The organism is Kitasatospora sp. NPDC054939 (genome assembly GCF_053610105.1).
The window spans coordinates 1-186617 of record NZ_JBSGXP010000001.1; the positions used below are offsets into that span (position 1 = coordinate 1).

General features: G+C 73.3%; 148 protein-coding genes, 1 tRNA gene, 1 pseudogene and 2 riboswitches. Of the genes and pseudogenes, 47 read left to right on the top strand and 103 right to left on the bottom strand.

The features are described 5' to 3' along the window. Positions 1-53: 53 nt before the first annotated feature. From cimA to ACWGB8_RS00105, 21 genes and pseudogenes are all read right to left on the bottom strand, one after another. Complete coding sequence (gene cimA, locus ACWGB8_RS00005) at positions 54-1661, bottom strand: citramalate synthase (RefSeq protein WP_452208579.1); 1608 nt, start codon at positions 1659-1661, stop codon at positions 54-56. Between the two features lie 370 nt (positions 1662-2031). Continuing rightward, positions 2032-2598: a Uma2 family endonuclease gene (locus ACWGB8_RS00010; protein WP_452208581.1), complete on the bottom strand. Its 567-nt coding sequence runs from the start codon at positions 2596-2598 to the stop codon at positions 2032-2034. Positions 2599-2702: 104 nt separating this feature from the next. After that, on the bottom strand, positions 2703-3815 hold the full coding sequence (locus ACWGB8_RS00015; RefSeq protein ID WP_452208583.1) for a branched-chain amino acid aminotransferase: 1113 nt from the start codon (positions 3813-3815) through the stop codon (positions 2703-2705). A gap of 217 nt (positions 3816-4032) precedes the next feature. Then, complete coding sequence (locus tag ACWGB8_RS00020; protein WP_452208584.1) at positions 4033-5070, bottom strand: 3-isopropylmalate dehydrogenase; 1038 nt, start codon at positions 5068-5070, stop codon at positions 4033-4035. Between the two features lie 254 nt (positions 5071-5324). Beyond that, the gene (locus ACWGB8_RS00025) at positions 5325-8711 is read right to left on the bottom strand and encodes a S8 family serine peptidase (protein WP_452208586.1); all 3387 of its coding nucleotides are present in this window, start codon (positions 8709-8711) and stop codon (positions 5325-5327) included. A gap of 258 nt (positions 8712-8969) precedes the next feature. Continuing rightward, complete coding sequence (locus tag ACWGB8_RS00030) at positions 8970-9128, bottom strand: hypothetical protein (RefSeq protein WP_452208588.1); 159 nt, start codon at positions 9126-9128, stop codon at positions 8970-8972. 293 nt (positions 9129-9421) lie between these two features. Then, positions 9422-11011 carry a phosphoglycerate dehydrogenase gene (gene serA / locus ACWGB8_RS00035; protein WP_452208824.1) on the bottom strand — a complete coding sequence of 530 codons (1590 nt, stop codon included), beginning with the start codon at positions 11009-11011 and terminating at the stop codon, positions 9422-9424. Positions 11012-11258: 247 nt separating this feature from the next. After that, entirely contained in the window at positions 11259-12257 is a 999-nt protein-coding gene (ilvC, locus tag ACWGB8_RS00040; RefSeq protein WP_452208589.1) for a ketol-acid reductoisomerase, read from the bottom strand. A gap of 144 nt (positions 12258-12401) precedes the next feature. Then, the gene (gene ilvN, locus ACWGB8_RS00045; RefSeq protein ID WP_452208590.1) at positions 12402-12926 is read right to left on the bottom strand and encodes an acetolactate synthase small subunit; all 525 of its coding nucleotides are present in this window, start codon (positions 12924-12926) and stop codon (positions 12402-12404) included. Between the two features lie 32 nt (positions 12927-12958). Continuing rightward, complete coding sequence (locus tag ACWGB8_RS00050) at positions 12959-14812, bottom strand: acetolactate synthase large subunit (RefSeq protein ID WP_452208592.1); 1854 nt, start codon at positions 14810-14812, stop codon at positions 12959-12961. Between the two features lie 312 nt (positions 14813-15124). Next, the gene (locus ACWGB8_RS00055; protein ID WP_452208826.1) at positions 15125-18049 is read right to left on the bottom strand and encodes a putative bifunctional diguanylate cyclase/phosphodiesterase; all 2925 of its coding nucleotides are present in this window, start codon (positions 18047-18049) and stop codon (positions 15125-15127) included. A 490-nt stretch (positions 18050-18539) separates the two neighbouring features. Next, on the bottom strand, positions 18540-21587 hold the full coding sequence (locus tag ACWGB8_RS00060; RefSeq protein ID WP_452208594.1) for a helix-turn-helix transcriptional regulator: 3048 nt from the start codon (positions 21585-21587) through the stop codon (positions 18540-18542). A 143-nt stretch (positions 21588-21730) separates the two neighbouring features. Then, positions 21731-21895 (bottom strand): hypothetical protein, encoded by a 165-nt coding sequence (locus tag ACWGB8_RS00065; protein WP_452208595.1) that lies wholly within the window; start codon positions 21893-21895, stop codon positions 21731-21733. Positions 21896-22144: 249 nt separating this feature from the next. Continuing rightward, the gene (gene gatB, locus ACWGB8_RS00070; protein ID WP_452208596.1) at positions 22145-23650 is read right to left on the bottom strand and encodes an Asp-tRNA(Asn)/Glu-tRNA(Gln) amidotransferase subunit GatB; all 1506 of its coding nucleotides are present in this window, start codon (positions 23648-23650) and stop codon (positions 22145-22147) included. A gap of 87 nt (positions 23651-23737) precedes the next feature. After that, positions 23738-23977 carry a hypothetical protein gene (locus ACWGB8_RS00075; RefSeq protein ID WP_452208598.1) on the bottom strand — a complete coding sequence of 80 codons (240 nt, stop codon included), beginning with the start codon at positions 23975-23977 and terminating at the stop codon, positions 23738-23740. Further along, positions 23974-25467, bottom strand: a complete 1494-nt coding sequence (gene gatA / locus ACWGB8_RS00080; RefSeq protein WP_452208600.1) for an Asp-tRNA(Asn)/Glu-tRNA(Gln) amidotransferase subunit GatA — start codon at positions 25465-25467, stop codon at positions 23974-23976. Before gatA ends, ACWGB8_RS00075 begins: the two co-directional genes overlap by 4 nt. A 5-nt stretch (positions 25468-25472) precedes the next feature. Continuing rightward, positions 25473-25769, bottom strand: coding sequence for an Asp-tRNA(Asn)/Glu-tRNA(Gln) amidotransferase subunit GatC (gene gatC / locus ACWGB8_RS00085; RefSeq protein WP_452208601.1), 297 nt, complete (start codon positions 25767-25769; stop codon positions 25473-25475). A 162-nt stretch (positions 25770-25931) separates the two neighbouring features. Beyond that, positions 25932-27685: pseudogene (locus ACWGB8_RS00090) on the bottom strand (putative bifunctional diguanylate cyclase/phosphodiesterase); the annotation flags it as partial. A 408-nt stretch (positions 27686-28093) separates the two neighbouring features. Next, positions 28094-30394, bottom strand: coding sequence for an NAD-dependent DNA ligase LigA (ligA, locus tag ACWGB8_RS00095; protein ID WP_452208827.1), 2301 nt, complete (start codon positions 30392-30394; stop codon positions 28094-28096). A 21-nt stretch (positions 30395-30415) separates the two neighbouring features. After that, the gene (locus ACWGB8_RS00100) at positions 30416-31426 is read right to left on the bottom strand and encodes a methionine synthase (protein ID WP_452208603.1); all 1011 of its coding nucleotides are present in this window, start codon (positions 31424-31426) and stop codon (positions 30416-30418) included. Between the two features lie 41 nt (positions 31427-31467). Further along, positions 31468-32334, bottom strand: coding sequence for a LysR family transcriptional regulator (locus ACWGB8_RS00105; RefSeq protein WP_452208605.1), 867 nt, complete (start codon positions 32332-32334; stop codon positions 31468-31470). 146 nt (positions 32335-32480) lie between these two features. Between ACWGB8_RS00105 and ACWGB8_RS00110 the strand changes: the two genes are divergently transcribed. After that, a complete protein-coding gene (locus tag ACWGB8_RS00110; protein WP_452208607.1) occupies positions 32481-33002 on the top strand; it encodes a nuclear transport factor 2 family protein in 522 nt (173 codons plus the stop codon). A gap of 54 nt (positions 33003-33056) precedes the next feature. Here ACWGB8_RS00110 and ACWGB8_RS00115 read toward each other — a convergent pair whose 3' ends face one another. Both ACWGB8_RS00115 and ACWGB8_RS00120 read right to left on the bottom strand, forming a co-directional pair. Then, positions 33057-33746: an SDR family oxidoreductase gene (locus ACWGB8_RS00115; protein WP_452208609.1), complete on the bottom strand. Its 690-nt coding sequence runs from the start codon at positions 33744-33746 to the stop codon at positions 33057-33059. Between the two features lie 13 nt (positions 33747-33759). After that, the gene (locus ACWGB8_RS00120) at positions 33760-34290 is read right to left on the bottom strand and encodes an LOG family protein (RefSeq protein ID WP_452208611.1); all 531 of its coding nucleotides are present in this window, start codon (positions 34288-34290) and stop codon (positions 33760-33762) included. A gap of 205 nt (positions 34291-34495) precedes the next feature. Here ACWGB8_RS00120 and ACWGB8_RS00125 point away from each other — a divergent pair, with 205 nt between their 5' ends. Both ACWGB8_RS00125 and ACWGB8_RS00130 read left to right on the top strand, forming a co-directional pair. Next, positions 34496-34657 carry a hypothetical protein gene (locus ACWGB8_RS00125; protein ID WP_452208613.1) on the top strand — a complete coding sequence of 54 codons (162 nt, stop codon included), beginning with the start codon at positions 34496-34498 and terminating at the stop codon, positions 34655-34657. Between the two features lie 78 nt (positions 34658-34735). Continuing rightward, positions 34736-34882, top strand: coding sequence for a hypothetical protein (locus tag ACWGB8_RS00130; RefSeq protein WP_452208615.1), 147 nt, complete (start codon positions 34736-34738; stop codon positions 34880-34882). A 100-nt stretch (positions 34883-34982) separates the two neighbouring features. Here ACWGB8_RS00130 and mnmA read toward each other — a convergent pair whose 3' ends face one another. Both mnmA and ACWGB8_RS00140 read right to left on the bottom strand, forming a co-directional pair. After that, positions 34983-36122 (bottom strand): tRNA 2-thiouridine(34) synthase MnmA, encoded by a 1140-nt coding sequence (mnmA, locus tag ACWGB8_RS00135; protein ID WP_452208617.1) that lies wholly within the window; start codon positions 36120-36122, stop codon positions 34983-34985. A 44-nt stretch (positions 36123-36166) separates the two neighbouring features. Beyond that, entirely contained in the window at positions 36167-37351 is a 1185-nt protein-coding gene (locus tag ACWGB8_RS00140; protein ID WP_452208619.1) for a cysteine desulfurase family protein, read from the bottom strand. A gap of 158 nt (positions 37352-37509) precedes the next feature. Between ACWGB8_RS00140 and ACWGB8_RS00145 the strand changes: the two genes are divergently transcribed. After that, positions 37510-38265, top strand: a complete 756-nt coding sequence (locus tag ACWGB8_RS00145; protein WP_452208620.1) for an IclR family transcriptional regulator — start codon at positions 37510-37512, stop codon at positions 38263-38265. Here ACWGB8_RS00145 and ACWGB8_RS00150 read toward each other — a convergent pair. The 8 genes from ACWGB8_RS00150 to ACWGB8_RS00185 all read right to left on the bottom strand — a co-directional run bounded on the left by ACWGB8_RS00150 (position 38201) and on the right by ACWGB8_RS00185 (position 47434). Beyond that, entirely contained in the window at positions 38201-38860 is a 660-nt protein-coding gene (locus ACWGB8_RS00150) for a trimeric intracellular cation channel family protein (protein WP_452208622.1), read from the bottom strand. The two genes, ACWGB8_RS00145 and ACWGB8_RS00150, sit on opposite strands and share 65 nt — an antisense overlap. 38 nt (positions 38861-38898) lie before the next feature. Next, positions 38899-39960: an ABC transporter ATP-binding protein gene (locus ACWGB8_RS00155; RefSeq protein WP_452208624.1), complete on the bottom strand. Its 1062-nt coding sequence runs from the start codon at positions 39958-39960 to the stop codon at positions 38899-38901. Positions 39961-39988: 28 nt separating this feature from the next. Further along, positions 39989-41080: an ABC transporter ATP-binding protein gene (locus ACWGB8_RS00160; protein WP_452208626.1), complete on the bottom strand. Its 1092-nt coding sequence runs from the start codon at positions 41078-41080 to the stop codon at positions 39989-39991. Then, positions 41077-42087, bottom strand: a complete 1011-nt coding sequence (locus ACWGB8_RS00165; RefSeq protein WP_452208628.1) for an ABC transporter permease — start codon at positions 42085-42087, stop codon at positions 41077-41079. The genes ACWGB8_RS00160 and ACWGB8_RS00165 overlap by 4 nt, the downstream gene beginning before the upstream one ends. A 101-nt stretch (positions 42088-42188) precedes the next feature. Next, the gene (locus tag ACWGB8_RS00170; RefSeq protein ID WP_452208630.1) at positions 42189-43964 is read right to left on the bottom strand and encodes an ABC transporter substrate-binding protein; all 1776 of its coding nucleotides are present in this window, start codon (positions 43962-43964) and stop codon (positions 42189-42191) included. Positions 43965-44027: 63 nt separating this feature from the next. Continuing rightward, complete coding sequence (locus tag ACWGB8_RS00175; RefSeq protein WP_452208632.1) at positions 44028-45017, bottom strand: ABC transporter permease; 990 nt, start codon at positions 45015-45017, stop codon at positions 44028-44030. A 501-nt stretch (positions 45018-45518) separates the two neighbouring features. Continuing rightward, positions 45519-46451 (bottom strand): enhanced serine sensitivity protein SseB C-terminal domain-containing protein, encoded by a 933-nt coding sequence (locus tag ACWGB8_RS00180; protein WP_452208634.1) that lies wholly within the window; start codon positions 46449-46451, stop codon positions 45519-45521. A gap of 155 nt (positions 46452-46606) precedes the next feature. After that, positions 46607-47434 (bottom strand): enhanced serine sensitivity protein SseB, encoded by an 828-nt coding sequence (locus tag ACWGB8_RS00185; RefSeq protein WP_452208636.1) that lies wholly within the window; start codon positions 47432-47434, stop codon positions 46607-46609. A 152-nt stretch (positions 47435-47586) separates the two neighbouring features. Continuing rightward, positions 47587-47692, top strand: a riboswitch (glycine riboswitch). Further along, a riboswitch (glycine riboswitch) is annotated at positions 47693-47811 on the top strand. A gap of 94 nt (positions 47812-47905) precedes the next feature. Here ACWGB8_RS00185 and gcvT point away from each other — a divergent pair. The 4 genes from gcvT to ACWGB8_RS00205 all read left to right on the top strand — a co-directional run bounded on the left by gcvT (position 47906) and on the right by ACWGB8_RS00205 (position 52358). Then, complete coding sequence (gene gcvT / locus ACWGB8_RS00190; RefSeq protein ID WP_452208638.1) at positions 47906-49027, top strand: glycine cleavage system aminomethyltransferase GcvT; 1122 nt, start codon at positions 47906-47908, stop codon at positions 49025-49027. An 88-nt stretch (positions 49028-49115) separates the two neighbouring features. Continuing rightward, complete coding sequence (gcvH, locus tag ACWGB8_RS00195) at positions 49116-49496, top strand: glycine cleavage system protein GcvH (RefSeq protein ID WP_452208640.1); 381 nt, start codon at positions 49116-49118, stop codon at positions 49494-49496. An 86-nt stretch (positions 49497-49582) separates the two neighbouring features. Then, complete coding sequence (glyA, locus tag ACWGB8_RS00200; RefSeq protein WP_452208642.1) at positions 49583-50851, top strand: serine hydroxymethyltransferase; 1269 nt, start codon at positions 49583-49585, stop codon at positions 50849-50851. Between the two features lie 139 nt (positions 50852-50990). Next, positions 50991-52358 (top strand): L-serine ammonia-lyase, encoded by a 1368-nt coding sequence (locus tag ACWGB8_RS00205; protein WP_452208644.1) that lies wholly within the window; start codon positions 50991-50993, stop codon positions 52356-52358. A 3-nt stretch (positions 52359-52361) separates the two neighbouring features. Here ACWGB8_RS00205 and ACWGB8_RS00210 read toward each other — a convergent pair whose 3' ends face one another. After that, positions 52362-53615, bottom strand: a complete 1254-nt coding sequence (locus ACWGB8_RS00210) for an FAD-dependent oxidoreductase (protein ID WP_452208646.1) — start codon at positions 53613-53615, stop codon at positions 52362-52364. A 55-nt stretch (positions 53616-53670) separates the two neighbouring features. On the opposite strand from ACWGB8_RS00210, the gene ACWGB8_RS00215 reads away from it, so the two are divergent. Both ACWGB8_RS00215 and ACWGB8_RS00220 read left to right on the top strand, forming a co-directional pair. After that, positions 53671-54342 carry a TetR/AcrR family transcriptional regulator gene (locus ACWGB8_RS00215; protein ID WP_452208648.1) on the top strand — a complete coding sequence of 224 codons (672 nt, stop codon included), beginning with the start codon at positions 53671-53673 and terminating at the stop codon, positions 54340-54342. Positions 54343-54469: 127 nt separating this feature from the next. Continuing rightward, positions 54470-54775, top strand: coding sequence for a cupin domain-containing protein (locus tag ACWGB8_RS00220; protein ID WP_452208649.1), 306 nt, complete (start codon positions 54470-54472; stop codon positions 54773-54775). Between the two features lie 62 nt (positions 54776-54837). Here ACWGB8_RS00220 and ACWGB8_RS00225 read toward each other — a convergent pair whose 3' ends face one another. Further along, the gene (locus ACWGB8_RS00225) at positions 54838-55254 is read right to left on the bottom strand and encodes an ATP-binding protein (RefSeq protein ID WP_452208651.1); all 417 of its coding nucleotides are present in this window, start codon (positions 55252-55254) and stop codon (positions 54838-54840) included. 139 nt (positions 55255-55393) lie between these two features. Between ACWGB8_RS00225 and ACWGB8_RS00230 the strand changes: the two genes are divergently transcribed. From ACWGB8_RS00230 to ACWGB8_RS00240, 3 genes are all read left to right on the top strand, one after another. Next, entirely contained in the window at positions 55394-56206 is an 813-nt protein-coding gene (locus ACWGB8_RS00230) for a helix-turn-helix domain-containing protein (protein ID WP_452208653.1), read from the top strand. Further along, positions 56203-56472, top strand: a complete 270-nt coding sequence (locus ACWGB8_RS00235; RefSeq protein WP_452208655.1) for a DUF397 domain-containing protein — start codon at positions 56203-56205, stop codon at positions 56470-56472. Before ACWGB8_RS00230 ends, ACWGB8_RS00235 begins: the two co-directional genes overlap by 4 nt. Before the next feature lie 237 nt (positions 56473-56709). Then, on the top strand, positions 56710-57753 hold the full coding sequence (locus ACWGB8_RS00240) for a MarR family transcriptional regulator (RefSeq protein WP_452208657.1): 1044 nt from the start codon (positions 56710-56712) through the stop codon (positions 57751-57753). 223 nt (positions 57754-57976) lie between these two features. Here the strand turns inward: ACWGB8_RS00240 and ACWGB8_RS00245 are convergent, their stop codons facing one another. From ACWGB8_RS00245 to ACWGB8_RS00270, 6 genes are all read right to left on the bottom strand, one after another. After that, on the bottom strand, positions 57977-59290 hold the full coding sequence (locus ACWGB8_RS00245; RefSeq protein ID WP_452208658.1) for a UDP-glucose dehydrogenase family protein: 1314 nt from the start codon (positions 59288-59290) through the stop codon (positions 57977-57979). Between the two features lie 113 nt (positions 59291-59403). Further along, positions 59404-60633, bottom strand: a complete 1230-nt coding sequence (locus ACWGB8_RS00250; protein ID WP_452208660.1) for an MFS transporter — start codon at positions 60631-60633, stop codon at positions 59404-59406. A gap of 124 nt (positions 60634-60757) precedes the next feature. Further along, the gene (gene asnB / locus ACWGB8_RS00255; protein ID WP_452208662.1) at positions 60758-62593 is read right to left on the bottom strand and encodes an asparagine synthase (glutamine-hydrolyzing); all 1836 of its coding nucleotides are present in this window, start codon (positions 62591-62593) and stop codon (positions 60758-60760) included. A 125-nt stretch (positions 62594-62718) separates the two neighbouring features. Further along, positions 62719-64647, bottom strand: coding sequence for an NAD-dependent epimerase/dehydratase family protein (locus ACWGB8_RS00260; RefSeq protein WP_452208663.1), 1929 nt, complete (start codon positions 64645-64647; stop codon positions 62719-62721). A 44-nt stretch (positions 64648-64691) separates the two neighbouring features. Then, positions 64692-65483, bottom strand: coding sequence for a phytanoyl-CoA dioxygenase family protein (locus ACWGB8_RS00265; RefSeq protein ID WP_452208665.1), 792 nt, complete (start codon positions 65481-65483; stop codon positions 64692-64694). A 247-nt stretch (positions 65484-65730) separates the two neighbouring features. Next, complete coding sequence (locus ACWGB8_RS00270) at positions 65731-66393, bottom strand: LmbU family transcriptional regulator (RefSeq protein ID WP_452208667.1); 663 nt, start codon at positions 66391-66393, stop codon at positions 65731-65733. A gap of 381 nt (positions 66394-66774) precedes the next feature. On the opposite strand from ACWGB8_RS00270, the gene ACWGB8_RS00275 reads away from it, so the two are divergent. Next, a complete protein-coding gene (locus ACWGB8_RS00275; protein WP_452208669.1) occupies positions 66775-67431 on the top strand; it encodes a hypothetical protein in 657 nt (218 codons plus the stop codon). Positions 67432-67816: 385 nt separating this feature from the next. On the opposite strand, the gene ACWGB8_RS00280 is transcribed toward ACWGB8_RS00275, so the two are convergent. The 4 genes from ACWGB8_RS00280 to ACWGB8_RS00295 form a co-directional block, all read right to left on the bottom strand. Continuing rightward, on the bottom strand, positions 67817-68320 hold the full coding sequence (locus tag ACWGB8_RS00280; RefSeq protein ID WP_452208671.1) for an ATP-binding protein: 504 nt from the start codon (positions 68318-68320) through the stop codon (positions 67817-67819). A 177-nt stretch (positions 68321-68497) separates the two neighbouring features. Then, positions 68498-69607 (bottom strand): Ig-like domain-containing protein, encoded by a 1110-nt coding sequence (locus ACWGB8_RS00285; protein WP_452208673.1) that lies wholly within the window; start codon positions 69605-69607, stop codon positions 68498-68500. Between the two features lie 189 nt (positions 69608-69796). After that, a complete protein-coding gene (locus ACWGB8_RS00290; protein ID WP_452208675.1) occupies positions 69797-70987 on the bottom strand; it encodes a L,D-transpeptidase in 1191 nt (396 codons plus the stop codon). Positions 70988-71346: 359 nt separating this feature from the next. Next, positions 71347-72585: a L,D-transpeptidase gene (locus tag ACWGB8_RS00295; RefSeq protein ID WP_452208677.1), complete on the bottom strand. Its 1239-nt coding sequence runs from the start codon at positions 72583-72585 to the stop codon at positions 71347-71349. A gap of 257 nt (positions 72586-72842) precedes the next feature. Between ACWGB8_RS00295 and glgX the strand changes: the two genes are divergently transcribed. From glgX to ACWGB8_RS00310, 3 genes are all read left to right on the top strand, one after another. Next, positions 72843-75029 (top strand): glycogen debranching protein GlgX, encoded by a 2187-nt coding sequence (gene glgX / locus ACWGB8_RS00300; protein WP_452208679.1) that lies wholly within the window; start codon positions 72843-72845, stop codon positions 75027-75029. Positions 75030-75187: 158 nt separating this feature from the next. After that, the gene (locus tag ACWGB8_RS00305; RefSeq protein WP_452208680.1) at positions 75188-77032 is read left to right on the top strand and encodes an ABC transporter ATP-binding protein; all 1845 of its coding nucleotides are present in this window, start codon (positions 75188-75190) and stop codon (positions 77030-77032) included. After that, positions 77029-78972 carry an ABC transporter ATP-binding protein gene (locus tag ACWGB8_RS00310; RefSeq protein WP_452208682.1) on the top strand — a complete coding sequence of 648 codons (1944 nt, stop codon included), beginning with the start codon at positions 77029-77031 and terminating at the stop codon, positions 78970-78972. Before ACWGB8_RS00305 ends, ACWGB8_RS00310 begins: the two co-directional genes overlap by 4 nt. 94 nt (positions 78973-79066) lie before the next feature. Here the strand turns inward: ACWGB8_RS00310 and glgP are convergent, their stop codons facing one another. Beyond that, on the bottom strand, positions 79067-81745 hold the full coding sequence (gene glgP / locus ACWGB8_RS00315) for an alpha-glucan family phosphorylase (RefSeq protein WP_452208684.1): 2679 nt from the start codon (positions 81743-81745) through the stop codon (positions 79067-79069). A 1065-nt stretch (positions 81746-82810) separates the two neighbouring features. Here glgP and ACWGB8_RS00320 point away from each other — a divergent pair. The 7 genes from ACWGB8_RS00320 to pyk all read left to right on the top strand — a co-directional run bounded on the left by ACWGB8_RS00320 (position 82811) and on the right by pyk (position 95852). Then, positions 82811-84766 carry an alpha-1,4-glucan--maltose-1-phosphate maltosyltransferase gene (locus tag ACWGB8_RS00320; RefSeq protein ID WP_452208828.1) on the top strand — a complete coding sequence of 652 codons (1956 nt, stop codon included), beginning with the start codon at positions 82811-82813 and terminating at the stop codon, positions 84764-84766. Beyond that, positions 84763-86487, top strand: a complete 1725-nt coding sequence (gene treS / locus ACWGB8_RS00325) for a maltose alpha-D-glucosyltransferase (RefSeq protein WP_452208685.1) — start codon at positions 84763-84765, stop codon at positions 86485-86487. The genes ACWGB8_RS00320 and treS overlap by 4 nt, the downstream gene beginning before the upstream one ends. Positions 86488-86772: 285 nt before the next feature. After that, a complete protein-coding gene (locus ACWGB8_RS00330) occupies positions 86773-88263 on the top strand; it encodes a maltokinase N-terminal cap-like domain-containing protein (RefSeq protein ID WP_452208686.1) in 1491 nt (496 codons plus the stop codon). Between the two features lie 95 nt (positions 88264-88358). Then, positions 88359-90779 (top strand): 1,4-alpha-glucan branching protein GlgB, encoded by a 2421-nt coding sequence (gene glgB / locus ACWGB8_RS00335; protein ID WP_452208688.1) that lies wholly within the window; start codon positions 88359-88361, stop codon positions 90777-90779. A 202-nt stretch (positions 90780-90981) separates the two neighbouring features. Further along, complete coding sequence (pta, locus tag ACWGB8_RS00340) at positions 90982-93126, top strand: phosphate acetyltransferase (protein WP_452208690.1); 2145 nt, start codon at positions 90982-90984, stop codon at positions 93124-93126. After that, positions 93119-94333 carry an acetate kinase gene (locus ACWGB8_RS00345; protein ID WP_452208691.1) on the top strand — a complete coding sequence of 405 codons (1215 nt, stop codon included), beginning with the start codon at positions 93119-93121 and terminating at the stop codon, positions 94331-94333. The genes pta and ACWGB8_RS00345 overlap by 8 nt, the downstream gene beginning before the upstream one ends. A 94-nt stretch (positions 94334-94427) precedes the next feature. After that, positions 94428-95852 carry a pyruvate kinase gene (gene pyk / locus ACWGB8_RS00350; protein ID WP_452208692.1) on the top strand — a complete coding sequence of 475 codons (1425 nt, stop codon included), beginning with the start codon at positions 94428-94430 and terminating at the stop codon, positions 95850-95852. Between the two features lie 69 nt (positions 95853-95921). Here pyk and ACWGB8_RS00355 read toward each other — a convergent pair whose 3' ends face one another. The 4 genes from ACWGB8_RS00355 to ACWGB8_RS00370 all read right to left on the bottom strand — a co-directional run bounded on the left by ACWGB8_RS00355 (position 95922) and on the right by ACWGB8_RS00370 (position 100312). Beyond that, a complete protein-coding gene (locus ACWGB8_RS00355) occupies positions 95922-97268 on the bottom strand; it encodes a hypothetical protein (RefSeq protein WP_452208694.1) in 1347 nt (448 codons plus the stop codon). After that, positions 97265-97876, bottom strand: a complete 612-nt coding sequence (locus ACWGB8_RS00360; RefSeq protein WP_452208696.1) for a DUF6114 domain-containing protein — start codon at positions 97874-97876, stop codon at positions 97265-97267. The genes ACWGB8_RS00355 and ACWGB8_RS00360 overlap by 4 nt, the downstream gene beginning before the upstream one ends. Positions 97877-98032: 156 nt before the next feature. Then, the gene (locus ACWGB8_RS00365) at positions 98033-98695 is read right to left on the bottom strand and encodes a DUF6230 family protein (RefSeq protein WP_452208698.1); all 663 of its coding nucleotides are present in this window, start codon (positions 98693-98695) and stop codon (positions 98033-98035) included. A gap of 615 nt (positions 98696-99310) precedes the next feature. Further along, positions 99311-100312, bottom strand: a complete 1002-nt coding sequence (locus tag ACWGB8_RS00370; protein ID WP_452208700.1) for a tetratricopeptide repeat protein — start codon at positions 100310-100312, stop codon at positions 99311-99313. A gap of 500 nt (positions 100313-100812) precedes the next feature. Here ACWGB8_RS00370 and ACWGB8_RS00375 point away from each other — a divergent pair, with 500 nt between their 5' ends. Continuing rightward, positions 100813-101385 (top strand): TetR/AcrR family transcriptional regulator, encoded by a 573-nt coding sequence (locus ACWGB8_RS00375; RefSeq protein WP_452208830.1) that lies wholly within the window; start codon positions 100813-100815, stop codon positions 101383-101385. Positions 101386-101480: 95 nt separating this feature from the next. On the opposite strand, the gene ACWGB8_RS00380 is transcribed toward ACWGB8_RS00375, so the two are convergent. From ACWGB8_RS00380 to ACWGB8_RS00390, 3 genes are all read right to left on the bottom strand, one after another. Next, positions 101481-103166 (bottom strand): acyl-CoA mutase large subunit family protein, encoded by a 1686-nt coding sequence (locus ACWGB8_RS00380; RefSeq protein WP_452208701.1) that lies wholly within the window; start codon positions 103164-103166, stop codon positions 101481-101483. Between the two features lie 247 nt (positions 103167-103413). Continuing rightward, positions 103414-103752 carry a DUF3817 domain-containing protein gene (locus ACWGB8_RS00385; RefSeq protein WP_452208703.1) on the bottom strand — a complete coding sequence of 113 codons (339 nt, stop codon included), beginning with the start codon at positions 103750-103752 and terminating at the stop codon, positions 103414-103416. An 85-nt stretch (positions 103753-103837) separates the two neighbouring features. After that, the gene (locus ACWGB8_RS00390) at positions 103838-104368 is read right to left on the bottom strand and encodes a MarR family winged helix-turn-helix transcriptional regulator (protein ID WP_452208705.1); all 531 of its coding nucleotides are present in this window, start codon (positions 104366-104368) and stop codon (positions 103838-103840) included. A 495-nt stretch (positions 104369-104863) separates the two neighbouring features. Between ACWGB8_RS00390 and ACWGB8_RS00395 the strand changes: the two genes are divergently transcribed. Together ACWGB8_RS00395 and ACWGB8_RS00400 are read left to right on the top strand one after the other, a co-directional pair. After that, on the top strand, positions 104864-106510 hold the full coding sequence (locus ACWGB8_RS00395) for a M4 family metallopeptidase (protein WP_452208707.1): 1647 nt from the start codon (positions 104864-104866) through the stop codon (positions 106508-106510). Between the two features lie 467 nt (positions 106511-106977). Beyond that, complete coding sequence (locus ACWGB8_RS00400; protein WP_452208709.1) at positions 106978-108606, top strand: M4 family metallopeptidase; 1629 nt, start codon at positions 106978-106980, stop codon at positions 108604-108606. Positions 108607-108720: 114 nt separating this feature from the next. On the opposite strand, the gene ACWGB8_RS00405 is transcribed toward ACWGB8_RS00400, so the two are convergent. Then, positions 108721-109053 (bottom strand): DUF3817 domain-containing protein, encoded by a 333-nt coding sequence (locus ACWGB8_RS00405; protein ID WP_452208711.1) that lies wholly within the window; start codon positions 109051-109053, stop codon positions 108721-108723. Positions 109054-109288: 235 nt separating this feature from the next. Between ACWGB8_RS00405 and ACWGB8_RS00410 the strand changes: the two genes are divergently transcribed. The 4 genes from ACWGB8_RS00410 to ACWGB8_RS00425 all read left to right on the top strand — a co-directional run bounded on the left by ACWGB8_RS00410 (position 109289) and on the right by ACWGB8_RS00425 (position 112275). Then, on the top strand, positions 109289-109927 hold the full coding sequence (locus tag ACWGB8_RS00410) for an AIM24 family protein (RefSeq protein WP_452208712.1): 639 nt from the start codon (positions 109289-109291) through the stop codon (positions 109925-109927). Continuing rightward, entirely contained in the window at positions 109927-110577 is a 651-nt protein-coding gene (locus ACWGB8_RS00415; protein WP_452208714.1) for an AIM24 family protein, read from the top strand. The genes ACWGB8_RS00410 and ACWGB8_RS00415 overlap by 1 nt, the downstream gene beginning before the upstream one ends. 260 nt (positions 110578-110837) lie before the next feature. Continuing rightward, positions 110838-111650: an AIM24 family protein gene (locus ACWGB8_RS00420; RefSeq protein WP_452208831.1), complete on the top strand. Its 813-nt coding sequence runs from the start codon at positions 110838-110840 to the stop codon at positions 111648-111650. Positions 111651-111720: 70 nt separating this feature from the next. Next, complete coding sequence (locus ACWGB8_RS00425) at positions 111721-112275, top strand: MarR family winged helix-turn-helix transcriptional regulator (RefSeq protein ID WP_452208715.1); 555 nt, start codon at positions 111721-111723, stop codon at positions 112273-112275. Positions 112276-112446: 171 nt separating this feature from the next. Here ACWGB8_RS00425 and meaB read toward each other — a convergent pair whose 3' ends face one another. Both meaB and ACWGB8_RS00435 read right to left on the bottom strand, forming a co-directional pair. Then, on the bottom strand, positions 112447-113403 hold the full coding sequence (gene meaB / locus ACWGB8_RS00430) for a methylmalonyl Co-A mutase-associated GTPase MeaB (protein WP_452208717.1): 957 nt from the start codon (positions 113401-113403) through the stop codon (positions 112447-112449). Between the two features lie 69 nt (positions 113404-113472). Continuing rightward, positions 113473-114666 carry an acetyl-CoA C-acetyltransferase gene (locus ACWGB8_RS00435; RefSeq protein ID WP_452208719.1) on the bottom strand — a complete coding sequence of 398 codons (1194 nt, stop codon included), beginning with the start codon at positions 114664-114666 and terminating at the stop codon, positions 113473-113475. A 249-nt stretch (positions 114667-114915) separates the two neighbouring features. Between ACWGB8_RS00435 and mce the strand changes: the two genes are divergently transcribed. The 3 genes from mce (at position 114916) to ACWGB8_RS00450 (ending at position 121323) form a co-directional block, all read left to right on the top strand. Next, a complete protein-coding gene (mce, locus tag ACWGB8_RS00440) occupies positions 114916-115350 on the top strand; it encodes a methylmalonyl-CoA epimerase (protein WP_452208721.1) in 435 nt (144 codons plus the stop codon). Between the two features lie 544 nt (positions 115351-115894). Continuing rightward, the gene (locus ACWGB8_RS00445) at positions 115895-120286 is read left to right on the top strand and encodes a hypothetical protein (RefSeq protein WP_452208722.1); all 4392 of its coding nucleotides are present in this window, start codon (positions 115895-115897) and stop codon (positions 120284-120286) included. A gap of 107 nt (positions 120287-120393) precedes the next feature. Further along, a complete protein-coding gene (locus ACWGB8_RS00450; RefSeq protein ID WP_452208723.1) occupies positions 120394-121323 on the top strand; it encodes a cellulose-binding protein in 930 nt (309 codons plus the stop codon). 87 nt (positions 121324-121410) lie between these two features. On the opposite strand, the gene ACWGB8_RS00455 is transcribed toward ACWGB8_RS00450, so the two are convergent. Next, positions 121411-121725: a hypothetical protein gene (locus tag ACWGB8_RS00455; RefSeq protein WP_452208725.1), complete on the bottom strand. Its 315-nt coding sequence runs from the start codon at positions 121723-121725 to the stop codon at positions 121411-121413. Continuing rightward, positions 121722-122516, bottom strand: a complete 795-nt coding sequence (locus ACWGB8_RS00460) for an alpha/beta fold hydrolase (protein WP_452208726.1) — start codon at positions 122514-122516, stop codon at positions 121722-121724. Before ACWGB8_RS00460 ends, ACWGB8_RS00455 begins: the two co-directional genes overlap by 4 nt. A 136-nt stretch (positions 122517-122652) precedes the next feature. Here ACWGB8_RS00460 and ACWGB8_RS00465 point away from each other — a divergent pair, with 136 nt between their 5' ends. Both ACWGB8_RS00465 and ACWGB8_RS00470 read left to right on the top strand, forming a co-directional pair. After that, entirely contained in the window at positions 122653-123696 is a 1044-nt protein-coding gene (locus ACWGB8_RS00465; RefSeq protein ID WP_452208728.1) for an ABC transporter ATP-binding protein, read from the top strand. 1 nt (position 123697) lies between these two features. Continuing rightward, positions 123698-124459, top strand: a complete 762-nt coding sequence (locus ACWGB8_RS00470) for an ABC transporter permease subunit (protein ID WP_452208730.1) — start codon at positions 123698-123700, stop codon at positions 124457-124459. A gap of 13 nt (positions 124460-124472) precedes the next feature. Here the strand turns inward: ACWGB8_RS00470 and ACWGB8_RS00475 are convergent, their stop codons facing one another. Then, a complete protein-coding gene (locus ACWGB8_RS00475; protein ID WP_452208731.1) occupies positions 124473-124793 on the bottom strand; it encodes an ATP/GTP-binding protein in 321 nt (106 codons plus the stop codon). Positions 124794-125051: 258 nt separating this feature from the next. Between ACWGB8_RS00475 and ACWGB8_RS00480 the strand changes: the two genes are divergently transcribed. Continuing rightward, positions 125052-126359, top strand: coding sequence for an LLM class flavin-dependent oxidoreductase (locus tag ACWGB8_RS00480; RefSeq protein WP_452208733.1), 1308 nt, complete (start codon positions 125052-125054; stop codon positions 126357-126359). Between the two features lie 69 nt (positions 126360-126428). Here the strand turns inward: ACWGB8_RS00480 and ACWGB8_RS00485 are convergent, their stop codons facing one another. After that, the gene (locus ACWGB8_RS00485) at positions 126429-126821 is read right to left on the bottom strand and encodes an SCO5389 family protein (RefSeq protein WP_452208736.1); all 393 of its coding nucleotides are present in this window, start codon (positions 126819-126821) and stop codon (positions 126429-126431) included. 547 nt (positions 126822-127368) lie between these two features. Here ACWGB8_RS00485 and nucS point away from each other — a divergent pair. Then, on the top strand, positions 127369-128028 hold the full coding sequence (gene nucS / locus ACWGB8_RS00490) for an endonuclease NucS (RefSeq protein WP_452208738.1): 660 nt from the start codon (positions 127369-127371) through the stop codon (positions 128026-128028). A gap of 4 nt (positions 128029-128032) precedes the next feature. Here nucS and ACWGB8_RS00495 read toward each other — a convergent pair whose 3' ends face one another. The 5 genes from ACWGB8_RS00495 to ACWGB8_RS00515 form a co-directional block, all read right to left on the bottom strand. Further along, the gene (locus tag ACWGB8_RS00495) at positions 128033-130279 is read right to left on the bottom strand and encodes an ATP-binding protein (RefSeq protein ID WP_452208740.1); all 2247 of its coding nucleotides are present in this window, start codon (positions 130277-130279) and stop codon (positions 128033-128035) included. A gap of 142 nt (positions 130280-130421) precedes the next feature. Then, a complete protein-coding gene (locus ACWGB8_RS00500) occupies positions 130422-130769 on the bottom strand; it encodes an STAS domain-containing protein (RefSeq protein ID WP_452208742.1) in 348 nt (115 codons plus the stop codon). A gap of 366 nt (positions 130770-131135) precedes the next feature. Next, positions 131136-132005, bottom strand: a complete 870-nt coding sequence (locus ACWGB8_RS00505; protein WP_452208743.1) for a 3-hydroxyacyl-CoA dehydrogenase family protein — start codon at positions 132003-132005, stop codon at positions 131136-131138. A gap of 164 nt (positions 132006-132169) precedes the next feature. Next, the gene (locus tag ACWGB8_RS00510) at positions 132170-132823 is read right to left on the bottom strand and encodes a response regulator (protein ID WP_452208745.1); all 654 of its coding nucleotides are present in this window, start codon (positions 132821-132823) and stop codon (positions 132170-132172) included. Next, the gene (locus tag ACWGB8_RS00515) at positions 132820-134043 is read right to left on the bottom strand and encodes a sensor histidine kinase (protein WP_452208747.1); all 1224 of its coding nucleotides are present in this window, start codon (positions 134041-134043) and stop codon (positions 132820-132822) included. The genes ACWGB8_RS00510 and ACWGB8_RS00515 overlap by 4 nt, the downstream gene beginning before the upstream one ends. Before the next feature lie 151 nt (positions 134044-134194). Between ACWGB8_RS00515 and ACWGB8_RS00520 the strand changes: the two genes are divergently transcribed. Further along, on the top strand, positions 134195-134782 hold the full coding sequence (locus ACWGB8_RS00520) for a hypothetical protein (RefSeq protein WP_452208748.1): 588 nt from the start codon (positions 134195-134197) through the stop codon (positions 134780-134782). A gap of 16 nt (positions 134783-134798) precedes the next feature. On the opposite strand, the gene ACWGB8_RS00525 is transcribed toward ACWGB8_RS00520, so the two are convergent. The 26 genes from ACWGB8_RS00525 to ACWGB8_RS00650 form a co-directional block, all read right to left on the bottom strand. Beyond that, positions 134799-135371, bottom strand: coding sequence for a cob(I)yrinic acid a,c-diamide adenosyltransferase (locus ACWGB8_RS00525; protein WP_452208750.1), 573 nt, complete (start codon positions 135369-135371; stop codon positions 134799-134801). Positions 135372-135521: 150 nt separating this feature from the next. Next, positions 135522-136022, bottom strand: coding sequence for a DUF2550 domain-containing protein (locus tag ACWGB8_RS00530; RefSeq protein WP_452208752.1), 501 nt, complete (start codon positions 136020-136022; stop codon positions 135522-135524). Between the two features lie 148 nt (positions 136023-136170). Beyond that, positions 136171-136554 carry a F0F1 ATP synthase subunit epsilon gene (locus ACWGB8_RS00535; protein ID WP_452208754.1) on the bottom strand — a complete coding sequence of 128 codons (384 nt, stop codon included), beginning with the start codon at positions 136552-136554 and terminating at the stop codon, positions 136171-136173. 184 nt (positions 136555-136738) lie between these two features. Then, positions 136739-138184 (bottom strand): F0F1 ATP synthase subunit beta, encoded by a 1446-nt coding sequence (gene atpD, locus ACWGB8_RS00540; protein WP_452208756.1) that lies wholly within the window; start codon positions 138182-138184, stop codon positions 136739-136741. 2 nt (positions 138185-138186) lie between these two features. Further along, positions 138187-139107 (bottom strand): F0F1 ATP synthase subunit gamma, encoded by a 921-nt coding sequence (locus ACWGB8_RS00545; protein ID WP_452208758.1) that lies wholly within the window; start codon positions 139105-139107, stop codon positions 138187-138189. A 32-nt stretch (positions 139108-139139) separates the two neighbouring features. Then, positions 139140-140714 carry a F0F1 ATP synthase subunit alpha gene (atpA, locus tag ACWGB8_RS00550; protein WP_452208759.1) on the bottom strand — a complete coding sequence of 525 codons (1575 nt, stop codon included), beginning with the start codon at positions 140712-140714 and terminating at the stop codon, positions 139140-139142. 148 nt (positions 140715-140862) lie between these two features. After that, positions 140863-141678: a F0F1 ATP synthase subunit delta gene (locus tag ACWGB8_RS00555; protein WP_452208761.1), complete on the bottom strand. Its 816-nt coding sequence runs from the start codon at positions 141676-141678 to the stop codon at positions 140863-140865. After that, a complete protein-coding gene (locus ACWGB8_RS00560) occupies positions 141675-142238 on the bottom strand; it encodes a F0F1 ATP synthase subunit B (protein ID WP_452208762.1) in 564 nt (187 codons plus the stop codon). The genes ACWGB8_RS00555 and ACWGB8_RS00560 overlap by 4 nt, the downstream gene beginning before the upstream one ends. Positions 142239-142272: 34 nt before the next feature. Next, positions 142273-142515, bottom strand: coding sequence for an ATP synthase F0 subunit C (atpE, locus tag ACWGB8_RS00565; RefSeq protein ID WP_030302757.1), 243 nt, complete (start codon positions 142513-142515; stop codon positions 142273-142275). Positions 142516-142605: 90 nt separating this feature from the next. Then, on the bottom strand, positions 142606-143418 hold the full coding sequence (gene atpB / locus ACWGB8_RS00570; RefSeq protein WP_452208764.1) for a F0F1 ATP synthase subunit A: 813 nt from the start codon (positions 143416-143418) through the stop codon (positions 142606-142608). A 285-nt stretch (positions 143419-143703) separates the two neighbouring features. After that, entirely contained in the window at positions 143704-144147 is a 444-nt protein-coding gene (locus ACWGB8_RS00575) for a hypothetical protein (protein ID WP_452208765.1), read from the bottom strand. 308 nt (positions 144148-144455) lie between these two features. Beyond that, positions 144456-145877, bottom strand: coding sequence for an MraY family glycosyltransferase (locus ACWGB8_RS00580; protein WP_452208767.1), 1422 nt, complete (start codon positions 145875-145877; stop codon positions 144456-144458). 162 nt (positions 145878-146039) lie between these two features. Further along, entirely contained in the window at positions 146040-147332 is a 1293-nt protein-coding gene (locus ACWGB8_RS00585) for a serine hydroxymethyltransferase (protein ID WP_452208768.1), read from the bottom strand. Between the two features lie 124 nt (positions 147333-147456). Continuing rightward, entirely contained in the window at positions 147457-148098 is a 642-nt protein-coding gene (locus tag ACWGB8_RS00590; RefSeq protein ID WP_452208833.1) for an arsenate reductase/protein-tyrosine-phosphatase family protein, read from the bottom strand. A gap of 29 nt (positions 148099-148127) precedes the next feature. Continuing rightward, positions 148128-148775 (bottom strand): L-threonylcarbamoyladenylate synthase, encoded by a 648-nt coding sequence (locus ACWGB8_RS00595; protein ID WP_452208770.1) that lies wholly within the window; start codon positions 148773-148775, stop codon positions 148128-148130. An 87-nt stretch (positions 148776-148862) separates the two neighbouring features. Beyond that, entirely contained in the window at positions 148863-149729 is an 867-nt protein-coding gene (gene prmC / locus ACWGB8_RS00600) for a peptide chain release factor N(5)-glutamine methyltransferase (RefSeq protein WP_452208772.1), read from the bottom strand. A 101-nt stretch (positions 149730-149830) separates the two neighbouring features. Then, positions 149831-150907, bottom strand: a complete 1077-nt coding sequence (gene prfA, locus ACWGB8_RS00605) for a peptide chain release factor 1 (RefSeq protein WP_452208773.1) — start codon at positions 150905-150907, stop codon at positions 149831-149833. Positions 150908-151027: 120 nt separating this feature from the next. After that, positions 151028-151249, bottom strand: coding sequence for a 50S ribosomal protein L31 (gene rpmE / locus ACWGB8_RS00610; RefSeq protein ID WP_452208775.1), 222 nt, complete (start codon positions 151247-151249; stop codon positions 151028-151030). 145 nt (positions 151250-151394) lie between these two features. Continuing rightward, positions 151395-152591 (bottom strand): LCP family protein, encoded by a 1197-nt coding sequence (locus ACWGB8_RS00615; protein WP_452208776.1) that lies wholly within the window; start codon positions 152589-152591, stop codon positions 151395-151397. 206 nt (positions 152592-152797) lie between these two features. Beyond that, the gene (rho, locus tag ACWGB8_RS00620; protein WP_452208778.1) at positions 152798-154888 is read right to left on the bottom strand and encodes a transcription termination factor Rho; all 2091 of its coding nucleotides are present in this window, start codon (positions 154886-154888) and stop codon (positions 152798-152800) included. Positions 154889-155496: 608 nt separating this feature from the next. After that, on the bottom strand, positions 155497-156414 hold the full coding sequence (thrB, locus tag ACWGB8_RS00625) for a homoserine kinase (RefSeq protein ID WP_452208780.1): 918 nt from the start codon (positions 156412-156414) through the stop codon (positions 155497-155499). Between the two features lie 454 nt (positions 156415-156868). Then, the gene (gene thrC / locus ACWGB8_RS00630) at positions 156869-157957 is read right to left on the bottom strand and encodes a threonine synthase (RefSeq protein ID WP_452208782.1); all 1089 of its coding nucleotides are present in this window, start codon (positions 157955-157957) and stop codon (positions 156869-156871) included. Between the two features lie 8 nt (positions 157958-157965). Next, positions 157966-159258, bottom strand: coding sequence for a homoserine dehydrogenase (locus ACWGB8_RS00635; protein ID WP_452208784.1), 1293 nt, complete (start codon positions 159256-159258; stop codon positions 157966-157968). A gap of 136 nt (positions 159259-159394) precedes the next feature. Further along, on the bottom strand, positions 159395-160789 hold the full coding sequence (gene lysA, locus ACWGB8_RS00640; protein WP_452208786.1) for a diaminopimelate decarboxylase: 1395 nt from the start codon (positions 160787-160789) through the stop codon (positions 159395-159397). 92 nt (positions 160790-160881) lie between these two features. Next, positions 160882-162537 carry an arginine--tRNA ligase gene (gene argS, locus ACWGB8_RS00645; protein WP_452208788.1) on the bottom strand — a complete coding sequence of 552 codons (1656 nt, stop codon included), beginning with the start codon at positions 162535-162537 and terminating at the stop codon, positions 160882-160884. Between the two features lie 162 nt (positions 162538-162699). Further along, on the bottom strand, positions 162700-163137 hold the full coding sequence (locus ACWGB8_RS00650) for a response regulator (protein WP_452208835.1): 438 nt from the start codon (positions 163135-163137) through the stop codon (positions 162700-162702). A gap of 187 nt (positions 163138-163324) precedes the next feature. On the opposite strand from ACWGB8_RS00650, the gene ACWGB8_RS00655 reads away from it, so the two are divergent. Further along, positions 163325-163396 (top strand) — tRNA-Arg (locus tag ACWGB8_RS00655). Between the two features lie 79 nt (positions 163397-163475). Here ACWGB8_RS00655 and ACWGB8_RS00660 read toward each other — a convergent pair. The 4 genes from ACWGB8_RS00660 to ACWGB8_RS00675 form a co-directional block, all read right to left on the bottom strand. After that, entirely contained in the window at positions 163476-163889 is a 414-nt protein-coding gene (locus tag ACWGB8_RS00660; RefSeq protein ID WP_452208790.1) for a PPOX class F420-dependent oxidoreductase, read from the bottom strand. Between the two features lie 101 nt (positions 163890-163990). Continuing rightward, positions 163991-164884 (bottom strand): carbohydrate kinase family protein, encoded by an 894-nt coding sequence (locus tag ACWGB8_RS00665; protein ID WP_452208792.1) that lies wholly within the window; start codon positions 164882-164884, stop codon positions 163991-163993. Positions 164885-164985: 101 nt separating this feature from the next. Then, positions 164986-166545 (bottom strand): MFS transporter, encoded by a 1560-nt coding sequence (locus tag ACWGB8_RS00670; RefSeq protein ID WP_452208793.1) that lies wholly within the window; start codon positions 166543-166545, stop codon positions 164986-164988. A 208-nt stretch (positions 166546-166753) separates the two neighbouring features. Next, on the bottom strand, positions 166754-168460 hold the full coding sequence (locus ACWGB8_RS00675) for a DUF885 domain-containing protein (RefSeq protein WP_452208795.1): 1707 nt from the start codon (positions 168458-168460) through the stop codon (positions 166754-166756). A gap of 180 nt (positions 168461-168640) precedes the next feature. Here ACWGB8_RS00675 and ACWGB8_RS00680 point away from each other — a divergent pair, with 180 nt between their 5' ends. Next, positions 168641-169396, top strand: a complete 756-nt coding sequence (locus tag ACWGB8_RS00680) for a TetR/AcrR family transcriptional regulator (RefSeq protein ID WP_452208797.1) — start codon at positions 168641-168643, stop codon at positions 169394-169396. Positions 169397-169462: 66 nt separating this feature from the next. On the opposite strand, the gene ACWGB8_RS00685 is transcribed toward ACWGB8_RS00680, so the two are convergent. Further along, positions 169463-170314: a fumarylacetoacetate hydrolase family protein gene (locus tag ACWGB8_RS00685; RefSeq protein ID WP_452208799.1), complete on the bottom strand. Its 852-nt coding sequence runs from the start codon at positions 170312-170314 to the stop codon at positions 169463-169465. A gap of 260 nt (positions 170315-170574) precedes the next feature. Here ACWGB8_RS00685 and ACWGB8_RS00690 point away from each other — a divergent pair, with 260 nt between their 5' ends. Further along, positions 170575-171270, top strand: a complete 696-nt coding sequence (locus ACWGB8_RS00690; RefSeq protein ID WP_452208801.1) for an MBL fold metallo-hydrolase — start codon at positions 170575-170577, stop codon at positions 171268-171270. Here the strand turns inward: ACWGB8_RS00690 and ACWGB8_RS00695 are convergent. The 6 genes from ACWGB8_RS00695 to ACWGB8_RS00720 form a co-directional block, all read right to left on the bottom strand. After that, positions 171232-172452 carry a serine/threonine-protein kinase gene (locus ACWGB8_RS00695; RefSeq protein ID WP_452208802.1) on the bottom strand — a complete coding sequence of 407 codons (1221 nt, stop codon included), beginning with the start codon at positions 172450-172452 and terminating at the stop codon, positions 171232-171234. The genes ACWGB8_RS00690 and ACWGB8_RS00695 overlap by 39 nt on opposite strands. 103 nt (positions 172453-172555) lie before the next feature. Then, on the bottom strand, positions 172556-173542 hold the full coding sequence (locus tag ACWGB8_RS00700) for an ABC transporter substrate-binding protein (protein ID WP_452208804.1): 987 nt from the start codon (positions 173540-173542) through the stop codon (positions 172556-172558). A gap of 92 nt (positions 173543-173634) precedes the next feature. Next, positions 173635-174411, bottom strand: a complete 777-nt coding sequence (locus ACWGB8_RS00705; protein ID WP_452208805.1) for an amino acid ABC transporter ATP-binding protein — start codon at positions 174409-174411, stop codon at positions 173635-173637. Continuing rightward, positions 174408-175424: an amino acid ABC transporter permease gene (locus tag ACWGB8_RS00710; protein ID WP_452208807.1), complete on the bottom strand. Its 1017-nt coding sequence runs from the start codon at positions 175422-175424 to the stop codon at positions 174408-174410. The genes ACWGB8_RS00705 and ACWGB8_RS00710 overlap by 4 nt, the downstream gene beginning before the upstream one ends. 58 nt (positions 175425-175482) lie before the next feature. Beyond that, positions 175483-176436: an ABC transporter substrate-binding protein gene (locus ACWGB8_RS00715; protein ID WP_452208808.1), complete on the bottom strand. Its 954-nt coding sequence runs from the start codon at positions 176434-176436 to the stop codon at positions 175483-175485. 125 nt (positions 176437-176561) lie between these two features. Then, positions 176562-177044, bottom strand: a complete 483-nt coding sequence (locus ACWGB8_RS00720) for a GNAT family N-acetyltransferase (RefSeq protein WP_452208810.1) — start codon at positions 177042-177044, stop codon at positions 176562-176564. A 675-nt stretch (positions 177045-177719) separates the two neighbouring features. Between ACWGB8_RS00720 and ACWGB8_RS00725 the strand changes: the two genes are divergently transcribed. From ACWGB8_RS00725 to ACWGB8_RS00735, 3 genes are all read left to right on the top strand, one after another. After that, entirely contained in the window at positions 177720-178757 is a 1038-nt protein-coding gene (locus tag ACWGB8_RS00725) for an amino acid ABC transporter permease (RefSeq protein WP_452208812.1), read from the top strand. Next, positions 178754-180691, top strand: a complete 1938-nt coding sequence (locus ACWGB8_RS00730) for an FAD/NAD(P)-binding protein (RefSeq protein ID WP_452208814.1) — start codon at positions 178754-178756, stop codon at positions 180689-180691. Before ACWGB8_RS00725 ends, ACWGB8_RS00730 begins: the two co-directional genes overlap by 4 nt. A gap of 137 nt (positions 180692-180828) precedes the next feature. Continuing rightward, positions 180829-183117: an FdhF/YdeP family oxidoreductase gene (locus ACWGB8_RS00735; RefSeq protein ID WP_452208816.1), complete on the top strand. Its 2289-nt coding sequence runs from the start codon at positions 180829-180831 to the stop codon at positions 183115-183117. 46 nt (positions 183118-183163) lie between these two features. On the opposite strand, the gene ACWGB8_RS00740 is transcribed toward ACWGB8_RS00735, so the two are convergent. After that, the gene (locus ACWGB8_RS00740; protein ID WP_452208818.1) at positions 183164-184741 is read right to left on the bottom strand and encodes an NlpC/P60 family protein; all 1578 of its coding nucleotides are present in this window, start codon (positions 184739-184741) and stop codon (positions 183164-183166) included. A gap of 383 nt (positions 184742-185124) precedes the next feature. On the opposite strand from ACWGB8_RS00740, the gene ACWGB8_RS00745 reads away from it, so the two are divergent. Both ACWGB8_RS00745 and ACWGB8_RS00750 read left to right on the top strand, forming a co-directional pair. Then, the gene (locus ACWGB8_RS00745) at positions 185125-186306 is read left to right on the top strand and encodes an anion permease (protein ID WP_452208820.1); all 1182 of its coding nucleotides are present in this window, start codon (positions 185125-185127) and stop codon (positions 186304-186306) included. Positions 186307-186332: 26 nt separating this feature from the next. Continuing rightward, complete coding sequence (locus tag ACWGB8_RS00750) at positions 186333-186584, top strand: hypothetical protein (protein WP_452208822.1); 252 nt, start codon at positions 186333-186335, stop codon at positions 186582-186584. The last annotated feature ends 33 nt before the right edge of the window (positions 186585-186617 follow it).

Here is a 186617-nt window from a genome sequence, read left to right on the forward strand (position 1 = left end):
GCCCACGGACCCGCGACGGGTCCGTGGGCCGCCGCCGTGCGCCCGCGGCGCGGCTACTCGGTGGGCTCCAGCCCGGCCCGCAGCAGGCCGTAGGTGTAGGCGTCCTCCAGGGCCAGCCAGGAGGCCGCGATGACGTTGTCCGCCACCCCGACGGTGGACCAGGTGGCACTGCCGTCGGCGGACTCGATCAGCACCCGGGTCTTCGAGCCGGTGCCGTGCTGGCCCTCCAGGATGCGGACCTTGTAGTCCACCAGCTCCATCCGGGCCAGCTCCGGGTAGACCGGCTCCAGCGCGGCCCGCAGCGCCTTGTCCAGCGCGTCGACCGGGCCGTTGCCCTCACCCGTGGCGATCTTCCGCTCGCCCTTGGACCAGAGCTTCACGGTCGCCTCGTTGCCGGCGTTCCCTTGCGGCCCCTGCTCGCTGATGGTCCGCCAGGACTCCAGCGCGAAGAACCGCTGCCGGCCGCCGCGCACCTCGTCCCGGAGCAGCAGCTCGAAGGAGGCGTCCGCGGACTCGTAGGTGTAGCCGAGGCTCTCCTGCTCCTTGACCCGGGCGACCACCCGGCCCGCCAGGTCCCGGTCGGTGGAGAGGTCGTAGCCCAGCTCCTTGCCCTTCAGCTCCACCGAGGCGCGGCCCGCCATGTCGGAGACCAGCATCCGCATGGTGTTGCCGACCGCCTCCGGGTCGATGTGCTGGTACAGGTCCGGGTCCACCTTGATCGCCGAGGCGTGCAGCCCGGCCTTGTGCGCGAACGCCGAGAAGCCGACGTACGGCTGGTGGGTGGAGGGCGCCAGGTTCACCAGCTCGGCGATCGCGTGCGAGATCCGGGTCATCTCGGCGAGGCGGCCGGACGGCAGCACCCGGCGGTCGTACTTGATCTCCAGCGCGCCGACCACCGGGAACAGGTTGGCGTTGCCGACCCGCTCGCCGTAGCCGTTGGCCGTGCACTGGACGTGGGTGGCGCCGGCGTCCACCGCGGCCAGGGTGTTGGCCACCGCGCAGCCGGTGTCGTCCTGGGCGTGGATGCCGAGCCGGGCGCCGGTCTCCCGCAGCACGTCCGCGACGATCTCGCGCACCCCGCCGGGGAGCATCCCGCCGTTGGTGTCGCAGAGCACCACCACGTCGGCGCCGGCCTCGTGCGCGGTGCGGACCACCGCCAGCGCGTAGCCGCGGTTGGCCTTGTAGCCGTCGAAGAAGTGCTCGCAGTCGATGAACACCCGGCGGCCCTGCGACTTCAGGTGGGTGACGCTGTCCCGGACCATCTCCAGGTTCTCGTCCAGGGTGGTGCGCAGCGCCAGCTCCACGTGCCGGTCGTGGGACTTGGCGACCAGGGTGATGACCGGGGCGCCCGAGTTGACCAGGGCGGCCAGCTGCGGGTCCGCGGCGGCGCTGCCGCCGGCCCGGCGGGTGGCGCCGAAGGCGACCAGCTGGGCGTGCCGCAGGTCGAGTTCGGCCGCGGCCCGGGCGAAGAACTCGGTGTCGCGGGGGTTGGCCCCCGGCCAGCCGCCCTCGATGAAGCCGACCCCGAAGTCGTCCAGGTGCCGGGCGATGGCCAGCTTGTCGGCCACCGTCAGGTTGATCCCCTCGCGCTGCGCGCCGTCGCGCAGGGTGGTGTCGAAGACGTGGAAGCTGTCGTCGGGGTGACTGCTGGCCTCGGTCATGGCCGTGGGTTCTCCGTTCCGGGAGGTTTCGGTACTGCTCTGCCGGTTGCTCGTTCCGGCTCCACTGTCCAGCATCCCGCGCGCTCCCGGTGTCCCTCGGCCCCTTGTGGGGGCTCCGGCCGGTCCGGGGGCAAAACAAAAGACCCCTCGCGGGTGCGAGAGGTCTGCGCGCGGGTCTGGACGCTGGTGGTCGCTCCGCATCGGGTCCTGCGGGAGCGGTCACTGCGGACCGGCGCGCCTGCTGCTAATAATCAGCGAAAGCGAGGACACGCTCGCAGTCTGGCACATCGTCCGCGGACCGGCCTCCGCGTCTCGCCATCCGGGACACGGCGCGCCGGGCGGGCCGCCGGGCCGGCCGGGGCGCGGCCGGTCAGCCCAGCCGGTCGGTCGCCAGCTCGAAGCCGAACGGCTCGGGCAGCGCCAGGGGTTCGCCGATCGCGACCTCGTCGGTCGACCCGTAGTCGCCGTTCGCGGGTTCGAGGTGCAGGATGACCCGGTTCCACCGGCGGTCGACCAGCAGGTAGAGCGGGATGCCCGCGGCGGCATATCCCTTGCGCTTGGTGACCCGGTCCGTGGCGGCCCGGCCGGAGGTGACCTCCAGCACCATCAGCACCCCGTCCGGCTCCGCCCAGGGGCCGGCGTGCAGCAGCGCGCCCTCCTTGGCGAAGGTACCGTCCGGGATGTAGCGGCCGTCCGGGACGATCAGGCCCTTCGTCGCCGCGAAGTCGATGCCCTCCGGGCAGTGGCTGGCGATCTGCCAGACGATCCGGCCGATCATGGTCTCGTGCTCGCCGTTCGGCGGTGGGGCCACGATGATCTCCCCCTCGATGAGCTCGGCCTTGTACCCCTCAGGGGTGTCCAGGGCCAGGAAGGCTTCGAGGAGGTCGTAGTCCGGGAACTGCGGTGGTTCGGCATACCCGTGCGGCAGTGCGCTCACGGTCCCCTCCCTCATGTCGCCTGCACAACGAGTGGAACGGTTCGAGGCTACGCCCCCGGGCGCCGGGAGGGGAGCGGGGCGCCCGGGGTGCGGAGGGTGCCGGGTCAGACGATCCGGTGCAGCCAGCCGTGGGTGTCGGGGGCCTGGCCGCCCTGGATGGCGAGGAGGGCCTTGCGCAGCTGCATGGTGACCGGGCCGGGCTCGCCGTCGCCGACCGTCCAGTCGCCGCCGCGGGACTTGACCGAGCCGACCGGGGTGATGACCGCGGCGGTGCCGCAGGCGAAGACCTCGGTCAGGGTGCCGTCGGCGTTGCCCTGCTTCCACTCCTCGGTGGAGATCTTCCGCTCCTCGACGGCGAGGCCGAGGTCGGTGGCGAGCTGGAGGAGCGAGTCGCGGGTGATGCCGGGCAGCAGCGCGCCGGACAGCTCGGGGGTGACGACCTTGGCGTCCTCGCCCTCGCCGAAGACGAAGTACAGGTTCATGCCGCCCATCTCCTCGATCCACCGGTGCTCGGCGGCGTCGAGCCAGACGACCTGGTCGCAGCCCTTCGCGGCGGCCTCGGCCTGGGCGACGAGGGAGGCGGCGTAGTTGCCCGCGCACTTGGCGGCGCCGGTGCCGCCGGGGGCGGCGCGCACGTAGTCCTCGGAGAGCCAGACCGAGACCGGCTTGACGCCGCCGGGGAAGTACGCGCCGGCCGGCGAGGCGATGATCATGAAGAGGTAGGAGTTCGCCGGGCGGACCCCGAGCCCGACCTCGGTGGCGAACATGAACGGCCGCAGGTACAGGCTCTGCTCGGCCTCGTTCGGGACCCACGCCTGCTCCTGCTGGACCAGCAGCTCGACGGCCTCGACGAAGGCCTCGACCGGCAGCTCGGGCATGGCCAGGCGGCGGGCGGAGGCCTGGAAGCGGGCGGCGTTGGCCTCCGGGCGGAAGGTGGCGATGGAGCCGTCGGCCTGCCGGTACGCCTTGAGGCCCTCGAAGATCGCCTGCCCGTAGTGCAGGGTCATGTTCGCGGGGTCGATCTCCAGCGGCGCGTACGGCGCGAGCTGGGCGTCGTGCCAGCCGCGGCCCTCGGTCCAGCGGATGGTGACCATGTGGTCGGTGAAGACGCGGCCGAACCCGGGGTTGGCCAGCCGGGCCTCGCGCTCCGCCTGCGGCAGCGGGTGGGCGGAGGGCTTGAGGTCGAACGTGATGGGCGCCTGGGTGGGCGTGCTCATGGCTGTGTGTCCTTCACCGTGGGGTTGGTCCGGGCCGCCTCCGCCGGCGAGACGTTTCGGCGAACGGCTCCGAAACGGACGCACAACGACACGGCCCACTGTCGATACTCGCATCCAGAGGGCCGTGCCGAACAGTTGCCAGCTCCTTGGGGAGCTGCAAGCTGCGGTTATGCGCTCCGGCCCACCGGGCCGGAGCTTGTTCTCGCTCCCGGCCCCGTCAGCCGGATACTCGGGCGGCGAGCGCGTCGCCGACCTGGGAGGTGGTGCGGGTGCCGGTGCGCCCGGCCAGGTCCGCGGCGACCGCGGCCTCGACCGCGGCGGCCTCGGCGGGGTAGCCGAGGTGGTCCAGCAGCATGGCGACCGACAGCACGGTGGCGGTCGGGTCGGCCTTGCCCTGGCCGGCGATGTCCGGGGCCGAGCCGTGGACCGGCTCGAACATCGACGGGAACTCGCCGCCCGGGTTGATGTTGCCGCTGGCGGCCAGGCCGATCCCGCCGGTGACGGCGGCGGCCAGGTCGGTCAGGATGTCGCCGAACAGGTTGTCGGTGACGATCACGTCGAACCGCTCGGGCTGGGTGACGAAGAAGATGGTCGCCGCGTCGACGTGCAGGTAGTCGGTGGTGACCTCGGGGAACTCCCGGCCGACCTGCTCGAAGATCCGGGTCCACAGGTGGCCGGCGTGGACCAGCACGTTGTTCTTGTGGACCAGGGTGAGCTTCTTGCGCGGACGCGCCTGGGCCCGGCGGTAGGCTTCGCGGACGACCCGCTCGATGCCGTACGCGGTGTTCAGGCTGACCTCGGTGGCCACCTCGTGCTCGGTGCCGGTGCGCAGCGTGCCGCCGTTGCCGACGTACGGGCCCTCGGTGCCCTCGCGGACGACCACGAAGTCGATCTGCGGGTCGCCGGCCAGCGGCGACTGCACGCCGGGGAACAGCCGGCCCGGGCGGAGGTTGATGTGGTGGTCGAAGGCGAAGCGGAGCTTGAGCAGCAGCCCGCGCTCCAGGACGCCGGACGGCACGGACGGGTCGCCGATCGCGCCGAGCAGGATGGCGTCGTGCGCCTTCAGCTCCTCCAGCACGCTGTCCGGCAGGGTCTCGCCGGTGCGGTGGTAGCGCCGGGCGCCGAGGTCGTACTCGGTGGTCTCCAGCTTCACGTCGGCGGGAAGCGCGGCACCCAGGACCTTGAGCCCTTCGGCCACCACTTCCTGGCCGATGCCGTCACCGGGGACAACTGCGAGACGAATCGTGCGAGACATGCTCGGACCCTACTCCTGCGTTCCAGGGGGTGACATCTCGTGTCCACTATCCGGACGAACGCCCGGGCAGCCCGACGGCCGCCGGGAACGGGGGCTCGACCTTCGTCTGGTCGTGGGGGATCCCGGCTGCGACGTGGCAGCCGCCGGGGTTCCGGACTGCTCGGGCGATCACCGGGGGCGTCACCCCTTCGGGGGGCGTGCCGGGTGGTCGGGCGCCGGGGCCGCGCGCTGCGGGCCCCGGCGCGCGGGGCGGGTCAGGGCAACTGGAGGATCTGGCTGCGGGTGGCGTCCGGGTTGAGGTGGTGGAGGAGGAGCAGCCGGGGGCGGGTGCCCTCCGGGTGGTGCAGGTCGAGCACGGTGCCGGGCCGGACGGGCACGGCGACGGCGGGCGGTCCGGAGATCCCGGCCCGGACGGTGAGGGCGGGGTTGCCCGGGTCGAAGCCGAGGGTCGGCCGGGTGCCGCGCAGTCCGATCGCCGAGTACGCCTCGGCCGGGTCCGGCGGGCCGGCCGTGGCGACGCCGGTCCAGAGGCCGTAGCGCAGGCCCGGGCCGACGTTCGGCAGGGCGTCCAGCCGGACGGAGAGCACCAGGGCGTCGCTGTCCAGCAGGGCGGTGTCGGTGTCGCCCCAGCGGCCGTTCAGCGGTTGGACGTCGAGTTCCGCACCGGTGCGGGCGTCCAGGGTGCGGGCGACCAGGACGTCGCTGCCGCGCAGCCGGTCGGCCTTGACGTGGGCGTCGGTGGTGCCGTCGCCGTCGGTGTCGAGGGCGGCGCGGACGGCGAAGACGCCGACCGGGGTGGCGGCGGGGGCCCACACCTGGGCGCCGAGGTGGAGCCTGCCGTCGGCGACCGCCGCGCCCGCGGCGCGGAGGTTGGCCGCCCGGTCGCCGGGGCGCTGCACGCAGAGGTCCTGCGGGGCGGCCTCCCCCTCGGCGTCCTCGGGCCGGATACCGGCGCCGGCCTCGACCTCCTTGCCGCCGCCGTCGGCCGGGCAGTCCGCCCAGCGCTTCCCCTCGCCGCCGAGGGCGAAGGCGCTGAGCAGTCCCGGCCCTCCGCCGGGGGCCGAGCTGCCGTTGAGCGCGACCAGGGTGTCGCCGGCCGGGGTGCGGGCCTGCGCGGTGGCGGTGAGGCCGGTGGCGGGCCGGGGGGCGGCGTACACGGGCACCCGCAGCTGGGGGTCCCCGGTGCCGACGGGGGTGAGCAGCAGCCGGCCGGAGAGTTCGGCCCGGTAGCTGCGGGCCCGGCCGGCCTGCTGGACGGCGATGGTGGGGTCGGGGGCGCGGCCGAGTTCGCCGGGTACGGCCAGGGTGACGGTGACCCGGGCGCTGCCGTCCGCCGGGACGGTGACCCGGTCGGGGGCGATCTCGAAGCCGGCGCCGGGCACCCCGGTGGCGCCGGCCCAGCCGGTGCGGTACTCGATCGGCGTCCCGGAGAGGTTGCGGACCTCGACCTCCCGGGTGAGTCGCAGCGGCCCGTCGACCGGGACCGGCCCGAAGGAGACGCCGACGCTGCCGGCCGGGGCGCCCTCCCCGGCGGCGTGGGCGACGGCGGGGGTGCGGATGGCCCGGTCGACCCGGGCGCGGCCGGAGCCGGTGCGGGCGGGGCCGTAGACCGGGCCGGTGCGGTCGTCGCCGAGCCAGGTGTCCTCGGCGGTGTTCATCAGGGCGGCCTTGACCTGCTCGACGGTCCGGTCGGGGTGGGCGGCGCGGACGAGTGCGGCGAGGCCGGCCACGTGCGGGGCGGCCATCGAGGTGCCGTCCTCGCGCATGCCGCCGGTACCGGTGCCGACGGCGGCGGACCAGACGGTCTCGCCGGGTGCGGCGAGGTCGGGCTTGACGACGCCGGGCACGCCGATGCCGCGCGAGGTGAAGTCGGTGAGGGTGTCGGTGCGCTGCGGCTGGTCCTGGGGGACGACGCCGTGCAGGGTGTTGCCGGGGGTGGCGAGGGTGATCCGGACGGGGCCGTGTTCGGCGCCCTGCCGCAGCCGTTCGCCGTCGGCCCGGGCGAGCAGGACGGCGGGGATGCGGTCGTTGCCGGCGATCTCGGCGAGGTGGTCGTCGTCGGCGGCGAGCAGCGCGCCGATGGCGCCGGCGTCGGCGGCGTGGTTGGCGCGGACGGCGGAGCCGCAGGCGCGTTCGGATTCACGGGTGCGCCAGGCGAGGACGGCGATCCGGCCGGTGAGCCGCTGCCGGTCGGCCTCGTCGAAGGCGGTGCAGCCGTCGGCGCGGTCGGCGGGCAGGGCGAGTTCGCCGGTGACCTCGGTGGTGGACCAGCCCGGGTACTGGGTGCTCCAGTGGCCGGGCACGACGGCGGCGAGGGCTTCGGGGGCGAGCACCCGGATGCCGTCGGCGTCGCTGTGCCGGTCGACGGAGGCGGCGACGGCGAGGGCCCGCGGGGCGGTGCCGGGGCTGCCGCCGATGCCGTACACGTCGCCCTCGTTGCCGGCCGCGGCGACGACCACGGTGCCGAGGGCGGCGAGGTGGTCGGCGGCGACGGCGTCGATGTCGTCGGTGGCGCCGAAGCGGCTGCCGAGGGAGAGGTTGACGACGTCGAGGCGGTCGCCGAGGTCGCCGTCGCCGTCGGGGTCGGCGGCGAGGTCGAGCGCCTGGGTGAGCTGGTCGGTGGCGCCGCCGCAGCCGAACACCCGGATGGCGTAGAGCCGGGCCTCGGGGGCGGTGCCGGGGGCGACCTTGAAGGCGGCGGGGTCGAGGCCGCTGCGGTAGGGGCCGGTGTAGGGGCGGCCGTCGGCGGTGACGCCCTGGCCGGCGGCGGTGCCGGCGACGTGGGTGCCGTGGCCGTTGGCGGCGCAGTCGATGGGGTTGTCGTCGGGGTGCGGGACGGGCTGGTGGTGCGGGGAGGCGGGGTCGGGGTCGTAGTCGTCGCCGACCAGGTCGCGTCCGCCGACGACCTTGGCGGTGGGGAAGAGGTGCGCGGGGGCGGGGGCGGCGCCGTCGACGGAGCGGAAGGCCTCCTCGGTGCCGGGGCCGCCGAAGTCGGCGTGGGTGTAGTCGATGCCGCTGTCGACGATGCCGATCCGCATGCCGCGGCCGGTGGTGCCGTCGGTGCCGTCCCCGGCGGGGCCGGTCCAGGCAGCGGGGGCACCGGTGAGCGGCACCGAGTGCCCGTTCTCGCGCTGCTTGCGGACGATCGGGTGGACGGCGCGCACGCCGGGCAGGGCGCGCAGGGCGGGCAGCCGGTCGGCGGGGGCGCTGACCGCGAGGCCGGTGAGCAGGGTGCGGGTGCGGTAGAGCTCGCGGGCGGTGGGGGCGGCGGCGTGGACGGCCGCGGCGAGCCGGTCGAGGGCGTCGGTGGCCCGGGTCCGCTGGTCGGCGCCGGCCCGGGCGGCTGCGCGGCGGACGGCGTCCGGGGAGCGCAGGTCGCGGCGGGCGCCGTCGGCGGCCCGGCGCCAGGCCGGTCCGGCGGCCTCGGTGGCGAGTTCCAGCAGGACGGCCTGCGGGCGGGCGCCGGGCGGGTCCGCGGCGGGCCGGGTGGCGGTCGGCGGCCCTTCGGCGGTGCCGGCGGCGGCCGGGGCCGCGGTGAGTGCGAGCGGCCCGGCCAGCAGGGCCAGGGCGAGGCCGATCCGGGTGAGCGGTCGGCTGCGTGGTCGGGGGGACGGTCGGTGGACGGTGGTCGGCGGGTGCACTGGGCCCTCTCCCCCGGCCGGGGGACTGATCCGCATGCCGCGCCGCTGACGTCCGCCGGTGCGGACGTCGATCTCCCTTCCGGGAGCCCCAAATTAGGATGATCGCGCCGGAGAGCGCGAGCAACGTCCCTCGTTCGGGGGCTGCTTGCACTCTCCGGGGTGATACGGCGTCAGGCCGTTCGGCTCATTCGGACGATCTTCACCAGGGTCCGCAGGACGGTGGCCCGCAGCACGGCGGTACGCACGGCTGCCACCCGCTCAGAACCGGCCGGGGGCGCCGCCGTTGTCACGGCGGTCGAGGGCGCGCTGCAGGGCCGCGGCGGCGAAGGGGTTCGGCTCGGCGGCGCGCCGGCGGCGCGGGGCACGGGCCTGGGCGGCGGGGGCGGGGGTGGCGTGGCGGTCTGCGGTGGGGGGCATACCGGGGCTCCTTGGAAGCGGTGCGCGCACGGGCGCGCTGAGGGTGGGGAGAGGAACGCCGGGCAGGGATCGCCTGCCGCCGGAGCGTACGGCGCACACGGGCCACGCACCCTGGCTTCAGGGGTGGCTCACCGTATGGCACTTTCCACGGTACGGGCAGGGCCCGGCGATGTCTGCACGAATAGTTGGATTTCCTAGTATCTGAGACGGGACCCACCCGCGCGCCGCGGCGGGAACGCCGAGGGCCCGGCCACCGCGGGGGTGGCCGGGCCCTGGCGTACGGGCTGCGGGGCTCAGGCGCCGAGGTCGACCGAGCGGGCGAAGCGGGCGCCGATCTCGCCGGCGATCGCGGTCAGCACGTCCTGCGGGATCTGGCTGTCCACCGTGATGGAGGCCAGCGCGCCGCTGCCGTCGCGGGCGACCTGCATGCCGGCGATGTTGATGCCGGCGTCGCCGAGGTGGCGGCCGAGGACGCCGACGACGCCCGGGCGGTCCTCGTACTTGAAGAAGGCCATGTGGTCGGTCAGCGCGACGTCCACGTCGAAGGCGTCCACGCCGACGATCTTCTGGGTCTGCTTCGGGCCGGCCAGGGTGCCGGAGATGGCGATCTCCTCGCCGTTGCCGAGGGTGCCGCGCACGGTGATGACGTTGCGGTGCTCGGGGCTCTCGCTGGAGGTGGTCAGGCGGACCTCGACGCCGCGCTCCTGGGCGAACAGCGGGGCGTTGACGTAGGACACGGTCTCGGCCACGACGTCCTCGAACACACCCTTGAGGGCCGAGAGTTCGAGCACCTTGACGTCGTGCTGGGTGATCTCGCCGCGTACCTCGACGTCCAGCCGGGCGGCCACCTCGCCGGCCAGCGCGGTGAAGATGCGGCCGAGCTTCTCGGCGAGCGGCAGGCCGGGGCGCACGTCCTCGGCGATCACGCCGCCCTGGACGTTGACGGCGTCCGGGACCAGCTCGCCGGCCAGCGCCAGGCGGACCGAGCGGGCGACCGCGATGCCGGCCTTCTCCTGCGCCTCGTCGGTGGAGGCGCCGAGGTGCGGGGTGGCGACCACGTTGTCGAAGGCGAACAGCGGCGAGTCGGTGCACGGCTCCTTGGCGTACACGTCCAGGCCGGCGCCGGCCACCCGGCCGTCGCGCAGGGCCGCGGCGAGCGCGGCCTCGTCCACGATGCCGCCGCGGGCGGCGTTGACGATGCGCACGGTCGGCTTGACCTTGTGCAGCGCCTCGTCACCGATCAGGCCGATGGTCTCCGGGGTCTTGGGGAGGTGGACGGTGATGAAGTCCGAGACCTCCAGCAGCTCCTCCAGGGAGACCAGCTTGACGCCCATCTGCGCGGCGCGGGCGGCCTGGATGTAGGGGTCGTACGCGACGATCTTCATGCCGAACGCGGACATCCGCTGGGCGACCAGCACGCCGATCCGGCCGAGGCCGACGACGCCGAGGACCTTCTCGCTCAGCTCGACGCCGGTGTACTTGTTGCGCTTCCACTCGCCGTCCTTGAGCGCGGCGTTGGCCGGCGCGATGTTGCGGGCGACCGAGATCAGCAGGCCGCAGGCGAGTTCGGCGGCGGTGACGATGTTGGAGGTCGGCGCGTTGACGACCATCACGCCGGCCTTGGTGGCGGCGGAGACGTCCACGTTGTCCAGGCCGACACCGGCCCGGGCGACGACCTTCAGCTTGCGGGCGGCGGCCAGCGCCTCCGCGTCCACCTTGGTGGCGGAGCGGATCAGGATGGCGTCGACGTCGGCGATCGCGGTCAGCAGCTCGGTGCGGTCCGCACCGTTGCAGTGCCGGATCTCGAAGTCCGGGCCGAGGGCGTCGACGGTGGCGGGCGACAGCTCTTCGGCGATCAGTACGACGGCGCTCTTGGAAGTCACAGTGCTCACGACAGTGTGTCCTTAACTGTCCGGTTCTCCCCGTCCACGGCACGAGGGTGGCGTTGCCGGGCGGGGGAAGGTGGCATGCCGCGTAGCTAGACGCACGACGCTGTGGGCCTGACGCGCACTCGGAAGTGTATCGACGGGCGCAGGGCGCAGCTGCTCCCGTCCGGCGAAATCACCCGGACGGGAGCCGCCTGGTTGTACAAGGGGGACACGGACTCCCCGCCCGTGTCCCCCGGAGGGCCTACGCCTCTTCCTTGACCCAGCTCATCAGCTTGCGGAGCTTCTTGCCGGTGCTCTCCAGCAGGTGGTCCTCGTCGGCCTTCTTGTACTCGTTGTACTTGGGCAGGCCGGCCTTGTACTCGGCGATCCAGGTGTTGGCGAAGGTGCCGTCCTGGATCTCGGCGAGGACCTTCTTCATCTCGGCCTTGGTGGCGTCGGTGATGATGCGGGGGCCGGTGACGTAGTCGCCCCACTCGGCGGTCTCGGAGACCGACCAGCGCATCTTCTCCAGGCCGCCCTCGTACATCAGGTCGACGATGAGCTTCAGCTCGTGCAGGCACTCGAAGTAGGCGATCTCGGGCTGGTAGCCCGCCTCGACCAGGGTCTCGAAGCCGGCCTTCACCAGGGCGGCGGTGCCGCCGCAGAGGACGGCCTGCTCGCCGAACAGGTCGGTCTCGGTCTCCTCGGTGAAGGTGGTCTTGATGACGCCGGCCTTGGTGGCGCCCAGGCCCTTGGCGTACGACAGCGCGAGGGCGAAGGCGTTGCCCGTGGCGTCCTGCTCGACCGCGACGATCGCGGGGACGCCGCGGCCCTCCTCGTACTGGCGGCGGACCAGGTGGCCCGGGCCCTTCGGGGCGACCATGCAGACGTCGACGTCGGCCGGGGGCTTGATGAAGCCGTAGCGGATGTTCAGGCCGTGGCCGAAGAACAGGGCGTCGCCGGCCTTCAGGTTCGGGGCGATGGACTCGTTGTAGACGTCGGCCTGGATCGGGTCCGGCACGAGGATCATGATGACGTCGGCTTCGGCCGCGGCCTCGGCGGGGGTGACCACGCGCAGGCCGGCCTCCTCGGCCTTGGCACGGGACTTCGAGTCCGCCTTCAGGCCGACCCGGACGTCCGCACCCGAGTCGCGCAGGGACAGCGCGTGGGCGTGGCCCTGGCTGCCGTAGCCGATGACCGCGACCTTGCGGCCCTGGATGATGGACAGGTCGGCGTCGTCTTCGTAGAACAGCTCGGCCACGGGGGCACATCTCCTTGCGTGGTGGTGTTGCCGGGTACTGCGGTTCCTACCGTATGCGCACCCGGCGGGGTGTGGGGCGTTGCTTCAGGGTGTGAGACGGCGTTCCCGAGGGAGCGCCGAGTGCGGCACGAGTCCGCGGGCGGCTCAGGCGCTGCGGTCGAGGGCCCGCAGCGAGCGGTCGGTGATCGAACGGGCGCCGCGCCCGATCGCGACCAGGCCGGACTGGACGAGCTCCTTGATGCCGTACGGCTCCAGCATCCGGAGCATCGCCTCCAGCTTGTCCGAACTGCCGGTGGCCTCGATGGTCACCGCGTCGGGCGACACGTCCACGGTCTTGGCGCGGAACAGCTGGACGATCTCGACGATCTGGGACCGGGTGTCGCTGTCCGCCCGGACCTTCACCAGGACCAGTTCCCGCTGGATCGCAGCGGCCTGGTCGAGCTCGACGATCTTTATCACGTTGACGAGCTTGTTGAGCTGCTTGGTGACCTGCTCCAGCGGGAGGTCCTCGACGTTGACCACGATGGTCATCCGGGAGATGTCCGGGTGCTCGGTCGGCCCGACGGCGAGGGAGTCGATGTTGAAGCCCCGACGGGAGAACAGCGAGGCGATGCGGGCGAGCACGCCGGGCTTGTTCTCGACCAGGACGGAGAGGGTGTGCTTGGACATGGTTCTCATTCCGTGAGGTCGTGGATCGGGGGTCAGTCGGTGTCGTCGCCGAAGTCCGGGCGGACGCCCCGGGCGAACTGGATCTCGTCGTTGCTGGTTCCGGCCGCGACCATCGGCCAGACCATGGCGTCCTGGTGGACGATGAAGTCGATGACCACCGGGCGGTCGTTGATGGCCATCGCCTGCTCGATCACCGCGTCGAGGTCCTCGGGGCGCTCGCAGCGCAGGCCGACGCAGCCCATCGCCTCGGACAGCAGCACGAAGTCGGGGATCCGGGTGCCCTGGGCCGGCGGCTCGATGCCGTCGTGGCCGGGGCCCGCGTGCAGCACGGTGTTGGAGTAGCGCTGGTTGTAGAACAGCGTCTGCCACTGGCGGACCATGCCCAGCGAGCCGTTGTTGATGACCGCGACCTTGATCGGGATGTCGTTCAGCGCGCAGGTGACCAGCTCCTGGTTGGTCATCTGGAAGCAGCCGTCGCCGTCGATCGCCCAGACCGCGGCCTCCGGACGGCCCGCCTTGGCGCCCATCGCGGCCGGGACGGCGTAGCCCATGGTGCCCGCGCCGCCGGAGTTCAGCCAGGTGGCCGGCTTCTCGAAGCGGATGAACTGCGAGCTCCACATCTGGTGCTGGCCCACGCCCGCGGCGTAGATCGCGTCCGAGCCGACCAGTTGGCCGATCCGCTCGATGACCTGCTGCGGGGAGAGCTCGCCCGCGGGGGCGGGCTCGTAGCCCAGCGGGTAGGTCTTCTTCCACTCGTCGAGCTTCGACCACCACTCGCTGTAGTCGCTCTTGTGGCCGGCGTCGTACTCGGCCTGGACGGCGACGATCAGGTCGGCCAGCACCTCGCGGGCGTCGCCGACGATCGGCACGTCGGCCGGGCGGTTCTTGCCGATCTCGGCCGGGTCGATGTCGGCGTGCACGACCTTGGCGTACGGGGCGAAGCCGTCCAGCTTGCCGGTGACGCGGTCGTCGAAGCGGGCGCCGAGGGTGAACAGCAGGTCGGCCTTCTGCAGGGCGGTGACGGCCGGGACGGAGCCGTGCATGCCGGGCATGCCCAGGTGCTGCGGGTGGCTGTCGGGGAAGGCGCCGAGGGCCATCAGGGTGGTGACGACCGGCGCGCCGGTCAGCTCGGCGAGGATCCGCAGCTCGGCCGTAGCGTGCGCCTTGATGACGCCGCCGCCGACGTACAGCACCGGGCGCTTGGCGTTCACCAGCATCTTCGCGGCCTCGCGGATCTGCTTGGCGTGCGGCTTGGTGACCGGGCGGTAGCCGGGCAGGGTGGTCTCGACCGGCCAGCGGAAGGTGGTGGTGGCCTGCAGCGCGTCCTTGGCGATGTCGACCAGGACCGGGCCGGGGCGGCCGGTGGCGGCGATGTGGAACGCCTCGGCGATCACCCGGGGGATCTCGGCCGGGTCGGTGACCAGGTAGTTGTGCTTGGTGATCGGCATGGTGATGCCGCAGATGTCCGCCTCCTGGAAGGCGTCGGTGCCGATCGCCTTGGAGGAGACCTGGCCGGTGATGGCCACCATCGGCACGGAGTCCATGTAGGCGTCGGCGATCGGGGTCACCAGGTTGGTCGCCCCGGGGCCGGAGGTCGCCATGCAGACGCCGACCCGGCCGGTGGCCTGGGCGTACCCGGTGGCGGCGTGGCCGGCGCCCTGCTCGTGGCGGACCAGGATGTGGCGCACCTTGGCGGAGTCCATCAGCGGGTCGTACGCGGGAAGGATGGCCCCGCCCGGGATGCCGAAGACGGTGTCCGCCCCCACGGCCTCCAGCGAGCGGATGAGCGACTGGGCGCCGGTCATGGTCTCGACGACGTGCTGGGGAGCGGGAGCGTTGGCGGCCGGGGTGTCCCCGCGGCGGGGGGATGCGGCGTGCTCAGTCATCTGCCTGTCTCTTCTCGGGTTCTGCCGGCCCTGGTGGCTGCGGTCCCGGGTGCTTGGAGGGTGGGGAACCGTGCTCGGGCCGATCGCCGGCTCTGCCTCAATCGTCCGTTTTCCGGCCGTTTGCGGCTAGGGGTCTTGCGGGGGTGGAACAGCGTCAGTGCAACAAAAAACCCCTCGTGCCAAGGGCATGCGAGGGGTGGCGCGTCGGTCTGTCACGAGCGGGGCACGGTGGCCCGCTCAGCCGACGCGCCCGCCAAGTACGAGAATTCGGGTGCGCATGGCAACGACCTTCCTCCGGTGCGACACCGCCTGTCAAGCAGGTGGGATCACAGTCTCGCCATGCGGACCTGCTCCCGGACCAGCCACGGCGCGGTGTTCGGGCAGGTCGGAGGCCCCGTGGTGATGTACGACACGTCCCGGCTGGGGGTCGGGTCGGCCACCCGTTCGGGGGTCCGCGGCGAGATAGGCGCGGCGCGCCGAGACGCCGCCGAGCGGTCTCGGCAGCGGGTAGGCCCGGCGGGCCAGGGCCCGGCGCAGCCGCGGTTCGTCCAGCGGCGGGGCGAAGGCGCTGCCCTGGGCGAGCCGGCAGCCCAGTTCCTGGAGGACGGAGACCTGGCGGGGCAGGTCCACCCCTTCGGCGGCGGCGGCCAGGCCGAGGTCGCGGGCCAGCCGCAGGGCGTGCGCGGCGAGGGTGCGGCTGAGCGCCGACTCGGCGAGGTCCTGGACGAGGGTGCGGTCCAGCTTGAGGCTGTCGAACGGCATCCGGGCGAGGGTGCCGAGCGAGCCGCCGCCGGCGCCGAAGCCGGCCACCGCGGTGGAGACCCCGAGCCGGCGCAGCGCGGCCAGTCGGCGGCCGAGTTCGTCGGCGAGCGCGTCCGGGCCCATCCGGGCGACCTCGATCACCAGGTGGGCGGGGGGCAGGCCGCTGTCGCGCAGCGCGGCGGTGATCGTCTCGTGCATGCCGGGGGCGCAGAGGCGGTCGGCGGAGAGCCGGACCGAGACCGGGACGGGGGTGGCCCGCGGCCCCGCCGGTGAGCCGCGCCGGACGGCCGCCGCGACCGCCTCGTGCACCAGCCAGCGGGTGAAGCGGGTGGCCGCATCACCGTGGTCGGCGGAGCGCAGGAACTCGGCGGGGGTGAGCAGCATGCCCTGGGCGGAGCGCCAGCGGGCCTGCGCCTCGACGGTGGTGACCACGCCGGTGGCGAGGTCGACGACGGGCTGGTGGAACAGCGTGAAGCTGCCCTCGCGGACGGCGACCCGCAGCCGCTCCTCCAACTCGGTGCGGCGCTCCAGGTCGGCCCGCATGGCGGGGCTGTACAGCACCACCCGGCCCTTGCCCTCGGACTTGGCCCGGTACATCGCGAGGTCGGCGTTGCGCATGAGTTCGTCGGCGGCGGCGCGCGGGTCGGCGGCGGGCCCGCGCTCGGGGGTGCCGAAGGCGATGCCGATGCTGGCCGCGACGGCGAGCTCCACCCCGCCGATCCAGTACGGCTCGGAGAGCGCGAGGCGCAGCCGTTCGGCGAGCTCCTGGACCTGGAGGCGGCCGAGCGGTCCGCAGACCAGGGCGGCGAACTCGTCCCCGCCGAAGCGGGCGACGGTGTCGCCGCAGCGCACGGCGGCCTGCAGCCGGCGGGCGGCCTGGACGAGCAGTTCGTCGCCGACCTGGTGGCCGGCGGTGTCGTTGACCGCCTTGAAGCCGTCGAGGTCGAGGAAGAGCACGGCGACGCCGGAGCCGCCGCTCTGCGGCTCGCGGGTGCGCTCGCCGCCGCGGGTGCCGAGCGCGGCGCGCAGCCGCTGGGCGAACAGCGCGCGGTTGGGCAGGTCGGTGAGCGGGTCGTGGAAGGCGTTGTGCTGGAGCTGGGCCTGGAGTATCACCCGCTCGGTGACGTCCCGGCTGTTGAGGATCAGGCCGTCGCGGTAGCGGCTGACGGTCGACTCGACGTGCAGCCACTCGCCGGCGCCGGAGCGCAGCCGGCACTCGACCCGGGCCGATCCCTCGGCGGCGCCGGGGGTCGCGGCGCGCCGGCCGCGCACCAGGAAGCGGCGCACCTCCAGCAGCACCCGGGCGACGTCCTCGGGGTGGACCAGGTCGAGCAGCCGGCCGCCCATCAGCTCCTCGGGGTCGCGCCCGTAGACGCCGAGGGCGGCCGGGGAGACGTAGTTGAGCACGCCGTCCGGCCCGGTGATCATGATGACGTCGCTGGAGCCCTGCACCAGGGAGCGGAAGTGCGCCTCCTTCTGGGCGAGTTCCTGGGCGAGCGAGAGGTTGTCCAGCAGCATCACGCCCTGCCGCAGGATCAGCGCGAGGCCGACGGTGCACGCGGCGGCGGCCACCACGCGGTCCAGCGGCCGCCCGCCGAGGGCGTTGTAGAGGATCCCGGCGGTGCAGACCGCGGCGGCGGCGTACGGGGTGAGCGCGCTGAAGGTGGTGGCCACCCGGCGGCGGGGGGTGCCGCCCGCCGAGGGGTGCTCGCGGCTGGGCCGGCGCCGGCGCGCGGACCAGGGCGCCCAGGCCAGCAGCACGCTGCCGGCGAACCAGCCGGCGTCCAGCAGTTCGCCGGAGCGGTAGCTGCTGCGCAGTTCGGGGCTGGTGAACAACGCGTCGCAGAGCACGGTGACGGCCAGCCCGACCATCGCGGTGTGCACGGCGGCCCGGTTGCCGTCCCGGCCGCCGAAGCGCAGGCCGACGACCAGCGAGACCAGCAGGATGTCGAGCAGCGGGTAGGCGAGGTTGAGGGCGAGGCGCAGCGGGGAGCCGTCCTCGCCGGCCGCGACCCGGCCGAGGGCGAGGCTCCAGCTGAGGGTGAACAGCGAGCCGGCGACCAGCCAGCCGTCGAGGACGAGGCAGACCCAGCCGGCGGCGTTGCTGGGGCGCTGGGCGAGCACCACGACGCCGGTGATGGCGAGCGGGGCGAACAGCAGGAAGGCGTAGTCGGCGAGCGACCCCTCGGGCAGCGGGCTGCGCAGGACGAGCTCGTACCAGCCCCAGGTGCCGTTGCCGAGCGAGACCATGAGCGAGGAGAGGCCGAACAGCAGCCAGGCGGGGCGGGCGTGGCCGCCGACCGTGCAACCGTGCGCGAGGCAGGACAGCGCTGCCGCGAGGGCCGCCGCGGCGAGCCCGAAGTCGCCCATGAAGATGGCGAGTTGGTCGGATCCCCAGCCGGTGGCGGCGCCGGCCGCGTAGGCCAGGCAGAGCACCGAGAGCGCGGCGCCGGGCAGGCTGCGGCTGTACAGCAGCCCGCGGAGCGGGCCGCCCGGGGCGCGGGGCGCGGCGGGCTCGGGGCGTCTGGGCGGTGCGGACGCGTCGGTGTCCGGTGCGCCCGGCCGCCCGGCCCCGGGCAGCACCGCATCGGTGGAGCTCACTCGGCCTCTCCCCCTCCGGCCCGGGACCCGGCGCCCCGGCCACGGCCCACCGGCCGCGCACCTGGTGGCCGTACGCGGTGTCCTGGCGCCCCGTCAGGGCGGTGGCCCAGGGGGTGGGCGGCCTTCCGGTCGCCGCACCGCACCGATGTTCCCTCCCGGGACACTACACCACTTCGGTCACTCAATGAGACGCACACTCAACTTAGAGTAATGGTCGAGGGGTGGGGAAATGCACCTGATTCCGCCGGATCGGCCCGGTTGGCGGCGGCGCACGCAAGGGGGCTCACGCGGCGCGCACGGGAGCACGCGGCAGCGCCCGCCCCGGGCGGGGCGGGCGGGCGGAGCCGGGCGGGCGGGAGTGCGGTCAGTGCGCGACCGGGGCGAGTTCGTCCGGGAAGAGCCGCAGCCGGTGCGCCAGAGCCGCCGCCTCGCCCCGGCCCGCCACCTCCAGCTTGCCGAGGATGTTGGAGACGTGGACGCTCGCGGTCTTCGGCGAGATGTAGAGCTCCTCGGCGATCTGGCGGTTGGTGCGCCCGCGCGCGAGCAACCGGAGCACGTCCCGCTCACGGGGGGTGAGGCCGAGGGCGTCCGCCCCCGAGGGCGTCGGAGCGGTCCTGCGGGCGTTGCCGGCGGCGAGCGCCAGGCCGGCCCGCTCGGCCAGCGCGGTGATCTCGCCGAGCAGCGGCCGGTCGCCCCTGGTCCGGGCGAGTGCGCGGGCCTCGCGCAGCAGTTCGGCGGCCTCCTCCCGGCGGCCCGCCAGCACCTCGGCCTCGGCGGACCGCAGCAGCGCGAGCGCCAGCGGGTACGGCAGCCCGGTGGGCCGCAGCTCGGTCACCGCCGCGGTCCAGTGCGCGGGGGTGTCGGCGCCCTCGGCGCGGGCCAGTTCGCCCTCCAGCAGCCGGGCCCAGCCGTGGTGCACGGGGGCCTTGGGGACGAGCCCGGCGGCCGTCCGGGCGATCACGGCGAGCACCCCGGCCCGGCCGGGGGCGGTCTCGGGCAGGCCGCGGTGGTCGGCCTCGACGGCGGCGGCGTCGGCCAGCAGCGGGAGGACGTCCGATTCGTAGCCGGGGCCGAAGCCGTCCTCCAGGGCCGCGGCCAGCTCGGCGCGGGCCTCCAGCGGCCGACCGCGCAGCGCGGCCAGGCGCAGCGCCAGGCGGCGGATCGGGATGGTGTGCTGGGCCTGGCCGGAGCGGTTGGCGGCGTCGGCCTGGGTCAGCAGTTCGGCGGCGGTGTCCAGGTCGCCGTGCAGCAGGGCGAGTTCGCCGCGCATCCGGTCGAGGAACTCGGCGTGGGAGCCGGTCGCGCTGGCCAGGTCGCAGTGGCCGAGCACGGCGGCGGCCTCGTCGGCGCAGCCGATGTCGACCAGCGCCTCGGCGAGGTTGCCGCTCAGGATGGTGCCGGTGTTGCGGAGCAGCCCGGTGGAGTCGGCGGCCTCCAGGCCCTCCCGGGCGAGTGCCACGGCCTCCTGCGAGCGGCCGAGCGAACGCAGCATGCCGGCCAGGTTGTTGATGCCGCGCAGCAGGACGTCCGGGACGCCGAGTCGGCGGGTGGCCTCGACCGCGGCGGTGAGCGCCGCGACGCCGGCGGACGGGTCCGGGTCGAGGTCGTAGCGCAGGGTGCCGAGGGTCATCAGGGCGTGCTGCTCGACCGAGTGCGCGCCGACCTCGCGGGCGATGGCGGCGGCCCGTTCGGCGAGCTCGATGTGTTCTCCGGTGGGCCGGTTGAGCATGGCGATGCCGGCGCCGAGCGCGAACACCTCGGCCTGGACGGCGGACGGCGGAAGGTGCTCGACCAGCCGGTGCGCGTACGCGATCTCCTCGCCGTCCCCGGAGCGGCGCAGGTGGCCGAGCATCCGGGCCCGGTTCATCCGGAACCACGCGGCGCGCAGCGGGTGCTCGTCCTCGTCGACCAGCTTGAGGGCGCGCTTGGAGAGGCTGAGGCCGCGCTCGCGGTCGCCGGCGCGGCGGGCGGCGACCACCGCCTCGGCGAGGACGTCGATGAGCTGCAGCCTGTCGCAGGGCTCGCCGTGGCCGGCCGGTTCGCAGGCGGCGGGCGGGTAGGTCTCGGCCCAGTCGTACGGGCGCAGGGTGTTGCGCCGGACGTCCGGGGAGACCTGCTCCCAGAGTTCCAGGGCGCGTTCCAGCATCCGCAGCTGCTCGGCGAAGGCGTTGCGGCGCCGGGCGGCGCGGGCGGCGTCCAGGGCGGTGGGCAGGGCCCGGTCGGCGTCGTGCGCGTGGTACCAGTAGTTGGCCAGCCGGGCCGGCCGGACGTCGCCGCCGACCAGGTGCGGGCGCGCCTCCAGGGCGGCGGCGTAGCGGCGGTTGATCCGGTGCCGCTCGCCGGGGAGCAGGTCGTCGGAGACCGCCTCGCGGACCAGCGCGTGCCGGAAGCGGTAGCCGTCACCGTCGGTGTCGGGGCGCAGGATGCTGGCGCCGACGGCGGCGCGCAGCGATTCGATCAGCTCCTCCTCGTCGTCGTCCAGGACGGCGGCGAGCAGCGCGTGCTCGACGTAGGAGCCGCCCTCGGCGGCGATCCGCAGCACCCGCTGGGTCTCCTCCTCCAGGGCCTCCACCCGGACCAGCAGGATGTCGCGCAGCCCCTCGGTGAGGCCGGCCGAGCAGCCGCTGCGGAAGGCGGTGGCGAGCTCCTCGACGAAGAACGGGTTGCCCTCGGAACGGCGGTGGATGCGGTCGACCAGCGCCCGGTCGGGGGCGGTGGTGCCGAGGATCCCGGCCAGCTGCTCGGCGACCTCGCCGCGTTCGAACCGGGCCAGCTCCAACCGCTGGACGGTACGCAGCCGTTCGAGTTCGGCGAGGAAGGGGCGCAGCGGGTGGCGGCGGTGCAGGTCGTCGGTGCGGTAGGTGGCGACCAGCAGCACCCGGGAGCGGTGCAGGGTGCGCAGCAGGTAGGCGAGCAGCTCGCGGGTGGAGCGGTCGGACCAGTGCAGGTCCTCGACGGCGAGCACGAGGGTACGCTCCGCGCCGAGCCGTTCGAACAGCCTCGCGGTGTGCTCGAACAGCTGGGCCCGGCCGTACTCGTCGTTGGCCTCGCCGTCGGCCTCCCCGAAGTCCGGCAGCAGCCGGGCGAGGTGGCCCTCCATGCCGGCGGCGGCGGTCTCCAGCTCGGTGCCGAGGTTGCGGTGCAGCCTGCGCAGCGCGGTGGCCAGCGGGGCGTACGGGAGGCCCTCGGCGCCGACCTCCAGACAGCTGCCGAGCGTGGTGGCGACCCCGTCGCCGCTCTCGCAGGCCTGCTGCAGGAACTCCTCCAGCAGCCGGGTCTTGCCGACGCCGGCCTCACCGCCGATCAGGACGGCCTGCGGGCTGCCCTCCCCCGCCCGGCGCAGCGCCTCCCCCAGGACGGTGATCTCGGTGCCGCGGCCGACGAAGACGGGACTCACCGATATCTGCTGCATGGAGGCGAGCATGCCATAACCGCTCGGCAGCGGCCGACCGGATATCCCGCCCTGCGGACGGGCCGAAGGGGAGGCGCTCCCCTGCTGCGCCTCCCCTTCGATGCCCTGCTGCGGTGCTCCGGCTCCCGACGGGTGCCGATCCGTCAGCATTCGCTCAGCTGCCCGGTGCGCCGGGCCGTGCGGACGCCGGTCAGCCGGCGCAGGGTGCGCCCGGCCCTCGGCGTCCGGACCTCGCGGGCCAGTCGCTGCTGCTCGGCCAGGTGCCGGAGCTCCTGGGCCCGCTGCTGGATGAGCTCGTACTCGATCACTTCGTTCCCCTTGGTGGGTGAGTGGTGTTTCTCTTGCCGGGGTAAACACTCCTCTCCCAGGGGGGTGGCGCACATCGGCAGCCTGCCGCATCCTGCGGGCCCGGACCGCCTTAGCCGACGGGGGTCCGGGTACGGCGAAGGCCCCGGTCCACCCTCCTTACGGGGTGGACCGGGGCCTTAGAACCGGTCCGGGCGCCCTGAGGCGTCTAAGGCCCCCTCAGACCGGCCCGGGGAGCACCGGGGTGCGCCTCAGGCGGCGCCCAGCTTCTCCAGGATCAGGTCCTTGACGCGCGCGGCGTCCGCCTGGCCCCGGGTGGCCTTCATGACCGCGCCGACCAGCGCGCCCACCGCGGCGACCTTGCCGTCGCGGATCTTGGCGGCGATCGCCTCGTTCTCGGCGATCGCCTGGTCGACGGCCGCGCCGAGCGCGGAGTCGTCGGAGACGACGGCCAGGCCGCGCTGCTCGACGATCGCGTCCGGCTCGCCCTCGCCGGCGAGCACGCCCTCGATGACCTGGCGGGCCAGCTTGTCGTTGAGCTTGCCCTCGGCGACCAGCGCGCACACCCGGGCGACCTGGGCCGGGGTGATGGGCTGCTCGGCCAGCTCGGTGCCGGTCTCGTTGGCGCGGCGGGCCAGCTCGCCCATCCACCACTTGCGGGCCTGGTCGGCGGGGGCGCCGGCGGCGATGGTCTCCTGGATCGGCTCGACCGCGCCGGCGTTGAGCACCGACTGCATGTCCTTGTCGGACAGGCCCCACTCGCCCTGCAGGCGGGCGCGGCGGACCCGGGGCAGCTCGGGCAGCGCGGCGCGCAGCTCCTCGACCCACGCGCGGGCGGGCGCGACCGGGACGAGGTCGGGCTCCGGGAAGTAGCGGTAGTCCTCGGCGTTGTCCTTGATCCGGCCGGCCGTGGTGCTGCCGTCGTCCTCGTGGAAGTGCCGGGTCTCCTGGACGATGGTGCCGCCGTCGGTCAGCACGGTGGCGTGCCGCTGGATCTCGAACCGGGCGGCCCGCTCGACGCTGCGCAGCGAGTTGACGTTCTTGGTCTCGGAGCGGGTGCCGAAGGTCTCGGTGCCGTGGGGGCGCAGCGACAGGTTGACGTCGCAGCGCATCTGGCCCTTGTCCATCCGGGCCTCGGAGACGCCCAGCGAGCGGATGAGCTCGCGCAGTTCGGCGACGTACGCGCGGGCGACCTCGGGGGCGCGCTCGCCGGCGCCCTCGATCGGCTTGGTGACGATCTCGATCAGCGGGATGCCGGCCCGGTTGTAGTCGAGCAGCGAGTGGGTGGCGCCGTGGATGCGGCCGGTGGCACCGCCGACGTGGCTGGACTTGCCGGTGTCCTCCTCCATGTGGGCGCGCTCGATCTCCACGCGGAAGGTCGAGCCGTCCTCCAGCTGCACGTCGAGGTAGCCGTTGAAGGCGATCGGCTCGTCGTACTGCGAGGTCTGGAAGTTCTTGGGCATGTCCGGGTAGAAGTAGTTCTTCCGCGCGAACCGGCACCACTCGGCGATCTCGCAGTTGAGCGCCAGGCCGATCTTGACGGCCGACTCCACGCCCACCGCGTTGACCACCGGCAGCGAGCCCGGCAGGCCCAGGCAGGTCGGGCAGACCTGGCTGTTGGGCTCGGCGCCCAGCTCGGTCGAGCAACCGCAGAACATCTTGGTCTTGGTGCCCAGCTCGACGTGGACCTCAAGGCCCATCACCGGGTCGTACGACGCGAGAGCGTCCTCGTAGGAGACCAGGTTCATGACGCTCACAGCGTCCCCTTCACTAAAGCTTTCTGAGGTACGGGGCTTGGGTGGTGCCGGCCCGGCCGCAGCGGGTGCGACCGGGCCGGTGGGCCGTCAGCCCAGCAGCACGTCGTCGTCCCCGAGCCGGCGCAGTTCGCGCACCAGCAGCGCGGTGCCGGTGACCAGGGCCGCGGCGCCGACCAGGGCGTTGATGAGCTTGAGGGTGTCGTTCTCGGTCCGGGCCTTCTTGACGTCCTTGACGATCGAGATCGCCCCGAACGCGCTGGTGCCGATGGACAGCCACAGACCGGGCTTGCTGTGCTTGAAGCCCTTGGCCTTCTCGATCCTGCTCACAGTGCCGGTGCCTCCTCCAGCAGGGTGTGCCCCCACTTGTCGTTGAGTGCGGCCTCGACGGCGCCGCCCACGCGGTACAGGCGGTCGTCCGCCATCGCGGGTGCGATGATCTGCAGGCCGACCGGGAGATTGTCCTCCGGGGCGAGGCCGCAGGGCAGTGACATGGCCGCGTTGCCCGCCAGGTTCGACGGAATCGTGCACAGGTCCAGCAGGTACATCGCCAGCGGGTCGTCGGCCTTCTCGCCGATCGGGTACGCGGTGGTCGGCGAGGTCGGGGAGACCAGCACGTCCACCCCGGCGAAGGCGGCGTCGAAGTCGCGCGAGATCAGGGTGCGGACCTTCTGGGCCGAGCCGTAGTAGGCGTCGTAGTAGCCCGAGGAGAGGGCGTAGGTGCCGAGGATGATGCGGCGCTTCACCTCGGCGCCGAAGCCGGCCTCGCGGGTGAGGGCGGTGACGTCCTCGGCGGAGCGGGTGCCGTCGTCGCCGACCCGCAGGCCGTAGCGCATCGCGTCGAAGCGGGCCAGGTTGGAGGAGGCCTCGCTGGGCGCGATCAGGTAGTAGGCGGGCACCGCCAGGTCGAAGGACGGGCAGGACACCTCGACGATCTCGGCGCCCAGCTCGCGCAGCAGCTCCACGCTCTCGTAGAAGCGCTGCATGACGCCGGCCTGGTAGCCCTCGCCGGCGAACTCCTTGACCACGCCGATCCGCATGCCGCGCACGTCGCGCAGCTTGGCGGCCTCGACGACCGGCGGGACGGGCGCGTTGATCGAGGTGGAGTCCAGCGGGTCGTACCCGGCGATCGCCTCGTGCAGCAGCGCCGTGTCGAGGACGGTGCGGGCGCAGGGGCCGCCCTGGTCCAGCGAGGAGGAGAAGGCGACCAGGCCGTAGCGGGAGACCCCGCCGTAGGTCGGCTTCACGCCGACGGTGCCGGTGAGGGCGCCGGGCTGGCGGATCGAGCCGCCGGTGTCGGTGCCGATGGCGAGGGGCACCTCGAAGGCGGCGAGGGCCGCCGCCGAGCCGCCGCCGGAGCCGCCGGGGATCCGGCCGAGGTCCCAGGGGTTGCCGGTCGCGCCGTAGGCGGAGTTCTCGGTGGTCGAGCCCATCGCGAACTCGTCCATGTTGGTCTTGCCGAGGACGACGATGCCGGCGTCCTTGAGACGCGTCGTCAGGGTCGCGTCGTACGGCGGGATCCAGCCTTCGAGGATCTTGGAGCCGCAGGTGGTGGGGACGCCCTTGGTGGTGAAGACGTCCTTGAGCCCGAGCGGGACGCCGGCCAGCGGGCCGAGCTCCTCGCCGCGGGCGCGCTTCTCGTCGACGGCGCGGGCGGCGCTCAGCGCACCCTCGTGGTCGACGTGCAGGAAGGCGTTGACCTTCTTGTCGACGGCGTCGATGCGGTCCAGGTGCGCCTGGGCGACCTCGACGGCGGAGACCTCGCCGGTGGCGACGGCGGCGGCCGTCTCGGCGGCGGTGTAGCGGATCAGGTCGGTCATCTCGGTCAGTCCTCCCCGAGGATCTGCGGCACGCGGAAACGCTGCTCCTCGGCGGCGGGGGCGCCGGCGAGCGCCTGCTGCGGGGTGAGCGACGGCCGCACCTCGTCCGCGCGCATGACGTTGGTCAGCGGGAGCGGGTGGGAGGTCGGCGGGACGTCGAGTCCGGCGACCTCGGAAACGCGGGCGACCGCGCCGATGATCACGTCGAGCTGCTCGGCGAAGTGGTCCAGCTCTTCGGCCTGCAACTCCAGACGCGACAGCCGAGCGAGGTGGGCGACCTCCTCGCGCGTGATGCCAGGCATGCAGCGATCCTCAGGGTGAGTTCTGGTGAGGCCCGGCGGCACCGTCAGGCGGTACCGGGCCCGGGCGGGCGCAGCCGCGCGGCGCTCCCGTCCTCATGGTCATTGCCCCCATCCTATGGGGCGCGGCCCCGCGCCCGGCCAACGACCGGCGGCCGGGGCCGGTCACCGCGGCGCGGCCGTCCGAAGGCCCGGCGGTCGTCGGCGCGGCCGGGTCACTGCGGCCGGGTCCGCGCCCAGCCCTGCGCCCCGGGGACCTGGATCTCCCGGTGCGCGGCCTGCACCGCCTGCACCACCGGCGGCAGGACGGGCGGCAGCACCGGCTTGATCACCGGGGGCGCCATCGGGGGCAGCACCGGCGGTCCGACCGGCGGCAGCGGCGCGGCCGCCGCCCCCAGCCGCTCCATCGGCGGCGCGCCGGTGCGGTGCACCCGCAGCCAGGCGGTGGCCTGCTCGGCCGGCAGCGCCGCCGAGACCAGCCAGCCCTGGACGGCGTCCACGCCCATGCAGTGCAGCCGCTCCCAGGTCTCGTCGTCCTCGACGCCCTCGGCGACCACGGTCAGCCCGAGCGAGTGGGCCAGCTCGACCGAGCAGCGCACCACGGCCGCGTCGTGGTCGTCGGCGACCATCCGGGAGACGAAGGAGCGGTCGATCTTCAGCTCGCCGACCGGCAGGCTGCGCAGCCGCACCAGCGAGGAGTGGCCGGTGCCGAAGTCGTCCAGGGACATCCCGACGCCGTAGCCGCGCAGCTCGGCGAGGGTGTCGGCGGCCCGGCGGGAGTCGTCGAGCAGCAGCCGCTCGGTGATCTCCAGCTGCAGCGCGTGGGCCGGCACCTGGTGGCGGACCAGGTGGCCGGCGACCCGCTGGGCGAAGCCGGGGTTGAGCACGTCGCGCGGCGAGACGTTCACCGCGACCTGCACCTGGAGGCCCTGGTCGCGCCAGTAGGCGAGCTGGCCGACCGCCGCCTCCAGCACGTAGTCGGTGAGCCGGGGCATCAGGCCGCTGGACTCGGCGAGGCCGACGAACTCGTCCGGCGAGACCTTGCCCTGGCCGGGGCGCTCCCAGCGCAGCAGCGCCTCCAGGCCGACCACCCGGCCGTCGAAGGCCACCTTCGGCTGGTAGTGGAGCTGCACCTCGCCGGTCTCCAGGGCCCGGCGCAGGTCGCCGAGCAGGCCGATCCGGTAGGGGGTGTCGGCGTCCTGCGTCTCGTCGTACTGCTCGACCGAGGTGCGGCCCTGCTGGGCGTGGCCCATCGCCACGTCGGCGCGGCGCAGCAGCGACTCGGCATCCTGGGCGTGCTGCGGGTAGACGCAGACCCCGGCGCTGGCCTCCAGGACCAGCAGCAGCCCGTCCAGCCGGATCGGGGCGGCGAGTTCGGCGATCAGCGCCTTGGCGACCCGCTCCAGGGTGTCCGGGCAGCCGACGCCGGGCAGCAGGACGGCGAACTCGTCGCCGCCCATCCGGGCCACCAGCGGGCGGCCCCGCCGGTAGTGCGGCGGCAGTCCGGCGAAGACGTCGTCCGGGGTGGACCGCGCGGCGGCCCCGGCCTGGCCGCCGGCCCGCAGGGCGCGGTGCAGCCGGCGGGCGATGTGCACCAGCAGCCGGTCCCCGGCGGTGTGGCCGAGGGTGTCGTTGAGCGACCGGAAACGGTCGAGGTCGAGCAGGATCAGACCGACGCTGTAGCCGTCGTCGTGCTCGGCGATCGCCTCCTGGGCCGCGAGGAGTAACGCCTGGCGGTTGGGCAGATCGGTCAGCGGGTCGGTGAGCTGGTCGCGGGCCCGGTCCCGGGCGATCCGCCAGGCCGCGACCAGGACGGCCAGCGGCACCGCGAACAGCGGCAGCAGCTCGGGTTCGTACCGGTAGACCAGGACGGCCAGCGGGATGAGCGGCGCGGCTCCGGCCAGCAGCACGCCGAGCAGCAGGACCGCACCCGCCACCCCCTGCGGCGGGCGTGTGGGCGCGCCGCCGGTCGTACGATCCATAAGCCCTGTCCTCCGTCGGGCCCGCCCTTTCAGGCCGCCTTACGGCGTGAGGCACACCGTACCGGCGCCGGCAGCTGCCGGACATGGAGCGGCCCCGCGGAGACCGGCTCGGCCAGTGCCCCCGCCCCTGCTGACACTCTGTTGCGCTCCAGGGTATGCCGGGGTCCACCGCACGGGCAGACTTTCGGACAACCGGGATCGCTCCACCACGATCGGGTACCGCACGGTGACACAATGCCCGCGGACTCATGGCCCGCTTCCACTGTGCCCGCTATCCACCGCGCGGCACCCGGTGACGCTGCATCAGGACGATAACAACCCTCGGGCCCCGCGTCTGCGGTCGGGTCAGTCCTCGGACGGCCGGGCCCCGGCCCCCTCCGCCGGGCCGTCCCCGGCGCCGTCCCCCGCCCCCGGCAGGCCCAGCAGGGCGCGGGCCGCGTCCGGCCCCTGCTCCAGCAGGACCGCGAACCCGGCGTCGTCCAGCACCGGCAGCCCCAGCTGCACGGCCTTGTCGTACTTGGAGCCGGGGTTGTCGCCGGCCACCACGAAGTCGGTCTTCTTGGACACCGAGCCGGTGACCTTCGCGCCGCGCGAGGTCAGCGCCTCCTTGGCGCCGTCCCGGGTGTGCCCGGCGAGAGTGCCGGTGACCACCACGGTCAGGCCCTCCAGCGGGCGCTCGCCCTCCTCCTCGGCGAACTCCTCGGTGAAGCGGACGCCGGCGGCGCGCCACTTCTCCAGGATCGCGCGGTGCCACTCCTCCCCGTACCACTCGACGATGGAGCGGGCGGTGCCGGGACCGACGCCCTCGGTGGCGGCCAGTTCCTCCTCGGTGGCGGCGAAGATCCGGTCGAGGTCGCGGAACTCGCGGGCCAGCGCCTCCGCGGCGACCGGGCCGACGTGCCGGATCGACAGGCCGTTGAGGAAGCGCCACAGCGGGCGCTGCTTGGCCTGCTCGATGTTGTCGAGCATCAGCCCGGTGTTCTTCTTCGGCGCACCCGCGGTGGTGGCGAAGAAGAAGACCTCCTTCTCCTCGCCGGTCTCGTCGTCCAGCCGGGGCATGCCGGTCTTCGGGTCGCGCACCAGCACCTTGATGGGCAGCAGCTGCTCGACGGTCAGGCCGAAGATGTCGCCCTCGGTGCGCACCGGGGCGGCGGACGGCTCCAGCGGCTGGGTCAGCGCCGTCGCCGCGACGTAGCCGAGGCCCTCGATGTCCAGCGAGGACCGCCCGCCGAGGAAGGCGATCCGCTCGCGGATCTGGGCCGGGCAGAACTGCGCGTTCGGGCAGCGCAGGTCGATGTCCCCCTCGGCCATCGGGCGCAGTTCGGCGCCGCACTCGTGGCAGTGCGAGGGCATCACGAACTCCTGCTCGGTGCCGTCGCGGAGGTCCTCGACCGGGCCGAGGATCTCCGGGATGACGTCACCGGCCTTGCGCAGCACCACGGTGTCGCCGAGCAGGACGCCCTTGGCCTTCACCACCTGCTGGTTGTGCAGGGTCGCGTACTGGACCATCGAGCCGGCCACCTTCACCGGCTCGGCCAGCACCGCGTACGGGGTGGCCCGGCCGGTGCGGCCGATGCCGACCTTGATGGCGGCCAGCTTGGCGGTGACCTCCTCCGGCGGGTACTTCCAGGCGATCGCCCAGCGCGGGGACTTGGAGGTGGAGCCGAGCCGGCCCTGCAGGGCGATCTCGTCCACCTTGACGACCACGCCGTCGATCTCGTGCTCGACGGAGTGCCGCTGCTCGCCGAAGCGCCTGATGAACGCCCGGACCTCGTCCAGGCTGCCGACCACCGCGTTGTGCCGGGCGGTCGGCAGGCCCCAGCCGCGCAGCAGCTCGTAGGCGTGCGACTGGCAGTCGATGGCGAAGCCGCTGCGGGCGCCGATGCCGTGCACCACCATGTGCAGCGGGCGGGAGGCGGTGACGTGCGGGTCCTTCTGGCGCAGCGAGCCGGCCGCGGCGTTGCGCGGGTTGGCGAACAGCTTCACCAGGGCCTGCGGGCGCTTGCCCTCCGCGGCCCGCTGCTCGTTCTCCGCGCGGCGGCGCTCGTTCTCCGCGGCGAAGGAGGCGTTCAGCTCCTCGAACGCCTCAGTGGGCAGGTAGACCTCGCCGCGGATCTCCACCAGCTCGGGGACGTCGTCGCCGTGGAGGCGCTGCGGGATCTCCTTGATGGTGCGGATGTTGGCGGTGATGTCCTCGCCGACCCGGCCGGTGCCGCGGGTCGCGGCCAGCACCAGTTCGCCGCGCTCGTAGGTGAGGTTGACGGCGAGGCCGTCCACCTTGAGCTCGCACAGGAAGTGGTAGTCGATGCCGTCGAGTTCGCGGGCGACGCGCTCGGCCCAGCCGGCCAGCTCCTCGTCGTCCATGGCGTTGTCCAGGCTGAGCAGCCGCTCGCGGTGCTCGACCTTGGTGAAGCCCTCGGCGGCCGTACCGCCGACCTTCTGGGACGGCGAATCGGGCGTCACCAGCGCCGGGTGCGCGGCCTCCAGCGCCTCCAACGCGCGCATCAGCCCGTCGAACTCGGCGTCGCTGACGATCGGCGCGTCCTGCTCGTAGTACCGCGCCCGGTGGTCCTCGATCTCGGCCGCCAGCTCGGCGTGCCGTCCGCGCACCTCCGCCGGGACGTCCTCCCAGCCCTCGACAGCCACCACCGCAAGCCTCCTACCGTCTCATTCCGGGTTGTCCACCAGGCTCTGCGCGGCCCTTACGCTGAGTGACAGCGCCGTGCGCGCATAGGCCGGGGAGGCCCCGGCCAGGCCGCAGGTCGGCGTCACGAGCACATGGCGGCCGAGCAGATCCGGGGCGAACCCGAGCCTGCGCCACAACGTCCTGACACCCTGGACACTACCGGCCGCGTCGGACACTCCCCGGTCGGTGGACGGGACGACACCGGCGAGGATCGCGGTGCCCCCCTCGACCGCCTCGCCCAGGTCGTCGTCCTCACGCTCGGTCAGCAGCGAGAAGTCCAGCGACACCCCCGCCACCCCGGCCCGGCGCAGCAGCGGGACCGGCACCCCGGGGGCGCAGCAGTGCACGACCACCGGCGCGTCGAGGCCGCGGACCAGCTCGCGCAGCTGCTCCTCGGCGACCTGGCGGTCCACCGCGCGCAGCCGCTGGAAGCCGCTGGCGGTCTTCACCTGCCCGGTCAGCACGGCGGGCAGCGAGGGCTCGTCCAGCTGCAGGACGACCTCGGCGCCGGGGACGCGGCGGCGGACGTCGGCGAGGTGGCGGCGCAGGCCCTCGGTGAGCGAGCCGGTGAGGTCGCGGCAGGCGCCGGGGTCGGCGAGCGCCTTCTCGCCGTGCTTGAGCTCGATCGAGGCGGCCAGCGTCCACGGGCCGACGGCCTGCACCTTGAGCGCGCCGGTGTACCCCTGGGTGAACTCCTCCAGGGCGTCGAGGTCCTCGCCGAGCCAGGAGTGCGCCCGCCGGGTGTCGCGCCCGGGACGGTCGGTGAACCGCCAGCCGCTGGGCTCGGTCTGCGCGTACAGCTCGACGAGCAGCCCGGCCCCGCGCCCGATCATGTCGGCGCCCGGCCCGCGGGCGGGCAGCTCCGGCAGGAACGGCAGGTGCTCCAGCGCCCCGGTGGAGGTCTTCGCGGCCTCCCGCGCATCGGTGCCGGGCAGCGAGCCGACGCCGGTCGCGGCGCCGAGCAGGTCGGGGAAGGGGTGTCCGTTGCTCACCCGGGAAGCCTACGAGATCGGGGCGTCCGGGGCTCCCCCGCTCATCCGGGCCCGTGGACCAGGGCGGCCGCCGCCTCGGCGAAGGCGCGGACGCGGGCGGTCGCCCCGTCGGCCGGCCACAGCAGCGCCCACTCCAGCGGCGGGGCGCCGTCGAGGGGGACGTACGCGACGTCGGGGCGGACGTAGTAGCGGCGGGTGTGGGCACCGACCGGGAGGACGCCCTGCCCGGCGCCGACGAGGGTGAGCGCCTCCTGGAACGTCGCCGCCCGCGGCCCCGGCGCCGCGCCCTGCGGCGGCACGGGGACGGCGGCGTCGTGGCCGTCCAGGCGCAGCACCGGCACCCGGGCCAGCTCCGCGACGGGGACGCCGGCGCGGTGGGCGAGGGGGTGGTCGGCGGGGACGGCGAGCATCCACGGCTCGGTGACCAGGACGGGGCCGCAGGCGATCCCGGGCTCCTGGCGGACGGCGCCCAGCCCCAGGTCGGCCTCGCCCTCGCGCAGCCAGGGGATCAGTTCGGCGGTCTGCGCCTCCCGCAGGCGCACCTCGCAGTCGGGGGTCCGGTCGCGGAACGCCTGCGCGGCCCCGGCCACCAACTGCCCCGCGGCCGCGCCGACGAAGGCGACCCGCAGGCTGCCGGACAGGCCCCGCCCGGCCTCGACCGCCCGTTCCAGCGCCGCCCCCACGGCCTGCCACGCCGGCCGGAGGTCCTCGACCAGGTTCCGTCCCGCGGGGGTGAGTTCGACGTGCCGGCTGGTGCGGCGGAACAGTGGCACGCCCACCCGCCGCTCCACCTTGCGGATGGTCTGGCTCACCCGGGTCGTGGAGACGTGCAGGCGCTCGGCGGTGCGCCCGAAGTGCAGTTCCTCGGCGAGCACCAGCAGCGCCTCCACCTCGTAGCGCTCGATCACGCGTCCTCCCGTCCCCGTCCCCGTCCCCGTCGTGAAGCCCCGCTTCACGATCCTTGCGCAGACCGTCGTTGTTCGCCCCGCACCGGCGCAGCAGAGTGGACGGCGTCGAGCACACCCCCTGCCCGAGTCCCTGCCAGGAGGACACCATGACCGCCGCCACCGACCAGCACGCCCACCAGGCCCTGGCGGCCCCGCCCGGGGACACCGCCGCCGTCGTCGCCGAACTGCGCGACCGGGCCGAGATCGCCGACGCGCTGTACCGCTTCGCGCTCGGCCAGGACCTCAAGGACCGGGACCTGTTCGCCTCCGCGTTCACAGCCGACGCCGAGCTCGACTTCCGTCCCGCCGCCGCGCGTTGGGGCGCCGCCCCGCCCCTGATGACCGGGCGGGACGCCATCGTCGACACGATCCTGAAACTGTTCGCCGGCCGGGTGGACACCACCCACCAGGTCACCAACCCGCGGATCACCGTCGACGGCGACACCGCCCGGCTGACCGCGCTGGTCGAGGCGCAGCACCTGCTCACCGCCGACCCGGCCGTCCACGCCCTGCTGAAGAACCCCTACCGGGTCGAGCTGGTACGCGACGGCAGCCGCTGGCTGATCCACCGGATGCGCATCGAGAACACCTGGCTGGTCGGCGACCCCGTCGCGATCTTCGGGGCCTGACCGCAGGTGAACCCACGCGTGGGAAGTCGACCGGGCCGACTTCCCACACCGGGGTCAGAGGCCCGGGCGAACGGTGATCTCGGTGATGTGCGCGTCGCGGGAGGCGTCCAGCGCGGCGACGACGGCCTTCGCCACCGACTCGGGCGCGATCCAGCGGTCGGCGTCGTACGCCTTGCCCTCCTGCTGGTGCACCTTGACCTGCATCGGGGTGGCCGTGCGGCCCGGGTAGACGGAGGTGACCCGGACCCCGGCGGCCTGCTCCTCCTGGCGCAGCGAGTCGGCCAGCGCCTTCAGGCCGTGCTTGCTCGCGGCGTACGCGGACCAGTCGGCGTGGGCGAACAGGCCGGCCCCGGAGTTGACGAAGACCACGTGGCCCTTGGCCAGGCGCAGCGAGGGCAGCAGCAGCCGGGTCAGCTCGGCGGGGGCGACCAGGTTGACGGCGAGGGTCTCCTGCCAGGCCTTGACCGGGAGTTCACCGACCCGGCCCAGCTCGACGACGCCGGCGACGTGCAGCAGCGAATCGAGTTCGACCGGGATGCTCTGGTGGCCGAAGGCCCAGGAGAGCTTGCCGGGGTCGGCGAGGTCGCCGACCAGGGTGCGGGCGCCGGGGAAGCGCTCGCGCAGCTCGGCGGCGCGGCGGGCGTCGCGGGCGAGCAGCCAGAGGTCGTCGCCGCGCTCGGCGAGGAGCTCGGCGAGGACGGTGCCGATGCCGGAGCCGGCGCCGGTGATCAGGTGTGCGGGCATGGTCCCGATCCTCTCAGGCCACGGACTTGAGCTGCGCCAGGGCCTCGGCCGGCGAGGTGGCGAACAGCACCAGCTCGGCGAGCGGGAGCGGCAGGAAGCCCTCGGTGTCCATCCGCTCCAGCTGGGTGCGCAGGCCGTCGTAGAAGCCCTCGGTGTCGAGCACGATCACCGGCTTGTCGTGCAGGCCGTGCTTCTTCAGCTCCAGCACCTCGGTCACCTCGTCCAGCGTGCCGAGGCCGCCGACCAGCACGACGACCGCGTCCGCACGGGCCAGCAGCTGCGCCTTCCGCTCGGCGAGGTCACCCGTGGTGACCAGCTCGTCGGCGCCCTGGTACGCCTTGTGCTTCAGCAACTCGACGGAGATCCCGACCAGCCGGCCGCCGGCGGCCTTCACCCCGTCGGCGAGCACCCCCATCAGCCCGGCGTTGGAGCCGCCCCACACCAGCGTGTGCCCGCCCTCCCCGAGCAGCCGGGCGAACTCGGCGGCGGGGGCCGAGTAGCGGTCGTCGAGCGAGTACGCGGAGCAGAAGACAGTGATGTTCATAGTGCTCCCTGGTCTATCACGCACCCGCCCACCCACTCACCGGGTTTCCGGCCCCCGCTCGCCGGTCTGGACGAGGTCGAGAACCATCACGTCGTGCCGGGCCGCTCCCTCCCAGGGCACCGCCGATCCAACCCTCCGGTAGCCCCATGCGCGGTAGGACGCCTGGGCAGCACTGGCCTCCGGTCGGCTGTTCAGCATCACCCGGGTGTTGTCCAGACTCTCGACGAGGGCGCGGGCGCAGGGACGGTTCGCCCCGCACTCGGCGTTCATGCTGATGCGCGGCCAGCGCCGGGATCTGCGGATCTTCCGCGACGTCGTACGGGAGGAGCACAGCCCGGACGAGTCCGGCACCGAGCTCTCCCCCTGACAGGCGGCCCGGTTCGCGCTGGGCCTGCGGCTCGGCGACGTCTGGACCGCCTGGGAGGACGAACCCGCAGTCGAGGGGGTGGCCGCCCGGCTCTGGGTTGCCACCACCGACGCCTCGTCCTGGGCCGCCGTCGATCACGACGGCGGCCCGGGAGAGCGGTTCACCGTCTGGCAGTACGGCCCGCGTCGGCTCTGGGAGGAGATCGAGGAGGCCCACCGCTGGTAGCGGGACCGTGGCTCGCCCGGACCCGACCGGTTCGGCCTGACCGTCACCGCCGCCCGGCAGTGGAGCTGGTTGGACCGGCCCGGCCGGGTCGCCGGGCCGGTCAGGCGGTGAGGGCCCGGCGCTCGGTCGTGGCGATGGTGGCGGAGCCGATGACGCGGGTGCCGTCGTAGAGGACGACGGCCTGGCCGGGGGCGATGCCGCGGGCGGGGGTGTCCAGGGTGACGTGGAGCTCGTCGCCGGTCATCGACGCGGTGACCGGGACCTCCTCGCCGTGGGCGCGCAGCTGGGCGGTGTAGCGGCCCGCGGTCCCGACCGCCTCGGTGCCGCACCAGCGGGGGCGGATGGCGGTGAGCGCGGTGACGTCCAGGCCCTCGGCGGGGCCGACGGTGACGGTGTTGTTCACCGGGGAGATGTCGAGGACGTAGCGCGGCTTGCCGTCGGCGGCGGGCCGGCCGATCCGCAGGCCCTTGCGCTGGCCGATGGTGAAGCCGTACGCGCCGTCGTGCTCGCCGAGCTTGGTGCCGTCGGTGTCGAGGATGTCGCCGGGGGCGGTGCCGAGGTGCCGGGCGAGGAAGCCCTGGGTGTCGCCGTCCGCGATGAAGCAGATGTCGTGGCTGTCGGGCTTCTTGGCGACGGCGATGCCGCGCTGCGCGGCCTCCGCGCGGATGGCGTCCTTGGTGGTGTCGCCGAGCGGGAAGAGCGAGTGGGCGAGCTGGTCGGCGTCGAGCACGCCGAGCACGTACGACTGGTCCTTGGCGGCGTCGACGGCGCGGTGGAGCTCGCGGCGGCCGTCCGGGAGGTCGACGATGCGGGCGTAGTGGCCGGTGCAGACGGCGTCGAAGCCGAGGGCGAGGGCCTTGTCGAGCAGCGCGGCGAACTTGATCTTCTCGTTGCAGCGCAGGCAGGGGTTGGGGGTGCGGCCGGCGGCGTACTCGGCGACGAAGTCGTCGATGACGTCCTCGCGGAAGCGCTCGGCGAGGTCCCACACGTAGAAGGGGATGCCGATGACGTCGGCGGCGCGGCGGGCGTCGCGGGAGTCCTCGATGGTGCAGCAGCCGCGGGCGCCGGTGCGGAAGGACTGCGGGTTGGCCGACAGCGCCAGGTGCACGCCGGTCACCTCGTGGCCGGCTTCGACGGCGCGGGCGGCGGCGACGGCGGAGTCGACCCCGCCGGACATCGCGGCGAGCACGCGCAGGCGGCCAGTGGACGGGGTGGTCGGGGCACCGGGGAAGTCAGTCATGATGCACCAAGCGTACGCGCCGCCCGGATGCTTCCCGGAGCGGATTACCGCCGGGCGGCGGCCGCGAGTCCGGCGTTGCGGGCGCGGTGGACGGCGGGCTCGATGGCGGCGGCGAGGGCGGCGACGTCCTCCCGGGTGGAGGTGTGGCCGAGCGAGAACCGCAGCGAGGCGCGGGCCAGCAGCGGGTCGACGCCCATCGCGAGCAGCACGTGGCTGGGCTGCGGCACGCCGGCGGAGCAGGCGGAGCCGGTGGAGCACTCGATGCCCTGGGCGTCGAGCAGCATCAGCAGGGCGTCGCCCTCGCAGCCGGGGAAGGAGAAGTGCGCGTTGGCGGGCAGCCGGCCCCCGGCGGACGGGTCGCCGTTGAGCACCGCGTCCGGGACGGCCGCCAGGACGGCGGCGACGAGTTCGTCGCGCAGGGCGCCGAGCGCCGCCGCGTGCTCGGCCCGCCGCTCGACGGCGAGTTCCGCGGCGACCGCGAAGCCTGCTGCGGCGGGGGCGTCGAGGGTGCCGGAGCGCACGTCGCGCTCCTGGCCGCCGCCGTGCAGCAGCGGGACGGGCGTCGCGCCGCGGGACAGCAGCAGGGCGCCGATGCCGTACGGGCCGCCGATCTTGTGGCCGGTGACGGTGAGTGCGGTGAGGCCGGAGTCGGCGAAGGAGACCGGCACCTGGCCGAGCGCCTGGACCGCGTCGGCGTGCACGGGGATGCCGTACTCCGCGGCGACGGCGGCGAGTTCGGTGACCGGCTGGACGGTGCCGACCTCGTTGTTGGCCCACATCACGGTGACCAGGGCGACCGAGGCCGGGTCGCGTTCGATCGCCGCGCGCAGCACCTCGGGGTGGACCCGTCCGTGGGCGTCGACCGGCAGGTACTCGACCCGGGCGCCCTCGTGCTCGGAGAGCCAGTGCACGGCGTCGAGGACGGCGTGGTGCTCGACCGGGCTGCACAGCACCCGGGTGCGGGCCGGGTCGGCGTCGCGGCGGGCCCAGTAGAGGCCCTTGACGGCGAGGTTGTCGGACTCGGTGCCGCCGCCGGTGAGGACGATCTCGCTCGGCCGGGCGCCCAGCGACTCCGCGAGGGACTCGCGGGCCTCCTCGACCACGCGGCGGGCCCGCCGGCCGGCCGCGTGCAGGGAGGAGGCGTTGCCGACGACCCCGAGGTGCGCCGTCATCGCGGCGATCGCCTCGGGCAGCATCGGCGTGGTCGCCGCATGGTCCAGGTATGGCATAACCATCCGATTGTAGAGGGCCGCCGGGTGGCGTTCCGGCCATTGGACCGTCGGCAACGCGCCGTTGGTCCGGCGTACCGGGAGCGGTTAGCCTGGCGCCATCGGCGCGGGGCCCGGGCGGCGGGCCCGGCGGGCAGGCGGGACAGACTGGGGGCCGGATGTCGCAGTCGGTCGACCGCGCGCTCACCATCCTCGCCTCGCTCGGCGACGGGCCGGTGACGCTGGAGCAGGCCGCGACCGGGATCGGGGTGCACAAGTCCACCGCGCTGCGCCTGTTGCGCACCCTGGAGGACCACGGCTTCGTGCACCGCCAGTCGGACCGGCGCTACCGGTTGGGCGGGCGGGTGCTGTCGTTGGCGGACCGCGCGCTGGCGGAGATCGACGTCCGCCGGGTCGCGGCGCCCCACCTGGCGGCGCTGCACGAGCGCTCGGGCCACACCGTGCAGTTGGCGGTGCTGCACGAGGGCGAGGTGCTGTACGTCGACGAGCTGACCGGGCGGGCCGGTCCGATGCGGCCCTCGTGGATCGGGCGGCGCGCCCCGGCGGCGTCCACCGCGATCGGCCGGGTGCTGCTGGCCGACCGGGCCGGCCCTGGGGCGGCCGACGGCCCGCCGGGGCTGGGCGCCGAGCTGGCGGCGGTCCGCAGCCGCGGCTGGGCGGTGGAGTCGGCCGGGCACCGGGAGGCGGTGACCTGCGTGGCGGCCCCGGTGGCGGGCAGCGGCGGGCGGACGGTCGCGGCCTGCGCGGTGTCGGCGCCGGCCGAGCTGGCCCCGGCGGCCCGGCTGAGCCGGCTGCTGCCCGAACTGCTCTGCACGGCCGAGGCGATCTCGCTGGCGTATGGCGGCTCGCCTACTCCTCGCTGGTGCGAGAACCGTTGCGGTGCCAGGCCCGCGGGGCGCGCCAGCCGTACTTGAGGGCGAGCATCCGCAGCACGAAGGCGGTGAGGGCGGCGGTGGTGCCGGTGACGGCGGTGAGGTCGTCGTTGGCGATCAGGAGGGCCACCAGGGCGGCGCCGACCAGGGCGGGCACCGCGTAGATCTCGCGGTCCCAGCGCAGCAGCGAGGGGATCTCGCCGGCGAGGACGTCGCGCATGACGCCGCCGCCGGCCGCGGTGACCATGCCGAGGGCGACGGAGGCGACTGCGCCGAGCCCGAAGTCGTGCGCCTTGGCGGTGCCGGTGACGCAGAACAGGCCGAGGCCGAGGGCGTCGAGGGTCTGGACGCTCCAGTTGATCCGCTCGACCTCGGGGTGCAGGAAGAACACCACCAGGCCGGCGGCGAGCGGGGTGACGAAGTAGCCGAGGTTGGTGAAGGCGGCCACCGGGGTGGCGCCGATCACGAGGTCCCGCATCACCCCGCCGCCGAGGGCGGTGACCTCCGCCAGCACGCAGATGCCGAAGATGTCCATGTTCTTGCGCACCGCGAGCAGCCCTCCGGAGAGGGCGAACACGAAGATGCCGACCAGGTCCAGGGTCTGCTGCACGTCGGAGGGGAAGATCTGCGAGGTCACCGGACAACTATGGACCGGCGACCCCGCTGCTCAGCGCATCAGGCGGAGGTGAGCGACTTCTCCCCGGCCGCTTCCTGGTTCTCCGGGAAGTGGCAGGCCGCCTGGTGTCCGGGCTTCATCGCCACCAGCGGCGGTTCCTGTGTGGCGCAGATCTCCTGGGCCTTCCAGCAGCGGGTGCGGAAGCGGCAGCCGCTCGGCGGGTTGATCGGGGACGGCACGTCGCCCTGCAGCCGGATGCGTCCGCGCTGCTCCTTGCGCCGGGGGTCGGGCACCGGCACGGCGGAGAGCAGGGCGGTGGTGTAGGGGTGGGCGGGCGCCCGGTAGAGCGAGTCCCGGTCGGCGATCTCGACGATCTTGCCGAGGTACATCACGGCGACCCGGTCGGAGACGTGCCGCACCACCGAGAGGTCGTGCGCGATGATCAGGTACGTCAGGCCGAGCTCGCGCTGCAGGTCGTCGAGGAGGTTGACGACCTGGGCCTGGATGGAGACGTCCAGGGCGGAGACCGGCTCGTCGGCGACGATCATCTTGGGCCGCAGGGCGAGCGCGCGGGCGATGCCGATGCGCTGGCGCTGGCCGCCGGAGAACTCGTGCGGGTAGCGGTTGTAGTGCTCCGGGCTGAGCCCGCACAGTTCCAGCAGTTCCTGGACGGCCTTCTTGACGCCCCCGGCGGGCTCCGCCTTCTGCAGCTTGAACGGCGCGCCGACGATGGTGCCGACGGTGTGCCGGGGGTTCAGCGAGGAGTACGGGTCCTGGAAGATCATCTGGATGTCGCGGCGCAGCGGCCGCATCGCCCCGGCCCCGAGGCGGGTGATGTCGGTGCCCTCGAACTCGATGCGCCCGGAGGTGGGTTCGTCGAGCCGGGTGACCAGTCGGCCCATCGTCGACTTGCCGCAGCCGGACTCGCCGACCACGCCGAGGGTCTCGCCGGGCAGGACGCTGAAGTCGATGCCGTCGACGGCCCGGACGGCGCCGGTCTGGCGCCGCAGCAGCCCGCTGGTGATCGGGAAGTGCCGGGTCAGTCCGGTCACCCGGAGCAGCGGCTCGCGGTCCGGGGCCGGCGAGGGGGCAGGGATCGCCGCCGCCTTGGTGTCCGTCATGGGGTGTCTCCCAACAGGTGGTGCGCGTTCACAGCCGGGGCGCGATCTCTTCGGTGAAGATGCGGTGCCGCTCGGCGGGCTTGAGGTGGCAGGCCGCGTGGTGGCCGGGTCCGGCCTCGGCCAGCACCGGGACGTCGCTCGACGAGCGCCCGCCGGTCAGTTCGGCGTACGGGCAGCGCGGGTGGAAGGCGCAGCCGCCGGGCACGTTGATCAGGCTGGGCGGGGTGCCCCTGACCGGGACGAGCCGGTCCTGCAGTTCGCGGTCGAGGCGGGGCATCGAGCCGAGCAGGCCCCAGGTGTAGGGGTGCTCGGGGGCGTCGAACAGCTTCTCGGCGGGGCCGCGTTCGACGCACTTGCCGCCGTACATGACCAGGATGTCGTCGGCGAGTTCGGCGACCACCCCGAGGTCGTGGGTGATGATGACGACCGCGGAGCCGAACTCCTCCTGGAGGTCGCGGATGAGGTCCAGGATCTGCGCCTGGACGGTGACGTCCAGGGCGGTGGTGGGCTCGTCGGCGATCAGCAGCGAGGGGTCGTTGACCAGGGCCATCGCGATCATCGCGCGCTGGCGCATGCCGCCGGAGAACTGGTGCGGGTAGTCGTCGACCCGGCGGTCGGGCTGCGGGATGCCGACCCGGTCGAGCATCTCGATCGCGCGGGCGCGGGCCTGCTTCTTGCCGGCGGTCGGGTGGTGGACCCGGTACGCCTCCACGATCTGCTGGCCGACCGTGTAGTACGGGTGCATCGCGGTCAGCGGGTCCTGGAAGATCATCGACATGGTGCGCCCGCGCAGCTGCCGGACCCGGTCGGGGTCGGCGGAGACCAGCTCCTCGCCGTCGAGGTGGATCTGGCCGGTGATCCGGGCCCGCTTGGAGCGGTGCAGGCCCATGATGCCCAGCGAGGTGACGGACTTCCCGGAGCCGGACTCGCCGACGATGCCGAGCGTGCGGCCCTTCTGCAGGTCGAAGGAGACGCCGTCGACGGACTTCACCAGGCCGTCGTCGGTGTCGAAGTGGATCCGCAGGTCGCGCACCGAGAGGAAGGCGTCGCCGGCCGGCGGCGGGCCGGGCTTGAGCAGGTCGGCCGGGTCGGCCGCCGGGGCCTTGGAGAGCTCGGTCATGACAGCCTCACCCGGGGGTCGACGAGGGCGTACAGGAGGTCAACCAGCAGGTTGCAGATGACGATGAAGAACGCGGCGACCAGGGTGACGCCGAGGATCTTCGGCAGGTCGTTGTCGGCGATCGCGGTGACGGCGAAGAAGCCGACGCCCTGCAGCGAGAAGACCTGTTCGGTGATCAGGGCGCCGCCGAGCAGCAGCCCGAGGTCCATGCCGAAGATGGTGATGATCGGGGTGAGGGCGGAGCGCAGGCCGTGCCGGACGACCACCTTGCGCTCGGTGAGGCCCTTGGCCCGCGCGGTGCGGATGTAGTCCTCGCTCATCGTCTCCAGCATTCCGGCGCGGGTGAGCCGGGCGTAGAGCGCGGAGTAGAGGAAGGCGAGCGACACCCAGGGCAGCACCAGGTTGCGGGCCCACATCAGCGGGTCGTCGGTGAAGTTCACGTACGTCAGGTTGTCGAAGATCGGCCACTGGTAGCTGAACAGCGCGAGCGACAGCACACCGGTGAAGAAGATCGGCAGTGAGACGCCGGCCAGCGCGACGCCCATGGCGAGGCGGTCGAAGAGCGACTTGGGCCGGAGCGCCGAGACGACGCCGACGGAGACGCCGGAGAGCAGCCAGAGCACGGCCGCGCCGATGGCGAGCGAGACGGTCACCGGGATGCGCGAGGCGATCTCGGGCCAGACCTCGATGTGGTTCTTGAAGGAGTAGCCGAAGCAGGGCACCTGGCAGCTGACGGGGTCCGGGCCGAACTTGTACTCGGCGCCGGAGACCAGGCCTTTGAGGAAGTTCCAGTACTGGATGTGGACCGGCTGGTCCAGGCCCAGGTTCTGCTTCACCGCGAGGATCGTCTCGGGTGTGGGGTTCTTGCCGACGTACTGGGTGGCCAGCTGGTCGGAACTCTGACCGGCGAGTGCCGGGAGGACGAAGAAGATCGCGAAGGTTACCGCGCTCACCACGAGCAGCAGCAGGACGGCCGCGAACGTCCGCCGGATGATGTAGGCAAACATAGTCGGTCGGCTGCGGCTGCCCGCCCCCGTCCGGGTGGTCGACCCGGACGGGGGCGGGCGCGGCTGCCTTCACCTGCCTTCAGGGATGCGGAGCCAGGCTCTTACTTGGTGGTACCGATGTTGAGGTAGTCGTACTGGCCCGACCAGGCCGGGTTGCTGCCCACGTTGGTGGCGTTCGCCGGGCGGTACAGCAGGACCTTGAAGTACGTCAGCGGGACGATGACCGCGGAGTCCATGACCCGCTTGTCGACCTCGGCGTAGTTCTTCTCGCGGGCGGCCTTGTCGGTGTTCCCGATGGCGTCGGCGAGCAGCTTGTTGATCGCCGGGTCGTCCAGCTGCGAGAGGTTGCTGTTGCCGGACGCCTTGATGGCGCCGCCGTCGACGATCTGCTGCAGGTAGCCGTAGCCGGTCGGCCAGTCGGCGGACCACTGCATCATCATCAGGCCGATGCCCTTGTCCTGGATGAACTTCGGCACGCCCGCGTAGTCCGAGAAGTACTTGCCGGCCGGGTACTGCTGGATCTCGACCTTGATGCCGACCTTCTCCAGGGACGCCTTGACGGCGGTGGCCGCGTCGACCTCACCGGCCCGGTCGCTGCGGGCGGAGATCGAGGTGGTGAAGCCCTCCGGCTTGTTGCAGGCCTTCAGGGCCTCCTTGGCCTTGGTGGCGTCGCCCTTGTTCTCGGGGGTCGCGTAGGTGTCGAACTTCTGGTGGCCGGGCAGGTCCGGCGGCATCACGGTGGTGGCGATGTCACCGCGGATCGGGCCGCCGGAGGCGGTCTGCACCGAGACCTTGTCGATCGCGTACTGGACGGCCTTGCGGCACTCGATGTTGTCGAACGGCGCGAGCTTGCTGTTGATCGCGACGTACGCGAGCCGGCCGCCCTGCGCGTTGTCGGTCTGCGCCTTGAGCTTGGGGTCGGTCAGCACCTTGGCCTGGGTCTGGCGGTCGACGCCGCGGCCGGCCAGGTCGACGGTGGCGGCGCCGGACATGAGGTCCTGGTCGATGGTCGACTGCGCGACCTTCAGCTTGACGACGATCTTCTCCGCGAGCTGCTTGCGGATCGGGTCGCTGTCGGCCGACCAGTTCGGGTTCTTGACCAGGACGACCTGCTTGTCCTGCTCGTAGCTCTCGAACTTGTAGCTGCCGCTGGAGACGATGTGCTTGACGTAGTCGGCACCGTCGTCCTTGGCCTGCGGCACCGGCGCGGTCTGCGGGGTGCTCACCAGGTAGTCGAAGTCCGCGAACGCCTCCTTGAGGTGGAAGACGATCGTCTGGTCGTCCGGCGTCTCGATGGACTTCAGGCCCTCGGGGCTCTTGTCCTTGTACGGGCCCTGGTACGGCGTCTCGTTGTCGACCAGCTTCTCCTTGAAGTAGGTCGGACCGTTGGAGAAGACGTCCGCGGCGAACCCGCCGGCGCGCTGGACGGCGTGCTTCACGTCCTTGGACGTGATCGGCGTGCCGTCGTCGTACTTGAGGCCCTTGCGGAGCTTGTACGTCCAGGTCTTGCCGCCGTCGCTGGCCTGGCCGAGGGACTCGGCGAGGTCCGGGACGAGGGTGTTGCCGTCGGGGCCGGCGGCCGGCTTGAAGGTGGTCAGCGGGCGGGCGTACAGGCGCGAGAAGTTGTACATGTACGCGTAGTACGTGTTGCCCGGGTCGAACGAGTCCGGCACGTCGCTGTGCTCGTAGACCACCGTGCCGCCCTGCTTGTCCGAGGCGTTCACGATCTTGCTGGTGGCGGCGTTGGCGCCGGCGCCCGAGCTGTTGGTGCCCTTGCTGTCACCACCGCTCTTCTTGGCGTCGCTGGAACAGCCGCTGACGACCAGGACGGCAGCCGCCGCCACTGCGGTCAGCGCGATGCTGCGGGACCTGCGCATGGGTGAGATCAACCCCTTGGAGGACGTGAGGAAGTGGGTCGGTACCAGATGCCTGACGTGACGTCAGTTGCTGCGCGGGTCGAGGGCGTCACGCAGCCCGTCGCCCAGCAGATTGAAGGCGAGCACCGTCAGGAAGATCGCCAGACCGGGGACCACCATGTACTGCGGGTCCACCTGGTAGTACTTGATCGCGTCGCTGAGCATGCCGCCCCAGGAGGACTGCGGGGGCTGGATGCCGACGCCGAGGAAGCTGAGGCCGGCCTCGAAGAGGATGTTGGTCGGGATCAGCAGGGTCGAGTAGACCAGGATCGGGCCGACCAGGTTCGGCAGCAGTTCCTTGAACAGGATGAACGGGCCGCGGGCGCCGAGGCTGCGGGCCGCGTACACGAACTCCCGTTCGCGCAGCGAGAGCGTCTGGCCGCGCACGATCCGGCCCATGTAGGGCCAGTTGAAGAAGCCGATCACGAAGATCAGCACGGTGATGTGCAGCGGCAGGCCCTTCAGGCCGAACGCGCCGCCCTGCAGCGAGGCCGAGATCGAGATCGCGAAGAGCAGCAGCGGGAAGGCCAGGAAGGTGTCCATCAGCCGGCTGATCACGGTGTCCACCCAGCCGCCGTAGTAGCCGGCGATGACGCCGAGCACGGTGCCGATCACGTTGGACAGCACGGTCGCGCCGAAGGCCACCAGCAGGGAGACCCAGGAGCCCTCGATGATGCGGGAGAGGAGGTCGCGGCCGAACCCGGGGTCGACGCCCAGCGGGTGATCGAGGCTCATGCCGCCCCAGTCGCCGTACGGGATGCCGCCGAGGTCGACGTCCAGCAGGTCCTGGTTGAGGGCGTCCGGGTCGAGCCCGAAGACGGCCTGGATCGGCTTGGCCAGCACCGCGAGCAGTACCAGCAGGATGACGACCACGCCGCCGGCGACGGCGGCCTTGTCGCGCTTGAAGCGCAGCCAGGCGATCTGGCTGAGGGAACGGCCTTCGATGGTCTTCGGCGGGCCCGGTGGGGGACCGGCCTCGGGGGCGGTTCCGGTGGTCTCGATGGGTGCGGTCATGGTCAGTTGGTCCCCTCGCCGACGGTGGCCGGCCCACGGGTGCCGGTCGCCGGTTCGGCGGTACGGCTGGTGCGGACGTGCGGAGGTGCGGGTGTGTCAACAGCGGTACGGGAGTAGCTCGGTACTGCTGCCACGCGGTATGGGCATCGCGTGGGGAAGTGCTGGTCGGCGTGCGCGTCACCTTTGTGGGGCCTACCTGCGCGCAGTGCGTTGCGCAGAACTCTCTGCCATCCGAACTGGCTTGCGCCAGCCCTGACAACCGACAGATGCCCAACTGTGATCTGTACGCATGCACTCCCCGATCTTCGGTATATCCCTCTTCACACAGCTGTTACATGCATGTCAAGATGGCGAACGCAGGTGGCAGGAATATTGTCCTGTGACAGCAGGGAAGCCGATCCGATGAATCATCAGATCGGCTTCCGGTGTTTGGAGTTGAATGCCCGGGGTATCCGCCGGCGGTTTCCGCGCCGGCCGGCCGCTCCCCGGGGGCGGGTCGGCTCAGCGCCCGGGGTACCCCGGCCACGGCTGCTGCGGCGGCGGCTGCGCACCCGGCCAGGACGGCGCCGGCTGCTGCGGCCCGTACGGGTACCCCGCCTGCGAGGCGTACGGCGGCGGCGGGACCGGCGGGTACGCTGCCTGCTGCGACAGCCCGTGCCCGGCCTCCCGGTCGAAGAACGGCCGCGTCCGCGCCCGCATCCAGAGCGCCACCGGGTCGAACTCGTCGCTCATCGCCACCGTCGAGACCGCCAGGCCCTCCGGCGCCACTGCCAGCGCCCGCTGCATCAGCGCCCGCACCGCCTCCACGGTCGGCGGCGAACTCTCGTACAGGTCGAGCCCGATGGCCAGGTACGGCTCGCCCACGGCCGGCTGCACCCAGGCCCGGCGCAGCGAGCGCACCGCCCGCACCTCGCCCGCCTGCCGCTCCAGCACCGCGAAGAACTGCTGCGCCTGCACCTGCGGTTCGCTCAGCCGCAGCGGCCCGGCCGGCAGCCGGTCCAGCCCGGACGCGACCCGGCGCAGGTCCGCCCACGGCACCCCGACCCCGCCGCCGGGCGCGTGCGGGTTCAGCCACAGGCCCCAGCGCATCCGGTACAGCGTGGAGGCGATCTCCCGGCCCGAGATCACCTCGTGCGCCCGCGCCCAGCCGCTGGCGGCCAGCTGCTCGGGCGAGGTGACGGCCGGCGCGTAGCCGTGGCCGCTCACCTCCATGTTCCCGTACTGGGCGTCCGGGCTGCCCGGCGAACCGTGCCAGAGCAGCATCCACACCTGGCCCGCGGCCAGCGCCTGGAGCAGGGCTTCGTACGCCTCGTAGCGCTCCGGCGCCACCTCGCGCAGGGCGCGCTCCAGCACGCCCGGATCCGCGCCGGGGCGCCCGGCGGGTGCCTGGCCCCAGGGCCCCGGTGCACCGCCCGCTACCGCTCCCGCACTCATGCGCCCACCTCGCTGCGCCTCTTCTTCCTCGCCGACCCGCCCGGTGTCTCCGGAGTCCTCCGCCTGTCGGAGGCCCCGGTCCCGCCGGGGGTCTCCGCACGCACCCTATGCGGCACCGCAGACGGCCGCCACGGCGACGTGCCCGCGGGCCGGTGTCACATCCGCGTCCAGAACGGCTGTACCCGGTTGAGCAGCCACTCGACCACCGGGTCGTCGACGAGGTCGAGCAGTACGAGGTGGACGCCGCCGGGCAGCGGGGCGGTTCCCAGCGCCCGGCCCAGGGCCTCGTTCACCGCGACCGGGTCCGCCGGGGCGGCCAGGTCCAGCTGCACCCCCACGAACAGCACCGTCGGCTCGCCCTCGACGCTGGCCAGCGCCCGCCGCGCGGTCAGCACCCCGGGCAGCTGAGCCAGTTCGGCGCGGGCCGCGGCCAGGAAGTGCTCCGGGTCCTCGCCCGGCACCGGCTCGCGCAGCGCCACCCGCCCGCCGGGCGGCATGCCCTCGGCCTCCCAGCGGTCCTCGCGCGGCCCGCGCCGCAGCTCGGCCACGCCCTCCGGCGGCACCGGGATGCCCACCGGCGCCTGCGGGTTGACCGCGATGCCCACGCCCAGCGGCAGCCCGCGGGCGAACTCCCAGGCCGGGGCTATCGCGAAGGCCATCCCGGGCGCCTGCTGGAGGAACACCTCCTGGGAGGAGAAGACCGGCACGTACGGGGCGCCCGCCAGCTCGATCGTCGGCAGGTCCAGCCCCTGGCCCTGCGGGTCGGCCCCGGCCGGCAGCGGGATCCACACCTGGCTGCGGGCCAGCACCTCGATCACCCGCGGCGTCGCGCCCGGGTCGCCCAGCGCGGCGGTGAGCACCTGCTCCAGCTCGTTCGACGGCCACGGGCCGCCCTGCGGGGGCGCCTGCGGGGCGCCCCACTCCTGCCCCTGCTGCCCCGGGCCGTGCTCCCCCGGACCCTGCTGCTCCACCGGAAACGCCATCCGCCCCTGTACCCGCCTCTGCTCGCCGACTGCGGTGCAGCCTAGCGGGCCGGGCCCACCCCCTCTCGTGTCGCGCCGCCGGACGTGCCATGATGTGCGCGTCCGCGCGTCCGTTCCGGCCGCGCCGACACTCCAACTCCATACCGGCCGCTCGAACCCGCGCGGGAGAGTCCGGAGTGCCCCGACAGGCGGCACAGCCGGCGCCGAAGGAGCAAGTCCTCCCCGGAATCTCTCAGGCACCCCTACCGCACGGGCGAGGCACATCTGGAAAGCGGAACACGGCCCTGCCGTGCGCCCACCCACGGTGCAAGCCGCCATGCTGTCTACCAGGACATGCTCGCGGTGAAGCTCTCAGGTCCGACGACAGATGGGGAGACCCCGCCGCCGCATGCCCGCGCGCAGGTCGGGTCCCCGACCGGGACCGGTCCCGCGTGCGCACACCTGAGTGCCCAGACCGAGGAGTTCCAGGCCATGTCGTCCCTCCGCCTCACCGCGCTCGACGCGCTGCACCGCAGCCTCGGCGCCACCATGACCGACTTCGCCGGCTGGGACATGCCGCTGCGCTACGGCAGCGAGCGCGAGGAGCACCTCGCCGTCCGCACCAAGGCCGGCCTCTTCGACCTCTCCCACATGGGCGAGATCACCATCACCGGCCCGCAGGCCGGCGAGATGCTGGACCACGCGCTGGTCGGCTTCGTCTCCGCGCTGGGCGTCCTGCGCGCCCGCTACACCATGATCTGCGCCGAGGACGGCGGCATCCTGGACGACCTGATCGTCTACCGCCTGCGCGAGGACTCCTACCTCGTCGTCGCCAACGCCTCCAACGCCCAGCTGGTGCTCGACGAGCTGATCGGCCGCGCCAAGGGCTTCAACGCCGTCGTCACCGACGACCGCGACACCTACTCGCTGATCGCCGTGCAGGGCCCGGAGGCCACCGCGATCCTGGCCGACACCACCGACGCCGACCTGCCCGGCCTGAAGTACTACGCGATCCTCCCGGCGCAGGTCGCCGGCCGCGAGGTGCTGCTCGCCCGCACCGGCTACACCGGCGAGGACGGCTTCGAGATCTTCTGCAAGCCGGTCGACGCCGAGGCGATCTGGGGCGCGCTGACCGAGGCCGGCTCCGGCCGCGGCCTGGTCCCCTGCGGTCTGTCCTGCCGCGACACCCTGCGCCTGGAGGCGGGCATGCCGCTGTACGGGCACGAGCTCTCCACCGACCTGACCCCGTTCGACGCCGGCCTCGGCCGGGTCGTCCGCTTCGACAAGACCACCAACGAGGGCGCGTTCATCGGCCGCAAGGCCCTGGAGAAGGCCGCCGCCGAGGCCGAGACCAACCCGCCGCGGGTGCTGGTCGGCCTGGTCTCCGAGGGCAAGCGGGTGCCGCGCGCCGAGTACACCGTGGTCTCCACCGAGGGCGAGCCGATCGGCCGCATCACCTCCGGCGCCCCCTCCCCCACCCTGGGCAAGCCGATCGCCATCGCGTACGTGGACGCCGCCCACGCCGCCCCCGGCACCACCGTGGCCGTGGACGTGCGCGGCAAGCACGAGCCGGTGCAGGTCGTGGCGCTGCCGTTCTACAAGCGCGCCCGCTGAGCCGTCGGCCGCCCCTCCCCGTCACCGAACGCCGTCCGGCCGCCGGACCGCTTCGTCGTACCCGCTTCCCATCCTGGAGAATGACATCATGAGCAACCCCCAGCACCTGCAGTACACCGAGGACCACGAGTGGCTGACCGCCGCCGTCGACGGTGTCTCGACGATCGGCATCACCAAGCACGCCGCCGACGCCCTCGGTGACATCGTCTACGTGCAGCTCCCCGAGGTCGGCTCCACGGTCGAGGCCGGTGAGACCTGTGGCGAGCTGGAGTCCACCAAGTCGGTCAGCGACCTGTACTCCCCGGTGACCGGCGAGGTCGTCGAGGTCAACGAGGCCGTCGCGGACGACAACAGCCTGGTCAACAGCGACCCGTTCGAGACCGGCTGGCTGTTCAAGGTCCGTGTCGAGTCCACCGGCAAGCTGCTGAGCGCCGACGAGTACCAGGCCCTGACCAACCCCGAGGCCTGAGCCGTCCGCGCCGGGGCGGCCGCAGCGCGGCGGCCGCCCCCGCGCCGACCGTCCCCGACCTCTCTCCTCCCCGGGAAGACCACACCATGACGGTTCTCAACCAGTCCCTGCACGCCCTCGACCCGGAGATCGCCGCCGCGGTCGACGCCGAGCTGCACCGCCAGCAGACCACCCTGGAAATGATCGCCTCCGAGAACTTCGCCCCGGTGGCGGTCATGGAGGCCCAGGGCTCGGTGCTCACCAACAAGTACGCCGAGGGCTACCCCGGTCGCCGCTACTACGGCGGCTGCGAGCACGTGGACGTGGCCGAGCAGATCGCCATCGACCGGATCAAGGCCCTGTTCGGCGCCGAGCACGCCAACGTCCAGCCGCACTCCGGCGCGCAGGCCAACGCCGCCGCGATGTTCGCGCTGATCAAGCCGGGCGACACCATCCTGGGCCTGAACCTGGCCCACGGCGGTCACCTGACCCACGGCATGAAGATCAACTTCTCCGGCAAGCTCTACAACGTGGTCGCGTACCACGTCGACGAGAAGACCAGCCAGGTCGACATGGCCGAGGTCGAGCGCCTCGCCAAGGAGCACCAGCCCAAGCTGATCATCGCCGGCTGGTCCGCCTACCCCCGCCAGCTGGACTTCGCCGCCTTCCGCCGGATCGCGGACGAGGTCGGCGCCCTGCTCATGGTCGACATGGCCCACTTCGCCGGCCTGGTCGCCGCGGGCCTGCACCCCAACCCGGTGCCGTACGCGGACGTGGTCACCACCACGACCCACAAGACCCTGGGCGGCCCGCGCGGCGGCGTCATCCTCTGCAAGGCCGAGCACGCCAAGAAGATCAACTCCGCGGTCTTCCCCGGCCAGCAGGGCGGCCCGCTGGAGCACGTGATCGCCGCCAAGGCCGTGGCCTTCAAGGTCGCCGCCTCGGAGGAGTTCAAGGAGCGCCAGCAGCGCACCCTGGACGGCGCGAAGATCCTCGCCGAGCGCCTGCTGCAGGCCGACGTCGCCGAGGCCGGCGTCTCGGTCCTCTCCGGCGGCACCGACGTGCACCTCGTCCTGGTCGACCTGCGCAACAGCCAGCTCGACGGCCAGCAGGCCGAGGACCGCCTCCACGAGGTCGGCATCACCGTCAACCGGAACGCGATCCCGAACGACCCGCGCCCGCCGATGGTGACCTCCGGCCTGCGCATCGGCACCCCGGCCCTCGCCACCCGCGGCTTCGTCGCCGAGGACTTCCGCGAGGTCGCCGACATCATCGCCGAGGCCCTCAAGCCGGCCTTCGACGAGACCGCCGCGGCCTCCCTCAAGGCCCGCGTCACCGCGCTCGCCGAGAAGTACCCGCTCTACCCGAACCTCTGAGTTCGGCGGCCGGGTGACCGGGCTCACCCCGTCCGGCCACCTGCTGTTTCCGGGGCACCGCGCACACTGGAAGTGCGCGCGGTGCCCCGTCCCGTGTACCGCCCAGTTCTTCCACGAGACCAGACAAGGACGTCACTCCGTGGCCATCAGCGTCTTCGACCTCTTCTCCATCGGCATCGGCCCGTCCAGCTCGCACACCGTCGGCCCGATGCGGGCCGCCCGGATGTTCGCCCGCCGCCTGAAGTCCGAAGGCCTGCTGGCGGAGGTCGCCTCCGTCCGCGCGGAGCTGTACGGCTCGCTCGGCGCCACCGGCCACGGGCACGGCACCCCCAAGGCCGTCCTGCTGGGCCTGGAGAACAACTCCCCCCGCACCGTCGACGTCGACCGGGCCGACCTCGACGTGGAGCGGATAAACGCCGAGAAGCGGATCAACCTGCTCGGCGTCCACCCGATCGACTTCGACCCCGGCACCCAGCTCGTCCTGCACCGCCGCCGCTCGCTGCCGTACCACGCCAACGGCATGACCCTGTGGGCGTTCGACGCCGAGGGCGCCACCCTGCTGGAGAAGACCTACTACTCGGTCGGCGGCGGCTTCGTCGTCGACGAGGACGCCATCGGCGCCGACCGGGTCAAGCCGGACGACACCGCGCTGAAGTACCCCTTCCGCACCGGCGAGGAACTGCTCCGGCTCACCCGGGAGACCGGCCTGTCCATCTCCGGCCTGATGCTGGAGAACGAGAAGGCCTGGCGCAGCGAGGAGGAGATCCGGGCCGGCCTGCTGGAGATCTGGCGGGTCATGCAGGAGTGCGTCCGGGCCGGCATGAGCCGCGAGGGCATCCTCCCCGGCGGCCTCAAGGTCCGCCGCCGCGCCGCCTCCGGCGCCCGCGCCCTGCGGGCCGAGGGCATCGGCCCGGCCAACGCGATGGAGTGGGTCACCCTCTACGCGATGGCCGTCAACGAGGAGAACGCCTCCGGCCGCCGCGTCGTGACCGCCCCCACCAACGGCGCTGCCGGCATCATCCCGGCCGTCCTGCACTACTACCTGAACTTCATCCCGGGCGCCGACGACGACGGCATCGTCCGCTTCCTGCTCGCGGCCGGCGCCATCGGCATGCTGTTCAAGGAGAACGCCTCCATCTCCGGCGCCGAGGTCGGCTGCCAGGGCGAGGTCGGCTCCGCCTGCTCGATGGCCGCGGGCGGCCTCGCCGAGGTCCTCGGCGGCAGCCCCGAGCAGGTCGAGAACGCCGCCGAGATCGGCATCGAGCACAACCTCGGCCTCACCTGCGACCCGGTCGGCGGCCTGGTCCAGATCCCCTGCATCGAGCGCAACGGCATGGCCTCGGTCAAGGCCGTCACCGCCGCCCGGATGGCCCTGCGCGGCGACGGCCGGCACCACGTCTCCCTCGACAAGGCGATCAAGACCATGAAGGAGACCGGCGCCGACATGAAGATCAAGTACAAGGAGACCTCGCGCGGCGGCCTCGCCGTCAACGTCATCGAGTGCTGACCCTCACCGGCTGCTGACCGACCCGCCGCCCGCCCCGTGCCACGCGCCCGGGGCGGGCGGTGGCAGTTCGCCGCAGTCGTGGGTGTAGAGCCAGGCCGTCGCCCGGTCGAAGAACAGCCGCACCCCCAGCGGCATCACCAGGTCGCGCAGCCGCCGGGCGAGCGGGCCGGCCGTCTTCGCGTCGCGGTTGCGCCCCGCCTCCTCGACCATCTTCGACGTCCGCCGGTGCCGGGCCCCGTCGTACGCCGCCAGGGCCGTGGGGACCGAGGGCCCCGCCGCCAGGGAGCGGGCGAGGACCAGCGCGTCCTCCAGCGCCATCGAGGCGCCCTGCCCCGCGCCGACCGGGTGCGCGGCGTCGCCGACCAGCACGATCCGCCCGTCGTGGCGGACCCGGACCGGGGCGAGCGTGTGCATCGAGGCCGGCCGGTGCAGTTCGACGGCGGCCGCGAGGATCGCGGACGGCACCCGCTCGTGCCGGTAGAGCCCGGCCAGCCGGCGCAGTAGCTCCGCGCCGCCGAGACCCGGCTCCGGGGCTTCGGGGGACGCCACCTGGGCCGACCACCAGATCCGGCCCTCGGGTGCGGCGAGGTGCAGGAACGCGCCGTTGCGGGCGAAGGTCAGGTGGAAGGTGCCGGGCTCGACGCCGGCGGCGCCCTCGGCTCCGTACCCGGCGGCGCCCTCGGATCCGCCCTCGTGGACGCCCTCGGAGACGCCGGAGACGCTGTAGAGCCCGGCGTAGGCGGGTGCGGGGGCGGCCGGGTCGAGCAGTGCGCGGGTGGCCGAGCGCAGGCCGTCCGCGCCGACGAGCAGCGCCCCCTCCGCCGTCCGGCCGCTCGCGAAGACCGCCCGCACCCCGTCGCCGGTCGCCACGGCGTCCACCAGGCGCTCCCCGGTGACGATCTCCGCCCCGGCCTCCAGCGCCGCCGCCCGCAGCTCCTCGACGAGCGCGCCGCGCATCAGGGTCACGCTGTACAGGTCGTCGCCGGCCCGTCGGCCCCGCGGCACGTCGCCCAGCAGCTTGCCCGAACCCGACCACATGCGCTGGCGCGGCACCTCGATCCCGGCCCGCCGCACCCGCTCCAGCACGCCCAGGGAGCGCAGCACGCGCAGCCCGTTGGAGGCCAGGCTCAGGAACGAGCCCACCCGGCCCGCCGGTTCGGGGTACGCCTCGTACACCGTCACCTCGGCCCCGATCCGCCGCAGCGCGATCGCACTCGCCGCTCCCGCCACCCCGCCGCCGATCACGATGACCCGCACGCTTCCCCCTGAATCCTCATTCATTGAATTCTGATTCATCGAACAGGGGTTCACTATGATGGAGGGTCAGCCGAACGTCAAGCACGACAGGGAGAACCGCCCGATGGGCGTACGCCAGGAGAAGGCCGCCGAGACCGAGGCGGCACTGAAGGACGCGGCCCGCCGGCTGTTCGCCGAACGCGGCTACCTCGACACGAAGATCACCGACATCACCCGCGAGGCCGGCCGCGCCACCGGCTCCTTCTACGCCCACTTCGCGGACAAGAACGCCCTGCTCCAGGCCCTGCTCCAGGACCTCGGCGCACAGGCCGACGGCGCGATGGCAGCCGGCGGCCACCCGGCCGACCACGACCTCACCGACCCCGGGCAGCTGCGCGGGCACCTCGCCGTCACCTGGCACGTCATCCGCGAACACCTGCCCGTGGTCGTCGCCCTGATGCAGACCGACGTCGCGGGCCCGCCCGGCGAGGGCCGCGCCTGGACCTCCCTCGCCCGGGAGACCGGCGTCCTGCGCGACCACCTGGAGTGGCTGCGCGACCGGGGCCACCGCCTCCCCGGCGACCCGGCCCTGATCGCCGCGGCCATGGGGGCGATGGTCTCGATGCTCGGCTACGCCGTCGCCACCGCCGGCGAGGACGGCCCGCGGGCGAGCGACGACGAGATCGTCGACTCCCTCACCGCCCTCCTCCTCCACGGCCTCACCGGCCCGCCGCCGACCACCGGGTGACACCCTGCGGGACCACGAGGCGCGCCTACCGCCGCGAGGTTTTACCAAACGGTCGACCAACGGGAGTCTGCGGGCGGATAGCGTTCAGGGCATTCAGTGATCTCGAAAGCCCTGGGAGGGGTCTGTCATGCGTGCGCTCGAACTGGCGGAACTGGCCGGCGGACTGTCGGAGGCCTGGCGGTCGCAGGTGCTGGCGGAGGTGGGGACGGCCAGCGTGAAGGTGCTGCGGATGGACGGGACGCCGGTGCCCGAGGAGGTCCACGGGGTGACGGAGGTCCTGCTCGTCCTGGACGGCCTGCTGGAGCTGGAGGTGGCCGGGGAGCCGGTTTCGGTGGCCGCCGGGGGCGCGTACGTCATGCCGGCCGGGACGACGCACGCGGTGCGGGCCGGGAGCCGCGGGACGCTGGTGATCGTGGAGGTCGACGGGGCCTGAGCACCCCGCGGCCCCGGCCGTCCGCCGGAGCCCGGCGGACGGCCGTCGGCGTGAGCGCGGGCTCACAGCAGGGCGGGCGGGAGCTTCAGTTCGAACCAGACGGTCTTGCCGATGCGGCGCTCCCCGCGCGGGTGGGCGCCCCAGGAGTCGGCGAGCGCCGAGACCAGTTCCAGGCCCCGGCCGGACTCGTCCTCGAGCCCGGCCCGGCGGGGCCTGGGGAGTCCGGCGTCGGCGTCGGAGACCTCGACCCGGAGCAGTCCGTCGAGGAGCGCCGCCCGGACGGCGATGTGCCGGCCGGCGGGTGTGCGGGCGTGGCGGCAGGCGTTGGTGACGAGTTCGGAGAGCAGGAGCAGGGCGGTCTGGACGGTGTCGTCGGCGAGCTGCCAGGTGTGCGCCTGCCGGTGGAAGAACGCGCGGGCCCGGCCGACACTGCGGGCGTGGCGCGGAAGGTACCAGGAGGCTTCGGGGTGGTTCGTCATCGGTCACTCACAGGAGCGGAGTTCGGGCATTTCACGCTCATAGGGTGGTGACCCGGGCATAGCCTCGGGAGTCACGCCGCCGGGACAGTTGGCGGTTGTCCCGGAAGTGGACCGGGGTCGAGGGACCGGGGGTCCGGAGATGAGCGCGCCCGCGCAGCCGCCGATGGCATGGAAGTACTGCGGCGACCAGATCAAGCGCTGGAGGGCCCAATCCGGCGTGACGCGCGAGCAGTTGAGCGCTGCAGCTTCGTACGACTCGGAGACCGTCCGGGCCATGGAGGCCGGACGCCGGAAGCCCTCGCTCACCCTGCTGCGGATCGCCGACGAGCTGTGCGGCGCGCGGGGGATGCTGCTCGGGGCCCAGGACTTCCTGAAGCCGGAGAAGTTCCCGTCCTACTCGCGGGAATTCACCCAGGCCGAGGCCGAGGCGATCGCCGTGCACTCGTACGAGGCACTGCTCATTCCGGGTCTTCTCCAGACCGAGGAGTACGCCCGCGAGTTGATCAGCAGCAGTTACCCACCCCTGGACGATGAAACGGTCGAAGTCCGCGTCGCCGCCCGAATGCAGCGGCAGGAGAGGCTGAGAAGGTCGCCGACCGTGATGTTCGGGTTCGTGATCTATGAAGCGGCGCTGCGCGCCACCGTCGGCAAGACCGCATTGATGAAACGGCAACTCCACTACCTGATGGCTGTGGGTGGCCTCCGCAATGTGGCGATCCAGGTGCTGCCACTGGGCCGCGCGGCGTTCGGAGCGCTTGAGGGTCCGATCGTTCTGTTGGAGACTCCCGAACACGAGCAGCTGGCCTACGTGGAAGGACAGAAGACGGGTGTGCTGTACTCCGCGCCGGACAAGGTGAACCCCCTCGCGCAACGCCATGGCATGATCCGCATGCAGGCCCTCGGCATGGAGGAGTCGGCCGAGTTCATCGGGAAGTTGGCGGAGGAGCTATGAGCGCCGGGGCTGTGTGGTTCAAGTCCAGCTACAGCAATGGCGACGGCGGGAACTGCGTCGAAGTCGCCGTGTCCTGGGCCACGTCCAGCTACAGCGGCAGCGACGGCAACAACTGCGTCGAGGTGGCCGCCTGCCCCTCGGCCGTCCATGTCCGGGACTCCAAGGACAAGGACGGGCCGCAGCTCTCGTTCTCGCCTGCCGCGTGGGCCGACTTCCTCGTGCTCGTGGCCCGGGGCCCAAGCCTCGGGAGTCGAGTCCTTTCCTAGCTGATTGGGTGGGCAAACACCCCCCACCCACCCGCCCAACCACCGCTCCGGCCAGCATGCATGACTAATCGTCACCGGGTCGCCACCATGCGCATTCGACGTGTAGCGTGCGCACCAACGAATCAACCCCCGCCGGTGCTCGCAACACCTGACGGGGGTCTGACCGCACGATCGAACAGAGGCGATCCCGTGGCTGTCGACGACTTTAGCGTCGTCCTCCCCTCCTCCGCCCACGCCATGGCCCAGCCGGGCTACGGCAAGCGCTCCGCGCCCGGCCAATCGCCGCGCAGCCGTGCGGACTTCGCACAGTTGCCCGTACGCGAGCAGTACCTCGCGCACTGCATCGACCGGCTGCCGGACGGCGCCGCGATGGACGCCAAGACGCTCGCCAAGGAGCAGCCGCTGTACGGCCAGCAGGCCGTCCGCAGTGCGCTGAACGCCCTCTCCGCCGCCGGGCACCTGCGCCGGGTGCGCGAGCGGGTCGCCGACCGCTCGCAGTGGGCGAGCCGGACGTACTTCTCCCGCGCGCCGCGCCCGGACGCCTGGTGGAACGCCTTCCTGGCCACCGGTGAGGTCCTCGGTGACGTCCACGCCGAGGTCCACGCCGAGGCCGGCGAGGTTCACCCGGACGAGGCGGCCGCACACGAGCAGCAGGCCGAACCCCCCGCCTCCGACGACGACGGCCCCTCCCCCGGCTACACCGCGCTCGCCCGTCTCGGCCTGGCCGACGGCCGGCTGGTCCTGTCGGCGGCGGAGTGCGCGGCGCTCGCACCGCTGGCCGCCGAGTGGTTCGCCCGTGGGAGCGACCAGGAGCGGTTCACCCGCACCCTCACCGCGGGCCTCCCGCCGGAGGTGCACAGCCCGGCGGCGCTCGTCCGCACCCGGCTGACGACCAAACTGCCGCCCGCGCTCCCCACGGCCGCAGAAACCCCGGAAGCCCCGCAGGCCGTGCAGCAACCCGCAGCCGCCGCGCGTCCGACGGCTCTCCAGGAGTGCACCGACTGCCGCGCCCCGGCCCGCCCGCACGCCCTGCTCGGCGGCCTCTGCCGGGCCTGCCGCGAACCCTCGGGCCGACCCGTACCCGACCTCCCCGCCGCCGCGGGCCCCGATGCGGTCCGGACCAGGGTCGCGGAGCTGCGGGCGACGGCCCGCCGGGGCGGCGAGGTCCGCCGGGCGCTGTTCGGGGGCGGCGACCCGTCCGGGGGCCGCGACCTGTTGGCGGGCCGCGACCCGTCCTGGGGCCGCGACCTGCCGATCCGGGCCGGGGCGGGCACGCCGTAGAGTGGCGGGGCAGCTGGTTCGCCCCCGTCCGCCTGGCGGGGTGCGTCGCAAGAGGGAATCTCGGCCGCACGGCGTCCCCGCCCTAGGCTGAGCGGTCCCGCTGCGGAACGCGCCCGCCCCGACCGGGAGGCCGGGGCGGGTCCGAGCGGGTCGGGGCGGGTCGGGGCGGGTCGGGGCGGGACCGAGCGGATCGGGCCGGTCAGCAGCGGCGGGATCGGGCCGGTCAGCGGCGGCCGAGCGAGCGGTACGTCCAGCCGGCCGCGCGCCACGCGTCCGGGTCCAGGACGTTGCGGCCGTCGACGACGGCGCGGGCGGCGACCTCCTCGCCCAGGGCGGCGGGGTCGAGCTCCACGAACTCCCGCCACTCGGTGAGCAGCAGCACCACGTGCGCCCCGCGGGCGGCCTCCGCGGCGGAGGCGGCGTAGCCCAGGTCGGGGCAGGCCTTGCGGGCGTTGTCGAGGGCCGCCGGGTCGTACACCGAGACCTGCCCGCCCTCGCGGGCGATCGCCGTGGCGACGTCGAGCGCGGGCGAGTCGCGGATGTCGTCGGACTCCGGCTTGAAAGCGGCGCCGAGCACGGCGACGCTGCGGCCGGTGAAGGAGCCGCCGGCCAGGTCGCGGGCGTGGTCGACGGCCCGGGTGCGGCGGCGCTGGTTGATCGCGTCGACCTGCCGCAGGAACTCCAGGGACTCGCCGGTGCCCAGCTCCTCGGCGCGGGCGACGAAGGCCCGGATGTCCTTGGGCAGGCAGCCGCCGCCGAAGCCGAGTCCGGCGGCGAGGAAGCGCCGGCCGATCCGGTCGTCGTGCCCGAGCGCGTCGGCCAGCCGGACCACGTCGGCGCCGGCCGCCTCGCAGACCTCGGCGATCGCGTTGATGTACGAGATCTTGGTGGCCAGGAAGGCGTTGGCGGCGACCTTGACCAGTTCGGCGGTGGCGTAGTCGGTGACCACGGTCGGGATGTCGCCCAGCGGTTCGTACAGGTCGCGCAGCAGGCCCTCGGCCCGGCCGGGGCGCACCCCGAGCACGATCCGGTCGGGGACGAGGGTGTCCTGCACGGCGTGGCCCTCGCGCAGGAACTCCGGGTTCCAGGCGAGTTCGGCGCCCTGCCCGGCGGGGGCGAGGGCGGTGAGCCGGGCGGCCAGCCGGGCCGCGGTGCCGACGGGGACGGTGGACTTGCCGACGACCAGGCAGGGCCGGTCGAGGTGCGGGGCCAGGGCGTCCACGGCGGCGTCGAGCTGGGAGAGGTCGGCGGCCCCGGAGTCCTTGCGCTGGGGGGTGCCGAGGCAGAGGAAGTGCAGGTCGCCGAAGTCGGCGGCCTCCCGCGGGTCGGTGCCGAAGCGCAGCCGGCCGGCGGCCAGGTTGCGGCGCAGCAGTTCCTCCAACCCCTGCTCGTGGATGGGCAGTTCGCCCTGGTTGAGGCGGCGGACCTTGTCCTCGTCGATGTCCAGTCCGAGGACCTGGTGGCCGAGTTCGGCCATGCAGGCGGCGTGGGTGATGCCGAGGTAGCCGCTGCCGATCACCGTCAGGCGGTGGCGCATGGACGGTCTCCTGTCGTAGGTGGCCTGTCGTGGGTGGCCTGTCGTGGGCGGGGGGTGCGGGGCGCTGCCGGGAGGTGCAGGGAGCCCGGCGGTGCGGTGCGGTCGGCGGGCCGTCAGGTCCGGCCGGCGGCCCGGGGCAGCCGTCGGACGGGCCGGACGGCGAGCAGGGCGAGCGCGCAGCCCAGGCTGACCAGGGCGCCGAGGAACAGCAGCCGGTGCACGCCGACGAGGTCGCTGGCGGGCCCGGCGACCGCCTGGCCGAGCGGGACGGCCAGGATGGAGCCGGCGATCTCGTAGGCGGCGACCCGGTTGAGCTTGTCCTCCGGGATCTGGGTCTGCACGGAGGTCGCCCACTGGACGCCCCAGAACGCCCACCCGACGCCGCTGACCAGGTAGCCGAGCATCAGCAGCGGCACCGGCGGCACCAGGGCGGCGGAGAGCGGCATCAGCGGGAAGAGCAGCATCGCCACCGCCCCGCCGAACAGCGGACGGGCCGGGCGCAGCCGGATCGCGACCAGTCCGCCGAGCACGCAGCCGACGCCGAAGGCGCTCTCCGCCCAGCCGAAGGCCGCCTTGCCGTGGGCGTCGATGATGGAGACCGCGCCGACCGGGGTGATCGGGCCCCAGACCGAGACGCCGAGGACCCACCAGATCAGGATCACCGACCACAGCCAGGAGCGGGAGCGGAACTCCGTCCAGCCCTCGCGCAGGTTCTGCAGGGTGGAGGCGGTGCGGTCGGGCTCGACGTGCGGCAGCCGCAGGGCGGCCAGGCAGAGCCCGCTGAGGACGAAGGTGGCGGCCGTCGCGGCGAAGACCGCGGCGGGGGCGATCGAGGCGACCAGGGTGCCGGCGAGCGCCGGGCCGGCCATCGTGGCGACGCCCTGGCTGACCCGCAGCACGCCGTTGGCCTGCTGCGGGTCGGCGGCGACCTGGGGCACCAGGCTGGTCAGGCCCGGCTGGAACATCGCGGTGGCGAGCCCGCCGAGCACGGATGCGACGACGAGCAGCCACAGCGGCGGGTGGCCGAGCCAGAGGCCGACCGCGAGCCCGGCCTGGACGGCGCAGCGCAGCGCGTCCGCGGCGATCATCTGCGGCCGCGGGTGGAACCGGTCGGCGAACACCCCGCCGAACACCACGAACAGGGCGAACGCCCCCATCCAGGCGCCCAGTACGACGCCGACCGCGCCCACCCCGAAGCCGAGGGCGAGCATCGCGACGGCCGTGGCGACCGGGATCATGGTGTCGCCGAGCACCGCCATGGTGCGGGCGGTGAAGTAGAGCCCGAAGTTGCGGGTCCACAGGCGGGCGGGCGGGGCGGGCGGCGCGGCCAGGGTCGCGGCCATGGGGCTCCTTCGGGACGTCCGCCGGGGCGGGCGGGTGCTCGGGGGGTCGGACGGACGCAGGGACGTACGGGACCGGTGGCGTACGGGGTCGGACGGACCGGGGTCGGGCGGGCGCCGGCGGGGCTCAGAGGTCGAGTTCGACCCGGTAGGTGCGCAGCCAGGCGTCGGTCTGCAGGGCGGTCTCCAGCGCGGCCCGGCCGACCCCCGCGACCAGGGCGTCCGCGCCGTCGCGGGCCACCGCGGCCCGGAGCGCGGGGGCGAGCAGCGGGGCGACGGGGCTGTCCGGGTCCAGCGCGACCCGGGCCAGCCGCTCCCGCAGCACCCGGTCGTAGCCGGCGTCCCGCAGGTTGGGGTACGGCGTCTTGACCCGCATCGCCACCGACTCGGGCAGCAGGTCCTTCATCGCCGCCCGGAGCAGGCTCTTCTCCCGGCCGTCGAACGCCTTCATCGCCCAGGGGATGTTGAAGGTGTACTCGACCAGCCGGGGGTCGGCGAACGGCACCCGGATGTCGAGCCCGGCGGCGGTGCCGAGGCGGTCCAGCCGGTCGAACAGCACCCGGGTGTGGCGGGTGTGCGCCAGGTAGGTGACCTCGCGGTAGCGGGCCTCGACCGGGTCGCCGACCGCGTCGGCGGCGGCGAGCTCGGCCACGGCGGCGCTGTGGCAGTCGCGTTCGTAGCCGGCCAGGTCGAGCTTGCCGAGCAGTCCGGCGTCGAAGACGACGTCGGTGCCCAGGAAGCGCGGGCGGCCCTCGGCGACCCAGGGGAAGGTCGGCTCGGCGATCCACTCGGGCAGCCGGTTCCAGTTGTAGCCGCCGAAGACGTCGTCGCCGCACTCCCCGGACAGCGCGACGGCGGCGTGCCCGCGCGCCTCGCCGAACAGCAGCCGCAGCGAGGCGTACTGGTCGCCCTTGTTGATCGGGATGTCGTACGCGGCGAGCACCGAGGCGCGCAGCTCGGGGTCGAGCAGGTCCAGGCCGGCGAGCGAGATCTCGCCGTGCTCGGTGCCGGCGTGGTCGGCCATCAGGCGGGCGTAGAGGTGGTCCTCGTTGCCCTGGACCGCGGCGCCGTCGGTGCCCGGCTCCTGGTCGTCGACCGCGAGCGAGCGGATCGGGCCGCGGCCCTGGCGGCGGGCGAGGTCGGCGGCCAGCGCGGTGAGCGAGCTGGAGTCGAGGCCGCCGGAGAGCAGCGAGCAGGGCAGTTCGTCGCCGTCCAGGTGCGGGGCGACCGCGGCCTCCAGGAGGGCCCGGACGGTCTCGACGGTGGTGTCCAGGTCGTCGGTGTGCCCCCCGACCTCCAGCCGCCAGTAGCGCCGTTCGGTCGCGCCGGAGCGGCCGACCTTGAGCAGTGCGCCGGGCAGGACCTCGCGCAGGCCCCGGAAGACCGCGTGGCCGGGCACCCGGGCGACGGAGAGGATGTCCCGCAGGCCGTCGGCGTCGAGGGCGGGCCGGAAGCCGGGGTGGGCGAGGACGGCCTTGGGCTCGGAGCCGAAGAGCACGCCGTCCGGGGTGGTGGCGTAGAACAGCGGCTTGACGCCCATCCGGTCGCGGACCAGCAGCAGTTCCTCGCGGCGCGGGTCCCAGAGGGCGAGCGCGTAGCTGCCCTCGATGCGGGTGACGAAGTCCTCGCCCCAGGCCAGGTACGCCTGGAGGACGGCCTCGGCGTCGCCGCCGGTGACCGCGCGGTGCCCGGCGGCGGTGAGCCGGTCGCGCAGCTCGCGCGGGTTGGTGAGGTGGCCGGCGAAGGAGAGGACGGCGCGCGGGCCGGTGTCGCCGGGGGCGGTCAGCGGCTGCGGGTGCGGGTCGCGGGCGGTGCGGCGGTGGCCGAGGGCGGCGTGCGCGGAGCTCCACAGCCCCTCGCCGTCGGGCCCGCGCCGGGCCAGTGCCGTGGTCATGGCCCGGACGACGTCCTGCCCGTCCGCGGTGTCGCGGGAGAAGTCGACCCAGCCGGCTGTTGCGGACATGCGGTACTCCAGGGGGAGGGGGTGGCGGCGGTGGCGGGTGGTGCGGGGGTGTCAGATGGGGCGGGAGTGACGGGTGGTGCGCGGGCGGCCGGCGGCGCCGGACGGGGCGCCGCCGGCCTGCGCGGCTAGGCCCGCGGGTCGGGGACGGTGTAGTCGCCGTGGATGTCGCAGGCCCACCACTGGGCGAGGGCGCGCATGCTCTCGCGGAGCACGGCCGAGGGGCGCCAGCCGAGTTCGGACTCGATCAGCCCGGTCGCCATGGTCCAGCGGTCGACCGTCGGGTCCTGGACCCACTCCCAGGGCGTGCGGCGCGAGACGTCGGCCAGGAGCCCGGCGAGCTCCTGCTCGTCGAAGGCCGCCGAGGCGACCTGGAGCACCGGCTGCGCGGGCGGGGCCGCCAGGACGGCGCGCAGCGCGTCGGCGAGGTCGCGGTGGTCCAGGACCTGGTGGCGGCCGAGCGGGTTGAGGGCGAGCGGGCGCCGGGTCCAGGCCAGGTTCACCCACCGCACCAGCGGGCTGTCCTGCGGCGCGTACGGGCCGACCGGATCGGCGAGCCGCAGCACCTGGACGGGGACGCCGTGGTCGGCGCCCCAGGCGCGGACGGCCTGCTCCTCGCGCCACCAGGCCAGCGCCACCGGGTCGGCCGGGGCCTCGGCCGGCGACTCCTCGGTGACGGTCCGTTCGCGGCTGCCCCGGTGGACGGCCGCGGAGCCGGCGTAGACCAGGCGCTCCACCCCGGCCTTGGCGGCGGCGGCGAGCACGTCGGCCAGCTGGCCGTCCTCCTCGGGCCGGCCCAGGTGCACCACGTACCGGACGCCGTCGAGGTCCTCGGCGGACGGGCGGCCGACCGGGTGCCCGGCCTCGTACCCGGCGTCGGGTCCGGCCTCGTACCCGGCCTCGGGTCCGATGTCGGCGAGCAGCCGGGCCAGCTGCCGGGCGAAGGCCGGGTCGCCGCCGGTGACGGCCACCCGGGCGAGCGGCTCCGGGCGGGGCGTGCGGGCGGCCGGGTCGGCGCCGGCGCGGCGGCCTGCGGCGAGCGCGGTCAGCGCGAGGTCGCGCACCGCGGGGGCCGCGGCGAGCAGTTCGGCGGCGGTGTACTCCTCGCACAGGCCGCCCGATCCGAGGGTCTCCAGGACGGCGGCGGCGATCTGCGGGTCCGGCTCCGGTGCGTCGGCGGTGACGGCGCCGAGGGCGAAGGCGGTCAGCCAGACGGGCCGGGCGGAGCCGTCCGGGAGCCCGGCCCCGGCGTCCGGACCGGCGGCCCCGAAGGCGGCCAGGCAGGCGTCCAGCAGGCCGGTGCGGGCGAGCTGCCGCTCGGTCTCCAGGTACTCCCACTCGGTGCCCCGGAGCACCGCGCAGCGGGCCTCGCCGTACTGGTAGAAGGGCACCACCGGGAAGCGCGGGCACGGTCCCTCGGTGTCCGCCCGGCCCGCCTCGCCGGTGAACAGGGTCGCCTGGCGGAAGCCGTGGTACGTGTTGCCGGCCAGGCTGGGCAGGTCGTCGTGCTGCACCGTGCTGGGGGTGCAGAAGCGCACCGGCATGCCGATCGCGTTCAGGTAGCGCTGCACCACCACGTCGTACGGCCAGCCGCCGCCGTGCTCCTCCTGGTAGGCCGCGTAGCCGCGGGCGGCCTCGGCGGGCAGCATCAGCGCCTGGCAGGGCACGTGCTCCTGGAGGGTGTACGCCCAGGGCGCGCCGGTCAGCGCGGCGAGCCGGGCGACGGCTCCGTTGCGGGCCTCCCAGCCCGCGTAGAGGGCGATCGCCTCGCCGGGGGCCGCGGCGGCGGCGCGTTCGGCGTGCTCGTAGAAGCCCTCGGCGAGCACCACGTCGTCCTGCAGCACCAGGTGGTGGGTGGCGTCGGGCGCCACGCAGGACCAGGAGAGCGGTGCCACCCGCAGGGCGGTCGGGCGGCCGTCCGGCTCGGGGTCCATGATCACGCGGACGCGGCCCCGCGGGTCCGCCGCGGCGAGCCGCCCGGCCTCCTCCGCGCGCTTGGGGTGACTCATCACCGCGCCGCTCAGCCGCACCTGCGCCGGTTCGTTACTGGCATCCATCGGACTACCTCGCTGTGGGGGGTGGGGGGATCAGGGCGGACGGGTCAGTCGGTGACCCGGTCGGCACCGGCGTTGCGGACCTTGCGCTCGTTGTCGTTCAGACCGTGGTCGGACCCCTGCTCGCGCTCCAGCCGGATCATCGAGGCGGGGCGGTAGTTGAGGATGTACGCCCGCCGCACCCGGTCGCTGGTGTTGCCGCGGGAGTAGTGCAGGGTGCTGCCGGAGTGCGCGACGCCCTGACCGGCCGTCACCGGGACGGCGGTGGCCCCGGGCTCGTCCTCGGAGCAGTCGCACTCGATGTTCTTACCGTCGCTGGTGGGGCGGTGCGGGCGCAGCGGCTGCGCGTGCGAGCCCTTCACGTACCACATGCAGCCGTTGTCGAGGCCGGCGTCGTCCAGGGCGACCCAGATCGAGACGGCCCGGGTGTCCGGCAGGTCGATCCAGTACGCCGCGTCCTGGTGCCAGGGGGTCGGCACCGCGGTGTGCGGGGCCTTGTGGATCAGCATGTCGAAGTCGAGCATCGCGTCGTCGCCGATCAGCTCGCGGGCGAGGGCGAGCGCCCGCCCGTGCAGCGGCAGGTCGTGGATCGGCGGGTGGAGCGCGGAGGGCCACATGATCTGCGTGATGTTCTCGACGCCGGCCTCGACGCCGTCGGCCCGCGGCGCGTGCGAGCCGAGGTCGGAGCGCTTGTCGCCGCTCTCGATCTCACCGGCGAGGAAGCGGTCGTAGATCTCCCGGTACGCCTCGACTTCGTCCGCGGAGAGCAGCGTCCCGGCGAAGACGAATCCGTCCTCCCGGAATGCACTGGCCAGGTCGAGGTGTGCACTGACGGTCATGGCTGAATCCTTTCCCGTGTACGGTCCGCGGCCCGTGGGAATTCGCCGCGGACGGGCCGTGCGGACATGGCGGAGCACGGCGGGTTCTTTCCGCCGCGGAATTTCGCTGTTCGGCGCCGGGCCGGTGGTCGATCGGCATTCGGCCCGGCCGCCCGGCCGGGCCGCTCCGGTTCCCGGCCACCGCCATCAAATAGCCGGGAATTCGCCGCGGTCAACGTCCGTCGTCTCCCCGGCCCGGGGGCCGGGGTCAGCCCGCCTCGGCGATCCGCATCCGGTCGCGGTCCTCCGTGGCGCGACGGGCGGCGGCGTCCAGGACGGCCAGCACCCAGGCGGACAGGTCGCAGTTGGCCCGGTCCGCGGCGTCCTCCCAGAGGCCGTGGCGGGCCTGCGTGACGGCGAGCCTGAGTTCGACGGAAATGGGTCGTGCGCCTGCGCCCGGTGTCGTGGCGGCGCGGATCCGGCGGCGGAGTTCATTGCGCGACCAGCCGCCCTGCTGGGCCCGGTCGAGCCAGTTGTCCTGCACTTCGGGATCGAGTGAGGCGACCTCGGCGTGGTGCTGCATGCTCAGGGCCGGCCGGCGGCGGCCGGGCGGGAACTTCCGGGCGATCCACGCATAGTTCCGCAGGGTCTGGTAATCCAGTGCGGTTTCGTCGATGGCCTTTCGATAGCGCTCGGGATATCGGTCCTGGCCGTAGACGAGCCAGTCGCCGAGCCACCAGGTGGCGGAATCCGCGGCGGCCCCGAGATCCTGTCCGATACGCATCCACACGTCGATCGGGAGTCTTGCCGGGAGAGCGAGCGAGGTTTGGTCCCGAGCGAGTTCCAAACCCTTGCCGGCGCGCCTTCCCAGAATCCTCACGTCGTCCTGCCGATCCGCCCCTCGCATGCTGTCCTCCCCGTTGTTCAGCAACAGTCGATCATTTTGAGGAACGAACCGCACCGCTTCAAGGTCTAGACCAGCCATCGAGAACCGTCCGCCGGCCGGCCACCGAGCGCCCACCGGCCGCGCACCGCCCCGGGGCCGCACCGCCCGGGGTCGCCCCGGGACCGTCCAGGGTCGCCCACCGGTCTGCCCGCCGGCCCGCCCGCCGTCCCGCCGGCGGGACATGACCGCGTCAGAAACCGCAGACCAGGCCGGGTTCGACCGGCCCGGAACGGGGGCACCCCGCACGGCCCGGCGGCCCCGCCCCGGGCCACGGATCTGGCGGCCCGCCGGCCGCCGTGGTCACAATCGCACCGCCCCGGCCCCCACCGGAGGGGCCGGGCACCGCAAGCCGCCGAAGGAGCCGACGTGACCACCCGGGAGAGCGTTTCGGAGCACGGACTGACCGTGCGCGCCCAGCACCGGCACAACCCGTACGACCACCTCTTCGACGACGCGGGCTTCGCCGGGCTGCTGCTCGACCTGGGGCTGCGGCGGGCCGCCAGCATCTGGCGCAACCACACCGCCGCCGCCAGTGCCGCACCGCGCGACCCGTACCCCCGGGCGAGCATGGGCTTCGTCCTGCTGGACCCGACGGCCGGGCCCTGGGTGCCCGAGGCGCAGTCGGTGATGGCGGTGATCACGGTCGGCGAGGACGCCCACCGCTTCCTGCCCAAGGCGGCGGCCAAGGCCGCGGGCCACCGCCGGCTCGGACGCAACTACGGCGAGGCGGTGCTGACCGACCCCCACCTGTGCGGGAGCGGAGGGTTCCGCTACGGGCACTCCGCGGGGATCCGCGGGCAGATCGTCGGCGCCAGCTCGCAGTCGACCGACCAGGACCTCTTCGAGGCCGGACGGCTGGCCGCCGAACTGGTCGACGCGCTCGCCGCGGCGCAGCTGGCCTGGGAGGAGCGGACCGGTCCCGGTGACTGGTACTCCGCCGCCGACGCACCGCACCCGGTCTACCGGGAGATGGTCGCCTTCGCGCTGGACGCGGCCGAGGCCCCCGGCGCGGCGGTCCGGTAGGCGGCCGTCGGCGCATGGGGGGCTGGATCATGAATAATCACAGGCGCTGACGTGAACCCATGCAAATTGCAAAGGCGAACTAGGTTACAAGCCTTCGTTTCCAAGCCATTCGGTTTGCCCGCATGCTGAGATCCGTGCGATAGTCGAAGCAGTCCGACGGCGGACGAGGACACGGACCGCCGCAGACGCGAACCACGGCCCGCCCGACCCGGTACGGCCGTCGCCCATCGCACGGCACGCACCCCCTTGGCCGACGCGATGACTTGCAGGGGCCCCCACGCCGACCACGGCGAACCGGGGGCCCTGCGTGTTTCCCGGGCGCACCGGAACCGGCCACGCGCCCGGCCCCGCCAGGTGCCAGAACCGGCCAAGCGTCAGGCCCGGCTCAGTGCGCCGCCCGATCACGGACCTTCAGCTCGAACCAGACCGCCTTGCCGCGCGGCAGCAGGTCCGCGCCCCACCGGTCGGCGAGGTCGTCGACCACCTTGAGGCCGCGCCCGCGCTCGTTGATCGGCAGCGGCTCGGCCATGATCATGCAGGGCAGCGAGCGCGAGGCGTCGCGGACCTCGATCCGCAGCCAGCCGGGCTTGCGCAGGATCTGCAGGCTGAGGGTGCGCCCGCCGGCGTGCCGGACGGCGTTGGCGACCAGTTCGCTCGCGAGCAGTTCGGCGATCTCCAGGTGCTGGTGGAGCCCCCAGGACTCCAGTACCGAGAGCACCAGCCGCCGGGCCAGTGGGCCGGATTCCGGCCGGGACGGGATCGAGACCTCACCGGGCGCCGCCCGGTCGCAGAGCCTGGTGAAGTACTCCTCTTCCAGCTCCTCGGAGGTGCGCCGTTCCAGAGCCGCCAACTCCTGCATGAGGACCGCCGACGGAGCGTCGACGATCAAGCTGGACCCGCGATGTGATGACTGATTCGTTTCGCCCCAACCCGCCATGCGGACCATCATTGCGGAACGCATGCGCCTGCGTACGGACAATGAGCAAACGATCACTGCCCTTCCGGCATATGCCGGACGCAACCCGGGCCGTCGCTCCGTCAAGCCCGGGTTGCCGCGAACCGCCTCCTACCAGGCACTCCATGCGAGGTTCCAGCCGCTGAGGCCGTTGTCCGGGGCGACCTGGCCGCGCGAAGAATTCTGGACCTTGATCACGTCCCCGATGAGCGAACCGGCGTAGAAGGTGCCCGCCGAGGTGCCCGAGCCGCCGCCCTTGACGTCCTTGAGGCCGACGCAGCCGTGGCTGACGTTGTCCTTGCCGATCGCGTTGCTCCAGTAGTTTCCGTGCACGTACGTCCCGCTGTCCGTCAGCCTCATCGAGTGCGGGACCATCAGGTCGTACGGCTCGCCGGTCATCCCGGGCATGCTCGCGGAGCGCATCCGCACCACGCCCTCCTTGGAGGAGACGACCATCGTGCCGTTCCAGGTGGGGTGCTGGGGCGAGCCGGAGGTGATCGCGATCTCCGAGCTCTTCCCGTCGGTGACGACCGTCATCCGGTGCGTCTTGGCGTCAACCGTCGAGACCTGCGATCGCCCGATCGTGAAGGGCTCGTCGCGGTCGACGCCGCCGTAGACGCCCGGCGCGAGCTCGACGTCCTTCAGCCGGTACTTCACGGTGACCTTGGTGCCCGGCTTCCAGTAGTCGGCCGGACGGAAGTCGATCCGGCGGTTGCCGAACCAGTGGCCCTTCACCGCGGTCCCGTTGTTGGTCTCGAAGGCGATCGCCCTGGCGGCGGCCTCCTTGTTCTTCACGTCCTTGTCGAAGGTCACCGAGACGATCATGCCGACGCCGTAGGTGGCGTTGTCGGTGATGTTGTCGCTCGGGCGGGACTCCACCCGCGGCTTGGCCGGGGCCGAGGACGGGCTGCCCGACGGGGCCGCGGAGGCCGGGGGCGAGCCCGCCGGAGAGCTCGCGGGGGCCTGGGTCGGCGAGGGCTGCGCGGGCGTCGCCGAGCCGGTCGCCTGGGCGCTGCCGGTCGCGGACGGCGTGCCGCCCGCGGTGGTCGGCGCCGCCGGGGCCGAGGACGGGGCCGCGGCGGAGGACGACGCGGCCCCCGCGCCCGCGCCCAGGTCCGCCTTGGCCGCGGCGCTGCCGCCGCCGTTCGAGTCACAGGCGCTGGTGAGCACCATCATGCCGCCGAGCACCGCAGCGGCCACCACTTTGCGTATCGGTCGCACGACCGACTCCCTCCGTCGCATCACGCCCTTTACACGCGGGCCCCGACCGAAAGGTTGCGCCGTCCGAGTGGCTGTTACGCGGAAATGACAACCGGCCCGACCCCATCGGGTGAGGGGTCGGGCCGGGCGTTGCCGAAGCGGTGTCCGAACGGGTCCGAACGGGGGCGGTCCCGCGGACGGATGCCGTGGTTACCAGTTGTTCCAGGTGATGTTCCAGCCGCTCAGACCGTTGTCCGGAGCGACGACCTTCTCCTTGGAGTGCTGGACCTCGATCACGTCACCGATGATCGAGTCGTTGAAGAACTTGCCGGCCACCGAGGTGTCGCTGCCGCCCTTGACGTCCTGCATCGAGATGCAGCCGTGGCTGGCGTTGACCTTGCCGAACGGGTTGGCCCAGTAGTTGCCGTGGACGAAGGTGCCCGAGGTGGTCAGGCGCATCGCGTGCGGCACGTCCGGGATGTCGTACTCCTCGCCCAGACCGACGGTCTGCGAGTTCATCCGGGTGACCTTCTCCTTGCTGGAGATGACCATCTTGCCGTTCCAGGACGGGTTCTTGTCGTCGCCCAGGGTCACCGGGATGGTGGTCTTCTTGCCGTCCCGGTCGATCGTCATCATCTTGGTGGCCGAGTCGGCGATCGAGACCTGGTGGCGGCCGATGGTGAACGGCTGGTCCTTCTCCACGTCGCCGTAGACGCCGGGCGAGACCTCGACGTTCTTCAGCCGGTACTTCATGACGACCTTGGTGCCGGACTTCCAGTAGTCCTTGGGACGGAAGTCCAGGCGGCGGTTGCCGAACCAGTGGCCCTTGACCTCGGTGCCGTTGCTGGTCTCGAAGGCGATCGCCTTGGCGACGGCCTCCTTGTTCTTGATGTCCTTGTTGAACACCACCGAGACGATCATGCCGACGCCGTAGGTGCCGTTGTCGGTGATGTTGTCGTTGGTCGAGACCGTCTTCGCCGGGGTCAGCGTGGTGAAGCTGGTCGTGGACGCGGACACCAGGCCCTCGGCGTCCTGCGCCTGCGCGTTCACCTTGTACGCCATGCCCACGGCCAGCGTGCCGGCGGGCTTCCAGCCGAGGCCGTCCGAGGAGATGCTGCCCTCGACCGGCTTGCCGTTCTTGTCGGTCACCTCGACGGTGGTGAGCTTGCCGTTCGCCACCGAGACCTTGAGGCCGTTGGTCGGCACGTCGTCGGCGCCGTCCTTCGGGTCCACGGTGATCGCGGCGGCCGAGACCTTGGCCGGCGGAGTGGTCTGGCCGGCGCCGCCCGAGCCGCCGGTCCCTCCCCCGTTCGCGGCGGCCGAGCTGGCGCCGCCCCCGGCCGTCTGGCCGTTGTCCTTGTCGCCCGTACAGGCGGCGGTCAACAGCAGCACACCGCCCATGAGCAGTGCGGTCGCCCCCTGTGCAAGACGACGGTTGTTGGTACGTATTACGGCGTCGGCCGCCCGAACCGGCTTCACGGTCTCTCCCCTCCCGGTATTCACCCTGAATACACGCACACATGCCCGGACGGGTTGCACCTGACCGGCGATCTTTCGCACCGGGCTCCGGCGCGGGAAGCAGGATAACTGGGCCGTTCGGGTGAACTTCAGGGAGGAGGCTTGTGCAGTCGCGGTGAACGGCGCAGGTCGGCGCGCCCCCACGCGCCACCGGTCACGGCGTGCACGCCCGGCGTCACGGCGCGTTCGCCATCGGGCCGCCGGCCCGCGGGTGCGTACGCCGGGGGCCGCCGCCCGCGGGGTCACCGGCCGGTGAGCGCTCCGCCCGCGACCCACTTCTCCCACGGCAGGTTCCAGCCGTTGAGGCCGTTGTGCGGCGGGACGACGTCGCCGCCGGACGCCTTCACCTCGATCACGTCCCCGGGGAGGGTGTGCTCGAACAGCCAGCCCGCCGGGGTGTCCCCGCTCGCCCCGTCCTTGGCGTCGGCCAGACCGATGCAGCCGTGGCTGGTGTTGGCCGTGCCGAAGACCGCCGGGTCGGCCCAGTAGTTGCCGTGGATGAAGGTGCCCGAGGTGGTCAGCCGCATCGCGTGCGGCACGTCCTTGATGTCGTACTCGTCGCCCATCCCCACGGTCTGCGAGTTCATCCGGGTCACCCGGTAGCGCTCCGAGACGACCATCACACCCCGGTAGGTGCGGTGCTCGCGATCACCGCCGGAGACCTTCAGCACCTTCACCGTCCGGCCGCCGACGCCCTGCCGGACGGTCATCGTGAAGGTGTCCAGGTCCACCGTGGACACCTGGGCCCGGCCCACGGTGAAACGGACGTCCCTGGTCTGGGTGCCGACCGCCCCCGGCGCGCCCCGCACGTCCTTCAGCCGCAGCGACAGCGTCACCCTCGTCCCCGGCGCCCAGTACTTCTCCGGGCGGAAGTCCAGCCGCCGGCCGTCGAACCAGTGCGCCGCCACCGGGACGGGCGGCCGGGCCGTCACCGACACCGCGCGCTCCACCGCCGCCCGGTCGGTGATCGTCCGGCTGAAGCGCAGCGAGACCGGCATGCCGACGCCGACCGTCGAACCGTCCTCGGGGGTGAAGAAGGCCACGAAGGTGTGCGGGCGGGCGGCCGTCGAGAACGCGGTGTGATGGGCCGCCCGCAGGCCCCGCGCGTCCTCCGCGACGCTGTCCAGGGTGAACGCGGTGCCCAGCTGCAGCGGGCCGTCCGGCGTCCAGGCGGTGCCGTCCCCGGTGACCGTGCCCGGCTGCTCGGTGCCGCGGGCGTCCGCCAGCCGGACCGAGACCAGCCGCCCGTGCTCCACGGTGACCCGCACCGGGCCCTGGGCCGGGACGTCCTGCGCACCGTCCGCGGGCAGCGCTGTGACGACCGCCCCGGAGACCTGCGGCGGCGGCTCCCCGTGCGGGTCGGCCGGGGACGCGGGGCCCGCCGGACGGCCGCCGGTGCAGGCGGTCAGCAGGACCAGGCAGAGGCCGAGCAGCCACGGCGCCAGCCGCCACTGAGACCGAACCCGCTGTCCGGGGCGCATCCCGCCGCCTCCCGCCGTATCCGTCCGACACCGCACACAACGAGCACGCCCCCGCCCGGACACGCCGGCCCCGCGCCCCCTCCCGGCACCCCGCGCACCCCGCGCCCGCCCCCGGCGCACACCACCCCACCCGCACCCGCCGCCCCAGGACACGCCGAAGACCCGCCACGCGGCTTCCCGGCCGTGGGATCAGGGAACGATCAGGGAACAAAGAAGTGAACGGGGTCCGGGACACCCCGACCGGGAGGGTGGCGGCGATGACGTCGTGGCAGCAGCTGGAAGCCGGTGCGCCGAGGCCGGACGGGCCCGTCGCCGAGCCGCCCTGGCCCGGCGTCGCGCACCCCCTCGGCGCCCGGGTCCGCACCGGCCCCGACGGCCGTCCCGGCACCAACTTCGCGCTCTGGGCCGGCGGCGCCGAGGCCGTCGACCTCTGCCTGTTCGACGAGGACGGCCGGGAGACCCGGCACCGCCTGGAGGAGCAGGACGCCGGGATCTGGCACGGCTTCCTGCCCGGTGTCGGCCCCGGCACCCGCTACGGCTACCGGGTCCACGGCCGCTGGGACCCGTGGACCGGCGCCCGCTGGAACCCCGCCAAACTGCTGCTCGACCCGTACGCCCGGGCCGTCGACGGCTGTTACACCTCCCACGACGCCGCCTGTGCGGCCGTCCGCAACTGGCCGGAGGCCGAGGTCGCCGACACCGTCCGCGACAACCGCGACTCGGCCGACTACGTGCCCAGATCCGTGGTCGTCCCGGACGACCCGCCCTACCGCGGCCCGCGCCCGGCCACCCCGTGGTCCGAGACGGTGCTGTACGAGCTGCACGTGCGCGGCTTCACCATGCGCCACCCCGGGGTGCCGGCCGAACTACGCGGCACCTACGCCGGGTTGGCGCACCCGGCGGCCATCGAGCACCTCACCGGCCTGGGCGTCACGGCCGTCGAGCTGCTGCCCGTCCACCAGTACGCCAGCGAGGACCACCTCCAGGCCCGCGGCCTGGTCAACTACTGGGGCTACAACACCGTCGGCTACTTCGCCCCGCACGCGGGCTACTCCGCCTCGGGCAGCCGCGGCGGCCAGGTGCGCGAGTTCAAGCGGATGGTCCGCGCCCTGCACGAGGCCGGGATCGAGGTGATCCTCGACGTCGTCTACAACCACACCGCCGAGGGCTCCGAACTCGGCCCGACCCTCTCGCTGCGCGGCATCGACAACGCGGGCTACTACCGGCTGCCGCCGAACCGCCCGCGCGGCTACGCCGACTACACCGGCTGCGGCAACACCCTGGACACCCGCCGCCCGCACGTGGTGCGGCTGATCACCGACTCGCTGCGGCACTGGGTCGCCGAGATGGGCGTGGACGGCTTCCGCTTCGACCTCGCCTCCGCGCTCGCCCGCGGCAGCGACGGCGTCGAGCCCGACCACTCCTTCCTCGCCGCCGTCGCCCAGGACCCGCTGCTCTCCCGGGTGAAGCTGATCGCCGAGCCGTGGGACGTCGGCCCGGGCGGCTACCAGGTGGGCGGCTTCCCGCCGCAGTGGGCGGAGTGGAACGACAGGTACCGCGACACCGTGCGGGACTTCTGGCGCGGGGCCCGCCCGGACGTCCGCGAGCTCGGCTACCGGCTCTCCGGCTCCTCCGACCTCTTCCAGCGGGCCGGCCGCCGCCCGCACGCCTCGGTCAACTTCGTCACCGCGCACGACGGCTTCACCCTGCGCGACCTGGTCTCGTACGACCGCAAGCACAACGAGGCGAACGGCGAGCAGAACCGGGACGGCACCGACGACAACCGCTCCTGGAACCACGGCGCCGAGGGCGAGACCGCCGACCCGGCCGTCCGCACCCTGCGGCAGCGCCAGCTGCGCAACCTGCTGGCCACCCTGCTGCTCTCCGCGGGCGTGCCGATGCTCACCGCCGGGGACGAGTTCGGCCGCACCCAGGGCGGCAACAACAACGCCTACTGCCAGGACAACGAGGTCGGCTGGCTGGACTGGAGCCTGCTGGACGACCCCGGCTGGCGCGGGCTGTACGAGCTGACCGCGCGACTGGTGCGGCTGCGCCGCGACCACCCGGTGCTGCGCCGGCGGGCGTTCTTCTCCGGCCGGGCCGCGCTCCCGGGCGGGCCCGCCGACCTGGCCTGGTACACCCCGCTCGGCAAGGAGATGACCGAGGCCGACTGGTTCGCCCCCACCGCCTGCCTGGGGATGCTGCTCTGCGGCGCCGCACTGTCCGAACGCGACGAACGGGGGCGGCCGGTGCTCGACGACAGCTTCCTGCTGCTGCTGAACGCCGGCCACGAGGCCCGGCCCTTCACCCTGCCCGGGGAGCCGGGCACCGCGTACCGGACCCTGCTGGACACCGCGGCCGACGCACCCGGCGAGCACCGGGCGCCGGACACCGTCGTGCTGGCCGGGCGCTCGCTGGTCCTGCTCCGGGCGGAGGCCTGCTGAGGCCCCTGAGCCGCCCGCCCGCGCGCCACCGCCGGGCCCCGCGCACACCGGCTGCCCCGTTCGTACCGGACGCACCCGCCCCGGGGTTGGCCGGATCTCGACGACAGGTGTGAAAAACCGGATGAGAAATGTCGGGTGTCCGACCTACCCTCACCGCGATGGCCGAGAACCGAGACACCAGCCCGCCCCCACCCGCCCGCCGGTCGACGGTCCGGTCCCTGCTGCGGCTGTGGCCGTACGTCCGGCCGATCCGCTGGCGGCTCGCGGCCTCGGTGGCCGCGGCCTCCGTCGCCATGCTCAGCGTGCTGGGCGTCCCCCTGGTTCTCGGCCGGATCGTCGACGGCCCGCTCGCCGACCGCGACCTGTCCGGGCTCTGGGGCCCGGCCGCCGTACTGCTCCTGCTCGGCCTGGTCGAGGCGGCGCTGTTCTACACCCGCCGGGTGGTCCTGGCCCGCCCGCTGGCCACCGTCGAGACGGCGATGCGCGGCGACCTCTTCGCCAAGCTGCAGCGGCTGCCGGTGTCCTTCCACGACCGCTGGGGCTCCGGGCAGCTGCTCTCCCGGGCGACCTCCGACATGTTCACCATGCGGCTGTTCCTGACCTTCCCGCTGGTGTTCCTGATCGTGAACTCGGTCATGTTCCTCGCCGGGACGATCATGATGTTCACCCAGGACTGGCGGCTCGCGCTGATCGTCCTGCTGCCCGCCGTCCCGCTGCTGGTGCTCACCCGCCGCTTCGAGGCCGGCTTCTCCGAACGCGCCCGGCAGGCCCAGGACCAGACCGGTGACCTCGCCACCGTGATCGAGGAGTCCATCCTCGGCATCCGCATCCTCAAGGCCTTCGGCCGCCACCGCTCGATGGCCGAGCGCTTCCGCGACCAGTCCCGCGACCTGCGCCGCACCGAACTGCGCAAGGCCGGACTGCTCGCCAACCTGTGGGCGGTCATCGTCGGTCTGCCCGAGGTCGCCCTCGGCTGCGCCCTGGCGGCCGGCGCCTGGCTGGTCGCGCACGACGGGATGAGCACCGGCACCCTGGTCGCCTTCCTCTCCACCGCGCTCGCCCTGCGCTGGCCGGTCGAGTCGCTCGGCTGGCTGCTCGCCTACGCCAACGAGGCCGCCACCGCCACCGACCGCTTCTTCGAGATCATGGACGAGCCCGAGCCCGCTCCGGAGACCGGGACCGACCCGGAGACCGGGCGCGAGACCGCCGCCGCGAGGCCCGCCGGCCCGACCGGCAAGCCCGGCGACGGGCTGCGGCTCACCGGCGTCCGGTTCCGCTACCCCGACGCGCCGCCCGACTCGCCCGACCTGCTGCGCGGCATCGACCTGCACATCCGCAGCGGCGAGACGATGGCCCTGGTCGGCACCACCGGCAGCGGCAAGACCACGCTCACCGCCCTGCTCCCCCGGCTCTACGAGGCCACCGCCGGCACCATCACGCTGGACGGCCGGGACATCCGCGAGCTGCCCCGCGCCGAGCTGCGCAGCCTGGTCGCCATCGCCTTCGAGGAGCCCACCCTGTTCTCCGCCACCGTGCGGGAGAACGTCCTGATGGGCGCGCCCGGCGCGGGGCCCGAGCAGCTGCGGCGCGCCCTGGACACCGCCCAGGCCGGCTTCGTCGAGAAGCTGCCGGAGGGCGTCGGGACCGAGGTCGGCGAGCAGGGCCTCAGCCTCTCCGGCGGCCAGCGCCAGCGGCTCGCGCTGGCCCGCGCGGTGGTCGGCGAGCCCGCCTTCCTCGTCCTCGACGACCCGCTGTCGGCGCTGGACGTGCACACCGAGGCCCAGGTCGAGCAGGCGCTGCGCCAGGTGCTCGGCTCCACCACCGCCCTGGTCGTCGCCCACCGGCCGTCCACCGTGCTGCTCGCCGACCGGGTCGCGGTGCTCGCCGACGGCCGGATCGAGGCCGTCGGCACCCACCAGGAGCTGCTGCACGGCTCCGCCCGCTACCGCCAACTCATGTCGGGCGAGGACGCCCTCGTACCGGAGGGGAGCTCCGCCCGATGACCACCACCGCCGATCCCGCCCTGGGTGGCGCCGCCGCCGACCCGGACTCCGCCGACGACGCACTGCGCGAACGCACCGGCCCCGCCGGCAGCGGCGCCACCGTCGGCGGCGGGGCCCCCGCTGCCCTCGCCGCCCCCGCCGAGGGCGAACCGCCGGCGCCCCCGTCGGACGACGAGGACATCCCCGTCCCGCCCGGCGCACCCCGCGCCCTGCTGGGCTCGCTGCTCGGCCCGCACCGCGCCCGGATCGTGGTCGCCATGCTGGTGATCCTGGTCCAGCAGGCCGCCCAGCAGTCCGGACCGCTGCTGGTCGCGATCGCCATCGACCGCGGCATCCCGGCGCTGCGCGCGCACGACGCGGGCCCGCTGATCGCGGTCGTCGTCGCGTACCTGTCCTTCGCGGTGCTGAGCACCGTGCTGCAGTGGACGTTCATCAAGATCAGCGCCCGGATCAACCAGGACATCCTGCTGGAGCTGCGCGGGCGGATCTTCCGGCACGCCCAGCGGCTCAGCCTGGACTTCCACGAGCGCTACACCTCCGGCCGGATCATCTCCCGCGCCACCAGCGACGTGGACGCGCTGCGCGAACTGCTGTCCGAGGGCCTGCAGGAGCTGCTGACGGTCTTCCTGTCGGTCTTCTACATCTCGGTGCTGCTGCTGGTGATGGACTGGCGGCTCGGCCTGGTCTCGCTGGCGTCCTTCCTCCCGCTGTACCTGATCGCCCGGTCGTTCCGGCGCCGCTCGCGCGAGGTGTACCGGCGCTCGCGGACCGCCGCCGCCTCGCTCATCGTCCGCTTCACCGAGACCATGAACGGCATCCGCCCGGTGCAGGCGTTCCGCCGCGAGCGGGCCAACGACGCCGCCTTCGGGGTGGTCAACCGGCAGTCGTCCGCCGCGATGGCCGACGGCCTGCTGGAGATCGCCCGCTTCGTCGGCCTCTCCCGCGCCACCGCCAACGTCTGGCTGACCGGGGTGGTGCTGCTCGGCGCCTACCTGGTCACCAAGGACGCCCTGGCGCTCGGGGTGCTCACCGGCTTCGTGCTCTACCTGCGCCGCCTGTTCGATCCGCTGGACCAGCTGGCGATGTTCCTCAACAGCTACCAGTCGGCCGCCGCGGCACTGGAGAAGATCGCCGGCCTGCTCGCCCACGAGCCCAGCGTGGCCGAGCCGGACGCCCCCGCGGCACTGCCGGCCTCGCCCGTCAAGGGCCGCGAGGTGCGCTTCGAGAAGGCCAGGTTCGCCTACCGCACCGGCAAGGAGGTGCTGCCGCCGCTCGACCTGGAGCTGCCCGCCGGGCAGACGGTGGCGGTGGTCGGCGCGACCGGCGCCGGGAAGTCCACCGTCGCCAAGCTGCTGGCCCGCTTCTACGACCCGACCGACGGCCGGATCACCCTGGACGGCGTCGACCTGCGCGAGCTGGCCACCCCCGAGCTGCGGCGCGGGGTGGTGATGGTGACCCAGGAGTCCTTCCTGTTCTCCGGGACGGTCGCCGAGAACATCGCCATCGGCCGCCCCGGCGCGAGCCGCGCGGAGGTCGAGCGGGCCGCCCGGGACATCGGCGCGCACGAGTTCATCGCGGCGCTGCCGGACGGGTACGACACCGACGTGCGCAAGCGCGGCGGCCGGATCTCGGCCGGCCAGCGCCAGCTGGTCGCCTTCGCCCGGGCGCTGCTGGCCGACCCGGCGGTGCTGATCCTCGACGAGGCGACCAGCTCGCTGGACGTCCCCGGCGAACAGGCCGTCCAGCGGGCCATGCGCACCGTCCTGGCCGGGCGCACCGCGGTGATCATCGCCCACCGGCTCTCCACCGTGGAGATCGCCGACCGGGTCCTGGTGATGGACCACGGCCGGATCGTCGAGGACGGCAGCCCCGCCGAGCTGATCGCGGGCACCGGCCGGTTCGCCGAACTGCACCGGACCTGGCGGGAGAGCCTGGTCTGACGGCCGGTGATCCGGGGGGAGGCGTGTGCGGACCTCCCCCCGGAGGCCCGGGGCCCCTCGGACGGGCCCCGGCCGGCCCGGGCGCCCCGAGCGCTCAGCGCAGCAGCCCGGCGTCCATCCCCACCGACTCGGCCGGCAGCGCGACCAGCCCCAGCTCGGCCGGGGAGGCGAGCAGCGGATGCGCGGGCAGCACCCGGACGGTGTAGCCGAACGGGCCGGTCCGGCAGAGCTCCAGCGAGCCCTCGTAGCGGCTGCGCCCGTCCAGGTCGGGCCCGCCGACCGGCTTGAGCGCGAGCACCGCGGCGTCCGAGATCCGGTCCGACTCGTCGACCTTCCCGGACACCACCTGCACCTCCACGTCGCCCGGCTCCAGGGCGCCGAGCGCGACCTGCACCCGCAGCGCCAGCGTGGAGCCCAGCTCCTGGGCCTCGTCCGGGCTCTCCGCCTCGACGTGCTCCACCCGGACGGAGGGCCAGCCCTCGCGCACCCGGGCCTTCCAGACCGCCAGCTCGCGCGCCCCGCCGTGCGGCGCCCCGCCCGGCAGCGGCTGGGCCAGCTCGCGCTGGGCGCGCGCCGCCGGGGCGTACAGCCGCTCGACGTACTCGCGGACCATCCGGCCGGCCAGCACCTTGGGGCCGAGGGTGACCAGGGTGTGCCGGACCATGGCGATCCAGCGGTGCGGCAGCCCGTCGCCGGCCCGGTCGTAGAAGCGGGCGGCCACCTGGTGCTCGATCAGGTCGTACAGCGCGGCGGCCTCGATGTCGTCGCGGCGGTCGGCCTCGGCGCTCTCCGGGTCGAGCACCCCGGGGCCGGAGCCGTCGGCGGTGGGGATCGCCCAGCCGTTCTGGCCGTCGTACCACTCCTCCCACCAGCCGTCGAGGACGGACAGGTTGAGGCAGCCGTTGAGCGCGGCCTTCATCCCGGAGGTGCCGCAGGCCTCCAGTGGGCGCAGCGGGTTGTTCAGCCAGACGTCGCAGCCCGGGTAGAGGTGCTGGGCCATCGCCATGTCGTAGTCCGGCAGGAAGACGATCCGGTGCCGGACGGCCGGGTCGTCGGCGAACGCGACCATCTGCTGGATGAGCCGCTTGCCGCCGTCGTCGGCCGGGTGGGCCTTGCCGGCGACCACGATCTGCACCGGGCGGGTGGGGTGCAGCAGCAGGGCGCGCAGCCGCTGCGGGTCGCGCAGCATCAGGGTGAGCCGCTTGTAGGACGGCACCCGGCGGGCGAAGCCGATGGTGAGCACGTCGGGGTCGAGCACGGAGTCGACCCAGCCGAGTTCGGCGTCGCCGGCGCCGCGCTGGCGCCAGGAGGTGCGCACCCGGCGGCGGGCCTCGTCGACGAGCTGGGCGCGCAGGGTGCGGCGCAGTTCCCAGATCTCCTTGCCGCCGATCCGCTCCAGGCCGGTCCAGCGCTTGGCCTCGCCGATGGTCATGGCCTCCTCGGCGCGCTCGGCGCCGAGTTCGGCGGCGCCGAGGCGGACGACGGCCGGGTCGATCCAGGTGGCGGCGTGGACGCCGTTGGTGACGGAGGTGATCGGGACCTCGGAGGCGTCGAAGCCCGGCCAGAGGCCGTTGAACATGGCCCGGCTGACCGCGCCGTGCAGGGTGGAGACGCCGTTGGCGCGCTGGGCGAGCCGCAGGCCCATGGCGGCCATGTTGAACAGCTTGGGGTCGCCACCGCGCCAGGTCTCGGCGCCGAGCGCGAGCACCTCGCCGACCGGGACGCCGGCCAGGGCGGCGTCCCCGGCGAAGTGCCGGGCGACCAGGTCGCGGTCGAAGCGGTCGATGCCGGCCGGGACGGGCGTGTGGGTGGTGAAGAGGGTGCCGGCCCGGACGGACTCCAGGGCGGCGGCGAAGTCCAGGCCGTCGCCGGCGGCGAGTTCGCGGATCCGCTCGACGCCGAGGAAGCCGGCGTGGCCCTCGTTGGTGTGGAAGACCTCGGGGTCGGGGTGGCCGGTGAGCCGGCAGTAGGTGCGCACGGCGCGGACGCCGCCGATGCCGAGCAGCATCTCCTGGAGCAGCCGGTGCTCGCTGCCGCCGCCGTAGAGGCGGTCGGTGACGTCGCGCTCGGCGGGCGAGTTGGCCTCGATGTCGGAGTCGAGGAGCAGCAGGGGGACGCGGCCGACCTGGGCCTTCCAGATGTGCGCGGCCAGGGTCCGTCCGGCGGGCAGGGCGAGGTCGACGCGGCAGGGGGTGCCGTCGTGCTCGCGGAGCAGGCTGACGGCGAGTTCGTCGGGGTCGAGCAGGGGGTAGCGCTCCTGCTGCCAGCCGTCCCGGCCGAGCGACTGGCGGAAGTAGCCGTGCCGGTAGAAGAGCCCGACGCCGATGATCGGGACGCCGAGGTCGCTGGCGGCCTTGAGGTGGTCGCCGGCGAGGATGCCGAGGCCGCCGGAGTACTGGGGCAGCGCGGCGGCGATGCCGTACTCGGGCGAGAAGTAGGCGACGGCGGCGGGCAGCGGGCCCGCGCCGGCCGGTGCGGCGCCCTGGTACCAGCGCGGGCCGGCCAGGTACTCGCGCAGGTCGTCGGCGAGGTCGCCGAGTCTGCGCAGGAACCGCCGGTCCCCCGCCAGCGCGGCGAGCCGGGCGGCCGGGACCTCCCCGAGCAGCCGCACCGGGTCCTCGCCGGTCGCGGCCCACACGTCCGGGTCCACGGACCGGAAGAGGTCCCTGGTCTCGGGGTGCCAGGACCAGCGCAGGTTGAGGGCCAGCTCGTGCAGCGGCTGGAGTTGTTCGGGCAGGACGGTGCGGACGGTGAATCTGCGGATTGCCTTCACGGCGTGAAGCGTAGACCGGGCGGGCGGCGCGATGGTGCGTCAAGTGGGCTATTGCGCCTCCGTTCGGCCTATTGATGAGATCGCATTCGGCGCATTGGGCTGCACGGGGGGCGCGCGAGGCGCACTTTATCGGGCTGCGCGCTCCACTTTTGTGAACTCTGCGGAACAGCTCGATTTCTGCCATTGGATCCACACGCGGCCGGCCCCGAAACTACTGTCGTACCGCTGCACAATCCCGAGCCTCGGTGCAACCATGGTCCGAGGTCGTTGATGCTGTGGGGTGTGCGGCGACGGGTGGCGCCCCCCGTGAAGCAGCACGTCCGAATCCTTTTCGCGTTGATCGACCGTCATCCTCCTTAGCCCATTCGGCGTCCGCTCCGGACCGGTGCGTGTCCTCGGGCTCGGCCTGCTCGTTCACGGGTGGGTTGGGTCGCCCGGGGGCACGCCCCGGGAGGCGTGCGCCGGGACGCGCGCGGGTTCCCGGGAGCCCCGGCGCAGTCTCGCCGGGCGTCGGGCAGGTTGCCGGGTACGGCGGCGTGGGCAGGCTCCGGTCGCGCGTCCTCCCCACCCAGCAGTCCTCCCGGTACTCCCCCCAGGCCCGGCCGGCCGGCGGGAGCTGCCGCCGATCTCGGGCAGGAGTTTGACATGCACGGCGACACGCGGGACCCCTCCACACCGTCGGCCGACAGCCTCGGCGCAGCGGTCGCGGAATCCGCCGGACGGATGGATTCTGACACTCGGACAGACGCGGCGATGCCGGCCCCCCGGTCCGCCGGGGCGAAGCATACGGAGCAGCCCGCAGCGGCCCGACAACCCGGGGCCGCGGAGCACGGGCCGGCGGCACCGGCCGGACGCACCACCACGCGCCGGACGACCGCCACCACCGCGTCCGCCCGGGCCGGCGCCGCCACCGCGGCGGGCGGCCCCGCCGACCGGACGGCCCCGGCCGCCACCGCCGCCCCGCGCGGCACCGCCCGCACGACCGCCGCCCCGCGCAAGACCGCCGCCCCGCGCAAAACAGCCGCCCGCAAGACCGCCGCCCGCAAGACGACAGAGAGCGACACCGTGATCGGCCGCATCCCCGTCCTGGACGTTCACCCGCTGGTGGACTCCGGCCGCCGCCCCGCCAAGGCCGTGGTCGGCGAGACCTTCACGGTCACCGCCACCGTGTTCCGCGAGGGGCACGACGCGGTGAACGCCAACGTCGTGCTGCGCGACCCGCGCGGGCGCAGCGGCCCGTGGACCCCGATGCGCGAACTCGCGCCCGGCACCGACCGCTGGGGCGCGCAGGTCACCCCGACCGCGCCCGGCCGCTGGTCGTACCTGGTGGAGGCGTGGAGCGACCCGGTCGCCACCTGGCGGAAGGTCGCCGCGGTGAAGCTGCCCGCGGGGATCGACACCGCGCTGGTGCTGGAGGAGGGCGCCCAGCTGCTGGAGCGCGCGGCCAACGGCGTGCCGAAGAAGGAGGGCCGGGCGCACGTGCTGGCCGCGGTGGACGCGCTGCGCGACACCGGTCTGCCGCCGCTGTCCCGGCTGGCCGCCGCGCTCGCCCCCGAGGTGCTGGACCTGCTGGCCCGCTACCCGCTGCGCGAGCTGGTCTCGGCCTCCCGCCCGCTGCCGCTCCAGGTGGACCGCGAACGGGCGCTGTACGGCTCCTGGTACGAGTTCTTCCCGCGCTCGGAGGGCGCGGTGGTCGATCCGGCGGGCGTCCAGCCGCCGGTGTCGGGCACCCTGCGGACGGCCGCCGAGCGGCTCCCCGCGGTGGCCGCGATGGGCTTCGACGTGGTGTACCTGCCGCCGGTCCACCCGATCGGGCGAGCCTTCCGCAAGGGTCCGGACAACACCCTGACGGCCGGTCCGCACGACGTCGGCTCGCCGTGGGCGATCGGCTCGCCGGAGGGCGGCCACGACGCCGTCCACCCGGACCTCGGCACGATCGAGGACTTCGACCACTTCGTCGCCGAGGCCGCCTCGCTGCACCTGGAGGTGGCGCTGGACTTCGCGCTGCAGTGCTCCCCCGACCACCCGTGGGTGAACAAGCACCCCGAGTGGTTCAGCCACCGCGCGGACGGCACGATCGCCTATGCCGAGAACCCGCCGAAGAAGTACCAGGACATCTATCCCGTCAACTTCGATCAGGATCTCGACGGAATCGTCAAGGAAACCATCAGGATCCTGCGGTTCTGGATGTCCCACGGGGTGCGGATCTTCCGGGTCGACAACCCGCACACCAAGCCCGTCGTGTTCTGGGAGAAGGTCCTCGCCGACATCGCCCGCACCGACCCCGACGTGGTCTTCCTGGCCGAGGCGTTCACCCGCCCCGCGATGATGCACACCCTCGGGAAGATCGGATTCCACCAGTCGTACACGTACTTCACCTGGCGCACCACCAAGCAGGAACTCACCGACTACCTCACCGAGCTCAGCGGTGACGCCGCCGCCTACATGCGGCCCAACTTCTTCGCCAACACGCCGGACATCCTGCACGCGTACCTCCAGGACGGCGGCCCCCGCGCCTTCGCGGTCCGCGCCGTCCTGGCCGCCACCCTCTCCCCCAGCTACGGCGTCTACGCCGGCTACGAGCTGTACGAGAACGAGCCGGCCCACCCGGGCTCGGAGGAGTACCTGCACTCGGAGAAGTACGAGCTGCGCCCGCGCGACTGGACCCGTACCGACACCCTCGCCCCGCTGCTGACCGTGCTGAACCGGCTCCGCCGGCGCCACCCCTCGCTCCAGCAGCTGCGCGGCCTCACCTTCCACCCCACCGACAACGACCAGGTACTCGCCTACTCCAAGACCGCCACCACGCCCGACGGCCTCACCGACCACGTGATCACCGTGGTGAACCTGGACCCGCACCACGTGCAGGAGGCCACCGTCACCCTCGACGGCGACGGGCCGTTCACGGTCCACGACGAGCTCACCGGCGCCGCCTACACCTGGGGCCGGCACAACTACGTCCGGCTCGATCCCTCAGCCGAGCCGGCTCACCTCCTCACGGTTCGGAGGAACCCAGCGTGACAGTCAACGAGCCCGTCCACGACACCTTCCCCGAGACCTCGAAGAAGAACCTGGACCCCGAGTGGTTCAAACGTGCGGTCTTCTACGAGGTGCTGGTGCGGTCCTTCCAGGACAGCAACGGCGACGGTGTCGGGGACCTCAAGGGGCTCACGTCCAAGCTCGACTACCTGCAGTGGCTCGGGGTCGACTGCCTCTGGCTGCCGCCGTTCTTCGCCTCGCCGCTGCGCGACGGCGGCTACGACGTGGCCGACTACAAGTCGGTGCTGCCGGAGTTCGGCGACCTCGCCGACTTCATGGAGTTCGTGGACGCCGCGCACGCCCGGGGCATGCGCGTGATCATCGACTTCGTCATGAACCACACCAGCGACCAGCACCCGTGGTTCCAGGCCTCCCGCGAGGACCCGGACGGCCCCTACGGCGACTTCTACATGTGGGCCGACGACGACAAGCAGTACCCCGACGCCCGGATCATCTTCGTCGACACCGAGACCTCGAACTGGACCTACGACCCGGTGCGCAAGCAGTACTACTGGCACCGGTTCTTCTCCCACCAGCCCGACCTCAACTACGACAACCCGCGGGTCCAGGACGAGATGGTCGCCGGGCTGCGGTTCTGGCTGGACCTCGGCATCGACGGCTTCCGGCTGGACGCGGTGCCGTACCTGTTCGCCCGCGAGGGCACCAACTGCGAGAACCTCCCGGAGACCCACGAGTTCCTCCAGCGGGTCCGCAAGGAGATCGACGCCGACTACCCGGACACCGTGCTGCTCGCCGAGGCCAACCAGTGGCCGGAGGACGTCGTCGACTACTTCGGCGACTTCGCCTCCGGCGGCGACGAGTGCCACATGGCGTTCCACTTCCCGGTGATGCCGCGCATCTTCATGGCCGTGCGCCGGGAGTCCCGCTACCCGGTCTCTGAGATCCTCGCCAAGACCCCGAAGATCCCGCACGGCTGCCAGTGGGGCATCTTCCTGCGCAACCACGACGAGCTGACCCTGGAGATGGTCACCGACGAGGAGCGCGACTACATGTACGCGGAGTACGCCAAGGACCCGCGGATGCGCGCCAACGTGGGCATCCGGCGCCGGCTCGCCCCGCTGCTGGAGAACGACCGCAACCAGATCGAGCTCTTCACCGCCCTGCTGCTCTCCCTGCCCGGCTCCCCCGTCCTCTACTACGGGGACGAGATCGGCATGGGCGACAACATCTGGCTCGGCGACCGGGACGGCGTCCGCACCCCCATGCAGTGGACCCCGGACCGCAACGCGGGTTTCTCCTCCGCCGACCCGGGCAGGCTCAGTCTGCCGCCCATCATGGACCCGGTGTACGGCTATCAGGTGACCAACGTCGAGGCGCAGCAGAGCAGTTCGAGTTCGCTGCTGCACTGGACGCGCCGCATGATCGAGATCCGCAAGCTCAACCCGGCGTTCGGCCTGGGCACCTACACCGAACTGCCCTCCAGCAACCCCGCGGTCCTGGCCTTCGTGCGCGAGTACGAGGGCGACCTGGTCATGTGCGTGAACAACTTCTCGCGGTTCGCGCAGCCGACCGAACTGGACCTGCGGCAGTACGGGGGCCGGTACCCGGTCGAGCTGATCGGCGGGGTGCGCTTCCCGTCGATCGGGGAGTGGCCGTACCTGCTCACCCTCGCCGGCCACGGCTTCTACTGGTTCCAGCTCCGCCGGCCTCCGCGGCTGAGCGGGACCAGGCGCTCGAAGTAACGATCCGCCAGAGGAACCGCCGGCCACCGCCGGCCCGGGCACCACCCGTACCTCCGGGGGCGCGCACACCCTCCCCGCGCCCTCGGAGGTCTCTGCACAACCGCTTGCCACCGCCGTACCGCCGCCGCACCGCGGGTACGGAGAACAGCCCAACGGCCACCCACACTATGGCGTGACACCTGAGCACCGCTCGCGTGCCGTCGCCGCCGCGCCGCCGAAATCCGGAAGACTGACGGACCCGGCCAGACCCGTCGGGCGTCCGCCCGCTTCCGGGGAAAGGGAGTCATGTCCGAAACCTCCCGTTCTCAAGCCCATGTGCACCGTGACGCCCCCACCGGCACCGCCGGACCGGTGGGCACCCGGGGCACCGGGGTCCGGAGAACCGCCCTGGGGGTCAGCGAACTCGTCCAGGCGGCCCTGCCGCTGATCGCCGAGTGGCTCCCGACCCAGCGCTGGTACGCCGGGAAGGGGCGCGCCATCACCGGCCTCACCCCCCTGGTCGGCACCCCGCTCCAGGTCGGCGACCCCTCCCTGCTCCACCTGCTGCTGCGCGTCGAGCACGCCGCCACCACCGGCGCCCCGCACGGCGACCTCTACCAACTGCTCCTGGGCACCCGCTCCGAACAGCCCGGCGGCATCGAGCCCGGCGCCGTCCTCGGCCGGCTCAGCCAGGGCCCGTACGACGGCGCGGTGCTCTACGACGCCGTGCACGACCCCGAGCTGATGGGGCGGCTGCTGGAGCACCTCGCCACCGGCGACCGCTTCGGCTCGCTCTCCTTCCGCCGCACCCCCGGCCCCGGGCTGCCCGCCAACCTGCCCGGCCGCGCCTCCACCGCCGAGCAGTCCAACAGCTCGGTCATCTACGGCACCTCCTTCATCCTCAAGCTGTTCCGCCGCATCCACCCCGGCACCAACCCCGACCTCGAACTCTCCCTCGCGCTCTCCCGGGCCGGCTCCACCCGCATCCCCCGGGTCGCCGCCTGGTTCGAGAGCCGCCTGGAGCGCGCCGAGCCCGCCACCCTCGGGCTGCTTCAGCGCTACCTGCCGGAGGCCGAGGACGGCTGGGAGCTCGCCCTCGACCAGGTCGGCCGGCTCAAGGGGGACCCGTCCCCCGGCAACTTCGCCATCGAGGCGCACCGGCTCGGCCGGGCCACCGCCGAGGTCCACCGGGTGCTGGCCCGCTCGATGCCGGTCGCCCGGCTCGACCGCACCCAGACCCGGCAGCTGGCCACCGCGATGGCCGACCGGCTGGACAGCGCGGTCGCCGCCGTTCCCGGGCTGCTGCGCTACCGCGCCGCGCTGCGCAGCGCCTTCCAGCAGCTCGCCGACGCCCACCCCGACGGCATGCCGGTCCAGCGCATCCACGGGGACCTGCACCTCGGCCAGGCCATGCGCACCCCGCACGGCTGGGTGCTGCTCGACTTCGAGGGCGAGCCCGCCAAGTCCGTCGCCGAGCGCCGCGAACCGCAGACCGCCCTGCGCGACGTCGCCGCGATGCTGCGCTCCTTCGACTACGCCGCCGCCCACCTGCTCGCCGGCGGCCCGCCCGACCCCGAACTCGCCCACCTCGCCGCGGCCTGGGCGCAGCGCAACCGCACCGCCTACTGCGCCGGCTACACCGCCGGCGGCGGTACCGACCCGGCCGCCTCGCCCGAACTGATGCGCGCGCTGGAGATCGACAAGGCCGTGTACGAGGTCGTGTACGAGGCCCGGCACCGGCCGAGCTGGCTGCCGATCCCGCTCGCCGCGATCAACCGCCTCGCGCTCACCGTCTGACGCCCCGCGCCCGCCGCGCGCTCGCCGGCCCCGGCCCAGAGCGCCCCCGCCCCAGCCAGCCCGACGGACAGCCCATCCCCCAGGAGGACCCCGCCGTGACCCCGCTCGATCCGCCCGGCCGCACCACCCGCAGTGTGCCCGCCACCTTCCTGGCGGGCACGGACTCCCGTGGGCGCGAGCCCGGGGGGGCCCGGCGGGCCGGGTCGCGACCGCCCGCGACCGCCGCACGGCCCGCCGCCGCACCGGCCGCGCCCGCCGCGCCCGGTGCCGCCGAACCGGCCGCCGCCCCCGCGGCGCCGGAACCCGTGCCGACCGGCCTGCTGCGGCTGCCCGAGGCGCCGCTGCCGCCCGCCGAGGTCGACCGGCTGGTCTCCGGGCAGCACCACGACCCGCACGCCCTGCTCGGCGCGCACCCCGTCAACGGCGGCACCGCGATCCGGGTGCTGCGCCCGTTCGCCGAGCGGGTCGTCGTGGAGACCGCGCACGGCCCCGCCGAACTCACCCACCAGCAGGGCGGCCTCTTCACCGGTCTGCTGGCCGGCCGCGAGGCGCCCGACTACCGGCTGCTGGTCAGCTACCCGGGCGGCGAGCCGATCGCCCAGCACGACGGCTACCGAACCGCGCCCACCCTCGGCGACCTCGACCTGCACCTGATCTCCGAGGGCCGCCACGAGCAGCTCTGGCGGGCGCTCGGCTCGCACGTGCGCACCGTCGACGGCGTCGCCGGCACCGCCTTCGCCGTCTGGGCCCCCAACGCCGTCGGGGTCCGGCTGATCGGCGACTTCAACCACTGGGACGGCACCGGCCACCCCATGCGCTCGCTGGGCTCCTCGGGCGTCTGGGAGCTGTTCGTCCCCGGCCTCGCCGAGGGCACCCACTACAAGTACGAGATCCACACCCGGCAGGGCTGGGTGCTCGACAAGGCCGACCCGCTCGCCCGCGCCACCCAGTGCCCGCCCGGCACCGCCTCCGTGGTCACCTCGTCCGCGTACGCGTGGGAGGACGACGCGTGGATGGCCCGGCGCGCCCGCAGCGCCCCGCACCACCGGGCCCCGATGTCGGTGTACGAGCTGCACCTGCCCTCCTGGCGGCCCGACCTCACCTCGTACCGGGAGATCGCCGAGGTCCTGCCGGGCTACCTGGCGGAGCTGAACTTCACCCACGTGGAGTTCATGCCGGTCATGGAGCACCCCTTCGGCGGCTCCTGGGGCTACCAGGTCTCCGGCTTCTACGCGCCCACCGCCCGGCTCGGCACGCCCGACGACTTCCGGTACCTCGTCGACACCCTGCACCGGCACGGCATCGGCGTGATCGTCGACTGGGTGCCCGCGCACTTCCCCAAGGACGGCTTCGCGCTCGCCCGCTTCGACGGCGAGCCGCTGTACGAGCCGGCCGACCCGCTGCGCGCCGAGCACCCCGACTGGGGCACCCTGGAGTTCGACTACGGCCGCACCGAGGTCCGCAACTTCCTGGTCGCCAACGCGGTGTACTGGTGCGAGGAGTTCCACATCGACGGCCTGCGGGTCGACGCGGTCGCCTCGATGCTCTACCTCGACTACTCCCGCGAGGGCGGCGCCTGGACGCCCAACCGGTTCGGCGGCCGGGAGAACCTCGACGCGGCCGCCTTCCTCCAGGAGATGAACGCCACGGTCTACCGCCGCTGCCCCGGGGTGGTCACGATCGCCGAGGAGTCCACCGCCTGGGACGGCGTCACCCGGCCCACCGACAGCGGCGGCCTCGGCTTCGGCCTCAAGTGGAACATGGGCTGGATGCACGACTCGCTGGTCTACATGTCCAAGGAGCCGGTGCACCGCAAGTACCACCACAACGAGATCACCTTCTCGATGGTGTACGCCTACTCCGAGAACTACGTCCTGCCGATCTCGCACGACGAGGTCGTCCACGGCAAGCAGGCCCTGGTCTCCAAGATGCCCGGCGACTGGTGGCAGCAGCGCGCCAACCACCGCGCCTACCTCGGCTTCATGTGGTCCCACCCCGGTAAGCAACTGCTCTTCATGGGACAGGAGTTCGCCCAGGGCGCGGAGTGGGACCACGAGCACGGCCCGCAGTGGTGGGTGCTCGACGAGCAGTGGCCGGCCCACGCCGACCACCGCGGGGCGCGCCGCCTCGTCCGCGACCTCAACCGGCGCTACCTCGACACCCCCGCGCTGTGGGAGCAGGACAGCACCCCGGACGGCTTCCGCTGGCTCGACGGCGGCGCCGCCGAGGACAACCTGCTCTCCTTCGTCCGGTACGCCGCCGACGGCACCCCGCTGGTCGCCGTCTGCAACTTCTCCCCCGTCGTCCGCCACGGCCACCGCGTCGGCCTGCCCGCCCTGCCCGGCCGCGACCAGCTGTGGGAGGAGGCCCTCAACACCGACGCCGAGGAGTACGGCGGCAGCGGCATCGGCAACTCGCACCCGGTGAAGGCCGAGCCGGTCGCGTGGGACGGCCAGCCGCGCAGCGCCGAACTCGTCCTGCCCCCGCTCGCCACCCTCTGGCTCCGCCCCGCCTGACCGGAACCGCACCACCACCACCGCGGGACCTCTGCGGCCCGGGCGCCGATACCGGCGCCCGGGCCCCGGCGTCTCCCGGGGCGGCCCGGGGCGACCCGGGCGGGGCGGGGCCGGGGGCCTGGGCGGTCACAAGCGGACAGTCCAGGTCCGAATGTATGGTCGAGATGACCATCTGCTGAGATGACTGGACGGAGAGATCCGCGTGGCGCGCAGTGTGTACGTGACCGGGATCGACCGGGGGGACGGGCGGCAGGCCGTCGAACTCGGGGTCATGGAGCTGCTGACCCGCCAGGTGGACCGGGTCGGGGTGTTCCGGCCCCTGGTGCACGCGGACGCCCCCGGCGAGGCCGGCTCCGACCACGTCGTGGAGCTGCTGCGCAACCGGTACCGGCTCGACCTGCCGACCGACGAGATGTACGGGCTCAGCTACGAGGAGGCCGCCGCACTGCAGGCCGCCCAGGGGCAGGACGAGCTGGTCTCCGCCCTGGTCGACCGCTTCCGCCGGCTGGAGCGCCGCTGCCAGGCCGTCCTGGTGCTCGGCACCGACTTCGCCGACACCAGCATCCCCGACGAACTGGCCTTCAACGCCCGGCTCGCCAACGAGTTCGGCGCCGTCGTACTGCCTGTGGTCGGCGGGCACGACGAGGACCCGCAGGCCGTCGTCGCCGAGGTCCGCAACGCCCACCGCGCGTACACCGACCTCGGCTGCACCGCCCTCGCCATGATCGCCAACCGGGTGGCCCCCGGCAGCAAGCAGCGCATCCAGCGCACCCTGACCGAGAAGCTGCCCGTCCCCGCGTACGTCATCCCCGAGGAGCCGGCGCTCGCCGCGCCCACCGTCGCCCAGTTGGTCGAGGCCACCGGCGCCGAGGTGCTGATCGGCGACGCGGCCGGGCTCGCCCGGGACGTCCGCGGCTTCGTCTTCGGCGGCGCCATGCTGCCCACCTTCCTCACCGCGCTGACCGAGGGCGCCCTGGTGGTCACCCCCGGGGACCGCGCCGACCTGGTGATCGGCGCCCTCGCCGCGCACGCCGCCGGATCCCCGCCGATCGCCGGGGTGCTGCTCACCCTCGGCCAGCACCCCGGCCCCAACGTCATGGCGCTCGCCGCCCGGCTCGCCCCCGGCACGCCCGTCGCGGTCGTCCCCGAGGGCAGCTGGCTCACCGCCGCCGCCCTCACCCACCTGGAGGGCAAGCTGACCGCGGCCAGCCCGCGGAAGGCCGAGATCGCCCTCGGCCTCTTCGAACTCCACGTCGACACCGTCGAGTTGACCAACCGCATCGAACTCAGCCGGTCCGGCCGGGTCACCCCGATGATGTTCGAGCACGAGCTGCTGGAGCGGGCCCGCGCCGCCCGCCGGCACGTCGTCCTGCCGGAGGGCACCGAGGAACGGGTGCTGCGCGCCGCCGAGATCCTGCTGCGCCGCAACATCTGCGACCTCACCCTGCTCGGCGAGGCCGAGGCCGTCCGCCGCCGGGCCGCCGGCCTGGGCATCACCCTGCCGCCAGCCGGCAGCCCGGACGGGGGCGAACCGGCCGCCGACCGCGCACGGCTGCGGATCGTCGACCCGGCCACCAGCCCGCTGCGCGAGCAGTTCGCCGAGCTGTACGCACAGCTGCGCGCCCACAAGGGCATGACCGTCGAGCGGGCCATGGACGTGGTCACCGACGTCAGCTACTTCGGCACCCTGATGGTGCAGGAGGGCATCGCCGACGGCATGGTCTCCGGCGCCGTGCACTCCACCGCCGCCACCATCCGCCCCGCCTTCGAGGTGATCAAGACCTCGCCGGGCGCCGCGATCGTCTCCTCGGTCTTCTTCATGTGCCTGGCCGACCGGGTGCTGGTCTACGGCGACTGCGCGGTCAACCCCGACCCGGACGCCCAGCAGCTGGCCGACATCGCCATCCAGGCCGCCGCCACCGCCGCCCAGTTCGGCGTCGAGCCGCGGGTCGCCATGCTGTCGTACTCCACCGGCACCTCCGGCTCCGGCGCGGACGTCGACAAGGTCCGCAAGGCCACCGAGCTGGTGCGCGAGCTGCGCCCGGACATCCTGGTGGAGGGCCCCATCCAGTACGACGCCGCGGTGGACGCCCGGGTCGCGGCCACCAAGCTGCCCGGCTCGCCGGTCGCCGGCCGGGCCACCGTGCTGGTCTTCCCGGACCTCAACACCGGCAACAACACCTACAAGGCGGTCCAGCGCTCGGCCGGCGCGGTCGCGGTCGGGCCGGTGCTCCAGGGCCTGCGCAAGCCGGTCAACGACCTGTCGCGCGGAGCGCTGGTGCAGGACATCGTCAACACCGTCGCGATCACCGCGATCCAGTCCCAGGAGCGCCTCGGCCATGAGTGAAGGTACCCGCGTCCTCGTCCTCAACGCCGGCTCCTCGTCGGTGAAGTACCAGCTGATCGAGATGCTGGACGGCTCCCGACTGGCCTCCGGACTGGTCGAGCGGATCGGCGAGGCCAACGGCCGGCTGCTGCACACCCCGCGCACCGGGGAGCGGCGCGAGGCGCTGGAGGTCTTCCCCGACCACGGCGCCGCGCTGAAGGCCGTCGCCGGGGAGCTCGCCGCCGACGGCCTCGGCCTGGACTCCCCCGAGCTGGTCGCCGTCGGCCACCGGGTGGTGCACGGCGGGCAGCGGTTCACCGCGCCGACCGTCGTCACCGACGAGGTGCTCGCCGAGATCCGCCGGCTGATCCCGGTCGCCCCGCTGCACAACCCGGCGAACATCACCGGCATCGAGGTGGCCCGCGCCCTGCGCCCCGACCTGCCGCAGGTCGCCGTCTTCGACACCGCCTTCCACGCCACGATGCCCGAGCACGCGGCCCGGTACGCGATCGACAGGGCGGTCGCCGACGAGCACCGGGTGCGCCGCTACGGCTTCCACGGCACCTCGCACCAGTACGTCTCGCGGGCCACCGCCCGGCTGCTCGGCCGCGACCCGGCCGAGGTCAACGTGATCGTGCTGCACCTGGGCAACGGCGGCTCCGCCTCGGCGGTGGCCGGCGGCGTCTGCGTCGACACCTCGATGGGCCTCACCCCGCTGGAGGGCCTGGTCATGGGCACTCGTTCGGGTGACATCGACGCGGGCGCGGTCTTCCACCTGCACCGGGTCGGCGGCCTGTCGATCGACGAGATCGACGACCTGCTCAACCGCCGCAGCGGACTGCTGGGCCTGTGCGGGGACAACGACATGCGCGAGGTGCTGCGCCGCGCCGAGGAGGGCGACGCCGACGCCGCGCTGGCCTTCCGCACGTACGTCCACCGGCTGCGCAAGTACATCGGCGCGTACTGCGCGGTGCTCGGCCGGGTCGACGCGATCGCCTTCACCGCCGGGGTGGGCGAGAACGCCCCGCAGGTCCGCGAGGCGGCCACCGCCGGGCTGGGCGAGCTGGGCATCGCGGTCGACCCCGAGCTGAACTCGGTGCGCTCCGGTGCGGCCCGGGTCGTCTCCCCGCCCTACGCCCGGGTCGCGGTCGCCGTGGTGCCCACCGACGAGGAGCTGGAGATCGCCCAGCAGTCGTTCGCGCTGGTGCACCGCTTGTCCGCGGACTGACACGGTTTCGTCCCATCCCTCGGAATGCTTCGTTGGCGATACCTCACCTTTCACGCCAAATGCAGCCATAACACGAACGGATAGACTGATCCATATGCGCCGAGCGAAAATTGTCTGCACCCTGGGTCCGGCGACGGACTCCTACGAACAGCTGAAGGCCATCGTCGAGGCGGGCATGAACGTCGCCCGTCTCAACATGAGCCACGGCTCCCACGCGGAGCACGAGGAGCGGTACCGCAAGGTCCGCCAGGTCTCCGCGGAGACCGGCAAGGCCATCGGCGTCCTTGCCGACCTCCAGGGCCCCAAGATCCGTCTGGCGACCTTCGCCAACGGCCCGGTGACCGTCGACAACGGCGACGAGTTCACCATCACCACCGAGGACGTCCCCGGTGACCAGCACATCTGCGGTACCACCTACAAGGGCCTGCCCGGCGACGTGAAGCCCGGCGACCCGGTCCTGATCAACGACGGCGTCATCGCCCTGGAGGTCGTCAGCGTCGACGGCCCGCGGGTGAAGACCGTGGTCGTCGAGGGCGGCGTGCTCTCGAACAACAAGGGCATCAACCTGCCCGGCGCGGCCGTCAACGTGCCCGCGCTCTCCGAGAAGGACAAGGACGACCTGCGCTTCGCGCTGCGGCTCGGCGTCGACCTGGTCGCGCTCTCCTTCGTCCGCAACGCGGCCGACATCGACGACGTCCACAAGGTCATGGACGAGGTCGGCATCCGGGTGCCGGTCATCGCCAAGATCGAGAAGCCCCAGGCCGTCGAGGCCATGGAGGAGATCGTCCTCGCGTTCGACGGCATCATGGTCGCCCGCGGCGACCTGGCCGTCGAGTACCCGCTGGAGCGGGTGCCGCTGGTGCAGAAGCAGCTCATCACGCTCGCGCGCCGCAACGCCAAGCCGGTCATCGTCGCCACCCAGATGATGGAGTCGATGATCCACGCCTCGCGCCCGACCCGCGCCGAGGTCTCCGACGTCGCCAACGCCATCCTCGACGGCACCGACGCGGTCATGCTGTCCGCCGAGTCCAGCGTCGGCAAGTACCCGGTCGAGACCGTGCGCACCATGAGCCGGATCGCCGAGAAGGCCGAGGAGGAGCTGCTCTCGCAGGGCCTCCAGCCGCTCAACCCGGGCCGCAAGCCGCGCACCCAGGGCGGCTCGATCGCCCGCGCCGCCTGCGAGCTGGGCGACTTCCTGAACGGCAAGGCGCTGGTCGCGTTCACCAAGTCCGGTGACACCGCCCGCCGCCTGTCGCGCTACCGCTCGCCCATCCCGGTCATCGCCTTCACCCCGGACACCGCCACCCGCAGCCAGCTCTCGCTGAGCTGGGGCGTCGAGGCCTACGTGACCGAGCAGGTCGGCTCGACCGACGAGATGGTCGCCCAGGTCGACCGCGAGCTGCTCCGCATCGGCGAGCTGAACGAAGGCGACACCGTCGTGGTCACCGCCGGCTCCCCGCCCGGCATCCCCGGCAACACCAACATGGTCCAGGTCCACCACCTGGGCAGCCGGGACTGACCTCCGGCCGCAGCGACGCCCGTGGGGCGGCTCCTCCGCAGTGGAGGGGCCGCCCCACGGGCGTTGCGGTCACTTGTTGCCGACGTACGGGATGTCGTCGTTGTACATCTTCATCCCGGGGATCTTCAGCGTGCCGCCGAACTGGCCGGCCTGCACGGCGGTGACGCCGGTCAGCTCCAGGTCCAGCGGGATCGGGAAGGTACCGATCAGGTCGTACAGCCACTGCGGGAGGGTGTCCGGGGTGAGGGTGATCTCGCCCAGGTCGATCGGCACGGGCAGGCCGATCACCTTCGACAGGTGGCCGGAGAGCCGCTCGACGTACATGGTGACCGGGCCGCTGCGCATGGTGGAGGTCGAGCCCGGCGCGCCCTTCACGTGGAAGGTCTTGCCGTTGCCCTCCAGGGTGGACATGTCGAGGTTGTCGATCTCGACGTTGTCGACCACGAACTTGAGCACCCGCTTGGTGCCGGTCGGCGTCTTCACGTCGACCACGCCGTGGAAGCGGGAGTTGTCCAGCGCGAGCCGGGTGGTCTGCAGGGTCCAGTTCTGGTCCGGGACCAGGATCGGGTTGTCCGGCCTCCCGGCCGCCCGCAGACCGCTGATGTCCACCGGGCAGTTCGGGTCGGCACTCGGCGAACCCGACGGCGCCGGGGTGCCCGGCTTCGCGGACGACGAGGACTTGGCGGACGGCTTCACGGGCGCCGTGGGCCTGGCCGCCGGCTTCGTGGACGCCTTCGGGCTCGGCGACGCGGCCGGGGTGGTCGGCGCGGGCTGCCCGGCCCCCGGATCGGCCGTCGGGGCGGCGGCCCGGGCCCCGGCGGCGGGCGCCGCGGGAGCCTGGCTCGGGCCCGCGGCCGGCGGCGCGGTGGTCGGCTGCGGGGCGGCGGTGGCCGCCGCGGTCGACGAACTCCCCGGGTGGACCAGGTCGGTGACACCGTCGACGATGCCGCCGACGATGTCGTCGATGATCCCGGTCCGCAGCACGGAGCCCGTGCTGCCCGCCGAACGCGCCACCGGTGCGGTGGTCGGGACGGCGCTCGGCCCGGTGCCGGGGGCCGCCGTGGTCGGCTGCGCGGGCACCGAGGGGGCCTGGGTCGGGGCGGTGGTGAGCGCGGTGGTCGGCTGCGCCGACGGGGCCTGGGTCGGGGCGGTGGACGGCGCCGGCGGGGTCAGCTCGCTCTTGGGCACCGGCGTCTCCGCCACCTGCGGCGGGGCGTCCGGCGCGGTGGCGCACGGCTTGTCGGCCGGGTCCGCGGCGGCCGTGGTCGGCGCGTAGGTCGCGGCCATCAGCAGGGCGGTGGGGACGGCGGCCATCGCCAGCGCCCGGCCGCGCAGCCGGATCCGCACCGGGGTGCGGGGCGCCGCGTGCCGGCCGGAGCGCTGCTCCGGCAGCCTCGGCGATTCCTGCTCGGTCACCGGACCTCCTTCGGGTCGCCGCTCTGCTGCGGGATACCGCCCTCGGCGACCGCCGGGGCCGGGGCGTCAAGCGCCTCGCCGGCCGGGTGCTCCGCCGGGGCCGCGGCCTGCTCGGGCACGGCGGCGAGGACGGCGGTGGGCACCTCGTCCTGCTGCGGACCGGACGCGGCCGGGGCCGCCTCCTCTGCGTCCTCCCGCGGGGGCGACGGCGCCCAGGCCATCATCAGGCCGCCGCCGATCAGACCGGGCAGCAGCGACATGCCGAAGCCGGACAGATTGGAGACCGGGATCGAGACCAGGGTCAGCAGCGTGGTGGCGACCCCCGCGAAGACCCGTACGACCGGCTGGAACCAGGCGGTCAGACCGAGCACCACCAGCAGCACGCCGATGATCAGCGATCCGGCACCGGCGGTGGTCGCCATGGTGACGGTCATGCCGTTCAACGACAGCTTGGCGTACGGGAAGTACATGATCGGAAAGGCGGCGAACATCGCCAGCAGGCCGCCGTAGAACGGCCGCGTCCGGCGGAACGTACGGAACACCCGACGCAGCCACTGGGCGGGGTTCTCGTGCTCGGCGGGCCGGTACTCGGCAAAGGCGCTGGACACGATGCAGCTCCTCGATGGTGTGAAACGAGGGTGGAAACGGGATGGGGAGGGCCGGGAGCGGTGCGCACACTCACCGCTCCCGGCCCCCCGGGTGCCGTCCCGGCGCCGGCCCCCTCGGGGCCCGGCGCCGGATCAGCGGCTCAGCCGCTCAACGGCCTAGTAGCACTCGTGCCCACCGTCGGTGTGCAGGTTGAGCTTCAGGCCCTGGAGCTTGAAGGTGCCGGCGGAGGTCGCCCACGCGGTCTGCTTGACGCCGTACAGGTGGGCCTCGTCGGCCGCCTGGGCGAAGCCGACCGAGCCGGCCGGCAGGCCGCCGCCGAGCTTGGACTTCCAGCCCTCCAGGGCCTTGTTCTTGAGCGTCGAGGCGTCCTGGCCGATGTTGATGTTCTTGAACTCGGCGTCGGCGCTCAGCGAGTCGAGGTCGATCAGCAGGTTCTCGGCGGAGACCTGCTTCTTGACGTCCTCGCTGTGGCCGGCCTCCAGGCGCAGCGTGATCTTCGGCAGCTTGAACGGCAGCGGGAGCACGTTCGGGTCGGTGACCAGCGACTGGCACATGCCCTTGATGGTCGCCTTGTCGAAGGCCGAGACGGCGACCGGGTGCGGCGTGCCGTTGACCTCGGCGTCGATCGAGCCGAACTGCGCGAACTTCTCGCCGTGCAGCTCCTGGGCGGTGACCTTGAACTGCTGGCCGGAGACGCTGAACGACGCCGCGAGCGCGTTGTTGGCCAGGCCGACACCGATCGCGGCGGTGGCCGCGAGGCTCGGGACCATCACCAGGCCGAAGCGCTTCCAGCGGGTCTTGCCGTGGGTCTGGGACATGCGTGTCCTCCTTCTGGGACGTACATCTCCGGCTCCCGTTCCGGTGCGTCCCGCACCGGCGTGGGGGCCTGGGATGGGAGAGAGCTACGTCCTCGGTAGCGGAGAGCGCCGTCGTGACGGCGCGATCCCCCCGAGCGACAACCAGGCGACCGCGCGGGGAGCGCGGCCGTACGAAGGACAGGAACCGCCGTGGGACCGCGGGTACCCCCCTGCCCTCTTGCCGCCGACCGGGGTCGGCGGCTGCCCGGTGGGGATCCCCTGTCTCGTTCTCGCCGACCGGCTGCCGGGAGTTGGAGTGTGGGGACCGGGCGTGCCGATGCTGCTCGAATCCCGGGCGAAGCACAAGGGGTTCATTACTGACGGGTAATCCAACTGCGGACAGTAACGATCATGGAATCCGGAATTCGATCACCCTGAGTGACGAAATGGAGGTTTCGTGGCGGAGAAATCCTCCGGAAACAGAAACGAAACACCCGTGGACGGCCACCAAGGGTGACCGTCCACGGGTGTTGTCAAGATTTGGTAAACCTCGCGCGGCGCGCCCGTAATGTCGCCAAATCACCAGGGACACCGCAGGTCACGCACCGTGCCGCGGCGGCACGGCGGAGCGCTCCGTCAGAAGAGCACCCGGGCCAGCGCCGAACGGGCCGCGGTCACCCGCGGGTCCTCCGGGCCGATGACCTCGAACAGCTCCAGCAGGCGCAGACGCGCGGTGTCGCGGTCCTCGCCGAAGGTCCGGCCGACGGTGTCCACCAGGCGCCCGAAGGCGTCCTCGACGTGACCGCCCACCAGGTCCAGGTCGGCGGCGTCCAGTTGCGCCGCGACGTCCTTCGGACCGGCCGCGGCGGCGGCCCGGACGGCCTGCGGGTCCAGCCCCTCCACCCGGTGCAGCAGCTCCGCCTGGGCCAGGCCGAGCTTCGCCTCGGTGTTGCCCGGCTGCTCGGCGAGCACGTCCCGGTACGCCTGGACCGCACCGCCGAGGTCGCCGCGGTCCAGCGCCTCGTGCGCCGCCTCCAGCGCCGGGTCCTCCGGACGGGCCGGGGCGGCGGCCTCGCCGGGCTCGCCCGCGCCGCCGCCGACTCCGGTGCCGACCACGCCGAAGCGCTGCTCGGCGACCAGGATCAGCTGCTCCAGCACCTTGCGGACGTTGGCCTCGCTCTCGGCGCCCTGGAACAGCGGCACCAGCTGGCCGGCCACCACGGCCATGACCGCCGGGATGCCCTGGATGCCGAACTGCTGGGCGATCAGCTGGTTGGCCTCGACGTCGATCTTGGCGAGGACGATCCGGCCGGCGTACTCCTCGGCCAGGCGCTCCAGGATCGGGCTGAGCTGCTTGCAGGGACCGCACCACTCGGCCCAGAAGTCGATGACCACCGGTACTTCGGTGGAGCGCTGGACGACCTCGGCCTCGAAGGTGTCCTCGGTGACGTCGATGACGAGCTCGTAGCCGGCACCGGCCGGGGCGGCCCCGGAGGCCTCCGCGGCGGCGGACTGGCGGGCCCGCTCGGCCCTGGCCTGCTCGGCCTTCTGGGCAGCCTCACCGGCTGCCTTGACTGCGGCGAGGTCGACCGCACCGCGCAGGGCGGAGCTGTTGAGACGCGAATTCCGTGGCTGCATGGCACCATCCTCCCCCGTCCGCGCGGATGTCGGGCACCAACCACCGGGAAAGTCGCACCGCACGGGCTGTGCGGCGCCGGCTTCCGCCGGTCGGCGAACCCTCTCCCCGGTAGCCTGGACCGTTCGGCGCGGATCCCCATCCGCGCCCCGCCGCCCCCGTCCCACGGGGTCACGGCGTTCGGTTGTCGCTTCTTTCGCTACGAGTCGTAGCGTAACTGGACCGAGGCCCCCCGCCGCAAGCCCTCCCGGGCGTTCGGGGACGTGAGCTGCCCCACTTTCCCCCGCACCCCCGCTGACCCGGGGGTGACCAGTCGCTAGCGTTACCGGTCCCACCCAAGTTACCAACCGGTAAACCGCAAGGAGGCCCGGTGTCGGCCCCCCAGCCACCCTCGACCCCGGACGCACCGGACAGCCCCGCCGAGCCGGTCGGCGCCACCGGGCCGGAGACCACCGCCGCCCGCGCCAAGGGCCGTCCGCGCAGTGCCGCCGCGGACCGCGCCATCATGGACGCCACCCGCGAGACCCTGGCCGAACTCGGCTGGGGCGGGCTGACCATGGGCCACGTCGCGACCCGCGCCAAGGTCGCCAAGACCACGCTGTACCGCCGCTGGCCGTCCAAGAACGAACTCGTCGTCGACGCCGTCGCCAGCCTCTTCGACGAGCTGGTGATGCCCGACCTCGGCAGCCTGCGGGCCGACATCGAGGCCGTGGTGCGGCAGTTCGCCGACCTGCTGGCCCGCCCGGAGACCCAGGCCGCGCTGCTCGCGCTGTTCGCCGAGGGCACCCGCGACCCGCAGCTGCGCCGGCGCATCCGGGAGTCGATCGTCGACCCGCAGAAGCACCTGGTGCGCCAGGGGCGGGCCTCGGCCCAGGCCCGCGGCGAACTCCAGCCGGACGGCGACAGCGACGCCGCCTGCGAGGAGGTCGACATCATCTTCGACACCATCGCCGGCACCGTCGAGCACCGCATCCTGGTCAGCGGCGAGCCGATCACCCCGGACTGGACCCGCCGCTTCACCACGCTGCTGCTGGGGCCCTTCCCCAGCCTCTCCGAGGACCCCGCCGAGCACTGAGCGGCCCCGGACGCGCCGGACCGCCCCGCGGCAGCGCCACGGGGCGGTCCGGTGTCCGTACGGGCCCGCGGCCCGCGCGTCGGGTCCAGGAGGGTCTAGAAGACGGCGGACTCCCGGTAGGTGCCCCACTCCTCGCGCAGGGCGTTGCAGATCTCGCCCAGGGTGGCCTCGGCCCGCACCGCGTCCAGCATCGGCGGGATCATCGACTCGCCCGAGCGGGCGGCCGCCAGCATGGCGTCCAGACCGGCCCGGACGGCGGCCTCGTCGCGGCCGGACTTGCGCGCGGCCAGCTCCCGGACCTGCTCGCGCTCGACCTCGTGGCTCACCCGCAGGATCTCCAGCTCGGGGGTGACGCTGCGCGGGTGGCAGTTGACGCCGACGACCCGCTTCTCGCCCTTCTCCACCGCCTGCTGGTACTGGAAGGCGGCCTCGGCGATCTCGCCGGTGAACCAGCCCTCCTCGATGCCGCGCAGGATGCCGGAGGTGATCGGGCCGATCTCGTGGTCCTCGCGGCCCTTGTCGAGGATCCGCTGGAAGATCGCCTCGGCCTGCTGCTCGATCCGGTCGGTCAGCGCCTCGACGTACCAGGAACCGCCCAGCGGGTCGGCCACGTTGGCGACCCCGGTCTCCTCCATCAGCACCTGCTGGGTGCGCAGGGCGATCTCGGCGGCCTGCTCGGAGGGCAGCGCCAGGGTCTCGTCCAGGGCGTTGGTGTGCAGCGAGTTGGTGCCGCCGAGGACGGCCGAGAGCGCCTCGACCGCCGTCCGGACGACGTTGTTGTACGGCTGCTGCGCGGTCAGCGACACCCCGGCGGTCTGGGTGTGGAAGCGCAGCCACTGGGCCTTGTCGGTCTTGGCGCCGAAGCGGTCGCGCATCCAGCGGGCCCAGATCCGGCGGGCGGCGCGGAACTTGGCGATCTCCTCGAAGAAGTCGAGGTGCGCGTCGAAGAAGAACGACAGGCCGGGCGCGAAGACGTCCACGTCCAGGCCGCGGGAGAGGCCCAGCTCGACGTAGGCGAAGCCGTCGGCGAGGGTGTACGCCAGCTCCTGCGCGGCCGTCGCCCCGGCCTCGCGGATGTGGTAGCCGGAGACCGAGAGCGGCTTGTACGCCGGGATGCCCTGGGCGCAGTACGCCATCAGGTCGCCGATCAGGCGCAGGTGCGGCTCGGGGGCGAAGAGCCACTCCTTCTGGGCGATGTACTCCTTGAAGATGTCGGTCTGCAGGGTGCCGTTGAGCACCGCCGGGTCGACGCCCTGGCGCTCGGCGGCGACCAGGTACATGCAGAAGATCGGGACGGCCGGGCCGCTGATCGTCATCGAGGTGGTGACCTCGCCGAGCGGGATGCCCTTGAACAGCACCTCCATGTCGGCGGCCGAGTCGATCGCGACGCCGCAGTGGCCGACCTCGCCGAGCGACTTCGGGTCGTCGGAGTCGTAGCCCATCAGGGTGGGCATGTCGAAGGCGACCGAGAGGCCGCCGCCGCCCGCCTCCAGGATCATCCGGTAGCGCTCGTTGGTCTGCTGCGCGTTGCCGAAGCCGGCGAACTGGCGGATGGTCCACGTCCGCCCGCGGTAGCCGGTGGCGTGCAGGCCGCGGGTGTACGGGTACTCCCCGGGCCAGCCGATCCGCTCGAAGCCCTCGTACGGCTGCCCGGCGGGCGGGCCGTAGACCGGCTCGACCGTGTCGCCGGAGAGGGTGGTGAAGTCCGCGTCCCGCGTGCGGGCGCTGTCGTACCGCTGCTGCCAGCGCTGCCGACCGCGCTCGATCTCCTCGGCGTCCATGGCCCCGAACTCCGCTCCGTACGGCCGCCACTGCTCGGGGCGGCACAGCTATTAGGACGTCCTACTAATTTACTCGGACGTCCTAGTACTTGTCGACGGCGACACGAGTCACCTGTGGTAACGGAGCGTTCCCCACCGGGGTTGCGGGTCGGCCGGGACGTACCGGAGGACCGGGCGGGCCCGGGAACGCCGCAGCGCCCCTCCCCCGGCTCGGGGAGGGGCGCTGCGGGAACGGACGGCGCGGGGCTCAGACCCCGGCGGCCTCGCGGGCGCCGGCGGCGGGCAGCTGCTCGGCGGCCTCGCGGACCACCCGGCGCTCGGCCACGAAGGAGGCGAACGGGATGCAGCCGGCGGCCAGCGTGAAGATCAGGCGGCCCAGCGGCCACTTCAGCTTCTGGCCGAGCAGGAACGTGACCACGAAGTACCCGATGTAGAGGTAGCCGTGCAGCATCGCGACGTAGGTGGTGGGCTGCTCGGCGGTGTCGAAGCCGTACTTCGCCACCATGAACCCGCAGAACACCAGCAGCGCGGCACCCGTCGCGATCGCCAGGCCCCGGTACCAGCCCAGCAGGGGGGTCGCCTTCATTCTCTCCATCGCCTCGCTCGGCCCGATCGGGCGGTACGTCCGGATCCGCGCACCGCTCCCACGAGGGTAGCCGCCCTCACGCCCGCTACCGCGCGGACCCCGGCCGCTCCGCCTCGGTGAAGTCGCCGGCCGCCATCCGCAGCGGCCTGAGCAGCTCGAACACCTGGCGGCACTGGTCCGGGCCGAACTCCTCCAGGCCGAACTCCATCGCCATCAGCTCCCGGGTGGCCTCCTCCACCACCCCGCGCCCCCGGTCGGTGATCGCCGCGAGTACCCCGCGGCCGTCCAGCGGGTTGGGGCGGCGGGCGACCAGGCCCGCGCGCTCCAGGCGGTCGACGGTGTTGGTGACGCTCGTCGGATGGACCATCAGCCGCTCGCCGATCTTGGAGAGCGACAGCTCGCCGGTGCGGCTGAAGGTGAGCAGCACCAGCGCCTCGTAGCGGGCGAAGGTCAGGCCGTACGGCTTGAGCACCGCGTCCACCCGGGAGAGCAGGATCTGGTGGGCGCGCATGATCGAGGTGATCGCCGCCATCGAGGGCGCCCCGCCCCAACGGCGGGTCCAGAGCTCGTCGGCGCGGGCGATCGGGTCGAAGTCGAGTGCGAGGGGCTTGGCCACCCGCTTACCGTACCGGCGGGTGGGGCTGCTGGTACCAGGCGTCCCTGATGGTGGACAAGTGCGACAGGTGGCGGGATCACGCCACATGATCGCGATGGTACGGACCAGGGCATTACGGCGGTGTGAACCCCCGCCAACCCGCCCCGGGCGGCGGCGGGTTGCCCGCCGCGGGGGCCTGCGGCCCGGTATCAGGCCGTCGTTCGAACGGTAACCCGCTGAAAGGCGGGTGATTCGTCCCGCTTCGTCCTTCTGTTCACGTTCCGCCCGGCTGGCGGAACCTGGCCAATCCGTGAACCAGACCTGTCATTTCAGGTGCTGCATTGTCATGCTTTCGGCCAGCCCCGTCCCGGGCAGCCACCGCCCCACTCACCGGTGGCCGCCGCACGACCGCACGGAGCTGCACGCCAGCGCCCGTTCCGCCCCTCAGGCACCAACCCCGGTGCCCCGGTTCGAGGCGCGCCCGCGCACACGCGGTTTCCCGGAAGGACCCTGTACGTGAAGCGAAAGCTCGCAGCCGGCGCCGTACTCTCCGCCACCGCCCTGCTCACCACCGTGATCCAGGTGGGCGGCAGCGTCGCCCAGGCCGACCCCGCGCCCGCGCCCCAGGCGAAGGCGGCCCAGGAGAAGAGCCGGCTGGTCGGCCTCGCCCGCGCCGAGGCCGCACGGGTCGCCAAGACCCTGGGCCTGGGCGGCCAGGAGAAGCTCGTCGCCAAGGACGCCGTGGTGGACGCCGACGGCTCCCGCCACCTGCGCTACGAGCGCACCTACGCCGGACTCCCGGTCATCGGCGGCGACCTGGTGGTGCACCAGGACCCGGCCGGCACCGTCACCTCGGTCGACCGCGCGCTGGCGGGCACCCTGTCGGTGCCGTCGCTGGCCCCGAAGGTCGCCGCCGACCAGGCGGCCGGCCAGGCCAAGGGCGCGGTCCAGGCCACCGTCGGCCTGACCATCGACGAGGACGAGGCCCCGATCAAGGAGATCACCAAGGTCGGCGCCGCCAAGCTGGTCGTCTTCGCCACCGACGGCAACCCGCGCCTGGCGTACGAGACGGTCGTCGAGGGCGTCCGCGAGAACGACGTCCCCAGCGCCCAGAAGCTGGTCACCGACGCCGCCACCGGCGACGTCCTCTCGACCCACGAGCAGTACCTCGCGGCCAACGCCACCGGCTCCGGCAAGGGCGTGCACGTCGGCTCGGTCACCCTGACCACCAACTACACCGGCAGCACCTACCAGCTGAAGGACGCCACCCGCGGCGGCGGCTACACCACCGACATGAAGAACCGGACGTCCGGCAGCGGCACGCTGTTCACCGACGCCGACAACGCCTGGGGCACCGGCACCGTCTCCAGCTCCCAGTCCGCCGCCGTGGACGCCCAGTTCGGCGCCGCCGCCACCTGGGACTACTTCAAGAACGTGCACGCCCGCAGCGGCATCCGCGGCGACGGCGTCGGCGCCTACAGCCGGGTCCACTACGGCCGCAACTACGTCAACGCGTTCTGGAGCGACTCCTGCTTCTGCATGACGTACGGCGACGGCGACGCCAACAGCAACCCGCTGACCGCGCTGGACGTGGCCGCGCACGAGATGGCGCACGGCATCACGTCCAACACCGCCGGCCTCAACTACGCGGGCGAGTCGGGCGGCCTCAACGAGGCGACCTCCGACATCTTCGGCTCGCTGGTCGAGTTCTACGCCAACCTGGGCTCCGACACCCCGGACTACCTCATCGGCGAGAAGATCGACATCAACGGCGACGGCACCCCGCTGCGCTACATGGACAAGCCCTCCAAGGACGGCGCGTCCAAGGACGCCTGGTACTCCGGCCTGGGCAGCATCGACGTCCACTACTCCTCCGGCCCGGCGAACCACTTCTTCTACCTGCTCGCCGAGGGCAGCGGCGCCAAGACCGTCAACGGCGTCAGCTACAACAGCCCCACCTCCAACAGCTCCACCGTCACCGGCATCGGCCGGGACAAGGCCGGCAAGATCTGGTACCGGGCGCTGACCGTGTACTTCACCTCCACCACCAACTACGCGGGCGCCCGCACCGGCACCCTGAAGGCCGCGGCGGACCTCTACGGCGCCTCCAGCGCCGAGTACCAGGCGGTCGCCGCCGCGTGGAGCGGCGTCAACGTCAACTGACGCCCGCAGCACGGAACGCCCGGGGCCCCGATACCGGCGGGGAGGCCCCGGGCGCTTCCGTGCGCGCCCGTACCCCGCCGGCCGGCCACCGCCCCGGACCGGCCCCGCGCGCCCCCGGGCCCGCGCGTAGCAACGGCCCCGGCGGGCGGCAAGGCGGCGCCGCTGGCGGGATCCCGCCAGCGGGACGGACCCCCGCAGACCGGGCGCACGGCCCGCCCGGCACCACCCGTCACAGGCCGCTGGCGAGACCTGGCCAATCGTCGGGCGGGCGCTGTCCTTTCACCTCCTGCATTGTCATGCTTCTGCCCAAGCCCCGTTCGACGTCCGTCGCCCCACCCCTCCGACGGACCGTCAAGACCCGCACGGGAGCAGCTCGTCAGCGCCCCGACCGCCCCACGGCGCCAACCCCGGCGCCCCGGTCCGCGGCGCGACCGCGCACACGCGGTTTCGTGGAAGGAACCCCGTACGTGAAGCGAAAGCTGACAGTCGGCGCCGTACTCTCCGCCACCGCCCTGCTGGCCGGGGCCATCCAGGTGGCCGCCGCGCCCGCCCAGGCGGCGCCGCCCGCAGCGGGCCAGGCGCGCGAGTCCCTGATCGCCTTCGCCGGCGCCCAGTCCGCCCCGCTGGCCCACGCACTCGCCCTGGGCAGCCAGGAGCAGCTGGTCCCGTACGACGTGGTGGTCGACGGCAACGGCGACCGCCACCTGCGCTACGAGCGCACCTGGAACGGGCTCCCGGTGCTGGGCGGCGACCTGGTCGTGCACCAGAACAGGGCCGGCGCCGTCGTCGCGGTGGACCGCGCCTTCGAGGGGCGGCTGTCCCTGCCCAGCCGGACGCCGAAGCTCTCCGCCGAGCGCGCCGCCGAGCAGGCGAAGTCCGCGGTCGAGGCGACCATCGGCGCGGCCGAGCACGCGGACGAGCAGCCGGTCAAGGAGGTCGTCGGCTCCGGCGGCGCGCAGCTGGTCGTCTGGGCGGGCGACGCCACCCCGCGGCTGGCGTACGTGACGGCGGTCGAGGGCGTGAAGGAGGACGGCACCCCGAGCCGCCAGCAGCTGGTCACCGACGCGGCGAGCGGCGAGGTGCTCTCGACGCACGAGGAGTACCAGACCGCCAACGGCAGCGGGAAGGGCGTGCACGTCGGCAGCGTGCCGCTGGTCACCACCCAGAGCGGTTCGACCTACCAGCTCAAGGACGGCTCGCGCGGCAACCAGTCGACGACCAACCTGAACAAGGGCACCTCCGGCAACGGCACCCTGTTCACCGACGCCGACAACGCCTGGGGCACCGGGGCGGCCTCCAACGCGCAGTCCGCCGCGGTGGACGCCCAGTACGGCGCCGGCGCGACCTGGGACTACCTGAAGAACACCTTCGGCCGCAACGGCATCAAGAACAACGGCGTCGGCGCCACCAGCCGGGTCCACTACGGCAACAACTACGTCAACGCGTTCTGGAACGACTCCTGCTTCTGCATGACGTACGGCGACGGCTCGGGCAACACCAACCCGCTGACCGCCCTCGACGTGGCCGGCCACGAGATGACCCACGGGCTCACCTCGGCCACCGCCAAGCTGGTGTACTCCGGTGAGTCCGGCGGCCTGAACGAGTCCACCTCGGACATCTTCGGCACGATGGTCGAGTGGTACGCCAACCTGCCGGTGGACGTGCCGGACTACCTCATCGGCGAGAAGATCAACATCTTCGGCAACGGCAAGCCGCTGCGCTACATGGACCAGCCCTCCAAGGACGGCAAGTCCAAGGACTCCTGGTACTCCGGGATCGGCGGCATCGACGTCCACTACTCCTCGGGCGTCGGCAACCACTTCTTCTACCTGCTGGCGGAGGGCAGCGGCGCCAAGACCATCAACGGCGTCAGCTACAACAGCCCGACCTCCAACGGCTCCACGGTCACCGGCATCGGCCGCACCAAGGCCGCCGCGATCTGGTACCGGGCGCTGACCGTGTACTTCACCTCCACGACCAACTACAAGGCCGCGCGCACCGCGACCCTGAAGGCGGCCTCCGACCTGTACGGCGGCACCAACAGCACCGAGTACAAGGCGGTCGCCGCCGCCTGGAGCGCGGTGAACGTCAGCTAGCCGCCCGCCGCGGCGCACCCGGCCCCGGGTGCGCCCGGCCCCGGCCGCACGAACGCCGACAGGCTGCCCGGGCCCTCCGGAGAGAGGGGCCCGGGCAGCCTGTCGGCACGTCCGCTACGCGGCGGCGGGCTCGCGCTGGGCGGCCGGCGGGTACTCGCCGCGCTCCTCCTTCTTGAGCATCCGCTCGGCCACGAAGCCGCCGAAGGGCAGCACCGAGAGGGCGAAGAGGACGATGCCGCGCTTGGCGTCCCACTTCTGCGCCTGCCAGGCCATGATCCAGAAGACGCCGTACAGCACGAACAGGGCGCCGTGGACCGCGCCCATCACCGGCACGGCGTTGAAGTCGGTGGTGCGCTTCAGTACCGAGCAGATCAGCAGCAGGATGAAGGAGGCCCCCTCGGGGCCGGAGACCAGGCGCAGTCGGTGGACGGCAGCGTTGCTCTTCACGTTCGGTACCTCATTGCGGCGGGGGCGGCGGGGTGCGCGGTGCGGGGGGCCGGACGGTGCGCACCGGGCTTGTGAACCGGCTCACAAACCGTCACCCATTATCACCGAGCCACCTCCCGGGACGACCGCCGGGGCCGCCCACGTGTGCGGGCTCACACCGCCGCCGTCACAGCCGCGTACCAGAAAACCCGCGCCCCCTCCCCGTTCGGTGCCCGCTCCGGTTACATTCTCGGACGTGGCACAGTTTCGACTCCAGGGGTCCAAGGTGCTCGCCGTCGACATGACGGGCGACGCCGTGAAGGCCAGAAACGGCTCGATGGTCGCGTACACCGGCCAGATGAGCTTCAAGAAGCTCAGCGGCGGCGGTGACGGCCTACGGGGCATGGTCACCCGCCGACTGACCGGCGAGCAGATGACGGTGATGGAGGTGAAGGGGCAGGGCACCTGCTACTTCGCCGACCGGGCGACCGAGATCAACCTCGTGCGCCTGAACGGCGAGACGCTCTACGTCGAGGCCGACAACCTGCTCTGCACCGAGGGCACGCTGAGCACCGGCACCAGCTTCACCGGGCTCAACGGGCTGACCTCCGGCAACGGCCTCTTCACCACCAAGGTGGAGGGCCACGGCTGGGCCGCGGTCACCTCGAAGGGCCCGGCGATCGTGCTGCGGGTCTCGCAGGGACAGCCCCTGCGGGTCGACCCGGGCGCGTACGTGGCGCACACCGGCAACCTCAGCCGCAACCTCAAGTCCGGCGCCGGGTGGTCCACCTTCGTCGGCGAGGGCGGCGGCGAGGCGGTCCAGGTGGAGTTCACCGGCGACGGCCTGGTCTACGTGCAGCCGTCCGAGAAGCTGACCGTCGGGGGCGACGTCTGATGCCGTTCAACAAGATCAACAGCAAGATGATCGAGGCGCAGGTCGTACCCGGGCAGCGGCTGTTCAGCCAGCGCGGCGCCATGCTCGCCTACACCGGCGAGGTCAGCTTCACCCCGAGCCTCACCGGGGGCCAGGGCGGCGTGATGGGCATGATCGGCCGGCGGGTGGCCAACGAGGACACCCCGCTGATGACGGTCGAGGGCCACGGCAGCGTGATGTTCGGCCACGGCGGCCACCACGTCCACGTGATCGACCTGCACGGCGACACCCTCTTCGTCGAGGCCGACCGGCTGCTGGCCTTCGACGGCTCGCTCCGCCAGTCGACCATGTTCATGGGCCAGCAGGGCGGCGTGATGGGCATGGTCCGCGGCCAGGTGACCGGGCAGGGCCTGTTCACCACCAAGCTGGAGGGCCAGGGCGCGGTCGCGGTGATGGCCCACGGCGGTGTGATCGAGCTGCCGATCCACCCGGGACAGCCCGTCCACGTCGACCCCCAGGCGTACGTCGCGCACCGCGGCAACGTCCAGAACAAGCTGTCCACCGCCCTGGGCTGGCGCGACATGATCGGCCGCGGGTCCGGCGAGGCCTTCCAGCTGGAGCTGTCCGGCCAGGGCGCGGTGTTCGTGCAGGCGAGCGAGGAGAAGCTCTGATGTCCTACCCGCCGCAGCCCCCGTACGGACAGCCGCACGACCCGTACGGGCAGCAGCCGTACAACCAGCCCACCCAGCCCGGCTTCCCGACCCCGCAGCAGGGCGGCTACCCGCCGCCCGGCCAGCCGTACCCGCCGCAGGGCTACCCGCCCCAGGGGTACCCCCAGCAGCAGCCGCAGGGCTACCCGCAGCAGGGCGGCTACCCGCCGCCCCCGCAGCAGACCTACGCCCAGGACCAGTACGGCGGCGCGCAGGCCCCGCTGCCCAAGGCCCAGGACGGCTCCGGCCCGGTGGTGCACGACGCGCACAGCCTGCCGTCCAACGACAACGTCAACCCGTACGCCTTCTCGGTCGAGCTGAACGGCTCGTACTTCCTGCAGAAGGGCAAGATGATCGCCTACTACGGCGACATCTCCTTCAAGGGCGTCGGCGCGGGCGCGGTCGACCGGATGCTCGGCCGGAACTTCAACTCGCCGATGCACGCGGCGGACTGGGTGGTCGCCGAGGGCCGCGGCAAGCTGCTGCTGGCCGACCGGGCGTTCGACCTGAACTCGTACGACCTGGAGGACGGCAACCTGACCGTCCGCTCGGGCAACCTGCTGGCCTTCGAGCCCTCGCTGAAGCTCAAGCAGTCGATCATCCCGGGCTTCCTGACGCTGATCGGCACCGGCAAGTTCGTCGCGGCCTCCAACGGCCCGGTGCACTTCGTCGAGCCGCCGGTCCGGGTCGACCCGCAGGCGCTGGTCGGCTGGGCGGACTGCCCGGCGCCGTGCCACCACTACGACCACGACTACATGCACGGGGTGCTCGGCGGGCTGCGCCGGCTGACCGGCGTGGGCGGGGCGTCCGGCGAGGAGCACCAGTTCGAGTTCATCGGCGCCGGCCAGGTACTGCTGCAGTCGACCGAGGTGCTGATGGCCGAGCGGGCGATCGGCGCGGTGCACGCGGAGGCCGGGGTCCCGATGGGCGGCGTGCCCCCGCAGCACGCGAGCGGGCACGGGGGCCAGCTGCCGAACGTCAACGTGCCGGGGCTCGGCAACCTGGGCGACCTCGGACGCCGGTTCGGCCTGTAGCCCCGGGGAGTCGGCGGCGGACGGTCCGTAAGATCGTACAACATTTAACTAAATGGGGTATGCTGGCCCCATGGACCCGCAGACCTCCGCCGCCGACGTCCCGTCGTCCGACGCGCAGCCCGTACCGCCCCAGCAGTCCGGGCCGCGCGCACGGCCCGCGGAGGAGACGCCCTGGCTCACCGCCAAGGAGCAGCAGCTCTGGCGCGCCCACCTGGAGGTCGCCAAGCTGCTCGACTACCACCTCGGCCGCGAGCTCCAGCCGCACAACCTCGCGATCAACGACTACGAGATCCTGGTGGTGCTCTCCGAGGCGCCCGAGCGCCGGATGCGGATGACCGACCTGGCCACCGCCACCCTGCAGTCCAAGAGCCGCCTCTCGCACCAGATCACCCGGATGGAGACGGCCGGCCTGGTGCTGCGCCAGGAGTGTCCGGGTGACCGCCGGGGCCTGTACGCCCACCTCACCGAGTTCGGCTGGGAGATCATGCAGCGGGTCGCCCCGGACCACGTGCGCAGCGTCCGGGCGCACTTCATCGACCGCTTCACCCCGGAGCAGATCGACGCCATGTACGCGGCGCTGGCCCCGATCGCCGACCACCTGCGCGGCCTGCGGGGCCGTTCGTAGCGGCCGTTCGCAGGAGCCGTTCGTAGCGGCCGTTCGCCGGAGCCGTCGTCATAAGGCGCGCCGTACGGCCGCACGCAGCGGAACGGCCGGCCTCCCCCGTTCCTGGGAGGCCGGCCGCCCACGTCTCTTCCCCGCCGCCGTCCGGCCGCGGGCACCCGGGTCGGGCCCGGGTCAGCCCCTGGTGAGTCCCGCGACCAGCTCGTCGGCGGCGCCGTACGGGTCCAGCTCGCCCGCCACCACGCGCTCGGCGAGGGTGGCCAGGTGGCGGTCGCCGTGCAGGTCCCCGATCCGGGCCCGCAGCGCGGCCAGCGCGATCGCCTCGATCTCGTCGGCGGCCCGGCGGCGGCGGCGCACCGCCAGCTCGCCGTGCTCCTCCAGCCAGGCCCGGTGCTTCTCCAGCGCCTCGACGACCTCGTCCACGCCCTCGCCGCGGGCGGCCACGGTCTTGACGATCGGCGGGCGCCACGCCCCCGCCTCGCGGGCCTCGCCGAGCCCGAGCATGTGGTTGAGCTCGCGGGCGGTGGCGTCCGCGCCGTCCCGGTCGGCCTTGTTGACCACGAAGAGGTCGCCGATCTCCAGGATCCCGGCCTTGGCGGCCTGGATGCCGTCGCCCATGCCCGGCGCGAGCAGCACCACGGTGGTGTCCGCCTGCGCGGCGACCTCCACCTCGGACTGGCCGACGCCCACCGTCTCGACCAGGATCACCTCGCAGCCCGCCGCGTCCAGCACCCGCAGCGCCTGCGGGGCCGTCCAGGAGAGCCCGCCCAGGTGGCCGCGGGTGGCCATCGAGCGGATGAACACCTCGGGGTCGGTGGCGTGCTCCTGCATCCGCACCCGGTCGCCGAGCAGCGCCCCGCCGGAGAACGGCGAGGACGGGTCCACCGCGAGCACCCCGACCCTCTTGCCGAGCCGGCGGTAGGCGGAGACCAGGGCCGAGGTGGAGGTGGACTTCCCGACGCCCGGCGAACCGGTGAGCCCCACGGTGTAGGCCTGCCCGGTGTACGGCGCCAGCGCGGCCATCGCCTCGCGCAGCTGCGGGGCGGCGTTCTCGACCAGCGAGATCAACCGGGCCACCGCGCGCGGACGGCCCTGGCGGGCCTGTTCGACCAGCGTGGGCACATCGATCATCGGAGCTCCTGAGGGTTGGGGCCGCGGCCCGCCGGCGGCGGACCGCAGCCCCGAAGGTACGTCGGACGATCAGGCCTTCGGAACCCTCACGATCAGCGCGTCGCCCTGGCCGCCGCCGCCGCACAGCGCCGCCGCGCCGACCCCGCCGCCGCGCCGCTGCAGCTCCAGCGCCAGGTGCAGCACCACGCGGGCGCCGGACATCCCGATCGGGTGGCCGAGCGCGATGGCGCCGCCGTTGACGTTGACGATGTCCGCGGAGACCCCGAGGTCCTTCATCGACTGGTGGGCGACCGCGGCGAAGGCCTCGTTGATCTCGATCAGGTCGAGGTCGGCGACCTCCAGGCCCTCCTTGGCGAGGGCGTGCTTGATGGCGTTGGACGGCTGCGACTGCAGCGAGTTGTCCGGGCCGGCCACGTTGCCGTGGGCGCCGATCTCGGCGATCCAGCTCAGGCCCAGTTCCTCGGCCTTGGCCTTGCTCATCACGACCACGGCGGCGGCGCCGTCGGAGATCTGCGAGGAGGTGCCGGCGGTGATCGTGCCGTCCTTGGCGAACGCCGGGCGCAGCTTGGCCAGGCCCTCGACCGTGGTGTCGGCGCGGATGCCCTCGTCCTGGCCGAACAGCACCGGGTCGCCCTTGCGCTGCGGGATCGCCACCGGGACGATCTCGGCGTCGAAGACGCCGTTCTGCTGGGCCTTGGCGGCGCGCTGGTGGGAGGCGGCGGCGATCTCGTCCTGGACCTCGCGCGGGATGCCGAGCCGGGTGTTGTGCTTCTCGGTCGACTCGCCCATCGGGATGTTCTCGTACGCGTCGGTGAGGCCGTCGTACGCCATCGCGTCCAGCAGCTCGACCGCGCCGTACTTGTAGCCCTCGCGGGACTTCGGCAGCAGGTGCGGGGCGTTGGTCATCGACTCCTGGCCGCCGGCCACCACGATGTCGAACTCGCCGGCCCGGATCAGCTGGTCCGCCAGCGCGATGGCGTCCAGGCCGGAGAGGCAGACCTTGTTGACGGTCAGCGCGGGGACGTTCAGCGGGATGCCGGCCTTCACGGCGGCCTGGCGGGCGGGGATCTGGCCCGCGCCGGCCTGCAGGACCTGGCCCATGATCACGTACTGGACCTGCTCACCGGTGATGCCGGCCCGCTCCAGCGCGCCCTTGATCGCGAAGCCGCCCAGATCGGCGCCGGAGAAGCCCTTGAGGGAGCCGAGCAGACGCCCCATGGGGGTACGCGCACCGGCAACGATCACAGAGGTGGTGTTGGTCATGGGACGGGCCCCTTCGCACGTCGTGGCCAGGTGAGGATGCCGCTCAATGTACTGACCCGTTACCCGCCCGTCACCGGAGCGAGCGTGTGATCAGGCGCACTGGCACTGTCCAGTCAACACCGTGTCGCACCGGCGCGGGTGAAGGTGCGAGTCTGTGAGCAGACTCGCACGGACGGCTCTGGCGCCGCTTCAGCGCGATGCGCTCCACTGGTGGCGAACCCGTCCCGGAACCGGCCCTGGAGGTCCGCCGTGCTGACCCGTATCGACCACATCGGCATCGCCTGCTTCGACCTCGACCGGACGGTCGAGTTCTACCGCAGCACCTACGGCTTCGAAGTCTTCCACAGCGAGGTCAACGAGGAGCAGGGCGTACGCGAGGCCATGCTCAAGATCAACGACACCGGGGACGGCGGCGCCTCGTACATCCAGCTGCTGGAGCCCACCCGCGAGGACTCCACGGTCGCCAAGTGGCTCGCCAAGAACGGCGAGGGCGTCCACCACATCGCCTTCGGCACCGCCGACGTGGACGGCGACTCCGAGGAGATCCGGGGCAAGGGCGTCCGGGTGCTGTACCAGGAGCCGCGCATCGGCTCGATGGGCTCGCGGATCACCTTCCTGCACCCCAAGGACTGCGGCGGCGTGCTGACCGAGCTGGTCACCTCCGCCCCCGACGGCGGCCACTGACGCCCCCGCGCGGGTGCCGCCCGGCCGGGCGGCACCCTCATAACCCGTCAGTAACCTCACGGAACGGTCGGAAAACCCCCACGCGCCCATTCCCCCGCAGTGCGAGCCCACTACAATGCCCAGGTGCGCGACGACTCCGGGGGACGGGGCCGGCGGGCACGGCCGATGACCGGCCCGCGCCGCCCGCCCACGGACGGCACGACCGGTCGCAGGGGAGTCCACTACGCGGGCACGGCTGAACAGTCGCAATTCGGATCTGTCACCATTCTCCACAGGCAAGAGTTCGCCCAGGAGTCCACCCGGACGGCGGAGCGCGGCACGACCGCGCCCGGCGGCCAGGACTCCGACCGTGGCGGGCGTCCCCAGCAGGAACGGGGGGTCGTCCACCGGCCGCGGATGCAAGGACCAGTCGGACCGGCCCCCGAACAGCGGGAGCCCGGGCACGGCCGGGTCGAGGACGCGACCAGGAGATGGATGGGACCGCGGAGTGCGGGGCTACGACCGCTACGAGGTTGACGATCACCTCTCCCAGTTCGAGGCCGAGATGGATCGGACTCGCAAGGAGCGGGACAAGGCAGCCGAGCATGCCGAGGACCTCGCCTACCAGGTGGAGGTGCTCCGGGCCAAGCTGCACGAGTCCCGGCGCGCGCTCGCCCAGCCGCGTGCCTTCGACGCCGTCTCGGGCCAGGCCGAGCAGCTGCTCCGCACCGCCGAGATGCAGGCCCAGCAGCTGCGCGCCGACGCCGAACGCCAGCTGCGCGACTCCCAGGCCGCCACCCAGCGGATCATGGCCGAGGCCGCCGAGCGCACCGCCCGGCTGGAGGCCGAGCTCACGGCCCGCCGCCGCAAGCTGGAGGACGAGCTCGTCGAGCTGCGCCGCAGCGCCGAGCAGCACGTCAACGAGAACGTCTCCTGGGCCGAGCAGACCCGGGCCGGCACCGAGCAGGAGGCCCAGCGCCTGCTCCAGGAGGCCCGCGCCGAGGCCGACCGGATGATGGCCGCCGCCCGCGCCGAGGCCGCCGCCCTCTCCGACCAGGCCCGCGCCCAGACCGCCGCCGACGTCGACGCCGCCCGCGGCGAGGCCCACGCCGCCGCCCAGGCCGCCCTCCAGCGCGCCCAGGACGACGCCGAACGGCTGCTGCGCGCCGCCTCCGAGCAGGCCCAGCTCACCGGGGCCCAGGCCGCCGCCGTCGCCGACGCCGCCCGCGGCGAGGCCCAGCAGCAGCTGGCCGGCGCCCAGGCCGTCGCCGAGCAGCGCCTCGCCGTCGCCCAGGCCGAGATCGGCCGGCTCAAGGAGAACGCCGCCGCCGAGCAGGCCCGCGCCCAGGAGGCCCTCAACCGGGCCCAGGCCGAGATAGAGCGGCTGCGCGCCGAGGTGCAGGCCGAGGCCGAGCGCAGCCGCCGCGAGTCCGCCGAACTGCGCGCCCACGCCGAAGCCGCCGCCGAACAGCTCCAGGCCGACGCCGAGGCCGCCGCCGTGCGCAAGGTCGCCGACGGCGAGGCCGCCAGCGAGCAGCGCTCCCAGACCGCCCGCGCCGAGGTTGCCCGGATGGTCGCCCAGGCCACCAAGGAGGCCGAGCAGATCCGGGCCGCCGCGGCCACCAGGCAGGCCGAGGCCGACGCCGCCAAGGCCGCCGCCGCCGAGGAGGGCGAGCGGCTGCGGGCCACCGCCGAGTCCGTCGCCACCCAGCTGCGCGAGGAGGCCGAGGCCGCCATCGCCGAGCTGCGGGCCACCGCCGAGCGGGAGGTCGCCGAGCTCCGCGCCCGGGTCGCCGCCGACGCCGAGCGGGCCCGCGCCGAGGCCGAGGAGGAGGGCCGCGCGGCCGGCGCCAAGGACGCCGCCGTCCACCTCGCCAAGGCCGCCAAGACCGCCGAGGAGATGCTCGGCCGCGCCGACCGCGACGCCGGGGCCACCCGCGGCGAGGCCGCCGCCGAGGCCGAGCGGATCCGCACCGAAGCCGCCGCCGAGGCCGAACGGCTCCGCGAGCAGGCCCGGGCCGCCGTCGAGCAGGCCCAGAACGCCGCCCTCGACGATGCCGCCGCCATCCGCGAGAACATCCAGCGGATGCAGGACGAGGCCGCCGGGATGCGCGCCGAGGCCGAGGAGCTGCGCTCCGGCGCCGCCGCCGAGGCCGACCGGGTCCGCGGCGAGGCCCGCCGCCAGGCCGTCGTGCAGATCGAGGAGTCGGCCAAGAGCGCCGAGGAACTGCTCACCAAGGCCAAGGCCGACGCCGACGAGCTGCGCTCCGGCGCCGCCGCCGAGGTCGAGCGGCTGCGCGAGCAGACCGCCCAGCAGGCCGCCGACACCCAGGGCCGGGCCGAGCAGACCCTCGCCCGGGCCCGTACCGAGGCCGAGAAGATCACCGCCGCGGCCGAGCAGCGCGGCCAGGACGCCCTCGCCGCCGCCAAGGCCGCCGCCGCCGAGAACCGCACCGCCGCCGAGCGGGAGACCGCCGAGCTGCGCCGCGAGGCCACCGAGTTCGACCAGCGGGTGCGGGCCGAGGCCACCGCCGCCGCGGACGCCCTGCGGGCCGACGCGCAGGCCGAGGCCGGGGCCGTCCGGGACGCCGCGGTGGCCGACGCCCAGCGGCTGCGCACCGAGACCGACACCGAGACCGCCCGGCTGCGCGCCGAAGCCGAGGCCGCCGCCGACGCGCTGCGCGAGGAGAGCCGGCGCGAGCGCGAGGAGGCCGCCGCCGGGCTGCACCGCGAGCGCGAGGAGACCGCGGAGCAGCTGGCCGCCGCCCGGACCGCCCGCGAGCAGGCCGAGCAGGCCGCGGCCGAACTCACCGAGCAGACCGCCGCCGAGACCGCCCGGCTGCGTGCCGAGGCCGAGCAGGCCGCGGCCGAACTCACCGAGCGCACCGCCGCCGAGACGGCCGCCGCCCGGGAGGCCGCCGAGGCCCACGCCGACCAGGTCCGCACCGAAGCCGAGCAGGCCGCGGCCGAACTCACCGAGCAGACCGCCGCCGAGACGGCCCGGTTGCAGGCCGAGGCCGAGCAGGCGCTCGCCGAGGCCCGCGAGGCCGCCGACGCCCGGCGCGCCCGGGCCGAGCAGGACGCCGCCGAACTGCGCGAGAAGGGCGCCGCCGAGCTGGCCCTCGCCGAGGAGCAGGCCGAGACCGTCCGCGCCGAGGCCGGCCGCCAGCTGTCCGAGGCCCGGGCCGCGGCCGACGGCATCCGCACCGAGGCGGACGAGGTCCTGGAGCAGGCCCGTACCGACGCCGACAGTGCGATCGCCGCCGCCCGGACGGCCGCCGCCGAACTCGTCACGATCGCCGAGGACGAGGCCGCCGAGGTCCGCCAGTCGGTGGCCGGCATGCACGAGGCCGCCTCCCAGCAGATCGCCGAGCTGAAGGCCCGCGCCGAGCAGGAGGCCTCGGACACCACCGCCCGGGCCGCCCTCGCCGCCGCCGAACTGCGCGAGGCCGCCGAGCGCGAGACCGCCGAACAGCGGGAGACCGCCGACCGGGAGACCGCGGACCTGCGCGCCCGGACCGCCGCCGAGGTCGCCGCCCTGCGCGAGCAGACCGAGCGGGAGCTCGCCGCCGAGCGCGAGGGCGTCGAGGCCGAGCTGGCCCGGGAGCGCGCCGAGGCGCAGGACTACGACGCCCGGCTGCGCGCCGAGGCCGAGGCCGAGCTGCGGGCCGCCCAGGAGGCCGCCGAGCAGCAGCGCGCCGAGTCCGCCGACCAGGCCGCCCGCACGGTCGCCGACGCCGAGGACCGGGCCGCCGCCGCCCTCGCCGAGGCCGAGGAGTTCGCCGCCTCACTGCGGGCCGAGGCCGAGGAGTACGCGCTCGCCACCCGCAGCCTCGCCGACGAGTACGACGCCGCCGCCCGCGGCCGCGCGGACGCCTACGACGCCGAGACCCGGGAGGCCGCCGAGCAGTTCGACCGGGCCACTCGCGAGCAGGCCAACTCCGTCCTGGAGAAGGCCTTCGCGGACGCCGAGGCGCTCGGCGAGGACGCCCAGACCACCGCCCTGGCCACCACCGCCGCCGCCGAGGAGCAGGCCGACGCGATGGTCGCGGCGGCCCGCAAGGAGGCCGACCGGCTGGTCGCGGCCGGCGAGGCCGCCGGTCAGGGCGAGGTCGAGAAGGCCCGCGCCGACGCCGACGCGCTGCTCTCCGAGGCCCGCCGGGACGCCACCGCGATCCGCGAGCGCGCCGAGGAGCTGCGCGAGCGCACCGACGCCGAGGTCGAGGCGCTGCACGAGCGCGCCCGCAAGGAGAACGCGCAGGCCATGAAGTCGGCCGGCGAGCGGGTGGACGCGCTGGTGACGGCCGCCCAGGAGCAGCTGACCGAGGCCGAGGAGCAGGCGGTGGCCACCGTCGCCGAGGCCGAGGAGCGGGCCGCGGCACTCGTCGCCGCCGCCGAGGACCGCGCGGGCGAGCTGACCACCGAGGCGTCCGCCGAGGCCAGCAAGGTCCGGATCGCGGCCGTCCGCAAGGCGGAGGGCCTGCTGAAGGAGGCGGAGACCAAGCTCTCCGACTCCACCGACCGCGCCGAGGCGCTGATCGTCAAGGCCGAGGCCAAGCTGAAGTCCGCCCAGGACGAGGCCGAGGAGAAGCTGGAGTCGGCGTCGGTCGAGGCCGAGAAGCGGCTGCGGGCCGCCGACGAGGCCGCGGACGAGCAGGTCGAGCTGGCGAAGGCCGAGGCCGAGCGGCTGCTCACCGAGGCCCGGGCCGAGGCGAAGCGGGTCACCGACGAGGGCCGGCGCGAGCTGGACGAACTGGTCCGGCGCCGCAAGGACATCAACACCGAGATCTCCAGGGTGCAGGACGTGCTGTCCGCACTGGAGGCGTTCGAGGCGCCGTCACCGGCCGCACAGTCGAACGGGGGAAGCAGCAAGAAGGACGGGGGTGCCAAGGCGGGTGCCGGAGTGGGCGCCCCCCGGTCGGGTGGCAATCGCTCCGGTGGGGCACCACCCGATTGAGCGGACATTCTCCGCGAGACAACGGCATTTCGCCGACGACACTCCGGTACCGTGTCAGGATTCCCTCAACCACCTCAGCGGTTTGACGACAGGAAGCCCAGAACCCCATGAGCGACAGTCACTCCCCTCACGGCTTCGACCTGGTGCGCCGTGGGTACGAGCGCGCCCAGGTCGACGAGCGGATCACCAAGCTGGTGGCCGACCGTGACAGTGCATTGACCCGGATCAGCGCGCTGGAGAAGCGCATCGAGGAACTCCACCTGGAGACCCAGACGGCCCAGGCCGCCGCGGTCGAGTCGGAGCCGTCGTACGCCGGCCTGGGCGCCCGGGTCGAGAAGATCCTGCGGCTCGCCGAGGAGGAGGCCAAGGACCTGCGCGAGGAGGCCCACCGGGCCGCCGAGCAGCACCGCGAGCTGGCCGAGGCCGCCGCCCAGCAGGTCCGCAGCGAGGCCGAGAACTACGCCAAGGACCGCAAGGCCAAGGCCGAGGACGAGGGTCTGCGGATCGTCGACAAGGCCAAGAGCGACGCCGCCCAGCTGCGCGCCGAGGCCAACAAGGACGCCCAGAACAAGCGCGAGGAGGCGGACGCCCTCTTCGAGGACACCCGCACCAAGGCCGCCCAGGCCGCGCTGGAGTTCGAGACCAACCTGGCCAAGCGCCGCGAGCAGTCCGAGCGCGACCTGGCGGCCCGTCAGGCCAAGGCCGAGAAGCGCCTCGCCGAGATCGAGCACCGCGCCGAGCAGCTCCGCCTGGAGGCCGAGAAGCTGCGCACCGACGCCGAGCGCCGCGCCCGCCAGACCGTCGAGACGGCCCAGCGCCAGTCCGAGGACATCGTGGCCGACGCGAACGCCAAGGCCGACCGGATCCGCAGCGAATCCGAGCGCGAGCTGGCGGCGCTCACCAACCGCCGCGACAGCATCAACGCCCAGCTGACCAACGTCCGCGAGATGCTGGCCACGCTGACCGGTGCGGCCGTCGCCGCCGCCTCGGTGCCGGGCGACGACTCCCTGGGCGTGCCCGCCCAGCAGTCGCGCTGACCCGCGCGTCCGTCCCGCGGGCCCCCGTCCTCCCGGACGGGGGCCCGCGGCGTTCCCGGGCCCCGCGGCGGCCGGCTGCGGCGGGCGTCAGCGCGGGTAGGCCCCGTCCGGCCGCTGGTGCCCGCAGCTCAGCTGGTTGCCGTCGTCGTCCGAGACGGTGCCGAACCACGAGGTGCACCAGACCGACACCGAGTCCGGCCAGTACTGCACCTCGAACGGGTGGCCCGAGCCGTAGTCGCCGTACGAGGTGACGATGAAGGTCTCGCCGGGCCGCATCCAGTAGTCCTCGCCGAGCGGCTCCAGGGTCAGTTCGACCAGTTCCTCGCTGCGGTTGGTCACCGGCATCCGCCCGGACACCTCCAGCGCGGAGAAGTCCCAGCCGGCCGTCTCCTCAGGGGTCATCCGGCCACCCGCGCCAACAGCCTGCGCACCGCCGAGTTGAACGCCTCCGGGGCCTCCAGCGCGCTCAGGTGGCCCACGTCCGCGATGACCGTCAGCTCGGCGTCCGGCGCCGCCGCAACCATCAGCTCGGACTCGGCCACCGGGGTGATGGCGTCGTCCGCACCCGCCACGACCGCGACCGGCACCCGCAGCCCCGCCAGCACCTCCCGGGTGTCGGACCGGCCCGCCATCGCCCGCTGCGCCCAGGCGACGGCCTGCGGGGACGCCTCGGCGATCCGCTTGCGCACCGGCTCGGCCAGGTGGCCGGACGCCGGGCCGAGCAGGTTCCGCTCCATCCGCTCCTCGGCCAGCAGGGCGACGCTCTCCCGGGCGAGCACCGCGGAGGCGATCCGCTCCCGGTTGGCCCGCGCCTCCTCGGTGTCCGCGGTGGCCTTGGTGTTCGCCAGCAGCAGGCCGCGGAGGCGCTGCGGGTGGCGGCGGGCGAAGGCCAGAGCCGCGTAGCCGCCCATCGACAGCCCGCCGACCACGGCCCGATCGATGTCGGCCGCGTCGAGCAGCAGGGCGACGTCGTCGGCGACCGCGTCCAGCGAGGGCGCTCCGGCGCCCAGCTCGGTGCCGCCGAAGCCGCGCTGGTCGGGGGCGAGCACCCGGGCCTCGTCCCCGGTCAGCCCGGGCAGGCCGTCCAGTTGGGCCGCCCACATCGAGGCGTCGAGCGGAAAGGCGTGCAGCAGCACGATCGGTGTCCCGGTGCCGCTCTCGCGGACGGACAACGCGGTGGGGAGCTCGGTCATGCCCCCGAGCCTAGAGCCCCGGGCCCGGAGCGTGCACGGCCACCACGGGCACCGGGGCGGTACGCCGGGCGGGCGCACCCAGCGGGACGCTATGTCCGGTTTGTCATAGCCTGCCGGAGAGCAGAGGGAGCGCCCCATGATCGAGCTGCACGAACTGACCAAACGCTACGGCGACACCCTCGCCGTCGACCGGCTGAGCTTCCAGGTGCCGCAGGGCGTGGTCACCGGCTTCCTCGGCCCGAACGGCGCGGGCAAGTCCACCACCATGCGCATGATCCTCGATCTCGACCGGCCCACCGCCGGGCGCGTCACCATCGACGGCCGGCACTACGACCGGCTCAACGAGCCGCTCAAGTACATCGGCGCCCTGCTGGAGGCCAAGGCCGTCCACCCCGGCCGGACCGCCCGCGACCACCTGCTCTGGCTGGCCCAGAGCAACCGCATCCCGGCCTCCCGGGTCGACGAGGTGCTCGCCCTGGTCGGCCTCACCTCCGTCGCCCGCAAGCGCTCGCGCGGCTTCTCGCTCGGCATGGGCCAGCGCCTCGGCATCGCCTCCGCCCTGCTCGGCGACCCCGAGATCGTCATGTTCGACGAGCCCGTCAACGGCCTCGACCCCGAGGGCATCCTGTGGATCCGCAACCTGATGAAGCGGCTGGCCGCCGAGGGCCGGACGGTCTTCGTCTCCTCCCACCTGATGAGCGAGATGTCCCTCACCGCCGACCACCTGGTCGTCATCGGCAAGGGCCGGCTGCTGGCCGACCTGTCGATGCCCGAGTTCATCCGGCGCAACTCCCGCTCCGCCGTACGGCTGCGCAGCCCGCAGCCGGAACGGCTGCTGGACACCCTGGCCGCCGCCGGGCTGGCCCACGAACCGGGCCCCGAGGGCTCTGTCGAGGTGGTCGACGGCGACCTCGCCAAACTCGGCGAACTGGCCGCAGCCAACGGGGTGGTGCTGCACGAGCTGAGCCCCCAGCAGGCGTCCCTGGAGGAGGCGTTCATGCAGATGACCGCCGACGCGGTGGAGTACCACGCCGGAGCGCCCGCCCCCCGTCCTGGCGCGGGGGCGGGCGCGGGAACGGGGGCGGCCGGCCCGCCCCCCGCCTGGGGCGCCGACTGGCGGGGCGGCGGCACCGGCGCCGGCCGGGCGCAGCAGCTCCCCACCGTCCCGAAGGAGAACTGAGATGGCGTCCTTCCCCGCGATCCTGGAGTCCGAGTGGACCAAGATCCGCAGCGTCCGCTCGACGATCTGGACGCTCGCGCTGACCTTCGTGGTCACCGCCGGACTCGGTGTGCTGCTCTCCCTGCTCACCCGCAACAACTTCGAGGAGTTCGCGGGCGACGGCCCCTTCGACGCCACCGGCACCGCCTTCGCCGGCATCATGCTCGGCGAACTCGCCATCATCGTCTTCGGGGTGCTCGCCATCGGCAACGAGTACAGCACCGGCATGATCCGGGTGACCCTCGCCGCCGTCCCGCAGCGCGGCACCCTGCTGGCCGGCAAGGCCGCGGTGCTCGGCGCGCTGGCGCTGGCGGTCTCGCTGGTGACCGCCTTCGTCACGTTCTTCCTCGGCCAGGCGATGCTCGGCCCGCACGCCACCGACCTCGGCGAACCGGGCGTGCTGCGCGCGGTGTTCGGGGCCGCGCTCTACCTGACGATGCTCTGCCTGTTCTCGGCCGGCGTCACCGCGATGCTGCACAACCAGACCCTGGCGCTCGGGGTGCTGGTGCCGTTCTTCTTCCTGCTCTCGCCGATCCTCTCGGCGGTGCCCAAGGTGAAGACCCTCGCCCGGTACTTCCCGGACTACGCGGGCTCCCGGATGCTGCTGGTCTACGAGCAGAACGGCCAGCCGTACGGGCCGTGGACGGGCTTCCTGATCTGCCTCGCCTGGACGCTGGCCGCCCTGGCCGGCGGGGCGCTGGTGCTGAAGAAGCGCGACGCCTGAGGCCGCCGGGCCGTCAGTACCGCGGAGCGCCGCGCCCCCGCTGGAGGTTGGAGGCGCGGCGCTCGCGCGCCCCCCAGCAGGCGCGGTGCCAGTGCCGGCGCTCCTCCACGCCCGCGCCGTGCATCGGCCAGGCCACCACGTGGCCCACCCCGGGCGGGATCTCCTGGTCGCAGCCGGGGCAGCGGTAGTGGCGGCCCGCGGTGCCGGCCACCGTCTGCACGACCCAGTCCTCGCCCCGGTACTCCTCGGTGCGGCGCAGCGAGCCGCCGAGCGGGGCCGCGGGCTCGGCCGGCCCTCGGTCTGCGGCGGTGTGGATCCGGTTGCGGCGGGGCACGGCGGACTACCTCTCTGCGCGGGCCCGCGCACGGCGGCGGCGGGCTCGGAACGGGGCGCGGGACCGTTCCAGCCTACGGCCGGCAGCAGGCCCCCGGGTTCACTATCACGCCATCACCCGGTACTTCGGTGTTTCTGCCGAGATCCACCCGATCTTCCGCGAAATTGGTGGTTCAGCGTGCCATTGGCACATGACATGGGTTACTCACGAGGGGTACAGGCGGGGCTCGCAGACCCTGCGCGCACCCGAGGAGGCCCAATGACGACCAGAACCAGCGCCCGCGAGGAGGCCCGCCGGCCCGTCGGGGTACGCCCGCCCGCCCCGGGCCCGGCCATGCCGCCGACCGATCCGGTGGCCCTGACCGGCACCCCCCTCCCGGCGGTGAAACGTCCCTCCGGCCGCGCCGCGGGCGCCGCACCGGTCCGGGTCGGTGCCTTCCTGCTGTCCGCGCAGTTCCCCGGGCAGAGTCACGGCGAGGTGCTCGACCGCACCGTCCGCGCCGCCGTCCAGGCCGAGCACTCCGGGCTCGACAGCGTCTGGCTCGCCGAGCACCACTTCGTCCCGTACGGGGTCTGCCCGAACGCCGCCACGCTGGCCGGTCTGCTGCTCGGCCGCACCCGGCGGATCGGGGTCGGCACGGCGGTCAGCGTGCTGTCCACCACCCACCCGGTGGCGCTCGGCGAGCAGGCCGCGCTGCTCCACCTCACCTCCGGCGGGCGCTTCACGCTCGGGGTGGGGCGCGGCGGCCCGTGGATCGACCTCGACGTCTTCGGCAGCGGGGTGGACGCCTTCGAGCAGGGCTTCCCGGAGCGGCTGGACCTGCTGCTGCGCTGGCTGCGCGGCTCCCGGGTGGGCGCGGACGGACCGCAGTTCAGCTTCCCCGAGGTGGCCGTCGTGCCCCGGGCCACCGAGCCGGTCCGCCGTCCGGAGCTGGGCTCCTGGCTCGGCCTAGGCGAGCAGTCCGGGCTGCGGCACTTCCCGCGGCAGCGCAAGGACACCCCGGCAGGCAAGGAGCTGACCGCCTCCGGCCGCCCGCAGGCCGGCCCGCCGGTGGTGGTCGCCTGCACCTCGCCCGGCGGGGTCCGGCTGGCGGCCGAGCGCGGGCTGCCGATGCTGCTCGGCATGCACTCCGGGGACGACGACAAGCGGCAGATGCTGGAGCTGTACCGCACCGCCTGGCTGGCCGCCGGGCGCAGCGAGGAGCAGCTGCGGCGGGTGACCCGGCAGCACGTGGCGGCCGGTGTGGCCCAGGTCGAGGACCGCTCCTCGGTGGCGCGGGCCACCCTGCTGCGGTCGATGCCGGGCTGGTTCGAGTACGGGCTGGGCGCGCACCGCACCGTGGACGGGCGGGAGCGCAAGATGCGCGACCCGCACCAGTACACGGAGCTGCTGTGCGACCTGCACGCGGTGGGCACGCCGAAGCAGTGCGCCGACCGGCTGCTGGCCACCGCCGAGCGCACCGGGATCCGCCGGTTCGCCCTGCTCGCGGAGGGCAGCGGCGATCACGAGGCGACCCTGCACAACATCGCGCGGCTCGGCGACGAGGTGCTGCCGCAGCTCTGCTGACCGCCTCCGCCCCCGGGCGCCCGGGCCGCTCCAGCTCCCCCGCGGGGGCGGGAGCGGCCCGACGGGCCGTCAGCAGTCCCGCAGTTCCTCGGACTGGTTGAGCAACTGCTCGCGGACGGAGGTGAACCGCTCGAAGCGCGCCTCGTTGGCGCCCGACGGCAGGAACACCGCCACCCGGTGACAGTTCTGGAACGCCAGCCGGACGCCGAAGTGCCGCTGCAGGGCACCGCGGATCGCGTCGCTGGCGAGGGCGCGCAGCAGCTGGCCGCGGGCCTGCTCGCTGGGCGGCGGCACGTGGTTGTCGGCGAAGTCGGTGCCGTCGACCTTCGCCTGGGCGACCAGCGAACTGATCAGCTCCCAGGCGTACGGCAGCGAGACGCGGACGCAGTCGACGAATTCCCGCTCGTCGACCTCGCCCCGCTCGGCCTTGTCCAGCAGGGCCGGTGAGACGTCGAGCGACATGGATTCTCCTCTCGCGGTCCACCCGAGCGGCGCGCGGGTGGTCGTGCGTGTGTCCGTGCTGAGGGTGTGGATGCCGTGCTGAAGGTGCTTGGACGTGCTCGGGAGGTACTGGAACCACTCACGCGCCGGACGTACGGCACGTGCTCGAACGGTGAGGGTGGACGCGCGGGCTGTCCGGTACGCCGTCGGACGGGGTGGAGTCGGCACCGCGCGGGGCGACAGCACGCAGAGCGAGCTCCCGCTCACAACAGCGTGGCAGCGATTGGTGGGCCGGAGCGGCCAATCCTGTGGATTGCTCCGGAAATCCGCCCCCCTGCACCAGAATGGCCGGATCCTGTCGGATCGTTCATCTGACGTCTCCATCCCCGTTGACAGCCTCCCCGCAAGCGTGCCGTCACACAGCGTAGCGATCCCGGGGTGAGGGCGCCAGAGTGCGCACGGGTTTGCGCGGGACCGCCGAACCTCCATGTTCGCGGGGTTCGCGGGTTCTTCACCCGACCGTCGCGGAATCGCATCAACTGGCCCCGGTGGGCTAGCGTGGTCGACCGTGCGTCTCGTAATTGCCCGCTGCTCAGTCGACTATGCCGGTCGGCTCTCCGCCCATCTGCCCTCCGCCACCAGGCTCATCCTGGTCAAGGCCGACGGCAGCGTCAGCATCCACGCCGACGACCGTGCCTACAAGCCGCTCAACTGGATGTCCCCGCCGTGCTCGCTGCGCGAGGCCGACGGGCTCTGGACAGTCGAGAACAAGGCCGGCGAGAAGCTCATCATCACGCTGGAGGAGGTGCTGCACGACTCGTCCCACGAGCTCGGGGTGGACCCGGGGCTGATCAAGGACGGCGTCGAGGCGCACCTCCAGGAGCTCCTCGCGGACCGGATGGAGGTGCTCGGCAGCGGCTGGTCGCTGATCCGCCGCGAGTACCCGACCGCGATCGGCCCGGTCGACATCCTCTGCCGCGACGCGGACGGCGCCACCGTCGCCGTCGAGATCAAGCGGCGTGGCGAGATCGACGGCGTCGAGCAGCTGACCCGGTACCTGGAGCTGCTCAACCGCGACCCGCTGCTCGCCCCGGTGAAGGGCGTCTTCGCCGCGCAGGAGATCAAGCCGCAGGCCCGGGTGCTGGCCACCGACCGCGGCATCGGCTGCGTGGTGCTGGACTACGACGAGCTGCGCGGCATCGACGACGACAAGCTCAAGCTCTTCTGATCCCTCAGGTCGGCGACGGAGTCGACGGGCTGGTGGTCGAGGTCGGCGACGGGCTCGTCGGGTTCGCCGACGTCGGCGAACCCGTCGGCGTGGTCGGCCCGGTCGAGGACTGGGTCGGCTGGGGCGGCTTCGGCTGCTCGGTGGGCTGCGGGGGCTGCCCGGTGGTCGTGGGCGGTGCGCTGCTCGCCGTCGCCGTGGGCGACTTGGTGGGCTTCCTGGTGGACGCCGACGGCGAGGGCGACGGCGAACCGCTGGTCATCGAGGCACCCGGCCCGGTGGTCGCCGGGTCCGGCTCCGGGGCGGCGGTGGCGCCGGTCGCCGCGGCGGGGCTGCTGCTGCCGGGGCGCGGGGCCGGCAGGCCGCCCGGCGGGAAGGCCCCGTCGTTGCGGGACACCCGCCGGTCGTCGGTCCGCTTCTCCCCCTCCTGGGCCGAGACGCTGAGCGCGACCGCCGTCCCGAGCACCCCGAGGGCGGCCACCGCCGCCGAGGCGGCGATCAGGGTGCGCCGGTTGTGGCGCAGCCGCGGGGTGGTCTTGAAGCGCCACGGCACCTGCGCGATGGCCCGGATGACGGGCCGCCGGCCCGACTGCGGGTCGGCGGGCGCGGCGGGCAGCTGACGGCCCTCGGCGCGCAGCAGGTCCAGCATCCGGCGGGCGGGGGCGGCCCCGCGCGGCTCGCCCAGGGCGGCCCGCAGGGCGAGCGCGGCCTCCAGTTCGACGGTGGCCCGGGCGGGCGACTGGACGCAGATCGCGTACACGCCCAACTCGTGGTGGAACCAAGCCTCGTCGACCCCGGAGGAGGTCGCCCGGGCGGCCTCCAGACCGAGCTGGAGGGTCCGCTCCCAGGCCCCCCAGCGCAGTGCGAGCGCCAGCGCGGGGGCGGCGGCCCTGGCCAGCCGCAGCACGTCTTGGTGGCGGCCGGCGGCCCGGTCGGCGAGCAGCACGCCGATCACCACCTCGGCCTCGGCGGCGATCTGCCGGGTGGAGACCGAGGTGTGCCCGACCCACCAGGCGAAGTGCTCGGCGGCGCCGTCGAGGCTGGTGCGGGCCGGCCAGTGCGGGGCGAGCAGTTCCAGCGCGCCGGCGGTGAGCCGGTGGTGGCCGCCGATGGACACCGCCAGGCCGCAGTCGGCGAGTTCGTGCAGGGCGCTCTCGCCCTGGCCGACGTCGATCAGCGCGGGCAGGTGCGGGGCCGTCGGGCACTCTCCGCCGAGCGCGACGGCGAGCCGCAGGACGGCCCGGGCGGGCTCGCTCAGGCCCTCGGCGAGGCGGACGGCGGGAGCGGCGCTCTCGGCCACCGAGGGCAGCGGCACGGTGCGCCGCAGCGCGCTCTCGCGGACCGCCGGGTCGGGGTGGCGGACGGGCTCGTCGACGGTGCCGAAGACGTCGTGGCGGTCCTCCTCGGCGGCCACCAGGGCGTCCACCGCGACGTCGCGCTGGCGCAGCAGGGCGGCGGCCTGGACGAAGCGCAGCGGCAGGCCCTCGGACTCGAACCAGAGGTCGACCGCCCAGGCCTTCTCCGCCTCGTCCAGGGCCCGTCCGGCCAGCCGGGCGGTGAGCGCCAGGCAGGCGGAGCGGGAGAGGCCGGCGACCAGGTGGTCCTGGAGCCGGGAACCGGGCGTCTGCAGCGGGGTGTCCGGGGCGACCGAGATCAGGAAGGCGCAGTCGGGGGCGGCGGCGAGCAGCTGCTCCAGCTCCTCGCCGACCGGCTCGACCCCGTCGATCACCACGATCGCGCCGATCGCGGCGAGGTGCTGGGCGGCGGCGCCGGGGTCGGGGCGGTGACCGGGCGCGTGGTGGGTGGCGGCGAACAGGTCCTGGACCAGGTCGGCGGCGGTGCGGCGGTGCCCGCAGAGCCGGACGACGCCGTCCGGGGCGAGGCCCGCGGCGGCCTCGGCGACGGCGGACAGCAGGGCGCTGCGGCCCGAGCCCGCCTGGCCGACCAGCCGGACCGAGCGGCCCTCGGCGAGCAGGCCGAGCAGTTGGGCGATGTCGGCCTCGCGGTCGAGCAGCGGCAGGTCGGCCGGGCCCGCGCCGAGGGCGAGCGGCCCCACCGCGCGGTCGCCGCCGGACGCGCCGCGGGCGGGCCCGCCGGGTCCGGTGCGGCGCGGTCTGGGGCGCCACTCCTCGGGGCAGGGGCGCGCCTCCGAGCCCTCCGGGGTGCCGATGGCGACCAGCAGCCCGCCGGCGACCAGCTCCCCGCTGCGGGTGCGCGCACCCTCCTGCCGGAACTCACCCGATGGCTGTCCCACGTTCCGCTCCGCCCCCTGCCGACTGCGGTCCGCCCGGTTCCGACCGCTTCCTGACGGCAGACTCTTGCACATCCCCGGGTCCGGGCACAGCGCGGTCCCGCCCGCTGCGGGTGCAGCGGCCGGGCACGGGCGCCGGGGCGCGCTACGGCAGGACGGGTCCCAGGGCCGGGAGGGTGGCGCCGAGCGGCTCGGAGACGGCTCCCTCGACGGCGAGGATGCGGTGCAGCCGGGTGGCCACCAGGAGGCGCTGCAGCTGCGCGGGGACGGCCCGCAGGACGAGCCGGCGGCCGAGCCGGCCGGCCCGCCGGTGGGTGCCCATGATCACGCCGAGCCCGGTGGCGTCCCAGGACTCCAGCCGGCCCAGGTCGAGCACGAGGTCACCCCGGCCGCCGTCGACCGCGCGGTGCAGGCGGGCCCTGGCGTCGGCGGCCGTGCGCACGTCGAGGCGGCCCTCGATGGCCAGCGCCCTCTGGTCGCCGGTGATGCGCATGCTCTCCTCCTCCGCCTGCAAGCCGGCTCGGCCGGTACGGGCTGCTCGGGATCCGGTCGTGCGGTGTGCCTCCGGGCGGGCGGTGCGCCCCGCGCCCGGGCCCCGGCGGAATGCCGGGCTCCCCCTCATCTGACGGTGCACCAGGTCCGGAGGTTGCTGGTTTCGGCCAGATCTGAAGCAACTTCACTCGTCCGAGGGAATATACGCAGTAACTCCCCACACCTACGCTCGATTACCGCCCAAATCACCCGCTTGCGGCACCCGGCGTGAGGAAACTCACCAAGCGCCGTCCGGCGGGCCGTACGGTGCGCCGGCCGCGCGGCCCGCCGGGGCGGGCGGGCCGTGCGGCACCGGCCCGGGCGGTGCTCAGCCCTCGTAGCCGTAGAAGCCGCGCCCGCTCTTGCGGCCCAGGTCACCGGCGGTGACCATGCGCGCCATGAGCTCGGGGGCGGCGAACTTCTCGTCCTGGGTCTCGGCGTAGATGTTGCGGGCGGCGTGCAGCAGGATGTCCACGCCGGTCAGGTCGGCGGTCTGCAACGGGCCCATGGCGTGGCCGAATCCCAGCCGGCAGGCGGTGTCGATGTCCTCGGCGGTGGCGACGCCCGACTCGTACAGCTTGGCCGCCTCGACGACCAGCGCGGTGATCAGGCGGGTGGTGACGAAGCCGGCCACGTCGCGGTTGACCACCACGACCTCCTTGCCGACGCCCTCGGCGAACGCCCGGGCGGTGGCCAGCGTCGCGTCGCTGGTCTTGTAGCCGCGCACCAGCTCGACCAGCTTCATCATCGGCACCGGCGAGAAGAAGTGGACGCCGACGACCGACTCGGGCCGCCCGGTGACGGCCGCGATCCGGGTGATCGGGATGGCGGAGGTGTTGGAGGCGAGCACCGCGCCGTCCTTGGCGAGCTTGTCCAGCTCGCGGAAGACGCCCTCCTTGACCTCCAGCTTCTCGAACACCGCCTCGACCACGATGTCGGCCTCGGCGACGGCGCCCAGGTCGGTGGTGGTGGTGATCCGGGCCAGCGCCGCCTCGGCGTCCTCGGCGGCCAGCCTGCCCTTGGCGACGAACTTGTCGTACGAGGCCCGGATGCCCGCGAGGCCGCGCTGCAGCGCTTCCTCCGTGACGTCCCGCAGCACCACCGGGTGGCCGGCCTGGGCCGAGACCTGGGCGATGCCCGCCCCCATCAGCCCGGCGCCGATCACGGCGATCTGCTGCTTGCTGGACACGTTGCTCATGGCTGGGTCTCCCGGTGCCGTCGCCGCCCTGCCGGGCGGGGCCTGAAGGCGGCTCCGGGCAGGGGTCACCCGCACGAGCCGCGTCGCTCCTGCGCGGGACTCTAGTGCCCGGGGGCCGTCCGCGGAGCCACCTGAGAGTGTGATCTGCGCCCGGGGCGCCGCCCTCAGCCCGCCGAGAGCCCCAGGTCCTGGGCGAGGATCGCCGCCTGCACCCGGCTGCGCAGCTCCAGCTTGGCGAGGATCCGGCTGACGTGGGTCTTGGTGGTCGCCTCGGCCATCGCCAGCCGGCCCGCGATCTCCCCGTTGGACAGCCCGGCGCCGATGCAGCCGAGCACCTCCCGCTCGCGCGGGGTGAGCGCCTCCACCGCGGCCCGGGCCTCCGGGCCGATCCGGCGCTCGGGGCGGGCGAAGGCGCCGATCAGCCGCCGGGTCACCGAGGGCGCCAGCATGCCGTCCCCGCGGGCGACCGTCCGGATCCCGTCGACCAGGGCCTCCGCCTCCAGGTCCTTCAGCAGGAAGCCGGCCGCCCCGGCCCGCAGCGCTCCGTAGACGTACTCGTCGAGGTCGAAGGTGGTCAGCACCAGTACCTGGGCGGCCCCGGCGGCGACCACCTCGCGGGTCGCCGAGACGCCGTCCAGCCGCGGCATCTGGACGTCCATGAGGACGACGTCGGGCCGCAGCTCAAGCGCCAGCCGCACCGCCTCCTCCCCGTTGGCGGCCTGCCCGACCACCTCAAGGTCCTCCTCGGCGCGCAGGATCATCACCAGCGCCGCCCGCACGGCCGCCTGGTCCTCCGCCACCAGCACCCGGATCGTCATGCCCGGCTCCCGCCCTTCTCCGTCACCAGGGCGCGCGGCAGCACCGCGCGCACACTCCAGCACTCCCCGCGCGGCCCGGCCTCGAAGCTGCCGCCCAGCAGCCCGACCCGCTCCCGCATGCCGACCAGCCCGGCCCGCGCCCCCGGCAGCGCCCGGCCGCCGTCCTGCCGGTACGCGCTGTCGACGCCGATCTCCACCGCCTCCGGCCGGTACGCGACCCGCACCCGCACCGGCCCCGGCGCCGCGTGCTTCAGCGCGTTGGTCAGCGACTCCTGCACGATCCGGTACGCGGCGAGGCCGACCGGTGCGGCCAGCTCGCCGCGCTCGCCCTCCTCGACGAGCTCGAACGCCAGCCCGACATCCGCCCCCGCGGCCCGGGCCTTGGCGAGCAGCGCGTCCACCGCGGCGAGGTCCGGCGCGGCGTACGACTCGTCGACCTCGCCCCCGCCGCTGTCGCGCAGCAGCCCGATCATCCGGCGCATTTCGGCCAAACCCTGGACGCTGTTCTCCCGGATCACGCCGAGCACCTCGACCAGCGGGTCGTCCTGCGGGCGCTGCTGACGGCGGGCCAGCGACTGGGCGCCGGTGGCGTGGATCGCGATGGCCGACAGGTGGTTGGCCACCACGTCGTGGAGTTCCCGGGCCATCCGGGAGCGCTCGGCGACCACCGCCTCGCGCCGGTCCATCTCGGAGAGCAGCGCGGTCTGCTCGGCCCGCAGCCGCTCGGCCTCGGCCTCGTCGCGGTGCCGGCGGACCACGTCGCCGGTCCACACCGGGGCGAGGAAGATCGTCCCCCCGATCGCCACCACCGACAGCGCGGCGCCGAACTTCCCGTAGACGAAGGTCAGCCCGGAGAGCACCACCACCGAGGCGATCCCGGTGAGGTTCAGGATCCGCGACATCCGCCGCGGGCCGTGCACCACCGCGGCGTACAGCAGGTCGGTGTACAGCAGGATCCCGGCGATCAGGGCGCCGCAGAAGATGTTGGCGACGAACGCCACCCCGCCCAGCGACGCCGTCCAGACCGGGTGGGTCCGGCGGATCAGCGACAGCCCCACGAAGGCCAGCAGCGGCAGCACCACCACCCACTGCGGGACCCCGGTGGCGTTGTCGTACACCTCGAAGGCGATCAGCAGCAGGCCGCCGACCAGCCCGACGAGGGCGATCGTGCGGTCCTCCTGGCGCGGGGTGAGCGGTTTCGGTCTGGGCACGGGCCCCATCCCATCATCCCGGGGCCGCCCCGCGGCACCGCCGCCGGGAACGATCCCGGGTACATCGAAAGATGCAGCGCCGTCTCGGCACCCGCGACGACGACCGGCGCCCGCGCGCACGGGAGGCTGGGAGCACCGCCGAACGCCGAGGAGCACCACCATGATCGTCACCCTGATCCTCGCCGCCGAGGTCGCCTTCTGGATCGTCCTCGCCGCGGGCCTGGCCACCCGCTACCTGCTGCGGTGGCGCACGGCCAGCACCGTGCTGCTGGTCGGCCTGCCGGTGATCGACCTCGCGCTGTTCCTGCTCACCCTGCTGGACCTGCGCGGCGGCGCCACCGCGAGCTGGACCCACGCCCTCGCCGCGAGCTACCTGGGCTTCTCGGTCGGCTACGGGCCGTCCGTCGTCCGCTGGGCCGACAGGCACTTCCTGCACCGCTTCGCCGACGGCCCCAAGCCGCTGCCCGCGCCGAAGTACGGCCGCGAGCGGACCCGCTACGAATGGCAGATCTGCCGCCGCACGGTCACCTCGGCCGGGATCACCATCGCGCTGATCACCGCGCTGAAGGTGTTCTCCGACGCCCCCGGCACCGAGGCCTTCACCCAGTGGTACTGGCGGCTCGGCCTCGCCGCGGTGATCAACACGATCGTCGCCGCCTGCTACTCGGTCTGGCCCAAGGAGGCGCCGGCCGGCGTCCTGGTCGTGGACGGCCGCCCGGTCGCCGCGCAGGAGACGCAGGACGCGTAGGCCCTGTCCGGGGCCGTCAGCGGTTCTCGCCGGGCACCCAGAGGACGTCGCCGCGCTCCTTGTTCGCCGTCCGGGCGAGGATGAACAGCAGGTCGGAGAGCCGGTTGAGGTACTTGGCGGTGAGCGGGTTGACCGAGTCGCCGTGCACCTCGATCGCCGCCCAGGTGGCCCGCTCGGCCCGCCGCACCACGGTGCACGCCAGGTGCAGGTACGCGGCGCCGGGCGTGCCGCCGGGCAGGATGAAGCTGCGCAGCTTCTCCAGGGCTTCCAGGTGGGTGTCGCAGTCCGCCTCCAGCCGGTCGATGTACGACTGGATCACCCGCAGCGGCGGGTACTTCGGGTCCTCGACCACCGGGGTCGCCAGGTCGGCGCCCACGTCGAAGAGATCGTTCTGCACCCGGGTCAGCACCGCGACCACGTCCTCGGGCAGCTCCCCCGCCGCGACGGCCACGCCGATCGCGGCGTTCGCCTCGTTGGTGTCGGCGTAGGCGACCAGCCGGGGGTCGGTCTTGCTGGTGCGGCTCATGTCGCCGAGCGCGGTGGTGCCGTCGTCGCCGGTGCGGGTGTAGATGCGCGTCAGATTGACCATGCGGCCAAGCCTAGCCGCGCGGTTAGGCGGCGTTAACCTCGCCGGCCGCTCCGCGGGCCGGCCTTCCCCACCCCGAGGGTCTCGCCGCTACGCGACGTTGACCTCCCCCAACCTCCGGCCGGGGGGACCCCCACCCCGAGGGTCTCGCCGCTACGCGACGTTGACCCTCTGCCCGGGCGGGGCGGCCTCCAGCCAGGCCAGGAAGCCGGTCAGCGCGTCCTCGCTCATCGCCAGCTCCAGCGGGGCGCCGTTGTGCAGGCAGCGCAGCACCACCGAGCCGGACAGCAGGGCCAGCTCCTCCTGGCCCTGCGGATAGCGGCGGCCGAGGACCTCGATCTCCCGGCGCGGCAGCACCTTGCGCGGCCGCGGCGCGTACGAGAAGACCCGGAACCACTCGATGGAGTCGCCGCTGTACCTGCCGATACCGAAAACCCACCCCTTGCCGTCGGTCTGGGGGACCGGGGCCGAGGTGGGTTGGCCGTTCTCGTCGAGGTCGGGCTGCGTGGAGGCGTCCGCGGGCATTTTGAGGCGGTAGCTGCAGTCGAACGTGCCGCCCACGCGCTGGATGACGCGCCGGCGTACCGCGAAGGCCACCAGGCCGATCACTCCCAGCGCCACGACCGCCGCACACACCACAAGGGCGAGGACCATGCTCACCTACCTCCTCGCTACCTGCGTTCCCCGTAGCGGTCGTATCAAGCGACCGCATCGACCTACCAACTGATACGACAGTCCCGGGGTCACGCTCAGGCGTCCCCGGGACCGTCGGTCGACCCCGCCGTTGCGGGGTCCGGCATGCTCAGGCGTGGGCCTTGAGGCCGCGCGCCGCGAAGAGGCGCACCTCGGCGCGCCGCTCGGCGTGCGCGTCCAGCTCGGCCTTCGCGTTCTCCAGCGCGCGCTCGGCACGGGCGACGTCGATCTCGTCCGCCAGCTCGGCGATCTCCGCGAGCAGAGACAGCTTGTTGTCGGCGAAGGAGATGAAGCCGCCGTGCACGGCAGCGATCACGGTGCCGCCGTCCACCGTGCGGATGGTGACCGGACCGGTCTCCAGCACGCTCAGCACCGGGGTGTGACCCGGCATGATGCCGGTGTCGCCGGAGGCCGTACGGGCGACGACGATGGTGGCCGCACCGGACCACACCTTGCGGTCGGCTGCGACCAGCTCGACGTGCAGCTCAGCCAACGTGGGCTCCTAGGCTCATGCAACGCCCGATTACTCGGGAGTTTCGGTAAGAATAACGGGCCCGCGCCCCCGGAATGAAACCGGCGGCACGGATTTGACCGGAATCACAGCCGATGCGACACGAGGGGTGGTCCCCAGGCTCGGGGGCCACCCCTCACGGTCACTCAGCTGCTACCGGCCGCGATTACTTCTTGGCCAGCTCGGCGGCGTTGCGCTCCAGGTCGTCGATGCCACCGCACATGAAGAAGGCCTGCTCCGGGACGGAGTCGTACTTGCCGTCCGCGATCGAGTTGAAGGCCTCGATGGTCTCCGACAGCGGCACGGTCGAACCGTCGACGCCGGTGAACTGCTTCGCCACGTAGGTGTTCTGCGAGAGGAAGCGCTCGATGCGGCGGGCACGGTGCACCGTGACCTTGTCCTCCTCGGACAGCTCGTCCATACCGAGGATGGCGATGATGTCCTGGAGGTCCTTGTACTTCTGCAGGATCCCCTTGATACGGACGGCCGTGTCGTAGTGGGTCTGCGCGATGTACCGCGGGTCGAGGATGCGGGACGTGGAGTCCAGCGGGTCGACGGCCGGGTAGATGCCCTTCTCCGAGATCGGGCGCGACAGAACGGTGGTCGCGTCCAGGTGGGCGAAGGTGGTGGCCGGCGCCGGGTCGGTCAGGTCGTCCGCGGGGACGTAGATCGCCTGCATCGAGGTGATCGAGTGACCGCGGGTCGAGGTGATGCGCTCCTGCAGGAGGCCCATCTCGTCGGCCAGGTTCGGCTGGTAGCCCACCGCGGAGGGCATACGGCCGAGCAGGGTCGACACCTCGGAACCGGCCTGGGTGAACCGGAAGATGTTGTCGATGAAGAGGAGCACGTCCTGCTTCTCGACGTCACGGAAGTACTCCGCCATGGTGAGCGCGGACAGGGCCACGCGCAGACGGGTGCCCGGCGGCTCGTCCATCTGGCCGAAGACCAGCGCGGTCTTGTCCAGAACGCCCGAGTCGACCATCTCGTGGATGAGGTCGTTGCCCTCACGGGTGCGCTCGCCGACACCGGCGAACACCGACACACCACCGAAGTTCTCGGCGACGCGGTAGATCATCTCCTGGATCAGAACGGTCTTGCCGACACCGGCACCACCGAACAGACCGATCTTGCCACCCTGGACGTACGGGGTGAGGAGGTCGATGACCTTGATGCCGGTCTCGAACATCTCCGTCTTCGACTCAAGCTCGGAGAAGTTCGGGGCCTTGCGGTGGATCGGCCAGCGGACCTCGACCTGGGAGTCGAACTCCGCCTTGTCGACGTTCAGCACCTCACCGAGGGCGTTGAACACCTTGCCCTTGGTGATCTGGCCGACGGGCACCGAGATGGCCGCGCCGGTGTCGGAGACCTGCGCGCCGCGGACCAGGCCGTCGGTCGGCTGCATCGAGATGCCGCGGACCAGGCCGTCGCCGAGGTGCTGGGCGACCTCAAGGGTCAGGGTCTTCTTGCCCGAGCCGTCGGGGTTGTCCACCTCGACGTGCAGGGCGTTGAACATGTTCGGAATCGCGTCGACGGGGAACTCCACGTCGACGACCGGGCCGATGACCCGCGCGACGCGGCCCGTCGCCGTGGTCGGCTCAACAGTGGTAGTCATACTCATTCGCTCCCGCGGCTCGCGTCAGCGAGCGCGTTGGCGCCACCGACGATCTCGCTGATTTCCTGGGTGATCTCGGCCTGACGGGCCGAGTTGGCAAGCCGCGTGAGCGACTTGATGAGCTCGCCGGCGTTGTCCGTCGCGCTCTTCATCGCGCGGCGGCGGGCGGCGTGCTCGGAGGCGGCCGACTGCAGCAGCGCGTTGTAGATCCGGCTCTCGACGTACCGCGGCAGCAGCGCGTCCAGGACACCCTCCGCCGACGGCTCGAAGTCGTACAGCGGGAAGATCTCCGCCTTCGCCGGCTTGTCGTCGCTGAGCTGGACGTCGTCCAGCTTCAGCGGCAGCAGCCGGGCGTCGACCGCGGTCTGGGTCAGCATGGACTCGAACTTCGTCGAGATGATGTGGAGCTCGTCCACACCGCCCGTCTCCGTCTCGGTCGTGAACGCCTCGATCAGCTCGGCGGCCACGGCCTTCGCGTCCCCGTAGGTCGGCTTGTCCGAGAAGCCGGTCCACGAGTTGCCCACCGCGAGGTCGCGGAAGGTGTAGTACGACAGGCCCTTGCGACCGACGATGTACGTCACCACGTCCTTGCCCTCGGCGCGCAGGCGCGCGGTGAGCGCGACCGACGCCTTGATGGCGTTGGACGAGTAGCCGCCCGCCAGGCCGCGGTCCGCCGTGATCAGCAGGACGGCGGCACGCGTGGCGCTCGGGTTCTCGGTGGTGAGCGGGTGCTTGGCGTTGGACCGGGTGGCCACCGCCGTCACCGCCCGGGTGAGCTCATCGGCGTACGGAGTGGAGGCGGCCACCGCGCGCTGCGCCTTGCCGATGCGCGCCGCGGAGATCATCTCCATCGCCTTGGTGATCTTCTTCGTCGCGGTGACAGAGCGGATCCGGCGCTTGTAGACCCGAAGCTGTGCTCCCATGGGTCGTTACGTCCTTTCCCTCGCTACCGGACTCAGGCCTGCTCGCCGAGGAGCTTGCCGTCGGCGGTGGTGAAGCCCTGCTTGAAGGCGCCGATCGCGCTGGTGAGCGCGTCGATCGTGCCGTCCTCCAGCTTGCCCGTCTCGACGATGCCGGCCAGCAGGTCCTTGTGCTGCAGGCGCAGGTTCTCCAGGAACTCGCGCTCGAAGCGGCGGATGTCGGCGACCGGGACGTCGTCCAGCTTGCCGGTGGTGCCGGCCCAGATGGAGACGACCTGCTCCTCGACCGGGAACGGCTGGTACTGGCCCTGCTTCAGCAGCTCGACCATGCGCGCACCGCGCTCCAGCTGGGCCTTGGAGGCCGCGTCCAGGTCGGAGCCGAAGCCGGCGAAGGCCTCCAGCTCGCGGTACTGGGCCAGGTCCAGGCGAAGGCGGCCGGCGACCGACTTCATGGCCTTGATCTGGGCGGAGCCACCGACGCGGGACACCGAGATACCGACGTTCACGGCCGGGCGGATGCCGGCGTTGAACAGGTCGGACTCCAGGAAGCACTGGCCGTCGGTGATGGAGATGACGTTGGTCGGGATGTACGCCGAGACGTCGTTGGCCTTGGTCTCGATGATCGGCAGACCGGTCATCGAGCCGGCGCCCAGCTCGTCGGAGAGCTTCGCGCAGCGCTCCAGCAGGCGGGAGTGCAGGTAGAAGACGTCACCCGGGTAGGCCTCGCGGCCCGGCGGGCGGCGCAGCAGCAGGGAGACGGAGCGGTAGGCCTCGGCCTGCTTCGACAGGTCGTCGAAGATGATCAGGACGTGCTTGCCGTCGTACATCCACTCCTGGCCGATGGCCGAGCCGGTGTACGGGGCGAGGTACTTGAAGCCGGCCGGGTCGGAGGCGGGAGCAGCCACGATGGTGGTGTACTCCAGCGCGCCGGCCTCCTCCAGGGCGCCGCGGACGGACGCGATGGTGGAGCCCTTCTGGCCCACGGCGACGTAGATGCAGCGGACCTGCTTCTTCGGGTCGCCCGAGCGCCAGTTGTCGCGCTGGTTGATGATCGTGTCGATCGCCACGGCGGTCTTGCCGGTCTGGCGGTCACCGATGATCAGCTGGCGCTGGCCGCGGCCGATCGGGGTCATCGCGTCGATGGCCTTGATGCCGGTCTGCATCGGCTCGTGGACCGACTTGCGGACCATGACGCCGGGGGCCTGCAGCTCCAGGGCGCGGCGACCGGTGGAGGCGATGTCGCCCAGACCGTCGATCGGGTTGCCCAGCGGGTCGACGACACGGCCGAGGTAGCCGTCACCGACCGGCACGGAGAGGACCTCGCCGGTGCGGCGCACCGTCTGGCCCTCCTCGATGCCGCCGAACTCACCGAGGATGACGACACCGATCTCGCGGGTGTCGAGGTTCAGCGCGAGGCCGAGCGTGCCGTCCTCGAACTTCAGCAGCTCGTTGGCCATGACCGAGGGCAGACCCTCGACCTTGGCAATACCGTCCATGGCCTCGGTGACCGTGCCGACCTCTTCAACAGAGGCGGCGTCCGGCTGGTACGACTGGACAAAGTCGGCCAGCGCGTCCCGGATCTCCTCCGGACGGATCGTAAGCTCCGCCATCAGGCTTCCCTGCTCTCCTAGTTTGCGATCCTCGGCCCGCCATTGAGGGCCGCAAGTATTCGACTCTCGGCCGGGTCTTTCGAACCGGCCGTACGATTTGCCGGCTCCGGTGGAGCCGGGTCCCGACCGAGGGTCGGATGTGCTGTGCTCAGCCTTCGAGCGACTGGCGAGCGCCTTCGAGGCGGCTCGACACGGTGCCGTCGATGATCTCGTCGCCGATCTGCACCCGGACGCCGCCGACGACCTCGGGGTCGACGTCGATGTTCAGGTGGACCTGGCGGCCGTACATCCGGCCCAGAGCACCCGACAGGCGCTCCTTCTGGCCGTCCGACAGCGGCACCGCGGTGCTGACCAGGGCCACCACGCGCCCGCGCCGCGCCGCGGCGAGCTTCGAGTAGGAATCGAGTCCCTGCTCAAGGCTACGGCCACGCGGGTTGGTGACGAGGGTGGCGACCAGGCGGACGGTGACCGGGTTGGCCCGGCCGCCGAGCAGCTTCGTCACCAGCGCCGCCTTGGCGGCGGTACCGGCCTTGGGCTCGGTCAGCGCGCCCCGCAGGTCGTGCGAACCGGCGGTGACCCGGCCGAAGCGGAACAGCTCGTCCTCGACGTCGTCCAGGGCACCGGCCTTGTCGGCGGCGATGACCTCGGCGTACGCGGCCAGCTCCTCGACGGCGTCGACCAGGTCGCGCGGGCCCGACCAGCGGGCGCGGACCAGGCCGGAGGCCAGGTCGACGGTCTCGCCGGAGACCTGGCCGGTCAGCAGCGTGGACACCAGCTGGGCCTTGTCCTGGCCGGACCGCGACGGGTCCGTCAGCACGCGGCGGAGCGACACCTCACGGTCCAGGAGGACCGTGACGGCGGTGAGCTCCTCGGCCAGCTTGGCCGCGTCCACCGAGGTGGAGTCGGTCAGGCTCTCCAGGTTCTGCCGCCCGGCCGCGAGGGCCTCCCGGCTGGCGCCGATCACTTGGCCGCGCCCTGGGCAGCGGCGGCCTTGGCCTCCAGCTCGTCCAGGAAGCGGTCGATCACGCCGCTCTGCCGGGCGGAGTCCTCCAGGGACTCACCCACGATGCGGGAAGCCAGCTGGGAGGCCAGCGAACCCACGTCCTGGCGCAGGGCGGCAGTCGCCTGCTTCTTGTCGGCCTCGATCTGGGCGTGGCCGGCGGCGACGATGGCCTCGCGCTGACGCTGGCCCTCCTCGCGCATCTCGGCGAGCTGGGCGGCACCCTGCTCGCGAGCCTGCTCGACGATCTTGGCGGCCTCGTGGCGCGCCTCGGCGAGCTCGGCGCGGTACTGCTCAAGCAGGGCCTGAGCCTCGGCCTGCGCGGCCTCGGCCCGCTCCATGCCGCCCTCGATGGCGTCCCGGCGGTCCGCCAGCACCTTCTCGATGCTGGGCAGGAGCTTCTTGCCGAGGATGCCGAAGACGATGAAGAAGCAGATCAGGCCGATGATGACCTCGGGCCACGCGGGGAGCAGGGGGTTCATGATCTCCCCCTCCTCCTGCGCGATCTGAGCCGCGATGTTCATATCTGGACCTTCCTCGAAAGATCTACGGCGGGGATTACTTGGGGCCCTGGCCGAAGACGAACGGCATGACGATGCCGATGAGGGCGAGGGCCTCGGTCAGCGCGAAGCCGATGAACATGTTGGAGCGGATCAGACCGGCGGCCTCGGGCTGGCGGGCCATGGCCTGGACGCCGTTACCGAAGATGAGACCGACGCCGATGCCGGGGCCGATCGCGGCGAGGCCGTAGCCGATGGAAGCGACGGAACCGTAGACGCCGACCTCAGCGAGCATGCTCATTGCAATGTGTCCTTTGCGGGGATGGTGTACCGGTGGTGATTGGCCACCGGGCGTTCCGGGGGTGGTTCAGGAGGGCCGTGGGCCCCTGGCTCAGTGCGCCTCTTCCAGGGCACCGGCGATGTAGCTGCTGGCCAGCATCACGAAGATGTAGGCCTGCAGGAACTGGACCAGCAGCTCGAAGGCGGTCAGACCGACGGCCACCACGAAGGAGGCGGTGCCGTACAGCGCGCCCAGGGTCGGGCTGAGCAGGTACCAGGAGGCGATGGAGAACATCACGATCAGCAGGTGGCCGGCGAACATGTTCGCGAAGGCTCGGACCGCGAGCGTGAAGGGGCGCACGAAGATGTTCGAGAAGAACTCGATCGGCACCAGGATGAACATGACCCAACCGGGAATGCCCGAGGGCCAGCAGAGGTTCTTCAGACCGCCGACGAAGCCGTGCTTCTTGAAGGTCAGACCCATGTAGGTGACCCAGACGACCAGCGCGAGGCCCGCCGGGAACGCGATCGCCGCCGTCACCGGGAACTGGGCGAACGGGATGATCGACATGATGTTCATCAGCCAGACGAAGAAGAACATCGAGACCAGCATCGGGACGTACTTCTCGCCCTTCTTGCCGATCGTCTCCAGCACGATGGAGCGCTTGACGAAGTCGTAGCCGATCTCACCGACCAGCTGCAGCTTGCCGGGGACCAGGCGCGGCTTGGCGAAGGCGGCCCAGAAGAAGCCGACCACCAGCATCGAGACGATGATCGACAGCAGCATCGGCTTGTTGAACTCGACGCTGCCGATCGTGAAGATCGGCTCGAACTGGAACTCGTTCAGGCCCGGGGCCGGGAAGCCGCAGCCAGCGTCCCCGAAGTGGCAACTGCCTGAGGCGAGGGACGTGAGTTCAGCACTCACCACGGACTCCTTCGTCGTGACGCATGGTTACGGCAACCTCGGTGTGTCGGCGTGGCCTGCGACCACGGAGCGGCACTGGAACTTGATGGGTTTCTCGCCGACCCCGCACGGCCGTGCGGTGCACCGCCGAGGGATCATCGAAGACTTCGCGGACCCGGGGGGCGATCCGTCCGTCGTCCGGACAGACCAGGCCTCTTCCCGTATTCCGCTGTTGCGACGGACGATAGCAGCCCGTCAGTGCGGCATAAACACCGCCCCCCTCGTTGGGAGGACAGTGGGGGGTGGTCACTGTTGACGTCCCGAGTCGGAAGGCTTGTCGCCCTTGTTTTCGGAGGCGTCGGGGTCGACGTAGAACATCTTGGCCTTCAGCGCACCGCGCACCTGGAAGCCGGTCCAGATCAGAGCGCAGCCGAGCAGCGTGAAGGCGAACGCCTGGCGGTTGAAGAGTTCCGTGTCCTTGAACACCGCGAGAACGATGCCCACCAGCAGGATCTGCGTCGTGTACACCAGGAGCGCCGCGGCCATCAGGATGTGCGGGTTGTTCCTGGTCAGCCGGTCGAGCGCGACCTGGCCGAAGGTGAAGAACGCCATCACCAGCAGCATGCCGAACAGCGAGCCGAGCAGCCCCTTGGTCCCTGCGACGGCGAAGGACACCGCCATGGCGATGAATCCGGCGACCGCAGTGGGAATCGCGGCGCCTCGGAGGATCCGGGCGTCGTTGGACGGCATGTCGGCAGCTCCGGCGGCATGTCGATGTGGCGGGGGACGGGCACAGACGGCGGTGGGTGGCACCGGACCGAGAGGCTCACCGGAGGCCGCTCAGCGGCGGGCCTGCGGGGGAGACCGACCGGGGACGGAAGTCCTCCACCTGTCAGGTCTTTCGGCGTGTTCTCGGTACTCGTGAACGGTATCACAAACTATTTGATGAGAGCTTTACCATGGACGTGTGGCACCTGTCACACCGATGGTCCAATCGTGCCACCAAGCGGGTGAAGGGGCTTGACGGCGCATCAGGTACCCGTTCCGGGTGTCCGCCCTCAGTGCCGGCCGGTCCCCCGGCCCCGGCCGCCGACCGCGGAGGAGCCGTCGCCCAGCCGGCCCAGCAGCTCCTTGTCCTTGGCCGACAGCTCCGCCATCGGCTCGTTCCGGGCGGCCTTCGCGCTCCCGGCGGCCTCGGTCGGCACCGCGTCCTGCACGTCCTGCGCAGCGTGCGCCTCCTGCGGCTCCGGTGCGCTCTTCGCGGCGGCCTTCGCGGCGGCGCGCTGCGCGGCGGCGGCGCGCACGGCCCGGCGGCGGTAGCGCGGCGGGACGAAGGCCTGCACCGCGTGCGGGGCCCGCGGGCGGAACCGCGGGGTGAGCAGCACCACCAGGCCGACCAGGCAGAGCCCGACCAGGGTGAGGATGACCGTGCGGCCGGTGTCGGTGACCGAGAACGCGACGGTGCCGAACGCGATCAGCGCGGCCCAGAAGTACATGATCAGTACGGCGCGGCTGTGCGAGTGCCCGACCTGGAGCAGCCGGTGGTGCAGGTGGCGCTTGTCGGCGGCGAACGGCGACTGGCCGGCCCAGGTGCGGCGCACCACGGCGAGCAGCAGGTCGGCCAGCGGCAGCGCGATGACGGTCAGCGGCAGCAGCAGCGGGATGTAGATCGGCACCAGGGCGTGCACGGTGGCGGTCTGCGAACCGGTCTCGTTCTGCAGCAGGTCCGGGTCGACCCGGCCGGTGATGGAGATCGCGGCGACCGCCAGCATCAGGCCGAGCATCATCGAGCCCGAGTCGCCCATGAAGATCCGCGCGGGGTGCATGTTGTGCGCGAGGAAGCCCAGGCACATGCCGATCAGCAGCACGCTGAACAGCACCGCGGGGGCGGCGTCGGTGATCGTGTAGCCGTACCAGAGCCGGTAGGAGTACAGGAAGAAGGCCGCCGCGGCGATGCAGACCATGCCGCCGGCCAGGCCGTCGAGGCCGTCGATGAAGTTCACCGCGTTGACCATCACGACGACCAGCGTCACCGAGATGACCATGCCCTGGGTCGGGCTGACCGCGAGCGTGCCGAAGTCGGCGCCGGGCACCGGGAGGGTGATCACCGTGACGCCCTGCCACACCATCACGCCGGCCGCGATCATCTGGCCGCCGAGCTTCACCAGGGCGTCCACGCCCCACTTGTCGTCCAGCACGCCCAGCACGAACATGATCCCGGCGCCGGAGAGCAGCGCCCGGATGTCGGTGCCCTGGGCGAAGACCTTGCTGAGGTTGTCCAGCTGGGAGGCGACCAGGATGCCGGCGCAGAGGCCGCCGAACATGGCGATGCCGCCGAGCCGCGGCGTGGGCTCGCGGTGCACGTCGCGGGCGCGCACGGGCGGCATTGCGCCGGCCGCGATGGCGAACTTCCGCACGGGCCCGGTCAGCAGATAGGTGACGGCCGCGGTGCAGAACAGCACGAGCAGGTACTCACGCACCACTGGCCTCCAGCGTCACAGTCCGGCGGGTGCGTACGACAGGTACGTCCGCGTGCTTCCGGGGTTCGAGGTGCGTGGCCACGGCACACACCTTATTGAGTCGGACGCCGGGGGTGTGCATCGCGGTTCGCCCTACCGGGTAGGAACCGGGGATGCCCACCGCTACCGGCGGCCCGCGAAGGCCCGGGCCAGCTCCCGGACCCGGGCGCCGGTCGCGGCGTCGGTCCGGGCGTCGGCACCGCCGGTGAGCAGGCGTGCGATCAGTGCGGCGATCTCCGCGAGCTCGTTCTCGCCCATGCCCTGGGTGGTCACGGTACCCGTCCCGAGCCGGATCCCGGAGGTCTCCGACGGCGGAGCGGTGTCGTACGGCAGTGCGCACTTGCCGAGCATCAGTCCGGCGGCGGCGCAGCGGCGCTCGGCCTCGGCGCCGCTGAGGCCCAGCGGGGAGACGTCGGCGGTGACCAGGTGGGTGTCGGTGCCGCCGGTCATGGGGAGCATCCCGGCCGCCGCGAGCCCGGCCGCCAGCACCCGCGCCCCGGCCACCGTGCGGTGCGCGTAGGCCCGGTACTCGGGGGTGGCGGCCTCGGCCAGCGCGACGGCCTTGCCGGCGACCTCGTGCATCGCGGCGCCGCCCTGGCTGAACGGGAACACCGCGCGGTCGATCCGCTCGGCCAGTTCCGCGGTGCACAGCAGCAGCCCGCCGCGCGGGCCGCGCAGCAGCTTGTGGGTGGCGGCCACCGTGACGTCGGCGTACGGCACCGGGGAGGGCGCCACGCCGGCCGCGACCAGTCCGGTGGTCTGCGCGGCGGAGGCGATCAGGTAGGCGTCGACCTCGTCGGCGATCTCCCGGAAGGCCGCCCAGTCGAGGTGGCGCGGGTAGGAGATGCCGCCGGCGATGATCGCCTTCGGACGGTAGCGGCGGGCCAGTTCGCGGACCTGGTCGAGGTCCACCAGGCCGTCCGCCTCGCGCACGCCGTAGCCGACGAAGTCGAACCAGCGGCCGGAGAAGTTGGCCCGCGAGCCGCAGGAGAGGTGTCCGCCGTGCTGGAGGGACATCGACAGCACCACGTCACCGGGGCGCAGCAGCGCCGCGTACGCCGCGAGCATCGCCGAAGTGCCGGAGCGGGGCTGGACGTTGGCGTGCGGGGCGGCGAACAGGGCGCGGGCCCGGTCGATCGCCAGCAGCTCCGCGGCATCGGCCAGCGCGCAGCCGGTGTGGTGCCGGCGGCCGGGGTAGCCCTCGGCGTACTTGTCGACCAGCGGGCCGCCGAGCGCCGCCAGGACGGCCGGGCTGGTGCGGTTCTCCCCGGCCAGCAGCTGGATCGTTTCGGACCGCCGTTCGGCCTCGGCGGACAGCAGGTCCGCGAGCTGGGGGTCGGCGCGGTGCAGCGCGTCCCCGGGCTGCCAGGAGGCCGTCGCGGGGGTGGAGCCGGTCGGGGTGTCGAGGACGGTCATGGCGGGCTCCCGGGCGGCGTCGGCTGTGGGGGCACCTCCGGCCGAAGGCTGGGGGGTTTCCAGCGTAGGACCGGGCGGCGCGACCGTCCTGCCGACGCGTGGCCGGTCCACCCGGGCGGCCCCGTCAGCGGCTCGCCGGCACTCCGGTGAGGGCGGTCACCACCGGGTCCACGGCGTGGAATATCTCCTCGCCGCAGTTGCGGAACATGCCGATCGGTGCGCCGTACGGGTCGTCGACCTCGTCCGACTCGGGGGTGGCCGCGAGCAGCCAGCCACGCAGCGCGGCGGCGGCCCGGACCAGGGCGCGGGCCCGCTCGGTGACGTCGGCGCCGCGCCGCGGGTCGGGCAGGGTGCCCGGGTCTATCGTGCGCACCAGCCGGGTGAACTCCTTCAGCGTGAAGGTGCGCAGCCCGGCCTCGTGGCCCATCGAGATGACCTGGGCGCGGTGGTCCAGGGTGGCGGTGAGCACCAGGTCGGCCTCGACCACGTGCTCGTCGAGCAGTTCGCGGCCGGTGAAGCCGCCGCTGTCGGCGCCGTACTCGTCCAGCACGGTGGCGGCGTGGTCCTCCATGGGTGCGCCCTCGTGGCCCCAGGTGCCGGCGCTCTCCACCAGGATGCGGCCGGCCACCCGGGGGCTCAGCCGGGTGTCCAGCTCACGCCGGGTGAGCCGCTCGGCGATCGGCGAGCGGCAGATGTTGCCCGTGCAGACGAAGAGGATCCGGAAGTGGTCCAGGGGCCTCGGGCCCACGCTCAGGTACGGCGACATGCCGGGCCCGGCATGGAGGGAGGCGGCCGTCAACTGCCGGCCTCCAGGTCGGGGACGACCTCCCTCAGCTGCTCGACGCTGATCGCGCCGGCCCGCAGCAGGACCGGGACCTTGCCGGTGACGTCGACGATCGAGGAGGCGGTGGCGTGGTCGGCCCGGCCGCCGTCCAGGTAGACCGAGATTGCGTCGCCGAGCTGCTGCTGGGCCTCGTCGCAGGTGGCCGGGGAGGGGCCGCCGGTGCGGTTGGCGCTGGAGACGGCGAGCGGGCCGGTGGCGTTCAGCAGCTCGATGGCGACCGGGTGCAGCGGCATCCGGACGGCGACGGTGCCGCGGGTGTCGCCGAGGTCCCAGCGCAGCGAGGGCTGGTGGCGGGCGACCAGGGTGAGGCCGCCGGGCCAGAAGGCGTCGACGAGCTCCCAGGCCTGCTCGGAGAAGTCGGTGACCAGGCCGTGCAGGGTGGTGGGCGAGCCGACCAGCACCGGCGAGGGCATGTTGCGGCCCCGGCCCTTGGCGGCCAGCAGGGCGCCGACGGCGTCCGGCGAGAAGGCGTCCGCGCCGACCCCGTACAGGGTGTCGGTGGGCAGCACGACGAGCTCGCCCCGGCGGATGGCGGAGGCGGCCTCCCGCAGACCGGTGGCGCGGTCCCCTGCATCGGCACAGTCGTAGCGGCGGCTCATCGGTGCGGTCCCCTTCCGGAACGGGTCATCTCGTCGTCGCGGGCGTTCACAGCGACGCCCTGCGGGCGGTGGTGCGGCGCCGGCCGTTCACAGCGAGGCCCGGCGGGCCGTGGTGAACCGCGGACGGTTGTTGAGGTCGCGGTGGTCGGCGGCGTCGGTCCAGCCGCCCTCCTCGTTGAAGATCCACGGGACCTGGCCGCCCTGGGTGTCCGCGTGCTCGATCACCACGGCGCCGCCCGGGCGCAGCAGGCGGGCGGCGACCCGCTCGATGCCGCGGATGGTGTCGAGGCCGTCCTCGCCGGAGAACAGCGACATCTGCGGGTCGTGGTCGCGGGCCTCCGGGGCGACGTACTCCCACTCGGTGAGCGGGATGTACGGCGGGTTGGAGATGACCAGGTCGAAGCGGCCGTCCCAGGAGCGGTCGGCCTCGAAGGCGCGGGTGGCGTCGCCGGCGTGCAGGGTGACCCGGGCCCGGTCGCTGCTGGCGGCGATGTTGCGGCGGGTGTACTGCATCGCGCCCTCGTCGAGTTCGAAGGCGTGCACGGTGGAGCGCGGCAGCTCCTGGGCGAGGGCGAGCGCGATGGCGCCGGAGCCGGTGCACAAGTCGACCACCAGCGGCTCGGCCACGTCCATGTCGCGGACGGCGTTTATGGCCCACTCGACGACCGTCTCGGTCTCCGGGCGGGGCACGAAGACGCCGGGGCCGACCTCCAGCTCCAGGTAGCGGAAGAACGCCCGCCCGGTGATGTGCTGCAGCGGTTCGCGGGCCTCGCGGCGCGAGACGGCCTCCCAGTAGCGGGCGTCGAAGTCGGCGTCCGGCACGGTGTGCAGCTGGCTGCGCTTGACGCCGTGGACGTGCGCGGCGAGCTCCTCCGCGTCGAAGCGCGGCGACGGCACGCCGGCCGCGGCCAACCGCTGGGTGGCCTGGGCCACCTCGGCGAGCAGCAGGTTCATCCGTCCGACCTCTTGTTTCCGCGCTCCGGCCGTTCGCCCGGGGCCGTCGCGCTCGGCTCAGTTCTTCAGGGCCCGGCACTCCGCGGCCGGCCCGCCGGGTCTCAGCTCTGCTGGGCCGCGGCGAGCTTGGCGGCGGCGTCGGCGTCGACGCAGGACTGGATCACCGGGGTGAGCTCGCCGTCCAGGACCTGGTCCAGGTTGTACGCCTTGAAGCCCGTGCGGTGGTCCGAGATCCGGTTCTCGGGGTAGTTGTAGGTGCGGATCCGCTCGGAGCGGTCCACGGTGCGGACCTGGCTGCGGCGGGCGTCGGACGCCTCCCGCTCGGCCTCCTCCTGCGCGGCGGCCAGCAGGCGCGAACGCAGGATGCGCATCGCCTGCTCCTTGTTCTGCAGCTGGCTCTTCTCGTTCTGGCAGGACGCCACGATACCGGTCGGCAGGTGGGTGATCCGGACCGCGGAGTCGGTGGTGTTGACCGACTGGCCGCCCGGCCCGGAGGAGCGGTAGACGTCGATCCGCAGGTCGTTGGCGACGATCTCGACCTCGACCTCCTCCGCCTCGGGGGTGACCAGCACGCCGGCCGCGGAGGTGTGGATGCGGCCCTGCGACTCGGTGGCGGGGACGCGCTGCACGCGGTGCACGCCGCCCTCGTACTTGAGGCGGGCCCAGACGCCCTGGCCGGGCTCGGTGCTGCCGCGGGTCTTCACGGCCACCGAGACGTCCTTGTAGCCGCCGAGGTCGGACTCGTTGGAGTCGATGATCTCGGTCTTCCAGCCGACCCGCTCCGCGTAGCGCAGGTACATCCGGAGCAGGTCGCCGGCGAAGAGCGCGGACTCCTCGCCGCCCTCACCCGCCTTGATCTCCAGGATGACGTCCTTGTCGTCGCTCGGGTCGCGCGGGACCAGCAGCAGCCGCAGCTCCTCGGTCAGCTCCTCGCGGCGGGCCTCGGAGTCCTTCACCTCGGCGATGAAGTCCGGGTCCTCGGCGGCGAGTTCGCGCGCGGCCTCGATGTCGTCGCCGGCCTGCCGCCAGGCCCGGTACACCCGGGTGATCGGGGTCAGCTCGGCGTAGCGCTTGGCCAGCTTGCGGGCGTTGGCCTGGTCCGCGTGGACGGACGGGTCGGCCAGCCTCGTTTCGAGGTCGGCGTGCTCGACGAGGAGCTCTTCGACTGCCTCGAACATGGCGTGGGCCTTCTTCCCGTGAGATCAGGTGGTTTGCGAGTGCGGAGGGACGCGAACGGCGCCGGCCCCAGCGCCCCCGAAACGTGCACGGGGACGCCGGAGACCGGCGCCGAGGGAGCGCTAGGCCTTCGCGCTGTGCTGCTTGCCGAAGCGGGCCTCGAAGCGGGCCACGCGGCCACCGGTGTCGAGGATCTTCTGCTTGCCGGTGTAGAACGGGTGGCACTGCGAGCAGACCTCGGCGCGGATCTCGCCACTGGTCTCGGTCGAGCGGGTCACGAACTCGGCGCCGCAGGTGCAGGTCACACGGGTGACCACGTACTCGGGGTGAGCGTTGGGCTTCAAGGGGTTCTCCTAGTGATCGGGAGGGCACCGGGTCGGCGACGGGGATGCCGCACGTGAACCGGGACCGACGTACCAGTCTGCCAGGACCGGCCGCTTCTTCCCAAACCGGGTGGCGTCCCGGGATATTCCGGGCACGTCCGAGCGGCTACCGACGCCAGGGCAGCAGGGCCGCGGAGGGGCTCGGCGAGGGGCCCGGGGTGTCGGCGAGGTCCCCGGCCGGGGTGGCCGCGGCGGCACTCGGGGAGGTCTTGCGGGCGGTACCCGTACCGGCCTTCGGGGAGGTCGTGGGGGTGCCCTGCGCGGGGTTCGGCGGCTGGGTGGCCAGGACCTCCCCCGGCACCGGCCGGTCGGCCTTGAGGGCCGACCAGAGCTGCCCGGCGCGGGGCTGCTGCTCGACCACCCGGTTGGGGTCGCCGGGCGCGGTCACCACCGGCAGGGTGACCATGGTCAGCTGGTCCGGCCCGATCCGCTTGAGCTCCTGGGCCAGGCCCACCAGGGCGCCCACCGAGGCGAGGTCGGAGTCGGTGGTGATGCTGCGGGTGAGGGTGTCGCCGAGCGACCAGAGCTTGACCGGGTTGGCCAGCGTGCCGACCCCGCCGACCTGCTGCAGCAGGGACTTCACCATCTGCTGCTGGAGCTCGATCCGGCCGAGGTCGCTGCCGTCGCCGACGCCGTGCCGGGTGCGGACGAAGGCCAGGGCCCGCTCGCCGTCCAGGCGGTGGGTGCCGGCCGGGAGGTCCAGGCCGCTGGCCCGGTCGCGGATCGGCACCGTGGTGGTGACGGTGGCGCCGCCTATCGCGTCCACGACCCGGGCGAAGCCCTTGAAGTCGATCTCCACGTAGTGGTCCATCCGGAGCCCGGTCAGCTGCTCGGCGGTCTTCACCGCGCACGCCGCGCCGCCGCTCTCGTACGCGCTGTTGAACATCGCGCGCTTGGCCGCGGGGACGGCCCTGCCCTGGGCGTCGGTGCACTGCGGGCGGGCCACCAGGGTGTCCCGGGGTATCGAGACCACGTCGGCCCGCGAGTGGTCCTGGCTGACGTGCACCACCATGGCGGTGTCCGAGCGGGCGGTGTCGCCGGTGGCGCCGCCGGCCAGCTCGGCGTTGCCGCCGGCCCGCGAGTCGGAGCCGAGCAGCAGCAGGTTGAACGAGCCGTCGGTGGCCGCCGGGGGGCGGGCGGTGCCCAGCTGGGCGTCCAGGTCGACGCTCCTGAGGTTCCCGTTGAACCGGAAGTACGCGTAGCCGGCCGCACCCGCGCCGAGGACGACCAGCGCGGCGAACGCGCAGGCCGCCGCGCGCAGGACCTTGCGGCGGCGACTGAGGACCCTCTTGTGGTCGGCCATACGGACCAGCATAAATCGGACAACAGGCTTGAAAGACCTCGAAATATCGCAACTCGGGAACGGTGCGCCGCCCCTGCACCGGCCCCGCCCAGCCGGTTCACCCGAACGGCCCTGGGGACGCCGGCCCCTCCCCCGGGCCCCGGAAACGGGGGAGCCCCGGACCGCTCGTGCGGTCCGGGGCCCTCCCGTCGTCTGCCGACCCTGCGTCAGTCGCCCGACCCGGGGGTCGTCTTGGCGATCTGCATCAGGAACTCGGCGTTGCTCTTGGTCTGCTTCATCTTGTCCAGCAGCAGCTCGATCGCCTGCTGCGAGTCCAGCGCGTGCAGCACCCGGCGGAGCTTCCAGACGATGGCCAACTCCTCGTTGCCCAGCAGGATCTCCTCCTTGCGGGTGCTGGAGGCGTCGACGTCGACGGCCGGGAAGATGCGCTTGTCCGAGAGCTTCCGGTCGAGCTTGAGCTCCATGTTGCCGGTGCCCTTGAACTCCTCGAAGATGACCTCGTCCATCCGCGAGCCGGTCTCGACCAGCGCGGTGGCCAGGATCGTCAGCGAGCCGCCGTTCTCGATGTTGCGCGCCGCACCGAAGAACTTCTTCGGCGGGTACAGCGCGGTCGAGTCGACACCACCGGACAGGATGCGGCCGGAGGCCGGCGCCGCCAGGTTGTAGGCGCGGCCGAGGCGGGTGATCGAGTCCAGCAGGATCACCACGTCGTGGCCCAGCTCCACCAGGCGCTTGGCGCGCTCGATGGCCAGCTCCGCGACGGTGGTGTGGTCCTCCGCCGGGCGGTCGAAGGTCGAGGAGATGACCTCGCCCTTCACCGACCGCTGCATGTCGGTGACCTCCTCCGGACGCTCGTCGACCAGGACGACCATCAGGTGGCACTCGGGGTTGTTGTGGGTGATCGCGTTGGCGACCGCCTGCAGCACCATCGTCTTGCCGGTCTTCGGCGGCGCGACGATCAGACCGCGCTGGCCCTTGCCGATCGGCGACACCAGGTCGATGATCCGGGTCGTCAGCACGCCCGGGTCGGTCTCCAGGCGCAGCCGCTCCTGCGGGTACAGCGGGGTCAGCTTGTTGAACTCGGGACGGCCGCGGCCGCTCTCCGGGTCCATGCCGTTGACGGAGTCCAGGCGCACCATGGCGTTGAACTTCTCGCGGCGCTCGCCGTCGCGCGGCTGGCGCACCGCACCGGTGATCGCGTCGCCCTTGCGCAGGCCGTTCTTGCGGACCTGGGCGAGCGAGACGTAGACATCGTTCTGGCCCGGCAGGTAGCCGGAGGTGCGCACGAACGCGTAGTTGTCGAGGATGTCGAGGATGCCCGCGACCGGGATCAGGACGTCGTCCTCGCCGACCTGCGGCTCGGCCACGCCGGCCTCGAAGCCCTCGCGGCGGCCACGGCCCCGGCGGTCGCGGTAGCGGCCCCGGCGGCCGCGGCGGCCGTCGCCGAACTCGTCGTCCTCGTAGCCGCCCTGCTGGGCCTGCGGCTGGCCGGCCGGCTGCTGCTGGCCGCCCTGGCGGCTCTGCTGGCCCTCGCCCTGCGGCTGGCCGCCCTGCTGGGGCTGGCGGTCGGTGCGCTCGCGGCGGTTGCGGCGGTCGCGGCGCGACTCGCGCGAGTCGCCGTCCTGGCCGGCCTGGGCCTCGCCGGCCTCCTGGCGGCCGTCGCGCTCGGTGCCGCCCTCGCGGCGGTCCCGGCGGTCGCGGCGGTCGCGGCGGGTCTCGGTGCGCTCCTCGCGGCCCTCGAAGGCGCGGGTCTCGGCCGGGCGGGCCTCGGCCTGCTTGGCCTCGGTGGCGACCGCGGCGGGCGCCTCGGCGGCCTCGGCGACCGGGGCACCGGCGGCGGAGGTGGCGCGGCGGCGGGTGCGCTCGGCACGGGCCGGGGCGGCCTCGGGCGCGGCCTGGACCGGGATCTCGATCTGGGCCTGGGCCTCGGCGGCGGGCGCCTCGGCCTTCTCGGCGCGGGTGCGGCGGGCGGGCTTCTCGGCCGCCGGCTCGGCCTCGGCCGGGGCGGCCTTGGCGGCGGCGCGCTTGGTGGCGGCGGGCGCGGGGGCCGCGGCGCCGGCGAGCAGCGGGTCGCCGCCGCTCTTCTCCTTGATGGCCTCGATCAGCTGGCTCTTGCGCAGACGCCCCGTACCGCTGATACCCAGCGTCGAGGCGAGCTTCTGCAGCTCGGCCAGGACGAGGCCGTCCAGGCCCGCGGCGGCGGTACGACGGCGCCGGGCAGGGGCCGCAGGGGCGGCGGCTGCGTCCGACGCCTCGGCGTCCGGGCGCGCGCCCATCAGATCGGTGGTGTCGCTCACTAAGGGTCCTTCCCTGGAGCGGACGTCGGCCTGTCTGGCTCGGCGACCGGTTGTGCTGTCCTGACCAACGCTCGACTGCGTCGGTCCGAGGCGGTGATCCCCCGAATGGCGTATCCAGTCGGGAGAGAGCTGCGAGGTGGTGCTTGAAGCACGGTGGTGCTGAGTGGCGCGGTGGGACGGTCGCGTGCCGCCCCTCCCCCGGCCTGTGGCCGGGCGCTACCCCCGCGCTGCCTGCGAATCCCGGGCCCCCGTCGCGTGACGGTGGCCCGCGCTCCGCCCGTCCTGGCCTCTAGGTGGGAGGCCGCGGGTGGGAGTCAGGTGCCGTCACGGCTTCGGGATGCGGCCGCAATTCGCGCAGGCAGGCTGCGTACGCGCTGCGGTGGGCTCCCGGAGAATCGTCGCCCCGTGCATCGCCGGGACTCCGCGGAAGCGGAGTGCTGGGATCGGGACGCGGCGCACCTAGCCCCGGAGGGCACCTGGTGCAGCATTGAGGTTAACACTACCGACCCCCTCACACATTCCCCAGCCTTGCGCTTGCCAATCGTGTCCGGAGGAACCGGCTCCGGCGGGGCGGATCCCGGCTCCCCGGACGGGGTGCCCGACGCTGCTCAGGCGTCGAGCGGGAGCACCGAGGCACCGGTGCGGTCGAGCTCCAGCCGGTGCGCGGAGAACTCCGGGCCGGCGAAGGCGGTGAGCTTCTCCGCACCGGCCTCGTCGGTGAGCGCCAGCACGGTGGGACCGGCACCGGAGATGACCGCCGCGACCCCCTCGGCCCGCAGCCCGGCCACCAGCGCGGCGCTGTCCGGCATCGCGGAGGCGCGGTAGTCCTGGTGCAGGCGGTCCTCGGTGGCCGTGAGCAGCAGTTCGGGGCGCCGGGTCAGGGCCTCGACCAGCAGCGCGGCGCGGCCGGCGTTGGCGGCGGCGTCGGCCAGCGGGACGGTCTTCGGCAGCAGGCCGCGGGCGGTCTCGGTGAGCACCTCGGTCGCCGGGACGAACACCACCGGCACCACCCGGTCGGAGGGCTCCAGGGTGACGGCCCGGGCGCGGTCCTCGTCGGTCCAGGCCACCGTGAAGTTGCCGCGCAGACAGGCGGCGACGTTGTCGGGGTGGCCCTCCAACTCGGAGGCGAGGGCGAGCAGGGCGTCGTCGTCCAGCGCGGACGGGCCGCCGATGGTGACGGCGCGGGCGGCGACGATGCCGGCGCAGATCGCGGCGGAGGAGGAGCCGAGGCCCCGGCCGTGCGGTATGCGGTTGGCGCAGACGACCTCCAGGCCGCGCGGCTGGCCGCCGAGCCGGTCGAAGGCGGCGCGCATCGAGCGGACCAGCAGGTGGCGCTCGTCGCGCGGCAGGGTGTCCGCACCCTGGCCCGCGATGTCGACGGAGAGCCCGGAGTCGGCGACCCGGACGACCACGTCGTCGTACAGACCCAGCGCGAGTCCGAAGGCGTCGAAGCCGGGGCCGAGGTTGGCGCTGGTCGCGGGGACCCGGACCCGGACGGCGGCGGCACGGAACGCAGGACCGGCCATGCGGTGGACTCTCCTGGGGAAATCGGGCGGCGCGGAGCGCGTCGGTGCGAGGGTGGGGGGCGGGCCGCGGGCCCCGATCCGGGGCGGGCGGTCACAGTCGACGGCGCGGCCCGAGTGACGGGCCGGGCCCGGGGCATGTGCCACACGGCCGGACCCAGACTATCGAAGACAGGTTCCACAGTGGTACACCCCGTGGGCCCTCGATCTGGTGTGTTGCCGCTTCTGGCCGGAATTCGCGCCGGATGCGCTCCGGAATGGCGCCGGAATGGGCAGCGGAATTGACACAAAAGTGTTCAGTCGAAGACGGCGGCGGGCCGACCCCCGAAAGGGTCGGCCCACCCGTGGCCGGAATTCGACAGCGGTCGGGATTTTGACCGCGTTCAGTCGTCCGCGGTCCGGAACCGCGCGGGTTCCGGACACCGCGTACGGCCCGGACCCGCCGCGACGGGCCGGGTCAGTCCAGCAGGCCGAGGCGCCGCGCGGCGGCCTCCGCGTCGATCGGGACGACCTGCGGCTGCGGGGCGCCCGCCACCGCCCAGTCCGGGTCCTTGAGGCCGTTGCCGGTCACCGTGCAGACGATCCGCTGGCCCGGGTCGACCAGTCCGGCCTCCGCCTTGGCCAGCAGACCGGCCACCGAGGCGGCCGAGGCGGGCTCCACGAACACGCCCTCCTGCGCGGCCAACAGCCGGTAGGCGGACAGGATCTGACGGTCCGTCACCTTGTCGATGAGGCCGCCCGACTCGTCCCGCGCGGCGAGCGCGAAGTCCCACGAGGCCGGGTTGCCGATCCGGATCGCGGTCGCGATCGTCTGCGGCTTGAGCACCGGGGCGCCGTCCACGATCGGGGCCGAACCCGCCGCCTGGAAGCCCCACATGCGCGGGGTGCGGGCGGCCAGGCCGTCCGCCGCGTATTCGCGGTAGCCCCTCCAGTACGCGGTGATGTTGCCCGCGTTGCCGACCGGCAGGACGTGGATGTCCGGGGCGTCGCCCAGCATGTCCACGATCTCGAAGGCGGCGGTCTTCTGGCCCTCGATGCGCACCGGGTTCACCGAATTGACCAGGGCCACCGGGTACTTCTCCGACAGTTCACGCGCAAGGGTGAGGCAGTCGTCGAAGTTCCCGTCCACCTGGAGGATCTTCGCGCCGTGCACCAGCGCCTGGCCCATCTTGCCGAGGGCGATCTTGCCCTGCGGCACCAGCACCGCCGACACCATGCCGGCGCGCACCGCGTAGGCCGCGGCGGAGGCCGAGGTGTTGCCGGTGGAGGCGCAGATGACGGCCTGGGCGCCCTCCTCCTTGGCCTTGGAGATGGCCATCGTCATCCCGCGGTCCTTGAAGGACCCGGTCGGGTTGGCGCCCTCGACCTTCAGGAAGACGTCGCACCCGGTGCGCTCGGAGAGCACCTGCGCGGGTACGAGCGGCGTCCCGCCTTCGAGCAGAGTGACCACGGGCGTGCTGTCGCCGACCGGCAGCCGGTCGCGGTACTCCTCGATCAGCCCTCGCCACTGGTGGGTGTGGGCGCCTCTGTCGATCACGGCGTTCATGGCTGTTCCTACTCCCCTTCGACCCGCATGATGCTGGCCACGTCGCGCACGCTGTCCAGTGCGCGGAGCTTGTCCACCGTCGCCGACAGGGCGGCGTCGGTGGCGCGGTGGGTGACCACGACGAGCGAGGCGTCGCCGTCGCGGCCCTGCTGGCGCACGGTGTCGATGGAGACGCCGTGCTCGGCGAAGACGGACGCCACCTGGGCGAGCACGCCCGCGCGGTCGTCGACGTCCAGGCTGACGTGGTAGCGGGTGACCACCTCGTCCATCGGCTTGGCCGGCAGCCGGGTGTACACCGAGTCACCCGGGCCGGTCGAGCCGGCGAGCTTGTTGCGACAGACCGCGACCAGGTCGCCGAGGACCGCGGAGGCGGTCGGGGCACCGCCGGCGCCCGGACCGTAGAACATCAGCCGGCCCGCCGCCTCGGCCTCGACGAACACCGCGTTGTACGCCTCGCGGACCGAGGCCAGCGGGTGCGACAGCGGGATCATCGCCGGGTGGACCCGCGCGGTCACCGACTCGCCGTCGGCGGCCCGCTCGCAGATCGCCAGCAGCTTGACCACGCAGCCCATCTGCTTGGCGGAGGCGATGTCGGCGGCGGTCACCTCGGTCAGGCCCTCGCGGTAGACGTCCGCGGCGGTGACCTTGGTGTGGAAGGCGATGCCGGCCAGGATCGCGGCCTTGGCGGCGGCGTCGAAGCCCTCCACGTCGGCGGTCGGGTCGGCCTCGGCGTAGCCCAGCGCGGTGGCCTCCTCCAGCGCCTCCGAGTAGCCGGCGCCGGTGGTGTCCATCTTGTCGAGGATGAAGTTGGTGGTGCCGTTGACGATGCCGAGCACCCGGTTGACCCGGTCGCCGGCCAGCGACTCGCGCAGCGGGCGGATCAGCGGGATCGCCCCGGCCACCGCCGCCTCGTAGTACAGGTCGACGCCGGCCTCGGCGGCCGCGGCGTGCAGCTCGGTGCCGTCCTGGGCGAGCAGCGCCTTGTTGGCGCTGACCACCGAGGCACCGTTGCGGAAGGCCGACAGGATGAGGTGTTTGGACGGCTCGATGCCGCCCACCACCTCGACGACCACGTCGATGTCGCCCCGGTTCACCAGCGCCTCGGCATCGGTGGTGATCAGGTGCTCCGGCACGCCCGGCCGCACCCGGCCGGCCCGGCGCACCGCGATGCCGGCGAGCTCCACCGGCGCGCCGATGCGCGCGGCGAGGTCGGCGGCGTCCGTCGTCATGATGCGCGCCACCTCGGAGCCCACCACACCACAGCCCAGCAACGCCACCTTCAGCGGTCGCGTACGCATCATCCGACTCCGCTCTGCAATCGTCGTGCTCTTCGGTTCCGGCGGTCGTTCGCGTGCCGCCGAAAGTTCGGTCCGTACCAGTCTCCGGGACTTTCCGTACGGATCTACGGTCGTTCCATGATCTGAGACAAGAATTTCGTCATCCGATATCGAGCCGCAGGAGATCCTCCTCCGTCTCGCGCCGCACGATGACCCGGGCCGCACCGTCCCTCACGGCCACCACGGGAGGCTTCAGGGCGTGGTTGTAGTTGCTGGCCATCGAGCGGCAGTAGGCGCCGGTGGCGGGCACCGCGATCAGGTCGCCGGGCACCAGGTCGGCCGGCAGGAAGGCGTCCCGGACCACGATGTCGCCCGACTCGCAGTGCTTGCCCACCACTCGTACCAGCATCGGCTCGGCCTCGCTGGTGCGCGACACCAGGGCCACCGAGTACTCGGCGTCGTAGAGCGCGGTACGGATGTTGTCGGACATCCCGCCGTCCACGCTGACGTAGGTGCGCAGGCCCTCCAGCGGCTTGACCGTGCCCACCTCGTAGAGCGTGAACGCGGTCGGGCCGACGATCGCCCGGCCCGGCTCCACCGACAGCCGCGGCGCCCGCAGTTCGGCCGCGGCGCACTCCCGGCGCACGATCTCCGCCAGCGCGGCGGCGATCTCGGCCGGCTCGCGCGGGTCGTCCTCGCTGGTGTACGCGATGCCGAGGCCGCCGCCGAGGTCGATCTCGGGCAGCTCGACGCCGTGCTCGTCGCGGATCTGCGCCAGCAGGCCGACCACCCGGCGGGCGGCCACCTCGAAGCCTGCGGTGTCGAAGATCTGCGAGCCGATGTGCGAGTGGATGCCGCGCAGTTCGAGGGTCTCGCCGTGCGCGAGCACCCGGCGGACCGCCTCGGCCGCCGCCCCGCCGTTGAGCGAGAGGCCGAACTTCTGGTCCTCGTGCGCGGTGGCGATGAACTCGTGGGTGTGCGCCTCGACGCCGACCGTGATCCGGATCAGCACCGGCTGGCGGACGCCCTGCGCCCCGGCGATCGCGGCCAGCCGCTCGATCTCCTCGTACGAGTCGACCACGATGTGCCCGACGCCGGCCTTCACGGCCTGCTCCAGCTCGGCGACCGACTTGTTGTTGCCGTGCAGGGCGATCCGCTCGCCGGGCATCCCGGCGGCCAGCGCGACCTGCAGCTCGCCGCCGCTGCAGACGTCGACGTTCAGGCCCTCCTCGTGCAGCCAGCGCACCACGGCCTTGGAGAGGAACGCCTTGCCGGCGTAGTAGACGTCCGCCGCGGTGCCGAAGGCGTCGCGCCAGGCGCGGGCCCGGGCGCGGAAGTCGTCCTCGTCCATGAAGTAGGCCGGGGTGCCGAACTCGGCGGCCAGCCGCCTGACGTCGAGGCCGCCGACGGTGGCGACGCCGTCGGCGCCGCGGGTGACGGTCCGCGACCAGACCTTGGGGTCCAGCGCGTTCAGGTCGGCCGGCGGTGCCTGGTAGTGCCCCTCGGGCAGCACGTCGCCGTGACGGGGCCCTGCGGGATGTGCGGAGCGACTCATGATCTTCAGTCTTCCTGGACCTATGGCGAGGGGCGGTGGACGGTCCCCGTTGACCGTCCACCGCCCCCGGCTGTGCACTGGGGGGCTGCTGCCTACATCCGCTCGGGCGCCGTGACGCCCAGGAGCGTCAGGCCGTTGGCGATGACCGTGCGCGTGGCGTCGGCCAGCCAGAGGCGGGCGTGCGTGAGGTCCGTGACCTCCTCGTCGCCCTTCGGCAGGATCTGGCAGTTGTCGTAGAAGCGGTGGTACTCGCGGGCGAGCTTCTCCAGGTACGTCGCGACGTGGTGCGGCTCGCGCCACTCGCCGGATTTGGCCACCACGCCCGGGAACTGGGCGAGCTCGCCGAGCAGGTTGGACTCCCACTCGGTCGACAGCAGCTCCGGTTTGAAGTCCGCGCCGCGCGTGATGCCCTTCTCCACGGCGTTGCGCTGCACCGAGCACATCCGGGCGTGCGCGTACTGCACGTAGAAGACCGGGTTCTCCGCCTTCTGGCTGGTGACCAGGTCGATGTCGATGGTGATCGTGGAGTCGGTGGAGGAGCGCGCCAGCATGTAGCGGGCGGCGTCCACGCCGATCCACTCGACGACGTCGTCGATCGTGATGATGTTGCCGGCGCGCTTGGAGAGGCGGACCTCCTGGCCGTCGCGCAGCATCTTCACGAACTGGCCGATCTTGACCTCGATGTTCCGGTCCATGTCGTCGCCCGCACAGGCGACGATGGCCTTGAGCCGGTTCACATAGCCGTGGTGGTCGGCGCCGAGCATGTAGACCGAGACCTCGGAGCCGCGGTCGCGCTTGCTCAGGTAGTACGCGGCGTCGGCGGCGAAGTAGGTGGTCTCGCCGTCGGCCTTGATCAGGACGCGGTCCTTGTCGTCGCCGAAGTCCGTGGTGCGCAGCCAGATCGCGCCGTCCTGGTCGAAGACGTGGCCCTGCTCGCGCAGCCGGTCGATGGACTTGGCCACCGCGCCGGACTCGTGCAGCGACTTCTCGGAGAAGTAGGTGTCGAAGTGGACGCCGAACTCCTCCATGGAGCGCTCGATCTCGGCGACCATCAGCCGCAGGCCCTCGGTGCGGAAGACCTGGAGCTGCTCGGCCTCGGGCAGGTCGAGCACGCCGGGCACGGCGTCGGTGATCGACTTGGCGATGTCGACGATGTACTCGCCGACGTAGCCGCCCTCCGGGACGGGCCGGCCGTTCGCGGCGGCCTGCAGCGAGGCGGCGAACTTGGTGATCTGCACGCCGGCGTCGTTGAGGTAGTACTCGGTGGTGACGTCGGCGCCGGTGGCCTTGAGGATGCGGCCCAGCGAGTCGCCGACGGCCGCCCAGCGGACGCCGCCGATGTGGATCGGGCCGGTCGGGTTCGCCGAGACGAACTCCAGGTTGATCTTCAGGCCCTTGAGGGCCTCGTTGCGGCCGTACGCGGTGCCGGCCTCGACGATGGTGCGCGCCAGCTCGCCCTGGGTGGCGGCGTCCAGCGTGATGTTCATGAAGCCCGGACCGGCGATGTCGACCTTCGCGACGCCGGTGATCCCTCGCAGGCGGGCGGCCAGCAGTTCCGCGACGGCTCGCGGCGGCACACCGGCCGGCTTCGCGAGCTGGAGGGCCACGTTGGTGGCGTAGTCGCCGTGGTCCCTGTTCTTGGGTCGCTCGACCGTCACGTGCTCGGGCACGGCGACGGTCAGCTCGCCCGCCTCGACGGCGGCGCTCACTGCGGCCTGGACTGCCTGGGAAAGCTCTGCGGGTGTCACGACGCCAAGCGTAGGCGAGAGGGGGCGCCCGCCCGCCACTCGGTTTGCCCGTTGAGACGCCGGGTGCGGTGGTCACCAGCGATCCCTACGCCTTTGTTCGCCGAGGGCTGAATCGCGCCCCGGGTGGGCGGCCCGCCGGACCGCCTCCCGGAGCAGGGGCCGTCAGTCCGGCAGCGGCTGCACGCTCGTCTCGCCGAAGCCGTACGCGTAGCGGCCGGTCCGGCCGCCGCCCGCGCCGAGCGCCATCAGTCGGCGCACCAGGGCGACCAGGTCCGCGGGGTCGAAGGGCTTGCCGAGGTAGCCGTCCACGCCGACCGACTCGCCGCGGTCGAGGTCCGCGGGGGTGCAGGCGCTCACGATCGCGATCGGCAGCCGCCGGGTGCCCGGCGCCGCCCGCAGCCGGGCCGCCGTGCGCAGGCCGTCCAGCCGCGGCATCACCACGTCCAGCGTCACCACGTCCGGCCTCACCCGCCGGACCACCTCCAGGCATTCGGCACCGTCCGCGGCGGTCACCACCTCGAAGCCTTCCAGCTCCAGGTTGACCCTGATCAGCTGGCGGATCACCTCGCTGTCGTCCACCACGAGGACCCGCCCGGACACTCCCGACACCTCACCGAGGGTATCCGCGCCCCCGTCGCCCCGTCCGGGCTTTGCACACTTCCGCTCCGCCGCCCCGATCACCCCTCACCCGGCGCCGGGCACGCTCCGCCAGAACCCGTGCACGGAGCACGGCCCGGGCCTGGTAGTGTTCTCCACGTCGCAAGCGAACGCGAGCGGCAGACAGCAGGCCCCCGTAGCTCAGGGGATAGAGCACCGCCCTCCGGAGGCGGGTGCGCAGGTTCGAATCCTGCCGGGGGCACTTCGCAAGGAGTGCCGAAGAGGCCCAGGCCAGTGGCGAGTTGCCACCGACCTGGGCCTTCGTCATGTCCGGCGGCGGGTCAGCCGCGGGTGGCGCTGCCCAGGACGCGGTGCGGGGTGATCCGGAGGACGACGCGGACCTCCTCGGGCGGCAGGTCGAGGTACTCGCGGCCGGCGCCGGGGCCCTCGTACTGCTCGGCGAGCGCGACGGCGAGCGCGCGGCCGGCGTCCTCGGTGACGGTGGCGAGACCGCGGACCTCGGCGTAGACCAGCGGGTCGTCGAGCGAGTAGACGGTCAGGCTGACCCGGGGGTCGCGCCGGATGTTGCGCTCCTTGGCGCGGCCGGCCTGGCTGGAGACGAGGAGGTCGTCGCCGTCCCGGCCGACCCAGACCACCGAGGTCTGCGGGGCGCCGTCGGGGTTGAGGGTGGCGAGGACGGCCGGGTACGGGGCGTCCAGGAGCTTGCGGACGGCGGGTCCGAGGGTTGCTGTCATGATCGGGACACTACCCGGGACCCGGCTCCGTCCGCCCGGATACCGGCGGGTCGGCCGGCGACCGGGGCGGAGAGGGGCGTGAGGCCGGGGCCGGGAACCGGTCAGCCGGCCCAGCGGGCCAGTTCGGCGGGGGTGACGAAGGCGGTGTGGGTGCCGGCCGCGGTGCAGGCGCGGGCCCCGGCGTACGTCCCGAGGCGGGCGCACTCCAGCGGCGGGCGGCCCTGCAGCCGGCCCCAGAGGAAGCCGCTGACGAAGGCGTCCCCGGCGCCGTTGGTGTCCACCACCGGCAGGCCGGGGTCGACGGCCGGCAGGTGCTGCAGCGGGCCCCCGCGGGTGAGCAGGTAGCAGCCCTCGGCGCCGGCGGTGGCGACCACGGCGGTGGCCCGGCCCTCGACGAGGACGGCGCGCATCACCTCCTCGTGGCGGCCCCGGCAGCCGGCCACCGAGAGGAAGACCAGGTCGGAGTTGACCGCGTAGTGCCGGTGGTGGGGATTGCGGCCGTCCCAGTCGTGCAGGTCGGTGGAGGTGGTGCGGCCGAGCCGGCGCAGGTCCTCGTACATGTCCCGGTTGGGGCCGGTGATGGAGAGGTGGACGTGCCGGCTGCGCTCGGCGTACGGGAGGTAGAACTCCCGGGGCAGCCGCAGGTCGGCGGGGTGGCGGCCGTCGTAGAAGGAGAACCGGCGGCCCTCGGCGTCGACCAGGTTGACCGCGCGCGGGGTGCCGTGCGGGGAGACCAGGTGGTCGAAGTGCAGTCCGTGGCGGGCGTACTCGGCGAGCAGCAGGTCGGCCTGCGGGTCCTCGCCGAGGTGGTCGATGAAGGCGGTGCGCAGGCCGAGGTGGTGGGCGCCGAGGGCGACGCCGTTGCCGGTGTGGCCGGCGAAGTCGCGGATCGGCGGGGCGTACTGCGAGTCGCCGGCGGGGACTTCGAGGCGGTCGACGCGGACGACGGTGTCCACGCCGGCCCCTCCGACGACGAGCAGGTCGAACTCGGGCACGGCGGCGCCTCCTCGGTCCCGGCGGGGTTCCCCGGGCTCCCCCGGTGGTGCGAGGAGTCAAGCAGGCGCCGCCCGGCGACTGCAAGGACTTGCAGTAACTTTCATGGCGAGTGCGGGTGTTCGGCGGCCGGGACCTCGGAGGACCGCGGCGCCCCGGCGGGCGACTGCGCGGCGGCGCCGGGCGCCGGGGCGACCTCGCCCTGCGCCTCACCGGGCGCCGGCCGGTGGTCGATCATCAGGTAGGCGATCAGTGCGGCGGCCAGCAGGATGCCCATCGCCACCCAGGTGGCCACCGCGTAGCCGTGCACCGCCCCCTCGGCCTGCACGGCGGGGTCGGAGGCGACCCGGGTGGCCAGGAAGCTCGCGGTGGCGCTGGCCGCGATGGTGTTCAGCAGCGCGGTACCGAAGGAACCGCCGACCTGCTGGGCCGAGTTGATGGTGGCCGAGGCGGCGCCTGCCTCGTTCGGCGCGACGCCCAGGGTGGCCAGGCTCATCGAGGGCATGAAGACCAGGCCCATGCCGAAGCCGAGCAGCAGTTCGGCCGGCAGCACCATGGTCGCGAACGGGCTGTCCACCTTCATCTGGGTCAGCCAGGCCATGCCGGCGGCGGCCAGCAGCAGTCCGGGCCCGATCAGGTTCCGGGACGGCACCCGGACCATCAGCCGGGCGGCTATCGCGGTCGAACTGAGCACGATCGCACCGGTCATCGGCAGGAACGAGACGCCGGTCAGGACCGGCGAGTACCCCTTGATGATCTGCAGGTAGTAGGTCAGGAACAGGAACAGGCCGAACATGCCGATCATGGCCAGGCCCACCGAGAGCGCACCGCCGCCGCGGTTGCGCTCGGCCACGATGTGCAGCGGCAGCAGCGCGTGCGGGGAGCGTTTCTCCACCAGGACGAAGGCCACCAGCAGCAGGACGCCCAGGCCCAGCGAGCCGAGCACCAGCCAGTCGCCCCAGCCCCGGGTGACGGCCTCGGAGGTGCCGTACACGATGGCGAGCAGACCGCCGCAGCCGAGCACCGCGCCGGGCAGGTCGAGCGGGATGCGCCGGCCCTTGGCGATGTGGTCGGCGGTGATCACCGAGGCGGCGGCGAAGGCCGTGACGACGGCGATCGGCGTGTTGACGAACAGGCACCAGCGCCAGTTCAGGTACTCGGTCAGCAGGCCGCCGGAGATCAGGCCGATCGCGGCGCCGCCGCCGGCTATCGCGCCGAAGATGCCGAAGGCCGTGCTCCGCTCCCGCGGGTCCGAGAAGGTCGTGGAGAGCAGGCCCAGGGCCGAGGGGGCCAGCAGTGCGCCGAAGGCGCCCTGGAGGGCGCGGGCTCCGAAGAGCATCGCCGGGCCGTTGGCGGCGCCGCCGATCGCGGAGGCCAGCGCAAAGCCGAGCAGGCCGATGATGAACACGCGTTTGCGGCCGTAGAGGTCGCCGAGGCGTCCGCCGAGGAGCAGCAGACCGCCGAAGGCCAGCGTGTAGGCGGTGATCACCCACTGCCGGTTGGCCTCGGAGATGCCCAGGTCCTCCTGGGCGGAGGGGAGGGCGATGTTCACGATCGTGATGTCGAGGACGATCATGAGCTGGGCGATGGCGATGACGGCCAGCGCCCACCAACGGCGGTTGTCCGCCGTGCCGGGTCCGGTGGTGGCTGGATTCGCAGACACTGTTGAGCCTTCCGGAGAGGTGCGGAGAGGTCACGCAGTCGTCTTCCAGCCAAACGCGCGGCGGAGCCGAGCGCAAGGAAAATCCTGACCAAATCGGTTGAATCGACACCTATCGGAATCCATCGGACAATGCGGGCGCGGAACGGGCCCGGGCCGGTGCGACCGGCCCGGGCCCGTGCGGAACGCCGGGACGTCCGGGACCCGCGGACTACAGCTCCGCCAGCACCGCCGTCAGGTCGTCCAGACCCAGCGAGCCCTGCGACAGCGCCGCCATGTGCCACGCCTTGAGGTCGAACACCTCGCCGCGCGCCTCGTGCGCCGCCCGCGCCGCCGCCCGGCCGCGCAGCCAGGCGCGCTCGCCCAGCTTGTAGCCGATCGCCTGGCCCGGCATGCCGAGGTAGCGGACCAGCTCGCTGTCCAGGAACTCGTCGGACAGGCCGCAGTACGCGCCGAAGAACGCCCGGGCGTCGTCCGGCAGCATCGGCTCGCCCGGCTTGAACGGCGAGTCGGCCGGGAAGTCCAGGCCGACGTGCATGCCGATGTCGACGATGACCCGCAGCGCGCGCATCATCTGGGCGTTGAGGTAGCCGAGGCGGTGGCCCGGGTCGGTGAGGTAGCCCAGCTCGTCCATCAGGCGCTCGGCGTACAGCGCCCAGCCCTCCACGTTGGCGCTGACCCCGCCGAGGCTGACCTGGTAGGTGGAGAGCCGGTCGGCGACGTAGTTCCACTGCGCGAGCTGCAGGTGGTGGCCGGGGACGCCCTCGTGGTACCAGGTGGAGACGAGGTCCCAGACCGGGAAGGAGTCCCGGCCCAGGGTCGGCAGCCAGGTGCGGCCCGGGCGGCTGAAGTCCAGCGAGGGCGCGGTGTAGTAGGGGGCGGCGGCGCTGCCGGCCGGGGCGATCCGCGACTCGACCCGGGTGACCGGCTCGGCCAGGTCGAAGTGGATGCCCTGGAGGTCGGCGATCGCACCGTCCATCAGGCCCTGGAGGTACTCACGGGCGGCCTCCGCGCCCTCGATCGCCGGACCGTCGGTCTCCAGCCACTTCATCGCCTCCATCGGCGTGGCACCCGGCCGCACCTTCTCGGCCTCGGCCTTCATCTGCGCCAGCAGGTCGTGGAACTCGCCCCAGGCCCAGCGGTAGGCCTCGTCCAGGTCGAGGTCGGCGCCGGTCCAGTAGCGCACGAAGCGGGCGTAGCGCTCGCGGCCCACGGTGTCGGAGGTGCCGGCCGCGGCCGGCCCGTAGACCTCGCGCAGCCAGTCGCGCAGGGCGGCCAGTGCCTCCGTCGCGGCGACCGCGTGACCGGTCAGCCCGGGGCGCAGCGACTCGGGAGCGGGGGCGACGAACTCGCCGAACCAGCCCGCGCCGCCCGGCCCCTCCAGCCACTCGGCCAGTTGCCCGGAGACGGTGGCGACCTGCCGCGGGCCCGCGAACAGACCGCGCCGGGCGCCCTCCTCCAGGCCCTCGCGGTAGGTCCGCAGGGTCTCGGGCACCCGGGCGAGGCGGCGGCCCACGGCGGCCCACTCCTCCTCCGTCCCGGTCGGCAGCAGGGTGAAGACCTCGCGGACGTTGTGCACCGGCGAGCCCAGGTTGCGCAGCTCGCGGAAGCCCTCGCCCGCCTCGTGGACGGCGAGTTCGGCGGTCAGCCGCTCGCGCAGCAGGCGGGCGCAGCGGCGCTCGGCGTCGTCGTCGGCGAGCCCGGCCTTCTCGGCGGCGGCCAGGGCGTCGAGGGTACGGCGGGCGAGGTCGGCGACGGCCTCGCGGCCGGCCGGCGAGTAGTCGGGGAGGCGGTCGTCCTCGGGGTTCAGCCCGAGGTACACCGCGGTCAGCGGGTCGAGCTCGGCGAGGGCCCGGACGTGGGCGTCGGCGATACGGCGGGGGGTGGTGCCGTCGGAGTTGATGAGTTCTTCAACCATTCGGACATCATTTCGCGGTCCCGGCCGAATGCAAGAGGCCACCGCGCAGACCGCCGCCCGGGAGCGCGGCGCGCGCCGGGCGCGGACCGGGGCGGCCCCGCCGACCTGCGCAAACATTCGTTCGGAAAGTACCGCGCAGGTCGGGAACGGATTCGGGGGCCGCCCACTACGCTGGCCGCCATGGAAGCCAGCTCAGCGCCTGTCCCGTCCGACGCCGAGGCCCGCCCCAGACGCAGCGGGTACCGCAGGCTGCCGGTGCAGCAGCGCCGGGAGCAACTGATCGCGGTCGCCCTGGAGCTGTTCGCCACCCGCCCGCCGGAGGAGGTGGGTCTGGACGACGTCGCCGAGGCCGCCGGCGCCTCCCGGCCGCTGGTGTACCGCTACTTCGCGGGCGGCAAGCAGCAGTTGTACGAGGCCGCGCTGCGCAGTGCGGCGGACGAGCTGACCGGCCGGTTCACGGTGCCGGTCAGCGGCACCCCGACGGAACAGCTGTCGGCCGTGCTGGACAGCTACTTCGCGTTCGTGGCGGAGCACGACGCCGGGTACTCGGCGCTGCTGCGCGGCGGTTCGGTGGTGGAGACGGCCCGGACGTCCGCGATCGTGGACGACGTCCGGCGGGCGGCGCTGAAGCGGACGCTGCGGCACCTGGGCGTGCGCGCGGCCGGGCCGCGGCTGACGCTGCTGGTGCGGTCGTGGATCTCGGTGGTCGAGGGCGCCTCGCTGAGCTGGCTGGACGAGGGCCGGACGCTGCCGGTCACCGAGCTGCGGGACTGGCTGGTGGACCAGTTCGTGGCGATGGCGGCGGCGACCGCCCTGCACGATCCGCAGACCGCGCAGGTGCTGGCCGCACTGCTGGCGCTGGAGGGGCCCGACTCGACCCGCCAGGCCCGGCTGCGGGCGCTGCTGACCCCGCCGGACGCGGCGCAGGCGCCCTGAGGCCGCTCCCGGCCCCGGCCCCCGTGCCCGGGGCCGGACGGGACGGGACGGACGCCGCGCCTGGCGCTACGCCTTGCCGAGCACCTGGCGCTGGCGGCCCAGGCCGTCGATCTCCAGCTCGACGACGTCCCCCGGGGCGAGGAACGGCGTGCCGGGCCGGCCCAGGGTGACCCCGGCGGGGGTGCCGGTGACGATCACGTCGCCGGGCTCCAGCACCATGAACTGGCTCGCGTAGCGGACGAGTTCGAGCACCGGGAAGATCATGTCGGCGGTCGAGCCGTGCTGCCGGAGCTCGCCGTTGACCCAGAGCTTCAGCGGCAGCCTCTGCGGGTCCTCGACCTCGTCCGCGGTGACCAGCCAGGGGCCGAGCGGGGTGAAGGTCTCCGCCGACTTGCCCTTGTCCCACTGCCCGCCGCGGTCGAACTGGAAGCCGCGCTCGGTGACGTCGTTGGCGACCGTGTAGCCGGCGATGGCCTGCGCCGCCTCCCGGTGGCTCTCCAGGTAGCGGGCGGTGCGGCCGACGACCACGGCGAGCTCGGCCTCGTAGTCGGTCCGGTCGCCGCCGCGCGGCACCAGCACCTCGTCGTACGGGCCGACCACGGTGTAGCTCGGCTTGAGGAAGATCACCGGCTCGGACGGGAGCTGCGCGCCCGCCTCCTCGGCGTGGTCCCGGTAGTTGAGGCCGATGCCGACCACCTTGCCGGGCCGGGCCACCGGCGCCCCGACCCGCTGCCCGGCGATGTCCGCGACCGGCAGCAGCCCGTCGGCCACCGCCCGGGCCAGCTCGGCCGGGTCGAGTCCGGCCAGGAAGGCGCCGTCGATGTCCCGGGCGCGCCCGGAGAGGTCGTACGCGGTGCCGTCCTGCCCCAGCACGACCGGGCGCTCGGCACCCGGGGGTCCGACACGGAGGAGCTTCATCTGAGCGTCACCACCTGGTTCGTCGCAGCTCGCCGGGACGGCCGCACACCCGTCCCGGTCTCATGCATCCGAGGTATATCAACGCCTCCCACCTGCGAACCAGGGGATCCCGGTCGGAGAATTCCTCTCAAACAGGCCTCCTGGGTCATGACCCACATAGGACGGCCGCACGGTTGACAGGCTCCGCCGTGGGCGAACGGTGCACAGCCCAGGGCGAACAGGCCGCATGCCGGACGGCGGCGTCACGCAGGATCACCGGTATGGAGATCACGCGCGTACGACCCGAACTGCACATGATCACATTGACCTTCGGAACCGCCTACCTCTGGCGGGACGACCACGGCCTGGCCCTCGTCGACACCGGGATCGCCGGCTCGGCGGACGCGATCGAGGAGGCGATCCGACGGACCGGGGCCGACCCGGCCGACCTGCGGCACATCGTGCTCACCCACCACCACGCCGACCACACCGGCTCGGCGGCCGAACTCGCGGCGCGCCGGCCGCAGGCGCTGGTGGTGGCGCACCGGCTGGAGGCCCCGGTGGTGCGGGGCGAGCAGGAGGCCGCGCCGCCGGTGCTCCGCCCGTTCGAGGAGGAGATCTGGGCCGGGCTGCCCCCGATACCGCAGGCCCCGCCCTGCCGGGTCGGCCGGGAGGTGTCCGACGGCGACGTCCTGGACTTCGGCGGCGGCGCGGTCGTCGTGCACGTGCCCGGGCACACCGACGGCAGCCTCGCACTGCACCTGCCCGGCCCGGGGGTGCTGTTCACCGGCGACGCGATCGCCAACGTGCAGGGGCGGACCATGCTCGGCGTCTTCAACCTGGACTCCGAGCGGGCCGCCGAGTCGATGCACCGGCTCGCCGCACTGGACGCGGAGACGGCGGTGTTCGGCCACGGCGACCCGATCGCGACCGGCGCCTCAGCCGCGCTGAAGGCCGCCGCCACCACCGGCGAGTAGCGCCGCCAGGGCGGGCGCGGCGGCGCCGTTCGGGCCGCCGCGCCCCGCCTCGGCCTCCCAGTGCGCGAGGTCGCGCAGGACGTCGGCGCGGGCCCCGGGCAGGCCGGCGAGCCGCGGTACGAGTTCCCGCAGCAGGGCCGCGGCCGCGCCGGGGTCCCCGCCGCGGGCCCGCCAGAGCGCCAGGTCGTGGCAGGTCCGCAGGGTGCGCACGTCGTCCGGGCCGTGGAGCCGGGCGAGCTGCGGGACGAGCCCCTCCAGCACGGCCACCGCCTCCGCCGGGTTCCCGTCCGCCCCCAGCTGCCAGGCCCGGTCGGCGCGGCGGCGCAGCTGCTCGGGGCTCGGGCCCGGGGGCGGCGGCGGAGCCGGGGTGCCGAGGTCGCGCAGCCGGCGGCGGACCTCGGCGGCGTCGGCGGGCCGGTCCGCCGGGTCCTTGGCGAGCAGGTCGAGCACCAGGGCGGTGAGTGCCGGGTCGGCGGTGCGCAGCGGCGGCGGGGGTTCCTGCACGTGCTGGCGCATGTACTCGACCGGGGACGGGCCGGTGAAGGGCCGCCGCCCGGTGCAGAGCTGGTAGAGCACCACGCCGAGCGAGTAGAGGTCGGCGCGGCCGTCGACCTTGGCGCCGGCCCAGCGCTCGGGGGCGAGGTACGGCGGGCTGCCGATGACGCTGCCGGTGGAGGTCAGACCGCTGGTGTGGCTCATCAGGCGGGCGATTCCGAAGTCCAGGACCTTGGCCTCGCCGTCGTCGGTGATCATCACGTTCTCGGGCTTGATGTCGCGGTGCACCACCCCGGCCCGGTGGGCGGCGTCCAGCGCGCCGCAGACCTCGCGCACCCATTCCAGGGCCTGCCCGGGGTCCGGCGCGCCGTCCTTGAGCACCGCGGACAACGGCCGGCCCCGGACCAGCTCCATCACCAGGTAGTGGGTGGCGAAGCCGCCGTCGGCGACCTCGCCGAGGTCGTACAGGGTGACGATGTGCGGGTGCGACAGGCCCCCCACCGTCCTGGCCTCGGCGACGAAGCGGCGCACCTCGCGCTCGTCGGTCGCGTTCTGCTCCGAGATGACCTTCACCGCGACCGGCCGGCCCACCTTGCCGTCGTAGGCCTCCCAGACCACGCCGAACCCGCCCCGGCCGAGCTCCCGGACCAGCCGGTAGCGCCCGTCCAGTAGTTCCCCCGCCCTCATGCCTGCCCCCAAGTCCGCTGGTTCGGAACGGTGTTCACCGGCGGTCGGCGCCCGGTGGACGGGTCGAGGATAGCGGTGGGGGCGGGCCCGGAGGTGAACGGCGCTACGGCTTGGGCTTGGGCAGGCCCTGCGGGTTGATCTCGGACGACTGGAGGGCCTCGTTGTCCAGGCCCCAGCGCTTGAGCACCTGGCCGTACGTGCCGTTCTTGATGATCTCCCCGATGGCCCCGTGCAGCGCCTTGACCAGGCCGTTGTCCTTCTTGGTGGTCGCCGCGATCTTGCCGAGGACGTCCGCGCCGCCACCCGAGTAGGTGCCGATCACCTCGGTCTCGCCGGTCTGCGCACCGTGGAAGGCGAGCGTCGGGTTGGGGCCGAGGTAGGCGTCGATCCGGCCGGAGGACAGCGCCAGGTAGTAGTCGGCGGAGTTCTGGAAGTACTTGATGTCGGTGGCCTTGAGGCCGTTCTTCACGTTCTGCTCGCTCCAGGAGACCAGCAGCTTCTCCTGGTTGGTGCCGGAGGTTACGGCGATCGTCTTCCCCGCGACGTCCGGCGGGCCCGAGACCTTCCAGCCGCTGCCCTTCTTGGCCTCGAAGCCGAGGATGTCCAGGCGGTAGGTGGCGAAGTCGTACTTCTCCTTGCGGGCCTCGGTGACGGTGATGTTGGAGATGCCGACGTCGTACTTGCCGCTGTCCAGGCCGACGAAGATGTTCTCCCAGGAGACCGGGTTGAACTCCACCTTGAGGCCGAGCACGTTGGCGATCAGCTCGGCGATGTCGGGCTCCACACCGATGACGGTCTTGTCGTCGTTGGCGTAGAAGTCCAGCGGTGGTGTGGTCCCGATGGAGTTGGTGACGGTGAGCGTGCCTCTCTTCCTGATCTCCTCCGGGACGAGCGCGGCGATCGCGTCCACCTTGGGCGTGGTGATGCGGTTCTGCTGGGGCGTCAGGTTGACCGTGATGCCGTTCGGGGCGGTGCTGCCCTTGGCGGGCGCGGCGGTCGAGGCGTTCGGGGAGCTGCTGCAGGCGGCGGTCAGGGACAGTGCGGCGAGGGCGGCGGCGGAGGCCAGCAGGGCGCGGCGGGGTAGGGACACGGCGGTGCTCCTTCGGGTTCGATTCGGTTCGGTTCGGTTCGGAGGGTGGGCGCGGGGGCGCGGGGGTGCTCCGGGCTTCCGGGTTCCGCGGCTCAGAGGACCTTGGCGAGGAAGGCCCGGGTCCGTTCGTGCTGCGGGTCGTCCAGGACGGCCTCCGGCGGGCCCTGCTCGACGACCACGCCGCCGTCCATGAAGACCACCGTGTCGGCGACCTCACGGGCGAAGCCGATCTCGTGGGTGACCACGACCATGGTGGTCCCGGTGCCGGCGAGGTCCTTGATGACGTCCAGCACCTCGCCGACCAGCTCGGGGTCGAGGGCCGAGGTGGGCTCGTCGAACAGCAGCACCTTCGGCTCCAGGGCCAGCGCCCGGGCGATCGCCACCCGCTGCTGCTGGCCGCCGGAGAGCTGGCGCGGGTAGGCGCCCGCCTTGTCGGAGAGGCCGACCCGGGCGAGCAGGCCCAGGGCGGCCTTGCGGGCCTCGGCCTTGGGCCGGCGCAGCGCGCTGATCGGGGCCTCGACCAGGTTCTCCAGCACGGTGAGGTGCGGGAAGAGGTTGAAGTTCTGAAAGACGAAGCCGATCCCGGTGCGCTGGCGCAGCACCTCGCGCTCCTTCAGCTCGTACAGCCGGTCGCCGGAGCGCCGGTAGCCGATCAGCTCGCCGTCGATGGCGACGAAGCCGCGGTCGAGCTTCTCCAGGTGGTTGATCGCCCTCAGCAGGGTGGACTTGCCGGAGCCGGACGGGCCGAGCACCACCGTCACCGAGCCGGCCGGGACGTCCAGGTCGACCCCGCGCAGCACGGCGAGCGGGCCGAAGCTCTTGTGCACGCCCCTGACCTGCACCATCGGTTCCGCGGTCGTTGTGGTCATGGACGTCCTCCGGTGGTCTCGGTGCGGCTCGGCGGGGTGCGGCGGGTGTCCTGCAGGTGCCGGGCGAAGGTCCGGACGCGCTGCAGCGGGGTGGGCGGCGGGGTGCGGCTGCTGCCGCGGGCGAAGTACCGCTCGACGTAGTACTGGCCGATCGAGAGGACGGTGGTCAGCACCACGTACCAGACGGTGGCGACCATCAGCAGCGGGACCACCCGGCCGGTGCGGCCGTAGATCACCTGCACCTGGTAGAAGAGCTCGCCCAGGGCCATCACGTAGACCACCGAGGTGGACTTGAACAGCGAGATGACCTCGTTGGCGGCGGCCGGCAGGATGCCGCGCATCGCCTGCGGCAGCACGATCCGCCAGGCCTGGCGCCACCGCGGGATGCCGAGCGCGGCGGCGGCCTCCAGCTGCCCGGTCTCCACGGCCACGATCCCGCCGCGGATCACCTCGGCGGCGTACGCGGCCTGGTGCAGCGCGAGCCCGATCACGGCGGCCCCGAGCGCGCCGAGCACGCCCATCGTCTCGAACTCCACGAAGACCGGGCCGAACGGGACGCCCAGGCCGATGTGCTTGTAGAGGTAGGAGAGGTTGAACCAGAAGACCAGCTGCACGATCAGCGGGATGGAGCGGAACGCCCAGACGTACGCCCAGGCGATGGTCTGCAGGACGGCGCTGCGCGACAGCCGCATCGCGGCGACCACCGCGCCGAGCAGGAAGCCCAGCGCCGTGCCGTAGAGGGTGAGTTCGAGGGTGAGGCGGACGGCCTTCAGGATGGTGTCGGTGGCGAAGAAGGCGCGGAAGGTCGGCCAGTCCCAGCCGGGGTTGGTGGCCAGCCCGTGGGCGAACTGCAGCACCAGGACGGCGGCGGCCAGGCCGGCCGCCCAGCGCCAGGGGTACCGGGCGCGGACGACCTTCAGCCCGTCGAGGGCGTCGAGTCCGCCGGCGGCGGTGGGGCGGGTGCGGCCCGGCGGTCTCACCGGGGCGTCCGGTCCGGGGGTGGTGACGGTCATGGCGGGATTCCTCCGTTGCGGCCCTGACAGAGGGGAAGGGACGGGGCCTGGCTGCGGCTCACGCGTGCTCGGGCGGGCTGATCCTCGACTCCTCGATCGCCGACTCGGCGACCCCCCACTTGCGCAGGATCCGCTGGTACGTGCCGTCCTTGATCAGCTGGTTGACGGCGGCCTGGAAGGCGGGGGTGAGCGGCGACTCCTTCTTGAACGCGAAGCCGACGTCGAGGCGCTTGAACTCGCCGAGGAAGCGGGTGCCCGCCGCCTCCTGGGCGGCCTGGTGGCGCAGCCCGTTGATGGTCGACATCACCACGTCGACCCGGCCCTGCTGGAGCGCGGTCAGCACGGCCCCGTTGTCGCTGAACGCCCGGACCTCGTACGGCTTCCTGCCCGCGTCGGTGCAGACGTTCCTGCGGGTGTTCAGGGTGGTCTCGAAGGTGGTGCCGGCGCCGGTGCCGACGGTCAGCCCGCAGAGCTGGGCGAGGTCCTTCACCGGCTGGACGGAGGTGTTGTCCTTCTTGACCGCGAAGCCCTGGCCGTCGTTGATGTAGGTGACGAAGTCGATGGTCTTCAACCGGGCGGTGGTCACCCCGAAGTTGCCGGTGCCGACGTCGTACTTGCCGCTGCCGAGGGCGGGCAGGATGGTCTCGAAGGCGGCCTCCTCGCGCTGCACGGTCAGCCCGAGGAGCCTGGCCACCGCATCGGTGAAGTCGATGTCGATGCCGGCGGCCTTCTTGGTCGCCTGGTCGGGGTAGAAGGCGGCGGGCGGCGAGGCGATGGACGAGCCGAACCGGACCACGCCGGCCTTGCGGACGTCCTCCGGCAGCAGCGCGGCGGCGGCCTCGGACTTCGCGAGGCCGGAGACGACGTCCTGGCCCGCCGCGGCGACGGCCGGGTTGGCCGAGCCGTTCTGCGACGGCAGCTGCGGGTCCGACCCGCACGCGGCCAGGACCAGGGCCAGGGCCGGGAGCAGGGCGGTGGCCGCGAACCGGCGGCGGACGGTGGTCGCTCTCACGGGGGGTGCCTTTCGCAGGGGTGTGCGCGTACAGGGGGTGCGGTGCTCGGGGTGGTGCGTTCGGACGGGGCGGTGCGCGGGAACGGTGCGGGCGGGGCGGTCGGGACGGTGCGCGGGACCCGGGGTCAGTCCGGCAGGTGCTTCTCGAACGGCAGCGGGCCGACCGTCGCCGGGTCCGCGGTGACGTCGAACAGCGGGGCGTAGCCGTTGGCCAGGTAGAGGGCCCGGGCCTCCGGCTGCCGGGGCCCGGTGGTGAGGTACAGCCGGGTGTAGCCGGCCGTGCGGGCCGCCCGCTCCAGCTCGGCCAGGACCCGGCTGCCCAGGCCGCGCCGGCGGTGCGCCGAGTGCGTCCACATCCGCTTCACCTCGGCCGTCCCGGGGTCGCGGTACATGTAGGCGCCGCCGGCCACGGGTGCGCCGTCCTCCAGCAGGAGCAGCAGCAGGCCGGTCGGCTCGGCGAAGGCGGAGCCCGGGTAGCGGGCCATCTCGTCGCGCCCCTGCGGCCCGTACCGGGTGACGTACTCCTGCGTCAGCTCGCGCAGCAGCGGTTCGGCCAACGGGTCGTCGATGGCCACCCGGCGGACCTCGATCTCCAGTTCTACGGGCATGGCGGACCTTTCGGGCGGCTCGGTGCGGCGCGCCGCGGACCGCCGCGACCGGGGCGGGGCCGGACGGCGGTGGGGCACGGCGGGCGGGGCACAGGGGCATGGCACGGCGGGGCGGACGGCTGCGGGCAGGCCGCAGGGCGCGCAGACGGGCGCGTCGGGGCGTACGTGACGGTGGAACTGCCGGAGTGCAGTGGCGGGGAGGAGGCGGAGGCGTGCGCCGGAGGGTCCGTCCGGTCAGGACGGTCCGCGGCCCGCGACGGGGCACCGAGGGAGGAGTCCCCGACGAAGGGGAGGGCCGGCCGGGCCGCCCGCTACCGGGTCAGCCGCAACACGCCGCGGACCACACTCGACCGAAGTCGATGTGGTCGCGGGTGACCAGGGGCTGCTCGGCGTACATGGCCCCAGTTGAGCAGTGCGGGCCGCACCGCGTCAACCGTCCTCCATTGCCGCACTGTTGCGATCTCCTGTCGCCCCTGTACGGTCAACCGCGCCTCAACAGCCCCGCCCCGCACCACTCTTGACAGCCGGCGATCGCGCATGCGTACGATCGCCCCGGAGTGAGTGCAGTGCCCGGCCGCGTTGAGGGACGCCCGCCGGCGCAGCGGAGGCCCCCGGGCCGCCCGCCGTACGTGACAGCGCCCGTACGCCCCCGCCTCGCCGCTTGGAGCCCTCCCCATGGCCACCCCGCAGGACGTCCTGCCCGCACCCGCCCCGACCGGCGCCGCCCGCCGCACCGCCCCCGGCTCCGGCGCCCCCGCCGGCCTCCCCGACGCCGGGGCCCCGATCGTCGCCCGCCGCCGCCCCGGCCAGTGGATCGCCGCCGCGGTCGCCCTGCTGCTGGCCGCCATGGCGGTCAACTCGGTGATCCGCAACGACGCGTTCCAGTGGGACGTGGTGGCCCAGTGGTTCACCGCCGCCTCGGTGCTCGACGGGCTGGCGCTCACCCTCTGGCTGACCGCCGCCACCCTGGGACTCGGCTTCGTCCTGGGCACGGTGCTCGCCACCATGCGGATGTCGGGCAACCCGGTGCTGCGCACGCTCGCCTGGGTGTACATCTGGATCTTCCGCTCCACCCCCGCCCTGGTGCAGCTGCTGTTCTTCTTCAACATCGGCGCGCTCTACCCGACGCTCGGCCTCGGCATCCCGTTCGGCCCGGAGTTCGTCACCGTCAGGACCGTCAACCTCTTCGGGCCGACCCTCACCGCCGTCATCGGGCTGACCCTGCTGGAGGCCGCGTACGCCGCCGAGGTGGTGCGCGGCGGCCTGCTCTCCGTCGACCGGGGGCAGTTGGAGGCCGCCCAGGCGCTCGGGCTCGGCCGGTGGCGGGTGCTGCGCCGGATCGTCGTCCCGCAGGCGATGCGCTCGATCGTGCCGACCGCCGGCAACATGCTGATCAGCGCGCTCAAGGGCACCAGCATCATCAGCGTGCTGGCCGTCTCCGACCTGCTCTACTCGGTGCAGCTGGTCTACCTGCAGACCTACCAGGTCATCCCGATGCTCACGGTCGCCACCATCTGGTACATCGTGGTCACCACGGTGCTCTCGATCGGCCAGTACTACGTCGAGCGCCACTACGCCAAGGGCGCCACCCGCGAGGGCCTGCCGCCCACTCCCCTGCAGCGGGCCCGCGCCTCCTGGGAGCGGCTGCGCACCCGCGCCGCCGCCGACAACACCGACGACGTCGTCGCCACCGCCGCGAAGGCCGCCCGATGAGCACCCTGCTGATCGCCGGGGCCGGCCCCCGGGCCACCGGGCTGCTGGAGCGGATCGCCGCCAACGCCGCCGAACTGCTCCCCCCCGACCGGCCGTTGCACATCCACCTGGTCGACCCGTACCCGCCCGGCGGCGGCCGGATCTGGCGCCACGCGCAGTCCCCGCTGCTGCGGATGAACTCGATGGCCGAGGACGTCACCATGTTCACCGACGAGCGGTCCACCGTCGAGGGGCCGGTCCGCCCCGGCCCCTCGCTGGCCGAATGGGCCGCCCGGATGGAGGAGTTCGCCCCGCACCGACCGGTCGACGACCCCGCCGTCCGGGCGGAGCTGCGCACCCTCGCGCCGACCGACTTCCCCACCCGGCGGGCCCAGAGCGCCTACCTGGACTGGGTGTTCCGCCGCGCGGTGGCCGACCTGCCGCCGCACGTCACGGTAGCCGTCCACCGCGACACCGTGCTCCGCGTCGAGGGGCCCGCCGACGGGCCGCAGGCCGTCCACCTCGGCGGTGGGCGGGTGCTCACCGCCGACCACGTCACCCTCGCCCTGGGCCACCTCGGCTCCCGCACCGACCCCCGGTACGCCGCCGACGCCGACTTCGCCGCCCGGCACGGCCGCTTCCACCTGCCGCCCGCCTTCTCCGCCGACGCCGACCTCGACGGGATCGCCCCCGGCGAGCACCTGGTGCTGCGCGGCTTCGGCCTGGCCTTCGTCGACCTGCTCTCGCTGCTCACCGAGGGCCGCGGCGGCCGGTACGAGGAGGGCCCGGACGGCCTGCGCTACCTGCCCTCCGGGCGCGAGCCGGTCGTCCACGTCGGCTCGCGGCGCGGGGTGCCGTACCACTCCAAGACCGGGTACCGGCTGCAGGGGCCGCCCGCCCCGCTCCCCCGCTACTTCGACGCGGCCGCCGTCGACGCCGTACTGGCCCGCCCGGGCCCGCTCGAACTGCGGCGCGACTTCTGGCCGTTGATGGCCAAGGACATCGGCTTCGGGCACTACCACGAGCTGTTCCACGCCCACCCGGACCGCACCGCGCTGCCCTGGGCGGAGTTCCTCGCGGCGTACGACCGCCTCGACTGGTACTCCCCCGAACTGGCCGAACTGGTCGCCGGGGCCGTCCCCGACCCGGCCGACCGGCTCGACCTCGAACGGCTCGACCACCCGCTGGAGGGCCTGCGGCTGGACTCCGCCGAGGAGCTCCAGCAGCATCTGCGCGCCTACATCACCGCCGACGCCGACCGCCGCGCCGACCCCGCCCACAGCGCCGACCTCGGCGCCTTCCTCGCCCTGCTCTCGCTCTTCGTCCAGCTGCCCCGGGTGACCGCGTCCGGCCGGCTCACCGCCCGCTCGGTCGCCGAGGAGGTCGACGGCTGGTTCTTCGGCTACTTCAGCTACCTCGCCTCCGGCCCGCCCGGCTTCAGGCTGCGCCAGCTGCTCGCCCTCGCCGAGGCCGGGGTGCTGCGCTTCCTGGGCGCCGGGATCACCGTCGAACGCGACGAGGCCGCCGGCACCTGGCGGGCCGGCGGGGCCACCGTGCCCGGCCGCACCGTCGAGGCCACCGCACTGGTCGAGGCGTACCTGCCCCGGCACGTCCTGGACCGCACCCTCGACCCGCTGCTGGCGGCGCTGCACCGGGCCGGGCGGATCACCGAGGAGGTGGTCGCCGACCCCGGGTACGCCCACCGCTCCGGCCTGGTCACCATCGACCCCGCCGACAGCCGGATCCTCGACCCCGCGCTCGGCGGCGCCCCGCACCCGCGCCGCACCGCGCTCGGCCCGCACACCAGCCTCCGGGCCGCCGCCGCGTTCGCCCGGCCGCGCACCGACGCCCCCGGCTTCCGCCAGAACGACGCCGCCGCCCGCGCCCTGCTGCGCGACCTGGCCGCGCTCGGCGGGGCCGCCCCGGCGGCGGAGGCCGACCCGCGCGCCGCCTGAGCCCCGCGCCGGCCCGCCGTCCGGCCCCGCGCCCCCGGCCCGTACGCCCGCCCGGTCCGGGGGGATGCCGCAGGTGGAAGGATGGGTGTGCGGACCCGCGACGGCGCGGGGCCGGGACGAGCCGGAGGAACGCAGCCATGGCCAAGCAGGCGCCGCAGAGCGACCCGGCGCAGGACGCCCCCGAGGTGTCCGCGCCCCAGCACGCCGCGGCCGGGCTGCCCGCCGTCGGCCACAGCCTGCGGATGGCCGCCGAACAGATGGGCGCCCGCCGCACGCTGGCCACACTGCGCAAGGTCAACCAGCCGGACGGCTTCGACTGCCCCGGCTGCGCCTGGCCGGAGCCGGGGAAGACGCACACCGCCGAGTTCTGCGAGAACGGTGCCAAGGCGGTCGCCGAGGAGGCCACCGAGCGGCGGATCCGGGCCGAGTTCTTCGCCGCCCATCCGGTCGCCGAACTGGCCGAGCGCTCCGGCTACTGGCTCGGCCAGCAGGGCCGGCTCACCCAGCCGATGCTGCTGGACGAGGGCGCCGCGCACTACACGCCGATCTCCTGGGACGACGCCTTCGCGCTGATCGCCGAGGAGCTGCGCGCCCTGGACACCCCGGACGGCGCCGCCTTCTACACCTCCGGCCGGACCAGCAACGAGGCCGCCTTCGCCTACCAGCTGTTCGCCCGCCGGCTGGGCACCAACAACCTGCCGGACTGCTCCAACATGTGCCACGAGTCGTCCGGTTCGGCGCTCACCGAGACGCTGGGCGTGGGCAAGGGCAGCGTCAGCCTGAAGGACCTCCACCAGGCCGACCTGATCATCGTGGCGGGCCAGAACCCGGGCACCAACCACCCCCGGATGCTCTCCGCACTGGAGCGGGCCAAGCGGGCCGGCGCGTCGATCGTCAGCGTCAACCCGCTGCCGGAGGCCGGGCTGGAGCGGTTCAAGAACCCGCAGCACGCCCGCGGGCTGGTCGGGCACGGCACCAAGCTGACCGATCTGTTCCTGCAGATCCGGCTCGGCGGGGACCTCGCACTGTTCCGGGCCCTCAACCGGATGATCCTCGAACGGGACGGCGTCGACCGGGAGTTCGTCGACGAGCACTGCCACGGCTTCGAGGAGTTCGCGGCCGAGGTCCGGGGCACCGACCGGGAAGAGGTGCTGGCCGCCACCGGGCTGCCGTGGGAGCAGATCGAGGAGCTCGGCCGGCTGGTCCTCGCCTCCCGGAAGATCATCGTCTGCTGGGCGATGGGCCTGACCCAGCACAAGCACGCCGTGCCGACCATCCGCGAGGTGGTCAACTTCCTGCTGCTGCGCGGCAACGTCGGCCGGCCCGGCGCCGGGGTCTGCCCGGTGCGCGGGCACAGCAACGTGCAGGGCGACCGGACGATGGGCATCTTCGAGCGGCCCACCGCGGGCTTCCTGGACGCGCTGGGCAAGGAGTTCGGGTTCGAGCCGCCGCGCGAGCACGGCCTCGACTCGGTGGACACCATCCGGGCGATGCGCGACGGCCGGATCGGGGTGTTCTTCGCGATGGGCGGCAACTTCGTCGCCGCCACCCCGGACACCGCGGTGACCGAGGCCGCGATGCGCCGCTGCCGCCTGACCGTGCACGTCTCCACCAAGCTGAACCGCTCGCACGTGGTCACCGGCGCCCGCGCGCTGATCCTGCCCACCCTCGGCCGCACCGACCGGGACGTCACCGCGCACGGCGCCCAGTTCGTCAGCGTCGAGGACTCGATGGGCCAGGTGCACTCCTCGCGCGGCGGCCTGCGCCCGCCCGCCCCGGGGCTGCTGTCCGAGACGGCGATCGTCTGCCGGCTGGCCCGCGCCGCGCTCGGCCCGCAGGACACCGTGCCGTGGGAGGACTTCGCCGCCGACTACGACACCCTGCGGGACCGGATCGCCCGGGTCGTCCCCGGCTTCGAGGACTACAACGAGAAGGTCCGCCGCCCGGGCGGCTTCACCCTGCCGCACGGCCCGCGCGACTCGCGGACCTTCCCCACCGCGACCGGCCGGGCGAACTTCACGGTCAACCCGCTCACCGCGCCCGAGGTCCCGGCGGGCCGGCTGCTGCTGCAGACCCTGCGCTCGCACGACCAGTACAACACCACGATCTACGGCCTCGACGACCGCTACCGCGGCATCCGCGGCGGGCGCCGGGTGGTCCTGGTGAACCCCGCCGACGCCGCCGAGCTGGGCCTGGCCGACGGCGGCTACGTCGACCTGGTCGGCGAGTGGCGGGACGGCGTGGAGCGCCGCGCCCCGCACTTCCGGGTGGTCCACTACCCGGTGGCCCGGGGCGGCGCGGCGGCGTACTACCCGGAGACCAACGTGCTGGTCCCGCTGGACTCGACCGCGGACGTCAGCAACACCCCGACCTCCAAGGCCGTGGTGGTGCGCTTCGAGCCGGACAGCGGCGCGGACGCCGTCTAGCACCCGTCACCGGGTGCGGGCCGGCCGGCCCGCACCCGGTGCGCGGTCAGTTCTGGCCGGGCGGCAGCGTGCTCGGCGTGCCGGTGCCGGACGGCGACTGCGAACCGGTACCGGTGGGCGCCGGGCTGCCGGTGCCGGTGGCCGGGTCGGTCGGGGTGCCGGTGCCGGTGGGCGTCGGGTTGCCGGTGCCGGACGGGTCGGGCGTACCGGTCGGGGTGCCCGTCGGCGTACCGGTCGGGGTCCCGGTGGGCGTGCCCGTGCCCGGGTCGGTCGGGGTGCCGGTCCCCGGGCCGGTCGGCGTCGCCGGACCGGTCGGCACGGGCGTGCCGGGGGTGGGGGCCGGGGTGCCCGGCTCCGGGGTGCCCGGGGCGGGGGCGGGAACGGGCGGGCGCTGGTCCTGCGGGATCGGCGCGATCGGGGTGGCGGCGTTCCAGTTCGCCGGCAGGTCGGGCACCTTCCAGGCGCCGCCGGCCTCGTCCGCCGCGGTCTCCGGGTCGGGCCGGACCGCGCCGAGGATCGGGTTGCCGCCGACCGGGGCGACCCGGATCACGGTGCCCGGCCGGGGCGCGTGCACGACCAGCCCGCCGCCGATGTACATCGCGACGTGGGTGGCGCCCTCGAAGTAGATGACCAGGTCGCCGGGGCGCAGCTGGTTCAGCGGGATCCGCTTGAGCTGGGCCCACTGCTCCTGGCTGGTGCGCGGGATGGGCTTGCCGGCGTGCAGCCAGGCCTGCGAGGTGAGGCCGGAGCAGTCGAAGGAGTCCGGCCCGGCGCCGCCCCACAGGTACGGCTTGTTGAGCTGGGCCAGGGCATAGGCGACGGCGCCGCGCCCGGCCAGTGACGGGGTGCGCTCGCCCTTGCCGAGGACGCCGGAGGCCAGGAAGGCGAGCTGGGCCTCGTCGGCCTTGGCCTTCTCCAGCTTCTCCAGCTCGGAGCGCTGGGCGCCGGTGAGCGAGGAGACCAGCTGCTCGACGGCGGCGAGGTCCTTGGCGACCTGCGCCTTGGCGGCGTCCTGCTGGACCACCAGCGCCTGGGAGGCGCGGACGGCCTCGTCGTTCTGCTGCTGCAGTACGTGGAGCGCGTCGCGGTCGGCCTTGAGCTTGTCCAGGAACTCCGACTGCGAGCGGCTGGCGGCGCTGAGCAGCTCGGCGATGTGGACGGCCTCGTACGGGCTCTCGGCGAGCAGCAGTTCGGCGTAGGCGGAGGCGGAGCCGTTGCGGTACTGGGCGGCGGCGAGCTGCGCGGCGATGTCGGTGCCGGCGTCGACGGACTTCTGCTGCCGCTCGACCTTGGCCGTGAGCTCGGCGGCCTGCGCCTGCTGGTCGGCGAGCCGGGCCACGGTGCCGTTGTACTGCTCGGTGGCGGCCTCGGCGCTCTTGTACAGCGTGTGCAGCTGGTCGAGCAGCGGGCCGAGGGTGGCCTTGGCGGCGGCGAGCGGGTCGTCGCCGGGCGAGGCGGTGGGCGCGGTGACGCCCGGGCCGGCGCCCGGTTCCGGGGCGGCCCAGGCCGCCTGGGTGGCCAGCGGGAGGGCGAGTGCGGCGGCCGCGAGGACGGCTCCGCAGCGCAGGGCGGCCCGCACCCACGGTCGTATCCCCGGCTCCGTGTGCTGCGCTGCCCCGCCCATGGGTGTGCCCTCCCCCTCCTGCGGATCCTCCGATGACCCGCAGACCTCCGCCGATCCTGCCATGACCCCGCCGGTGCGAGACAGACCGCACCCCCACTGCGGGGTTAATTCTCAGGTTCGGCCGGCGCGGCGGTCGGCGCGGCGGTCGGCGCGGCGGCCGGCGGCGTTGTGAGACAGCTCTCACCAAACCGCCCTGAATCCGGACGTTCTCCGCTAATGTCCAGCTCAGCGGCCCCGACGCCACCTCCCGGCAAGGCTGCGGACACCCCTCGGACACGGTCGGAACCACGATTCCCGATCCAGTTCACCTTCCGTTCACCGAGCGTCCCTACCGTCGCGCTCGACACCAACGTCAGTGCGACAACTACGACGATTGTTTGGGTATGGAACACATCTCGTTCCTGGTGGCCGTTGTGATCATCACGGCGCTCGCCTTCGACTTCACCAACGGGTTCCACGACACCGCCAACGCGATGGCCACCTCCATCGCCACCGGAGCCCTTCGGCCCAAGGTCGCGGTCACCATCGCGGCCGTCCTGAACTTCGCGGGCGCCTTCCTCTCCGTGAAGGTCGCCACCACCATCTCCGGCGGCATCGTCAACGAGAAGACCGGCATCCAGCCGTCGATCATCTTCGCCGCCCTCGTCGGAGCGATTCTCTGGAATCTGCTCACCTGGCTGAAGGGCCTGCCCTCCAGCTCCTCGCACGCGCTGTACGGCGGTCTGATCGGCGCCACCGTGGTCGGTGTCGGCGTGAACGGCGTCAACTTCGACACCGTCGTCTCCAAGATCCTGATCCCGGCCGTCGCCTCCCCGCTGGTCGCGGGCCTGGCCGCCTGGGGTGCCACCAAGCTGGCGTTCGCGATCACCCGCCGCACCGACGGCGAGACCGCGAGCAAGGGCTTCAAGACCGGCCAGATCTTCTCCTCCTCGCTGATCTCGCTGGCCCACGGCACCAACGACGCCCAGAAGACGATGGGCATCATCACCCTGACGCTGGTCTCGGTCGGCGCCCTGCCCAAGGGCGCGCTGCCCCCCAGCTGGGTCATCGTCTCGGCCGGTGCGGCCATCGCCATCGGCACCTACATGGGCGGCTGGCGGATCATCCGCTCGATGGGCAAGGGCCTGGCCGACATCCGCCCGGCGCAGGGCTTCTCCTCCGAGTCCGCCGCCGCGACGGTCATCCTGACCTCCTCGCACATGGGCTTCGGCCTCTCCACCACCCAGGTCTGCTCCGGCGGCATCATGGGCGCCGGCCTCGGCGGCCCGAAGGGCCAGCTGCGCTGGAGCCTGGTCCGCCGCATGGTCTACACCTGGGGCCTGACCCTGCCCGCCGCCGCCACGGTGTCCGGTGTCGCCGCGTTCATCGCCGGCCAGGGCAACTGGGGCGTGGCCGTGGTGGGTGCCGCGCTGGTGGCCGGCTCGGGCGCGATGTGGGTGATCTCCCGCCGCCAGCCGGTCGGCGCCCACAACGTCAACGACGACGACGTCGACGTCACCCCGGTGGAGGTGGCCCAGGCCGCCGGCACCGCCCCCACCCCCGCCTCGACCACCGTCGCGGCCTGAGCGCCGTCGGCTGAGGAGCCATCCCCATGCACATCAAGTGGAACGCCCTGGCCCAGACCGCCGGCGTCAGCTTCGGCGTCACCCTCGCGGTGGTCGTGGTCTTCGCCATCGGCATCGTGGCGCTCTCCCGCCGGGAGGCGGCCGTGGCCGCCCGCTCGGAGGAGTCCGGGACGGCCGGCGGCGCGGCCGGCCTGCCGGCCCTGGTCGGCGCGTACACCTGCTTCGCCGCCTGCGCGGCGGCGGTGCTCTTCGGGCTGTACATGATCGCCAGCAAGTAGGCATGCGGCGAAGGGCCCGGGAGCGGATCACCG

What these genes read in the sequence shown, in the direction of transcription:
- cimA (WP_452208579.1), bottom strand. Translation starts at nt 1,661, where the DNA reads ATGACCGAGGCCAGCAGTCACCCCGACGACAGCTTCCACGTCTTCGAC.
- ACWGB8_RS00015 (WP_452208583.1), bottom strand. Translation starts at nt 3,815, where the DNA reads ATGAGCACGCCCACCCAGGCGCCCATCACGTTCGACCTCAAGCCCTCC.
- ACWGB8_RS00020 (WP_452208584.1), bottom strand. Translation starts at nt 5,070, where the DNA reads ATGTCTCGCACGATTCGTCTCGCAGTTGTCCCCGGTGACGGCATCGGC.
- ACWGB8_RS00030 (WP_452208588.1), bottom strand. Translation starts at nt 9,128, where the DNA reads ATGCCCCCCACCGCAGACCGCCACGCCACCCCCGCCCCCGCCGCCCAG.
- ilvN (WP_452208590.1), bottom strand. Translation starts at nt 12,926, where the DNA reads ATGTCCAAGCACACCCTCTCCGTCCTGGTCGAGAACAAGCCCGGCGTG.
- ACWGB8_RS00050 (WP_452208592.1), bottom strand. Translation starts at nt 14,812, where the DNA reads ATGACTGAGCACGCCGCATCCCCCCGCCGCGGGGACACCCCGGCCGCC.
- ACWGB8_RS00060 (WP_452208594.1), bottom strand. Translation starts at nt 21,587, where the DNA reads ATGCAGCAGATATCGGTGAGTCCCGTCTTCGTCGGCCGCGGCACCGAG.
- gatA (WP_452208600.1), bottom strand. Translation starts at nt 25,467, where the DNA reads ATGACCGACCTGATCCGCTACACCGCCGCCGAGACGGCCGCCGCCGTC.
- gatC (WP_452208601.1), bottom strand. Translation starts at nt 25,769, where the DNA reads ATGCCTGGCATCACGCGCGAGGAGGTCGCCCACCTCGCTCGGCTGTCG.
- ACWGB8_RS00110 (WP_452208607.1), top strand. Translation starts at nt 32,481, where the DNA reads ATGACCGCCGCCACCGACCAGCACGCCCACCAGGCCCTGGCGGCCCCG.
- ACWGB8_RS00115 (WP_452208609.1), bottom strand. Translation starts at nt 33,746, where the DNA reads ATGCCCGCACACCTGATCACCGGCGCCGGCTCCGGCATCGGCACCGTC.
- ACWGB8_RS00120 (WP_452208611.1), bottom strand. Translation starts at nt 34,290, where the DNA reads ATGAACATCACTGTCTTCTGCTCCGCGTACTCGCTCGACGACCGCTAC.
- mnmA (WP_452208617.1), bottom strand. Translation starts at nt 36,122, where the DNA reads ATGACTGACTTCCCCGGTGCCCCGACCACCCCGTCCACTGGCCGCCTG.
- ACWGB8_RS00140 (WP_452208619.1), bottom strand. Translation starts at nt 37,351, where the DNA reads ATGCCATACCTGGACCATGCGGCGACCACGCCGATGCTGCCCGAGGCG.
- ACWGB8_RS00145 (WP_452208620.1), top strand. Translation starts at nt 37,510, where the DNA reads ATGTCGCAGTCGGTCGACCGCGCGCTCACCATCCTCGCCTCGCTCGGC.
- ACWGB8_RS00155 (WP_452208624.1), bottom strand. Translation starts at nt 39,960, where the DNA reads ATGACGGACACCAAGGCGGCGGCGATCCCTGCCCCCTCGCCGGCCCCG.
- ACWGB8_RS00160 (WP_452208626.1), bottom strand. Translation starts at nt 41,080, where the DNA reads ATGACCGAGCTCTCCAAGGCCCCGGCGGCCGACCCGGCCGACCTGCTC.
- ACWGB8_RS00165 (WP_452208628.1), bottom strand. Translation starts at nt 42,087, where the DNA reads ATGTTTGCCTACATCATCCGGCGGACGTTCGCGGCCGTCCTGCTGCTG.
- ACWGB8_RS00170 (WP_452208630.1), bottom strand. Translation starts at nt 43,964, where the DNA reads ATGCGCAGGTCCCGCAGCATCGCGCTGACCGCAGTGGCGGCGGCTGCC.
- ACWGB8_RS00175 (WP_452208632.1), bottom strand. Translation starts at nt 45,017, where the DNA reads ATGACCGCACCCATCGAGACCACCGGAACCGCCCCCGAGGCCGGTCCC.
- ACWGB8_RS00180 (WP_452208634.1), bottom strand. Translation starts at nt 46,451, where the DNA reads ATGAGTGCGGGAGCGGTAGCGGGCGGTGCACCGGGGCCCTGGGGCCAG.
- ACWGB8_RS00185 (WP_452208636.1), bottom strand. Translation starts at nt 47,434, where the DNA reads ATGGCGTTTCCGGTGGAGCAGCAGGGTCCGGGGGAGCACGGCCCGGGG.
- gcvT (WP_452208638.1), top strand. Translation starts at nt 47,906, where the DNA reads ATGTCGTCCCTCCGCCTCACCGCGCTCGACGCGCTGCACCGCAGCCTC.
- gcvH (WP_452208640.1), top strand. Translation starts at nt 49,116, where the DNA reads ATGAGCAACCCCCAGCACCTGCAGTACACCGAGGACCACGAGTGGCTG.
- glyA (WP_452208642.1), top strand. Translation starts at nt 49,583, where the DNA reads ATGACGGTTCTCAACCAGTCCCTGCACGCCCTCGACCCGGAGATCGCC.
- ACWGB8_RS00215 (WP_452208648.1), top strand. Translation starts at nt 53,671, where the DNA reads ATGATGGAGGGTCAGCCGAACGTCAAGCACGACAGGGAGAACCGCCCG.
- ACWGB8_RS00220 (WP_452208649.1), top strand. Translation starts at nt 54,470, where the DNA reads ATGCGTGCGCTCGAACTGGCGGAACTGGCCGGCGGACTGTCGGAGGCC.
- ACWGB8_RS00225 (WP_452208651.1), bottom strand. Translation starts at nt 55,254, where the DNA reads ATGACGAACCACCCCGAAGCCTCCTGGTACCTTCCGCGCCACGCCCGC.
- ACWGB8_RS00230 (WP_452208653.1), top strand. Translation starts at nt 55,394, where the DNA reads ATGAGCGCGCCCGCGCAGCCGCCGATGGCATGGAAGTACTGCGGCGAC.
- ACWGB8_RS00235 (WP_452208655.1), top strand. Translation starts at nt 56,203, where the DNA reads ATGAGCGCCGGGGCTGTGTGGTTCAAGTCCAGCTACAGCAATGGCGAC.
- ACWGB8_RS00240 (WP_452208657.1), top strand. Translation starts at nt 56,710, where the DNA reads ATGGCCCAGCCGGGCTACGGCAAGCGCTCCGCGCCCGGCCAATCGCCG.
- ACWGB8_RS00245 (WP_452208658.1), bottom strand. Translation starts at nt 59,290, where the DNA reads ATGCGCCACCGCCTGACGGTGATCGGCAGCGGCTACCTCGGCATCACC.
- ACWGB8_RS00250 (WP_452208660.1), bottom strand. Translation starts at nt 60,633, where the DNA reads ATGGCCGCGACCCTGGCCGCGCCGCCCGCCCCGCCCGCCCGCCTGTGG.
- asnB (WP_452208662.1), bottom strand. Translation starts at nt 62,593, where the DNA reads ATGTCCGCAACAGCCGGCTGGGTCGACTTCTCCCGCGACACCGCGGAC.
- ACWGB8_RS00260 (WP_452208663.1), bottom strand. Translation starts at nt 64,647, where the DNA reads ATGGATGCCAGTAACGAACCGGCGCAGGTGCGGCTGAGCGGCGCGGTG.
- ACWGB8_RS00265 (WP_452208665.1), bottom strand. Translation starts at nt 65,483, where the DNA reads ATGACCGTCAGTGCACACCTCGACCTGGCCAGTGCATTCCGGGAGGAC.
- ACWGB8_RS00290 (WP_452208675.1), bottom strand. Translation starts at nt 70,987, where the DNA reads ATGGGCGGTGTGCTGCTGTTGACCGCCGCCTGTACGGGCGACAAGGAC.
- ACWGB8_RS00295 (WP_452208677.1), bottom strand. Translation starts at nt 72,585, where the DNA reads ATGCGCCCCGGACAGCGGGTTCGGTCTCAGTGGCGGCTGGCGCCGTGG.
- glgX (WP_452208679.1), top strand. Translation starts at nt 72,843, where the DNA reads ATGACGTCGTGGCAGCAGCTGGAAGCCGGTGCGCCGAGGCCGGACGGG.
- ACWGB8_RS00305 (WP_452208680.1), top strand. Translation starts at nt 75,188, where the DNA reads ATGGCCGAGAACCGAGACACCAGCCCGCCCCCACCCGCCCGCCGGTCG.
- ACWGB8_RS00310 (WP_452208682.1), top strand. Translation starts at nt 77,029, where the DNA reads ATGACCACCACCGCCGATCCCGCCCTGGGTGGCGCCGCCGCCGACCCG.
- ACWGB8_RS00330 (WP_452208686.1), top strand. Translation starts at nt 86,773, where the DNA reads ATGTCCGAAACCTCCCGTTCTCAAGCCCATGTGCACCGTGACGCCCCC.
- ACWGB8_RS00345 (WP_452208691.1), top strand. Translation starts at nt 93,119, where the DNA reads ATGAGTGAAGGTACCCGCGTCCTCGTCCTCAACGCCGGCTCCTCGTCG.
- pyk (WP_452208692.1), top strand. Translation starts at nt 94,428, where the DNA reads ATGCGCCGAGCGAAAATTGTCTGCACCCTGGGTCCGGCGACGGACTCC.
- ACWGB8_RS00365 (WP_452208698.1), bottom strand. Translation starts at nt 98,695, where the DNA reads ATGTCCCAGACCCACGGCAAGACCCGCTGGAAGCGCTTCGGCCTGGTG.
- ACWGB8_RS00370 (WP_452208700.1), bottom strand. Translation starts at nt 100,312, where the DNA reads ATGCAGCCACGGAATTCGCGTCTCAACAGCTCCGCCCTGCGCGGTGCG.
- ACWGB8_RS00380 (WP_452208701.1), bottom strand. Translation starts at nt 103,166, where the DNA reads ATGGACGCCGAGGAGATCGAGCGCGGTCGGCAGCGCTGGCAGCAGCGG.
- ACWGB8_RS00385 (WP_452208703.1), bottom strand. Translation starts at nt 103,752, where the DNA reads ATGAAGGCGACCCCCCTGCTGGGCTGGTACCGGGGCCTGGCGATCGCG.
- ACWGB8_RS00415 (WP_452208714.1), top strand. Translation starts at nt 109,927, where the DNA reads ATGCCGTTCAACAAGATCAACAGCAAGATGATCGAGGCGCAGGTCGTA.
- ACWGB8_RS00425 (WP_452208715.1), top strand. Translation starts at nt 111,721, where the DNA reads ATGGACCCGCAGACCTCCGCCGCCGACGTCCCGTCGTCCGACGCGCAG.
- meaB (WP_452208717.1), bottom strand. Translation starts at nt 113,403, where the DNA reads ATGATCGATGTGCCCACGCTGGTCGAACAGGCCCGCCAGGGCCGTCCG.
- ACWGB8_RS00435 (WP_452208719.1), bottom strand. Translation starts at nt 114,666, where the DNA reads ATGACCAACACCACCTCTGTGATCGTTGCCGGTGCGCGTACCCCCATG.
- ACWGB8_RS00445 (WP_452208722.1), top strand. Translation starts at nt 115,895, where the DNA reads ATGGATCGGACTCGCAAGGAGCGGGACAAGGCAGCCGAGCATGCCGAG.
- ACWGB8_RS00450 (WP_452208723.1), top strand. Translation starts at nt 120,394, where the DNA reads ATGAGCGACAGTCACTCCCCTCACGGCTTCGACCTGGTGCGCCGTGGG.
- ACWGB8_RS00455 (WP_452208725.1), bottom strand. Translation starts at nt 121,725, where the DNA reads ATGACCCCTGAGGAGACGGCCGGCTGGGACTTCTCCGCGCTGGAGGTG.
- ACWGB8_RS00460 (WP_452208726.1), bottom strand. Translation starts at nt 122,516, where the DNA reads ATGACCGAGCTCCCCACCGCGTTGTCCGTCCGCGAGAGCGGCACCGGG.
- ACWGB8_RS00465 (WP_452208728.1), top strand. Translation starts at nt 122,653, where the DNA reads ATGATCGAGCTGCACGAACTGACCAAACGCTACGGCGACACCCTCGCC.
- ACWGB8_RS00470 (WP_452208730.1), top strand. Translation starts at nt 123,698, where the DNA reads ATGGCGTCCTTCCCCGCGATCCTGGAGTCCGAGTGGACCAAGATCCGC.
- ACWGB8_RS00480 (WP_452208733.1), top strand. Translation starts at nt 125,052, where the DNA reads ATGACGACCAGAACCAGCGCCCGCGAGGAGGCCCGCCGGCCCGTCGGG.
- ACWGB8_RS00485 (WP_452208736.1), bottom strand. Translation starts at nt 126,821, where the DNA reads ATGTCGCTCGACGTCTCACCGGCCCTGCTGGACAAGGCCGAGCGGGGC.
- ACWGB8_RS00500 (WP_452208742.1), bottom strand. Translation starts at nt 130,769, where the DNA reads ATGCGCATCACCGGCGACCAGAGGGCGCTGGCCATCGAGGGCCGCCTC.
- ACWGB8_RS00505 (WP_452208743.1), bottom strand. Translation starts at nt 132,005, where the DNA reads ATGAGCAACGTGTCCAGCAAGCAGCAGATCGCCGTGATCGGCGCCGGG.
- ACWGB8_RS00510 (WP_452208745.1), bottom strand. Translation starts at nt 132,823, where the DNA reads ATGACGATCCGGGTGCTGGTGGCGGAGGACCAGGCGGCCGTGCGGGCG.
- ACWGB8_RS00515 (WP_452208747.1), bottom strand. Translation starts at nt 134,043, where the DNA reads ATGGGGCCCGTGCCCAGACCGAAACCGCTCACCCCGCGCCAGGAGGAC.
- ACWGB8_RS00520 (WP_452208748.1), top strand. Translation starts at nt 134,195, where the DNA reads ATGATCGTCACCCTGATCCTCGCCGCCGAGGTCGCCTTCTGGATCGTC.
- ACWGB8_RS00525 (WP_452208750.1), bottom strand. Translation starts at nt 135,371, where the DNA reads ATGGTCAATCTGACGCGCATCTACACCCGCACCGGCGACGACGGCACC.
- ACWGB8_RS00530 (WP_452208752.1), bottom strand. Translation starts at nt 136,022, where the DNA reads ATGGTCCTCGCCCTTGTGGTGTGTGCGGCGGTCGTGGCGCTGGGAGTG.
- atpD (WP_452208756.1), bottom strand. Translation starts at nt 138,184, where the DNA reads ATGACTACCACTGTTGAGCCGACCACGGCGACGGGCCGCGTCGCGCGG.
- ACWGB8_RS00545 (WP_452208758.1), bottom strand. Translation starts at nt 139,107, where the DNA reads ATGGGAGCACAGCTTCGGGTCTACAAGCGCCGGATCCGCTCTGTCACC.
- atpA (WP_452208759.1), bottom strand. Translation starts at nt 140,714, where the DNA reads ATGGCGGAGCTTACGATCCGTCCGGAGGAGATCCGGGACGCGCTGGCC.
- ACWGB8_RS00560 (WP_452208762.1), bottom strand. Translation starts at nt 142,238, where the DNA reads ATGAACATCGCGGCTCAGATCGCGCAGGAGGAGGGGGAGATCATGAAC.
- atpE (WP_030302757.1), bottom strand. Translation starts at nt 142,515, where the DNA reads ATGAGCATGCTCGCTGAGGTCGGCGTCTACGGTTCCGTCGCTTCCATC.
- ACWGB8_RS00575 (WP_452208765.1), bottom strand. Translation starts at nt 144,147, where the DNA reads ATGCCGTCCAACGACGCCCGGATCCTCCGAGGCGCCGCGATTCCCACT.
- ACWGB8_RS00585 (WP_452208768.1), bottom strand. Translation starts at nt 147,332, where the DNA reads ATGACCGTCCTCGACACCCCGACCGGCTCCACCCCCGCGACGGCCTCC.
- ACWGB8_RS00590 (WP_452208833.1), bottom strand. Translation starts at nt 148,098, where the DNA reads ATGTCGCCGTACCTGAGCGTGGGCCCGAGGCCCCTGGACCACTTCCGG.
- ACWGB8_RS00595 (WP_452208770.1), bottom strand. Translation starts at nt 148,775, where the DNA reads ATGAGCCGCCGCTACGACTGTGCCGATGCAGGGGACCGCGCCACCGGT.
- prmC (WP_452208772.1), bottom strand. Translation starts at nt 149,729, where the DNA reads ATGAACCTGCTGCTCGCCGAGGTGGCCCAGGCCACCCAGCGGTTGGCC.
- prfA (WP_452208773.1), bottom strand. Translation starts at nt 150,907, where the DNA reads ATGTTCGAGGCAGTCGAAGAGCTCCTCGTCGAGCACGCCGACCTCGAA.
- ACWGB8_RS00615 (WP_452208776.1), bottom strand. Translation starts at nt 152,591, where the DNA reads ATGGCCGACCACAAGAGGGTCCTCAGTCGCCGCCGCAAGGTCCTGCGC.
- thrB (WP_452208780.1), bottom strand. Translation starts at nt 156,414, where the DNA reads ATGGCCGGTCCTGCGTTCCGTGCCGCCGCCGTCCGGGTCCGGGTCCCC.
- thrC (WP_452208782.1), bottom strand. Translation starts at nt 157,957, where the DNA reads ATGAACGCCGTGATCGACAGAGGCGCCCACACCCACCAGTGGCGAGGG.
- ACWGB8_RS00635 (WP_452208784.1), bottom strand. Translation starts at nt 159,258, where the DNA reads ATGATGCGTACGCGACCGCTGAAGGTGGCGTTGCTGGGCTGTGGTGTG.
- lysA (WP_452208786.1), bottom strand. Translation starts at nt 160,789, where the DNA reads ATGAGTCGCTCCGCACATCCCGCAGGGCCCCGTCACGGCGACGTGCTG.
- ACWGB8_RS00660 (WP_452208790.1), bottom strand. Translation starts at nt 163,889, where the DNA reads ATGACAGCAACCCTCGGACCCGCCGTCCGCAAGCTCCTGGACGCCCCG.
- ACWGB8_RS00675 (WP_452208795.1), bottom strand. Translation starts at nt 168,460, where the DNA reads ATGGTTGAAGAACTCATCAACTCCGACGGCACCACCCCCCGCCGTATC.
- ACWGB8_RS00680 (WP_452208797.1), top strand. Translation starts at nt 168,641, where the DNA reads ATGGAAGCCAGCTCAGCGCCTGTCCCGTCCGACGCCGAGGCCCGCCCC.
- ACWGB8_RS00685 (WP_452208799.1), bottom strand. Translation starts at nt 170,314, where the DNA reads ATGAAGCTCCTCCGTGTCGGACCCCCGGGTGCCGAGCGCCCGGTCGTG.
- ACWGB8_RS00690 (WP_452208801.1), top strand. Translation starts at nt 170,575, where the DNA reads ATGGAGATCACGCGCGTACGACCCGAACTGCACATGATCACATTGACC.
- ACWGB8_RS00695 (WP_452208802.1), bottom strand. Translation starts at nt 172,452, where the DNA reads ATGAGGGCGGGGGAACTACTGGACGGGCGCTACCGGCTGGTCCGGGAG.
- ACWGB8_RS00705 (WP_452208805.1), bottom strand. Translation starts at nt 174,411, where the DNA reads ATGACCACAACGACCGCGGAACCGATGGTGCAGGTCAGGGGCGTGCAC.
- ACWGB8_RS00710 (WP_452208807.1), bottom strand. Translation starts at nt 175,424, where the DNA reads ATGACCGTCACCACCCCCGGACCGGACGCCCCGGTGAGACCGCCGGGC.
- ACWGB8_RS00720 (WP_452208810.1), bottom strand. Translation starts at nt 177,044, where the DNA reads ATGCCCGTAGAACTGGAGATCGAGGTCCGCCGGGTGGCCATCGACGAC.
- ACWGB8_RS00725 (WP_452208812.1), top strand. Translation starts at nt 177,720, where the DNA reads ATGGCCACCCCGCAGGACGTCCTGCCCGCACCCGCCCCGACCGGCGCC.
- ACWGB8_RS00730 (WP_452208814.1), top strand. Translation starts at nt 178,754, where the DNA reads ATGAGCACCCTGCTGATCGCCGGGGCCGGCCCCCGGGCCACCGGGCTG.
- ACWGB8_RS00735 (WP_452208816.1), top strand. Translation starts at nt 180,829, where the DNA reads ATGGCCAAGCAGGCGCCGCAGAGCGACCCGGCGCAGGACGCCCCCGAG.
- ACWGB8_RS00740 (WP_452208818.1), bottom strand. Translation starts at nt 184,741, where the DNA reads ATGGGCGGGGCAGCGCAGCACACGGAGCCGGGGATACGACCGTGGGTG.
- ACWGB8_RS00745 (WP_452208820.1), top strand. Translation starts at nt 185,125, where the DNA reads ATGGAACACATCTCGTTCCTGGTGGCCGTTGTGATCATCACGGCGCTC.
- ACWGB8_RS00750 (WP_452208822.1), top strand. Translation starts at nt 186,333, where the DNA reads ATGCACATCAAGTGGAACGCCCTGGCCCAGACCGCCGGCGTCAGCTTC.